This window comes from Dietzia sp. JS16-p6b, assembly GCF_003052165.1.
Classification (GTDB): domain Bacteria; phylum Actinomycetota; class Actinomycetes; order Mycobacteriales; family Mycobacteriaceae; genus Dietzia.
The window spans coordinates 115,344-346,029 of sequence record NZ_CP024869.1 but is presented as its reverse complement, the minus strand read 5'-3'; the positions used below and the strand labels follow the sequence as shown (position 1 = coordinate 346,029).

General features: G+C 71.0%; 202 protein-coding genes and 5 riboswitches. Of the genes, 83 read left to right on the top strand and 119 right to left on the bottom strand.

What is annotated here, in order from left to right:
• Positions 1–183 precede the first annotated feature (183 nt).
• The 3 genes from CT688_RS01515 to CT688_RS01505 form a co-directional block, all read right to left on the bottom strand.
• Positions 184–819 (bottom strand): hypothetical protein, encoded by a 636-nt coding sequence (locus CT688_RS01515; protein ID WP_182612752.1) that lies wholly within the window; start codon positions 817–819, stop codon positions 184–186.
• Positions 820–920: 101 nt separating this feature from the next.
• Positions 921–2,792, bottom strand: coding sequence for a glycosyltransferase (locus CT688_RS01510; RefSeq protein ID WP_107755475.1), 1,872 nt, complete (start codon positions 2,790–2,792; stop codon positions 921–923).
• 136 nt (positions 2,793–2,928) lie between these two features.
• Positions 2,929–3,435, bottom strand: coding sequence for a GtrA family protein (locus tag CT688_RS01505; protein ID WP_107757931.1), 507 nt, complete (start codon positions 3,433–3,435; stop codon positions 2,929–2,931).
• 260 nt (positions 3,436–3,695) lie between these two features.
• Here CT688_RS01505 and CT688_RS01500 point away from each other — a divergent pair, with 260 nt between their 5' ends.
• From CT688_RS01500 to CT688_RS01475, 6 genes are all read left to right on the top strand, one after another.
• Positions 3,696–5,087 carry a lipase family protein gene (locus CT688_RS01500; RefSeq protein WP_107755474.1) on the top strand — a complete coding sequence of 464 codons (1,392 nt, stop codon included), beginning with the start codon at positions 3,696–3,698 and terminating at the stop codon, positions 5,085–5,087.
• A gap of 29 nt (positions 5,088–5,116) precedes the next feature.
• Positions 5,117–6,565 carry an FAD-binding oxidoreductase gene (locus CT688_RS01495; protein ID WP_107755473.1) on the top strand — a complete coding sequence of 483 codons (1,449 nt, stop codon included), beginning with the start codon at positions 5,117–5,119 and terminating at the stop codon, positions 6,563–6,565.
• Between the two features lie 320 nt (positions 6,566–6,885).
• A complete protein-coding gene (locus CT688_RS01490) occupies positions 6,886–7,647 on the top strand; it encodes a decaprenylphospho-beta-D-erythro-pentofuranosid-2-ulose 2-reductase (RefSeq protein ID WP_107755472.1) in 762 nt (253 codons plus the stop codon).
• Positions 7,648–7,649: 2 nt separating this feature from the next.
• Complete coding sequence (locus CT688_RS01485) at positions 7,650–9,611, top strand: arabinofuranosyltransferase (protein WP_107755471.1); 1,962 nt, start codon at positions 7,650–7,652, stop codon at positions 9,609–9,611.
• 12 nt (positions 9,612–9,623) lie between these two features.
• A complete protein-coding gene (locus tag CT688_RS01480) occupies positions 9,624–13,010 on the top strand; it encodes an arabinosyltransferase domain-containing protein (RefSeq protein WP_231750453.1) in 3,387 nt (1,128 codons plus the stop codon).
• A 22-nt stretch (positions 13,011–13,032) separates the two neighbouring features.
• On the top strand, positions 13,033–16,365 hold the full coding sequence (locus tag CT688_RS01475) for an arabinosyltransferase domain-containing protein (RefSeq protein ID WP_107755470.1): 3,333 nt from the start codon (positions 13,033–13,035) through the stop codon (positions 16,363–16,365).
• Positions 16,366–16,652: 287 nt separating this feature from the next.
• On the opposite strand, the gene CT688_RS01470 is transcribed toward CT688_RS01475, so the two are convergent.
• The 11 genes from CT688_RS01470 to CT688_RS01420 form a co-directional block, all read right to left on the bottom strand.
• Complete coding sequence (locus CT688_RS01470; RefSeq protein ID WP_107755469.1) at positions 16,653–18,206, bottom strand: acyl-CoA carboxylase subunit beta; 1,554 nt, start codon at positions 18,204–18,206, stop codon at positions 16,653–16,655.
• Positions 18,203–23,227: a polyketide synthase Pks13 gene (pks13, locus tag CT688_RS01465; protein ID WP_107755468.1), complete on the bottom strand. Its 5,025-nt coding sequence runs from the start codon at positions 23,225–23,227 to the stop codon at positions 18,203–18,205. Before pks13 ends, CT688_RS01470 begins: the two co-directional genes overlap by 4 nt.
• Positions 23,228–23,314: 87 nt before the next feature.
• Complete coding sequence (gene fadD32, locus CT688_RS01460) at positions 23,315–25,315, bottom strand: long-chain-fatty-acid--AMP ligase FadD32 (protein ID WP_107755467.1); 2,001 nt, start codon at positions 25,313–25,315, stop codon at positions 23,315–23,317.
• A gap of 111 nt (positions 25,316–25,426) precedes the next feature.
• Positions 25,427–26,392 carry a cutinase family protein gene (locus tag CT688_RS01455; protein WP_107755466.1) on the bottom strand — a complete coding sequence of 322 codons (966 nt, stop codon included), beginning with the start codon at positions 26,390–26,392 and terminating at the stop codon, positions 25,427–25,429.
• Positions 26,393–26,570: 178 nt separating this feature from the next.
• Entirely contained in the window at positions 26,571–27,062 is a 492-nt protein-coding gene (locus CT688_RS01450) for a DUF732 domain-containing protein (protein WP_107755465.1), read from the bottom strand.
• Positions 27,059–29,038, bottom strand: a complete 1,980-nt coding sequence (locus CT688_RS01445; RefSeq protein ID WP_107755464.1) for an alpha/beta hydrolase-fold protein — start codon at positions 29,036–29,038, stop codon at positions 27,059–27,061. Before CT688_RS01445 ends, CT688_RS01450 begins: the two co-directional genes overlap by 4 nt.
• Positions 29,039–29,281: 243 nt before the next feature.
• Entirely contained in the window at positions 29,282–30,424 is a 1,143-nt protein-coding gene (locus CT688_RS01440) for an alpha/beta hydrolase family protein (RefSeq protein ID WP_107755463.1), read from the bottom strand.
• A 194-nt stretch (positions 30,425–30,618) separates the two neighbouring features.
• The gene (gene zomB / locus CT688_RS01435; protein ID WP_107755462.1) at positions 30,619–32,622 is read right to left on the bottom strand and encodes a flagellar motor control protein ZomB; all 2,004 of its coding nucleotides are present in this window, start codon (positions 32,620–32,622) and stop codon (positions 30,619–30,621) included.
• A 16-nt stretch (positions 32,623–32,638) separates the two neighbouring features.
• Positions 32,639–33,673 (bottom strand): decaprenyl-phosphate phosphoribosyltransferase, encoded by a 1,035-nt coding sequence (locus CT688_RS01430; protein WP_107755461.1) that lies wholly within the window; start codon positions 33,671–33,673, stop codon positions 32,639–32,641.
• Complete coding sequence (locus CT688_RS01425) at positions 33,670–34,359, bottom strand: phosphatase PAP2 family protein (protein ID WP_370446321.1); 690 nt, start codon at positions 34,357–34,359, stop codon at positions 33,670–33,672. Before CT688_RS01425 ends, CT688_RS01430 begins: the two co-directional genes overlap by 4 nt.
• Complete coding sequence (locus CT688_RS01420; protein ID WP_107755460.1) at positions 34,343–36,349, bottom strand: glycosyltransferase; 2,007 nt, start codon at positions 36,347–36,349, stop codon at positions 34,343–34,345. Before CT688_RS01420 ends, CT688_RS01425 begins: the two co-directional genes overlap by 17 nt.
• 122 nt (positions 36,350–36,471) lie before the next feature.
• Between CT688_RS01420 and CT688_RS01415 the strand changes: the two genes are divergently transcribed.
• Positions 36,472–37,206, top strand: a complete 735-nt coding sequence (locus tag CT688_RS01415) for a peptidylprolyl isomerase (RefSeq protein WP_107755459.1) — start codon at positions 36,472–36,474, stop codon at positions 37,204–37,206.
• A gap of 187 nt (positions 37,207–37,393) precedes the next feature.
• On the opposite strand, the gene CT688_RS01410 is transcribed toward CT688_RS01415, so the two are convergent.
• Complete coding sequence (locus tag CT688_RS01410) at positions 37,394–38,848, bottom strand: DUF5129 domain-containing protein (RefSeq protein ID WP_107755458.1); 1,455 nt, start codon at positions 38,846–38,848, stop codon at positions 37,394–37,396.
• A 226-nt stretch (positions 38,849–39,074) separates the two neighbouring features.
• Positions 39,075–40,274: a UDP-galactopyranose mutase gene (glf, locus tag CT688_RS01405; RefSeq protein ID WP_107755457.1), complete on the bottom strand. Its 1,200-nt coding sequence runs from the start codon at positions 40,272–40,274 to the stop codon at positions 39,075–39,077.
• Between the two features lie 404 nt (positions 40,275–40,678).
• Between glf and CT688_RS01400 the strand changes: the two genes are divergently transcribed.
• Positions 40,679–42,751 (top strand): N-acetylmuramoyl-L-alanine amidase, encoded by a 2,073-nt coding sequence (locus CT688_RS01400; RefSeq protein WP_231750452.1) that lies wholly within the window; start codon positions 40,679–40,681, stop codon positions 42,749–42,751.
• A 166-nt stretch (positions 42,752–42,917) separates the two neighbouring features.
• On the opposite strand, the gene CT688_RS01395 is transcribed toward CT688_RS01400, so the two are convergent.
• Positions 42,918–43,748: an HAD family hydrolase gene (locus CT688_RS01395; RefSeq protein ID WP_107755455.1), complete on the bottom strand. Its 831-nt coding sequence runs from the start codon at positions 43,746–43,748 to the stop codon at positions 42,918–42,920.
• Positions 43,745–44,566 carry a 1-acyl-sn-glycerol-3-phosphate acyltransferase gene (locus CT688_RS01390; RefSeq protein WP_107755454.1) on the bottom strand — a complete coding sequence of 274 codons (822 nt, stop codon included), beginning with the start codon at positions 44,564–44,566 and terminating at the stop codon, positions 43,745–43,747. The genes CT688_RS01395 and CT688_RS01390 overlap by 4 nt, the downstream gene beginning before the upstream one ends.
• A gap of 60 nt (positions 44,567–44,626) precedes the next feature.
• Here CT688_RS01390 and CT688_RS01385 point away from each other — a divergent pair, with 60 nt between their 5' ends.
• Entirely contained in the window at positions 44,627–45,157 is a 531-nt protein-coding gene (locus CT688_RS01385; protein WP_107755453.1) for a PaaI family thioesterase, read from the top strand.
• Between the two features lie 45 nt (positions 45,158–45,202).
• On the opposite strand, the gene serS is transcribed toward CT688_RS01385, so the two are convergent.
• Entirely contained in the window at positions 45,203–46,462 is a 1,260-nt protein-coding gene (serS, locus tag CT688_RS01380) for a serine--tRNA ligase (RefSeq protein WP_107757928.1), read from the bottom strand.
• 88 nt (positions 46,463–46,550) lie between these two features.
• Complete coding sequence (locus CT688_RS01375; protein WP_107755452.1) at positions 46,551–46,994, bottom strand: ankyrin repeat domain-containing protein; 444 nt, start codon at positions 46,992–46,994, stop codon at positions 46,551–46,553.
• A gap of 109 nt (positions 46,995–47,103) precedes the next feature.
• Here CT688_RS01375 and CT688_RS01370 point away from each other — a divergent pair, with 109 nt between their 5' ends.
• Both CT688_RS01370 and CT688_RS01365 read left to right on the top strand, forming a co-directional pair.
• The gene (locus CT688_RS01370) at positions 47,104–48,156 is read left to right on the top strand and encodes a septum formation family protein (RefSeq protein WP_107757927.1); all 1,053 of its coding nucleotides are present in this window, start codon (positions 47,104–47,106) and stop codon (positions 48,154–48,156) included.
• Positions 48,153–48,503 carry a metallopeptidase family protein gene (locus CT688_RS01365; protein WP_107755451.1) on the top strand — a complete coding sequence of 117 codons (351 nt, stop codon included), beginning with the start codon at positions 48,153–48,155 and terminating at the stop codon, positions 48,501–48,503. The genes CT688_RS01370 and CT688_RS01365 overlap by 4 nt, the downstream gene beginning before the upstream one ends.
• Before the next feature lie 40 nt (positions 48,504–48,543).
• Here the strand turns inward: CT688_RS01365 and CT688_RS01360 are convergent, their stop codons facing one another.
• Genes CT688_RS01360 through CT688_RS01350 form a run of 3 tightly spaced genes read right to left on the bottom strand, consistent with a single transcriptional unit; the run spans position 48,544 to position 50,710 of the window.
• A complete protein-coding gene (locus CT688_RS01360; protein WP_107755450.1) occupies positions 48,544–49,176 on the bottom strand; it encodes a histidine phosphatase family protein in 633 nt (210 codons plus the stop codon).
• A complete protein-coding gene (pheA, locus tag CT688_RS01355) occupies positions 49,173–50,150 on the bottom strand; it encodes a prephenate dehydratase (RefSeq protein WP_107755449.1) in 978 nt (325 codons plus the stop codon). Before pheA ends, CT688_RS01360 begins: the two co-directional genes overlap by 4 nt.
• 20 nt (positions 50,151–50,170) lie before the next feature.
• Positions 50,171–50,710, bottom strand: a complete 540-nt coding sequence (locus CT688_RS01350) for a hypothetical protein (RefSeq protein WP_107757926.1) — start codon at positions 50,708–50,710, stop codon at positions 50,171–50,173.
• A 42-nt stretch (positions 50,711–50,752) separates the two neighbouring features.
• Between CT688_RS01350 and CT688_RS01345 the strand changes: the two genes are divergently transcribed.
• From CT688_RS01345 to CT688_RS01335, 3 genes are all read left to right on the top strand, one after another.
• Positions 50,753–51,442, top strand: a complete 690-nt coding sequence (locus CT688_RS01345; RefSeq protein WP_107755448.1) for a hypothetical protein — start codon at positions 50,753–50,755, stop codon at positions 51,440–51,442.
• A 182-nt stretch (positions 51,443–51,624) separates the two neighbouring features.
• On the top strand, positions 51,625–52,353 hold the full coding sequence (locus CT688_RS01340) for a CPBP family intramembrane glutamic endopeptidase (RefSeq protein ID WP_107757925.1): 729 nt from the start codon (positions 51,625–51,627) through the stop codon (positions 52,351–52,353).
• Between the two features lie 672 nt (positions 52,354–53,025).
• A complete protein-coding gene (locus CT688_RS01335; protein WP_107755447.1) occupies positions 53,026–53,967 on the top strand; it encodes an LCP family protein in 942 nt (313 codons plus the stop codon).
• Between the two features lie 56 nt (positions 53,968–54,023).
• Here CT688_RS01335 and CT688_RS01330 read toward each other — a convergent pair whose 3' ends face one another.
• The 5 genes from CT688_RS01330 to CT688_RS01310 form a co-directional block, all read right to left on the bottom strand.
• Positions 54,024–54,968, bottom strand: coding sequence for a hypothetical protein (locus CT688_RS01330; protein WP_107755446.1), 945 nt, complete (start codon positions 54,966–54,968; stop codon positions 54,024–54,026).
• A 124-nt stretch (positions 54,969–55,092) separates the two neighbouring features.
• Complete coding sequence (locus CT688_RS01325) at positions 55,093–56,001, bottom strand: DUF5926 family protein (protein ID WP_107757924.1); 909 nt, start codon at positions 55,999–56,001, stop codon at positions 55,093–55,095.
• Between the two features lie 42 nt (positions 56,002–56,043).
• Positions 56,044–56,856 carry a glycerophosphodiester phosphodiesterase family protein gene (locus CT688_RS01320; protein WP_107755445.1) on the bottom strand — a complete coding sequence of 271 codons (813 nt, stop codon included), beginning with the start codon at positions 56,854–56,856 and terminating at the stop codon, positions 56,044–56,046.
• A 3-nt stretch (positions 56,857–56,859) separates the two neighbouring features.
• On the bottom strand, positions 56,860–57,702 hold the full coding sequence (locus CT688_RS01315; protein ID WP_231750451.1) for a DUF4328 domain-containing protein: 843 nt from the start codon (positions 57,700–57,702) through the stop codon (positions 56,860–56,862).
• Between the two features lie 74 nt (positions 57,703–57,776).
• A complete protein-coding gene (locus tag CT688_RS01310) occupies positions 57,777–59,609 on the bottom strand; it encodes a pyruvate kinase (protein WP_107757923.1) in 1,833 nt (610 codons plus the stop codon).
• Positions 59,610–59,879: 270 nt separating this feature from the next.
• On the opposite strand from CT688_RS01310, the gene CT688_RS01305 reads away from it, so the two are divergent.
• A complete protein-coding gene (locus tag CT688_RS01305) occupies positions 59,880–60,083 on the top strand; it encodes a cold-shock protein (RefSeq protein ID WP_017837502.1) in 204 nt (67 codons plus the stop codon).
• Positions 60,084–60,222: 139 nt separating this feature from the next.
• On the opposite strand, the gene msrA is transcribed toward CT688_RS01305, so the two are convergent.
• Positions 60,223–60,900, bottom strand: coding sequence for a peptide-methionine (S)-S-oxide reductase MsrA (gene msrA, locus CT688_RS01300; RefSeq protein ID WP_107755443.1), 678 nt, complete (start codon positions 60,898–60,900; stop codon positions 60,223–60,225).
• Between the two features lie 104 nt (positions 60,901–61,004).
• On the opposite strand from msrA, the gene CT688_RS01295 reads away from it, so the two are divergent.
• On the top strand, positions 61,005–61,178 hold the full coding sequence (locus tag CT688_RS01295; protein ID WP_156607051.1) for a hypothetical protein: 174 nt from the start codon (positions 61,005–61,007) through the stop codon (positions 61,176–61,178).
• On the opposite strand, the gene CT688_RS01290 is transcribed toward CT688_RS01295, so the two are convergent.
• Complete coding sequence (locus CT688_RS01290; protein ID WP_231750450.1) at positions 61,140–61,628, bottom strand: NUDIX domain-containing protein; 489 nt, start codon at positions 61,626–61,628, stop codon at positions 61,140–61,142. The two genes, CT688_RS01295 and CT688_RS01290, sit on opposite strands and share 39 nt — an antisense overlap.
• A 160-nt stretch (positions 61,629–61,788) precedes the next feature.
• On the opposite strand from CT688_RS01290, the gene CT688_RS01285 reads away from it, so the two are divergent.
• The 3 genes from CT688_RS01285 (at position 61,789) to CT688_RS01275 (ending at position 65,447) form a co-directional block, all read left to right on the top strand.
• Positions 61,789–62,391, top strand: coding sequence for a superoxide dismutase (locus tag CT688_RS01285; protein WP_031265000.1), 603 nt, complete (start codon positions 61,789–61,791; stop codon positions 62,389–62,391).
• Between the two features lie 237 nt (positions 62,392–62,628).
• A complete protein-coding gene (locus CT688_RS01280; protein ID WP_234414838.1) occupies positions 62,629–64,602 on the top strand; it encodes a neutral/alkaline non-lysosomal ceramidase N-terminal domain-containing protein in 1,974 nt (657 codons plus the stop codon).
• A 77-nt stretch (positions 64,603–64,679) separates the two neighbouring features.
• Positions 64,680–65,447 (top strand): SDR family NAD(P)-dependent oxidoreductase, encoded by a 768-nt coding sequence (locus CT688_RS01275; RefSeq protein WP_107755440.1) that lies wholly within the window; start codon positions 64,680–64,682, stop codon positions 65,445–65,447.
• 111 nt (positions 65,448–65,558) lie between these two features.
• On the opposite strand, the gene CT688_RS01270 is transcribed toward CT688_RS01275, so the two are convergent.
• Positions 65,559–66,278 carry a hypothetical protein gene (locus CT688_RS01270; protein WP_107755439.1) on the bottom strand — a complete coding sequence of 240 codons (720 nt, stop codon included), beginning with the start codon at positions 66,276–66,278 and terminating at the stop codon, positions 65,559–65,561.
• Between the two features lie 176 nt (positions 66,279–66,454).
• Positions 66,455–68,050 (bottom strand): TM0106 family RecB-like putative nuclease, encoded by a 1,596-nt coding sequence (locus CT688_RS01265; RefSeq protein WP_231750449.1) that lies wholly within the window; start codon positions 68,048–68,050, stop codon positions 66,455–66,457.
• Between the two features lie 195 nt (positions 68,051–68,245).
• Here CT688_RS01265 and CT688_RS01260 point away from each other — a divergent pair, with 195 nt between their 5' ends.
• Together CT688_RS01260 and CT688_RS01255 are read left to right on the top strand one after the other, a co-directional pair.
• Positions 68,246–69,088 (top strand): DUF6474 family protein, encoded by an 843-nt coding sequence (locus CT688_RS01260; RefSeq protein WP_107755437.1) that lies wholly within the window; start codon positions 68,246–68,248, stop codon positions 69,086–69,088.
• 29 nt (positions 69,089–69,117) lie between these two features.
• A complete protein-coding gene (locus CT688_RS01255; protein ID WP_231750448.1) occupies positions 69,118–69,663 on the top strand; it encodes a copper resistance CopC family protein in 546 nt (181 codons plus the stop codon).
• Positions 69,664–69,687: 24 nt separating this feature from the next.
• Here CT688_RS01255 and CT688_RS01250 read toward each other — a convergent pair whose 3' ends face one another.
• Complete coding sequence (locus CT688_RS01250) at positions 69,688–71,253, bottom strand: succinic semialdehyde dehydrogenase (RefSeq protein ID WP_107755435.1); 1,566 nt, start codon at positions 71,251–71,253, stop codon at positions 69,688–69,690.
• A 102-nt stretch (positions 71,254–71,355) separates the two neighbouring features.
• Between CT688_RS01250 and CT688_RS01245 the strand changes: the two genes are divergently transcribed.
• Together CT688_RS01245 and CT688_RS01240 are read left to right on the top strand one after the other, a co-directional pair.
• Positions 71,356–72,150, top strand: a complete 795-nt coding sequence (locus CT688_RS01245; RefSeq protein WP_107755434.1) for a MerR family transcriptional regulator — start codon at positions 71,356–71,358, stop codon at positions 72,148–72,150.
• A gap of 115 nt (positions 72,151–72,265) precedes the next feature.
• Positions 72,266–73,156: an oxidoreductase gene (locus tag CT688_RS01240; RefSeq protein ID WP_107755433.1), complete on the top strand. Its 891-nt coding sequence runs from the start codon at positions 72,266–72,268 to the stop codon at positions 73,154–73,156.
• 100 nt (positions 73,157–73,256) lie between these two features.
• Here the strand turns inward: CT688_RS01240 and CT688_RS01235 are convergent, their stop codons facing one another.
• The 3 genes from CT688_RS01235 to CT688_RS01225 form a co-directional block, all read right to left on the bottom strand.
• Positions 73,257–74,315: a hypothetical protein gene (locus tag CT688_RS01235; RefSeq protein ID WP_107755432.1), complete on the bottom strand. Its 1,059-nt coding sequence runs from the start codon at positions 74,313–74,315 to the stop codon at positions 73,257–73,259.
• A 152-nt stretch (positions 74,316–74,467) separates the two neighbouring features.
• Positions 74,468–75,988, bottom strand: a complete 1,521-nt coding sequence (gene cls, locus CT688_RS01230) for a cardiolipin synthase (RefSeq protein ID WP_107755431.1) — start codon at positions 75,986–75,988, stop codon at positions 74,468–74,470.
• Positions 75,985–77,151, bottom strand: a complete 1,167-nt coding sequence (locus CT688_RS01225) for an amidohydrolase family protein (protein ID WP_194861012.1) — start codon at positions 77,149–77,151, stop codon at positions 75,985–75,987. Before CT688_RS01225 ends, cls begins: the two co-directional genes overlap by 4 nt.
• Before the next feature lie 133 nt (positions 77,152–77,284).
• On the opposite strand from CT688_RS01225, the gene rraA reads away from it, so the two are divergent.
• On the top strand, positions 77,285–77,767 hold the full coding sequence (rraA, locus tag CT688_RS01220; protein WP_107755429.1) for a ribonuclease E activity regulator RraA: 483 nt from the start codon (positions 77,285–77,287) through the stop codon (positions 77,765–77,767).
• 16 nt (positions 77,768–77,783) lie between these two features.
• Here rraA and CT688_RS01215 read toward each other — a convergent pair whose 3' ends face one another.
• The 7 genes from CT688_RS01215 to CT688_RS01185 form a co-directional block, all read right to left on the bottom strand.
• Positions 77,784–78,167 carry a hypothetical protein gene (locus tag CT688_RS01215; RefSeq protein WP_107755428.1) on the bottom strand — a complete coding sequence of 128 codons (384 nt, stop codon included), beginning with the start codon at positions 78,165–78,167 and terminating at the stop codon, positions 77,784–77,786.
• Between the two features lie 96 nt (positions 78,168–78,263).
• Positions 78,264–78,809: a hypothetical protein gene (locus CT688_RS01210; protein ID WP_107757922.1), complete on the bottom strand. Its 546-nt coding sequence runs from the start codon at positions 78,807–78,809 to the stop codon at positions 78,264–78,266.
• A 5-nt stretch (positions 78,810–78,814) separates the two neighbouring features.
• Positions 78,815–79,114, bottom strand: a complete 300-nt coding sequence (locus tag CT688_RS01205; RefSeq protein WP_370446320.1) for an RNA-binding S4 domain-containing protein — start codon at positions 79,112–79,114, stop codon at positions 78,815–78,817.
• 25 nt (positions 79,115–79,139) lie between these two features.
• Positions 79,140–79,523 (bottom strand): hypothetical protein, encoded by a 384-nt coding sequence (locus tag CT688_RS01200; protein ID WP_107755426.1) that lies wholly within the window; start codon positions 79,521–79,523, stop codon positions 79,140–79,142.
• A gap of 113 nt (positions 79,524–79,636) precedes the next feature.
• Positions 79,637–81,109, bottom strand: a complete 1,473-nt coding sequence (locus tag CT688_RS01195; protein WP_107755425.1) for a glutamate synthase subunit beta — start codon at positions 81,107–81,109, stop codon at positions 79,637–79,639.
• Positions 81,102–85,703, bottom strand: a complete 4,602-nt coding sequence (gltB, locus tag CT688_RS01190) for a glutamate synthase large subunit (RefSeq protein ID WP_107755424.1) — start codon at positions 85,701–85,703, stop codon at positions 81,102–81,104. Before gltB ends, CT688_RS01195 begins: the two co-directional genes overlap by 8 nt.
• Positions 85,704–85,984: 281 nt before the next feature.
• A complete protein-coding gene (locus CT688_RS01185; RefSeq protein WP_107755423.1) occupies positions 85,985–87,616 on the bottom strand; it encodes a hypothetical protein in 1,632 nt (543 codons plus the stop codon).
• Positions 87,617–87,795: 179 nt separating this feature from the next.
• Here CT688_RS01185 and CT688_RS01180 point away from each other — a divergent pair, with 179 nt between their 5' ends.
• Positions 87,796–89,127, top strand: coding sequence for a DUF4921 family protein (locus CT688_RS01180; RefSeq protein WP_231750447.1), 1,332 nt, complete (start codon positions 87,796–87,798; stop codon positions 89,125–89,127).
• Positions 89,128–89,169: 42 nt separating this feature from the next.
• On the opposite strand, the gene CT688_RS01175 is transcribed toward CT688_RS01180, so the two are convergent.
• Positions 89,170–89,685: a hypothetical protein gene (locus CT688_RS01175; protein ID WP_231750446.1), complete on the bottom strand. Its 516-nt coding sequence runs from the start codon at positions 89,683–89,685 to the stop codon at positions 89,170–89,172.
• 109 nt (positions 89,686–89,794) lie between these two features.
• Here CT688_RS01175 and CT688_RS01170 point away from each other — a divergent pair, with 109 nt between their 5' ends.
• Positions 89,795–90,958, top strand: a complete 1,164-nt coding sequence (locus CT688_RS01170; protein WP_107755420.1) for a DUF4185 domain-containing protein — start codon at positions 89,795–89,797, stop codon at positions 90,956–90,958.
• 28 nt (positions 90,959–90,986) lie between these two features.
• Here the strand turns inward: CT688_RS01170 and CT688_RS01165 are convergent, their stop codons facing one another.
• Positions 90,987–92,438 (bottom strand): AAA family ATPase, encoded by a 1,452-nt coding sequence (locus CT688_RS01165; RefSeq protein ID WP_231750445.1) that lies wholly within the window; start codon positions 92,436–92,438, stop codon positions 90,987–90,989.
• A gap of 276 nt (positions 92,439–92,714) precedes the next feature.
• Between CT688_RS01165 and CT688_RS01160 the strand changes: the two genes are divergently transcribed.
• Both CT688_RS01160 and CT688_RS01155 read left to right on the top strand, forming a co-directional pair.
• Entirely contained in the window at positions 92,715–93,371 is a 657-nt protein-coding gene (locus tag CT688_RS01160; RefSeq protein WP_231750444.1) for a hypothetical protein, read from the top strand.
• A 99-nt stretch (positions 93,372–93,470) separates the two neighbouring features.
• The gene (locus CT688_RS01155) at positions 93,471–94,610 is read left to right on the top strand and encodes a glycerate kinase (RefSeq protein ID WP_231750443.1); all 1,140 of its coding nucleotides are present in this window, start codon (positions 93,471–93,473) and stop codon (positions 94,608–94,610) included.
• Positions 94,611–94,637: 27 nt separating this feature from the next.
• Here CT688_RS01155 and CT688_RS01150 read toward each other — a convergent pair whose 3' ends face one another.
• Entirely contained in the window at positions 94,638–95,453 is an 816-nt protein-coding gene (locus CT688_RS01150) for an acyl-[acyl-carrier-protein] thioesterase (protein WP_107755416.1), read from the bottom strand.
• 153 nt (positions 95,454–95,606) lie between these two features.
• Here CT688_RS01150 and CT688_RS01145 point away from each other — a divergent pair, with 153 nt between their 5' ends.
• Positions 95,607–97,172 (top strand): FMN-binding glutamate synthase family protein, encoded by a 1,566-nt coding sequence (locus CT688_RS01145; RefSeq protein WP_107755415.1) that lies wholly within the window; start codon positions 95,607–95,609, stop codon positions 97,170–97,172.
• Here CT688_RS01145 and CT688_RS01140 read toward each other — a convergent pair.
• The 3 genes from CT688_RS01140 to CT688_RS01130 all read right to left on the bottom strand — a co-directional run bounded on the left by CT688_RS01140 (position 97,151) and on the right by CT688_RS01130 (position 99,908).
• Positions 97,151–97,804 (bottom strand): hypothetical protein, encoded by a 654-nt coding sequence (locus tag CT688_RS01140; RefSeq protein ID WP_107755414.1) that lies wholly within the window; start codon positions 97,802–97,804, stop codon positions 97,151–97,153. The two genes, CT688_RS01145 and CT688_RS01140, sit on opposite strands and share 22 nt — an antisense overlap.
• 62 nt (positions 97,805–97,866) lie before the next feature.
• Complete coding sequence (locus CT688_RS01135) at positions 97,867–98,352, bottom strand: DUF779 domain-containing protein (RefSeq protein WP_107755413.1); 486 nt, start codon at positions 98,350–98,352, stop codon at positions 97,867–97,869.
• Between the two features lie 32 nt (positions 98,353–98,384).
• Positions 98,385–99,908, bottom strand: coding sequence for an aldehyde dehydrogenase family protein (locus tag CT688_RS01130; protein WP_107755412.1), 1,524 nt, complete (start codon positions 99,906–99,908; stop codon positions 98,385–98,387).
• Positions 99,909–100,111: 203 nt separating this feature from the next.
• On the opposite strand from CT688_RS01130, the gene mftM reads away from it, so the two are divergent.
• Positions 100,112–100,945: a mycofactocin oligosaccharide methyltransferase MftM gene (gene mftM / locus CT688_RS01125; protein ID WP_159077969.1), complete on the top strand. Its 834-nt coding sequence runs from the start codon at positions 100,112–100,114 to the stop codon at positions 100,943–100,945.
• A gap of 14 nt (positions 100,946–100,959) precedes the next feature.
• On the opposite strand, the gene CT688_RS01120 is transcribed toward mftM, so the two are convergent.
• From CT688_RS01120 to CT688_RS01090, 7 genes are all read right to left on the bottom strand, one after another.
• The gene (locus CT688_RS01120; RefSeq protein ID WP_197431455.1) at positions 100,960–101,607 is read right to left on the bottom strand and encodes a response regulator transcription factor; all 648 of its coding nucleotides are present in this window, start codon (positions 101,605–101,607) and stop codon (positions 100,960–100,962) included.
• Positions 101,604–102,980 (bottom strand): ATP-binding protein, encoded by a 1,377-nt coding sequence (locus tag CT688_RS01115; RefSeq protein WP_107755410.1) that lies wholly within the window; start codon positions 102,978–102,980, stop codon positions 101,604–101,606. Before CT688_RS01115 ends, CT688_RS01120 begins: the two co-directional genes overlap by 4 nt.
• Positions 102,977–104,152 (bottom strand): iron-containing alcohol dehydrogenase, encoded by a 1,176-nt coding sequence (locus tag CT688_RS01110; protein WP_231750442.1) that lies wholly within the window; start codon positions 104,150–104,152, stop codon positions 102,977–102,979. Before CT688_RS01110 ends, CT688_RS01115 begins: the two co-directional genes overlap by 4 nt.
• A gap of 25 nt (positions 104,153–104,177) precedes the next feature.
• Complete coding sequence (locus CT688_RS01105) at positions 104,178–105,719, bottom strand: VWA domain-containing protein (protein WP_107755408.1); 1,542 nt, start codon at positions 105,717–105,719, stop codon at positions 104,178–104,180.
• Positions 105,716–106,837, bottom strand: coding sequence for a MoxR family ATPase (locus CT688_RS01100; RefSeq protein WP_107755407.1), 1,122 nt, complete (start codon positions 106,835–106,837; stop codon positions 105,716–105,718). The genes CT688_RS01105 and CT688_RS01100 overlap by 4 nt, the downstream gene beginning before the upstream one ends.
• A gap of 26 nt (positions 106,838–106,863) precedes the next feature.
• Positions 106,864–108,135 carry an NDMA-dependent methanol dehydrogenase gene (mdo, locus tag CT688_RS01095; RefSeq protein ID WP_107755406.1) on the bottom strand — a complete coding sequence of 424 codons (1,272 nt, stop codon included), beginning with the start codon at positions 108,133–108,135 and terminating at the stop codon, positions 106,864–106,866.
• A 207-nt stretch (positions 108,136–108,342) separates the two neighbouring features.
• Positions 108,343–109,554 carry a GAF domain-containing protein gene (locus CT688_RS01090; RefSeq protein WP_107755405.1) on the bottom strand — a complete coding sequence of 404 codons (1,212 nt, stop codon included), beginning with the start codon at positions 109,552–109,554 and terminating at the stop codon, positions 108,343–108,345.
• Positions 109,555–109,704: 150 nt separating this feature from the next.
• Between CT688_RS01090 and CT688_RS01085 the strand changes: the two genes are divergently transcribed.
• The 6 genes from CT688_RS01085 to CT688_RS01060 all read left to right on the top strand — a co-directional run bounded on the left by CT688_RS01085 (position 109,705) and on the right by CT688_RS01060 (position 117,667).
• A complete protein-coding gene (locus tag CT688_RS01085) occupies positions 109,705–111,495 on the top strand; it encodes a long-chain fatty acid--CoA ligase (RefSeq protein WP_107755404.1) in 1,791 nt (596 codons plus the stop codon).
• Positions 111,496–111,653: 158 nt separating this feature from the next.
• On the top strand, positions 111,654–112,589 hold the full coding sequence (cysK, locus tag CT688_RS01080) for a cysteine synthase A (RefSeq protein ID WP_107755403.1): 936 nt from the start codon (positions 111,654–111,656) through the stop codon (positions 112,587–112,589).
• Complete coding sequence (gene epsC / locus CT688_RS01075; RefSeq protein ID WP_107755402.1) at positions 112,589–113,212, top strand: serine O-acetyltransferase EpsC; 624 nt, start codon at positions 112,589–112,591, stop codon at positions 113,210–113,212. The genes cysK and epsC overlap by 1 nt, the downstream gene beginning before the upstream one ends.
• Before the next feature lie 128 nt (positions 113,213–113,340).
• Entirely contained in the window at positions 113,341–114,405 is a 1,065-nt protein-coding gene (locus CT688_RS01070) for a zinc-dependent alcohol dehydrogenase family protein (protein ID WP_197431492.1), read from the top strand.
• Between the two features lie 25 nt (positions 114,406–114,430).
• The gene (gene fdhD / locus CT688_RS01065) at positions 114,431–115,252 is read left to right on the top strand and encodes a formate dehydrogenase accessory sulfurtransferase FdhD (RefSeq protein WP_107755400.1); all 822 of its coding nucleotides are present in this window, start codon (positions 114,431–114,433) and stop codon (positions 115,250–115,252) included.
• Positions 115,253–115,318: 66 nt separating this feature from the next.
• A complete protein-coding gene (locus CT688_RS01060; protein WP_107755399.1) occupies positions 115,319–117,667 on the top strand; it encodes an FdhF/YdeP family oxidoreductase in 2,349 nt (782 codons plus the stop codon).
• Positions 117,668–117,793: 126 nt separating this feature from the next.
• On the opposite strand, the gene CT688_RS01055 is transcribed toward CT688_RS01060, so the two are convergent.
• Complete coding sequence (locus CT688_RS01055; protein WP_107755398.1) at positions 117,794–119,410, bottom strand: MFS transporter; 1,617 nt, start codon at positions 119,408–119,410, stop codon at positions 117,794–117,796.
• Between the two features lie 117 nt (positions 119,411–119,527).
• Here CT688_RS01055 and CT688_RS01050 point away from each other — a divergent pair, with 117 nt between their 5' ends.
• The 6 genes from CT688_RS01050 to CT688_RS01025 all read left to right on the top strand — a co-directional run bounded on the left by CT688_RS01050 (position 119,528) and on the right by CT688_RS01025 (position 125,465).
• A complete protein-coding gene (locus tag CT688_RS01050; RefSeq protein WP_107755397.1) occupies positions 119,528–120,169 on the top strand; it encodes a TetR/AcrR family transcriptional regulator in 642 nt (213 codons plus the stop codon).
• Entirely contained in the window at positions 120,166–121,953 is a 1,788-nt protein-coding gene (locus CT688_RS01045) for an NTP transferase domain-containing protein (protein ID WP_107755396.1), read from the top strand. Before CT688_RS01050 ends, CT688_RS01045 begins: the two co-directional genes overlap by 4 nt.
• A gap of 1 nt (position 121,954) precedes the next feature.
• Positions 121,955–122,302: a hypothetical protein gene (locus tag CT688_RS01040; protein WP_107755395.1), complete on the top strand. Its 348-nt coding sequence runs from the start codon at positions 121,955–121,957 to the stop codon at positions 122,300–122,302.
• 45 nt (positions 122,303–122,347) lie between these two features.
• Positions 122,348–122,528, top strand: a riboswitch (cobalamin riboswitch).
• Positions 122,529–122,582: 54 nt separating this feature from the next.
• The gene (locus CT688_RS01035) at positions 122,583–123,611 is read left to right on the top strand and encodes an ABC transporter substrate-binding protein (RefSeq protein ID WP_107755394.1); all 1,029 of its coding nucleotides are present in this window, start codon (positions 122,583–122,585) and stop codon (positions 123,609–123,611) included.
• Between the two features lie 64 nt (positions 123,612–123,675).
• A complete protein-coding gene (locus tag CT688_RS01030) occupies positions 123,676–124,677 on the top strand; it encodes an iron ABC transporter permease (RefSeq protein ID WP_231750564.1) in 1,002 nt (333 codons plus the stop codon).
• Positions 124,674–125,465, top strand: a complete 792-nt coding sequence (locus CT688_RS01025; protein WP_194305810.1) for an ABC transporter ATP-binding protein — start codon at positions 124,674–124,676, stop codon at positions 125,463–125,465. The genes CT688_RS01030 and CT688_RS01025 overlap by 4 nt, the downstream gene beginning before the upstream one ends.
• A 66-nt stretch (positions 125,466–125,531) precedes the next feature.
• Here the strand turns inward: CT688_RS01025 and CT688_RS17450 are convergent, their stop codons facing one another.
• From CT688_RS17450 to cobN, 3 genes are all read right to left on the bottom strand, one after another.
• Entirely contained in the window at positions 125,532–125,669 is a 138-nt protein-coding gene (locus CT688_RS17450) for a hypothetical protein (protein ID WP_182613492.1), read from the bottom strand.
• Between the two features lie 42 nt (positions 125,670–125,711).
• On the bottom strand, positions 125,712–126,497 hold the full coding sequence (gene cobF, locus CT688_RS01020) for a precorrin-6A synthase (deacetylating) (protein ID WP_255412673.1): 786 nt from the start codon (positions 126,495–126,497) through the stop codon (positions 125,712–125,714).
• 166 nt (positions 126,498–126,663) lie between these two features.
• Positions 126,664–130,584, bottom strand: coding sequence for a cobaltochelatase subunit CobN (cobN, locus tag CT688_RS01015; protein ID WP_231750441.1), 3,921 nt, complete (start codon positions 130,582–130,584; stop codon positions 126,664–126,666).
• Positions 130,575–130,767: riboswitch (cobalamin riboswitch) on the bottom strand. It overlaps the preceding gene by 10 nt.
• Positions 130,768–130,848: 81 nt before the next feature.
• Between cobN and CT688_RS01010 the strand changes: the two genes are divergently transcribed.
• From CT688_RS01010 to bluB, 4 genes are all read left to right on the top strand, one after another.
• The gene (locus CT688_RS01010) at positions 130,849–131,718 is read left to right on the top strand and encodes a nitrite reductase (protein ID WP_107755393.1); all 870 of its coding nucleotides are present in this window, start codon (positions 130,849–130,851) and stop codon (positions 131,716–131,718) included.
• A 22-nt stretch (positions 131,719–131,740) separates the two neighbouring features.
• A riboswitch (cobalamin riboswitch) is annotated at positions 131,741–131,810 on the top strand.
• Positions 131,811–131,887: 77 nt separating this feature from the next.
• Complete coding sequence (locus CT688_RS01005; RefSeq protein ID WP_107755392.1) at positions 131,888–132,553, top strand: precorrin-8X methylmutase; 666 nt, start codon at positions 131,888–131,890, stop codon at positions 132,551–132,553.
• 77 nt (positions 132,554–132,630) lie between these two features.
• A complete protein-coding gene (locus CT688_RS01000; RefSeq protein ID WP_231750562.1) occupies positions 132,631–134,097 on the top strand; it encodes a precorrin-2 C(20)-methyltransferase in 1,467 nt (488 codons plus the stop codon).
• Positions 134,094–134,708, top strand: coding sequence for a 5,6-dimethylbenzimidazole synthase (gene bluB / locus CT688_RS00995; RefSeq protein ID WP_231750440.1), 615 nt, complete (start codon positions 134,094–134,096; stop codon positions 134,706–134,708). The genes CT688_RS01000 and bluB overlap by 4 nt, the downstream gene beginning before the upstream one ends.
• A 7-nt stretch (positions 134,709–134,715) precedes the next feature.
• Here bluB and CT688_RS00990 read toward each other — a convergent pair whose 3' ends face one another.
• Positions 134,716–135,624: an alpha/beta hydrolase gene (locus CT688_RS00990; RefSeq protein ID WP_107755389.1), complete on the bottom strand. Its 909-nt coding sequence runs from the start codon at positions 135,622–135,624 to the stop codon at positions 134,716–134,718.
• 64 nt (positions 135,625–135,688) lie between these two features.
• Positions 135,689–136,321: a Type 1 glutamine amidotransferase-like domain-containing protein gene (locus CT688_RS00985; RefSeq protein ID WP_107755388.1), complete on the bottom strand. Its 633-nt coding sequence runs from the start codon at positions 136,319–136,321 to the stop codon at positions 135,689–135,691.
• Positions 136,322–136,497: 176 nt separating this feature from the next.
• Here CT688_RS00985 and CT688_RS00980 point away from each other — a divergent pair, with 176 nt between their 5' ends.
• Genes CT688_RS00980 through CT688_RS00970 form a run of 3 tightly spaced genes read left to right on the top strand, consistent with a single transcriptional unit; the run spans position 136,498 to position 139,749 of the window.
• The gene (locus CT688_RS00980; protein WP_231750439.1) at positions 136,498–137,220 is read left to right on the top strand and encodes a hypothetical protein; all 723 of its coding nucleotides are present in this window, start codon (positions 136,498–136,500) and stop codon (positions 137,218–137,220) included.
• A complete protein-coding gene (locus CT688_RS00975; RefSeq protein WP_107755387.1) occupies positions 137,213–138,262 on the top strand; it encodes an isopenicillin N synthase family oxygenase in 1,050 nt (349 codons plus the stop codon). Before CT688_RS00980 ends, CT688_RS00975 begins: the two co-directional genes overlap by 8 nt.
• Complete coding sequence (locus tag CT688_RS00970; protein ID WP_107755386.1) at positions 138,259–139,749, top strand: sodium:solute symporter; 1,491 nt, start codon at positions 138,259–138,261, stop codon at positions 139,747–139,749. Before CT688_RS00975 ends, CT688_RS00970 begins: the two co-directional genes overlap by 4 nt.
• 25 nt (positions 139,750–139,774) lie before the next feature.
• Here the strand turns inward: CT688_RS00970 and CT688_RS00965 are convergent, their stop codons facing one another.
• From CT688_RS00965 to CT688_RS00960, 3 genes are all read right to left on the bottom strand, one after another.
• Complete coding sequence (locus tag CT688_RS00965; protein ID WP_159077968.1) at positions 139,775–140,455, bottom strand: TetR/AcrR family transcriptional regulator; 681 nt, start codon at positions 140,453–140,455, stop codon at positions 139,775–139,777.
• Positions 140,456–140,555: 100 nt separating this feature from the next.
• The gene (locus CT688_RS17910) at positions 140,556–140,678 is read right to left on the bottom strand and encodes a hypothetical protein (RefSeq protein ID WP_255412659.1); all 123 of its coding nucleotides are present in this window, start codon (positions 140,676–140,678) and stop codon (positions 140,556–140,558) included.
• A gap of 68 nt (positions 140,679–140,746) precedes the next feature.
• Positions 140,747–141,415, bottom strand: a complete 669-nt coding sequence (locus CT688_RS00960) for a TetR/AcrR family transcriptional regulator (protein WP_107755384.1) — start codon at positions 141,413–141,415, stop codon at positions 140,747–140,749.
• An 83-nt stretch (positions 141,416–141,498) separates the two neighbouring features.
• On the opposite strand from CT688_RS00960, the gene CT688_RS00955 reads away from it, so the two are divergent.
• Positions 141,499–143,343: a serine hydrolase gene (locus CT688_RS00955; RefSeq protein WP_107755383.1), complete on the top strand. Its 1,845-nt coding sequence runs from the start codon at positions 141,499–141,501 to the stop codon at positions 143,341–143,343.
• Here CT688_RS00955 and CT688_RS00950 read toward each other — a convergent pair.
• Positions 143,318–143,887, bottom strand: a complete 570-nt coding sequence (locus CT688_RS00950) for a CGNR zinc finger domain-containing protein (protein WP_228549413.1) — start codon at positions 143,885–143,887, stop codon at positions 143,318–143,320. The two genes, CT688_RS00955 and CT688_RS00950, sit on opposite strands and share 26 nt — an antisense overlap.
• A 46-nt stretch (positions 143,888–143,933) precedes the next feature.
• On the opposite strand from CT688_RS00950, the gene CT688_RS00945 reads away from it, so the two are divergent.
• On the top strand, positions 143,934–144,137 hold the full coding sequence (locus CT688_RS00945) for a hypothetical protein (RefSeq protein ID WP_107755382.1): 204 nt from the start codon (positions 143,934–143,936) through the stop codon (positions 144,135–144,137).
• A 13-nt stretch (positions 144,138–144,150) separates the two neighbouring features.
• On the opposite strand, the gene CT688_RS00940 is transcribed toward CT688_RS00945, so the two are convergent.
• From CT688_RS00940 to CT688_RS00905, 8 genes are all read right to left on the bottom strand, one after another.
• Positions 144,151–144,633 (bottom strand): BLUF domain-containing protein, encoded by a 483-nt coding sequence (locus CT688_RS00940; RefSeq protein ID WP_107755381.1) that lies wholly within the window; start codon positions 144,631–144,633, stop codon positions 144,151–144,153.
• A complete protein-coding gene (locus CT688_RS00935) occupies positions 144,617–144,865 on the bottom strand; it encodes a hypothetical protein (protein WP_231750438.1) in 249 nt (82 codons plus the stop codon). Before CT688_RS00935 ends, CT688_RS00940 begins: the two co-directional genes overlap by 17 nt.
• 301 nt (positions 144,866–145,166) lie before the next feature.
• On the bottom strand, positions 145,167–145,967 hold the full coding sequence (locus CT688_RS00930) for an energy-coupling factor ABC transporter ATP-binding protein (RefSeq protein WP_194861515.1): 801 nt from the start codon (positions 145,965–145,967) through the stop codon (positions 145,167–145,169).
• On the bottom strand, positions 145,964–146,692 hold the full coding sequence (locus tag CT688_RS00925) for an energy-coupling factor transporter transmembrane protein EcfT (protein WP_107755379.1): 729 nt from the start codon (positions 146,690–146,692) through the stop codon (positions 145,964–145,966). Before CT688_RS00925 ends, CT688_RS00930 begins: the two co-directional genes overlap by 4 nt.
• A gap of 15 nt (positions 146,693–146,707) precedes the next feature.
• Positions 146,708–147,070 (bottom strand): energy-coupling factor ABC transporter substrate-binding protein, encoded by a 363-nt coding sequence (locus CT688_RS00920; protein ID WP_107755378.1) that lies wholly within the window; start codon positions 147,068–147,070, stop codon positions 146,708–146,710.
• Positions 147,067–147,807 (bottom strand): energy-coupling factor ABC transporter permease, encoded by a 741-nt coding sequence (locus CT688_RS00915; protein ID WP_107755377.1) that lies wholly within the window; start codon positions 147,805–147,807, stop codon positions 147,067–147,069. The genes CT688_RS00920 and CT688_RS00915 overlap by 4 nt, the downstream gene beginning before the upstream one ends.
• Positions 147,808–147,842: 35 nt before the next feature.
• Positions 147,843–148,056: riboswitch (cobalamin riboswitch) on the bottom strand.
• 20 nt (positions 148,057–148,076) lie between these two features.
• On the bottom strand, positions 148,077–148,367 hold the full coding sequence (locus CT688_RS00910) for a transcriptional regulator (RefSeq protein ID WP_107755376.1): 291 nt from the start codon (positions 148,365–148,367) through the stop codon (positions 148,077–148,079).
• 14 nt (positions 148,368–148,381) lie between these two features.
• Entirely contained in the window at positions 148,382–149,401 is a 1,020-nt protein-coding gene (locus CT688_RS00905) for a sodium-dependent bicarbonate transport family permease (protein WP_107755375.1), read from the bottom strand.
• 305 nt (positions 149,402–149,706) lie between these two features.
• On the opposite strand from CT688_RS00905, the gene CT688_RS00900 reads away from it, so the two are divergent.
• From CT688_RS00900 to CT688_RS00885, 4 genes are all read left to right on the top strand, one after another.
• A complete protein-coding gene (locus CT688_RS00900) occupies positions 149,707–150,009 on the top strand; it encodes a winged helix-turn-helix domain-containing protein (protein ID WP_107755374.1) in 303 nt (100 codons plus the stop codon).
• Positions 150,010–150,054: 45 nt separating this feature from the next.
• A complete protein-coding gene (locus CT688_RS00895) occupies positions 150,055–151,476 on the top strand; it encodes a 3' terminal RNA ribose 2'-O-methyltransferase Hen1 (protein WP_107755373.1) in 1,422 nt (473 codons plus the stop codon).
• The gene (locus CT688_RS00890; protein ID WP_107755372.1) at positions 151,473–153,968 is read left to right on the top strand and encodes a polynucleotide kinase-phosphatase; all 2,496 of its coding nucleotides are present in this window, start codon (positions 151,473–151,475) and stop codon (positions 153,966–153,968) included. Before CT688_RS00895 ends, CT688_RS00890 begins: the two co-directional genes overlap by 4 nt.
• Before the next feature lie 89 nt (positions 153,969–154,057).
• Positions 154,058–154,924 (top strand): AraC family transcriptional regulator, encoded by an 867-nt coding sequence (locus CT688_RS00885; protein WP_107757915.1) that lies wholly within the window; start codon positions 154,058–154,060, stop codon positions 154,922–154,924.
• A 26-nt stretch (positions 154,925–154,950) separates the two neighbouring features.
• Here CT688_RS00885 and CT688_RS00880 read toward each other — a convergent pair whose 3' ends face one another.
• Positions 154,951–155,610 carry a TetR/AcrR family transcriptional regulator gene (locus CT688_RS00880; RefSeq protein WP_107755371.1) on the bottom strand — a complete coding sequence of 220 codons (660 nt, stop codon included), beginning with the start codon at positions 155,608–155,610 and terminating at the stop codon, positions 154,951–154,953.
• Positions 155,611–155,739: 129 nt separating this feature from the next.
• Here CT688_RS00880 and CT688_RS00875 point away from each other — a divergent pair, with 129 nt between their 5' ends.
• From CT688_RS00875 to CT688_RS00860, 4 genes are read left to right on the top strand one after another with little or no spacing between them, the layout of a single operon-like run.
• Complete coding sequence (locus CT688_RS00875; RefSeq protein WP_107755370.1) at positions 155,740–157,125, top strand: nucleotide disphospho-sugar-binding domain-containing protein; 1,386 nt, start codon at positions 155,740–155,742, stop codon at positions 157,123–157,125.
• On the top strand, positions 157,122–157,532 hold the full coding sequence (locus CT688_RS00870; protein ID WP_107755369.1) for an ester cyclase: 411 nt from the start codon (positions 157,122–157,124) through the stop codon (positions 157,530–157,532). The genes CT688_RS00875 and CT688_RS00870 overlap by 4 nt, the downstream gene beginning before the upstream one ends.
• 35 nt (positions 157,533–157,567) lie before the next feature.
• The gene (locus tag CT688_RS17205) at positions 157,568–157,819 is read left to right on the top strand and encodes an InlB B-repeat-containing protein (RefSeq protein WP_159077967.1); all 252 of its coding nucleotides are present in this window, start codon (positions 157,568–157,570) and stop codon (positions 157,817–157,819) included.
• A 39-nt stretch (positions 157,820–157,858) separates the two neighbouring features.
• Positions 157,859–158,437 carry a hypothetical protein gene (locus CT688_RS00860; protein ID WP_107755367.1) on the top strand — a complete coding sequence of 193 codons (579 nt, stop codon included), beginning with the start codon at positions 157,859–157,861 and terminating at the stop codon, positions 158,435–158,437.
• Between the two features lie 12 nt (positions 158,438–158,449).
• On the opposite strand, the gene CT688_RS00855 is transcribed toward CT688_RS00860, so the two are convergent.
• Together CT688_RS00855 and CT688_RS00850 are read right to left on the bottom strand one after the other, a co-directional pair.
• On the bottom strand, positions 158,450–159,400 hold the full coding sequence (locus CT688_RS00855) for an NAD-dependent epimerase/dehydratase family protein (protein ID WP_107757914.1): 951 nt from the start codon (positions 159,398–159,400) through the stop codon (positions 158,450–158,452).
• 61 nt (positions 159,401–159,461) lie between these two features.
• Positions 159,462–160,136 carry a TetR/AcrR family transcriptional regulator gene (locus CT688_RS00850; RefSeq protein ID WP_107755366.1) on the bottom strand — a complete coding sequence of 225 codons (675 nt, stop codon included), beginning with the start codon at positions 160,134–160,136 and terminating at the stop codon, positions 159,462–159,464.
• A gap of 84 nt (positions 160,137–160,220) precedes the next feature.
• On the opposite strand from CT688_RS00850, the gene CT688_RS00845 reads away from it, so the two are divergent.
• Positions 160,221–161,636: an MFS transporter gene (locus tag CT688_RS00845; protein ID WP_197431454.1), complete on the top strand. Its 1,416-nt coding sequence runs from the start codon at positions 160,221–160,223 to the stop codon at positions 161,634–161,636.
• Between the two features lie 50 nt (positions 161,637–161,686).
• A complete protein-coding gene (locus CT688_RS00840) occupies positions 161,687–162,454 on the top strand; it encodes a PaaX family transcriptional regulator C-terminal domain-containing protein (RefSeq protein WP_231750437.1) in 768 nt (255 codons plus the stop codon).
• Positions 162,455–162,471: 17 nt separating this feature from the next.
• On the opposite strand, the gene CT688_RS00835 is transcribed toward CT688_RS00840, so the two are convergent.
• The 7 genes from CT688_RS00835 to CT688_RS00805 form a co-directional block, all read right to left on the bottom strand.
• Positions 162,472–163,413 (bottom strand): crotonase/enoyl-CoA hydratase family protein, encoded by a 942-nt coding sequence (locus tag CT688_RS00835; RefSeq protein ID WP_107755365.1) that lies wholly within the window; start codon positions 163,411–163,413, stop codon positions 162,472–162,474.
• Positions 163,410–164,195, bottom strand: coding sequence for a crotonase/enoyl-CoA hydratase family protein (locus CT688_RS00830; protein WP_231750436.1), 786 nt, complete (start codon positions 164,193–164,195; stop codon positions 163,410–163,412). Before CT688_RS00830 ends, CT688_RS00835 begins: the two co-directional genes overlap by 4 nt.
• 23 nt (positions 164,196–164,218) lie before the next feature.
• Positions 164,219–165,865 (bottom strand): acyl-CoA dehydrogenase family protein, encoded by a 1,647-nt coding sequence (locus tag CT688_RS00825; protein ID WP_107755364.1) that lies wholly within the window; start codon positions 165,863–165,865, stop codon positions 164,219–164,221.
• A 76-nt stretch (positions 165,866–165,941) separates the two neighbouring features.
• Positions 165,942–168,266, bottom strand: coding sequence for a pyruvate dehydrogenase (locus tag CT688_RS00820; RefSeq protein ID WP_107755363.1), 2,325 nt, complete (start codon positions 168,264–168,266; stop codon positions 165,942–165,944).
• Positions 168,263–170,107: an FAD-dependent monooxygenase gene (locus tag CT688_RS00815; protein ID WP_107755362.1), complete on the bottom strand. Its 1,845-nt coding sequence runs from the start codon at positions 170,105–170,107 to the stop codon at positions 168,263–168,265. Before CT688_RS00815 ends, CT688_RS00820 begins: the two co-directional genes overlap by 4 nt.
• Entirely contained in the window at positions 170,104–170,730 is a 627-nt protein-coding gene (locus CT688_RS00810) for a VOC family protein (RefSeq protein WP_107755361.1), read from the bottom strand. Before CT688_RS00810 ends, CT688_RS00815 begins: the two co-directional genes overlap by 4 nt.
• Positions 170,727–171,704 carry a fumarylacetoacetate hydrolase family protein gene (locus CT688_RS00805; protein ID WP_107755360.1) on the bottom strand — a complete coding sequence of 326 codons (978 nt, stop codon included), beginning with the start codon at positions 171,702–171,704 and terminating at the stop codon, positions 170,727–170,729. Before CT688_RS00805 ends, CT688_RS00810 begins: the two co-directional genes overlap by 4 nt.
• Before the next feature lie 116 nt (positions 171,705–171,820).
• On the opposite strand from CT688_RS00805, the gene CT688_RS00800 reads away from it, so the two are divergent.
• The gene (locus CT688_RS00800) at positions 171,821–172,519 is read left to right on the top strand and encodes a TetR/AcrR family transcriptional regulator (RefSeq protein ID WP_159077966.1); all 699 of its coding nucleotides are present in this window, start codon (positions 171,821–171,823) and stop codon (positions 172,517–172,519) included.
• Between the two features lie 62 nt (positions 172,520–172,581).
• Here the strand turns inward: CT688_RS00800 and CT688_RS00795 are convergent, their stop codons facing one another.
• Positions 172,582–173,349: a cobalt-precorrin-4/precorrin-4 C(11)-methyltransferase gene (locus CT688_RS00795; RefSeq protein WP_107755358.1), complete on the bottom strand. Its 768-nt coding sequence runs from the start codon at positions 173,347–173,349 to the stop codon at positions 172,582–172,584.
• Positions 173,346–174,590, bottom strand: a complete 1,245-nt coding sequence (cbiE, locus tag CT688_RS00790; RefSeq protein ID WP_107755357.1) for a precorrin-6y C5,15-methyltransferase (decarboxylating) subunit CbiE — start codon at positions 174,588–174,590, stop codon at positions 173,346–173,348. Before cbiE ends, CT688_RS00795 begins: the two co-directional genes overlap by 4 nt.
• Positions 174,591–174,679: 89 nt before the next feature.
• A riboswitch (cobalamin riboswitch) is annotated at positions 174,680–174,867 on the top strand.
• A gap of 21 nt (positions 174,868–174,888) precedes the next feature.
• On the opposite strand from cbiE, the gene CT688_RS00785 reads away from it, so the two are divergent.
• Genes CT688_RS00785 through CT688_RS00775 form a run of 3 tightly spaced genes read left to right on the top strand, consistent with a single transcriptional unit; the run spans position 174,889 to position 179,110 of the window.
• Positions 174,889–177,039: a VWA domain-containing protein gene (locus CT688_RS00785; RefSeq protein ID WP_107755356.1), complete on the top strand. Its 2,151-nt coding sequence runs from the start codon at positions 174,889–174,891 to the stop codon at positions 177,037–177,039.
• Positions 177,039–177,653, top strand: coding sequence for a cob(I)yrinic acid a,c-diamide adenosyltransferase (gene cobO, locus CT688_RS00780; RefSeq protein WP_107755355.1), 615 nt, complete (start codon positions 177,039–177,041; stop codon positions 177,651–177,653). The genes CT688_RS00785 and cobO overlap by 1 nt, the downstream gene beginning before the upstream one ends.
• Complete coding sequence (locus tag CT688_RS00775) at positions 177,647–179,110, top strand: cobyrinate a,c-diamide synthase (protein WP_107755354.1); 1,464 nt, start codon at positions 177,647–177,649, stop codon at positions 179,108–179,110. Before cobO ends, CT688_RS00775 begins: the two co-directional genes overlap by 7 nt.
• A gap of 15 nt (positions 179,111–179,125) precedes the next feature.
• Here the strand turns inward: CT688_RS00775 and CT688_RS00770 are convergent, their stop codons facing one another.
• The 8 genes from CT688_RS00770 to CT688_RS00735 all read right to left on the bottom strand — a co-directional run bounded on the left by CT688_RS00770 (position 179,126) and on the right by CT688_RS00735 (position 188,511).
• Positions 179,126–180,409, bottom strand: coding sequence for an ABC transporter substrate-binding protein (locus tag CT688_RS00770; protein ID WP_107755353.1), 1,284 nt, complete (start codon positions 180,407–180,409; stop codon positions 179,126–179,128).
• Between the two features lie 46 nt (positions 180,410–180,455).
• Positions 180,456–181,643: a branched-chain amino acid ABC transporter permease gene (locus CT688_RS00765; RefSeq protein WP_107755352.1), complete on the bottom strand. Its 1,188-nt coding sequence runs from the start codon at positions 181,641–181,643 to the stop codon at positions 180,456–180,458.
• Entirely contained in the window at positions 181,640–182,545 is a 906-nt protein-coding gene (locus CT688_RS00760; protein ID WP_107755351.1) for a branched-chain amino acid ABC transporter permease, read from the bottom strand. The genes CT688_RS00765 and CT688_RS00760 overlap by 4 nt, the downstream gene beginning before the upstream one ends.
• Complete coding sequence (locus tag CT688_RS00755; protein ID WP_107755350.1) at positions 182,542–184,377, bottom strand: long-chain fatty acid--CoA ligase; 1,836 nt, start codon at positions 184,375–184,377, stop codon at positions 182,542–182,544. Before CT688_RS00755 ends, CT688_RS00760 begins: the two co-directional genes overlap by 4 nt.
• The gene (locus CT688_RS00750) at positions 184,377–185,189 is read right to left on the bottom strand and encodes an ABC transporter ATP-binding protein (protein WP_107755349.1); all 813 of its coding nucleotides are present in this window, start codon (positions 185,187–185,189) and stop codon (positions 184,377–184,379) included. Before CT688_RS00750 ends, CT688_RS00755 begins: the two co-directional genes overlap by 1 nt.
• Positions 185,186–185,974, bottom strand: a complete 789-nt coding sequence (locus CT688_RS00745) for an ABC transporter ATP-binding protein (RefSeq protein WP_107755348.1) — start codon at positions 185,972–185,974, stop codon at positions 185,186–185,188. The genes CT688_RS00750 and CT688_RS00745 overlap by 4 nt, the downstream gene beginning before the upstream one ends.
• Before the next feature lie 312 nt (positions 185,975–186,286).
• Positions 186,287–187,024, bottom strand: coding sequence for a cobalt-precorrin-6A reductase (locus tag CT688_RS00740; protein ID WP_107755347.1), 738 nt, complete (start codon positions 187,022–187,024; stop codon positions 186,287–186,289).
• Complete coding sequence (locus tag CT688_RS00735; protein WP_107755346.1) at positions 187,021–188,511, bottom strand: cobyric acid synthase; 1,491 nt, start codon at positions 188,509–188,511, stop codon at positions 187,021–187,023. The genes CT688_RS00740 and CT688_RS00735 overlap by 4 nt, the downstream gene beginning before the upstream one ends.
• Positions 188,512–188,704: 193 nt before the next feature.
• On the opposite strand from CT688_RS00735, the gene CT688_RS00730 reads away from it, so the two are divergent.
• Positions 188,705–189,145, top strand: a complete 441-nt coding sequence (locus CT688_RS00730; protein WP_107757910.1) for an Rrf2 family transcriptional regulator — start codon at positions 188,705–188,707, stop codon at positions 189,143–189,145.
• 89 nt (positions 189,146–189,234) lie between these two features.
• Positions 189,235–190,512 (top strand): globin domain-containing protein, encoded by a 1,278-nt coding sequence (locus tag CT688_RS00725; protein ID WP_107757909.1) that lies wholly within the window; start codon positions 189,235–189,237, stop codon positions 190,510–190,512.
• Positions 190,513–190,537: 25 nt separating this feature from the next.
• On the opposite strand, the gene CT688_RS00720 is transcribed toward CT688_RS00725, so the two are convergent.
• From CT688_RS00720 to CT688_RS00705, 4 genes are all read right to left on the bottom strand, one after another.
• Positions 190,538–191,344 carry a substrate-binding domain-containing protein gene (locus CT688_RS00720; protein ID WP_107755345.1) on the bottom strand — a complete coding sequence of 269 codons (807 nt, stop codon included), beginning with the start codon at positions 191,342–191,344 and terminating at the stop codon, positions 190,538–190,540.
• Between the two features lie 3 nt (positions 191,345–191,347).
• Positions 191,348–191,611 (bottom strand): MoaD/ThiS family protein, encoded by a 264-nt coding sequence (locus CT688_RS00715; protein ID WP_231750435.1) that lies wholly within the window; start codon positions 191,609–191,611, stop codon positions 191,348–191,350.
• Positions 191,612–191,664: 53 nt separating this feature from the next.
• Positions 191,665–192,693 (bottom strand): GTP 3',8-cyclase MoaA, encoded by a 1,029-nt coding sequence (gene moaA / locus CT688_RS00710; protein WP_231750434.1) that lies wholly within the window; start codon positions 192,691–192,693, stop codon positions 191,665–191,667.
• A gap of 66 nt (positions 192,694–192,759) precedes the next feature.
• Positions 192,760–194,118 carry a uracil-xanthine permease family protein gene (locus CT688_RS00705; protein WP_228548840.1) on the bottom strand — a complete coding sequence of 453 codons (1,359 nt, stop codon included), beginning with the start codon at positions 194,116–194,118 and terminating at the stop codon, positions 192,760–192,762.
• 159 nt (positions 194,119–194,277) lie between these two features.
• On the opposite strand from CT688_RS00705, the gene glp reads away from it, so the two are divergent.
• Positions 194,278–195,576, top strand: a complete 1,299-nt coding sequence (gene glp / locus CT688_RS00700) for a gephyrin-like molybdotransferase Glp (protein ID WP_231750433.1) — start codon at positions 194,278–194,280, stop codon at positions 195,574–195,576.
• Between the two features lie 130 nt (positions 195,577–195,706).
• Here glp and CT688_RS17445 read toward each other — a convergent pair whose 3' ends face one another.
• The 3 genes from CT688_RS17445 to CT688_RS00690 form a co-directional block, all read right to left on the bottom strand.
• Positions 195,707–195,862 (bottom strand): DUF6131 family protein, encoded by a 156-nt coding sequence (locus CT688_RS17445; RefSeq protein ID WP_182613520.1) that lies wholly within the window; start codon positions 195,860–195,862, stop codon positions 195,707–195,709.
• 81 nt (positions 195,863–195,943) lie between these two features.
• Positions 195,944–196,633 carry a TenA family protein gene (locus CT688_RS00695; RefSeq protein ID WP_107755342.1) on the bottom strand — a complete coding sequence of 230 codons (690 nt, stop codon included), beginning with the start codon at positions 196,631–196,633 and terminating at the stop codon, positions 195,944–195,946.
• A 262-nt stretch (positions 196,634–196,895) separates the two neighbouring features.
• Positions 196,896–198,032 carry an AraC family transcriptional regulator gene (locus tag CT688_RS00690; protein WP_107755341.1) on the bottom strand — a complete coding sequence of 379 codons (1,137 nt, stop codon included), beginning with the start codon at positions 198,030–198,032 and terminating at the stop codon, positions 196,896–196,898.
• 102 nt (positions 198,033–198,134) lie between these two features.
• Here CT688_RS00690 and CT688_RS00685 point away from each other — a divergent pair, with 102 nt between their 5' ends.
• Complete coding sequence (locus tag CT688_RS00685) at positions 198,135–200,498, top strand: fatty acid desaturase (protein ID WP_228549473.1); 2,364 nt, start codon at positions 198,135–198,137, stop codon at positions 200,496–200,498.
• A gap of 46 nt (positions 200,499–200,544) precedes the next feature.
• Here the strand turns inward: CT688_RS00685 and CT688_RS00680 are convergent, their stop codons facing one another.
• Complete coding sequence (locus CT688_RS00680) at positions 200,545–201,630, bottom strand: NADH:flavin oxidoreductase/NADH oxidase (RefSeq protein WP_107755339.1); 1,086 nt, start codon at positions 201,628–201,630, stop codon at positions 200,545–200,547.
• A gap of 99 nt (positions 201,631–201,729) precedes the next feature.
• On the opposite strand from CT688_RS00680, the gene moaCB reads away from it, so the two are divergent.
• Entirely contained in the window at positions 201,730–202,734 is a 1,005-nt protein-coding gene (gene moaCB / locus CT688_RS00675) for a bifunctional molybdenum cofactor biosynthesis protein MoaC/MoaB (protein WP_107755338.1), read from the top strand.
• 53 nt (positions 202,735–202,787) lie between these two features.
• A complete protein-coding gene (locus CT688_RS00670; protein WP_107755337.1) occupies positions 202,788–203,261 on the top strand; it encodes a molybdenum cofactor biosynthesis protein MoaE in 474 nt (157 codons plus the stop codon).
• Positions 203,262–203,266: 5 nt separating this feature from the next.
• On the opposite strand, the gene CT688_RS00665 is transcribed toward CT688_RS00670, so the two are convergent.
• Both CT688_RS00665 and CT688_RS00660 read right to left on the bottom strand, forming a co-directional pair.
• Complete coding sequence (locus CT688_RS00665; protein WP_107755336.1) at positions 203,267–204,820, bottom strand: HNH endonuclease signature motif containing protein; 1,554 nt, start codon at positions 204,818–204,820, stop codon at positions 203,267–203,269.
• Positions 204,821–204,903: 83 nt separating this feature from the next.
• The gene (locus tag CT688_RS00660; protein ID WP_231750432.1) at positions 204,904–205,551 is read right to left on the bottom strand and encodes a nucleosidase; all 648 of its coding nucleotides are present in this window, start codon (positions 205,549–205,551) and stop codon (positions 204,904–204,906) included.
• A gap of 95 nt (positions 205,552–205,646) precedes the next feature.
• Here CT688_RS00660 and CT688_RS00655 point away from each other — a divergent pair, with 95 nt between their 5' ends.
• Entirely contained in the window at positions 205,647–206,300 is a 654-nt protein-coding gene (locus CT688_RS00655; protein ID WP_107755334.1) for a hypothetical protein, read from the top strand.
• Between the two features lie 14 nt (positions 206,301–206,314).
• Here the strand turns inward: CT688_RS00655 and thpR are convergent, their stop codons facing one another.
• Positions 206,315–206,929, bottom strand: a complete 615-nt coding sequence (gene thpR, locus CT688_RS00650) for an RNA 2',3'-cyclic phosphodiesterase (RefSeq protein ID WP_107755333.1) — start codon at positions 206,927–206,929, stop codon at positions 206,315–206,317.
• Between the two features lie 298 nt (positions 206,930–207,227).
• Between thpR and CT688_RS00645 the strand changes: the two genes are divergently transcribed.
• A complete protein-coding gene (locus CT688_RS00645) occupies positions 207,228–207,713 on the top strand; it encodes a CrcB family protein (protein ID WP_107755332.1) in 486 nt (161 codons plus the stop codon).
• Positions 207,710–208,081, top strand: a complete 372-nt coding sequence (locus tag CT688_RS00640) for a CrcB family protein (RefSeq protein WP_107755331.1) — start codon at positions 207,710–207,712, stop codon at positions 208,079–208,081. Before CT688_RS00645 ends, CT688_RS00640 begins: the two co-directional genes overlap by 4 nt.
• A gap of 24 nt (positions 208,082–208,105) precedes the next feature.
• On the opposite strand, the gene CT688_RS00635 is transcribed toward CT688_RS00640, so the two are convergent.
• From CT688_RS00635 to CT688_RS00625, 3 genes are read right to left on the bottom strand one after another with little or no spacing between them, the layout of a single operon-like run.
• The gene (locus CT688_RS00635; RefSeq protein ID WP_107755330.1) at positions 208,106–208,948 is read right to left on the bottom strand and encodes a maleylpyruvate isomerase family mycothiol-dependent enzyme; all 843 of its coding nucleotides are present in this window, start codon (positions 208,946–208,948) and stop codon (positions 208,106–208,108) included.
• Entirely contained in the window at positions 208,945–209,811 is an 867-nt protein-coding gene (locus CT688_RS00630; protein ID WP_107755329.1) for an acyl-CoA thioesterase domain-containing protein, read from the bottom strand. Before CT688_RS00630 ends, CT688_RS00635 begins: the two co-directional genes overlap by 4 nt.
• 4 nt (positions 209,812–209,815) lie before the next feature.
• Entirely contained in the window at positions 209,816–210,490 is a 675-nt protein-coding gene (locus tag CT688_RS00625) for a TetR/AcrR family transcriptional regulator (RefSeq protein WP_107755328.1), read from the bottom strand.
• Between the two features lie 192 nt (positions 210,491–210,682).
• Between CT688_RS00625 and CT688_RS00620 the strand changes: the two genes are divergently transcribed.
• On the top strand, positions 210,683–211,372 hold the full coding sequence (locus CT688_RS00620) for an enoyl-CoA hydratase/isomerase family protein (protein ID WP_107755327.1): 690 nt from the start codon (positions 210,683–210,685) through the stop codon (positions 211,370–211,372).
• A 144-nt stretch (positions 211,373–211,516) separates the two neighbouring features.
• Here the strand turns inward: CT688_RS00620 and CT688_RS00615 are convergent, their stop codons facing one another.
• Together CT688_RS00615 and CT688_RS00610 are read right to left on the bottom strand one after the other, a co-directional pair.
• On the bottom strand, positions 211,517–211,855 hold the full coding sequence (locus tag CT688_RS00615) for an Lsr2 family protein (protein ID WP_107755326.1): 339 nt from the start codon (positions 211,853–211,855) through the stop codon (positions 211,517–211,519).
• A gap of 106 nt (positions 211,856–211,961) precedes the next feature.
• On the bottom strand, positions 211,962–212,717 hold the full coding sequence (locus tag CT688_RS00610) for a sirohydrochlorin chelatase (RefSeq protein WP_107755325.1): 756 nt from the start codon (positions 212,715–212,717) through the stop codon (positions 211,962–211,964).
• Between the two features lie 58 nt (positions 212,718–212,775).
• Between CT688_RS00610 and CT688_RS00605 the strand changes: the two genes are divergently transcribed.
• Positions 212,776–213,594: a 1-acyl-sn-glycerol-3-phosphate acyltransferase gene (locus CT688_RS00605; RefSeq protein WP_107755324.1), complete on the top strand. Its 819-nt coding sequence runs from the start codon at positions 212,776–212,778 to the stop codon at positions 213,592–213,594.
• Between the two features lie 4 nt (positions 213,595–213,598).
• Here CT688_RS00605 and CT688_RS00600 read toward each other — a convergent pair whose 3' ends face one another.
• From CT688_RS00600 to CT688_RS00585, 4 genes are all read right to left on the bottom strand, one after another.
• Entirely contained in the window at positions 213,599–214,483 is an 885-nt protein-coding gene (locus tag CT688_RS00600; protein WP_107755323.1) for an NAD(P)-dependent oxidoreductase, read from the bottom strand.
• On the bottom strand, positions 214,480–215,262 hold the full coding sequence (locus CT688_RS00595) for a phosphoadenylyl-sulfate reductase (protein WP_107755322.1): 783 nt from the start codon (positions 215,260–215,262) through the stop codon (positions 214,480–214,482). The genes CT688_RS00600 and CT688_RS00595 overlap by 4 nt, the downstream gene beginning before the upstream one ends.
• Positions 215,259–216,947, bottom strand: a complete 1,689-nt coding sequence (locus CT688_RS00590; RefSeq protein ID WP_107755321.1) for a nitrite/sulfite reductase — start codon at positions 216,945–216,947, stop codon at positions 215,259–215,261. The genes CT688_RS00595 and CT688_RS00590 overlap by 4 nt, the downstream gene beginning before the upstream one ends.
• 153 nt (positions 216,948–217,100) lie before the next feature.
• Complete coding sequence (locus tag CT688_RS00585) at positions 217,101–217,286, bottom strand: hypothetical protein (protein WP_107755320.1); 186 nt, start codon at positions 217,284–217,286, stop codon at positions 217,101–217,103.
• Between the two features lie 236 nt (positions 217,287–217,522).
• On the opposite strand from CT688_RS00585, the gene CT688_RS17440 reads away from it, so the two are divergent.
• Positions 217,523–217,669, top strand: coding sequence for a hypothetical protein (locus tag CT688_RS17440; RefSeq protein ID WP_182611984.1), 147 nt, complete (start codon positions 217,523–217,525; stop codon positions 217,667–217,669).
• Between the two features lie 513 nt (positions 217,670–218,182).
• Positions 218,183–219,397 (top strand): IS30 family transposase, encoded by a 1,215-nt coding sequence (locus tag CT688_RS00580; protein ID WP_107757906.1) that lies wholly within the window; start codon positions 218,183–218,185, stop codon positions 219,395–219,397.
• 58 nt (positions 219,398–219,455) lie between these two features.
• Here the strand turns inward: CT688_RS00580 and CT688_RS00575 are convergent, their stop codons facing one another.
• Positions 219,456–220,346, bottom strand: coding sequence for a patatin family protein (locus tag CT688_RS00575; protein WP_231750431.1), 891 nt, complete (start codon positions 220,344–220,346; stop codon positions 219,456–219,458).
• A gap of 56 nt (positions 220,347–220,402) precedes the next feature.
• On the opposite strand from CT688_RS00575, the gene CT688_RS00570 reads away from it, so the two are divergent.
• Together CT688_RS00570 and add are read left to right on the top strand one after the other, a co-directional pair.
• Positions 220,403–221,872 carry a sodium:alanine symporter family protein gene (locus CT688_RS00570; RefSeq protein WP_107755319.1) on the top strand — a complete coding sequence of 490 codons (1,470 nt, stop codon included), beginning with the start codon at positions 220,403–220,405 and terminating at the stop codon, positions 221,870–221,872.
• Positions 221,869–222,891, top strand: coding sequence for an adenosine deaminase (gene add / locus CT688_RS00565; RefSeq protein ID WP_107755318.1), 1,023 nt, complete (start codon positions 221,869–221,871; stop codon positions 222,889–222,891). The genes CT688_RS00570 and add overlap by 4 nt, the downstream gene beginning before the upstream one ends.
• A gap of 38 nt (positions 222,892–222,929) precedes the next feature.
• Here add and CT688_RS00560 read toward each other — a convergent pair whose 3' ends face one another.
• The 4 genes from CT688_RS00560 to CT688_RS00545 all read right to left on the bottom strand — a co-directional run bounded on the left by CT688_RS00560 (position 222,930) and on the right by CT688_RS00545 (position 227,111).
• Entirely contained in the window at positions 222,930–223,310 is a 381-nt protein-coding gene (locus tag CT688_RS00560; RefSeq protein ID WP_197431452.1) for a hypothetical protein, read from the bottom strand.
• A gap of 51 nt (positions 223,311–223,361) precedes the next feature.
• Complete coding sequence (locus CT688_RS00555; RefSeq protein ID WP_107755317.1) at positions 223,362–224,357, bottom strand: LLM class flavin-dependent oxidoreductase; 996 nt, start codon at positions 224,355–224,357, stop codon at positions 223,362–223,364.
• A gap of 28 nt (positions 224,358–224,385) precedes the next feature.
• A complete protein-coding gene (locus tag CT688_RS00550; protein WP_107755316.1) occupies positions 224,386–226,002 on the bottom strand; it encodes an AMP-binding protein in 1,617 nt (538 codons plus the stop codon).
• Positions 226,003–226,064: 62 nt separating this feature from the next.
• Positions 226,065–227,111, bottom strand: coding sequence for an AraC family transcriptional regulator (locus tag CT688_RS00545; protein WP_197431451.1), 1,047 nt, complete (start codon positions 227,109–227,111; stop codon positions 226,065–226,067).
• Between the two features lie 91 nt (positions 227,112–227,202).
• Between CT688_RS00545 and CT688_RS00540 the strand changes: the two genes are divergently transcribed.
• The 3 genes from CT688_RS00540 to CT688_RS00530 all read left to right on the top strand — a co-directional run bounded on the left by CT688_RS00540 (position 227,203) and on the right by CT688_RS00530 (position 230,682).
• Positions 227,203–228,711, top strand: a complete 1,509-nt coding sequence (locus CT688_RS00540) for an NAD(P)/FAD-dependent oxidoreductase (protein WP_107755314.1) — start codon at positions 227,203–227,205, stop codon at positions 228,709–228,711.
• The gene (locus CT688_RS00535) at positions 228,708–229,481 is read left to right on the top strand and encodes an SDR family NAD(P)-dependent oxidoreductase (RefSeq protein WP_107755313.1); all 774 of its coding nucleotides are present in this window, start codon (positions 228,708–228,710) and stop codon (positions 229,479–229,481) included. Before CT688_RS00540 ends, CT688_RS00535 begins: the two co-directional genes overlap by 4 nt.
• A 142-nt stretch (positions 229,482–229,623) precedes the next feature.
• Complete coding sequence (locus tag CT688_RS00530) at positions 229,624–230,682, top strand: NAD(P)-dependent alcohol dehydrogenase (RefSeq protein ID WP_107755312.1); 1,059 nt, start codon at positions 229,624–229,626, stop codon at positions 230,680–230,682.
• Positions 230,683–230,686: the final 4 nt, after the last annotated feature.

Here is a 230,686-nt window from a genome sequence, read left to right as displayed (position 1 = left end):
GCCGGATCAGGTCGTGCGTCCTCTCAACCCGGTCCCGGGAGACGCCCCCATGTCCGGTGGTGGCCGGCCGGGCCGCAGCGGCAGGAAGGATCCGTGCCCGTGTCGGCGGGAGAACGGGCTGCGCCGACAGGCGATCCAGTCCTGGGAGAACAGCCGCCCGGAGAGCCCGGCGACCGGACGGGTTCAGCCCTGCTCGGGCGGCGCGACCGGTAGCCACCATCGTCGCTCTCCGTCCATGTCGACGGACGGCTCCCCCCGACGCGCCAGAACGTCATCCCGATGCGTGCTGGGGATCACCTGGGCCATGACGGTTCCCGGCACGCAGACCATGTCGAGCAGCCAGGCCAGGGACTCGACGTACGTGATCGCCCGCTCGGCGCCGTCCCACTCGTAGAGTCCCCGATAGCGGCCCAGGCCGTCGTGGCCCAACCACAGCTTCGAGGTGAAGCCGGGAAAACCCACGAACAACGGGATGTTCAGCCAACTCTCCAGCCGGAACAGAAGGTGCCCTCGCCCGCGGACACCGCGGAGGACGAACCCCACGACCACCACCGCCGGATCCGTGGCCCGGCCGTCCTCGACCCTCGTCTCCCGGTACACCCGGGCGCTGGAACCGTCGTCGAACCGGATCACGCGCCCGACGTTGTCCCGGGGATGGTGAAGTCGCCGCGCGAGCAGCATCCGCACCGTCGTGAGGACGCTGCCCGCCACCCTGGGGGCCGCGAACCGGGCACGCTCCGCCGCCACGCGCCCGGCCCTGCGGTGCTCGGTCCCGGACGGTGACGGATCACGGGACCATCCCATCGGATCGGGGGACATATCGGCCTCCTCGGAACTGGGAGGTGCGGCACCGGGTGCGCCGAGTATAGGCGCCCCCGACATCGAAGAAGTAGCGTCGCCGACGAGTCCGGTCAGACCCCCTACACCCCGTACAACCGGGCCCAGTTCTCCCGCGTGGTGAGGCGGGCCTGCGCCTCACGCCACCGTTCCTGGGCCGCGGGGGCCTCCCGAACGAACCGGGCGAGCAGCGCGACCAGGCGTTTCTGCAGTTCCGTGACCCGCTGTGGGTCGACCTTCCGGTGGTGGACCCCGGTCTGCGAGGCGTCGGTCACGTACACCTCGTCGAAGAGCGAGACGTGCCACCAGGCCGCGTCCTCGTAGGGGACGGCCACGACACCGCGGCGCTGACGGCCGAGCTTCTGGACGAGCAATCGCTTGGCCAGCACCTGGTCCTCGCGGTCCTCCCGGGGGATCCCCACCTTGCGCTCCACCGTGATCCCCGCGGGGAGGGCGTCGACGGCGAGCCTGGCCGTCTCGGGGTATCCCGCGCGCTCGGCGCGGATCGCGGCCAGGGCGGCCTGCCCGCCGTCGCCGACGCCGTGCGCGCCGTCGGGTCCGTCGAGGAACGCCTCGATGCCGCGCATGCGGGTGGCGGCGAGCCCGTACTGCATCGCCACGACCGCCCTCAGGACGCTCCGTCCCAGGTTCGCGGCCATGGCGCGCGGGTCGATCCCCTGGCGGATGGCCGCTGTGGTCAGCGCGTTGCGCATCGAGAAGAACTGGCCGAAGTCGTCGCCGTCCTTCCAGTAGAAGTCGGCGTGCCACACCGCCGCGCCCTGCAGGGTGCAGGTGGGGATCCCTGCCTGTCGGCACCGCAGCCCGTACTCGATGTCGTCCCACTGGAAGAAGTACGGCAGGGGCAGGCCGACCCTCTCCACCGCCTCCCCCGGCACCAGACAGGACCACCAGGCGTTGTACTCGGCGTCGACCCGCCGTTCCTGCCGGTGGTCCACCACGGACTCGTCGCGCAGTGCGTACTCGTCGGCGTCCAGTCCGCCCTCGAGCTGATCGAGCCGCGTGCGCTCCGCCGAGACCAGCAGGTAGTCCGGGTTGAACAGGTACAGCATCTGCGCGCCGACGAGCATCGGCTCACGGGTCACGGCCGCGAAGGCGAACAGCCGCAGCACCGTCTCGGGTTCGACCCTCACGTCGTCGTCCATGAGCAGAACGTCCACCGGCCCGGCGGAGCCGGGGGCGGTGGCCTCGAACATCCCTCGGCTGAATCCCCCGGCACCGCCGAGGTTGGGCTGGCGGAGGTAGTGCAGCCGGTCACCGAACTCCCCGGCCGCGCGGTGGAACGCCTCACGCGTCTCGACCAGGTCGGTTCCCTGGTCCGTCACGTAGAGATCGTCGATCAGATCGGCCACCAACGGGTCGGACGCCAGCGAGTCGACGGTGGCGGCACAGTCGTCCGCCCTGTTGAAGGTGCAGATGGCCACCGCCGCGCGGCGGGCCGGCCTCGTCGTCGTCACGCTCCACGTCACCTCGGACACGGTCGCCTCGGCATCCACCGCGTGGAACTCCAACCACATCGCGCCGCCGTCGACGAAGGCGTCCACCGGCACGTTCAGCACCGCCATGCCGTCCCCGTGGTGGTGGAACACGTCCACCGTCCGCACGTGGGAGCCGATGTCGGAGGCGCGGACCAGGACGTCGAGGCGACCCCCGGACTCGACCGAGACCCGGACGGTCAGCTCGGACACCGATGTCCACCGCTGCCAATAGGAGGCCTCGAACCGGCCGAAGTAGGTGTTGGTGTCGACGACGGCCCCCGCGTCCAGGTGCAGCTCGGCGCGCGTCCGGCGCACGACCCCCCGCACGATCCGCGAGTACAGGTCGTCGTTCACCCACCTGCGCGGGCCCGAGAACAGGGTGCGCTGCAACAGCAGGTCGCGCTCGGCCGGGAGGGAGCCGGTATCGGCACCTGCGGCTGTCACGGTGGTGGCGTCCATGTGGCGGGTGCTCCTGGGGAGTCGGTGCGGGATCGTCTGACGCCCGGGCGGGTGAAGGCGCGGTCGCGCCGTCCAGGCTAGCCCCCGGCCGGGCTTCGCCCCGGGAGGGCGGTCAGCGCACCCCGGAGTCCGCGGGTCAGCGCACCCGGAAGATCACGGTGCGCTGCACGATGAAGTTGGTGACCGTGGCCACGCCCTGTGCGATGACGTACCCGACCGTCGTGGCCCAGAACGTGCTCCAGCCCAGATCGTGGAACAACGGCACCAGCAGCATGAACAGGCCCCACTGCACGCCGAACATCAGCGCGTACAGCCCCATCGTGGCGACGAAGCGGGCGCGGGAGGGTTCGGCCTGGAACGTCCACCGGCGGTTGAGCGAGTACGCCGTGAGGGTGCCGGCCACGAACGACAGCGCCTTGGCGGGGCCGTAGCCCAGGCCGAACAGCATCAACAGCTGCAGCAGACCGTAGTCGACGACCGCCGAGAGGACGCCCGTGAGGAAGAAGCGGGTGATCTGGGTCCTCAGGTCCGCCGGCCGAGCCGGATCAGATTCGTGTCGGGCTTCGAGCGGGTCGACCGCTCCGCGCAGGGAGTCGAGGACGGAATCGTCGGGGATGTCCGCGCCGCCGGTAGGTGTACTCACCAGGACAGCGTAGGGCGCGGCCGCGCCGGAGCGACAACCCTTCCGGCCCGCCGATCCGGCGATGGCCATGGCGTCGCCGGGCAAGACGCCCGCGACGGCGTCCCGGGCCAGCCACATCCGGCCGGCCACGTAGCCCATGACGAGCGCGGGGACGACGAGCCGGAGCGCCGCGCGGACCGGGGCCCACGGGTCCTCCGGGGTCGACCGGACGCCGGGGTCAGGTGCCCCTCCCACCGGGGTGGCCGCGATAATGTGAGCAGATGTTCTCCCGACGCCCACGCCGTCCCGCGACCGCGGCCCTCGCGATGGCGTGCGCGCTGGCGTGCGCTGTCGCGGGATCCCCCGCGCTCGCCCAGCCCCGGTCGATCGACGACTCGCCGACAGTCTCCGCCCCGGATCCTCTGTCCGCGGTCCGGGCGGCACCACCCGAGGAGCGGACACCGGAGCGGTACCTCCCGAGCCCCTCGCCCGATCCCTGGTACCACTCCCCTCCGGCCGTGGACCCGGGCACGGCGCCAGGCACGATCCTGGCCACACGACCGGTCGCGATCCCGCCGTACAACGTGCGCAACTTCGGCCGCGGGTGGCAGGTCCTGGTCCAGAGCACCGACTCCCACGACCGACCGCAGCAGATCGTCTCGACGATCATCGAACCGGCCACGCCGTGGCCCGGCCCTGGCCCCCGACCGCTCGTGTCGTTCAACGTGACCATCGACTCACTGGGCCTGGACTGCATGCCCTCATACGTCCTGCCCCACAAGTTCAACTTCGAACTCCCCCCCTTCCTGCAGATCCTCGCTGACCGTGGCTACGGACTCGTCCTCACGGACTTCCAGGGCCCGCGAGCCGCGTACGGAGCGGGCCGGGCCAACGGCCGGGCCGTCCTCGACGGGATCCGCGCGGCCCGCGCCTTCACCCCGGCCGGAGACCCCGCCCCGTTGTTCGGGGAGTCGCGGGTGGTCCAGGTGGGGTACTCCGGCGGCGGAATCGCCACCGGGTGGGCAGCCCAGTTGCAACCGGTCTATGCGCCCGAACTCACCGGGGTGCTCGCCGGGTCCTCCGTGGGTGGGGTCCCCGCGGACTATTCGGAGTTGTTCGACACCATGGACGGGACCCTCGCCTCCGGCCTCTACCGCGCTGCCGTGCTGGGACTGGCCCGCGAGTACCCGCAGCTCTACTCGCTGCTCAACGACACCGGCGACGTGGTGGCCCATCAGCTCCGCGACGCCTGCGCGCCGATCAACACCGTCGGTGGACTCGCCCCGTTCCCACTGTCGGTGCTCACCGACGCCGACCCCCGCACCGACCCCACGGTGCAGGAGGTGATGGCGCGGAACCGGTTGGGCCGGGCGGACCCCGCCCACGGGGCGGACCCCCGTGAGGTCCCCTCCGGACCGGTGCAGGTGTGGCATGCCGACGCGGTGGTGCCGATGGGCCCGGGGCCGGGGTCGTCGCGAGGTCCCGGGGACACCTTCGTTCCCGAGTGGACCGCCCACAGGCTGGTCGACGAATGGTGCGCGGCGGGTGCTGACGTGGAGTACACGCCCGTCGCCGGCGAACACGTCACCGCGGCGTACACCGCGGTCGGGCCCGCCCTCGACTGGGTGGACGCCCGCGCCCGCGGGGTGCCGTTCACCACGGGCTGCCGCTGATCCGGGACACCGGCGGTAACCTCGACCGGGTGAGCACCACGCAGCAGACCACCCCGGCCGAGTCCACCCTGGACACCGAACTCAAGCGCCTCACGGGCTGGGGACGCACCTCGCCGGCCATGAGCCACGTGCTCACCCCCCGCTCGGTGGAGGAGATCTCGGCGGCCGTCGCGGCGGTCAACGACGCCAACGCCGCCGGTCCCACCCACCTCCGGCGCGGTGTGGTGGCCCGGGGGCTCGGCCGGTCGTACGGGGACAGCGCGCAGAACTCCGGCGGCCTGGTCCTGGACATGAGCCGGTTCAACCGCATCCACGAGCTCAACGCCGAGAAGGCGCTCGCGGTGGTAGACGCCGGGGTGAACCTGGACCAGCTCATGCGCGCCGCGCTGCCCTTCGGCCTCTGGGTGCCGGTCCTGCCGGGCACACGCCAGGTCACCGTGGGCGGGGCGATCGGGCACGACATCCACGGCAAGAACCACCACTCGGCTGGGTCGTTCGGCAACCACGTCACCCGGATGGAGCTCCTCGTCGCGGACGGCCGCGTCCTCACCCTCGAGCCCGGCGGGACGTCCGACGACCCCGAGGGCACACTGTTCTGGGCCACGGTGGGCGGCAACGGTCTCACCGGCGTGGTCCTCAAGGTGTGGATCGCGATGACCCGCACGGAGACCGCGTTCTTCCTCGCCGACTCCGACCAGACGGGGTCGCTCGACGAGACGATCGCCCTGCACACGGATGGCTCCGAGGCCAGATACACCTATTCCTCGGCGTGGTTCGACGCCATCAGCGCGCCGCCGAAGCTCGGCCGGGCAGCGGTGTCCCGCGGGTCGCTGGCCACGCTCGCACAACTCGAGGAGTACGCCCCCAAGCTCGCCAAGGACCCGTTGGCCATGGACGCCAAGCCGCTGGTCACGTTCCCGGACGTGTTCCCCAACGGTCTGGCCAACAAGTACACCTTCGGCCCCATCGGCGAGGTCTACTACCGTCTCGGCGGCACCTCACGAAACAAGATCAAGACCCTCCCGGCCTTCTATCACATGCTCGATCTGTTCGGAGAGTGGAACCGCGCGTACGGATCCGACGGCTTCCTGCAATACCAGTTCATCGTCCCGCCCGGGGCGGTCGACGGGTTCAAGGAGATCATCGGCGACATCCAGCGCTCGGGCCACTACTCGTTCCTCAACGTGTTCAAACTCTTCGGCCCCGGGAACCAGGCCCCGCTCTCGTTCCCCATGGAGGGGTGGAACGTGTGTGTGGACTTCCCGATCAACGACCGACTGAACTCGTTCGTCAACGAGTTGGACGCCAAGGTCATGTCGATGGGCGGGCGGCTCTACACCGCCAAGGACTCGCGGGTCCCGGCCGACCGTTTCCACGCCATGTATCCGCAGATCGATTCGTGGATCGCCACCCGACGCGAGATCGACCCCCACGGGGTCTTCGTCTCCGACATGGGCCGGCGCCTCGAACTACTCTGACCCGGCGCGCGGCGCTCCTCGACGGGAATCGCACGGCGCGGTCTATACACGCGGACGAGCGACGGGCCACAATGGGGTGACCCCGGACGACAAGGGTCGCCCGGAGGCATGATCGGGAGCCCGCCATGATCCTCCGCACCGTCGCCGCCGCCGTCGTCCTGGTCGCCGTCTCCCCGCCGCCCACCACGTGGCGACGGTCTCCCCGGAGGCCACCCCCGCCGTCTCCCGCCGTCCGCCCGCTCACGCGGGGTTCACGTCGGGCCGGGTAGTCGCGGACACCTTCCCCGATCCTGCGGTGGCCCCTCGGTAGACTCCTGCGCATGATCAATGCCGTCGGCGTCCCACAGACCCTGCTCCTGCTCGGAGGCACCTCCGAGATCGGCCTGGCGATCTGCGGGGAGTACCTCCGGCAGGGCCCGATGCGTGTCGTGCTGGCCTGCCTCCCCGGGGATCCAGGTATCGAGGACGCCCGGGCCGAGATGACGGCCGCCGGCGCCACCACCGTCGACGTGGTGGATTTCGACGCCGCCGCCACCGACTCCCATCCGGCCGCCTTCGAGCAGATCTTCGCCGGAGGCGACGTCGACGTCGCGATCGTGGCGTTCGGCCTCCTCGGGGAGAACGAGGAACTGTGGTCCGACCAGCGCAAGGCCGTGCAGATCGCCCAGGTCAACTACACCGGTGCGGTGTCGGTGGGGGTGCTGCTCGCCGAGCGGATGAAGGCGCAGGGCTACGGCAGGATCATCGCCATGAGCTCGGCGGCAGGCCTCCGCGCCCGCCGCTCCAACTTCGTCTACGGCTCCACCAAGGCCGGCCTGGACTCGTTCTACACCGGTCTGGGCTACGCCCTCGACGAATACGGGGTGGACGTTCTGGTGATCCGCCCGGGGCAGGTCCGCACCCGCATGTCGGCGCACGTCAAGGAGGCGCCGCTCACCATCAACAAGGACGACGTGGCCCGCATCGCGGTCAAGAAGTCCGGCGCGGGCAAGGGTGCGGTCTTCGCCCCCGCCGCGTTCGGCGGCGTCATGGCGGTCCTGACCCACGTCCCGCGCCCGATCTTCCGCAAGCTCCCCTTCTGACCATGCCGGTGGCGCTCCGGGGGCCGGGCCTGGCGGGAGCGGCGACGCTGCTGGCCGCAGCCGTCACCGCTGTCGTCCTGGTCGGTTTCTCTCTCGTCTCCTTCCCCGCCTACGGCAACTCCAACGTCCTGCGGGCACTCACGGTCGTCGGCCAGTGCGCCGCGTTCGCCCTGGTGGTGGCCGGCGTGCTGTGTGCCCGTGCGGGCGAGCGTCCCGGGGGGCGGGCCGGACTGGTCCGGGTGGGCAAGCTGGCCGCCCCCACGGGGTCGGCCCTGCTGGTGGCCTCCACGCTCGGCATCCCGCTCGCGGCGTCCCGGCTGTACCTGCACGGCGTGAGCGTGGACCAGGAGTTCCGAACCCAGTTCCTCGGCCGCTCGGCGACCTCGCTGGGCCTGCCCGACATGGCCTACGCCGACCTGCCGTCGTTCTATCCGTCGGGGTGGTTCTGGCTGGGCGGGCGCTTCGCGAACCTCGTCGGCCTGGAGGGTTGGGCCGCCTACAAGCCCTGGTCGATCCTGTCGATGGCGATCGCCGCCGCACTGGTGACCGTGCTCTGGACCCGCCTGTTGCGCACCGACCTCGGTGCGGTGGTCGGCGTGTCCTCGACGGCGGTGATGCTGGCCTACGGGTCCCCCGAGCCCTACGGGGCGGTCGTGGCCCTGTTCATCCCGCCGATGCTGATCCTGGCCTGGCACGCCGTCGCCCCGACCGCCCCGCACGCCGGCCGCGGCGCCGCGCTGGCCACCACCCTGTTCCTCGGAGCCTCGGCCAGCACGTACACGCTGTACACGGGCCTGGCCGCGGGCACCGTGGTCCTCATGGCGGTCGTCTCGACCGTCGCCGCGATCCTGCGCCGCCGTGCCCGCGGTCCGGAGGACTCCTCGACGGCCCCGTTCCCGCTGTGGCTGCCCACGGCTCGCCTCGCCGCGATCGGGGTGGGGTCGATCCTCCTCGCCCTGGTGGTGTGGGCGCCCTACCTCCTCGCCGCCTCGCGCGGCGCCCCGGCGGACTCCGGGACCGCCATGCACTACCTCCCGGACGCCGGCGCCCGCCTGCCGCTACCCATGACCGCGGGCGGCCTCACGGGGTGGGTGTGTCTGGCCGGGCTGGTGTGGATCGTCGCCCGGGCGTGGACCTCACGTCGCGCGCAGGCTCTGGGCCTGGGCGTGGTCGCCGTGTACCTGTGGAGCCTGGCGTCGATGGCGGTCACCGTCCTGGGCACCACGATGCTGGGCTTCCGGCTCGAGCCGGTGCTCATCGTGCTGCTGGTGGTGGCCGGGGTGTTCGCGATCGCCGACCTGGCGGGACTCGCGGTGCGCGCCGCCGGACGCCAGGGCGGGGCCGACCGACCCACGGCCGAGGCCGCCGAACGCCGTCGCCGCGCGACCGCCGTCGTGGGCGTCATGGCCACCCTCGCCGCAGTCGCCCACGCGCAGAAGATCCCCGATCACCTGCACGAGGAGATCCGCCTGGCCTACACCGACACCGACGGCGACGGCGAGCGCGCGGACCGCTACCCGCCCGGACCGGAATCCCACTACGCCGAGATCGACAGCGTCATCCTCGAGGCGTTCCCGGGCCGCGAGAGGACCGACCTCGTCGTGGCCAGCACCGCCGACGCCTTCCTGGCCTACCACCCGTACCTGGCCTACCAGGCGGTGACCTCCCACTACGCCAACCCGCTCGGCCGGTACGCCGAACGCAACGAGACGATGATCGGCTGGGAGGACGCCACGAGCGCGGACGAGTTGTACGCGATGATGACCGACACGCCCTGGAGACGCCCGGACGCCGTGGTCGCCCGCCCGTCGGGTTCCGGGTACACCCTGCGCCTGGCCGAGGACACCTACCCCAACGACCCCAACGTCCGCCGGTTCGGCGTCACCATCCCCTCGGAGGCCGTGACCGGCCCCCACTTCGAGGTCCACGACGTGGGTCCGTTCGCCGTGATCGTGGTGCGATGAGGTGACCACACCGTGACGACGAGCGACGGGAGCCCCCTCGGGTTGCACCCGTACCCGGGGATCGACCGCGACCGTCGCATGGCCGTCATCACCGGCTTCCTCGGCGCGTTCCTGGCGATCCTCGCCGGTCTCCTGCCTGTCCACCAGGACACCACGGAGGTGCGCTGGACCGCCGGACCCGACTACGCCTCCGTCACCGCCCCCCTGGTCTCCGGGAGGCCGCTCGACCTGACCATCACCGCCCCCTGCGGCCCGCTGGCCGAGGTCCCCGACGACACGATCGTGTTCTCGACCCTGCCCGACGGCGCCCCGGGCCGGATCTCCGACGGTCTGGTGGTGCAACGTTCCACGGACGCCGCGGGCGACCCCGCGATCGAGGTGGCGGTCAGGAACACGCCCCTGCTCTCGGTCCCGCTGTCCGCCCTCCGGGACCCGGACTGCGGGTCCCTGCGGGTACGGGCCGAGGTCGGGATCCTGGTCGCCGAGCTGACCGGACTGTCCGACGACGAGGGTGCGGACGGGGGCGCCGCGGAGAACGGGCAGCCGAACGGAGAGGCGGACGGTGAGGACCCGGTCCGCGCGGCCGTCCCCGGGACCATGCGCCCGCAGGTCACGGGGATCTTCACGGACCTGACGCCCGCCTCGGCGCCGGAGGGGCTGGACTCGTCGACGGTGGAGATCACCGTCGACTCCCGGTACTCGTCCAGTCCCACCGCGCTCAAGCTGGCGATGATGGCGCTGGGCGTCCTGGCCACACTCGCCTCGGTGGTGTTCCTGCACCGCCTCGACGGGATCGACGGCCGGTCCGACCGTCGGTTCGTCCCCCGCTCGTGGACCCGGTTGTCGGCCGTGGACGGCGTGGTGGTGGGAGTCCTGGGGTTCTGGCATCTCGTCGGTGCCAACACCTCCGACGACGGCTACCTGCTCACCATGGCCCGCTCGGCCGGGCCCAGCGGCTACATGGCCAACTATTACCGCTGGCTCGGCTCCCCCGAGTCCCCCGTGGGGTGGTACTACGAGATCCTCCGGGTGTTCGCCGAGGTGTCGACGGCGAGCCCGTGGATGCGCCTGCCCACCCTGGCGTGCGGAATCCTGGCCTGGTTGATCATCAGCCGGGAGGTGGTCCCGCGCCTGGGCCGGCTCGCCCGAACCTGGCACCGGCCACGGTGGACGGGCGCCGCGCTGTTCCTGGCCTTCTGGATGGCGTTCAACAACGGGCTGCGTCCCGAGCCCGTGATCGCACTGGGCGCCCTGCTCACCTGGTCGCTCGTGGAGCGGTCCATCGCGACGCGCAGGCTCGTCCCGGGCGTCGCGGCGATCGGCGTGGCCGCGTTCTCCCTCGGGGCGGGCCCCACCGGTCTCATGTGCGTGGCCGCCCTGGCCGCGGGCGCCCGCGAGTTCGTCCGCATGGCCCGCCGACGCGCCCAGGTGGTCGGCTGGGCGCCCCTCCTCGGCCCGGTCCTGGCAGTGGGCCTGGCACTGCTCTACACCGTGTTCGCCGACCAGACCCTCGCCGCCGTGCTCGAGGCCACCCGTATCCGCACCGAGCTCGGTCCGAGCCTGCCCTGGTACGGCGAGAAGGACCGCTGGGAGGCGCTGTTCGGGGTGTCCGCCGACGGCGGTGTGGCGCGACGCTTCCCCGTGCTGCTCATGCTCATGTGCCTGGCGCTCGTCACGGCCGTGATGCTCCGCCGCGGCCGGATCCCCGGCGCCGCCGCCGGGCCGTCCCGTCGGCTCATCGGCGTGATCGCCGGCTCCCTGCTGTTCCTGGTGTTCACCCCTACCAAATGGACCCACCACTTCGGCGTGTTCGCCGGCCTCGCCGGGGCGCTGGCCGTGCTGGCGGTGATCGCCCTGCGGTCCTCGACCGTCTCACTGCGCCGCAGTCGGTGGCTCGTCGGGGCGGCGCTGTGCCTCGTCGTGGGCCTGTCCACCGCCACCAACAACACCTGGTGGTACGTCTCCGACTACGGCATCCCGTTCTCCGACAACTTCCCCGACGTGCTGGGGGTCCAGGTCCAGTACGTCGCGTTCGTCGGCGGCCTGCTGTGCCTGCTCGTGGCCGGGCTCATCCACGCCGGGATCCTGCCCGACTCACCCGACGGGACGGTCGCCCGCCGGATCACCCGGGCCCTGCCCTTCCTCCGATCAGCTCCGGACACCCCCGCCGCCCGGACCCGCGATCGCCGCCGCATCGGGGCCGGACGGGGCCCCGGCATCGACGGTGCCCCCCTGACGATCGTGGCGTTCTCCGTCGTGATCTTCGAGCTCGTCTCCGCCGTGACCGCCGTGTTCGTCCAGACCCCCGCCTACACCGTCGGCCGCGCCAACCTACGCGCCCTGAGCGGGGAACCGTGTTCGCTCGCCGACTCGGTGCTGGTGGAGGAGGACTCCAACGACGGTCTCCTCCGCGCCGTGGGCGCGGGGCCGGAGATCTCCCTGGGCGCCGGGGTGGTCAACGGGTTCGCCCCCAACGGCCTGCCCGACACGATCACCGTCGACAGCGCGGAGGCCTCGGGGGCGTTGGCACTGTCCGACTCGGGAGAGAGAGAACCGGGGGACGGAGTCGACGCCGGCACCACCGGGGGCCGGGGCGAGGTCACCGTCAACGGCTCCACCGTCGCGCTGCCCTTCGGCCTGGACCCGGACACCACCCCGGTCCTGGGGTCCTACCGCCGTGGCCCCCAGGTCGCCGCCGAGCTCACCTCCGCCTGGTACGAGTTGCCCGCCCGCCGACCCAACAGCCCGCTGCTGGTCATGGCCGTCGCCGGCCGCATCGGCCCCGGTGACCTGACGATCGAATACGGCCGGCCGGGCCGGGTCGGTGCGGCGGGCCCCACCGACTTCGAGGTCATGGGCTCCACGACCCCCGTCGACATCGGCCCGGCCCCCGCCTGGCGCAACCTGAGGATCCCCCTCGAATCGATCCCCGCCGACGCCGAGGTCGTGCGCGTGGTGGCGACCGACGGCAACCTGGACCCCGACTGGTGGCTCGCCGTGACCCCGCCGCGGAACCCGCGCCTTCGCACTCTCGACGAGGTCGTGGGCCACACCGACCCGGTGCTCGTCGACTGGGTGGTGGCGCTGGCCTTCCCGTGCCAACGCCCCTTCGTCCACAACGGCGGGGTCGCCGAGATCCCCCGCTACCGGATCCTCGCCGACCGCGAGTCCTCGGCCGCCGCCAACTGGTGGCAGAGTGCGGGCGGCGGCGGGCCCCTGTTGTGGACCACGCAGACGGTGGAGGCCGTCACCGTCCCCACCTACCTCGACCACGACTGGTCGAGGGACTGGGGCTCCCTCCAACGGTTCGAACCCCTCGACCCCGGCGCGACGCCCGCCGACCTCGTGCGCAGCAGTTCCGTCCAGTGGGGCTGGACCACGCCGGGTCCCATGAGGTGACCGTCGCCTAGAATCGGACGTCGTGTCAGACTCCCCCGCAGCTTCCGGCCCGGTCGCCGCCGACGCCCGTGTCGCGAGGCTCCGCCTCATCGCCATCGTCAGCGGACTCCTGGGCACCCTGTGCTTCCTGTCCCTGCCGTTCCTCCCGGTCAGCCAGACCACCTCGAGCGTGCAGTGGCCACAGAACGGATCGGTCGACTCGGTGACCGCGCCGCTGATGGCGCATTCGCCTCAGCGGTTCACCGCGACCGTCCCCTGCGCCCTGGTCGCGGACCTGCCCGCCGACGGCGGGATCCTGCTGTCGACCGCCCCGGCGGGCGGCGAGGAGGCGGGCGACCGGGCCCTGTTCGTCCGGGCCTCCGCGGACACCGTCGACGTGGTCTCCCGCAACCGGGTCATCGTCTCCGCACCGCGTGACCAGGTCGCCGGGGGCGGGTGCGGCCAGCTGAGCGTGGTGGCGACTCCGACCTATGTCGAGGCGTCGTTCGAGGGTATCGACGACCCCGCCGCGACCCGCCGGGTCGACGCCGACGACCTGCGGCCGATGGTCGTGGGCATCTACACCGACCTGCCGTCCGACACCGCCGTCCCGGCAGGCCTCGAGGTGGTCGTCGACGTCGATTCGCGCTTCACCACCGACCCGACCGCCCTGAAGTGGGCGGCCATCGTGATCGGCTTGATCGCCACCGCCGTGGCCCTGTGGGCCCTGCACGGACTCGACCAGACCGACGGTCGCCGGTCCCGCCGCTTCCTGCCCCGCGGGTGGTTCAGGATCCGGCTCCCGGACGTGGCCGTGATCGGCACGCTCGGTGTGTGGCACTTCGTCGGCGGCAACACCTCCGACGACGGGTACATCATGTCGATGGCCCGGGCCGCGGACCCCGCCGGCTACATGGCCAACTACTACCGCTGGTACGGGGTCCCGGAATCGCCGTTCGGCTCCCCCTACTACGACCTGCTCACGATGCTCGCCCACGTGTCCACCGCCAGCCCGTGGATGCGGCTGCCCGCGCTGATCGCGGCGATCCTGTGCTGGCTCGTCATCAGCCGCGAGGTCCTGCCGCGGCTCGGCCGCGCCGCACGGACCACCCCGGTGGTGGTGTGGAGCGCCGCCGCCGTGTTCCTCGCCTTCTGGATGGCCTTCAACAACGGCCTGCGGCCCGAGCCCGTCATCGCCCTCGGCGCACTGCTCACCTGGACGTCGGTCGAACGCGCCATCGCCACCCGGCGCATGTTGCCGTACGCGGTCGCGGTGATCCTCGCCTCCTTCTCCCTGGCCACCGGCCCCACCGGACTGATGGCCGTCGCCGCACTCGTCATGGGGCTGCGCCCTGTCCTGCGCACCGTCGTGGTGCGCGGACGCGAGGTCGGCTCACGCCTGGCCCTGGTCGCCCCGGTACTCGCCGCGGGGACCATGGTGCTCATCAGCGTCTTCGGCATCCAGTCCCTGGCCTCGGTACTCGAGGCGATCCGGGTGCGCGGCGAGATCGGCCCCAACCTGAACTGGTTCGAGGAGTTCGTCCGCTACTACTACCTGATGATCCCGACCGTCGACGGTTCGCTCTCCCGTCGACTCCCGGTGTTGCTGGTCCTGCTGTGCCTCGTCATGGTGATCGGCACCCTGCTGCGCCGCGGCAAGATCCCGGGCGCGGCCTCGGGGCCCGTCTGGCGCCTGGTCGGCGTGGTCGTGGGCACCGCCTTCTTCATGATGTTCTCCCCCACCAAGTGGACCCACCACTTCGGTGTGTACGCGGGGATCGGCGCGGCGATCGCGGCGCTCGGCGCCATGGCCATCGCCGCGTCCGCGGTCCGCACCGCCCGCAACAGGACCGTGTTCCTGGGCATCACCCTCGTGGTGCTCGCCCTGGCCTTCGCCGGCCCCAACGGCTGGTGGTACGTCTCGAGCTACGGCATCCCCTGGTGGGACAAGGCCCCCAGCATCCGGGGCATCGACGCGGCCACCGTCCTGCTGGCCCTGGCGGTGCTGACCTTCGCCTACGCCGGATGGCAGCACCTCCGCCAGGATTACACCGGCACGCAGGCGCCCAGGACCCGTGAGGGCCGTCGGCGAATGCGGACCATCGCCGCCGCACCCATCGCGGTGGTCGCGGGGCTGCTCGTCGTCTTCTCCATCGCCTCGTTCGCCAAGGGGGTCCACAAGCAGTACCCCGCGTACACGATCGCGGCGGGCAACTTCTCCGCCCTCGCCGGCAACCCGTGCATGCTCGCCGACCGCGTCCTGGTGGAGCCCGACGCCAACGACGGCATGCTCACCCCGCTCGCCGCGACCCCCGGCCCGGACGGGTCGATCGACCCCGCGGACCGTGCGGCGGCCATCGAGGCCGGCGAGAACTCGGGGTTCACCCCGGACGGCGTCGCGCCCGACCTGTCGGCCGACGCGGTGGTGGCCGATCCCGGCGCCGCCAACACCACGCAGGAGCCCGGCGGCGGCCCCACCGTGAGCACCGGGGAGAGCGCCGGTACCGCCGGCGGCCAGGGCGCCGAGGGCGTCAACCAGTCGACGGTGGCCCTTCCCTTCGGGCTCGACCCGGCCACCACCCCGGTCCTCGGGTCGTACCTCGTGGGACCGCAACGGGAGTCGAGCCTCGAGACCGGCTGGTACCGGCTGCCGGAGAACCGCGAGACCCATCCGCTGCTGGTCATCTCCGCCGCCGGACGGATCGGACGCTACGACGCCGACGGCCTGTACCGGTACGGGCAGGAGGTCATCGTGGAGTTCGGCCGCGCCACCGAGGGCGGTGCCGAGGTGGTGGGAGAGCCCGTCGTGCCGTTCGACATCGGCCCCGCCCCCACCTGGCGGAATCTCCGGGTCGATATGCAGGACGTGCCGGCCGAGGCCGATGTCATGCGGATCCAGGTCAACGACGACGACCTGACCCCCGACCAGTGGGCGGCCATCACCCCGCCGCGCGCGCCGGAACTCGTCACGGTCCAGGAGCTCGTCGGGTCGGACTCGCCCGTCATGCTGGACTGGGCGGTGAGCCTGCAGTTCCCGTGCCAGCGACCCTTCTCGCACTACGCCGGCGTCGCCGAGCTGCCCGAGTACCGGATCCTCCCCGATCGGCCGCTGGCGGTCGCCGCCACCACCACGTGGCAGTCGTACGAGTCCGGTGGCCCGCTCGGGTGGATCGAGGTCGCGCAGCGCGCCCGCACGATCCCCTCGTACCTGCGACACGACTGGAACCGGGACTGGGGCTCCATCGAGGCCTACACCCCGCTGGGGACCTACCAGGAGGACCCGCCGGAGCCTGCCGAGGTGACCATCGGGACCGAGACCCGCTGGGGCTGGTGGCGGCCCGAGGGCCCGATCCTGGTCACGGATCCGGAGTCCTAGCGACCCTCCGGCCTCGCGGCTCGCCCGCAGAGAACCGCGACCCCGCCCATCGAGGGCGGGGTCGCGGTCGTCTACACGGCCCCGCACTCGGCCTCTGCCCACCTGCGCGGGCGGAATGGTCCAGACCGGCCGCGCACCCGGCGTGAAAGCGGGTCAAGAGGGCGCATAAGCCGGGGCGTGGGCCCCCGCGACACGGCGCGGCGTGGGGAGGCGCGGGGCACGGCGGGGTCGGGCGCGTGCCGCCCCACGCCGCCACCCCCGGGGGTCGGGTCAGCGGACGGCGGCGGTCACAGCGGGGCGATGGGGTGCTTGCGCGGGGGCTCGTTGCGGATCTTGTCGCGCAGCTGGGCCAACGCGCCGCGCAGGACCAGACGAGTCTGCGACGGCTCGATCACCGCGTCGATGTACCCGCGCTCGGCGGCCGAGTACGGGGTCGCGATGAACTCGTTGTACATGTCGATCAGCTGCTTGCGGAGCTTGGGCCCCTCCTCCGGGCCCGCCTCCTCGATCTGCCGACGCTGCAGCAGATCCACCGCGCCCTCGGCCCCCATCACCGCGATACGGGCGGTGGGCCAGGCGAAGTTCAGGTCCCCGCCAAGGTTCTTGGACCCCATCACGGCGTAGGCGCCGCCATAGGCCTTGCGAACGACGAAGGTCACCTTGGGCACCGAGGTGGCGGCCACCGCGTACCCCATCTTGGCGCCGCGGTGGATGATGCCGAGCTTCTCCTGCTGGACACCCGGCAGGTACCCGGGGGTGTCGACCACGTAGACGATCGGGATCGAGTAGGCGTCACACAGCATCATGAACCGGGTGGCCTTCTCCGAGGCGTCGATGTCCAGGGATCCCGACAGGTGAAGCGGCTGGTTGGCCACGACGCCGACCGACTCGCCGTCGACCCGGGCGAAGCCGGTGATGATGTTCTGGGCGAACTGCCCCGAGGTCTCGACGAACTCGCCGTCGTCGAACATCCGGATGAGCAGGTCGTGCATGTCGTACGCCGCGTTGTCCGAGTCCGGGATGATCGAGTCGAGTTCCAGGTCGGAGGCGGTGGTCGACGGTTCGAGCCCTGGATTGATCCTCGGCGCCTTCTCGGCGGCCGAGGAGGGCATGAAGCTGAGTAGGTTCCGCACGTACATGAACGCGTCGTGCTCGCTCACGGCCACGTGGTTGACGTTGCCGTTCTTGGCCTGCTGCAGGGCGGAACCGAGGTCATCCATCGAGATGTCCTCGCCGGTGACCTGCTTGATCACGTCCGGACCGGTGACGAACATGTACGCCTGGTCCTTGACAGCCACCACGAAGTCGGTGGTGACGGGCGCGTAGACGGCGCCACCCGCGCACTTGCCCAACATGATCGAGATCTGCGGGATGTACCCGGACGCCGGGTACTGACGCTTGGAGATCTCCGAGTAGTAGGCCAGGGAGGTGACGGCGTCCTGCACGCGAGCTCCACCCGAGTCGTTGATCCCGATGATGGGACACCCCACCTTGAGGGCGAAGTCCATGATCGCGCAGACCTTCTTGCCGAAGCCCTCGCCCACCGACCCGCCGAACACCGTGTTGTCGTGCGCGTACACGACCACGGGTCGCCCGTCGATCGTGCCGCGCCCGGTCACCACACCGTCCCCGAACGGGTTGTCCGGGTTACCGGGAGCCTTCGCCAGCTGGCCCATCTCCACGAAGCTGCCCGGGTCGAGCAGCTCCGCGATGCGCTCCCGCGGCGGCGTGTGGCCCGCGGCGTCGCGTCGGGCCCTGGCCCGCTCGCTGCCCGGGTCCCGGGCCTGCTCGGTCTTGACCCGCAGTTCTGCGAGCTTCTCCGCGGTGGTCCTAGCCGTCACGCGTCCGATCCCTTCAGTACTCCCGCGTCGATCTCCGAGAGCCGACGCGCCAGATGCTTACCGACCGTACCGACCACGGGTTCATCGACCACCGCGAGGTGGTCTCCCTTGAGCTGGACCACCTCGAGATCGGAGACGATCCGGCCCCAGCCGCCGTCGGGGTCCACGTGCGCGTACCGGGGCTCGAGCTCGATCGCCCCCTCGTGCATCCGCTCGGCGCGGTAGAGCACGAAGGAGACCTCCGCGCCGACCCCGGACCACGCGGACAGGTCCGCGCTCTGGAGGATGCGGTTGTCGACGAAGCTCGCGCGCTGGTGTTCGATGACTCCGCCGCCCATGGCGTTGGCCTCCGCGCCCAGGCCCTCGAGAAGCATCCCCAGCACCCCGTCCTCACCGTGCTCGGCGAGGAACCCCCGCGGCACCTCCACGTCCAGGCCGTAGGTCCGCTTGGCGAACTCGGAGTAGCGCCGCCAACGGGCCTCAGCCTCGTCGAGCGTGTCCGGGACCGGCTCGGACGGCTGCACGGTGTCCAGGAGGGCCACCAGCGCCACGACGTCGTCGGCGGCCCGCAACTGACGCGCGACCTCGACCGCCAGTGCCCCGCCGAAGGACCAGCCGCCCAGCGCGACGGGGCGCCCGGAGGCGATCTCCCGGATCCTGTCCAGGTACCCGGCGGCCCTCTCCTCGAGAGAGCCCTCGGTGCGCTCGACACCGTAGACCGGGGTGTCGCCGTCGAGCCGGTCGACCAGCGGTTCGTACACGAACGACGACCCCCCGGCCGCGTGGAACAGGAACAGGGGTGTGCTGTCGGGGGAGCCCTCGCGCAGGACCCGGATGTTGCCCTCGACCGCCACCTCGGTGAACGGCCGCAGCAGGTCGGCGACCTCCGCGATCGTCGCCGCGCCGGCCAGGTGCTCGGCAGAGATCTCGCCTCCACAGCGGGCCGACAGCCGCTCGGCCAGCGCGGTCCGGGTGACGTCGTCGATCGCGGGGAGGGCCCCGGTCACCCCCGGTGCCGCCGCGCCGGTGACCACGGCCCACGCACCGAAGGCCATCCGCTCGGTGTCGTCACGCGGCGCGATGGCGACCTCGGGGACGGTGTCCGCACCGGCACCACCCTCGTGCGCGTCGCCACCGGCGGGCGCCTGGCCCTTGAGTGCCGCGAGGTCGACCACGCCCTCCCCGCGGGCCTGCTGATCCGCGAGCTCGCCGACCTTCTCCGGGTTCTCCACGGCGAAGGTCACCATCTGGACGACGTCGTTCATCGAGGCGTCCCGCATCGCCTGCAGCTCGAGCGGCGGGATGGAGAACTCGTGCTCGACACGGTTCTTGATGCGCACGGCCATGAGCGAATCCAGGCCCAGGTCGAGCAGGGGCAGTTCTCGCGGAAGGTCGTCGGGACTGTAGCCCATCGAGGACCCGACGATCCGGGCCAGACGGTCGCCGATCGACTCGCCCGATTCCGGGCTCCAGCGGGTGTCCGACTCGTCGTCCTCACCCTCCACCACCGGCGCGTCCGACTCGGCCGACACGTAGTGCGGCCCCGGTTGGTCGTCCGGGTCGATCGGGGTCCCCCCGCTCACCGCACACTCGGCGACGAGGGTGAAGGACTGCGTGACACCGTCGCCGGTGTGCGCGTGCACCTGCAGCGAGGCTCCCCCGGGGTGCGGGGTCATGGTGGTGGTGACCGCGCCCGCCACCGGGAGGACGCCGGGGCGGTCGACGGCGGTGAGGACGGCTCCGTCCAGGACGGACGCGGCCGCCGCCGTCATCAGCGCGTCGACGCTCGGCACGACCTCGGCGCGCACCTGCCACGCGTGGCGGCCGTCGGGGAGCGCGACGTGGGAGCCCGGCATGCGGCCCTCCCCCGATCCGCCGCCGGCGGTCACCGTCGGCCACAGCGTCCGTCGCTTCCACGCCGTGCCCGGCACCGCGGCGTAGCGCCCCGGACCGGTGACGTAGCCGTGCAGCATCTCCACGACCTGGTCCATGTTGACCTCGTGGCCGTGGACGTACAGCTGGGCGATCGCGTGGAGCAGGGTGTCGGCCTCCGACTCCTTGCGCTTGAGCGTGTGGAGCAGGTTGGGCTCCATGAGGCCGGCGTCGAAACACGTCGCGGCGACGGACATCGCGGCGACCGGGTTGGGCGCGAACTCCAGGAAGGTGACGTACCCGGCCTCGACGGCCTTGCGCACGGCGTGGGTGAACCACACCGAGTGCCGCATGCCCTTGACCCAGTACTCCTCGGCGTGGATCGGCTCGTGGCCGGCCCGGTAGAAGGTCTCCTTGTCCACCGAGGAGAACAGGCCGGAGGTGAGTTCGCGCGGTTCCAGACCCGCGATCTCGGCGGCCAGCTCACCCAGCAGCATGTCGACGTCCGAGGTGTGCCCGGCGCCGCGGACCTGGAGCTGGCGGGCGAACTTGCCCTGCTCCTCGACCCAGGCCACGAACTCGGCGACGGGCGTGGCACGACCCCCGACCGTGGTGTGGGTGGGGGCGGCGTAGACGGCGGGCTCGATCGAGGCGAACCTCGGGTTGTCGGCGATGATCTGCGCGATCTCCTCGGCCGAGTACTCGACCAGCGCCATGGCGCCGGCGTCCTCGTCCGAGACCTGCTGCTCGGCGTCGCCCATGAGACGTGAGCGCACGCAGATCACGCGCACCGCGTCCTCCAGGCTGAGCCCGCCCGCCGCGTAGGCGGCGGCGACCTCGCCCATGGAGTGACCGATCACGGCCTCCGGCTTGGCGCCGAGCGCCTTGAGCGTGTCGACCAGCGCGACCTGGACGGCGAAGATGCCGACCTGCGCGTTCTCCACCTCGTAGGTGACGGAGTCGTCGAGGAACATCTCGACCATCCGGTACCCGGCCTCGAAGTCGATGAGGTCGTCCACCGCGTCCAGGCACGAGGCGAACAGCGGGTTGGACAGGTACAGCTCCTTGGCCATCTTGCGGTGCTGTGCGCCGAAGCCCGAGAAGACCCAGACGTCGCCGGTGCCCGCGGGGGCGTCCGCGCTGAAGACGCCGGGGCCGGGGTCGCCGGCCGCCAGCGCGCGGAGGCCCGCGATCAGCTCGGTGCGGGTGTGGCCCACGACGGCGCCGCGGGAGCGGCCGTGGTTGCGGGTGGCCAGGGTGCGGGCGACGGCTCCGAGGTCCAGGGAGTCGTCCTGCGCCTCGAGCCAGTCGGCGATCTGGCCGGCGGTGGCCTTGCGGCGCGACGGAAGCGAGCCGGACACCACGAGGATGGTGGCGGCCGCGCCCGGGGCGGACGTCCCGGTGGTGGCGAGGACCTCGGCGTTGCGGGCGACGGCCTCGGCGACACTGCGCGCCACGTCGTCCCGGCTGCCGTCGGCCTGACCGTCGGCAGCCTGTTCGTCGGCGGCCTGTTCGTCGGCGGCTGGTGTCCGCGCGACACCGATCGGCGCGGGCTGGTACTCGGCCACCACGACGTGGGCGTTGGTGCCGCCGAACCCGAATCCGGAGACACCGGCCAACGCCCGGCCGCTGTAGCGGGGCCACGGCCGACTCTCCGTGACGACGCTCAGCCGGGCGGCGTCGAAGTCGATGTACGGGTTGGGCCCGGCGAAGTTGAGGGTGGGCGGGAGCGAGTCGTGACCCATTCCGAGGATGATCTTGGCCAGGCCCGCCGCCCCGGCCGCCGACTCCATGTGACCGAAATTCGTCTTGGCCGAGCCCAGCAGGGTCGGCCGGTCGGCATCACGGCCGCGGCCGAGCACCTGTCCGATCGCGGTGGCCTCGATGGGGTCGCCGAGGATGGTGCCCGTGCCGTGGGCCTCGATGTAGTCGACCTCCCTGGGGTCCACGCCGGCGTCGGCGTAGGCCTGGCGCAGCACCGCGACCTGCGCGTCGGGGTTGGGGGCGGTCATCCCGTTGGAGCGGCCGTCGGAGTTGACCGCGGAACCCTTGATGACGGCGAGGACCACGTCCCCGTCCCGCTCGGCCTCGGACAGGCGCTTGAGGATGAACAGTCCCCCGCCCTCGGCGCGGCAGATGCCGTTGGCGTCGGAGGAGAAGGCCTTGATGCGGCCGTCGGGGCTGAGCGCGGCCCCGGTCTTGGCGAAGCCCATGGTGGCGGCGGGTGCCAGCATCATGTTGACGCCGCCGGCCACGGCCAGGTCGGACTCGTGCAGCCGCAGGGAGTTGACGGCCTCGTGGATCGCGACGAGCGAGGTGGAGCACGCGGTGTCGAGGGTCATCGACGGACCCCGGAAGTCGAACGTGTACGACACCCGGTTGGAGATGATCGAGTTGGAGGCGCCGGTGACCGCGTAGGGGGAGGCGGCGGCGGAGTCGGAGGTCAGGAACACCTGGTAGTCGCTGGACGACGAGCCGATGAACACGCCGACCTCGTGGCCCTTGAGATCGCTCGCCGGCAGGTGCGCGTGCTCGAGGGCCTCCCAGGTGAGCTCGAGCGCCAACCGCTGCTGCGGGTCCACCATCTCCGCCTCGCGCGGGCTCATGCCGAAGAACTCGGCGTCGAAGTCGCGCACCTCCGCGTCGTCGAGCCACCCGCCCCGATCCGGTGCCTCGGCCAGGACCTGCTGCACGTAGGCGTCGCCCGCCCACTCCGACCAGCGGGTCGCCGGGCGCGGGCTGGTCGCGTCCCGGCCCTCGGACAGCAGCTCCCACGTGGCCTCGGGCGAATCCGCACCGCCCGGGAACCGCGTGGCGAACCCGATGACGGCGACGTCGAACTCCATGCCCGCCCCGCGGTGGCGGAAGGTGTGCAGATCGGCCGGCTCCTCGATCTCGGCCGGGCCGTTGACCACGTACTCGGCGAGGGAGGCGATGGTGGGGTGCTGGTACGCCACCGTGGCGTCCAGTGGTCGTCCGAGGAGGTCCTCGAGATCCGCCGAGAGCGTCACCGCGTCGCGGGAGGACAGTCCGAACTCCTCGAGAGAACGGTCGTCGGTCACCTTGGCGCCGTCGAGTCCGGTGGCCCGTGAGACCCACCCCCGTAACCAGTCGCGGAGCTCTACTACCGTCATCTCGCTCTGTGCCATCGTGGGGATCGCCTTTCGATCGGGTCTCGTCCGGTGTGCTCGCCCGTCGCCGCCGCGCACGTGTGGTGCCGTGAACCGGTCCGGGAACTACTCCGTCGGCTCGTCGGGGAACGCCGTCTGCTGGTGGCCTCCCCGCAACGTCCCGTCGACGTAGGCGGCCTTGCAGGCGCGGCGGGCGATCTTGCCGCTCGAGGTACGGGGGATGGACCCGGCGGGGACCAGGATCACGTCCTGGGCCGTGACACCGTGCCTCGCCGAGATCGCCGAACGGACGGCGTCGGCGATGGGTCCGGGATCCGCCTTGCCCGCACCGGGCGCGCGCTCCCCGACCACGACGAGGGTCTCCGAGGAGTCATCGGCGGGGATGACGGCGCCGTTACGGGCCTCGATCGGGAGTTGGTTGGCGGGCACGGAGAACGCGGCCACGAAGCCCGGGCGCAGGGAGGAGGAGGCGTCCTGCGCGGTGTTCTCGAGATCCTGCGGGTAGTGGTTGCGCCCCGCGACGATCACGAGGTCCTTGACCCGCCCGGTGATGTACAGCTGACCGTCCACGTAGGCACCGAAGTCGCCCGTGCGGAGCCATCGCGCGTCCTCGGGGACGGTGCCGAACTCGCGCACGGTCTTCGAGTTCTCCGCCAGGCGCTCGGTGAGCCTGTTGCCGAAGGTGGCCTCGGACTCCTCCGGTCGGCCCCAGTAGGCCTGCCCCACGTTCGTACCGTGCAGCCAGATCTCACCGACCCGCCCCTCGGGGAGCTCACGGCCGGTTCCGTCGTGCTCGCCCGTCGCCCCGTCGATTCCCGGGTCGACGATGACCGCCCACTGGCTGGGCGCCACGTACCCGCACGCCACCTGCGGGATGGCGTCCTCGTTCCCCTCCACCGAGTCGGGGTCCAGGACGGTCATGACGCCCTTGTTGAGGTCATCCCGGTCCACGTGGATGACGATCGCCTCGTCGTCCTTACGGGGCGAGGAGACGAAGAGTGTCGCCTCCGCCATGCCGTAGGAGGGCTTGATGGCGGTCGGAGCGAGCCCGTACGGGGCGAACGCCTCGTTGAACGCGCGCATCGAGGCGGGGGTGACCGGCTCGGATCCGTTGATGATGCTGGTGACGCCGGACAGGTCGAGCGACTCGCCCTCCCGGGGAAGGCCACGGCGGGCGGCGTGCTCGAACGCGAAGTTGGGTGCCGCGGCGAACACGCCGTCGCCGTCGGACATCGCACCGAGCTGGGTGACCCAGCGTCCGGGCCGCTGCACGAAGGCCCGGGGGCTCATGACGGTGATGGTCGCACCGCCCATCGCGGGCAGGATCACGGTGAGCAGTCCCATGTCGTGGAACAGCGGGAGCCAGGTGACGCCGCGGGAGGCGCGGGTCAGACCCAGCCCGTCGAAGAGCTGCATGACGTTGGTGACGACGTTGCGATGCGTGATCTCGACGCCTGCGGGGACGCGGGTCGATCCCGAGGTGTACTGCAGGTAGGCGATGTCGTCCGCCCCGAGGTCGGGCCGAGACCAGCCCGAGCCGAGTTCGGTCGGGATCGCGTCGACGGCGACCGTGCGGGGGCGCTCACGGGCGGGCAGATCGCGGAAGAGCTTGCGGACGCCGGCCGCCGACTCGGTCGACGTGAGGATGACGGACGGGGTGCAGTCCCCGAGGACGGCGTGGAGACGGTCATGGTGCCCGGGTTCGTCCGGATCGAACAGCGGGACGGCGGTGAGGCCGGCGTGGATGGCGGCGAAGAAGGAGACGATGTAGTCGAGCCCCTGTGGCGCGAGGATCGCCACCCGGTCTCCCCGCGCGGCCACCTGCTGCAGTCGTGCGGCGATCGCGTAGAGCCGGTCACCGAAGTCCGACCACGACAGTTCGGAGACCTCACCCTGCCGCGACGACGAGTAGTCGATATATCGGTAGATGAGGCCGTCCGCCGCGGGGTCCCGGCGCGCTGCGGAGACGTTGGCTTCGACGAAGTCGACCAGGGTGGTGCGATCAGGGATGACGATCGCCCCGCTGGCGTCGTGGTACTGCTCGAACTCCACGTTGCTCCGTTCCGAACCGATGACTGGATGGCCGACGTCGCCGACCTCGGACATACCGGGCGACAAGCTTGGTCGATCTTACAGCGTGCCCTCGCGCACATCCGAACTCCGAATCCCCGACCCTGGCAGGCGTGTCGCGCCCATGCACGGTACTCGGTCGGCCCGTCAGTCGTGGGCGATCTCCGGTGCGGAGTCGACGAGCTCGCGAACGTGACCGATGGTCCACTCCGGGACCGTCGTCCCCATGATCACGTCCGGGTTGGTCGCGTACATGGCGTGGATGGCGTTGTTGGCGACGAACTCCTGGAACCGGGCCGCGCCGTCCACCACGTTGAGCGGGGCGTTGCAGATGAGGTCCCGCGAATCGCAGATCTGGGCGGTGCGGTCAGCGAGTTCCCCGAAGCCACCGGGCCGGGGGCCCGTCATGGTGGCGCCCGCGATGAGCTGGGTGAATCCCGTGACCGGCTGGAGCGAGATCTCCATGCCCTGACCCGTCCCCGGCGACAGTCCCGGCGACTGCCCCTCACCGGGCAGCCGCCGCCCGTCGGCGATGAGCACCGACCCCCGGACCAGGTCGGCCGGCACCGGTCCGTTGCCGGTGCCGATCTCGCTGGTGAGATCGCCGGCGATCACCGCGCCCTGCGAGAAGCCGAGGAGGATGTAGGAGGTGTACGGGCAACGGTCGTGCACCGCCGCCAGCTCGGCGCGCGCACGATCCGTGCCCTCGGCCCGGCTCTGGTCGTAGGTGATCTCGTCCGGGCGCTGCGGGTTCCGGAACTGTGCCACGTAGGGGACCGTGAAGACCTCCAGGCGTTCGGTGGGGTACTGCTCCGACAGCGGATCGGTGATCGTCCTGAGCAGGGCGTTGGGCAGGAAGGCCGGCGCGTACGGGTCGTCGGTCGGGCTGCTCTCCCAGGTCCCCGGTACGGCGATCATCTGCACGTCGGGGCAGTCCGCGGGCTGGGTCAGTTCCGGCTCGGCCGGGCCGGGCAGCGGGCCGTCCGGTCCGGTGGGCAGCCCACGGTCCGAGAGCCACCAGCCGATCCCCACCACCAGCAGGACCACCAACACGAGCGCTCCGAGCGAGCACCCGAGCCGGCGGCCGCCTCCACGACGCGATCCACGGGCCACGATTCGAACTCCTTCCCGGGCGCCCGACTGGAGTCCGCGGGCGGCCGACGACACATCCAACGCACCACGGGGCCGGCGGGTTCCACGGGCCCCCGCGGCGTGTCAGGTCTCACCGCACCGCGGATCCCACCGCACCCGGGCGGCGCGACCTCCGGGCCGCCTCACCGCGGAGGCGGCGTCAGGGGCAGAGCTGCCCGGCGGCGGAGTCCACGACGATCCGGGAGATCTCGTCGACCTCGCGGTCCGAGTAGCCACCCACCGAGATCTGGCCGGCCACGGCATCAGCGATCGTGGTGGTCTCGCCCGCGGCGCCACCGGTGGTCCGGATCCGACAGATCGTGTTCCCGGCGGCCACGAGCGAGTCGGAGAGCTCCTCGGTCCGGATGCCCCGGGCCTCGAGCGCGGCGAGGTAGCCGCGCTCCCGCGCGCCGACGACCGGGGCCGTGTATCCCGGGGCGTCCGAGCCCACCGGCGCCGGGGCCTCGGTGAAGCGCCCCGAATCCTCGGTGGCGGGCACACGGGCCTGCGTGGTGGCGGCGCCGCCCGGGGGCGGGGCCATGGTCTCCGAGTCGGGGACGCCGGACACCGTGGAGTCGCCACCGCCGCAGGCGGCCAGCATCCCACCCACCACGACGAGGGCGGCCCCGAGCGCCGTCGACCTGGCCGTCACGAGATCTCCGCCCGTCCGCCGGTCACCGTGATCCGGCCGCCCTCGAACTCCATGACCTGGCCGTCACGGGTGGTGCGCAGCTCACTGGTGGGATAGCCGAGCCGGCCGCGTTCGTAGTCGACCGTGCCCCAGGCGTCGAACACCGGCCCGCGAGGCACGGCGTGCGCTCCGGTGCGGGCGGACCAATAGATCGCCCCACCCTGGAAGCGGCTGAAGGCACCGCCGCGGGTGGACAGGGAGATCTCGTCGGTGACCGGGTACCCGAGCTCCGAGTTCTCCGCGCCCGCCTCCCGGTAGGTCGTCAGGATGGCCCCCTTGACGACCCTGGGGCCCGTGGCGGAGGACCAGTAGACGGTCCCGCCCTGGAACCCCTGGACCACGCCGGGCTTGTTGGGGTTGGTGATCTCGTCGGTCGTCGGGTACCCGAGGTCGCCGCGTTCGGCGCCGCGCTCCTGCCACATCGACCTGACCGCCCCACGGATGGCGTGCGCGCCGGTGGTGGGCGACCAGTAGATGACGCCGTTCTGGAACTGGGTGAACCTGCCCCTGCCGTCGGGCGTCGTGGTCTCACCGGAGGTGGGCAGCCCGAGCGGGCCGTCAGGACCGCCCTCGGCCTGGTAGGCGGCGCCGATGGCCCCGAGGACCGAGTGCGCGCCCGTCTGCTGCGACCAGAAGACGCGACCGAAACGGAAGTCGGTGGCCTTGCCGCCGCGGACGTCGTACTCACCCGTCAGGCAGGGGCCCAGACCGGGCTGACGCTCGGCGACGCGGGCGATCTCGCCCTGTGCGGCGCACGGGGGTTCGACGTTCTCGATCCCGACGGCACCCGCGAACTGCGGCCAGGCCTGCATCATCTCGAACTGCCAGTACGGCCACGTGTGCGTGCCCGACGGGCGGAAGTTGGCCGTCACCTCGACACCGGCGGCACGGGCCTTGTTGACGAAGGTCTGGGTGGTCATCCGCGAGAGCAGTTCGAGCCCGTAACCCGGGAAGTTGGTGGGGATGTCCGGCAGGCCCGACGGCTGGTCCCACGGCCCGGTGTTCCCGCTGCCCGCGGACACGTAGATGCTCCGACCGCGGAGCTTGTCGGTGTGGAGCTTGGGGTCCTGCTCCTGCCACCGGGTCGAACCGAGCGGTCCCCACATGCTCTCGGCCTGGTACCCGCCGGCGTCCTGCATGGCCACCTTGACGGCCTCGGGCATTCCGAAGCTGGTGGTGTCCAGGAATCCCGAGTAGCTGGCCGCGAACCGGAAGTGCTCGGGGTATCGCTGCGCGAGCATCATCGCGGCAGTACCGCCCATGGACAGACCCGCGACGCCGTGCTCGTCGCCCACCCGCCAGTCCCGGGCCAGCAGGGGTGGGAGTTCCTCCATCAGGAACGTCTCCCACTGGTATGCCGAGCCGTTGGCGTCCGCCACCCAGTCGGTGTAGAAGCTCGACTCGCCGCCGACGGGGAGCACGATGATCGCGTTCTTCGCGTCGAAGAACTGGGAGATCTTGGTCTCGAGGGTCCAGCCGCTGGCGTCGTCCCGCGCGCGCAGGCCGTCGAGCAGCAGGAGCGAGGGGTACGTGCGCTCCGGCTCCGCGTTCCACTGCGCCGGGAGCATGAGCTGCACCTGGATGGCCTGCTCCATGGCCGGCGACTGCACCCACAGTGCGACCCGGTTGGCCGTCTTCCACTCGACCCGGTCCAACCGGACCCCCGACGGGATGGTCGTCGGTACGCGCAGGGACGGGGAGTCCACGCGGCTCTCGGCCGGCTCCGCCCCGCCGGCGCCGGTCTGCGCCGGGCCGGCGGTCGCCGGGGGGTTCTGTGTCGGGGAGTTCTGGGCCGGGGTCGCCCGGACCGGCGTCTCCTGCGCGCCCGCAGCCGGAGGGACGACGAGGCCGGAGCCCACCATTCCCACCACGAGAGGGGCCGCCAGGAGGGACGCCCACCGGGTGCGGGGGCTCGCGTGTGCGCTGGGGGTCGCCATGTGAGGTTCTCTTCCTTGCCGCGTCGTCGCCGACCGTCTCGGTGAACGGGCCGCGGAGAGCGACCCGGACAGCTTCTTCCCGGGGCCCTGGTCCGTCGTCCGCCCGCGGGCTCCCCTCCCGCGGCCGAACCCGGTGGTCACACAAGCGACCGGGGCCCCGCACGAGAATCTACGCACGGGGCCCCGGTGTGACGGGTGAGGACTCGCTGAGCGGAGCCCGATTCGTCGGCTATCCGGTCGTGATCACCACGCGAAGGCGTTCATCACGGGCAGGATCTGCGCCGAACGGGCGGCGATCAGGTCGTCGTTCCAATAGCCCCAGCCGTGGATGCCGGTGGTGCGGTAGTCGAACGTGGCCTGGTTCGGACGGGCGTTGAGGGTGTTCTGGAACGCGATGGTCGATCCGCGCGACAGGCCCTCGAGGATGATGCCGTTGAACGTGTTGAACACGGCCTGCAGGCTGGAGGGCTGGTCGTACTGCCCGGGGATGGCGGACCCCGCGGTGATGTACATCGGGATGTCGCGCAGCTTGTCCGCGTTGAGCAGCGGGTCGTTCTGACCCCAGCGCGGCGAGCCCGGCAGGCCCCACATCGCGAACGGGTCACACTTGCACTGGTCGAACATCGCCAGCGGGATCATGGTGTACATGCCCGGTGCGGTGGGGTTCATGTAACCGGAGAACACCGAGACCTGCTTGAACTGGTTGCGGTGCTTGGCCGCGAGCATCGCGGCGGCGGACCCGCCCATGGAGAGCCCGGCGATGGCGTTGTTGTCCGTGCGCACACCGAAGTGGGCGTTCAGGTACCCGGGCAGCTCGCGGGTCAGGAAGGTCTCGTACTTGTACTCGAGCAGGTTTCCGCCCAGGTTGATGGGCCGATCCCAGTCGGAGTAGAAGGAGACCTGGCCGCCGACCGGCATGACCAGGGTGATGTTGTCCTGGAGGAAGATGCGCTGCGCCTGGGCGTCGCGGGTCCACGCGTTCCAGTCGTCCCGCGCACGCAGACCGTCGAGGAGGTACAGGCCGGCGTTGCCGCCGAAGCGGGCGGGCTGGACCTGGACCTTGATGTGGCGGTTCATCGCCGGCGACCAGACCTCGCAGAGCTGGACCCACGAGGCGACCGGATCCCAGCTACAGCCGGGGCGCAGCCAGTTGCGGAACCCGACCGGGTTCTCGTCCCCGGCGGCCGGCCGGATCGCGGGGGCGGCGTTGGGGGCATCGCCCGATCCGGCCGATCCTGCTGATCCGGCGGAACCGAGGCTGGCCGACGAGCCCTGCTCGGTGGCCTGGGCGCCGGCGAGGGCGGGGGCGCCGACGACGAGGCCTGCAGCCGTCGCCAGGGCGGTGAGCCCGGCGGCGAACTTGCGCCGGAGGGTGGTCTGGGACATTCGTGGGTTCCTTTGTTCGTTCCTGGTGCCCTCAGGTCTCCCGGGGCATCGGTGACGTCCATCGGACCGGCCCCACCAGGGGAGGACCGGAACTGCGACATCGTAACTGTCGCTCAATCTGGGACAGGTGTTACAGGTCGGGGACCTGATCGATCCCCTACTGTTATCGATTCGAGACAACAGCTGGGGCCACACTACCGAGTGCCCTGGTACTTCTCCACTTTCTCAGGCATCGGCAACCCGCACCTCTGCACCTCGTACGCAGGGATTCTGTTGATGCGGTACTCGGCGAATGAGAATGCATTAACCAGGTTGGACCAGCGCTTCTCCAGCGTCAAGGGCCCGGTATAGGAGTCGATCAGGGCCTGGGTGGCAGGACACGTGAGTGCCACCTCCGCCTGGTTGACCCAGTTCACGTCGATCCACCGCGGGAAGTTGACGGGATCCTCGATCACCCCGGTGCGCGCGAGCACCCAGTCGTACGGCAGGAACTTGTCGTGCCCGATCCGGCCGTCCTCCATTCGGTCCGTGTGCGCGGCCAGGGGGGAGGCCAACCCCACCGTGTCGTAGACGTCCACGTCGAGCGGGAGGTTCATGCTCGTCATGCCCAGGTTGAGGAACACCACCGTCTTGAGTGGGTCGTCCGGCAGTTCGAAGGGCTCCAGGCCGGGCATCGGGCGGTCGTAGGCCACCACGTCCCACCGGTCCTGGAAGCCCGGAACCGGGAGGAAGACCGCCCCCGTCCGGTTGGTCGAGACGTCCCGCACCAGGGCCCGCATCCGCGGGAAGTCGAGGTAGTCGTCGGCCAGCAGCGGATGTCGGTGGCCGGTGCGCTGGATGTAGTACTGCCGCTCGTCGACGATCCCCGCGGCGGTGATGGTCTCCGGCTCGTCCCGGAACGGGTCCTGGACCACCTCGACGGTCACCGCCCACCCGACGACGACGAGCCAGGCACCGGCGACCACCGGGACCGCCACCCGCCGCACCCGGGCGTCGTCCTCACCGCGGGCGGGCCCCACGGGCAGAGGCACCACCGCGACGGGCAGGAGGAACAGGAACAGTGAGGGCAGCAGTACCCGGCCGTGCATGAAGTCCCCGCCGACCCGGGTGACGTAGGCCAGCATGATCACGGCCACCACGAGGAACGCGATCGTGACGACCGGGGTCGAGCGGACCCGGGCCCGCAGGCGGTCCAGACCGGTCACCTCGTCGCCGGCCCCCGTCCCGTCACCCCGCGCGGGGGCCGCCGAACCATGAGCGGGGCCCGACCGGTGCACGGCCCACAGCGAGACCAGCCCGGCGGCCAGCACCATCGCCAACGGCAGCAGCAGCACGTACGGCGACAGCAGGTCCCACAGGTACTGTGCGCCCTTGTCCCATTTGGACCCGCCCGCGTCCTTGGCGACGGCCGTCAGGGGGTAGGGCAGCGCGTAGTACGACATGCGCCAGACCTGGTAGACGATCGGGACCGTTCCGGCGAGGACGACCAACCAGCCCAGATGTCTCCACGACTGCTGCGACGCGGCCAGCAGCACCAGGAACACCACCGCGGCGAGCGCCAGCTCCGGGCGCACCAGTGGACCGAGCCCGGCGACGAACGCGATCACGGCCGTGCCCGCCGCGGGGAGGCCGAACCGGTACTCGCGGTGCGGCGCGCGGGCCCACCGCTGCAGCCCGAGCCACATGACGCCGATCCAGCAGATCACCAGCCCCGTCTCCAGGCCCGAGCTGGCGAAGTCGCGGGCGGGCGGCAGCATGATGTAGACCACGACGCCCAGCGGCAACAGCAGCATCGGACCACCGGCGGGGGCGCGCCTGGTCCCCCGGTACATCACCCGGGTGCCGAGCATCGCGCACGCCACCGCCAGCATGCTCAGCGTCAGCGCCAGACCCAGAGCGACCAGTTCGAGCCGGTAGCCGACCACCTCGTGGGTGAGATAGACGAGATAGGTCCACAGGGTGGAGGTGTTGGACTCGACCCGCTCCCCCGCGTTGAAGACGGGGCCGTTGCCGGCGATGAGGTTGCGGACCGTGCGCAGGACGATCAGGCCGTCGTCGGCGATCCACCGGCGCTGCCAGGCGCCGGCGAAGAACACCGCCACCACCACCGCGAGGCCGCCCCAGAAGACCGCCGGCTCGGCCGGGACACGCCCGGCCGACGGCCGCCCTGCCGACTCTCCCGGTGTCACCTGCGACATCGCCCACCCATCCCTGTCAGGCGAGGGACGGTACGAGGTAGACGCCGATCACCACGGTGAGGACCCAGATCGCGGCGAGTATCTGCAGGACGCGGTCGCCGAGGGCGATGTCCTCGGGCTCGCCGGCCTGGGCGGCGTCGACGTCCACGGCGTAGCGCAGCACCGCGATGGTGAACGGCACGATCGAGATCTGCAACCACACGGCCGAGCCGGACGGCTGCGTGGGGTCGGAACCCCGGTCGTAGGCCCAGAGGGCGTAACAGAGCACGAGCACCGTCGCCGACAGTGTCCAGACGAACCGCAGGTAGGTCGGCGTGTAGCTCTCCAGCGCCTTACGGATCTTGGCGCCGGTCTTGAGGTGCAGGTTCAGTTCGGCATACCGCTTCCCGGCCGCCATGAACAGGGAGCCGAACGCCATGACCAGCAGGAACCACTGGGAGATCTCGACCTCGGCGGCCGCACCGCCCGCCACCGCGCGGAGCAGGAAGCCGGAGGAGACGAACGCGATGTCGAGCACCGGCTGGTGCTTGAGCCCGAAGCAGTACATGAGCTGCAGGACGATGTACACGGCCACGACGATCGCCAGCGCCGGGTGCGCGAACAGCACCGAGATGACGAGCGACGCCACGATGAGCGCCACCGCCATCCCGTATGCCAGCCCGACCGGGAGCACACCGGCGGCGATGGGACGGAAACGCTTGGTGGGGTGGGCGCGGTCCGCCTCGACGTCCATCGCGTCGTTGATCAGGTAGACGCTGGAGGCCGCCATGCAGAACGCCACGAAGGCGACGAAGACCGAGAACAGGACGGAGGTGTCCGTGAGCGTCTGCGTGCCGGCCGCCGCGGGCGCCGCGACCACGAGGACGTTCTTGACCCACTGCCGCGGCCTGAGCGCCTTGACCATACCGTCCAGCAGGTTCTTGGGCGGCGAGCCCTTGGCCTCCTCCTCGGCCTCGGCGAGATCGATCTCGTTGGCGGTGTGCGGCTCCGCCCCGAGGAGATGGTGATCGCCCCCGCCCCGGGTGGCCGGGACTCCGGTCTGATCGGTCATCGATTCTCCTCGGGGGTCGGGATGGGGCTCGGTCCGGGCACGCCGTCACGAAGCGCGGCCGGCAACAGCTTCTGGACGCGGCCCGTGGGCCAGACCGCGCGTGTGAGCGCGGCGCAGCCCGCTCCGACCGCGGCGCCGGCGACCACATCCGAAGGGTAGTGGACGCCCAGGACGAGCCTGGACGCCAGCATCACGGGAACGAGTGCGGGTGCCACCGGCGCGCCGCTCACCCCCCCGGCCAGCAGGGCGAACGCGGTGGTCGAGGTGGCGTGGGAGGACGGGAAGCTCAGCGAGGAGGGGGTACCCACCCCCACCGCGACCGTGGGGTGGTCCGGTCGTCGCCTCCGGACGACACGCTTGACGACGACGGACGTGGCATGCGCACCGAAGCTGCCCACACCGACCATCGCCCACCGGCCCCGCCGGGCCGGATCGACCGCCATGCCGACCGCGGCGATCGCCATCCAGCCCAGAGCGTGCTCGCCCACGTGCGAGAGCGTCACGGCGGCCTCGCGCGACCCCGGCACCGCCAGGAGCCGACGCTGGATCCCGGCCAGCACCCGGATCTCGCCGGTCGGCACGGGGATCTCCACGGTGGGGCCAGCGCCGGAGTCCCCGGGGCCGGAGCGGACGGGGCCGGCGTGGTCGGGGCCCGGCCCGGGTGCGGTCTCAGGCGTCGAAGACACGACTCCAGGCCTCCTTGGTGACGAGTTGGGTGTGCGCCTCACGGTAACGGCGCCGCATCTCCGGGAACCGGCGGAACAGTTCCCGGTGCACGGCCACCGACTCGGCGAACAGGGATCCGGCCTGCTCGCGGTCGCGCTTGCGGTAGACCACCCCGCGCCCGTCGGCGGTGGTGACGGTGGCGCCGTCGACACGGCTGAGCGAGTACCAACGCGCCTCCACCGGCGGGAAGTTGGCCTGCGGCACCTCGTGATGCCTCTTGTCGTCCCGGCTGAGGGTGTGCGCGAGCCCCTTCGCCAGGGCGACCGCCTTGCGGACCGGGCCCCGGGGCTCGGAGTGGATCCCGGCCGGGCCGCCGGACGGGGCGGGCAGGTCCACGGCCGAGGGGATGACGACGGCGTCGGGGAAGCGCGCGCGCATCGCCCTCACCTTGGGCAGCGCCGTCGGCAACAACTCGTACAGCGCCTCCGGTCCGCGGAGGAAGTCGCGGATGGCCTCGATCTGGATGGCCACCGTCGAGTACTCGAGGCACACCAGGTGCTTGACCAGCGCCTTGAGGCTCGACTGCATGATGCCCTTGTGATCGCCGTCGTGGTACAGCGACGCCACCACCAACCGGTTACGCAGATGGAAGTAGGCCTGCCAGTCGATCGCGTCGTCCTTGTCGGACCACGCCATGTGCCAGATCGCCACGCCCGGCATCGACACCGTGGGGTGGCCGGCGCGGCGCGCCCGCAGGCCGTACTCCGCGTCGTCCCACTTGATGAACAGCGGCAGGGGCTGACCGATCTTCTCCGCGACCACCCGGGGGATGAGGCACATCCACCAGCCGTTGTAGTCCACGTCGATGCGGCGGTGCAGCTCCTTGGGATTGTCCCGGTCGGTGAGGGGATACCGCGAGAAGTCGTAGTCGTAGTCCGCGTGGGGAGCGGCGGTCCACATGAAGTCGTGCGCCCCCACCACCTCGCCCATGGTGTGGAGGTGACTGCGCTCCTGGAGGTTGAGCATCTGTCCGCCGACCAGCATGGGCACGCGCGAGAACCGGGCGAACGCCAGGGCCCGCAGGATCGAGTCGGGCTCGATCTCGATGTCGTCGTCCATGTACAGGATGTACGGCGAGTCGGTGAGCCGCCGGGCCTCGTACATGATGCGGCTGTACCCGCCCGAGCCGCCCAGGTTGGGCTGGTCGAAGATCCGCAGGCGGTCGCCCAGGTCCTCGGCGGCCTCGGCGAACCCGGGTTCGTCGCGCACCTTCTTCCCGCCCTGATCGGGCATGAGCACCGCGTCGAGGACCGCGTCGACCTCGGGGTCGGAGGTGAGCGCCCGCAGCGCGGCGACCGCGTCCCCGGGACGGTTGAACGTGGGGATGCCGACGGTCACCCGGCGGTCGTTAGGAACCTGCACCGACGGGTCCGGGGTGCCGTCCGGGCCCGCGTCCGCGCGGGTCGCCGGCGCGTCCGCGGTCGAGTACCACCCGCCCGCCAGCAGCTCGACGTCCGTGTCGGAGGTGAGGTCGAACCAGATCCACCCGCCGTCCTCGAACGGGCCCAGGTCGCACACGAACTCGACGGTGGTGACCCGGTCCGCGCCCGCCTCACCCGGCTCGCCCACGACGTCCCCGGTGATCGCGATGCGCGACCCGTCGATCTTGGACCGGTAGAGGTCCACGCGACCGGCCCCGCGGATCGTCAGCCGCAGGACCACCTCACCGAGGATCGTCCAGCGACGCCAGTACGCCGCCGCGAACGCGTTGAAGTAGGTGGCGAAGGAGACCTCGGAGTCCGCGCCGACGCTGAGGGTGGTCCGACCGGCGGAGTGCGCACGGCGGGCGTTGGTGGGGGCCTCGGCGAGGTAGAGCGATCTCACGTCCAGCGGCTCACCCGCCCTGGGCAGGATGACCCGCTGCAGGCATTCCCGGCCGAGCGGGTCCGCGAGCCCGGCGACCGACCGCTCGACCTCGTCGACCAGTTCGTGGTGGCCGTGGTGGTGCATATGGATGTGTCCCCGTCCCTAGTCGAAAGCCGGGTCGATCGTACCCGGCGGGGCGTGGCGATCCCTCCCACCACGCGGATCCTGCGACCCACCCGGGGTGGCGCGCCCTCTAGTCTCGAGTCATGCACCTCACCTCCACAGCCCGGCCCCGTCCGACCGTCCGCACCGCCCTGGCGGTCCTCGCCCTGTCGGTGCCACTGGCACTCGCCGGCTGCGGCGCCGACGACTCCCCGGCCGAGGATGCGACGGCAACCGGTACGGCGACCGCAACGGGACAGTCCGACGCCTCCGGGCGGGGCACCTCCGACGCGACCGAGTGCCCTCCCGCCGAGGGCACCGACGAGCGCGTCACCTCGTTCGATTCCGCCCCGCCGATGTGTCTGACCCCGGGTGTCGACTACTCGGCGGTCATCACGACCGACGCCGGCGTGGTGACGGTGGACCTGCTCGAGGACAAGGCCCCGGAGACCGTGAACAACTTCGTCTTCCTGGCCCGCCACAAGTACTACGAGGGCATCACCTTCCACCGGGTGATCCCCGGATTCATGATCCAGGGCGGCGACCCGCAGGGCACCGGCAGCGGCGGCCCGGGCTACCAGTTCGCCGACGAGCTGCCCGCGGCGGGCGAGTACGAGATCGGGTCGATGGCCATGGCCAACGCCGGCCCGGACACCAACGGATCCCAGTTCTTCATCGTCACGGGAGACTCCGGGGTCTCCCTGCCGCCTGACTACAGCCTCTTCGGCACCGTCACCGACGGAATGGACACCGTCACGGCGATCGAGGACGACGGCAGCCCGCAGGGCGCCCCCCGCACGGTGCACACGATCGAGTCGGTCGAGATCGTCGAGAGCTGAGGCGGGCCGGGGCCGGGCGGGGTCCAGAGCGCGCGTGACCGCCCTCCGGGGTACGCCGCCCGCTCGCCACTCGCCACCCGCCACCCGTCCGCCTTACGCGGGCCCTTTGGTCCTATCCGCACGCGCACCCCGACGGAAACCGGGCATAGCGGACGCGCACCCCGGTGGGGGCAGCGCCCTCATCGGGTCAGTAACCGCTCGACCCGCCGCCGCCGGAGAACGAGGCGTTGGAGTAGCTCGTGTTGGTGGAACTCGCCGCCTGGGCCGCCTGCACGTCGTGGGCGTGCCAGCTCGAGACCACGTAGAACGGCACGAAGCCGTTGTAGCCGTAGCCCGCGCGCCAGTCCCGGTCGTACAGTCTCGGCGCGTGGCGGTCGCCTGCATCGTCCGCCACCTCGACATCCGCCATCTCCCGGGCTTGGATGGCCTCGACCACGAGCCGGTAGTCCACCACCAGTCGCGCGTAGCGATCCATGAAGTCGGGCGCCTGCGTGTCCCGCGAGAGCTCGTCCGCGCGCGCGTCGAGGGCCTTGGCCTCGGCGGCCAGACGCTCGTCCTTCGTCCCCAACGCGGCGGCGAGCATGTCCTCGTGGAGCTCACCGAGCTGGCGGCGGCGCACGTCCGCGTCACCCTGCTCCATGCGGAAGAGCTGGTCGATGTTCTTCTCCGCCGTCTCCATCTGATCGACCGTGGTGTGCGCGGTCTCGATGTCGTCGGCCTTCTCGCGGAACTCCGCGTCGGTCGACTCCGGCCGCAGGTCACCGATCCGGCCCATGACGGTGTCCAGCGCCAGGAAGCGGTCCCGCACATCCGCCCACTGGGACCGCAGTTCGTCGTCGGCCAGCGGGGAGGTGAGCGAGTTGGCGCGGATGTCCAGCCCGGTCAGTTCGCCCGCGACCCGCCCGTACTCGCGGGAGACCCGGTCGTAGCGCTCCCTCGCCGTCGCCGCCTTCTTCTTGCGGCTCGCCGCGACGCCCGCACCGATCGCGCCGGCGCCCACGACCCCCGCGCCGCCGAGGGCCCACGGCAGCCAGGACGGCATGCCCTCGGACTCCGGGGCCAGGACCGTGGGATCGGCCGCCGCCTGCGCGCCCGCGAGCAGGCCCACCGCATGGTTGTCCCGGCGCATCGGGTCCTTCATCGCCTCCAGCGAGCCGTCGAGGTGCCGGCCCTCGAAGATGTCCAGCGCCGCGCAGACGTCGTCACCGCAGTAGATGCCGACCTTCCGAGAGTCGATGTCGTTGGCCACGATCAGCGTTCCGGGCGCCCACTTCTCCCGGTCCTGCGACACCAGATCCGGCCGCTCGGCCTGGGCGAAGCGCTCGGCGGTGTCGTTGAGGTTGTCGTTGCCGTCGTCGAAGACCAGGTACTCCACGCGCTGCACCTGCGGCGGGAACGCGATGCGCTCGGTCTCGACGCGGAGCAGGTCCTGGTCCCCGGGCGAGAGCACGCCGGCCTGATCCGTGATGCCGACGTCGATAGCCCGGGCCGGGGCGTCCGCGGGCGCCTGGGCCGGGGCAGGCGCAGGGGCGGGTGCCTGGGCTCCGGCGGGCGCGAGCGGGAGCAGCATCAGCAGCAGGGCGGCGACGCCGGACAGCACCACGAGCAGGAGTCGGAGAGGGCGGGACACCGAGCTGGTCATGCGTTCACTCTAGGCGCGACCTCGAACCGTTTGCGACCCTCGAACGGACCCGCGCTCCCGCCGCGGCCCTCGCCGCCGCCCCCGCCGCGGTCCTCGCCGCGGTCCTCGCCGAGTGGTCACAAATGCCCTCTCTCCGACCGCCCGCTCCTGGGACAACGTGAGCGGATGTGACCAGTCGACGAGCGGCGGGCGCGGACGAGCGGCGAGCGGCCGGGACGGCCGGGGCTCAGTCGGAGAGCGCGGTCCCGTCCCGCAGGTGCGGGGCGAGGGTGTTGTCGAACATCGTCAGCGCCGAGGCGATGGCCATGTGCATGTCCAGGTACTGGTACGTGCCCAGGCGTCCGCCGAACAGGACCTTGTTCGCCGCGGTCTCGGCCTTGGCCCGCTCGCGGTAGGCGGCGAGCTTCACGCGGTCGGTGGACTCGTTGATCGGATAGTACGGCTCGTCGGAGCGCTCGGCGAAGCGGCTGTACTCGCGCATGATGACGGTCTTGTCCGTGGGGTAGTTCGTGCGCTCGGGGTGGAAGTGACGGAACTCGTGGATGCGGGTGTAGTCGTACTCCGCGTCGTTGTAGTTCATCACCGGGGTGCCCTGGAAGTCGCCGGTGGGCAGGACCTCGGTCTCGAAGTCCAGGGTGCGCCACCCGAGCTCGCCGTCGGCGTAGTCGAAGTACCGGTCGAGCGGGCCGGTGTAGACCACGGGCGCGTCCGGGCTCGCCGCGCGAACGGCCTCGCGGACGTCGAACCAGTCGGTGTCCAGAACCACGTCGATCTTCTCGTCGGCGGCCATGTTCTCCAGCCACGCGGTGTACCCGTCGACGGGCAGGCCCTCGTAGGTGTCGTTGAAGTAGCGGTTGTCGAACGTGTAGCGCACGGGCAGGCGGGTGATGTTGCCGGCGGGCAGGTTCTTGGGGTCGGTCTGCCACTGCTTGGCGGTGTAGTCCTTGATGAACGCCTCGTAGAGCGGCCGCCCGATCAGCGAGATGGCCTTCTCCTCGAAATTGGTCGCGTCCTCGGCCGAGAACTCCGCGGCCTGCTCGGCGATGAGCTTCCGCGCCTCGTCGGGCGAGTAGTAGCGACCGAAGAACTGGTTGATCAGGCCCAGGCCCATGGGGAACTGGTACGCCGTGCCCTTGTGCATCGCGAACACGCGGTGCTGGTACCCGGTGAAGTCGGTGAAACGGTTGACGTACTCCCACACCCGCTCGTTGGAGGTGTGGAACAGGTGCGCCCCGTACTTGTGGATCTCGATGCCGGTCTCCGGCTCGGCCTCGGAGTAGGCGTTGCCGCCGATGTGGTGACGCCGGTCGAGCACCAGCACGCGCGCGCCGAGCTCGGCCGCGGCCCGCTCGGCGACCGTCAGACCGAAGAAACCGGACCCCACCACGATGAGGTCATAGGTCCCCCACTGCCGATCGCCTGCCATCACTTCGAGCCTTCCCGTAGTCCGTCGCCGGGTCGCTGAGCCTGAACAGGCGCTGCGCCCGGCGTGTCCACGCGCCGGTCGGCGCGGGTCCGGGTCCAAGGGTATCGGGCGGGCGGGGAGAGGGGCCCGGTGCCACACCAGGTGACGACGACGACGAGGTCCCCACCCGTGCGCGGTGCCGCTGCTCAGTCCGCGCGTCGGGCGGCCGCGTCGTCGTACACCGGTTCGAAACTACACCGCTGTGACCCCAAAATTCACTTCCGTAGCACTTGGTTTCACGCGTTTCTTAGCTACCATTGACCACGTTCGTCACATTCGTCCCAGTGGTCGCAGCGCTCGCGGCCGCCGGGAAGAAGTGTTCCGCAGCGGGATCCGCGAGACACAGACCTGATCTGGAGAAGCCCTTGAGAACACGACGCCGCCCCCTGAACGTCAGCGGTCGACGCAGGACCCTCGCCCTCGCGGTGGCGGTCGCGGCGTCCGTCGTCACGCCCCTCGCCGTGTACGGGGCGGACCACCTGGTCGAGTCCGGAGACGACATCGCCGCCACCGCGGGCACCGCCGTCCCCACCGGGACGGCCGAGGTCTCCCTGTCCGACGCACCCGCCGCGGCGGGTGTGGACACCGACATCGCGGTGGGCTCCGCCCCGGTCAAGGAGGTCACCTCCGAGACCCCGTTCTCGATGGTCGGCGTCACGTGGAAGGGCTACAACCCGCAGGCCGTCGCGGCCCTGCGTGCCAAGAACCCGGACGGCTCGTGGGGCCCCTGGTACGAGGCGGAGTCCGTCGACGACGAGGGTGAGAGCACCACCGGCAGCGGCGGCACCGAGCCGGTCTTCCTCGGGGTCGACACCACCACGGTCCAGATCAAGGTCTCCGGCGTCGACATCGCGGACACCTCGCTGGCCGACGCGCCGCAGAGCACCGAGTCGGACGCCGCCGAGACCGCCGACACCGAGGACGCTGCCGACACCAAGGACGCCGTGGACGCCGAGACCCGGAGCTCAGAGATCGAGGCGGCCCCGACCCAGGACGACATCGCGGCAACCCGGTCGGCCGAACCCGCCCCGCCGCGGCCCGCCACCGACACCTCACCGCCGGTCCCGACGCGCTACGCGGACATCAAGCCGGTCGCGGAATCCAGCGACCTGACGGCGGACTCGGTCACCGCGGTGCTGATCTCCCCCGACGACACCCCGACCCCCGAACCCGACTCGTACGGGGACATCGCCGCCCAGGGCGGAACCGGCGCGAGCGGCGACATCGCGGCCAGGCAGCCGGCGATCATCAGCCGCGCCGGCTGGGGGGCCGACGAGTCCATCCGCTGCCGCAACGCCACCTACGACAACAGCCTCGCCGCCGCCGTGGTCCACCACACCGCGGGCAGCAACGACTACTCCCGCGAGGGCTCGGCCGGGGTGGTGCGGGGCATCTACACCTACCACGCGCGCAACCTCGGCTGGTGCGACGTCGGCTACAACGTCCTGGTCGACAAGTACGGGCAGGCCTTCGAGGGACGCCACGGCGGGCTCAACCGCAACGTCCAGGGCGCTCACGCGGGCGGCTTCAACGGCAACACCTGGGGCATCTCCATGATGGGCGACTACTCCACCGTGGTCCCGCCCGACGCCACCGTGCGCAAGATGGGCGAGATCATCGGCTGGCGCCTGTCGGTCGCCGGGGTCGACCCCAAGGGTTCCGACACCCACTACTCCGAGGGCACCTCGTACACCAGGTATCCGGCGGGTGCCGCGGTCCGACTGCCCAACATCTTCGCCCACCGCGACGTCGGCAACACCTCGTGCCCCGGCAACGCCGGTTACGCCAAGATGGGCCAGATCCGCGACATCGCGGCCGCCTACGCCCGGAGCGGAGGCGGAACCCCCGCGCCCACCAACCCCACTCCCCCGGTCACCAACCCGGGTACCACCCCCCGGCCCGGTACCGGTGGGACGACGATTCCCGGCGTCACGCAGGGTAGCGTCCAGGACGCGGTGACCTCGGCGCTCCGGACCGTGCTGTCCGGTGGTCGCCTGGACGCCGCCGAACTGACGCGCCTCCTCACCGGCGGCAAGACCCTGGCCGACATCCCGTTCGACGCCGGCTCGGTGCAGGCCGCGGTCGGCGGGGACCTGGGCTCCGTCAGCACTCTCCTCGGCGGCGACTTCGCCCGGCTCGCCTCGCAGTTCGCCGGCCCGCTCGGACAGGTCCTCTCCGGCATCCAGAGGTTCGGCAACGTCTCGCTGGTGAAGCACGAGCACGGGGCGCTCTACTCCTCCCCCGAGACGGGCACCCACCCGGTGTGGGGCGTGATCGGCGACGCCTGGGCCTCCCAGGGCTTCGAGCACGGACCGCTCGGCCTGCCGGTGTCGAGTGAGGCCGGACGCGACGACGGCACCGTCGCCCAGCGCTTCGAGGGCGGCACGCTGGTCTTCGACCCGGCGACCAAGGAACTCACGGTCGAGCCGAACCCCTGATCCCCGGCCGACGCCGAGCGTCGGCCGACCAGACTCGCGGACCGGGTCCCACCAGGTGTGCCCGCCGCCCGGCGTCAACGGGGCGGCGGGCACACCGGGGAAGTGGCGGGGACCGGTCCGCGCAGACGATTCACGACCCGGCCACCCCGGCGCGGGGGCTGTCCGCTCAGACCCACCAGCGGCGCAACACGTGCGCCAACCCCGCCTGGTCGTTGGTCAGGGTGATCTCGTCGGCGGCGGCGTGCACCGACGGGATCGCGTTCCCCATCGCCACCCCGTGGTCCGCCCACCGCAGCATCTCCAGGTCGTTCGGCATGTCGCCGAAGGCGACCGTCACCGGGACCGCGGACGGCGCCGCTGTCGACGCCGCGGTGGCGGCCGCGATCTGCTGCAGTCCGCTGGCCTTGGTCACCCCGCGAGCCGCGAACTCGATCAACCCGTTGGTCGTGGAATAGGTGACGTCGGCCAGATGATCGACCTCACCCCGGAGCGCGGCCACCATGTCGGCGCTGGGCATGCCCGGGACCCGGGCCAACAGTTTGAGAACGGGGTCGGAGAGCACCTCGGTGTGCCCCACCTCGAGGTGCGCGGGGTGGATCCACGCGTGCTCGTAGTCGGGGCTGGCGACGAAGTCGGCGTCCGCCGCATCCGTGCCCAGCCGTTCGGCCGCGATACCGCTCTGCGGGAGCCTGCGGCGCAGGACCTCGTCGATCGCCGCGAGAGTGTCCGGTTCGAGCAGCCGGGTCGACAAGAACTCACCGGTGTCGGTGTCCATGATCACCGCGCCGTTCGCGCAGACCGCGAGTGGCGCCACGGGCAGCTGGTCGACGACCTGGTCCAGCCATCGCGGGGGGCGCCCGGTGGCCAACACGAACACGGCGCCGTCCGCGACGAGGTCCGCGACGACGTCCCGGTTGGCGTCCGGGACGCGCTCATCGGTGCCGAGCAGGGTCCCGTCGACGTCGGTGGCGACGAGCACGGGTCTGGAACGGGTCACGGAGCGTCCGGGCCGGCCGGTCCCTTCGGGGCGTCGGACTCGTCGGCGGCCGGGTCCACGATCTTCTCGGCCCGTCGGCGCATCCGCTCGGCGTGCTCGGCCTCGTCGAGGGCGGTGGCCTCCTCGAGGGTCGGGGCGGACCCCCCGAGGCGGGCGGGAACCCAGTTCGCGCCGGGCGGGTACGGGCCGTAGCGCTGCGCGTACTCCTCCTGCAGTCGTTCGAGGGTGGACTGCACCCGCGCGCGCAGCTCCTGGGTGCACTCCTCCACCGGCTCGTAGGCCGTCATCGGTTCGCCGACCTCCATCATGATCGGCACCTTCGGACGCAGGAGCTTCTTGGGCAGACCCTTGGTCCACACCCGCTGCGACCCCCACAGGGTCACGGTGATGATGGGCACGTCGGCGGCGAGCGCCATCCGGACCGCACCCGACTTGAAACCCTTGACCTCGAAGCTGCGGCTGATGGTGGCCTCGGGGAAGACCCCCACGAGCTCGCCGGCCCGGAGCCGTTCCACCGCCTCGTCGAACGAGGCCTTTCCGGCCGTGCGGTCCACCGGGATGTGCTTGAGCTCCCGCATGATCGGGCCCGACACCGAGTGGTCGAACACCTCGACCTTGGCCATGTAGCGGATGAACCGCTTGTGCACGCGCGCCGGGATGCCGCCGTAGACGAAGTCGAGGTATCCGGTGTGGTTCATCACCACCACGGCCCCGCCGACCTCGGGGAAGTTGCGCTCTCCGCGCATCGTGATGTCCAGACCCTGGACCTTGAACAGTGCCCGGGCGAACCCGATGATCCCCGTATAGAGCAGCTCCACGGACCCCAGCGTAGCGGCCCGTCCACAACGGCGTGACCGGCTGCCGGTAGGTTCGACGCCGTGGATGACGACGAGGCCCGCGACGCGCCCTTCGACCGGGTCGACACGGCGGCGCACAGTCGCCACTACTCCTGGCCGCCGCTTCCCGGCGCGGCCGACCGCAGCCCCCACGCGGGCCTGGAGGTGCTGCAGAGGATCGTCGACGGCGAGCACCACCTCTCCCCCGGCTCGCACACTCTCGGCCTGGCGCTCTCGTCGGTCGCCGAACGCGTGGTCACCCTGACCGCGACCCCCGGGGAATGGGCCCTGAACAACGGGGGAACGGTGCACGGCGGGATCGTCTCGGGATGGGTCGACTCCGCCCTCGGGTACGCCACCGCGACGGCCGTCGACGAGGGCGTGGGCTACAGCACGCTCGACCTGACGGTCCGGTACATCCGGGCGCTCCGGCTGGAGAAGACCCCGGCGACCATCCACGCCGAGGTCGAACACGTGGGTCGATCGACGTGTGTCGTGCAGGCCAAGGTCCTCAACACCGACGGTCGGACCTGCGCCAGTGCGAGCGGCGTCATGATGCTCTTCCGCCCCTGACTTACCGCTGAGGCGGCGTGTGGCCGCGGCGCCCGCCAGCGACGCCTACCGGGGCTCGAGCACGTCCCGGCCGACGAAGGGACGCAGCGCCTCGGGCACCACGACGGAGCCGTCCGCCTGCTGGTGGTTCTCGAGGATCGCCACGAGCCACCGCGTGGTGGCCAGCGTGCCGTTGAGCGTGGCGGCCGTCTGCGGCTTGCCGCTGGCGTCCCGGTAGCGCACTCCCAGCCGGCGGGCCTGGAAGGTCGTGCAGTTGGACGTGGACGTGAGCTCCCGGTAGGCACCCTGGGTCGGCACCCACGCCTCACAGTCGTACTTCCGGGCGGCAGACGATCCGAGATCCCCGCCGGCGATGTCGATCACCCGGAACGGCAGACCCATGGCCTGCAGCATCTCCTTCTCGAACGCCAGCAACCGCAGGTGCTCCTCATGCGCCTCCTCCGGGGTGCACCAGGAGAACATCTCGACCTTGTCGAACTGGTGCACGCGGATGATGCCGCGGGTGTCCTTGCCGTGGCTGCCGGCCTCGCGCCGGAAGCAGGAGGACCAGCCGACGTAGCGCTTGGGACCGTCCGCCAGGTCCAGGATCTCGCCCTGGTGGTAGCCGGCGAGTGCGACCTCCGAGGTACCCACCAGATAGAGGTCGTCGGCCTCGAGCCGGTAGACCTCGTCGGCGTGCGCGCCGAGGAATCCGGTGCCCTGCATGATCTCCGGGCGCACCAGGACCGGAGGGATCATCAGCGTGAAGCCGTTGGCGGTGGCCTTCTGCGCCGCCAGCTGCAGCATGCCCAACTGCAGGAGAGCGCCGTACCCGGTCAGGAAGTAGAAGCGCGCACCCGACACCTTGGCGCCGCGTTCCATGTCCAGCAGGCCAAGGCTCTCGCCGAGCTCGAGGTGGTCCTTCGGCTCGAAGTCGAAGGCGGGGATCTGCCCGATCCGCTCGATCTCCACGAAGTCGTCCTCGCCGCCGGCGGGCGTGCCCTCCTCCACCACGTTGGAGAGCATCCGCTGGATCCGGTCGACCTCGGCCGCAGCGGACCTCTCCGCCTCCTCGGCGTCCTTGACCGCCTGCTTGAGCGCCCCCGCCGCCTCCAGCAAGGCCGGGCGGTCCTCCGGGGAGGCCTGCCCGACTTTCTTCCCGTGCGCCTTCTGCTCGGCGCGCGCCCCGTCCGCCGCGGAGATCGACGCCCGCCGGGCCTCGTCGGCCGCCAGGAGTCGGTCGACCAGCGCGGGGTCCTCGCCACGGGTGCGCTGGGAATCGCGGACGAGGTCGGGGTTCTCGCGAAGGAGCTTGAGATCGATCACGGCGACCAGCCTAGCGGCCCGGTCTGCCCACCCGGATCGGCTGTCCGACCCCACGTGGGCCACCACCCGGCGGCGCCGACGGGTCGGGTCAGACCCCGAACAGCTCGAGGAAGGCGTCCTTCTCGAACATCCGGGCGGTGTCGACCGCCGTGGGGGTGCCGCCGTGGGGATCCGCCCCGCCCTCGAACAACACGCGCACCACCTCGCCGTACCCCTTGAACACCGCGCCCGCGAGCGGGGTCTGACCACGGTCGTTCGCGCGGTCGACTTCCGCGCCGCGGGCGAGCAGGGCCCGGACGGTGTCGGGGTGCCCGTTGTAGGCGGCCAGCATGAGTAGCGCGTCACCGCGTTCGTTCGTGAGGTCCGGGCTCACCCCCGCGTCGACGTAGACGGCCAACCGCTCGGTCTCCCCGTCCCGGGCGAGCTGGAAGAGCATCTGTGCGAACTCGAGGACCTCGGGGTCGACCCCCTCGCGCGGCGCGCGGGTTCCGCTGTCCGGCCCGCCGGCCTCGTCTCGGTTCTGTCCGCTCATGCCCTGAATCCTATCGGGGCGACGAAGTTGCGGCATCATGGACGTGATGATCACTTCCTCGCGATCACCACACCCGGGCCGGCCACTGCTCCGGACCCGGGGTGCGGTCATGGCCTCACTCGTCGCGATCCTGTCCGGTGGGGCGATCACCGGTGGCCTCATGGCCTCGGCGATGGGGGATCCCAACTCCGCGACGGCGGAACGGATCGCGGCGATCGTCCCGCAGGTCGACCCGAGGACCCTGTCCGGGCCCGCCTACGCCGACGCGGCCCCGGGAACGTGCCTGACATGGCAGGTCGACGCCTCCGACCGCGTCACGGCGTTCACCACCGTCGACTGCGAGGAGCCCCACCGCTTCGAGGTCGCCGGCCGGATCGACCTCTCCGGGGTACCCGGGTTCGGTGAGAACACCCCGTTGCCGGACACCACGAGGCTGGCCCCGATCGGCAGCGATCGGTGTCTACCGATGATCACCCGCTACGCGGGCGGCCGGGAGGTCGACCCGGCGGGCCGGTTCACCGGGTTGGTCGTGCCGCCGTCCGAGGAGGGGTGGGACAAGGGCGACCACTCGGTGTTGTGCGGGGTCGCCGCCGCTGAGCTCGACGGGCGCTCGACCACCTCGACAGGGGTGTTCGCGGAGGCGGACCAGCACCGGCGGTGGGACCCGGGCACCTGCCTCGGATTCACCGACGAGGGTTTGCCCGGTGCGCCCGTGCCGTGTTCGGAGGACCACTCCATCGAAGTGGTCTCCGATGTCGACGTCTCGGGCCTCTTCCCGGAGGAACCGAACCCGCCCGAGCCGAGGGTGCAGTCCGAGCTCACCGCGGACGCCTGCCTCGCGGCCGGGGTCGCATACCTCGGCGACGGGGAGGCCCTGCGCCAGACCACCCTCATCTCCACGCTGGTCAATCCGATCTCGCAGATCTCGTGGGCCACGGGGAGCCGCACCGTCAACTGCGGGTTGATGCGGGCCGCCGATCCCGGGCCGTTCGCGGTGCTGCGCGGCTCCGCCCGGCAGGGGGTCCTGATCGACGGTTCCACCCCGGTGCCCCCCACCACCACCGAGGTGCCACCACCCGGCGTCGGTCAGGGGACTCCCGGGACTCCGACAGACGCCGATCCGGGGACCGTGTCCGTCCCGATCCCCGGGGGCACGCCGTGAGCATCGTCGTGACCGAGTCCCGCTTCGAGGCGCTGGTCGACGACGCGCTCGATTCCGTACCGGACGCGCTGTTCTCCGCGATGGACAACGTGGTGGTGCTCATCGCCGACCGCCACCCGGACGAGCCGGGGCTCCTGGGACTGTACGAGGGGGTGGCGCTGACCGAGCGCGACACCACCTACTCGGGTTTCCTCCCCGACACCATCACGATCTACCGGGGCGCGCTGTGCGACTTCTGCTCCACCGAGGAGCAGTTGGTCCACGAGGTGGCGGTGACGGTCATCCACGAGATCGCCCACCACTTCGGGATCGAGGAGCACACTCTCCACGCCCTGGGCTGGGGCTGACCGGGCTCCCCCGTCGGGTCACCCACCGCCCGCGCGTCCGTCAGAACGGCGGGCGGCCCAGGTGATCGCCCCACCGCTCGCAGGACCACCCGCCGCCGTCCGGCGCCAATTCGATGACCCCGCAGTTGGGGATCCGGTTGACCAACGCCCACTGTGAGGGGACGGCGCCGGCGAACACGGCGATCATCCGCATGAGGGTGCCGTGGACCACCAGGACCACGTCGGTCCCGTTGTCCAGGTGACTCTCCCGCAGCTCGGACACCACCGGCATCGCGCGCTCCTGCACGGCCAACGCGCTCTCGCCCCCCGGCAGGCTCGAGGTGAGGACGCCGTCCTCCAGCCAGTCGCGCACGAGCCGGTTGTACGCCAGCAGCGCCTCGCTCCCGGTCCGCATCTCGAACTGCCCGGCCTGTACCTCGTACATTCCCGGCACGGCCTGCGTGGGCAGACCCGTCGCCTCGGCTATCAGTCCGGCGGTCTCGCGGGCACGCGCCGCCTCGGAGCTGAGGATCACCCTCGGTGCGATGTCCGACGCGGCGAACTCCGCCCCGACCGTCCGTGCCTGGTCCCGCCCGAGGTCGGTGAGGGGGGCGCCGGGAAGCGCCGTGTCCAGGGCGCCGGCGACGTTCGACGGGGTCTGACCGTGCCGGACCAGATGTAGTCGCGCGCTCACGGGTCGAGGCCCTCCTGCCGATGAGTGCCTCGTCCGCCGGCCCCTGGTTCGTCGACCCCGTGCCGGAGACCGTCGATCCAGTGGATCGCCTCGGATCGATCCGGGGGCGCGGCACCGGCTCCGACCCCGTCCGCCACCGGCCACGATCCGAGGAAGCGCAGGTCGGCGGTCCGGTGGTGCAGTGCCGCCAGCGCCTCGGCCACCACGGGATCGTCGATGTGCCCGACGAGGTCCACGTGGAAGAGGTAGGTGAACCGCTCGACGCGGGTCGGTCGCGAGCCGATCCGGGTGAGGTCGATGCCGCGGATCGACAGCTCCGTCAAGGCCTGGACGAGCGCGTTGGGCTCGTGCGGCAGTCCGAAGACCACGCAGGTCCGATCGTGGCCCGTGCGCCCGAGCGGTGGTGCGGGCCGCCCCACCAGGACGAACCGGGTGCGGGCCCCGCCCACGTCGGCCACGTTCTCCGCGAGTGGGACCAGTCCGTTGATCTCGCCCGCTCGGGCGGGCGCGGCCGTGGCGTCGGCGTCCCCCGCCGCCACCTGCTCGGCGCCGGCGGCGGTGGACGAGGTGGTCTCGATGTGGGCCCGGGGGAGGTTCACGCCGACCCAGCGGCGTACCTGCGCTGCGGCGATCGGGTGGGTCCGCAGGACCCGGACGTCCTCGGCGACCGTGCCGGGCCGGACGAGGATGGAGAACACCACGTCGAGCTCCGTCTCGGCGAGGATCTGCAACCGCCGCCCCGCGGCGAGCGCGTCACCGGTGGGGTTGACGGTGCCGTCGACCGAGTTCTCGAACGGCACGCAGGCGTAGTCGGCCGCACCGTCCCGCACCATGGCCAGCGCCTCGTCCGGCGTGCCGGCCGGGACGGCCCGGGCGCCGGCGAGCAGCGCCGAGGTGTGCGCGTCCGCGCGCAGGCGGTGCAGGGCGGCATCGGTGAAGGTTCCGGGCGGGCCCAGGTAGGCGACGGTGACCACGACGACAAGACTAGCCAGCGTCAGGCCCGACGAACCGACGCGAGGTCTGCGGAGACCTCGTCGACGGACCCCTCGGGCACCACGGCGCACGTCACGACGTCCCGGACCGCCTCCCGTGCGGCCCGCGGCAGGCCGACGAGAGCGGCCGGGTCGGGGTCGGCGAGTGCGGCCCGGACGTCTCCCCCGGTCATCGCCGCGACCGCGCCCGCGAGCAGGGCCCACACCTCACCGGCATCCGTGCACCGCGGGATCAGGCCCGAGCCGAATCCGACGCCGGAATGGGCGGCCAATGCGAGCAGATCGACCAACCGGTCGGCGGCGGGCCCCGGCCCACGCAGACCTGTCGCGACCTCGATCACCGCCGCCGTGTCGGCCGCCAGCACCGCGGCGACGGCATCGAGGTGTGGAAGGCCGAGGTCCGGATCCGCCGGCACCTCGACCGGGTCCGCGACCGACCACCGGGACAGTGCCCCCGCGAGCCCCGACGCGGTCACCACGAGGTCCTCCAGGAGATCGGGACGGGAGGGGCCGCGACTGAGCAGTTCGAGTGAGACCGTCATGACCACAGGTCTACACCGCCGCGTTGCTAGTCTCTCCTGACGATGGGTTCCGACGACTCCCCCGCATCCGATCAGGCTCCCGCCCCGGACGATTCCCCCGATGCGCCCGACGCCTCTCACCTCACGCCGGAGGAGAAGCGTGGCCCGCGCACGATCCACGTGGCGCTGGCGATGCTGGTCGCCCTTCTCATCACGGCGGTCGCGACGGATCCCGCCTCGGTGCTGCCCCGGGACTCGACTCTGCACGGCGCCCATCACCTGGACGAGGAGTCCGGTCTCGACATCGCCGTCCCGATCGGCTGGCAGATCGTCGGCCGACCGGAGATCGGCTCCGTGCAGATGGTCCCGGTGGGCTCGGGGAACGCGCTCGACACCCGGATCATCGCGGGTGTGCTCGAGCCCGGTATCGCCGCGGCAGCGATCGCCGACGACCAGGGTGCCGCCACCGCGCTGGCGGAGACCATCCAGCTCTACCTGATGGGGGTCACGGGGACCCGCGACGAACTGCGCGTCACCGATGTCCGCAACGAGGCCGGTACCGGGGTCGCCGTCTCGTACGTCCTGGCGCCCCACGACCCCGAGGACGCCACCGCCGGGGGGTTGGTCTACGCCGCCGTGTTCGGTTCCGAGGGACGGCGGTGGTGGGTCGCGTACGTGACCACCGCCCAGCAGTCGACCCCCGGCCCCCGCTGGATGGACCGGATCGTCGGCGACATCCGGTTGCCCGGGTGAACGAGGGGGAGGGCCGCGTCCCCGCGGCGGGCCGGGATCACCCAGGGACAGGCCGCGGGCCGCGGCCGACAGGCCGTGCGCGACGGGCGGCGGGTCGCGCGCGGCGGGCGCTCTCGCCGCGGGAGGCGTTCCGGTGCTACGCCTCGAGGTACGACCCGGTCACCGACCCCCGCACCCGCCGGCTGTTGGTGGTCGAACTCGTCGTCGTCCTCCTGGTGACCTTCGGCCTGGCCGGCCTGTATTCGGTCCTCGATCTCGCGTCGGCGCTGCTCGCCCCGGAACCCCTGGCGGGACAGACCGCCACCCTCAACCCCTCGCGCTCGGAGCACGCGTGGCTCGATGTGGCGTACCAGCTCCTCGCGGTACTGCGGTTACTGGCGTGGTCGGTGCTGCCGCTGGTCCTGCTCGCGCACTCCGGGCTCGGCCCCCGGGCGGTCGGGCTCGTCCGGGACCGCGCCGGCCGGCAGATCGCGTGGGGGATCGCCCTGGCCGCCGTGATCGGCATCCCCGGGCTCGCGTTCTACCTGGGCGCTGTGGCGGCGGGGATCAACCTGCAGGTGGCGGGGTCCGGACTCACGGAGACGTGGTGGCGCCCGATCGTGCTGGTCCTGTCGGCCGCGGGCAACGGTGCCGCCGAGGAGATCCTCGTTGTGGGTTATCTGCTCGTGCGCCTGCGCCAACTCGGGATCCCGCCCGCCGTCGCACTCGTGGGCACCGCGCTGTTGAGGGGGTCCTACCACCTCTATCAGGGCTTCGGCGGGGGGCTGGGCAACCTCGCGATGGGGATCGTGTTCGCCCTGTGGTGGATGCGGACCCGACGGCTGTGGCCGCTCATCCTGGCGCACACACTCCTGGACGTCGTCGCGTTCGTGGGTTACGCGGTGCTCGCCCCGCACGTCGCCTGGCTCTGACACCCCGCCCGCCGTCCCTGTCGTCCGCTCCCGCGACCCCACCGCCCCTCCGGCGGCGCGGTGCGCGACGCCGACAGGGCGGGCCGCCAAGTAGAGTCCGATCCCATGACCGACGACTCCAGGCGCCGGCACCTCACCCCCGAGGAGGCCGCCGAGCTCCGGCGACGCGCGCGCGAGCGCCGCGGTTACGCCGACCCCGGTGCGCCACGCGGGTCCGCGCCGCGCCGGGAGGCCGGTCGGGAGCCACGCCGTGAGCCCGGTCGTGAGCCGGCTCGGGATCCGCGCCGTGCGGCCGGTCGCGATCCCCGGTACGACCCCCGTGGCACACCGGACCCGCGTGGTGCGGCCGGTCGCCAGCCGCGACGCCCGGCCGAACCCGGCCGCGATCGGGGCGCCGCCCCTGGCGGCTACCAACCCCGCCAGACACCCGAGCCCCTCCCCAGAGAGGAGCGGGCGAGGTACGCCGGCCGGGCCGGCGCGGGCGGCGATCCCCGTCGCGACCCGAACCGCGACCCGCGTGCGGCCCGGCCGCGGTCGGGCGGGCGTGACCCCCGCCGGCAGCCGGTCGACCCCCGCGGCGCCCGCTCCGCTCACCGGCCCCCGCGGGCAGGGTACGGGCCGGCGGATGCGCGCCGGCCGGGCCGGGCACCCGGTAGACGCCGCCTCGGGCCGATGCGGATCCTGGGCCTGGTGCTCGTCCTGATCCTGACGCTGGGCGTGGTGAGCGTCCTGTGGGCGGACTCCAAGCTCCAGCGGATCGACGCCCTGCCGGACTACCCCGGCCGGGGCGGGAACACCCCGGGCAGTATCACGCTGCTGGTCGGGACGGACTCGCGCGAAGGCCTCACCCCGGAGCAGCAGGCCCAACTGTCCACCGGGTCGGAATCCGATGCCGGCGGCAAACGTACCGACACGATGATGCTGGTCTACACGCCGCGGGACGGCGGGCGGACCATGCTCATCTCACTCCCGCGCGATCTTCTGGTCGACATCCCGGACTACGGTCAGAACAAGCTCAACGCCGCCTACACCTTCGGCGGCCCGCCTCTGCTCACCCGGACGCTCGAGGAACAGACCGGCATGCGCATCGACCACTACGCGGAGATCGGGTTCGGCGGTTTCGCCGGGATCGTCGACGCCGTCGGAGGCGTGGACATCTGCATCGAGGAGCCGATCAACGACCCGCTCGCCGGACTCGATCTGGCCGCCGGGTGTCAGACCCTCGCGGGTCCTCAGGCCCTGGGCTTCGTCCGCACCCGCTACGGGTTCGCGGAACAGGACCTCCAGAGGGTCCGCAACCAGCGGCAGTTCCTCGGCGCGCTGATGAGCGAGACCATGTCCCCGGGGAACCTGCTCAACCCGTTCACCGCGGTGTCACTCATCGACTCCGCCTCGGAGGCCATCACCGTGGACTCCGGGGACCACATCTGGAACCTCGCCTGGGTGATGTGGAAGCTCAGGGGCGATCCCCTCACCGTGACCGCCCCCTACGACGGCATGGACTCGGGTTCCGTGGGGTCGTATCTCGTGTGGGGCCCGAACACCACGGGGTTCTTCGACGCGGTCGCCTCGGGGCGTACCCCACCCCAGGAGTATCTCGACGCCGGCCCCTGACCCGGTCGCCCGGGCCGCTCTCCCGGGTGCGGGCGAGTCGCCCGGGTGCGGGTCCGTCATCCGGCGGGTGTGATCGAGACGATCCCCCACGTCCCGCGAGGGTTCTCCGCCACCCGTACCCGCTGTCTCATCACCACGGGCTCGGAATCGGGCCGGGACTCGGTGAGCGTCACCTCGAGGAGCGTGGGTGACAACTCCCGGGCGTCCACGCAGTGGGTGGTGCCCTCGGGCACCCGGTCCACCCCGTCGGCACGCAACTGATCGAGGGTCATCCGGCTCGACGGCGAGACCGCCTCGAACGCCTTCTCGGCCGAGCGCTCGACGTAATACGCGTGGTCGAAGGCCAGCACCGTCTCCAACGGCGTGTCCAGCGACCCGGGGCCGGCGCCCACCACGTGGCCGGGTTCGGACACCGGGGAGCAGGCGACCGGGTCTTCCCCTGGGGAGAGTATCCCGCGGGTGAGGACGAACCCGAGCACGGCGGACCCGGACAGCACGGCCACCCCGGCTGCCGCGAACAGCGCCGCGCGGCGCGCACGCCCGGCACGGGCCGGAGACGCGGAGGGATCCGGGCCCGCGATCGCCGACCGATCTCGCACGGACCGCTCTCCCACAGACCTGTCGAGAGCCGGCGGTTCGGGCACCGGCCTCTCGGACGCGGACCGGCCCACCGCACCGAGGCGCAGCGAGGACAGGTCCCGGGCACGACGCCCGCGCGTATCGCCGTCGGGCGCCTCGGGTCTCCCCTGCCCACCCAGCCTGATCCGGTTGGGGGAGACCTCCCGCGAGGGCTCCTTCCCGCCGGGGTCGATCCGCGCCGGGTCTGCGGCACCACGACCGTCGCCCCTCTTCGGCGACGGATCCGGGACCGACTCGGCAGCCGGTTCCGGGACCGACTCGGCGTCGGACCGGTCCCGGACCGGCCCGGTCCGCAACCACGGCGGCACGGTCACCTCGGTGGGCGCCGCCTCGTCATCGTCCCGCCCCGGTCGGTCGGCCACCCGGCCACACCCCCTCCAGCCACACGTCCGGCCCGGCGACCCGCCGGCTGCCGGTCGCCCGAGGGGATACTAGAGGCCCCCGGGCCCGACCGGGGGTCCGTGCCGGTCTGGGATCGGCGCCCGGTCAGCGCAGGGTGACCTGGCGTGCCCGGAGACCGTCCCGCGAGGCGCGCTCGTCGGAGCTGAGCGGGCCGTCCTTCGCCAACGCCTCAGCCAGTCGCGCGTCGAGTTCGAGAAGTCCCGGCGCCCACTCCTGGTGGTGCATCTCCGGGTCCAGGTCGAACACCGGCACGAGCACCCCGTGGGTGCGGAAGGACCCCGCGAAACGCGACCCCTCGCCCAGGTGGAGGCCGCCCGCGGAGTGCACGCGCGCGAGGGCCTCGAACAGCGCGTCCTCGTCCTCCGGCCGCACCCACCGGATGTGGGCCTTCTCGCCCGCGTCGACCCACCAGGCGGCCTCGATGCCGTCCGCCGCGACCCGGGCCGAGGGCATCATCACCTCGTCGGCGTTCTTGATCGCCTGCGCGATCTCGGGACGGACCTGAGCTCCCTCGGCGAGCCACCACGAGAAGTCTCCGTGCACCACGATCTCCAGCGGCGCGTCCTTCACCACGACGTCCTCCAACGCCGGGGTGGACTCGTCCGGATGGGAGGTGTTCAGCGTCTCACCGCCCCCTGCGCGAGAGGCCCAGTCCACCGCGTACGCCAGGTCGGCCGCCGGATCGGGCCCGTGGACCTGGACCTGCAGACCCACCATGGCCTCGCCGCCCAGCTCCTCGTCACGCACCAGTCCGGCGATGGCACCGGGCAGGACGGTCGCCAGGGTGATCTCGCGCTTCTGGCTACTGGTGGTCAGCCGCGCGGTCGCCGACGGAACGAACTCGCGCATGGCGACCATGTCGCACTCCCCCGCGAACCCCGCGAAAGGCCTGGGCTGGGTGCTCAGTTCCTCACGCTCGGCCGCGCGAGCGGCGATCTTGGCCTGGCGGTTGCCGCCGGACTTGGGCTCTTTATGGCGCTGACGTCTACCCACGGGCACAACGATACGGTGCGTCAGCGCGGCCCGTCCGGCGGGTCAGGAACTGCGGGCGGGCCCGTCCAGGACGGCTCGGGCACGTGACGGGACGTTGGTCGCCACCCACTCCACGCCGAGGTCGCGACACAGGAGCATGTCGGCCGGGTCGTCGACGGTCCAGCAGTAGGTGCCCATCCCCCGCGACCTCCAGTAGTCGACCAGCCAGGGTCGCGCACGGAGCGCCCCGATGCTGGGGCCCATCAACTGGGCGCCGAACCCCTCGGCCGGCCACGACTTGAGGACGTTGCCCCGCTCGCGCAGCTGCACCGTCGGAACCTGCGGGGCCAACTGCCGGAACCGTCGTACCGCCATCACGGAGAAGCTCATCATGAGCGCCCGGGATTCGGCGTGCGAGGCGGGGCGATCCAGCCCGAAGTACCTCAGCTCGTCCCGGAGCGCGACCTCGACCCGACCACCGGTGGGCACGGGGTGCTTGGTCTCCAGGAACAACTTCACGTGCGGGTACGCCTCGGCCATGACGAGGAGACTGCGCAGGGTGAGAAGCGGCTCGGACCTGCGGTGCACCGGGTGCCAGGAGCCGAGGTCGAGGGTCGACAACTCGTCGAGGGTGGTGGAGTGGACCCACAGGTCGCGGTCCGCCACGCGTGTGGTCCGCGGGTCGTGGAGGAGCACGGGGACTCCGTCCGCGGTGAGCCGTACATCCACCTCGAGCGCCGTCGCGCCCTGTTCGAGGGCTTTCTCATAGGCGATGAGCGTGAGTTCCGGATACTCGGCCGACGCCCCCCGGTGGGCGACGACCCTGCTCCCGGTGGACACCGTGGACCTCGGATGTGTGGTCGCGGGGACCGTCACGTCTCACTCCTCTCGAGCCGGGGACGCGTTCACGATCCCCCGCGGGAGAAGCCGGTGGGTGAACCGTGGGGGAGGCTCGTCGAAACTCCGCATGACGGTTCGGGTCTCCCTCGCGGCCCACACCGCGGCCGCCGCCGCGAGCGCGGTGAGGAGCACCGTGTCCGCCGCGGCCTGCGGGCCCTGCCCCGTGCCCCGCCACAGCGCGAGTGCGACCGCCAGTCCGTTCACGCCCAGCGCCACCCACCAGCGGATGAGCCCGGCCCGGGTGGGAGCGCGGCGGGACGCCACCCGCAGTTCGGCCAGGTACACCGGTATCCGGAACCAGTTGACGACGGGGACCAGGCACCCCACCCACAGGCCCGCCCGTCTCCGCGGGTCCGGGGCGGGCGAGAACACCCGGCGACGGGTGTCGACGAGCCACGCGGTCGCCGCGACGGCCGCCGCCATACCGACGACGACGGCCACCACGCCCGCCACCCACACGACCGCGGTCGTCGTGGCCTCCACCCACCACGGGGTGAGGCGCTCGGAGTACCAGGCCAGCACCGCGTACCGGAGGGCGTGGACCACGGCGGTCGCGGCGAACCACGTCCCCGCCACTCCGACGACCCCGGGGGCGGCCGCGGCGATCCGTGGGCGCGCCGGGGGTCGTGGGGACTCGAGCCGACGCGGGATGGCGACCGGTGGCAGGCCCCACCTCGGCGTGGCCGGGTAGGTGGGCGTCCGATCCCCCCACGCCGGCCCGGAGCGGTGCCGGGGCGCCGGTGGCCTCGCCCCCGGAACGGGCGGGCGCCACGGCGGGTGCGCGACCCATCGCCACTGGCCGGTCCGCCGCGGTGAGGTCATGGCGACCATGCTGGCACAGCCCGCGCGGCTCGCGGTGACACCGCCGGGGCGTAGCCGTGGCGGGGCGGCGGCGGTCAGTCCCAGCTGTCGACGTGGCGCATCAGTGGCAGCGCCTTCCGCTGGATCCGGCCCATCCGGGAGTGGATCACGTCGAGGGTCTCGATCGCCTCGGCCACATAGGGCCCCTTGTTGAGCATCACGCACTCGGACCTCTGCGCGGACCCGGCGTCGGAGATCTCCGCGCGCGACGGGATCCCGGTCTTCGCCAACGACTCCAGCACCTGCGTCGCCAGGACGACCGGGACGCGGGCCGCCTGGCACATCAGCGTGATGTTGCGCGGAATCTCCGAGAGCGACTCGAAACCCATCTCGACGGCGAGGTCACCGCGGGCGATCATCACACCGATCCGCTCGTGACGCATCGCCTCCAGCAGCAGGTCCGGTAGCGCCCGGTACGCCTGCCGGGTCTCGATCTTGAGGAGCAGTCCCAGCTCCCGCCCCGACTCCGAGGCCGCGGATTCCAGGGCCTCGACCGCGTCGGCGACGTCCCTTCTGGTCCGCACGAACGACAGCGCCACGAGATCGGCGTGTCGGGACGCGAAGTCGAGACTCTGTCGGTCCTCCTCGGTCAGCGCGGGGGTGTCCATCTCCAGTCCCGGGACATTGATCCCCTTCTCCGACCCCAGCCAGCGGCCACCCTCCCGGCAGCGCACCACCTCCAGCCTGGCCCAGGGGGCGTCCGTGGCACCCGGCGTGGCGGTCTCGACGACCTCTGCGGAGATCACCCCGTCGTCGAACAGGACGCGGTCACCCACCGCCAGCGCCTCCACGACCGCGGGAAGCGCACATCCCAGTCGGATCTCCGCACCGGACCGCGGTGGATCCACCGGTTCCATGTCCACGGTGAGCAGGATCCGGTCCCCGGAGTGGACGCGAATCCGCTGGGGCACCGCAGGGATGCCGCGGACCCTGGTGCGCTCGAAGTCGCAGTCGATCAGCGTGCCGTCGCGCACCCACGCGTTGCGATCACCCTCCGCGAGGACTCCACCGTCATCCACGGACACCACGGTGAAGCGTCGGCGCAGCCGCCGTGCATCGGGGACCTCGATCACGTCCCCGGGCCTCCGGCCCGCGAGCCACCGCGGGTCCACCCGGACGCACAGCGGGGGGCGGCCGCGGGTCGGGGGCGGCGCCGGATCGATGCCGTCGCGGGTGATCCACAGGCGCGCGGGCTCGACCACCCCGCCTCCCGGTTCCCGGGTGACCCGCGCCCTGCCCACCGGTGCACCCAGGGCCACCGGCCCGGTCCGCACCTTCGGGCCGGCCAGGTCCATGGAGATCGGGATCCTCCTGCCCACGGCGCGCTCGGCGGCGCGGACCCCGGCGATCATCGCCTCCCACCGCGTCGGGTCGTCGTGAGCGCAGTTGATCCGGGCCAACCCCATTCCCCGTTCGGCCAGGCTCACGACGAGTCCGGGATCATCGGCGGCCGACGCCGGCAACGTCACCATCACCCGACCCGACCTCCCGGGGCGCGGCGCACCCAGCAGGGCCTTTGCATGCGCAGCCAGCGCCGCGTCCCCGGCGGAGCGGGCCTGAGCGGTGGTCTTGCGATCCGCGAACCGCGACGGGTCCTGCCCCTCGAGCGCGGCCAACGCGGCCCGCGCGGCCCGGAGAGCCGCCTCCACGTCGTCCTCACAACCGACCAGAGGGGAGACGCCCACGTCGAGCAGTCGGTCCTGCAGATCCCGGAGGTCGTGTCGGCGCAGGCTCGCGTAGTCGACGAGGTTCTCAGCGCCCCGGCGGTGGGTCGGGTGCACACGCTCCACGTCCCGCGCCCTCGTCGCGCGGCCGGGTGCGAGATCGCCCAGGATGGAGTCGAGTTCACTCGTCAGATCGGAGTACACCCACCCAGTGTCGTCCCCGGCGGGTCGACCGAGCGGGCCGGAACCGAGGTGGAACGGCGAATTCACCTGCCGGACACCCCGTGGGGGTGACGGACCGCCTCTCAGGCTGTAGGGTTCTGCGCAGTAGTTGAAAACGTACGTTGTATTTCTGTAGATCCACCGTTCTTGAGAGAGAACGATGCGGCACCGCAGGGAAACACACAGCACGCTCTCTGCTGCATCATCTGGTATCCCGACAAGCGGGGTACCGACTCTCGAAAGGACGCCACTATGGCTACCGGTACCGTGAAGTGGTTCAACGCCGACAAGGGCTTCGGCTTCATCGCCCCCGACGACGGCTCCGCCGACGTCTTCGCGCACTTCTCCGCCATCAACGGCTCGGGCTACCGCTCGCTCGAGGAGAACCAGCAGGTCTCCTTCGACGTCGCGCAGGGCGCCAAGGGCCTGCAGGCGGAGAACATCACCCCGATGTGAGCTGACGTCAGAGCGATCTGACGCCGCATCGACGAGAAGGGCCCTGCCCGGGATCGCTCCCGGGCAGGGCCCTTCCGCATGTCCCCTTCCGCATGCCTCTGAGCACCGGCGGCCTCACAGTCTCAGAGAACGGGCGGCCTCAGATCGGGCAGGCCACTCCGCTGCGGACGTGGCAGTCGTATCCACCGGGGTTCTTGATCAGGTACTGCTGGTGGTAGTCCTCGGCGTAGGCGAACTCGCCGGACCGAACTTCACTGAGCAACCCGAATTCGGTGGTCAGAGGGCCGTACCCCGCGGCGTCGAGTTCCTTCTGATAGGCGGCCGCCACACGCCGGGCCGTGTCCAGCTGAGCGGTCGTGGTGGTGAACACGGCGGATCGGTACTGCGTTCCCCGGTCGTTGCCCTGCCTCATGCCCTGGGTGGGGTCGTGCCATTCGAAGAACGTGGCGAGGAGCCGCTCGACGGGCAGGACCTCGGGATCGAACACCACGAGAACCGCCTCGGTGTGCCCCGTCGCGCCCGTGCAGGTCTCCTCGTAGGTGGGATTGGGCGTCCATCCGCCCGCGTACCCGACCGCGGTGGTCCACACCCCGTCGAGCTGCCAGAGGATCTTCTCCGCCCCCCAGAAGCACCCCATCCCCAGCACGATCGACTCGTGCCCGTCGGGGAACGGGGGCACCATCGGGTTGCCGGTGACGATGTTGGTCGGCGCCACCGCGACCGGGTCGGGCCTGCCCGGCAGTGCCGAGTCGGCGTCGATCACCTCGGTCGCGGTCCGCATCGTCGAGTGTCGTATCGCGTCCTGTAACCAGCCCATGCAGCCAGGGTAACCCCGGGGGAGAGATGTGATCCGGACGTGATGTGACGAATACCATAGTCCGCGCTAGGGTGGGCGGAGGATCGACCAGTGGGGAGCTCGACGTGACCGCTTCAAAGCCCGCCGCACAGCAGCTGCGCGACATCCTCGACCGTGGTTCCTCCCAGCCCTTCGAGGGGTCGGGGTCCAGTGACCACGTCAGTCACCGGAACATCGCCGTGACGGTGGTGACCGCCGCGCTACTGCTCCTCGCGCTCGTCGCGATCGTCGCTCTCTGAGCCGCGGCCCCACCACAACCCTTCACGCACCACCCTGACCAGGAGCGGGGCCCATGGTGCACACTCATCCTCTCGGAGAACCGCCACGGTCCGCAGCTCCGTCGGCGTCAGCCAGCGCGCCTCGGCGATCTCCGCCCGGGGCTCCACAGGCAGGTCGGTCTCCACGGTGAACACCTCGGAGACCAATCTGAACCCGGGCTCGTTCGCCGCCGCGGTGTCGAAGCGTCCGAGCGGGGTCAGCCGTTCCGGAGCGAGAGGCACGCCCAGTTCCTCGTCGAGCTCGCGGACCGCGCAGTCCAGCGGGGCCTCACCCGGCTCCCACTTCCCCCCGGGGAGCATGAATCGGTCCGTGCCCTTCTTGCGCACGGTCACCACCGACCCGTCCGGACGCCTCACCACCACCGCGGAGACGGAGATGACGCGGAGAGAGGTCGAATCTTGATGATCCACGCCCTCGATCATGGCAGGCAGGGCGGGCGATCGCCCGACAGCTCCGCTGGTGGGCGACACCACCGGTGCGCGATCACTATGGTGGGAACCGGACGTCGTGACGGGCACCATGGGCCGGACCCAGGCGCGGCCCGTCACCCAACTGAGAGGACTCACCGCTATGGCCGAGTACGTTCTTCCCGACCTCGCCTATGACTACGGCGCGCTGGAGCCGCACATCTCCGCCGAGATCATGGAGCTCCACCACTCCAAGCACCACGCCACCTACGTCAAGGGCGCCAACGACGCGCTCGAGCAGTTGGCCGCGGCGCGCGAGGACGGCACCATCTCCACCAAGGCCCCGCTGCTCAGCAAGAATCTCGCCTTCCATCTCGGCGGCCACACCAACCACTCGGTGTTCTGGCAGAACATGTCGCCCGACGGTGGCGACAAGCCCGAGGGCGAGCTGGCCTCCGCCATCGACGCCGAGTTCGGGTCCTTCGACAAGTTCCAGGCCCACTTCAACGCCGCCGCCACCACCCTGCAGGGTTCCGGCTGGGCGGTCCTGGGATGGGACCACATCGGCCAGCGCCTGATCATCCAGCAGCTGACCGACCAGCAGGGCAACATCTCGATCAACATGACCCCGCTGCTCATGCTGGACATGTGGGAGCACGCCTTCTACCTCCAGTACAAGAACGTCAAGCCGGACTACGTCAAGGCCTGGTGGAACGTCGTGAACTGGGCGGACGTCGCGGAGCGCTACGCCGCCGCCAAGAGCTGACCACACGACCCGAGTGACGGGCCTCCGCGCAGGGCGCGGGGGCCCGTTCCCGTTCATCCCGACCGGGTTTCCGGTCAAGTGTCCAGTTGGGTAGCCTGACTGCACCAGAGGTGACCGACGTCACCTGCACCGCGGACCCGGGAGCCCGATGTCGATGTCACACCACGTCACCACGCGCCACGGCGTCGGGCGCCGCACCGTCCTCGGCGCGGCGGCAGCCCTCGGGGGGTCACCGCCTTGCGCTCCGTCCTCCCCGCGGTCGCCTCCGCGCAGTCCACCCGGATGTACGTGGGCCGGGGCATCGGCGACATGACCGGGGAGTCCCTGGGGGCGGGGATGAACGGCTACGCCGACACCGAGCAGCACTCCGTGGGGCTTCACCTGCGTCAGCGGGCCCGGGCGTTCGTCTTCGCCGACTCCCCGTCGTCACCCAGGTTCCTCCACGTCACCGCCGAGATCGGGCTGGTCTTCCAGTCCATCCAGCAGGAGGTCCTCCGACGCCTCGCCGCCGAGTTCGGCGACGCCTACCACGAGGGAAATGTGGTCATCACGGCCACGCACACCCATTCCGCCCCCGGCGGGACGTCCGGTCACCCCATGGTCGACCTCTCGATGCTCGGCTTCCGGCCCGTCACCTTCGACGCCAACTGCGCCGGGATCGTCGACGCGGTCCGCATGGCGCATCACGACCTCGCGCCGTCGGACGTCGGGGTCACGACGGGCCACTTGCACGACGCCGGCGTCAACCGCTCCCGCGGGTCGTTCGACCGGGACCCCGCCGAGGAGCGTGCCCACTTCCCCACCGGAATCGACCCCCGGTCGCAGTCCCTGCAGGTCACCCGGGGCGGGAACCTGGTCGGGGTGATCAACTGGTTCGCCTCGCACGCGACCTCCATGACCACGTCCAACAGGCTCTCCTCGTCGGACAACAAGGGATACGCAGCCTGGTTCTGGGAGCGCGAGGCCGCGGGCCAGGACTATCTGGCCGGCGGAACCCCGGCCCTGGTGACCGCGTTCGCCCAGACGAACCCCGGCGACGTGAGTCCCAACCTCGACCTCCAGCCCGGGCGGGGGCCGACTCCGGACGAGTGGCTCAACACCCGTATCAACGGCGAACGACAGTTCGCCGCCGCACGCGACCAGGTGGGCCGGGACGTCCGCCCGCTCGGGGGTGGCATCGACGTCCGTCACCGCTGGGTCGACATGTCGATGGTCGAGGTGCGGCCGGAGTTCACCGGCGACGGCCGCACCCACCGAACCGCCGTCGCAGCGCTCGGCGCGGCGTTCGCCGCGGGCAGCCAGGAGGACGGAGGGGGCGCCGAGGAACTGCCCTTCACCGAAGGGGACCGGGGTGGGAACCCCGCGGTCAGAGCCATCTCCGAGGTCGTGATCCCCGCCTGGTTACGAGAGGCGCACGGCGCGAAGGACATACTCCTGCCCGTGGTCCTGGTGCCGCACGCCATCCAGCGCGTCTATCCGTTCCACCTCGTCCGACTGGGTGGGCACTACCTGTTCAGCCTGGGTTTCGAGCCGACCGTCGTGGCTGGCCTACGCCTGCGTCGGACACTGGCCGCCGAGCTCGCCGTCCCCGAGGACCACGTCACCGTGCAGGGGTACTCCAACGCCTACGGGCACTACGTCACGACCCCGGAGGAGTACTCGGCCCAGAACTACGAGGGCGGCGCCACCGCCTTCGGACCGTGGACACTGCCCGCCATCCAGCAGATCGCCGCCGACCTCGCTCGGTCGATGCGGGCCGGGGCGCCGCTGGACCCGGGAACCCCCGAGCGGGACCTCACCGGACAGATCCCCGTCTCCCCGCTGGGCAACCCGCTCGTCGACACCCCGGCGCCGCTGCGGAACTTCGGGGACGTGCTGGACCCTCCCCTGCCCGACTATCGGACGGGTCAGCGGGTCACGGTGCGGTTCTGCGGTACGAACCCCAACTCCGACCTTCGACGGGGTGAGACCTACCTCGCCGTGGAGCGCCGGGACGGCGGTCGGTGGATCCGGGTCCACGACGACGGCGACTGGTCCACCATGATCGTGTTCGAGGGGCTGTTCACGGTGACCAACGCCCTCATCACCTGGGACATCCCGCCGGGCACCCCGGCCGGTGAGTACCGGGTGGTGTACACCGCCTCGGGCCGCGGCCTCGACGGTCGACTGTTCCCCGTGCGGGGGGAGAGCCCGGCCTTCGACGTGCGCTGAACACGGTTCTGGAACACTGGGCCGGTAAGTGCTTGCACCTCCTAGTGCTCGCCTCCTAGAGAGAAAGGACATCGCCCGTGGACATCAAGGGTGCTTCCGTCATCGTCACCGGCGCCGCCTCCGGTCTGGGCAACGCCACCGCTCGTTCGTTCGCCGAGAAGGGGGCGATCGTCTTCGGCCTCGACCTGCAGCAGTCCATCGACAAGGCCGTCGAGCAGGGCATCGATGAGGGGATCACGCTCCTCGCCGCCGATGTCACCAGCGAGGACGACGTCAAGGCCGCCATCGCCAAGGCCACCGAGGCCGCCCCTCTGCGCGTGGTGGTCAACTGCGCGGGCATCGCCCCGGCCGCCCGCATCGTGTCCAAGAAGGGCGTGCACCCCCTGGACCTGTTCCAGACCTGCATCTCGGTGAACCTGGTCGGCACGTTCAACGTGCTGCGTCTCGCCGCCGAGGCGATGTCCACCCAGGACACGGTCGACTCCGACGGCCAGCGCGGCGTGATCATCAACACCGCCTCCGTGGCCGCTTACGAGGGCCAGGTGGGCCAGATCGCCTACGCCGCGTCCAAGGGCGGCGTGTACTCGATGGGCATCTGTGCGGCCCGCGACCTCGCCCAGTTCGGTATCCGCGTCAACACCATCGCCCCGGGCACGATCGAGACCCCGATGCTGCGGGGCCTGACCGAGGAGTTCCAGAAGACCCTCGAGGCCTCGATCCCGTTCCCCTCGCGTCTCGGGCGCCCGTCGGACTACGCCCAGCTGGCGAACGCGATCGTCGAGCAGGACTACCTCAACGGCGAGAGCTTCCGCATGGACGGCGCGCTGCGCATGGCGCCGCGCTGATCCGGGGCTCCGCGGTGATCTGACCGTGGAATCGACGACTGAGGCCCGCCCCCTGGTCAGGAAGCGGGCCTCAGCGCCGTTCTGTGGACGTCGCGCGTCGGAGCCGATCCGTCAGCCGCGACCGTTCGGGGTATCCGGGCCCGGAGCCTGGGGAGCGGGTGCCGGGGCGGCCTGCTCGGGCGCCGCCGGGGCCCAGGGCAGCGGGGGCAGCGGCGGGAGCGCGATCCCGGCGTCGGTCAGCGCCTGGTGGATCTGCGGGGCGAAGTAGATGCCCGCGCCCAGGGCCGCCGACCCGCCCACGAGCACCAGCGGACCGAGCGAGCCCGCGCCCGGCAGGGAGCCGGCGTCGGATCCGAGCACCAGGGTGGCACCGTCGCCGAGCCCGAGGGAGCCGACGGCCAGCGCGGCCGCCGGCTCGACCGAACCCAGCAGCGACTCGTCCAGGAGGGATCCACTCACGTCGACGGAACCGGTCCCGGGGGCCGGGTTCGAGAGGGTGATGGACCCGGCCGCGTCGATGACCGAGCCGGCGAGGGGTGCCAGCGAACCGGTGGACGGCTCACCGAAGATCGCCGAGCCCGAGGTGTCGATAGAACCCTCCCCGGTGGCGTTGGCCTCGAGGATGAGGGAGCCGAGGTCCTGCGGCAGCGACCCCTCGCCCACCGAATCGGTGATGCCCTCGCTGCCGAGGGCGCCCAGGCTGTCGGCCCCGAGGCTGTCGGCGGACAGACTCCCGGTGCCCTCCTGGGCGGCGGCGACACCTGTGGCCGCGGAAAGGGCGAGTGCGGAGGCGGCTGCGACGGCAGCGGCCCTACGGATCGAGAACGTCATGGGTTCGTCTCCTTGTATGGCGCGGCATCCGCGTGGGTTCGCGACGGGACACCCCGTGAGGGCGGGCTTACGGGAACGGTCGGCGACGCCGAGAAGCGTCGTTAACTTCGTCCCTTCTTTCTCACCCTATCCCCGACATTAAGCAAAGCAACAGCTCTCTCTCAGTGAGAACTCGATTAGAATTGCTGCGAAATCCACTCCCGCACAGCCCTCGTCGCCCGGACGTCGTCCTCGTTGTAGGCCAGGATGCGCTCCCTGCCCGAGTCCCGCTCGACCCCCCGCGAGGCCTGCGCGTCCCGATACCACCCGATCGACGCCTCTCCCCCGGCGTCCGGGTCGCGCCAACGGAACCCGGCGACCGGCGCCACCACCTTGAGTCCGAGACCGGAGGTGGAGACGAACTGCGTGGCCACCGCCTCGTGGACGTCGACCCACTGGGACGAGGAGAGAAACCCGCGTACCTCGGTCACCGAGGGCACGCCCCTGACCTCGGCCAGCGTGCCCTCCGGCCCGAACCGGGTGGCGGTCGAGAGCATCCAGCCGTTCTCGGCGGACTTGGAGTAGCAGTAGGCGCGGAACGTGCGCCCCTGCCCCTCGGCCCTGTCCCGGATGCCGGTGAGCCACCGCCAGAATTCCGCGAACGAGCGCCCCTCGTCCGGGTCCGGCAGCCGGGCCCAGGTCGCGAAAGGACGGTATCCCTCGGCCTCGAGGCGGCGCCCGTCCCGCAGGGTGAGCAGGGTCCCCCACAGGTAGGCGCCGTCGTCCAGGTGGCTCTCGAGATCCACGTCCACCTCGATGTCCGCGCGCGGGATGGTCGGTCGGGCCACCTTGGGGACGACGACCTCGCCGTCCCGGTGCGCACGGGCCCGCAGGACCGCATCGGAGAACGGTTCGCCGTTCCAGTCCGGCGGACGCTCCGACCCGGCCTCGGCGAGCTCCGCCACCGTGTGGACGCCGGCCGCGCGGACCGCTCCGACCTGCCCTCCGCCCACCACCAGGCTCACGTCGTCGGCGAGAACCAACCGGTCACGGCACCCCGTCACGGACGTGCCCCGGTCGTCCCAGCCCTCCCACCACGGGCAGGTGCGGCACTCCCCGACCCGGCTCGGCACCGTGTCGAGTTCACCCCGGAGGACCGCCAGCCGCGTTGCGTGGTTGCGGTCGGCCGCGGCCAGGACCGGGTCGAGCTCGTGGACCACCGCGCGCGCGGAGCCCAGTCCCAACACGGCCCCGACCGGGTGCGATGCCGCGTACCCCAGCGCCTCGAGGAGGCGCCACGCGTGGACGAGGCGGTCGAGGTCCGCCGGGTGGCGGCGGAGTCGGAGCGTCGGATCAGGAGCCGGGTCCCAGTCGAGCAGGCGGGTCACCACCGCCCCCGACGACCGTCGGCTCCGCCGCGGGTCCACGACCTTGTGGTTCACCACCAGAACGGGGACGTAACCTCCGTCCGGCACCGCCGCGAGCGTGCAGCGCAGGCCGGCCCTCCCCGTGCCGCGGTCGGCGGGCAGGGCGGCACCCCACACCAGCGCCGCCCCGTCCGCCAGAGCCTGGCGGGTGACCGCCTCGTCGTCGTCACCCGGGACGTCTCCCGGCAGATCCGTCCAGTGGTCCCCCACCACGTCCACCACCAGCGCGTCGGGACGTGCGCTCCGCAGCGCCCGCTCGCGCAGTCCGGCGCGGCGATCTGCGGCCGCCATCGCCCGCAGGCGCACACCCTCGTCGAGCGGGGCCGTCCGCCACCAGGCGGGACCGGCGTCCCGCTCACGAGCCACGCGGTGCAGACACCTGGACCCCGAGGCAGGTCCCGCCACCGCACCGCCGGGGCCCCCGCTCGATCCGTTCCGCGCACCATCCATCGACGTCCATCATGGCCCACTCCGCGCACGGACACCGGTCCGGTGCTCACCGGTCGCCCGTTCGCCTAGGCTGGGGACCTGATGTTCGCGACGAGAGAAGGATCGACGCCCATGGGCAAGCTGACGACCTACCGCGACAAGCGCGCCGAACTCCGCGCCCACGCCGCCGCGCTCAAGGCCACCGCCATGACCGAGGCCAAGCTCGCCGCCAAGGAGACCCGACACAAGGCCAAGGAGGCGCATCGGGTCGAGCTCGCCGAGGCGAAGAAGCGCGCCAAGCTGGCGGGCAGGAACGCGGACCGGAAGGCCAAGCGGGAGGCCAAGCGCGCCAAGCGGCAGGACGCGCTGGCCCGGAAGGCGTCCCGGAGGGACCGCAAGGCGGAGAAGACCCTCGCCAAGCAGGAACGGGCCACGCTCAAGCGGGAGGCCAAGTTCCTGGCCAAGGACCGGAAGGCGGCCGAGAAGATCGAGGCCGCGGGGCGGAAGCACGAGTACCAACTCGCGGAGATGGAGTTGAAGAAGCTCGAGGGCACCAAACTCGGCAAGGAGGACGTGCAGCGGTGGCTGAGCCTGGCCAAGGTCGCCACCCCGGTGCTGCTCCCGATGGTCTACAAGCTCGTCTCCAACGCGCAGGGTTCCACCGACAGGTCCGCCGCCGGCGCCGTGGACCTCAGGGCGGCGGGTATCGACGCCACCGGACCGGGAGCCGCTCTCGGTGCCCGCATCGTCCGCCTGGAACAGACCCTCGACCAGCTCGAGGTGGACCGCCGCGGCGATCGGCAGGTCGAGGACTTCCTCGCCTCCACCCGGTCCCGCCTCAAGGATCTGAGGACGGCCGTCGAGACCGCCGAGACCACCCCGACCGCCCAGCGACGCGAGGTGCACTCCGCCATCTCCGGCGAACTCGACCGGGTCAACAAGGACGTCCTCGCCCGCCTCGGCGTCACACCGTGAGCGGGGTCCGGACGCGGTGGACCTCAGGCGTGCTCGCCGCCGCCGTGATCGCCGGTGGCGCGGCGGTTCCCGCCACCGTCCTGGTCCCGGTCGCCGCGGCGCACTCGGTCCTCGTCTCCGTGGAGCCCGAGGACGGGGCGACGCTCGACGCCTCTCCGGATCAGGTGGCCCTGACGTTCAACGAGGAGATCAACCAGATGTTCGCCTCGGTCGCCGTCACCACCGGCGACGACCGGACCAATCTGGTCGTGGGAGAGCCCTCCGTGGAGGGCGAGACCGTCACCGCGGAGGTCGATGACCTGCCGGACGGCGCGTACACCGTCGGCTACCGGGTGACCTCCGCGGACGGGCACGTGGTGACCGGCTCGTCCGTGTTCACCGTGCAATCCGCGGCGGGTGCCGCCGGCGACCCGGCGGGCGAGGTCGACGACCAAGCCGACCCCGCCGGGAACCAGATCGCCGACGAGACCTCGGGTGAGGCCACGACCGGCGTCAACCCGGCACTGTGGGTCGTCGCCGGACTGGCGGTCCTCCTGATCGGCGGGGCCGTCCTGCTGCTGCGCCGCGGACGGTGACGGGCGGACCAGCTGCACTGACGCCTAGCGCCCGGGCAGGAAACGCATCGCGTTGGTCGCCGGGGCGAGGACGGCGTGCCACTGCTTGCGGGGGAGGAACGACGGCCCACCGAGGTGCATGACGCGCTGGGTCGCGATGGTCTGGGCCTCGGTGTACTTGAGCAGGCCCTCGTCGCCGTGTCGACGACCGACCCCTGAGGCGCCCATGCCCCCCATCGGGCCCGCGACCGAGCCCCATCCGGCCACGTAGCCCTCTCCGACGTTGACGGTGCCCGTGCGCAGACGGGCGGCGATCGCCTCGCCCTCCGCGTCGGACGCGGCGAAGACCGAGGAGTTGAGCCCGTACTCGGTGTCGTTGGCCTTGGCCACCGCCTCGTCCACCGAGTCGACCGGGTAGATCGACACGACCGGCCCGAACGTCTCCTCACCGAAGCAGGTGGCGTCCTCGGGCACGTCCGCCAGGAGAGTCGGTTCGTAGAAGAGCGGACCCAGGTCCGGACGGGGGCGGCCACCGGCCAGGACGCGGGCACCCTTGGCCACGGCGTCGTCGACGTGGGCGGTCACGGTCTCCAGCTGGTCGCGGGAGATCAGGCTGCCCATCTCCGCCTCGAAGTCGTACCCGGGGCCCACGCTCATCGACTGGACCCGCGCGGTGAGCTTCTCGACGAGCTGGGGCGCGACGGACCTCTCCACGTACACCCTCTCCACGGAGATGCAGAGCTGGCCGGAGTTGGAGAAGAAGGCTCGGGTGGCCACCTCGGCGACCTCGTCGAGGTCGGCGCCCTCCGCGACGATCATGGCGTTCTTGCCACCGAGTTCGGCGGAGAAGCCGATCAGACGCTCGCCGCACTGGCGACCGAGCGTCCGGCCAGTGGCCGTGGAGCCGGTGAACATGAGGTAGTCCACGTTCTCCACGATCGCCCCGCCCACGGTGCGGCCCGACCCGGGGACCACCTGGAACAGGTCGCGCGGCAGGCCTGCGCGGTACAACATGTCCGCCGCGGCGAGGGCACAGAACGGGGTGATGGAGGCGGGCTTGATCACCACGGCGTTACCCGCGGCCAGTGCCGCCAGCGCATCGGTGGCGGCGAGGTTGAGCGGGTAGTTCCACGGCGCGATCACGCCCACGACACCCTTGGGGTGGCGCCGGACCACGGCCTTGGTCAGGCCCGGGAGCATGCCCTGGACCCGCTTGGGGGCGAGCAACGCCGGGGCCGTCCGGGCGTAGTGACGTGCGGTGATGAGGCAGTCCAGCACCTCCTCCTGGGCCGAGGCCCGGCTCTTGCCGGTCTCCGCCTGGACGATGTCCATGAGCTGGTCGCGGTTGCTCATGACCAGGGAGGCGAACCGCTTGAGAACGGCGACGCGATCCGCGGGCTCGCGCTCCGCCCACGCCACCTGGGCCGCCCGGGCCCGTCCGACCGCGGCCATCACGTCGTCGGCGGTCCCCGCCGGGATCTCGGCGAGCGGCGTGCCGGTGAAGACCTCCTCGATCACCGTCGACTCGCGACTCGACGGATCGGCGCGGAACTCGGGGATCGCGACAAGGTCGCGCAGTCGGTCGTAGACACGTGATGTGGGTCGGCTCATACCCCGATATTACCGACGAGTAAGCCCCCGCGGTACCGACCGGCCCTTGACCCTGACGTCGCGTCAGGGCCCAGGGTGGCCGATGTGAGAGATGCTGGAGGAATGACGAGGAGCGAGGGCCTCACCGTGGGCGCGGTCGCCGAACTGGTGGGCGTGAGCATCCGGACCCTGCACCACTGGGACCGGATCGGGCTGGCACCGGCCAGCGGCCGGACGTGGTCGGACTACCGGGTGTACGACGACGACGACGTCGCGCGCATCCACCGGATACTGGTCTACCGCGAACTCGGCCTTCCGCTGGCCCAGATCGGTGTGCTGCTCGACGACCCCGACGTCGACGAGGCGGCCCACCTGTCCCGGCAGCGCGAGCTGCTCCTCGAGCGGATCTCTCACCTGCAGGAGATGGTCTCCGCAGTAGACCGCCTGAAGGAGGCGATCGCAGTGAACACGCCACTGACCCCCTCGGATCGTGCCGAGATCTTCGGTACCGACTGGAACGAGGAATGGCCGGCCGAGGCCGAGCGACGGTGGGGCGACACCCCGCAGTGGGAGCAGTCGCAGCAGCGGACAAAGGGGATGTCGAAGGAGGACTGGCGACGGGTCAAGGCGGAGACGGACGCGCTGAACGCCGACCTCGCCGCCGCGAAACGGGCCGGCGTCGACCCGGCCTCGCCCCGGGCCGCGGGGTTGGTCGAGCGGCATCGGGCGTCGATCGCGACGTTCTACGACTGTTCGCGGTCGATGCAGGTGCTGTTGGCCCGCATGTACCGCCAGGACCCGCGCTTCAGCGAGACGTACGACTCCCTCGAGCCGGGACTGACCGAATGGCTCGAGGCCGCCGTCGAGGCCGATGCCCGCGCGCACGGCGTGGACCCCGACGCCGCCACCTGGGGCTGACCCGCCCGGTTATGCGGCCTGTTCGCCCGGAATGCGACCGACCATGCGCCACGAACGGTCCATTCCGGGCGCGCAAGCCGGCCGGCGCGGGGAGGCGCGTGCGTAGCCTGGGCGCATGACCAGTCGATGGACCACCGCAGACATCCCCGACCAGACGGGCCGGACCTTCGTCATCACCGGCGCCAACGCAGGCCTCGGGCTCGAGTCCACCCGGGCGCTCACGGCGGCGGGCGCCCGGGTCCTGATGGCGTGCCGGGACACCGACCGCGCCGAGGCCGCGCGGGCCGGACTGGCCCACCCCGATCGTGCCGAGGTCGTCCAGCTCGACCTGGCAGACCTGGACTCGGTCCACTCCGCGGCCCGGGTCTTGGCGGACCACCGGCCCGACGTGCTGATCAACAACGCCGGGCTCATGAACATCCCGCCGTCCCGCACGGCCCAGGGCCACGAGATGCAGTTCGGGGTGAACGTGCTCGGCCACTTCGCACTCACCGAGAAGCTCGTGCCGGTGCTCACCGACCGGGTGGTGTGGCTCGGTTCGATGATGCACAAGCGGGGCACGGTGGACCCGGACGATCTCGACTGGACCCGCAAGAAGTACTCGCCGATGGGGGTCTACGCGGCCACGAAGCTGGCCTGCGTCATGCTCGCCTACGAGCAGCAACGCCGGTTCGACGCCACCGGATCATCCCTCAAGGCGGTGGCCGCGCACCCCGGGTACTCGGCCACCAACCTCCAGTACCGCAGCGGCAGCCGGGTCCAGGATCTGATGATGCGGATCGCGGAGAAGATCCCGTTCCTCGTCCAGCCCGCCGAACGGGGCGCCCTGCCCCAGCTGTACGCGGCCACCGTCCCCTCCGTGCCCGGTGGCGCGTACGTGGGCCCCGACGGTGTCGGCGAACTGAGCGGCTACCCGAAGATCGTGCAGTCCACCCGTGCCTCGCACGACCGCGCGGTCGCACAAGCACTGTGGGAGCGGTGCGAGGAGATGGCCGCAGGTCGGTGATCAGCGGCTGAGAACCCCCACAGGCTCAGCCGCCGGCCCGATCTCGCGGCTCAGCCGCCGGCCCGATCTCGCGGCTCAGCCGCCGGCCCGATCTCGCGGCTCAGCCGCGGCGCCTCGACCCCGCCAGCAACAGGGCGCCCACGAGCAGGCTCACCGTCGCCAGGCCGGCGATCGCCGTCGTCTCGGCGCCGGTGGCGGCCAGGGTCGCAGGGCCCGCGGCCTGGGGTCCGGTGCCCGGGGCCTGCTCCCCCGGAACCCGGGCGACCCCTACCGCGTGGTGGTGCATCGCGGACTCGTCCACCTCTGCCGCGTCGGTCAACGGGGGCATACCGGCTGCGGGTTCCCGGCCGTCGGCGCGCCCCTCGGTCACGGTGCCGTCGCCGGCCCCCGCCTCATCCGTGGCCTCCGCAGTGTCAGCCGCCTCCGCCTCCGCGGCGGCCTCGGCGATGGCTCGTCGCCGCTCGTTCTCCTCGACGGGATCCTGCAGCGCGGAGCGCTGGACGGCGTCGATGCTCCCGGCCAGTCCGCCGGGCAGCTCTGTCCCGGCCCCGGCAGCGGCGTCCTCCAGGGCGCCGCCGGCCTCGGCCGACCCCACCACCACGTCATGCCAGAACGACAACTCATGCGGATAGAGCTCTCCGGCCTCCTGGCGCTCGGCCATGGCGGCGAAGTACCCGCCGGCCAGCTGCACGCTGAGTACCGGGAAGAGGTACTCGGGTATGGAAAGCGATCCGAGTCCGATGGTGCCCGACCCGAGCGATCCGGTCGGGTTCACGTACACCGAACCGGGCAGACTTCCCGAGGACGCCACGGAGGCGGCCGCGGACCCGCCCGCCGATCCCAGGGCCTCGAGGGGCGCCACGGAGCCCAGGACCTGACCCACGGACAGTGCGGTGTCCGGCACGACGCCGCTCCCGAGATCCCGTAGCCCCTCGGATCCCGCCCCGACGCCGGGGTTCCCGATGACGATCTCGTCGGGGATCAGTCCGATGAGGCCGTCGACGCTGCTGTTGCCGGTCTGGGTGGGCAACGAGGAATCGGAGCCCGAGGTCTCCTGCCCGTGGGCCGCGGCCGGGATACCGACGGCCGCCAGTGCGGTTGCGGCGACGACCGCGCCGATGCGCCTCGCCCGGAGTCCGGAAACACTGTTCTGGGGCATGTGTGCTGGCCTCTCGTCACGAGCAGGGCCCTCCGGCCCACGCACGCAAAGCGTACTACTACAGGGTCGGCCCCCTGGGCCGGGTGTCATCGCGGGCCGGCCGCCCGGACGGACACACCCGGGGCGGGCGCGCGGCCGGACGGGTCCCAGGTCTACTGGAGCGCCGAACTCAGTCGCGCGACGTTGTCCACATAGCGCCCCGGCCAGGGTCGGCGCTGCCAGGTCTCCAGGTCGAGAGAGGTGCTGTCCTCGAGGTAGGCGTCCACCGCCTCGTTCATCTCGGCCACCGCCTCTCCGCCGAGGACCAGCAGGCTGATCTCGAAGTTCAGGTTGAACGACCGCTGGTCCATGTTGCTCGACCCCACCACCCCGGTGAAGTCGTCGATCAGCAACATCTTGGTGTGCAACACGGCGGGCGAGCGGAACCTGTTGATCCGGACCCCGGCCTCGAGCAACGCACGGAAGTAGGAGCGCTGGGCGTGGTGGACCAGGAACTGGTCGGCGTGTTCGGGAACGAACAGTTCCACATCGACACCCCGGAACGCCGCCGACGTCACCGCGTGGAGCAGCGCCTCGTCCGGGACGAAGTACGGACTGACGATCCTGATCCGATGCTCGGCCTGGCCGATGAGCTGGGTGAACATCCGCAGGTTGGGTTGCGTGCGGTACCCGGGCCCGGACGGGACGAGCTGAAACGCGCTGACCGGGTCGCCGGCGGTCGGGTCGCCCGTAGGACGACCGGCCGCCACCGGTAGTCCCCGGGACAGTTCCTCGAGCGTGCCGATGACCTCCCCGCACTCGGAGTACCAGTCCACGAGGAAGACCCCGTCCATCGCGCGGACGATCTCCCCCCGGACCTCCATCATGAGGTCCACCCACTCCCGCCCCAACCGGGCGTTGCGGGGACTGCCGTAATTCCGGGCGATGAGGTTCTGGGAACCGATGAACCCGCGGTCTCCGTCGACGATGAGCATCTTGCGGTGGTTGCGGAGGTCGGGCCGCCGGAACCTGCCCACGAACGGGTTGATCGGCAGCATGAGGTGGAGTTCGACCGGGGTGCGACGCAGACGCCGGCGGAGCAGCGCGAATCCCCGGTACCTCAACGAACCGAGGTGATCGACCAGCACCCGCACCGCCACCCCCCGCTCCGCGGCCTCGACGGCGGCGTCGAAGAAATCATCGGTCTCGTCATCCCAGGACTGGGCGTAGAACTCGATGTGCACGTGGTCACGGGCGGACCGCACCGCCGCCGTCATCGCCGCCAGCGACGCGGAGTAGTCCGAGTGCAGCGCCACGAAATCTCCTGACATGCAGGGGATCGCCGTGAGCGTACGGTTCATCTCGAGGATGGTCCGCACGCCGGGATCCACCCGCACCGAGTCCGGAACCGTGGGCTGGTCCTCGAGGGCCTCCTCGTAGAGCCTGTTGGCCTCCGCCTGGATGATGTGTCGTCGTCCGGTGATGTACGGGTTGCCCAGCAGCAGGAACAGCGGCACCCCGACGATCGGGATGAACAGGATCACCAGCAGCCAGGCCTGCGAGGACGCCGGTTGCCGGTTCTCCGGGACCATGCCCAGGGCCAGGATCTTGAGCGCGTACTCGGTGATGAGCAGGGCCGAGGTCACACCCGCCGGGAACGGCAGGAAGGCCAGTCGCTCGACCACGGGGTTCATGTGCCGGGCCGGGACAGGACGGCGCCTCTGGCGAGGGATCGGGGATCGACGACGCGACCGTCGGTCATGGTCCAGCGCACCACTCCCGCCAGTGCCCTCTGGGCATATACCGCGTCGGCCGATCCGAGCTCGCGGGCGCCGGGGAGGACGACGAACGCCTCGTCGTCGGCGACGGCCGCGAAGTCGGCCCGCAGGCCCGTCCGGATCTCCCCCCGGTCCTCGAGCCCGACGATCGCGGCCGTCCTCCCTGACATCCAGCAGGCCACGTCCGCGAGATCGCACCCCCTGCGCCGCGCCTCCGTCCACACGACCGACAGTCCGAGCCGGGCGGAGGCGATCGCGTCGATGGTGCCGTCTCGCAGTGCGTCCCAGAGGAGCTCGCGAGTGGCGGCGTCCCGGATCGGGGGGTCCAGCTCGGCGCCGGCGGTCCCCCCGTGGGTGACCTCCGAGACCAGGGCGAGCAGGTGCGGGCTGGTGGAGGCGGTCACCCGCAGACCCTCCGCCTTGGCCGCGCGCAGGAGTGGCAGCTCCTCGGGGTCGGCGAGGGCCCGGAGATGCAGGCGGCCGCCGGTCCCACGACAGACGTCCAGCAGGGCGGGTAGGTCCCCGATGCCGGCATCCGCCGCGAACAGACCGCCGTGACCGGCGACCTCTTCGGCCGCCGCCACCAGGTCCCGGCCGGTCAGGGTGGGGGTCCCCGCGACACCCTTGCCCTCCGCCACCGCGGAGATGCCGAAAACCCCCCGGTCCAGCAGGGCGCCGAGCCGACCCAGGTTGTCGGGCACCGCGGCACCCCACAATCCCACGTCGACGAAGGACTCCCCGGCCACGGCCTCGTGCCAGCGGTCGACCTGTTCCACGGTGGTGGCCGCCGGGTCGCCGTTCGTGCCGTAGTCGACCACCGAGGTGATCCCCCCGAGGGCGGCCGACCGGGTTCCCACCGCGACGTCCTCGGTGCTCACATGAGGGTCGACCAGACCGGGCATCAGTACGATGTCGTCGCCGAGATCGACGGTGTGGTCACCCGCCAACCCGACGTCACGCGCCTCGGACCCCGTGCGCACGGAGGAGATCACGCCTCCGTCCACCGTCACGGCGGCCTGCTGGATGCGGCCGTCGACCACGGCGCGGCGGGCGTGGATCAGGAGCTCGTACTTGGCCACGGATCGGTCCTCCTCCGTCTCGGGGGATCTCGGTGACACCGTCAGGTGCCATTGTCCCCCACGGCTGAGGTCCACCGGGCCGGGGTCGCGGGATAGCGTGAAGGGAACTCGACACCAGACCGGAGGGCCAGCCATGACCGACACCCCCAGCGGATTCGTCCCCACCGCCGACCTCGTCGACGAGATCGGGGAGGGGGTGCGCAGTTGCGACACCCAGTTCCTCGACCTCGGTGGGCGCACCGAGTTCTTCGGACCGATCTCCACCGTCCGGTGCTTCCAGGACAACGCACTGCTCAAGAGTGTCCTGGGCGAACCCGGACACGGCCGGGTCCTGGTGATCGACGGTGACGCTAGCGTGCACACCGCGCTCGTCGGAGACCTCATCGCCGAGCTCGGACGGTCCAACGGCTGGGCCGGGGTGGTGGTGCACGGGGCGATCCGCGACTCGGCGGTCATCGGCGGGATGGACTTCGGGTGCAAGGCCCTCGGGACGAATCCGCGGAAATCGTCGAAGACCGGAGCCGGGGAGCGCGACGTGACGGTGGGCTTCGGCGGGGTCGACTTCGTCCCCGGCGACATGCTCTATGCGGATTCCGACGGGATCGTGGTGCGCTGACCCACACCGACCTCGACTAGGACGCCCCCGCGAGGGACCCGATGGAGCCCACGGCGAGCTCGCCGATCGAGGCCTCCGGACCGTAGCTCCCCAGGGACCCGGGCGCGTACGAGCCGGTCGAGTTGGGCACGTCCACGGACAGGACGACCGAGCCGGTGTTGATGAGCGTCGACAGCAGATCCATCAGCGAGCCGGTACCGAACGAACCGTAGCCCAGGCTCCCCAGCGCGTCGATCGTCGCCGGATCGACCGACATGCAGCGCAGTCCGTTCTGCGTCTGGATCCACACGCAGAACGGGCCCGTCGGTTCATCGGGCGCCGCCGCCGCCGATCCGGCGCCGACGACCAGGGCGGCCGCCATCAGGGCGGACGAGGCCGCGGCGAGCATGGTGGTGCGCATGTCAGGGAACCTCCGGGTAGGCACCCCACCCGGGCGTGGGGCCGTCCTCACGCAGTGTAACGGGTATCACGGTCCGCGTCGGTCGCCCCGGAGAGTTCACGCCTCGCGTCTGATCCACCGCAGGAGCGGACCGAGGGACAGGCGGTCCGTGAGGTCCACCCCGCCCAGTTCGAGCATCGACTCCTCCTCCGGGGTGCGGTCCGCCTTCCGTCGCAGAGCCGCCAACGCGGTCTTGAGCCCCAGGCGCTGGCGGAATCCGAGCTGGTCAGGGGTCACCACGCCGCGCAACTGGAACAATTTGAGGTCGCGGAGCTGGTCGGCGGAGAACTCGCTGGACATGAGGTCTATCCGTGCGTCATCGGTGACCGGGGTGGGACCCACCATGACGACGGCGACCCGGCGACCGGCCTCCACCAGGGCCTCCCAGTTGTCCTTGATGAACGCCGACCCACCCAGACCACCGTCAGGACGCATGCCCGTCACGAGCACGACCGTCCCGGCCACCACGAGCTCGGCGGGATCCACGGAATCGTGATGGGAGCTGCGGGTCTCGAACTCCTCGGCCAACCACCCCGCGTAGCGGCGGGCCCCCGGGTCGTCGTCGTGCAGCACCACCGGGGCCGGACCGGCACCGGACGTCATCTCGGTCACTGAGCTCTCCCCTGTCCGTCCCGGGCGACCACGCGGGCCGCTCGTGCCGCGTACGCCACCACGTCGCCGTCGACCAGCCCTCGACCCCGACGCTCGTCGACGTGTCCGTTGACGGTCACCGCGCCCGACGCGACAGCGTCCTTGGCCTCCGCTCCGGAGTCGAGCAGGGACGCCAGTTTGAGGAACTGGCCCAGGGTCAGCTTGCTGCTCAGATCACACTCGACGTCGTGCACTGGTGGACCGACCCGCGGCGTCACCCGCGGGGTCCGTCCCCGTCCTGCGATATGGCGGCTCATACCGCCGAGCCTATCGGCCCCGCCCTCACGGGGCAGGACCGGTGGGCGGGGCCTGCTCCTCCGGCAGCACCACCCGGCCGCGCCGCGTCACCACGGCCAGGCCCATCCCGCCGGCGACGAGCACCGCGGCGGCCAGACCCAGTGCCACGGTCTGAACGCCGGAGATCCCCAGGGGGGACGAGTCCGACTCGTCCTCCGTCTCCGGTGAGTCCCCTTCCACCGGAAGGGGCGGGAGTTCGCTGAGGACGGGCAGATCCGTCACCTCGACCCGTGCGCCGGAGCCTGTCCCCTGTGCGGAGGCCACAGGACCGCCGGCCATGGCGAGCGACAGGCACAGCGCCACGAGTAAGGCGACGACCAGAGGGATGAACACGGCACCGGACACGGCGGCAGGGCGACGGCGGACCATGTATGCCTTCCGTGACGACGGCCGGGGCGGCCTGAAGCGAGGTGCCTCACATCTTAGGTTCTATTAAGGCAAAACGATACCCCGCGGTGCGGCCACGACCGCGCGTCCCCTGGTCAGCGCTGTGCGACGTCCGTGGGTCGCACGGGCGACGGCAGGGCGGTCTCCCCCATCAGGAAGCGGTCGACCGAGGCCGCCGCGGCGCGCCCCTCGGCGATCGCCCACACGATCAGCGATTGGCCGCGCCCCATGTCGCCTGCGACGAACACCCCGTCGACGTTGGTCGCGTACTTCTCGTCCCGGTCCACATTCCCCCGGTCGCTGAAATCCACCCCGAGGTCGGAGCACAGCCCCGACTTCTGCGCCCCCGTGAACCCCATCGCCAGCAGGACGAGATCCGCCGGGTACTCGAAGTCGGTGCCGGGCACCGCCTCGAAACGCCCGTCGACCATCTTCACCTCGGACCCCTTGAGCGCGGTCACATGGCCGCCCTCACCGAGGAACTCGGCGGTCGAGACACTGTAGATCCGCTCGCCGTTCTCCTCGTGCGCCGACGCCGTCCGGAACATCAGCGGGTAGACGGGCCAGGGGGTCGAGGCGGCACGGGTCGCGGGAGGCCTGGGCATGATCTCGAAGCTCTTGACCGACTTCGCGCCCTGGCGGGTGGCTGTTCCGAGGCAGTCGGCGCCGGTGTCGCCACCGCCGATGATGATCACATGCTTGTCCCGCGCGTGGATCTCGGGCAGACCGTCGGAGTCCACGACCGGATCACCGACGGCGGCCTTGTTGGCCAGCGGCAGGTAGTCCATCGCCTGGTGGATCCCGTCGAGCTCCCGTCCCGGGACCGGGAGGTCCCGGCGCATGGTCGCGCCGCCGCAGAGGACGACCGCGTCGAACTCCGCGCGCAGCTGCGAGGCGGTGATGTCCTTGCCCACGTTGACGCCGGGGCGGAAGACCGTGCCCTCCGCCTCCATCTGGGCGAGGCGACGGTCGATGATCTCCTTCTCCATCTTGAACTCGGGGATCCCGTAGCGCATGAGACCACCGATGCGGTCATCGCGCTCGAAGACCGTGACCGAGTGCCCGGCGCGGGTGAGCTGCTGTGCGGCCGCCAGCCCTGCGGGCCCGGACCCTACGATCGCCACCGACTGTCCGGTACGGAAGGAGGGGATCACCGGCTCCATGTCGCCGTCTTCCCACGCCTTCTCGGCGATCTCCACCTCGACCTGCTTGATCGTCACCGGTGGCTGGTTGATCCCCAGGACGCACGAACCCTCGCACGGGGCCGGACAGAGTCGACCCGTGAACTCGGGGAAGTTGTTGGTCGCGTGCAGACGGTCCACGGCCGCGTCCCACCGTCCCCGGTGCACGAGGTCGTTCCACTCCGGGATGATGTTGCCGAGCGGGCACCCCTGGTGGCAGAACGGGATGCCGCAGCTCATGCAGCGACTGGCCTGGGTCTTCAGGTCGTCTTCCGGGAGGGTCGTCGACTCGTAGACCTCCTTCCAGTCCATGATTCGCAGGTCCACCGGGCGGCGCGCGGGGAGCTCGCGTTCGGTGTGCTTGAGAAAGCCCTTGGGGTCAGCCATTTGCGGCCTCCATGATCGCCTCGTCCACGTTGCGTCCGTCCTTCTCCGCCTGCTCGATGGCGAGCAGCACGCGCTTGTAGTCGCGCGGCATGACCTTGGCGAAGTGATTCACGTTCTGCGCCCACCCGGACAGGATCTCCCGGGCGCGGGCCGAGTCGGTCTCGGCGGCGTGCTGCTCGACGATGCGGTGCAGGAACTCGACGTCCTCTGTCAGCAGCTGCTCGATCTCGACGAGTTCGTCGTTGAGGTTCGCGGGTAGCTGCCCGTCCGGGTCGTAGAAGTACGCGACACCGCCCGACATCCCGGCCGCCACGTTGCGACCGGTCGACCCGAGCACCACCACCTGACCGCCCGTCATGTACTCGCAGGCGTGGTCACCCACGCCCTCGACCACCGCGGTGACACCCGAGTTCCGGACGCAGAAGCGCTCGCCCACGATCCCCCGCAGGAAGATCTCGCCTCTGGTCGCCCCGTAGCAGATCACGTTTCCGGCGATGATGTTGTTCTCCGCCACGAAGTCCGGGGCCGCGTCCAGGGCGGGCCGGACCACGATCCGTCCCCCGGACAACCCCTTGCCCACGTAGTCGTTGGCGTCACCGAACACCCGCTGGGTCACGCCCGCGGCGAGGAACGCCCCGAAGGAGTTGCCCGCCGAACCGGTGAAGGTCAGGTCGATCGTCCCCTCGGGCAGGCCGGCCGCACCGTACGCCTTGGAGATCTCGTGACTGAGCATGGTGCCGACGGAGCGGTTGACGTTGCAGATCGGGTATCGACCGGTGGACGGACCGCTCGACGGGTCGGCGATCACCGACCGGAAGTCCTCGATGAGCGTGCGGTCGAGCACCCCCTCCAACTTGTGGTCCTGCTGCTTGGTGCAGCGCAGGTCCTGGTGCATGAAGGGGGAGTCCGCCTGGGCGAAGACCGGCTCGAGGTCCAGCTTCGCGGCCCGCTTGTTGTGCGCGAACGCCCGGGACTTGTCCAGGCACTCGGAGCGCCCGATCGCCTCGTCGAGGGATCGGAAACCCAGCTCGGCCAGGTACTCGCGGACCTCCTGCGCGACGAACTCCATGAAGTTCACCACGTACTCGGCCTTGCCGTTGAACCGCTCACGCAGCACCGGGTTCTGGGTGGCCACACCCACAGGGCAGGTGTCGAGGTGGCAGACGCGCATCATGACGCATCCGGCCACGACGAGCGGGGCGGTGGCGAAACCGAACTCCTCGCCACCGAGCAGCGCGGCGACGATCACGTCGCGGCCCGTCTTGAGCTGCCCGTCCACCTGCACGACGATCCGGTCGCGTAGCCCGTTGACCAACAGCGTCTGCTGGGTCTCTGCGAGCCCCAGCTCCCACGGCCCACCCGCATGCTTGAGCGAGGTCAGCGGCGAGGCGCCCGTGCCACCGTCGTGGCCGGAGATCAGCACCACGTCGGCGTGGGTCTTGGACACGCCCGTCGCGACGGTCCCCACGCCCTGCTCGGCGACGAGCTTGACGTGGATCCGCGCCTCGGGATTGGCGTTCTTCAGGTCGTAGATGAGCTGCGCCAGGTCCTCGATCGAGTAGATGTCGTGGTGCGGCGGCGGCGAGATCAACCCGACGCCCGGCGTGGACCCACGGACCTCGGCCACCCAGGGATAGACCTTGCCCGGCGGGAGCTGTCCGCCCTCGCCCGGCTTGGCACCCTGGGCCATCTTGATCTGGATATCGGTGCAGTTGGCCAGGTAGTTGCTGGTCACGCCGAACCGGCCGGAGGCGACCTGCTTGATGGCGGACCGGCGCCAGTCCCCGTTGGGGTCGGGGGTGAACCTCGCGATCGACTCGCCGCCCTCTCCCGAGTTGGACCGGGCGTGCAGGCGGTTCATCGCGATCGCGAGGGTCTCGTGCGCCTCCGCGGAGATGGAACCGTAGCTCATCGCGCCGGTGGAGAACCGCTTGACGATCTCCGACACCGGCTCGACCTCGTCGATGGGCACCGGCGAGCGGTCGCTCCTGAGCTCGAACAGGCCGCGCAGGGTGGCCAGACGCTCCGACTGATCGTCGACGAGCGCGGTGTACTCCTTGAAGATCTCGTACCGGCCGGAGCGCGTGGAGTGCTGGAGCTTGAACACCGTGTCCGGGTTGAACAGGTGGTACTCGCCCTCGCGCCGCCACTGGTACTCGCCGCCGATCTCGAGCTCGCGGTGGGCCGCCTCCTCGGGACGCGGCAGGAACGCGAAGCGGTGCCGACGGGCCACGTCCTCGGCGATCTCGTCGAGGCCGATCCCGTCGATCGGGCTGATCGAGCCGGTGAAGTACTCGTCACACAGCTCCTGCGACAGTCCGGTGATGTCGAACAGCTGGGCGCCCGTGTAGGAGGCGAGCGTGGAGATACCCATCTTGGACATCACCTTGAGCACGCCCTTGGCGGCCGCCTTGCGGTAGTTGGCGCAGGCCTCGACCGTGTCGATACCGGTGAGGTCGCCCGTCTTGACGAGCTCGTCGATCGACTCGAAGGCCATGTACGGGTTGATGGCGTTGGCGCCGTAGCCGAACAGCACCGCCATGTGGTGCACCTCGCGGGCGTCACCCGACTCCACCACCAGGCCGACTCTCGTGCGGGTCTTCTCCCGGACCAGGTGGTGGTGCACCGCGGCGGTCAACAGCAGCGACGGGATGGGGGCGTTGCGCTCGTCGGACTCGCGGTCCGAGAGCACGATGATCGCGGCCCCGTCGTCGATCGCCTCCGAGACCTCGCGGCGGATGCGCTCCAGCGCGATCCGCAGGCCCCGGCCGCCGTGCGCGACGTTGTAGAGCCCGCGCACGGTCACCGCACGCAACCCCGGGTGGGTGTCCCCCGCCGCCAGCAGTGAGGCGAGCTCGGCGTTGCCCAGGATCGGGTTGTCGAGCCTGATCTGGCGGCACGAGTCCGGACCGGGGTTGATGAGGTCGCCCTCGGGCCCGAGCGTCACCCCGTAGCTGGTGACGAGCTCCTCGCGGATGGCGTCGAGCGGCGGGTTGGTGACCTGGGCGAACCGCTGGGCGAAGTAGTCGAACAGCATGCGGGCCCGCTGCGAGAGCACCGGCAGCGGGGTGTCGGTGCCCATCGACCCGGTCGCCTCGGCCCCGACCCGGGCCATCGGGGACACCAGGATGCGCAGTTCCTCCTCGGTGTAGCCGAAGACCCGCTGCCGCAGCACCACGCGTTCGTGGCTCATGATCTCCTGGTTGACCTGGGGGAGGTCGCCGAGGCGGATCATGCCGTCGTCGAGCCACTGCTGGTACGGGTGTTCCGCGGCCAGCTGCGCCTTGATCTCCTGGTCGTCGATGATCCGCCCCGCGGCGGTGTCGACCAGGAACATGCGACCGGGGCGCAGGCGGGTCTTGGTGACGACCTTGTCCTGCGGGATGTCCAGGACGCCGACCTCCGAGGCCATGACGACGAGGCCGTCGTCGGTGACCCAGATCCGGGAGGGGCGAAGCCCGTTGCGGTCGAGGACCGCTCCGATGACGGTGCCGTCGGTGAAGGTGATCGACGCCGGACCGTCCCAGGCCTCCATTAGCGAGGCGTGGTACTCGTAGAACGCCCGCTTGGCCGGATCCATGGTCTCGTGACGCTCCCAGGCCTCGGGGACCATCATCATCACGGCGTGCGGGAGAGTGCGGCCGGCCAGCGTCAGCAACTCGAGTGCCTCGTCGAACCGCGCGGTGTCGGACCCACCCGGGGTGCAGACGGGCAGCGCTGCCGACAGGTCCTCGATGTGCTCGCTCGACATGAGCGACTCCCGGGCCCGCATCCAGTTCTCGTTGCCGCGAGCGGTGTTGATCTCTCCGTTGTGTGCGACGTAGCGGAACGGGTGCGCGAGCGGCCAGGCCGGGAAGGTGTTGGTGGAGAACCGGGAGTGCACGATTCCCAGGGCGGACTCGACGCGCTCGTCCTGAAGATCGAGGTAGAAGTCCGGGAGCTGCTTCTCCGTCAGCATTCCCTTGTAGACGAACGTGCGGGGGCTCAGGGACGGGAAGTACACGGTCTCGGAGCCCAGGTCGCCCTTGCCGGGCCCCTTGGATCCGAGTTCGTGCTCGCACCGCTTGCGGACCACGAAGCACTTGCGCTCCAGCGCGAGCTCGGTGAGCAGGGCCCCGTCGGCACCCGCGGCCTTGACGAAGATCTGGTGGATGGTGGGCTGCGCGTCGCGGGAGATCGCCCCGACCGTCGAGTCGTCCACCGGGACCTCGCGCCATCCGATGACGGTGACCCCCTGCTCCGCGGCGATCCGCTCCACCAACCGCATGGCGTCCATCGCGAGCATCCGGGACTGGGGGAGGAAACACAGGCCGGTCGCGTACGCACCGGCCTCGGGCAGCTCCAGGTTCTGCTCCGCCCGCATCACCTCGCGGAAGAACCGGTCCGGCACCTGGATCATCAGGCCCGTGCCGTCACCGGTGTTGGCCTCGGCTCCCACCGCACCCCGGTGTTCGAGGTTCACGAGCGCGGCGATCGCCTTCTCGACGATGTCCCGGGACTGGCGTCCGTACATGTCCACGACGAACGCGACACCACAGGAATCGTGTTCATATTCAGGGCGGTACAAGCCTTTGGGGCCGGGAGTCGTCATAATCTGCTCGCCTTCGTTTGTCGACGGGCGGACTCCGTGGTGGCTGGAGCACCCGCACTCAGATCACCGTGGTGCTCTGGCCCGCAAATAATATGGGGAAAAGGGGTTAGCCGCACAATTCGGTTTCGTCAATCAACGCCGACTGACGTGGGACACGGATTCCACCCTGTGAGATTTCTCTCAGGTCGCACGTGCAACCGGCGCCGAAACGGCGACCGCCCCGCTCCGAGTGGTCCACTCGGAGCGGGGCGGAACGCGCCTCGGTTCGCCGATCGCGTGTCAGGTCACCGGATGAAGGGCAGCGGAGGCAGGGTGACACCGTCCGGCAGCACCACCTCGTAGTCTCCGAGCGATCCCGTGGTGACGATCGCCGCGTTCGCGGCCACCGCGACGCCCCCCGCGGCACCCGGTTCTCCCCCGCGACCGTTGGGGGTTGTCGGCCCGGGGGCCGGCGGCGCCTCGGGAACGGCGACCGGGGCGGGCGGCGCCATGGGCATCCCGGGCAGTGGTGGCAGGACCAGCCCGAGGTCCATGACCGACTGCCCGATCATCGGGGCGGCGGCGATCGAACCACCGACGAGGACCACCGGCAGCAGGATCGGCAGTGACCCGACCGCGGAACCGACCGTCGAACCCAACGGGGCCAGGGATGCGGTCAGGGAACCGACCGGGGCGAGCGACCCCTCGACGGAACCCGGTTCCAATGAACCCGTCGGGAGAGAACCCTCCACCGAGCCTTCGTCGAGCGAGCCGGGCTCCAGCGACCCGGGTTCCAACGACCCCTCGAGGGAGCCCTCCAGCGACCCGGCCTCGGAGCCCACCGACAGCGGCGCCAGTGAGGCGGGATCGAGCGACCCCGGCTCCAGCGAGCCCTCGAGCGAACCCTCATCGGACCCCGCGGACAGCGGCGCGAGCGAGGCCGGATCGAGCGACCCCTCGCCCCCCTCCGAACCGAGCGCGAGGAGCACGGTCACCGCCACGAGCGAACCGGCCTGGACGGATCCCGGCTCGAGAGATCCCTCATCCGAACCCGCGGACAGCGGCTCCAACGAACCGGGTTCCAGCGATCCTGGCTCCAGTGAGCCAGGCTCCAGCGAACCGGGCTCCAGCGAGCCCTCGAGCGAACCCTCATCCGACCCCGCGGACAGCGGCGCGAGCGAGGCCGGATCGAGCGACCCCTCGCCCCCCTCCGAACCGAGCGCGAGGAGCACGGTCACCGCCACGAGCGAACCGGCCTGGACGGATCCCGGCTCGAGAGATCCCTCATCCGAACCCGCGGACAGCGGCTCCAACGAACCGGGTTCCAGCGATCCTGGCTCCAGTGAGCCAGGCTCCAGCGAACCAGGCTCCAGCGAGCCCTCGAGCGAACCCTCATCCGACCCCGCGGACAGCGGCGCGAGCGAGGCCGGATCGAGCGACCCCTCGCCCCCCTCCGAACCGAGCGCGAGGAGCACGGTCACCGCCACGAGCGAACCGGCCTGGACGGATCCCGGCTCGAGAGATCCCTCATCCGAACCCGCGGACAGCGGCTCCAACGAACCGGGTTCCAGCGATCCTGGCTCCAGTGAGCCAGGCTCCAGCGAACCAGGCTCCAGCGAGCCCTCGAGCGAACCCTCATCCGACCCCGCGGACAGCGGCGCGAGCGAGGCCGGATCGAGGGAGCCCGGCTCAAGGGAGCCTTCCAACGAACCCTGCCCCAGCGAGCCGGGGTCGAGGGAGCCGGGCTCGAGGGAACCCTCGAGGGACCCTTCTTCACCGGATCCCGCCGACCCGAGCAACAACTCGAGATTCAGTCCCAGTCCGAGGTCGAGCGACCCCTCCTGAGCACCTGCGACCGCCGGGGACCCGGATGCCGCGAGAAGGGCCGCGCCGGCAACGGCCGCCGCACGAATGTGTAGTGCACGTTTCGATGACATCTTCGGTCCTCTGTTCGGTCGGTGTCTCCACGCGGGATGGCTAGCACCAATCCCCCTGCCTCATACCCACATCGTGGAAACTCAGGATAGTGTTACCTTCATCACAGTTCCACCGGTGCGGGCGCGGCATTCTCCTCGCAGTCGTCGGCCAGGCACCCGGCACCGCCTAGGCTCGGCGCGTGACCACCCCGCCCGACACCCCGTCGCCCCGGATTCGACCGCTGCGCCGGATGGCGGACGGGACCGTCAAGCAGACGAACCCCTTCACCGGCACCGAGGTGTGGACGGTCCCGGGCCGCGGTAACCGCCCCGTCGACCATCACCCCGGCGAGGTCCGCCCGGTGGACCCGGTCGCCCCGGAGGCTCACTGCGCGTTCTGCGTGTCCCGACTTCGCGAGACCACCCCGGAGAAGTCGCGCCTGGTACGCGACGGCAGCACATGGAGGACCCTCGACCGGGTCGCCCCGGACCAACTCGACCTGACGACGCCCGAGTTCAGGCTCTTCGGGAACCTCTTCGAGATCGTCTCGCTCGAATACTGGAAAGCGGTCCACGGCTATCGGATCCCGGCCGGAGCCTCCGCGCATCAGTCCGCCTACCTCGAGACCGAGGCCGGTGTCGAACACGTCCGTTCGCTGCTCCGGACCCGGATCGCGGCAGCACAGGGGGATCCGTCCATCGTCGATGCCATGGATACCGCGGAACTGGCCGCGCGCTCGGAGAGCTTCTTCGGCGGCTGCCACGATGTCGTGGTGGCCCGCCGCCACCTCGTCGAGGGCGCCGCCACCACCGGGGGGCATGCCTCCTCGGGATCCCTCGACCCGGCCGAACACCAGCACTTCATCGCGTTCACCGTCCGCGCCATGCGGAACCTGTACCGCGACAACCCCCACGCCCGATACGTGTCGGTGTTCCAGAACTGGCTGCAGCCGGCGGGCGCGTCGTTCGCCCATCTGCACAAGCAGCTCGTGGCGATCGACGAGATCCCGGCGAAGACCGTTCGCGAGGTGGCCGCCCTGGAGAGCGAACCGGACCTCTACGACACCCTCGGGATCGGTCTCGCGGTCTCGGAGGGACTGGTGGTGGCGGCCAACGAGCACGCCGTGGCGGTGGTCGGGGTGGGGCACCGGTATCCCGCCCTCGTCGTCTACTCGCGGTCGGCGGCGAGCGATCCGTGGGAACACTCGCCGGAGGAGCTCCGCGGGGTCTCCGATCTGCTGCACGCCTGCCACGCCGCCACGGGCCCTCTGGTGCCGACAAACGAGGAGTGGCACACCCGACCTCCCGGCGTCGCCGCCCCGATGCCGTGGCGGATCGTGCTCAAGTGGCGGATCTCCACCCCGGCCGGGTTCGAGGGGGCGACCGGGATCCACGTCAACACCATCGACCCGTGGGCCCTGCGTGATCGGGTCGCGCCGCGGCTGGAGCAGTTGCGCGCGTCGGGTCTGATCGCCGACATGGCGCTCGGGGCCGAGTGCGGGGACGTGAAGGGGACGAGGCCCCTCGGGTGAGACCGAACCAGGGCGCCGTCGGCCGGGAACGGGGGCCGTCGACTAGATCGCGCGACGCGCCCGGCCCCGGGGGAGCCTGGCCGCGGTGGCCTCTCGGATGCCCGGCACGGAGGCCGGGATGACGACGGGGCCGGAGAGCGCCGGGTCGAGCAGCATCGCGGTCGGCGTCTCCTCCGAGCCCATGTTGATGCTGCGGCAGAGCTCGTAGGCGTCCTCGTCCCGCCAGATGTTCACCCAGTGCACCTCGAGGCCCTCCCGCGCGGCGCGCCGCCGCAGTGCGGAGGAGTACGGACACCCGGGGCGCCACAGGACCACCACGGCGTGCTCGGTGCAGGCGCTGCGCACCGACTGAAGGGGCTCGTGACCGGTCATCCTGAGCGGAGAGTTCCACAGTGCCACCACGGTGGTGAGGGCCAACACCAGCAGCGCCGGTGCGGCTCCGTGACCGAAACCCACGATGATCCACGCGAGCGCACACCCGACTGCCACGACGGCCACGGGGCCGAACCAGTGGCCGGGGACGATCTCGCGCCCCGCTCGTGCGAAGGGGTGTGTCACGCGCACGACCATACGCGTCCGCGTTCCGGGTTCGCCCGCGCATTGACCGAATTGTGATGCGTCCACGATCGGCTCTCCGGTCGTCGCGGGTGGCGGTAGCGTCGGTGCCATGACGGACTCACGCCCGCCGACCCGCACCCCGCAGACCCGCACCCGAAAGGTCCGCGACCTCACCGGGCCGGGTATCACCACGGCGTTCGGGATGGAGGGCACCGATCTGGGGATCACGGCCCGGACACCCTCCGGGCGCCTGCTCGCCGTGTTCGGCGACACCTTCGCGGGGGCGGGGGTGGGTGCCCCCCACGTGGGTCGGCCCCACCCCGGGATCGCGCAGTGCACTCCCACCACCGACGAGCGGCCCGGGCCGGGGAATCCGGACTGGAGATCCCCCGTCGGCCTGTTCGCGGACGACATCGATGCGTCCGGTGGCCTGGTGTGGACGGGTGCGGCCGGCCCCGGCCCACCGGACTACGCGGGTCAGCTCGTCGACTACGTCCACGGGCGCGGCTGCTCCACTGTCCTGCCCGGTGATGTCCTCACCCTCGGTGACACCATGTATCTCCAGGTGATGGTCAACGAGGGTCTCGGGACGGTCACGCGGACCGAGATCCACCGCTCCGTCGACGACGGCGACACCTGGGAGCCGACCGGCGTCACGTTCTCCCCCCTGCTCGAGGGCGGGCACCGTCAGCTGTGGACCTGGGAGTCGGGCGGGGACGGATTCGTCTACGTGCTGTCGACCGGTTTCCAGCGGGACAAGGGGGTCATCCTGATGCGGGTCCGCGAGGAGGACCTGGCCGACCCCGGCGTCAACGGATGGCAGTCGTGGGGTTTCCGAGACGGGGCATGGGCCTGGGGCAACCCCACCACCATCGTGCTGCCGGGCCGTATCGGCGAGATGTACCTGCGGCGGTGCGAGGACTTCTGGACCCTGACCTACTTCGACGCGGAGCACTACCGGATCGACTGCCTCACTTTCGCGCACATCGGAGTGGACCTCCTGGACCGCTCGGTGACCGCCCACACGACGCTCCTGCACGGGTGTGCCTGGGGCGACGAATCCGACGGATCTGATCCGACCGCCGGCCCGGCGCGGGTCGCCCAGCTCTACTGCGGTTGCCCCGTCCCCGGGTCCACTCCGGAGGAGTGGCACCTCGTGGTGAGCCAGTGGAACACCCACGACTCGGCCGCGGGCCCCGCCGGTTGGCCGTACCGATCGATGCAGTTCGTGGGCTCCATCCCCCGACCGCCGGGGGCGTCCGGGCCGGGGTGACCCGCCGCCGGCGGGTGCGACCAGCCCGCTAGGCCCAGGGCAGGGGGCCCAGGTTCCGCGCCGCCCACTCCCGTACGGCCTCGAGGGAGCGGACATCGAGGTCGGTGGTGTCCACCTCGATCGCGTCGGGCCAGGGCGCCCGGTCCGCGAGTTGTCGCGCGAGCACCGACACGGTCGCCTCCGACGGATCGGACCCGATGCGTCGCCGCTGCTCGATCCGCCGGACCAGTTCCTCGTGCGGAGCCGTGCAGGCGACCTCCACGAGCTCGGCGCGTGCATCGGCGGCGACGGTCTCCGCCTCCGCGCGGCGACGAGGGTTCAGCCAGGTCGCGTCGAGGACGACGCTGCGCCCCAACGCGAGCAGCTGCCCGGCCCGATCGAGCATCCGGCCGTAGACTGCGGCGACCGCCGCCGCCGAGTACCGCCGGTCGGCCGGGCCGGCGGCGCGCAGGTCATCCGACCGCAGGACCTCGGCCTTCAACGCCGCCGCCAGTGGCACGGCCAGCGTGGACTTGCCCGACCCGGACACCCCTCCCACGAGGACCAACCTGACGCGGCCGCGCAAGAGGGCGTCTACTCCCTGATCCGCCAGTTCCAGGGCGTGCCGAGCATGCGCACCTCCGCTCCCGGTCTGGTCGGCGCGGATGGCGGTGACCTTGGACCGCACGACCGCGCGGTACCCGATGTAGTGATGGACGAGGGAGGGCGGGGCGTCATCACCGGAGAAGTCCCGGTACGCCCGGAGGAAGGCCTCCGCGAGGTCCCGTGCCCCCGCCCTGTCGAGGTCCATGGCCAGGAACCCGGCGTCGAGCATGGCGTCCCCGAACCTGAGCCGGTCGTCGAACTCGAGACAGTCGATCACACGCGGCCCGTCGTCCTCGAGGTAGATGTCGGCCGCGAGCAGGTCCCCGTGGCCGTCGACCACCCGGCCTGCGTCCACGCGTGCCCGTAGGAGCCGGCGCCGTCCGCGCAGGTACTCCCCCGCGAGCCACTCGAGGTCGTCGACGATCTCCGGTGCGTCCTCGCCCACGCTCAGACGGCGCAGGTGTGCGATCGACTCCCCCCACAGACCGGCCACGGCGTCCGCCGTGCCCATGGCCTCGATCTGCCCGGAGCGGGGGCTCGCGGCGTGCAGACGGGCGAGTTGCCGGCCCACCTCCCGCACGCCCACCACGAGATCCGGATCGCCGGCCCGTCCGATGCCCGAGACCCGTGACCGCACCAGCGACTCCAGGCTCCGGTCGGCGGGGAGACGACGCATCCTGACCACGTGGTCGATCACCTCGCCCTCGGGATCGCGGACCTCGAGCACGCCGTCGTAGACGTCCGGCGCCATGCGACTGTTGAGCTCGACCTCCCGCCGACTCTGCTCGGCGCGGGCCCGGACCGTGGTGTTGTCGAGGAAACCGAGGTCGATCGGTTTGCGCACTTTGTGAGCCTGGTCACCATAGAGCACGATGAGAGCACTGTGCGTCTCCACGACGCCAGGCGGCGCTCCCGATGTCGGGTCCGAATGCGCAGGCGTGGCCATAACGCCAGCCTAGGCAGGTGCGACGCGGCCCGCCGCCGAGTCGGGGATACGGGTGACCACGACCCCTCGCGACCGATGACCGAAGTGTTACCTCAAGGAACACTCAGCATTTGACCCCCTGACAGGGCCGGAGTCCGCTTGTAGGGTCACCGACGCATCTCGCTCTGGTCGAGGTGTCCGCGATGAGAGCCATCGGGGTCAATGAAGATGGGAGCTGTTCATTACATGACGAACACCCACCGGAAGACCACCAACCGCACCACCGCCAAGATCGCCGCCGTCGGCGCGTTCGGACTGGGTGCCGCCATCGCGTTCCCCGGCCTCGCGGCCGCGCAGGAGGCACCGTCCGGGAGCCTCGAGGGACTCGCGGGCGACACCGGCAGCCTCACGGAGATCGCGGGTGAGGACGGCAGCCTCGGCGACCTCGGACTCGGCACCGACCTCGCCGTGGACCTGGGAAGCCTCGCCTTCAACCTGAACCTCGATGCCGAGGCTTCCAACCCGGGCTCGGTCGAGCTCGGCAGCCTCGGCGTCTCGCCCAACACCGGCAGCGCCCTGATCGACGGCGGCGCCGCCGATGCGGGCACGGGCTCGCTGGACACCGGTTCGCTGACCGGCTCCGCTGACGAGGGCACCGACACGGACACCGGCTCGCTCACCGGCTCCGCCGACGAGGGCACCGACACGGACACCGGCTCGCTCACCGGCTCCGCCGACGAGGGCACCGACACGGACACCGGCTCGCTCACCGGCTCCGCCGACGAGGGCACCGACACGGACACCGGCTCGCTCACCGGCGAGCTCGCCGGGCTGAGCTCCGGCGCCGAGGCCGGTGCGGACCTCGGCGTCGACGCCGGGCTGTTCGCCGGCTCGCTGGGCTGACACCGCCGCATCCGGTCACCCCGGATGCACCCCCACGGCCCGGGGTCGTGACTCCCACCGGGGGTCACGACCCCGGGCCGTCGTGTGTCCGCTGACACGATGGGGAATGATGCAGTGGTGACGATCGTCGTGGCATGCGGGGCCTTCAAGGGCTCTCTCACCGCTATCGAGGCATGCCACCACGCTGCCGCGGGTGCACGCCGCGCCCACCCGGAGACCGACGTCGTGGTGAGGCCGGTCGCCGACGGGGGCGGTGGCAGCCTCGAGGTGATGGTGGCCGGCGGCGCCCGGGAAGTACGCGTGACCGCGTCCGGCCCCACCGGCGAGGCCGTCGAGACCTCCTTCGCCGCGATCGACCCGGACACCGCCTTCGTGGAGATGGCCGACGCCTGTGGGCTACTCCGCCTACCCGGGGGCCGGATGCGGCCCCTCGAATCGTCGAGCCGCGGCGTGGGCGAGGTGCTGCTGGCCGCGCTCGGCTCGGGTCGCGGCAACATCCACCTCGGCATCGGGGGCAGCGCCTCCACGGACGGTGGCACGGGAATGCTCTCGGCGTTGGGCGCCCGCTTCCTCGACTCCTCGGGCGCCGAACTCCCCGACGGTGGGGGCGCTCTGGTCGACCTGGACCGCGTGGACCTGGACGGCCTCGACCCCGCGGTCCGCGCCTCACGCATCCTGGTCGCCTGCGACGTCGACAACCCCCTGCTCGGGCCGCTGGGCGCGGCCCGCGTCTACGGTCCGCAGAAGGGTGCCTCCGCCGGTCAGATCGAGGAACTCGAGGCGGGGCTGGCCCGTCTGGTCGAGGTACTGCGCGACCAGGGACTCGCTGTGGACCCGGACGCGCCGGGCTCCGGGGCGGCCGGGGGCGTGGGCTTCGCTGCCCGCGAGCTCCTCGAGGCGTCCCTGGACCCGGGGTTCGAGGTCCTCGGGACCCTGACCGGACTCGAAGACGTGGTCTCCGCCGCCGACCTGGTGGTGACCGGCGAGGGCCGGCTCGACGACCAGACGATGCACGGCAAGACCCCGATGGGCGTGGCGGCACTGTGTCGCTCACACGCCGTACCCGTGGTGGCCGTGTGTGGCCGGCTGGACCTGGGTGCCGACCGGGTAGCGGAGGCCGGGTTCGCGGCCGCGGCCGCCCTCACCGAACGGGAGCCGGACCTCGCCAGGTCGATGGCCAATGCGGGCCCCCTGTTGGAGGACGTTGCCGCCGAGGTCGTCTCGCGCATCCTGCCCTGACGCGCGCGTCCGGCCCGGGGGCGGTGTTCACCCGGACCCGCCCGTGACCGACACGCTCGCCACGACGCGGTCGTCGACCAGCATCCACATCTCCACCCGGTGTGCGGACCGTCTCCGCCGGATCATCATGGACGAGCCCGGCACCACCGGGTGGGAGTACTCGATCACGACGCGGTGGCGGTGCCGGAGCAGGTCCTGGTGTCCCAGCAGTTCGTCCTCGACGGCGTCGAGGTAGGCGGCGTTGTTGAGGTGCTGGAGAATGTCGAAGTCCGTGCTGCGGAGGATGTGGGGCCGGTCTTCCGGTAGATCCCGTGTCGCGGAGCCGGTGGGCAGCGGCGCGTTCATGGCGGCCCATCGGAGTCGGTGGATCCCTGTGGCGGCCGAGAGGGAGGCGAGCCCCTCGTCGCTGATCCGGGCGGGCACCCCGTCGGCGCTGACGTTGATCCAGAACGCCTCGGTCTCCACCAGCCCGTCGGGCCGGGGCCCGGGGTCGTCGGGGCCGGCCCGGTGTTCCGCTGTCAGACGCACCCGCATGTTCGCCCACCGTGTGGAGAGTCCCGAGCACCAGCGCTCGAGGTGAACGGTGGCCGGCCAGGTGATCGGTTCGATCACGTCGATGACGGTCCGCCGCACGATCCAGTACGGGTCGGTCCGCACGTGACCGGTGAACTCGAGATCGTCGCCCGCCGCGTCCTGGAGGTACCGGGCGATGCTGTCCAGCCGCACCCTGCGCCGGGGATCGACCTCGCCCGTCCGAACCGTGCGGGAGGTGGAGAACCCTGCCCCGTCCGGGGGCGGAGGGGGGAGCGGACGCAGGTCGCCGTCCTGTTCCGGGTGGTTCATCGGTGTGGTCCTCTCGCCCAGGATTCCGGTGTCCCCCACCGGTGCGGCTACTGTAGGCGCCCGGCCGCAGGGAGTCGGGCGCGGGCGCCGACGCGGGCACGTCGGGCGGCAGGTGGTCCATGATGGGGGCACCCACTCACCCCGGAGGTCGACATGCGCAAGTGGCTCCTCGGCGCCCCCGTCGCGATTGTGGCGGCCCTCGCGGCCTCGGACCTGCGGCAGACCAGGTACCCGATCCTGCGGACCTTCCCCGTCCTCGGTCACGCGCGGATGGCCCTGAGCTCGATCGGCCCGGAACTGCGCCAGTACATCGTGGCGAGCAACGACGAGGAACGGCCGTTCACCCGCGACCAACGGGACTGGATCCGGGAGTCGGCGGAGGGGCGGGCCACGACGTTCGGTTTCGGCACGGACAACGACGTCGAGTTCCTCACCGGATACCCGGTCGTCAAACCGCGCACGTTCGCCGGGGTGACGGTCTCCGCCCACGCGCACTCCGCGGAGCAACTCCAGTTGCCCACCGCCAAGGTCCTCGGCGCCGCCCGCGGCCGGGCCCGCGCGTTCCGCCCGGAGTCCCTGGTGTGGATCTCCGGGATGAGCTACGGCGCCCTGTCGGCCCCGGCTGTCGAGGCCCTCAACCGCGGTGCCGCTCTCGCGGGGGCACTGCAGAACACCGGTGAGGGTGGGCTGAGTCCCTACCACCAGAAGGGCGGGGACCTGGTGTTCCAGATCGGTACCGCCTACTTCGGGGTCCGCGACGCGGACGGCAGGCTCGACCTCGACGCGGTGGTCGCCCTCGCCGAGAAGCATCCGATCAGGGCGATCGAGATCAAGCTCAGCCAGGGTGCCAAACCCGGGCTCGGCGGTCTGCTGCCCGCCGCCAAGGTCACCGCGGAGATCGGGCGGATCCGCGGGATCCCCACCGACCGCGAGTGTGCGAGCCCCTCCCGGCACACGGCGTTCCACGACGTCGACTCGATGCTCGACCTGGTGGAGGAGATCGCCGAACGCACCGGCCTGCCGGTGGGGATCAAGTCCGCGGTCGGCGAGCTGCGCTTCTGGGAGCAGCTGGCCTCCGCGATGGTCTCCCGGGAGCGCGGCGTCGACTTCATCACCATCGACGGCGGCGAGGGCGGCACCGGTGCCGCCCCCCTCGTCTTCACCGACGCGGTGTCACTCCCGTTCCGGCTCGGCTTCTCCCGCGTGTACCGGATCTTCGCTGAGGCCGGTCTCACCGACGACGTGGTGTTCGTGGGCTCGGGGAAGCTGGGGATCCCCGAGAACGCGGTGGTCGCGTTCGCACTCGGGGTGGACCTGATCTCCGTCGGTCGCGAGGCCATGCTCTCCATCGGCTGCATCCAGGCCCAGAAGTGCCACACCGATCGCTGCCCCACCGGAGTGGCCACGCAGAACCCGTGGCTGTCCCGCGGAGTGGACCCCACGGACAAGGCCGTGCGGTGTGCGGCCTATCTCCGGTCGTTGCGGCGCGACCTCGTCAAGGTCTCGGGCGCGGTCGGCGTGCCCCACCCCTCGCTGATCGGGCCCGAGGACGTGGAGCTGGCCAACGGCACCCGGGAGTCGACGACTCTGGCGGAGATCTACGGATACCGCCCGGGCTGGGGCCTTCCCGGCGCGGCGGACATCCGGCGCATCACCGATCTCATGTCCGCCGGCGGCGCCGCCGAGCACAGCGCCGCCTACGCTCCCCCGGGGCTCTGACCCGCCTCTGCCCGCCCGGCCCGGAGCAGTCCGAGTTCGCGGTTCAGGTTGGCGTGCGCCTGCTTCTCCCAGGCGTCGCGGCCGGCCCTGGTGAGGAAGACCGACCCGCGCTCGAGCAGCGCCTCGAGCGCGGCGATCCGCCCGGCGACGAACCGCTCACCCGGCACGTGCGCGAACTCGTGGCGGACATCCTGCGTGTAGGCGTCGTACGTCTCCGGGTCGGCCCCGAGGACCGCGAGGTCGGCGTCCGAGAGGACCGCCCCGTTGAGATCCCCGGGCTCGACCCGGTGCCCGCCCATGAGCCGCACGAGGCGCGCCACCTCGTCGACGGGCGCGGCGGGGTCGAGTGCGGACTCGGCGAACTCGGCCGACCTGGCGTTGTTCTCCGACTCCGTGGGGTCGAACACGGCGGCGTGGAACCAGGCCGCCAGTCGGACCGCGGTCCCGTCGAACGCCTCCCCGTACGCCTCCAGCGCGTCCACCGCACGCAGCACCGCACGCAGGTGCGTCTCGTTGTGGTATCTGCGCTGCGGTTCGTTCCACCGTTCGAGCAGGTCGGACCGCAGTTCGGGCGTGAGGAACCCGACCTCCGCGTCGAGGGGATCAACGGCTGCCGGACGGTCGGTATCCATGGTCGGATCCTACCGCCGCACCACGTCCCATCTGCGTGAATCCGGGACCGCGGCGGCGCATCTCAGTCCTCGAGATCCGCCCCGGTGCGCGGCGGGAACGCCGCCAACGCCTCCTGCTCGGCGGCGTCGAACGTCCGGGCGCGGGACAGGAACCGTCTCCCGGTTGGGTTCTCGAGGCTGAAACCCGACCCCCGGCCCGGGATCGCGTCCAGCACCAGCTGCGTGTGCTTCCAGGTCTCGAACTGCGACCCCGAGATCCACACGCGCACCCGGTCCCCACCGAGATCGAGCTCCCCCACCAGCACGTCGCGCTGGCCCACACGGAACTCCCCGTCGGGATAGCACATGGGTGCCGACCCGTCGCAGCACCCGCCCGACTGGTGGAACATCACCGGGCCGTGCCGGCCGACGAGCTCACGGATGAGCTCGGCGGCCGGCTCGGTGACCACGACGCGCGCCGGCAGCCCGGGCGGCGCCCCCTCCGGCGGGAGGGCCCGCGCCGCGATGGGCACGCTCCCGCCGGAGGGCAGTCCGCAGACGTCGTCCATGGACGGTCCTTCCTCCACTGGTCCGCCGCGACTCAGAAGAAGCCCTGGGGCTTACCCGAGTAGCTCACCAGCAGGCACTTGGTCTGCTGGTAGTGGTCGAGCATCATGCGGTGGTTCTCACGTCCGATGCCGGACTGCTTGTAGCCACCGAACGCCGCGTGGGCCGGGTACTGGTGGTAGGTGTTGGTCCACACCCGGCCGGCCTGGATGGTGCGACCGGCCCGGTAGGCGGTGGTGCCGTTACGCGACCACACGCCGGCGCCCAGGCCGTAGAGCGTGTCGTTGGCGATCATCATGGCGTCGTCGAAGTCGGTGAACGAGCTCAGGGACAGCACGGGACCGAAGATCTCCTCCTGGAACAGGCGCATCTTGTTGTGCCCGCGGAAGACGGTCGGCTGCACGTAGAAGCCGCCCGCGAGATCGCCCTCGAGCTCCGCCCGCCCGCCGCCGGTGAGGACGTCCGCGCCCTCCTGCTTGCCGATGTCGATGTAGGACAGGATCTTCTCCAACTGGTCGTTGGAGGCCTGCGCGCCGAGCATCGTGTCGGTGTCGAGCGGATTGCCCTGCGTGATCTGCTTGGTGCGCTCGATCGCGAGCTCGCTGAACTCGTCGAAGACCGACCTCTGCACGAGCGCGCGCGAGGGGCACGTGCACACCTCGCCCTGGTTGAGGCCGAACATCGCGAAGCCCTCGAGCGCCGCCTGACGGAAGTCGTCGTCGGCGTCCATGACGTCCTCGAAGAAGATGTTGGGGCTCTTGCCGCCCAACTCGAGGGTCACCGGGATGAGGTTCTCCGAAGCGTACTGCATGATCAGGCGTCCGGTGGTGGTCTCGCCGGTGAAGGCGACCTTGCGGATCCGGGGGTTGGAGGCCAGCGGCTTGCCTGCCTCGGTGCCGAATCCGTTGACCACGTTCACGACACCCGGCGGGAGCAGGTCGCCGATCACCGACATGAGGAACAGGATCGACGCCGGGGTCTGCTCGGCGGGCTTGAGCACCACGCAGTTGCCCGCGGCCAGCGCCGGGGCGAGCTTCCACACCGCCATGAGGACCGGGAAGTTCCAGGGGATGATCTGGCCGACCACGCCGAGAGGCTCGTGGAAGTGGTACGCCACGGTGTCTTCGTCGATCTGCGAGATCCCGCCTTCCTGGGCGCGGATGCAGCCGGCGAAGTAGCGGAAGTGATCGATCGCCAACGGGATGTCGGCGGCCAGGCACTCGCGGATCGGCTTGCCGTTGTCCCACGACTCGGCCAGGGCGAGGGCCTGGAGGTTCTCCTCCATCCGGTCGGCGATCCGGAGCAGGACCAGCGACCGCTCGGCCGCGGAGGTGGCGTTCCACCCGGGGGCGGCCGCCCACGCGGAGTCGAGGGCGGCCTCGATGTCCTCGGACGTCCCGCGGCCGACCTCGCAGAAGACCTGCCCGGTGATCGGGGTGACGTTCTCGAAGTACTCACCCTTGACGGGTGCCACCCACTCGCCGCCGATGTAGTGCTCATAACGGCTCTGGTAGGACATCACCGAACCATCGGCGCCGGGCTGTGCGAAAACGGGCATCGTGCCCCTCCTTACTCCTCCGCGCGACCCCCGTGGTCGACGCTGTGATGTAGGACACTATGCGCGGCGGGGTTGCAGCAACGTTGCACGGCGACCGGCCCGGGTCTGCACTGCCCGTCCGGGCAGGTCCGCACCCGTTCGAGCTGCCGGAATCCGCTGCTTCTCCTCGTCGAGGGCCCCCGGGAGCCCTAGCGTCGGCCCCCATGCAGACCACAGCCACACCCCCGGGGTTCCGGGAGATCTCGGCGGTCCGGGGCGGACGGGGCCGACGGTTCGGGGCGTTCACCGTGACCGCCGACGACCGTCGGGTGCGGATCGGGCACGACCTCGACGACGACGAGGTGAGCGAGGCGCTGATCCCGGCCATGTCCCGCGATCTGCTCGCCACCGGGGTCCTGCACACCGTCGACGAGTTCCACCGGGCGGTGACGGCGCTGGTGACCTGCCGGGACGCGACCTGGGAGGAGTGCTGGTCCGCCTACTACCGGTCGTCGATCTCGGCACTGGCCAGCGGCGTCTGCCCGTTCTCCCCGGTCCACGACCGGGCGGTGGCCGAGATGGTCGGCCACTCCGCGGTGGACCTCGGATGCTGCTTCGGCTTCCTGTCCCTCCGCCTCGCCCGGGAGGGCGTGAGAACCGTCGCCGTGGACCTCGACCCGGCCGTACTCGGGCTCCTCCGGTCCTGCGCGCCGGCCGACGGACCCCTGCCCTCGCCGGTCTGCCTCGACGCACGGACCAGCCCGCTGGCCGCGGGTACAGCGGATACCGTCTACCTCGTCCACGTCCTCGAGCACGTGGACGAGAACGCCGGCTGGGACATGGTCCGCGACGCACTGCGACTGGCGCGCCGACGCGTGGTGATCGCCGTGCCCTTCGAGCCCGTCGCCGTGACGCAATACGGTCATGTCCGGACCTTCGACATCCCCACGCTGGCCGCGCTCGCCGACCGGATCGGGTCGCTCTGTCACAGCTGGTCCCCCGGGGTGCGGACGCGGGTCGACGAGGACCACGGCGGATGGCTGGTGGTGGACCGATGACGTGCCGGTGCAGCTCAGAGCAGGCCCTGCCGACTGGCCACGTACACCGCCTCGGCGCGCCGTGAGACCTTGAGCTTGCGCAGGATGTTGCTGATGTGGAACTTCGCGGTGGTGGCCGAGATGAACAGCGCCTGACCGATCTCCTTGTTGGACCTTCCCTCCGCCAGCAGCGCGAGGACCTCGATCTCCCGGGCCGACAGGGCCTCGGACGCCGATTCGACCCCCCTGAGCGCGTCCACCACCATGGAGGCGGTTCGCGCGTCGAAGGCGCTCTGCCCCGCCGACACCGACCGGACGGCGGTCACCAGTTCGGTGACGTCCACGTTCTTGACCACGTATCCCCGCGCCCCCGCCCGGACCGCCCGCACGACGATCGCCTTGTCGAGGAAGGTCGTGAGCACCAGCGGGGCGACGTCGGGGAACAGGTCGCGGACCGCCGCGCAGAGACGCAGCCCGTCGAGTTCGGACCCGCTGCCCAGCTTGAGGTCGATCACCGCGACGTCCGGGCGGGTCGAGTTGATGACCCCGAGGGCCGCGTCCGCGGTCGACGCCTCACCGACCACCTCGAGGTCGGGCTCCCGCTCGAGCATCAACCGCAGGCCCTCGCGGAGCACCGCGTGGTCGTCCACCAGCACGGTGCGGATCATGGCCGCCGGGGTCATCGGACCGACCCCCGGGCCGCTGCGTCGAGGCCCCCGACACCGGGCGCCACCACGGTGATCGCCACCCCGCCCGTGTCGGCCCCCGCGATACGCAACTCCCCTCCCACCATCTCCGCCCTCTCCCTCATGTTGACCAGACCGTGGCGCTCTTCCGGGGACCCGGTCCGCACGGCCTCGAGCAGGCTCCGCAGCTCCTCCGGCCTCCCCACACCGTCGTCCTCCACGGTCAGCGCCACGGCCTCGTCACCGAAGTCGAGAGTGACCACCACGCCGTCGCCCCCCGAGTGCCGCGCGGCGTTCGAGAGCGCCTCGCCGGCGATCCGGAGGAGTTCGTGCTCGATCCCGGGGCTCGTCGGGACCTCGTCGCCGAGCACCCGGACCTCGGAGGTCATGGTCGACGGGACGTGGAGGCGGCACAGGTCCTCGATCAGCCTGCTCAGCCGGGCGTCCCCGTCGTCGATCGTGCGCAGGGCGTAGATCACGGACCGCAACTGGTCGACGGCCTGGTCGGTCAGGTGTACTGCCTTCTCGAGCAGGGGCCGCTGCCGGTCGGCGTCTCCCACCGCGTCGAGTCCCAGTTGGAGGTGCATCCCCGCGCCGAGGACGAGCTGGGACACGCTGTCGTGGAGCTCCCGGGCCATCCGGGACCGCTCCACGTCGAGGATCCGCTGGCGGTGCGCGGCATCGAGCTCGCGATGGGCGATCTCGAGCTCCGAGTTCCGCCGGGACAGCTCCACCACGTGGCCCCGGGCCTCCTCGTAGGCCTCCTCCGCCCGGGCGAGGAGCATCTCCTTGTCGCGGAACAGGACGGAGTTGTGCAGCGCGACCGCCGCCTGCGCGGCGAGGATCCGCAGGACCACCGTGTCGATGTCGTCGGCCTGCCGCCCGGGGTGTCGCCACGACGCCAGCCCCCCGATCACCCCGCCGTGCAGGATCAGCGGCACGGTGACCGCGTCGGGTCCGCCGGCCTCCGCGACCTCGGCGGACCGGCCGCCGCGGAGGACCGCGAGAAGGACGTTGACCACGCCTTTGGGCAACCCCTCCGGCACGGGTGCCAGGTCCCGCCCCTCGAACGCGACGAACCGTCCCTCGGGGTCCACGATGACGTGCCGTGGTTCGACGGACGGGAGCTGACCGTCCCGCAGGGCCACCAGCGCCCACTCGGCGTCGAGCTGGTCGTAGGCGACCTTGAGGACGGACAGCATCAGCTCCTCGGGCCCCTCGGCGGTCCGCACCAGCGCACCCGAGACGCGATCGAGAGCGTGCATCGAGCGGCGCAGCCTGGACTCCGCAGCGCGGTACTGGTCGAAGAAGCTCCTCTTGACCGACCGGAGGCCCAGGAGGGAGTCCAGGTCGGTCGGCCCCTCGCTCATGACGCCTCCCGGTACAGCCGATCGACGTCCTCGAGGGTGACGGGACGCGGATTGGTGGCCATGCACAGATCGCGCAGTGCGTGAGCGGCCAGCGTGGGGATGTCCTCGCCCCGGACCCCCAGGTGAGTGAGCCCCGTCGGGATCCCGACGGACTCCGCGAGGTCGCGGAAGCGGTCCGCGACCCGGTCCGTCACCTGACCGGCGCGCGACCCCACGGCGACGCCGGCGGCACGGGCCAGATCCGCCATGCGGTGCGGGGCCATCACCGTCCCGTTGTGCCGGACCACATGCGACAGCAGGACCCCGTTGATCTGGCCGTGAGACGCGTCGTACCGGCCGCCCACCGGATGACTCATCGCGTGGACCGCCCCCAGGACGGCGTTGCTGAAGGCCATCCCCGCCTCGAGCGACGCGAGCGCCATCGCCTCCAACTGCTCGTCACCGCACCTCCCACCGTTCCTCCCGCCGCGCCCGAGCCGGTCGAGCGACCGGGTGCACAGCTCGACGGAGCGGAGGGCGTGGGAGTCCGTCAACGGGCCCGCCGCGCGTGAGGAATAGGCCTCGACCCCGTGCGAGAGCACGTCGATCGCCGTGGCCGCCCGCACGTCCTCGGGAACCGTCGAGTGGGTGGCCGGGTCGATGACGGTGACGTCCGGCACCAGCGAACGGCTCACGATGGTCACCTTGGTCAGCCGGTCCGAGTCGTTGACCACGCAGAACTGGGAGACATCGGCACCGCTGCCGGCCGTCGTCGGCACGGCCACCACCGGGGGCAGTGGCAGCCGGACCCGGTCGACCCCCTCGTACTCGAGGACGTGCCCGCCGTTGGACACGACCAGCGCGACCCCCTTGGCGGCGTCGATCACCGACCCACCCCCCACCGCGACGATCACATCGCACCCCGAGGAGTGATAGGTCTGCGCACCCTCGAGGATCTGTGAGGCGCGCGGGTTCGGTCGGACGTCCGACCACACGACCGGCTCGGCACCCCGCGCCCTCAAGGCGTCCACCACGGTCCCCGGCCACGGGGTGAGTTCGAGCCACGGATCGGTGACGACGAGGGGGCGACGGGCCCCCAGCCCCATGGCGGCGGTCGCGGCCTCGGGCAGGGCACCGAAACCGAAGAGGATCTCCGGCGCGTGGAATTTGGCCACCCGGCCTTCCGCGGACATGACCTCACGATAGGCCCGGGTCATGTCAGGCGAGCGAGCTTCCCAACAGACCTGCCCGTTCGGACAGTTCCGCGGGATCGCGCGCGGTCACCACCCCGTCCAGGTACCGGGCGTAGCCGCTCAGCCCACAGCTCGGCCGGTTCCAGTACCTCCGGGCCTCCGGGGTTATCCACGCCATCCGGTGGGCCCGCCTGCTGATCCGCCCCACCAGGTCCTCCCGCGGATCGAGCCCGTTGCTCCGCCCGTCACCCACGACCAGGACCGAGGTCCGGGCGTCGACCAGATCCCCGTGTCGGTCGAGGAGTTCGGCGAACACCCGCCCGTAGTCGCTGCTCGCCTCCAGATCCAGACCGGGCGCGGCAAGCACGGTCGCCAGTGCCCCCGCGCCCGACGAGGACAGCAGGTGGTCGGTGACGTCGACCGGCCGGTCGACGAAGGCGACGACGGAGCACCGGTTGACCTTCTGATGCAGGCTCTGGGCCAGTCGCAGCACGAATCCGGTGACGGGACGGACCGAGAGCGAGACGTCGACGAGGATCAGAAGCTTGAGCGGTCCGGGCACGCGGGTGCGGTTCATGATGGTGAACGCCTCGCCGTCCGTGGCCCAGGCCCGGCGCAGGGTGGAGCGCGAGTCCAGCACCCCACGCGCGAACGGTCGCGAACGCCGGCGGGGCGCTCCCCGGATCCGGCGCATCACCTCGTGTGACGCGCGCTCGAGGTCACCGTCGTCGGTTCCCTCCACGCCCCCGCGATCCTCGTCGTCGCCACTCCCACCGGTTCCCCCGTCGGTGACGTCGTCCGTCAGGCTCCTGAGGAACTCCACGACCGCGTCGACGAACATCCCCACCTGCTCGCTCGGCGGGGGCCCGCCGTCCTCACCGGAACCCGCGTACACCTGGCGGGCGTCGTAACCGTCGAGGGTCCGCAGGACGTCGAGCGCGTCCCCCCAGTCCAACGACTCGTCGCCGGACACCGAGACCGCGGAGGAGCCCATCTCCCCGACCCGGTCCGACGACGCGCGGTCCACCTCGATCTCGTAGGTGACCGTCGACCGCCACTGCTCGGCGCCCTGCTCGACCGCGAACTCCTCCTCGCCCGTCGCGGTCGAGAAGTCGGAGTCGTCGTAGTGGATGTCCTCATCACGCCGGGCGGTGTCGTCGCCCTCGACCAGGTCACCGATCTCTGCCGGGTCCAGGTCCGATGGGGTGAACGGTGACGACCCCTCCGAGTCCAGTTCCAGCTCGTCGGGCAGCGCCCCCACCTGCGGATCATCGCCACGGGCACCGGCGGCGCCCTCGGTCCGGGCCACGTGCAGACCGAGGAAGAGGCGGTCGAACACCGCGTCGAAGACCCGGTTCTCCCGCCGGTACTTGACGGTCACCGCCCGGAGCGCCGGCCGCAGCACCTCGGGCCGCGAGGCCCCCAGCAGCGCGAGGACCGTCCGCACCTCCACCACCTCGGCCGGGGACACGGCCACCCCGCGTTCCCTGAGGCGACGCCCGAACACCACGGAGACGATGTCGAGGACCTCCGGGGGCGAGACGCGGGGCCCCGGGCCGATCGTCATCGTCGTCCGCTCCCACGGCCGGCGGCGCTGCGGGCCCGTCCCGCACCGAACGCGGTGGAGGTCGACGCCCCGGTCGCATCGGCGGCCGCCCGCATGCCCCCGGGACCGCGCGCCGCCTGCTGCGTCGCCGCGGTGCCACCACCGGGCGGCTCGCCGTGCACCCCGGCGAGCATCCCGTCGTGGACCCCCGTGAGGACCTCACGCGCGGCGTCGTCGTCGGACCGGTACTTCAGGAGGGCGGCGGCCAGCACCCAGCCGAGCTCCGGGCTGTCCGGTTCCCACACGGACGCGGCCCGCGCCGCGTCCACCACCTCGGAGATCGACGGGGCCTTGCGCAGGGGCATCTCACGCAGTCGGCGCGCCTTGTCCACCACGTCGGCCGCGACCGGTTCCGACACCTCGGGCGCCCGGGACCGGACGATCTCCGTCTCCCTCGCGGCGTCCGGGAAGTCCACGTGGAAGTGCAGGCACCGGCGCTTGAGGGCGCTGGACAGCTCCCGCGTGTCATTGGAGGTGAGCACCACCCAGGGAGTCGTTCGCGCGCGAAAGGTCCCGAGCTCGGGGATCGTCACCTGCTTCTCCGCGAGCACCTCCAACAGCATCGCCTCGAGCGACTCCTCGGTGCGGTCGATCTCGTCGATGAGCAGGACGACCGGGTCCTCGGAGGTGATGGCCTCGAGCAGCGGCCTGGTCACCAGGAAGTCCTCGCCGTGGATCCCCACCTCCATCTCCGCCAGCGCTGCCGAGGCGGCGCCGAGGTCCTCGTGAGCCTGCAGTTCGGCCGTGATCCGGTCCCGGAGCATCTGGACGTGCAGCAGCTGCTTGGCGTAGTCCCACTCGTACAGCGCCCGGGCGTCGTCCAGGCCCTCGTAACACTGCAGCCGGACCAACCGACGCCCGAACGCGGTCGCGAGCGACTTGGCCAGTTCGGTCTTCCCCACACCGGCCGGGCCCTCCAGCAGCAGCGGCCTGTCGAGGACCGTCGCCAGGTGCACGACGGTCGCCAACTCCCGGTCGACGATGTACCCCGTCGCCCGCAGCGCCTCCCGGAGGAGGTCGACGTCGATCGCCGCGTCAGCGGTTCCCGCCTCGTCGGGGCGGTCTGGGATGACATCCATGGTCGGGCCCTTTCCGTGCTCGCCGATCAGTAGGAGCCGGTCATGGCGTGCTCGACCATGGGGATCAGGGACTCGACCGTGGACTCGCGCGGGTTGCCCGGGGTGCACGCGTCACCCATCATGTGCTCGGCGATCCTGCGGACGTTCTCCGCGGAGGTGTCGATCCTGTCGCCCTTGCCCTTGTACTTGCCCGTGTCCATCTGGTTCTTCTCGTACAGCCCCGGCGTGATCTGGCTGAAGTTGTCCGGGATGCCGACGTCCTTGGACAACCGGATGGCGGCCTCCACCGCGGCGTCGGCCGCCTGGACGGTCGTCATGTTCCGGGTGTCCACGCCCATCTGCGGGGCGAGTTCGGCGTACCGCTGATAACGGGCCGGCAGGTTGTACTCCCACACCCGGGGCAGCGCGATCGCGTTGTTCAGGCCGTGGTGGGTGTCGTAGTACGCGCTGATCGCGTGGGACATCGAGTGGATCATCCCGAGTCCGCCCGAGTTGAACGCCTGGGTGGCGATGTACTGCGCGTTCATCATCCCGGTGCGCGCGTCGAGGTTGCGCGGGTCGTACACGGCCGTGGTGAGGTTGTCCGCCACGAGCTTGGTCGCGTACAACGCGTTGCCCAGCGAGGGGGCGAAGTCGAGCCGCGACACGTACGGCTCCGAACAGTGCGCGAGGACGTCGAACCCGCAGTACGCGGTGAAGTGCTGGGGGCAGGAGTAGTAGAGGAGCGGGTCGTCCATCGCCAGCGAGACCAGGCTGGCGTCGTCGAACGCGACCCACTTGTGCGGGTGGTCCATGTCCGAGGTGTCGGTGATGACGTACGCCCACGAGGTCTCCGCACCGGTTCCCGCTGTGGTGGACACGGCGATGTGCGGAGGGTTCTCGAAGTTGGTGGACTTGGAGAAGCCCTGGAACTCGTTGATGTCGCGGCCGTCGTGGGCGATCACCACGCGTGCGCCCTTGGCGGCGTCGTGGCTGGAGCCTCCGCCCACCGAGATGATGCCGTCGCACTTCTCGGAGTTGTAGAGCGCCGCGGCGTCCATGACGTTGTAGTCCTTGGGGTTGGACTCGACCTTGTCGAAGACCACGACGTCGAGACCCTGGTACTCGATCTTGCCCTTGAGCTCCTCGATGATCCCCGATCCGCGCAACCCGGTGGTCATGATGAGGACGCGGGTCATCCCCAACTTCTTGGCCTCCACGCCGAGGATGTCGTGCGCCCCCACCCCCAACAGCGCCTTGGGGAGCGGGTGGAACTCCTTGATCGGCATGTCCCAGATCTGATTCAGTTCGATCGCCATCGTGCGCCTCCTGCTCGAGCGATCCCCACCAGCGGCGGGGCGGTGTGTGTGACACCGATCACTCTTGCCCGGCGAGCGACCCTGCCGGAACACCTCGCGCGACGTTCTGGCCACCCGGCACCCCGGGGACGGCCCGATCGGCACCGACCGACCTACCCGAGCGGAGAGGCGGCCGGGGCCCGGCGGCACGGACGGCCCGGAAACCCCTCAGGCCCCGAAGCGCTGGTCGAGGACGCGGCACCGCGCTTCCGCCGCCGCGACCGTGGAGGCGTCCGCGTAGCGCGACCTCGCCAGGCCCCGCCACGCGGCGAGGTCCTCGCGACCGGCGCCGGCGACCCAGGCGCGGAGGACGGGGAGCCGATCCGCGGACAGGACCGCGGCCCGCACCATCGAATGGATCTCGAGTCGCAGATCGGCCACCCCGGGGGCATCCGATGACGGCAGGAGTGGTCCCGGGTACGCCGAGACCGCCCTCATGACGTCCCCGCACCCGAGCGCGTCCGTGACGTCACGGACGTCGGTGGTGAGCGCGCCGGGGGCCAGACGATACGGCCTCGACCCCACCACATCCGGCCCGAGCACCCGTCGCAGCCGGGAGACCTCGGCGCGGACGCTGACCTCGTCCAGGCGGTCGTCGGCGAGCAGCTCCGCGAGCGCGCCACCGGTCAAGCCCTCGGGATGGGCGTCGAGCAGCACGCAGATCTCCGCGTGCCTGCCGGTCAGGGCGCGACCGCCGACCCCGGGGACGTCCCCGTCGAGAACGCCCGCACCCAGACCGAGGACCCGCAGCCGCAGCCGCCCGCCGTCGGCCCGGTCAGCACGGGCCGGGCGGGGCACGACGAGACCGGCGGCGGTGCGCAACTCCCCCTCGGCGAGCATGACCGTCGCCCGGATCAGCGCGAGCATCTGGTCCGAGGCGGCGCTGCTCGGACCGGTCACGTCGATGAGCCCTATCAGCTCACCCGAACCGGGGTCGTGCACGGGGGCCGCCGCGCAGCTCCACTCGTGGGCCATCTCGAGGTAGTGCTCGGATCCGCGGACCCGGACCTCGGTGTCGTGCCTGAGCGCGAGGCCCGGTGCGTTGGCCCCGACCGCCTCGTCCGTCCAGACGGCCCCGGGGACGAACGCCATCGACTCGGCTCGTGACCTGACCCCCCGATCCCCGATCACCCGCAGCAGCCGCCCGCGCTCGTCCGCGACGGCGACGATGTGTCCGCTCGACACGACGCCCGGGACGAGGACGGACTCGACCACCGGCAGCACCGACGCCATCCGGTGTTGCGCCACGTGGCGGGAGAGGTCCGGACCCTCCAGCTCGACCGACGGCGCGGCCACCGTGGGGTCGATGCCCCGATGCCTGCTGCGCTCCCACGACTCGGCCACCAGCAGGCTCGCCGTGGATCCCGTGCCCCCGAACATGTCGCCAGTGTAACCCGTATCACAGTATCGGCGATTTCGAACCTGACGCGCCCCTCATAAACGGATCCAAATAGACCGTGCTGGAGACGCACGGCGGCGAACCCTCTACACTTGCCAGTGATACAGGCCACACATGACCTAAGGATCGCAATGACGACCGAGTTCGCCACCCCTCCCGCCACCAAGTCCTTCCCCGTCGAGAACCTCGGCCGGCTCGTGTTCAAGAACGCGGAGGAGGCGCCGAACGACGTCGCGGTACTGCGACTCGTCGGAACCGACTGGACAGAGGTCACCTGCGCCCAGTACCTCCAGGAGGTCAAGGGGGTCGCCAAAGGCCTGATCGCCCGGGGCGTCCAGCCCGGCGACCGCCTGGCCATCATGAGCCACACCCGCTACGAGTGGTCGCTCATCGCCTGGGCCGCGTGGGCGGTCGGCGCCGTCACCGTCCCGATCTACGAGACCTCCTCCTCGGGCCAGTGCGACTGGATCCTCACCGACTCCGGCGCCACCTTCGCCGTGGTCGAGGATCTCGAACTCCGCGAGGTGCTGACGTCCGGCACCGAGTGGAGCGGCGACATCATGGTCATCGAGAACGACCTGGTCGCCCAGCTCACCGCCGCCGGCGCCGACATCTCCGACGAGCAGGTCGAGCAGGCCTCGCTGGCGATGGGCCACGAGGACAGGTGCGCCATCATCTACACCTCGGGCACGACGGGCAACCCCAAGGGTTGCGAGATCCTGCACGGCGGGTTCGGTGGCGTCGTGGTGGCCGTCGAGCAGCAGCTCCAGGACGCGTTCGTCCCCAACAGCCGCACCCTGATCTTCCTGCCGCTGGCCCACGTCCTGGCCCGAATCCTCGAGGTGGCGTGCTTCTACAAGCGCGTCGCCGTGGCCCACGAGCCCGACACCACCAAGGTCGTCGAGCGGCTGTCGGAGGTCCACCCGACCTTCCTCGTGTCGGTCCCGCGCGTGCTCGAGAAGGTCTACAACTCCGCGGCGGGCAAGGCGGAGGCCGCCGGCGGCGCCAAGGCCAAGATCTTCAAGGCCGCGGTGCAGACCGCGATCGACTACTCCACGGCCATCGAGGGCGGCGGGAAGCCGTCCGCGGGCCTGGCGCTCAAGCAGAAGCTGTTCTCCAAGCTCGTCTACTCGAAGCTGCACGAGGCCCTGGGCGGCGAGTGCAACCGCATCATCTCCGGTGGCGGCCCCCTGGGCGCCCGTCTGGGCCACTTCTACCGCGGCGCCGGCTTCGACCTCCTCGAGGGCTACGGCCTCACCGAGTCCTCGGGCGTGCTGACCGTCAACCCGATCGGCCAGGCGAAGATCGGCACGGTGGGTCGGCCGATCCCGGGCGTGACCATCCGGATCGCCGAGGACGGCGAGATCCTGGCCAAGGCCAAGACCCTGTTCAAGGGCTACTGGCAGAACCCGAAGGCCAACGAGGAGGCCTGGACCGGCGAGTGGTACCACACGGGCGACATCGGGCAGCTCGACTCGGACGGTTACCTGTCGATCACCGGCCGCAAGAAGGACCTCATCGTCACCGCCGGTGGCAAGAACGTCTCACCCTCCCAGATGGAGGACCTGCTCTCGGCCGACCCGCTGATCAGCCAGGCCGTGGTGGTGGGTGACAACCGCAACTACATCGCGGCACTGGTCACCATCGACCAGGAGACCTTCCCGGCGTGGCGGGACAAGCACGGCAAGACCGGCGAGGTGGAGGACCTGCTCCAGGACGGTGACCTGGTCGGCGCGATCCAGGACGCCGTGGACCAGGCCAACAAGTCCGTCTCCCGTGCCGAGTCGATCCGCAAGTTCAAGATCCTCGCGGCGGAGTTCTCGGTGGAGAGCGGCGAGCTCACCCCGACGCTCAAGCTCAAGCGCAACGTGGTGCACGACCGCTTCGGCAGCGAGATCGAGGCCCTGTACTCCGGCAACTGACACCCCGACCGCCGGCGCCCGGACCCCACCGCGGGGTACGGGCGCCGCGGCGTTTCTCGGGGCCGGCCGAATTCGCCCGGGCCCGGTCCGGACGGTGGCGGGATCACGTACACTGACCGATAGACAGATCGGTTCATTCTGCAGAACGGAACTCACCAATGGCGAAGATCTACTCCGACATCACCGAGACCATCGGCCACACGCCCCTGGTCCGCCTCAACTCCCTGACCGACGGCCTGGGCGCCACCGTATTGGCCAAGCTCGAATCCGCCAACCCGGCCGCCAGCGTCAAGGACCGCATCGGCGCCGCGATCATCGACGACGCGGTCGCCTCCGGCGCCCTCAAGCCCGGCGGCACCATCGTCGAGGGCACCTCCGGTAACACCGGTATCGCATTGTCCATGGTCGCGTCCGCACGCGGGTTCAAGGCCGTCCTGGTCATGCCCGACACCATGTCGGTCGAGCGCCGCGCCGTCATGCGCGCCTACGGGGCCGAGCTCATCCTCACCCCGGGCTCCGAGGGCATGAAGGGCGCGGTGGCCAAGGCCGAGGAGATCGCCAACACCCGCGAGAACGCCGTACTCGCCCGACAGTTCGCCAACCCGGCCAACCCGGACGTGCACCGTCGGACCAGCGGCCCCGAGGTCTGGGAGGACACCGACGGAGAGGTCGACATCTTCGTGGCCGGCATCGGGACCGGCGGCACCATCACCGGCGCCGGCGGCTACCTCCGCGAGCAGAAGCCGGACATCCAGATCGTGGCCGTCGAGCCCAAGGACTCCCCGCTTCTCACCGAGGGCAAGGCCGGGCCGCACAAGATCCAGGGCCTCGGCGCCAACTTCGTCCCCGAGATCCTCAACCGCGAGATCTACGACGAGGTCATCGACGTCACCCTCGACGACTCGCTGCGGATCGCCAAGCGCCTGGGCAGCGAGGAGGGCATCCTCGCCGGCATCTCCTCCGGCGCCAACGTGTGGGCCGCGCTCGAACTGGCCAAGCGCCCGGAGAACGCCGGCAAGACCATCGTGGTGATCGTGTGCGACTACGGCGAGCGCTACGTGTCCACCATGCTGTTCGAGGACTACCGCGACTGATGACCGACCCGACTCCGTCGACCGCGGACGCGCCCGCGGCGAGGATCCTGCGCACCCTGCGCGAGGACCTCGCCGCGGCGCGTGCCCACGACCCGGCGGCCCGGGGAGATGTCGAGAACGCGATCGTCTACTCCGGGCTGCACGCGATCTGGTCCCACCGCCTCTCCCATCGCCTGTGGGTGGCCGGCGGGGCCGGCCGGTTCGCGGCCCGCGTCCTGAGCCAGTTCACCCGGTTCCTCACCGGGATCGAGATCCATCCCGGTGCCACCATCGGTCGACGGTTCTTCATCGACCACGGGATGGGTGTGGTCATCGGGGAGACCGCGGAGATCGGTGACGACTGCATGCTGTACCACGGGGTCACCCTGGGCGGTGTCTCGCTCAAGCAGGTCAAGCGCCACCCCACCCTGGGCGACCGCGTGACCGTGGGGGCCGGGGCCAAGATCCTGGGCCCCGTCGAGATCGGCTCGGACTCCTCGGTCGGCGCCAACGCCGTCGTGGTCAAGGACGCCCCGGCGAACTCGATCATCGTGGGCGTACCGGGCGTCGCCACGCCGGCCAAGGAGTCGAAGGAGGAGTTGCGCGACGCGCAGTTCTACATCGATCCGGCCATCTACATCTGACCCTCGCCCCTCCGGTCACCCCGACGACGCTCCTGATCGCGTCGGCGGGGTGGCCTGAGTCGTCTCGTGAGGGTTAGGATCGCCGTCATCGCACCGGCAGGATCGAGGTGACCGGCACCGTGACGCAGATGCGAGCCTGGGTGGTCCGCGAACCGGGCCCCCTGGCGGAGTCGCCCCTGGACTTCGTCGACACGCCCGTTCCCGAGCCCGGGCCGGGAGAGGTCCTGCTCCGCGTTCTCACGTGCGGGGTCTGCCGCACCGATCTTCACGTCGCCACGGGTGACCTCCCGGTCCGACGACCGCGGGTGGTGCCCGGCCACGAGATCGTCGGAGAGGTCGTGGGTTCGGGACCCGGGTGCGTCCGGTTCCTCACCGGTGACCGGGTGGGCGTCCCCTGGCTGCGGGGCACCTGCGGGAGTTGCGGCGCCTGCCGGTCCGGACGGGAGAACCTGTGCGCGCGGTCCCGCTACACCGGATGGGATGCCGACGGCGGCTACGCGGAGTTCACGACGGTCCCCGAGGCGTTCGCCTACGCCCTTCCCGACGGGATCGACGACCTCTCGGCCGCGCCGCTGCTGTGCGCGGGCATCATCGGTTACCGTGCGCTCAAGCGTGCGGCGCTCCCGCCGGGCGGCAGGCTGGGCGTCTACGGCTTCGGCGGTTCCGCTCATCTCACCGCGCAACTCGCTCTCGCGCAGGGGGCAGAGGTCCACGTGCTCACCCGGGGCGAGGGCGCGCGCCGGTTGGCACTCGAGCTCGGCGCGGCCTCGGCCGGGGACGCCCGCGAGCGTCCCCCGGTCCCGCTCGACGCCGCGATCCTCTTCGCCCCGGCGGGGGAGATCGTGCCGGAGGCCCTGGCGGCACTCGCCCCCGGCGCGACCCTCGCCGTGGCCGGCATCCACCTCTCCGACATCCCCCGGCTCGACTACCAGCGGCACCTGTTCCACGAGCGGACCGTGACCAGTGTGGAGAGCAACACCCGCTCCGACGGCGAGGAGTTCCTCGCCCTGGCCGAGCGCCTCGCCCTCCGCCCCACCACCCACGAGTACCGCCTCGACGAGGCCGACGCCGCCCTGGCCTACCTCGACGCAGGGGACGTCCGCGGCGCCGGCGTCCTCCGCGTGGCCGACCGGTCCACCGAACGACGCCGACCGTCAGCCCGCCGCGCTCCGGCTGACCGCGACGGCGGCTGAACCGGGCACCGGCTAGCCTCGCACCATGGGACGACGGACGAGTCGTCACCCCGCGCAGAGGATCATCGCCGGGAGTGACGCCAGAGGAGAGGTGGCGACCCTCGCGGTGGAGGAGCCGCTGGAGATCCGTCTCGGCGGACGACCCTATCTCGTCACGATGCGCACCCCGGGCGACGACATGGACCTGGCCGCCGGTTACCTGGTGTCAGAGGGAGCGATCTGGCACCGCGACCACCTCCCGGAGATCTGCTACTGCACCACGGTGAGCGGCCGCACCGAGCAGGACTACAACACCCTCACCGTGACCCTGTCCCCCGATGTCCCGGAGCCCCGGTCCGTCCGCGCGACCGCCATGACCAGCTCCTGCGGGGTGTGCGGCGTCGACTCGATCGCGGAGGTGCGCACGGCGACCCATTTCCCCGCCGAACCGGCCACCCCCCTGGTCGGGGCTGCGGTCCTGCTCTCCCTGCCCGACCGGCTCCGCGAGAAGCAGATCGTCTTCGGCCGGACCGGCGGGGTCCACGCGGCGGCACTGTTCTCCCCCGAGGGCGCCCTGCTCTGCCTGCGCGAGGACGTAGGACGGCACAACGCGGTCGACAAGGTGGTGGGCTGGGCACTGCGCGAGGGCCGGCTCCCGCTACGAGAGACGATCCTGCAGGTCTCGGGGCGGGCCTCGTTCGAATTGGTGCAGAAGACCTCGATGGCGGGCATACCGGTGATCTCCGCGGTCAGCGCCCCCTCGTCGTTGGCCGTGGACCTCGCCGGCGAGACCGGGGTGACGCTGGTCGGGTTCAGTCGTGGCGACCGCGCCACCGTCTACACCCATCCGGAGCGCATCGGCGACTGATCTACCGGCCACGCGCACGCCGGGGCCGCGGCTGCGGCGAGGTGTGTTCGGGCGCACAATGGGCCCATGAGCCTGATTCCTCGCATCCGTCGGTCCGCGCCCGTCGCCGACATCGACGAGACCCGGATCCGGGTCGACGAACCCGAGACCAGCGCGGCGGGCCTCAAGGCCGTCTCGGTGGCGCTCGAGCGGGGGATCTCGCAAGCCGGAGTGTCCCGGACGGCGCAGGCGTTGGCCCGCCTCAACCACCGCGGCGGCACCGACTGCCCCGGATGCGCCTGGCCCGAGTCCATCACCGGGCCGCGCAAACCCGCCGAGTTCTGCGAGAACGGCGCCAAGGCCGTGGCCGAGGAGTCCACCACCCGGACGGTGACCCCCGAGTGGTGGGCCGCCCACCCGATCCGCGAGCTACGTGACAAGACCGAGTACTGGCTGGGAAACCAGGGCCGGATCACCGAGCCGGTGGTGCTGCGACCGGGTGACGACCACTACTCCCCCATCTCCTGGCGGGACGCGTTCGCACTCATGGCCGAGCACGTGAACTCCACGTCGCCGGACCGTTGCGTGTTCTACACCTCGGGCCGCACCGCCAACGAGACCGCGTTCATGTACCAGCTGCTCGCGCGGTCGATCGGCACCAACAACCTGCCCGACTGCTCCAACATGTGTCACGAGTCGTCCGGATCGGCGATGACGCCCACGATCGGCATCGGCAAGGGGACCGTCTCGCTGGAGGATTTCGATCACGCGGACGTCATCCTCGTCGTCGGACAGAATCCCGGCACCAACCACCCGCGGATGCTCTCCGCCCTCACCGACGCCCGGCGACGCGGTGCCCACGTGGTGGCCGTGAACCCGTTGCCCGAGGCCGGCCTGCTCGGGTTCGCCGACCCCCAGTCCCCGACGGGGATCGCCAAGAGCCTCGTCGAGGGCGGAGGCGAGACCGTCGCGGACGACTTCCTGCAGATCAAGGTGGGTGGCGACCTCGCCTTGTTCCAAGCCCTCGGCCATCTGCTGCTGCGCGCGGAGGACGCGGCTCCGGGAACCGTGGTGGACCGCGAATTCGTGGACACGTGCACCGAGGGGTTCCGGGACTATGCCGCCGCGCGTGCCGCGCTGGACTGGGAGGCCACCGAGCGGGCCACGGGCCTGCGACGCGACCAGATCGAGCGACTGGCCACGCTGCTCGTGCACTCGCGGGGCACGATCATCTGCTGGGCACTGGGACTCACGCAGCAGCCCCATTCGGTGGACACCCTGCGCGAGATCGTCAACGTCCTGCTGCTGCAGGGCAACTTCGGCAAGCCCGGCGCCGGCGCCTGCCCGGTCCGCGGACACTCGAACGTGCAGGGCGACCGGACCATGGGGATCTGGGAGAAGCCGGGCGCGATGCTGCTGGACGGGCTCGACGACGAGTTCGGCATCACCTCGCCGCGTGAGCACGGCTACGACTCGACGGAGACACTCGAGGCGTTCGAGCGCGGTGACGTGGACGTGTTCGTCTCCATGGGCGGCAACTTCGCCAAGGCGTGCTCGGACACCGATGTGCTCGAGACCGGGATGCAGCGCACCGGGTTGACCGTGCACGTGTCGACCAAGCCCAACCGCTCACACGTGGTCCACGGTCAGACGTCGCTCATCCTCCCGACCCTCGGACGGACGGACCGTGACGACCGCCATCCGGGGGGCGCACAGTTCGTCTCGGTGGAGGACTCGATGTCGGTGATCCGCTCGTCCCAGGGGCGCCTGGAGCCGGTGTCGGACCAACTCCTCAGCGAACCGCAGATCGTCGCGGGCATGGCAGAGGCGATCCTGGGCCACGACCACCCGGTGGGGTGGCGGGCGATGGCGGAGGACTACGACGTCATCCGCGACCACATCTCGCGCGTGATCCCCGGGTTCTCGGACTACAACCGCCGGGTGCGACAGAAGTCCGGCTTCGTGCTGCCCAATCCGCCGCGCGACACCCGGTCCTTCGCGACTCCGTCGGGGCGCGCGCAGTTCACGGTGTCACCGCTGGAGTGGCTGGAGGCGCCGGCCGGGCACCTGATCCTGCAGACCCTGCGGTCGCACGATCAGTACAACACCACCTTCTACGGTCTCGACGACCGCTACCGGGGCATCTCCGAGGGCCGGCGGGTGATCCTGGTGAACCCGGACGACCTGCGCGACCTGGGTCTCGCGGACCGCCAGCTGGTCGACGTGGTGAGTGTGTTCACCGGCTCGGACGGAGTGACCAGCGAGCGCCGGGCGGACGAGTTCCGGCTGGTGTCCTACCCGACGGCCCGCGGCTGCTGCGCGGCCTACTTCCCCGAGGCCAACAACCTGGTCCACCGTCAGAACGTCGCGCGGGAGTCCAACACGCCCGGCTTCAAGGCGGTGACCGTCCGGTTCGAGCCGCGGAGTGAGCGCTAGCGAGGGCAGCGGCGAGCAACCGGCGCACGGGCGGAGCCCGGTTCGAGCCGCGGAGTGAGCGCTAGCGAGGGCAGCGGCGAGCAACCGGCGCACGGGCGGAGCCCGGTTCGAGCCGCGGAGTGAGCGCTAGCTGAGCCGGGTGCGTGCAGGAGCGCCCGCGGGATCGACGACGTCGGGGACGCCGGCGGAACCGTCGACATCCGCGGCATCGGAGACAGCCGCATCGCCGGATTCCGACTCGCCGTGCGGAACGTACCTGCGGCCGGGCGCCACGAACAGCAGCAGCACCGCCGCACCAGCCGCGACCATTCCCAGGGCGAACATCGCGTCGGAGATCCCTGTCGCGAAGACCTCCGCGGCGGCGTCGACGATGCCCTGCAGCGCGGGCCCGGCGATGGTGACGTACTCGACCGCTCCCGCGAAAGAGCTCTCCACCGCCTGCCGTCCGGACTCGGGCACGCCTGGCAGGACGTCGACGATCCCGGTGGCGTAGCTGCCTGCCAGGATGCTGCCGGAGATCGCGATGCCGATGGCGGCGCCCACCTCGCGCATCGCGTCGTTGACGGCGGCGGCCACGCCCTGCTCGTCCACCGAGATGTCGGACACGATCGCGGAGGTGGCGGGTGCGGTCGACACGCCCAGTCCCACACTGGCCACGAGCAGCGGCCAGAGGATCTCCCAGTAGGTCGAGTCCACGCCCAGCCGGGAGAGCAGGACCATCCCGGTCGCGATCGCCGCAAGTCCCACCACGGTGACCACCCGGAGTCCGACCCGCGCCGTGATGCGGGGCGAGAGGAGCGAGAAGACCATCACCGGGATCACCATCGGGGCCAGCGCCAGGGAGGCGGAAAGCGCGTCGTACCCCTTGACCAGCTGGAGGTACTGCACCATGAGCAGGAAGAACCCGAAGATCGTGAGGAACTGCATGCCCACGGCGACCGACCCGGTGGTGAAGCCGCGGCGCCGGAAGTACCGCACGTCGAGGAGGGGGTCGGTGGCGCGGAGTTCGACCAGGACGAAGCCGATCAGGCTCACGACCGCCGCCACCAGGGCGACGACGACGAGGGGTTCTCCGAAGCTCGTGTGCGCCCCCTCGATGAGCCCGAAGACGACTCCGCCGACCGCCAACGCCGAGAACACGGACCCCAGCACGTCCGGCCGACCGTGCCGGGAGGCCACGGATTCGCCGATGGTGAAGGCCGCCAGGAGCACGAGAAGGCCGACCACGGAGTAGACCACGAAGATCGACTTCCACGACCAGATCTGCAGCATGAGGCCCGAGCTGAGCAGGCCGACGATCCCGCCGATGCCCGCGAACCCGGCCCACATCCCCACTGCGGTGCCCCGGCGTTCGGACGGGAAGCTGGCGGTGAGCAGCGAGAGGGTGGAGGGCATGACGAACGCCGCGCCCACCCCTGCCACCGCCCGCAGGGCGATCACCCACAGCGGCGAGTCCAGCCAGATGGGCAGGGCCGAGGCCGCGGTGAACAGGACCAGTCCCACGATGAGGGTGGCCCGGCGGCCGAAGCGGTCCCCCAGCGCGCCGGCGGTGAGCACGAGCGCGGCGAGCGCCAGCGTGTAGGAGTCGATGATCCATGTGAGCTGGGCCTGGGTGGCGCCGGTGGCCACGGCGATGTCCGGCAGCGACGTGTACAGAGCGGACATCGTCGCGACGACCAGCGACACCGCCACGATGTTGACGAACAGCAGCCAGCGGCGCCGTCCGGTGGTCAGTTCCAGCACGTGGGCTCCCGGGGGTCAGGGTCGGCAGGGGTGGGGGTGGGTCGTGTCGAGAAACGATACCGGCGGTATCGGTCGGGTCCCCCACCGTATACCACCGGGGGCCGTCACAATGGACCCATGAAGTCTCCGACCGATCCGCGCCGGGCACGTTCGCGGGGCAAACTCCTCGACGCCGCGGTCGATCTACTCCTGGCGGGTGGCGCCGCGGCGGTCACGGTGGACGCGGTCACCCGCGTGTCCGGGGTCGCCCGGACCACGCTGTACCGCAACTTCCCCTCCACCGACTCACTGATCGCCGCGGCGTTCCGACGCCTGCTGCCTGCGCCGGAGCCGCCTCCGGGCGACGCCCCGGTGCGCGATCAACTCATCCAGCTGTGCACGTCCATGACGCGGCTGATCCAGGACGCCCCCCTCCAGCAGTCGATGTGGGGATGGCTGGCGATGGGCCGGGGAGCCGGGGACGACGACGAGGTGGGCGAGCTGCGACGCGGAGTCGTGGACTCCTACGCCGCCCCCCTGCACGCGATCCTGTCCGCCGCCGAATCCGCCGGGACCCTGATCCCCGGGGACCGCGACCTGGCGGTGGCACAGCTCGCCGGGCCGGTGGTCCTCTCCCGCATGATCGGACTGCGTCCGTTCGCCGAGACGGACATCGAGATCCTCGTCGACGACTTCCTTCGCAGCCGCCTGGCGGGGAACGCGGGCCGAGACCGCCCGGTCGGTGAGACGGACCAGCACGACGCGGCGGCCGACTCGTGACCGATTCCGTCGGGGCGATCGTCCTGGCCGGTGGCCGCGCGAGCCGACTCGACGGCACGGACAAGGCAGGAATCGCGGTGGCGGGCCGGCAGATGCTCGAGACCGTGGTCGCCGCCGCCGCGGCCGTGGCGGACCCGGTCGTCACGGTCGGCCCCGGAGGCGACACCTGCGAGGAACCGCCCTACTCCGGTCCGGTCGCCGGGATCGCGGCGGGACTGGCGGCGCTCCCGGAGAGGGTGGACCTCGTCGTCGTCGTCGCCTGTGACCTCCCCGACCTCGACTCCGACACCCTCCGCCGTCTCGTCGCCGCGCTGGGGCGGCCCGCTGCTGGCAGCGCGCGGCGGCACGCCGAGTCGACCGGGCGGCCCGCCGCCGTCCTGGCCGTGGACGCCGGGGGCCGCGACCAGTACCTGCTCGCCGCGTGGCACCGCCGCGCCCTCGCCGCGCGACTCGAGTCCCTGGGGCGATCCCGAGGACCGGCCGGGCGACCGGTCAGGGCCCTGTACGACGACGAGGTTCTCACCCGTGTGACCGTGGGCGCGCCCGCGCGGGACGTCGACACCTGGGCCGAGGTGGCCGCCTCAGGGCCGATCGCGCTGGCACACGTGGGGGCTGTGCTGCGCGCGGCGCTCGTCCCGCTGCCCGCGACCGCGCGCCCTCCCCTCGAGGCGGTCGGAGCCGTGCTCGCCGCACCGCTGCTCGCCGCCGACCCCATGCCGCGGGAGCCCGTGTCGGCGATGGACGGGTACGCCCTGGCCGGTGAGGGGCCGTGGCGGTTGACCGGCCGGGCCCGCCGGGCCGGGGACGACTCGCCCGCCGGACTGGTCCCCGGCGCCGCCGCGCCCATCGCCACCGGCGCGCTCGTCCCGGCGGGGAGCGACAGGGTGCTGCGCCATGAGCTCGTCGAGGTGACGCGGGACGGTTCCGGGCCCGCCGTGGTGAGGGCACTGCCCCGTGCCGCCGGACAGAACGATCTGAGACCTGCCGGCGAGGACTGGGCCGCCGGCCACGAGCTCGCGGACGCGGGGGCCACACTCGACCCCGCGCTGGCCTCCGCGGCCCTCTCGGCCGGCCTGACCTCGGTGGCGGTCCGCGGTCCGGTGCGCGCGGTCGTCGTGACCACGGGTGACGAGATCCTGCCCGCCCACAGCCCGTCGCCGCTCCCACCGGGCCGGATCCGCGACACCGTGGGCCCGCTCCTCGTCGGGGTGCTCGGGCGGGCGGGGTTGGCCTGTTCCGGGCCACCCGGTCACTGCCCGGACACCGCCGAGGCCATGGACGCGGTGCTCACGGGCCGCGCCGGATCCGCGACGTCGGACGCGGACGTCGTCGTCCTGGTCGGAGCGACCGGCCGCGGGGTGGCCGACCACCTGCGCCCCGCCCTCGACCGGGCCGGCGCGGCGATAGTGCTCGACGGGGTCCGGGTCCGGCCCGGGGGGTCGCAGCTCGTGGCGGCCCTGCCCGACGGCCGCGTCCTGCTGGGCCTGCCCGGCAATCCCCTCGCTGCGGTGAGCGCCGCTGCGACGACGGGCCGCGCGCTCGTCGACGCGCTCACCGGGAGGTCGCGCCCCGAGGTGCTGGCGCCGGTCCCCGGACTCGACCGGCTGACCGCCCCGGGCCGGACGAGGATCCTCCCGGCCCGGCCCGACGGAGCCGGCGGATGGTCGCTGTCCGCCCGGGTCCGCACCGCCCACCTCGCCGACCTCGCAGGCGCTCCCGCGCTCGCCGTGGTCCCGGAGGGCGCAGCGTCGGGCGATCTCGTCGAGATCATCGACTGGATCTGAGGTGGGGTACACGATCATCGCCGTGGCGTTCGATCTAGCCGCGGTTGCCTCGGCGCTCGCCGCGTACACCGGACACCGTGGGTGGGTCACCGATCCCCGCAAGGGCTACCGGGTGCCTGACCGGGTCCGCAATGATCCCGTGCTGACCCATAGGGCGAACCGACTGGTGGCGACGTGGTGCCTGCTCGCCGCCGGGTTGGCGTCGGCACCAGTGATCGCGGTGGTTCCCGCGCTGATGTCCGAGTTCCGGTTGGACTCCACCACCGGCTTCCTCGCCGTCGCCGCCGCATACGCGCTGGTGGTGGGCGCGATCGCTCGGTACCCCTTCGCCCGGATACAGCACCTGTAGGACGGGCGCAGCCGGACGCTCCAGGACGGGCTGACGACCGGGTCGTGTTAACGTCTGATCGCCAGCATGACCCCCTGGGGTCGCGGGAACCCGGTGTGACTCCGGGACTGACGCGCAGCGGTATGGGTGATGGCGGGGCACGATGCCACTGGATCGCAGGATCTGGGAAGGCGCCCCGTCCAGGTGATCCCGAGTCCGAATACCGGCTGGCCCTCGCGGTCCCCACCGCAAGGTCATGATCGGGCTTCGCGTTCCAGGCCCGCGACCTCGGAGTACACCCATGCGCAAATCAGGCCTGATCGCCCTCGTCGGCGCCGCCGCCCTCGTCCTGACCTCCTGCACCGCCGATGACCCGGCCGCCACCGCCGGCCCCGCGGTCGGCCCGATCGAGAACTGCGGACAGGAGGTGACCGTCGACTCCGCTCCCGAGCGGATCGTCTCGCTCAACCAGAGCTCGACGGAGATCCTGCTCGCCCTGGGCCTCGCCGACCGGATGGTGGGCACCGCCACCTGGACCGACCCCGTTCTGGACGAGTTCGCCGAGGCCAACGCCGGCATCCCGCGACTGGCCGACAACGCGCCGTCGATGGAGTCCGTCCTCGACGTGGAACCGGACTTCGTCACCGCCTCGTTCGGCAGCACGCTCAGCGAGGGCGGCGTCGCGACCCGCGAGCAGTTCCATGAGCTGGGCGTGGGCACCTACCTCTCCCCCGCCGACTGCGTCGGCAAGATCTCCGATTCCGGGGACGGGGTGCGAGAGCAACCGTTCACCCCGGATCTGCTCTACCGGGAGATCACCGAACTCGCGCAGATCTTCCAGGTCGAGGAGGCCGGAGAACGACTCGTGACGGACCTGCAGGGCCGGCTTGACCGGGCACACGAGGACGTGGACGCGACCGGAGTCTCGGCGATGTTCTGGTTCGCCAACTCCGAATCCCCGTACCTGGCCGGCTGCTGCGGCGCCCCCGGACTGATCTCGACGACCCTCGGTCTGAAGAACGTGTTCGACGACACCACCCAGGAGTGGCCCCAGATCAACTGGGAGGTGGTGGCCGAGCGCGATCCCGACGTCATCGTCCTCGGCGACCTGACCCGCCGGAGCCAGACCGCCGAGACCGGGGCCGCCAAGATCGCCTACCTGGAATCGAATCCGGTGACCCGGGAGATGTCGGCGGTCCGCGAGAAGCGGTTCATCGAGCTCACGGGCGCAGAGATGAACCCCTCCCTCCGCACGGTCTACGGCGTCGAGACCGTCGCCGCGGACCTCGACGACCTCGGGCTGGTCGGTGAGCACGATCCATCGAACTGACCTGCTGCCCAGTGCCCCGCCGGTTCGCACCACCAGACAGGCTCCTCTCCGGCGCCCCGCCGCCCTGGGCATCCTCTGGATCGCCGGCGTCGCCGTCCTGCTGGTCTCCACGGCGCTGGTCCTGACGATCGGTCCCTCGGGTCTGACGGCCGGCGACGTCGTGCAGTCCGCCCTGGCGCGGCTCTCCGGCACCGAGTCGGGGCTGACGCGCATCCAGGAGGGGATCATCTGGAACCTGCGGTTGCCCAGAACCCTCATGGCGGCACTGGCCGGCGCGGGGCTCGCCCTGTGCGGGGTGATCCTGCAGTCCCTGCTCCGCAACCCTCTGGCCGACCCGTACATCCTCGGAATCTCCTCCGGCGCCTCGACGGGCGCGGTGCTCATCGTGGTGCTCGGTGTGGGGGCGGGGGCGGTCGGTCTCACCACGGGCGCGTTCGTCGGGGCGCTGACCGCCTTCGGGTTCGTCTTGCTGTTGGCCTTCGCCTCCGGCGGAACCACCGACCGGGTGGTGCTCGCCGGGGTCGCCGCCACCCAGCTGTTCTCGGCCGTGACCTCGTTCGTCGTCTATACCGCGGCCGACGCCGAACAGACCCGCGGTGTGTTGTTCTGGCTGCTGGGCTCGCTGTCCTCCGTCCGGTGGTCGGACGTGGCCGCGTGCGGCGTCGTCGTGCTCGCCGGTCTGCTGGTGTGTCTCCTGCACACCTCCAGCCTCGACGCCTTCACCTTCGGCCAGGACGCGGCGGCCGCCCTCGGTGTGGACGTGGCCCGCACCCGGCTCGTGCTCATGGTGGTCACCGCACTCATCACCGCGGTCATCGTCAGCACCTGTGGTGCGATCGGGTTCGTGGGTCTGGTGCTGCCGCACGCCGCCCGGGCGGTGGTCGGCATGCGGCACCGCGTCCTGGTGCCGACGGCGGCGTTGATGGGAGCGGTCTTCGTGGTCTGGATCGACGCCGCCGCCCGGACGGTCCTCGCGCCGCAGGAACTGCCGATCGGAGTGGCCACCGCTCTGATCGGCGTGCCGGCGTTCGTGGTCCTCCTCCTCCGCACGGGCAGGGCCCGATGACGACCGGGCCCCCGGAGGGGCAGGGGGCGGCGACCCTCGAAGCCCAGGGCGTGTCGTGGTCCGTCCGCGGTCGGCCCATCCTGAGAGATCTCTCCCTGGCACCGGAGCCCGGGACGATGGTGGGGGTCCTCGGCCCCAACGGCTCGGGCAAGTCCACCCTGCTGCGCGTCATGACGGGCCTGCTGCGGCCCTCGACCGGTCGCGTCCTGTTCGACGGCACGGACATCCGGCGCCTGCCCCGCAGGCGGGTCGCCCGGCACGTGGCCCTTGTCGAGCAGGAGGTGTCCACCGACCAGAACCCGACGGTGCGGGACGTGATCGAACTCGGTCGCATCCCGCACCGCGCCGCGTGGTCGGGCCCCCGCACGCAGGACGAGGAGGCCGTACTCCGCGCCGCCGCCACCACCGCCCTCACCGATCGTCTCGACCAGCGGTATGCCACCCTCTCGGGCGGCGAGCGGCAGCGGGTGCAGATCGCGCGGGCGCTGGCTCAGGAACCGGACGTCCTCGTGCTCGACGAGCCGACCAACCACCTCGACATCCGCCATCAACTCGACCTCCTGGCCCTGGTCAGGGGCACCGGGGCGACGGTGGTGGCGGCGCTGCACGACCTCAACCTCGCGGCCAGCTTCTGCGACCGGCTCGAGGTCTTGTCCGGGGGGCGCCTGGTGACCGGGGGCCGCCCGTCGGAGGTGCTCACACCAGCGCTGATACAGACGGTGTACGGGGTCCGCGCGGAGGTGCTCCACGACGGACCCGCGGTGCACGTGCGCTATCTCGCCCGCTGACCCGCGGGAGCCTGGGCGTGAACCGCGGGCGCAGGTCCGCGATCCCCGACCGAGGGGCGCAGCTGTTCAGCGCTTGCGGTTGCGGAGCTTCTCCGCGAATTCGCGGGCCTTGCGCTGGTTCTCCGGCTTGGACGCCTCCCGCCTGACCACTTCGACGGCCTTGAGCGCGACTCCGGTCTTCAATGCGTTTCTCAGGAACGCCATCGGGTACCTCCATCATCGGGGAGCGCCAGTGTAGGCACCCTGTCAGCCGGCCGCGACCGGGCGGCGCAGCAGGTAGACGTCCATCACCCAGCCGTGCTCCGTGCGCAACCGCTCGCGCGCGTTCCGGATCTCGGGCAAGACATCGCCGACCCCGCCCGAGATCAGGCACTCCCCCCGGTCACCGAGGTTGCCGCCCCACCAGATGTGCCAGTCCGCCAGGTGATCGAGAGGCAGGCCGGCGTTGAGCATCACCACCACGTTGTCCGCGCCGCCGGCGACGACCTCCGCCAGACGACGGCCAGTGGTCACGGTGACCGTCCCGCCGATCTCGTGCAGGACCAGCCGGTGACGCGCGGCCAACACCTGTAGAGCGGAAATGCCCGGGACCACCTCCACGTCAAAGTCGAGCCGGCCACGGGCGAGGATCCGGTCGACGATCCGCAGCGTGGAGTCGTAGAAAGCCGGATCACCCCACACCGGCACCGCCACGTCGCCGGGCCGGTCCGCCAACACCCTCTCCCACGCCAGGGAACGGGCCTCGTGCCAGTCCAGGACCACGCCGCGGTACCCGTCCTGTGAGGAGGTCGACGACGACGAGCGGTCTCGTTCCGGATCAGCGACTCCCACCAGCTCGACGCCCGGCGCGTGCCGGGCGAGCAACCGCCGACGGAGGTCGACCAGCGGGTCGCCCGGACCCTTCACGGCAGCGAGCGCATACTCGGACGCGCGCAGGGCGGCGACCGCCTCCATCGTGATCTGATCGAGTCCGCCCGAGCCGATGCCGACGACCCGCAGCCGCCGCCGCGGCCGATCCCCCGTCTCCCCGATCGGCGTCTCCCCGATCGGCGCGCGAGTGCTGCACGCGCGCGCGAAATTTCCTGTGCGGGTGCAGCACTCGCGCGCGTCTGGGCTGGGCGCGTCGGGGCTGGGCGCGTCGGGGCTGGGCGGGACTGGGCTGGGCGCGTCTGGGCTGGGCGCGTCGCCGGAGGGGCCGTCAGTCGCCATGCGACTCCTCGAGGTCGCCTTCGACGTCCAGGTAGACCTGCCGCATCCGGTCCATGATCTCGGCGTCCGGCTGGGCCCACAGTCCGCGGTCGGCGGCCTCCGAGAGTCGCTCGACCATCCCGCGCAGCGCCCAGGGGTTGGAGCGCCGGAGGAACTCCTGGTTGGTCTGGTCCAGCACGTACTCCCGGGCCAGCGTGTCGTACATCCAGTCGTGCACGACCCCGGCGGTGGCGTCGAACCCGAAGAGGTAGTCGACCGTCGCCGCGAGCTCGAAGGCCCCCTTGTACCCGTGCCGCTGCATGGCCGCGATCCACCGGGGGTTGACCACGCGGGCGCGGAACACCCGGACCGTCTCCTCCGCCAGCGACCGCGTCCGGATGGCGTCCGGGGTGGTGGAGTCCCCCACATAGGCGCGGGGTTCGGCGCCGGTGAGCGCGCGCACGGTCGCGATCATCCCCCCGTGGTACTGGAAGTAGTCGTCCGAGTCGGCGATGTCGTGCTCGCGGGTGTCGATGTTCTTGGCGGCCACCGCGATGCGCCGGTAGTTGGTGCGCATGTCGTCCGCGGCCGGCACGCCGTCCAGATCGCGGCCGTAGGCGAAGCCGCCCCAGCGGGTGTAGACCTCGGCCAGGTCGCGGTCGTCCCGCCAGTTTCCGGCCTCGATCGTCTGCAGGATCCCGGCGCCGTACGACCCCGGCGCCGAGCCGAAGATGCGGGTGGTCGCCCGCCGGTGGTCCGAGTGCTCCGCCAGGTCAGCCCGGGTGTGGGCGGCGACGTGGTTCGACTCCGCGGGCTCGTCGAGGTCGGCCACCATCCGGACGGCGTCGTCGAGCATCGTGATGACGTGCGGGAACGCGTCCCGGAAGAAGCCCGAGATGCGCACCGTCACGTCAATGCGCGGCCGCCCGAGCTCCGCGGTCGGGACCACCTCCAGACCGTTCACCCGTCGGGAGGCCTCGTCCCACTCGGGCCGCACCCCGAGCAGCGCCAGGACCTCGGCCACGTCGTCGCCGGAAGTCCGCATGGCCGAGGTGCCCCAGATGGACAGTCCCACCGAGCTCGGGTACTCGCCGGTCTCCGCCACGTGGCGGTCCAGCAGGGAGTCGGCCATCGCCCGGCCGGTCTCCCAGGCGAGCCGGGACGGGACGGCGCGGGGGTCGACCGTGTAGAAGTTGCGACCGGTCGGCAACACGTTGACCAGGCCGCGCAGGGGCGACCCCGACGGGCCGGCGGGCACGAACCCGCCGCCGAGGGCGTGCATCACCGCGTCCAGCTCGTCCACCGTGGCGGCCAGGCGCGGCACCACCTCGCGAGCGGCGAACTCCAGGACGCGGCCGACCTCGTCGTCGTCCCCCTGACCGGCATCGGACAGCACCTCCGGCACCGCCGCGGGGTCCCAGCCCCGCGCGTCCATGGCCTCGACCAGCGCCCGGGCCCGGGCCTCCACAAGGTCGACCTCCTGGGTCGGGGCGTCCTCGACCAGGCCGAGGGCGCGACGCAGACCGGGAACGGCACCGAATTCGCCGCCCCACACCTGCGAGGCCCGCAGGATGGCGAGCACCAGGTTCACCCGCGCCTCGCCGTCCGGCGCCTGACCCAGCACGTGCAGCCCGTCGCGGATCTGGACGTCCTTGATCTCGCACAGCCACCCGTCGACGTGGAGCAGGAAGTCGTCGAACTCCTCGTCACCGGGCTGCTGCTCCAGTCCCAGGTCCTCGTGCATGTGCGCGGACCGCATGAGGGTCCAGATCTGCGCGCGGATCGCCGGCAGCTTGGCCGGGTCCATGGACGCGATGTTGCCGTACTCGTCCAGCAGCTGCTCGAGGCGGGCGATGTCGCCGTAGGCCTCGGCGCGTGCCATGGGCGGCACCAGGTGATCGACGATCGTGGCGTGGGCGCGGCGTTTGGCCTGCGCGCCCTCGCCGGGGTCGTTGACGAGGAACGGGTAGATCAGCGGCAGGTCGGCGATCGCCGCGTCGGTCGCGCACGCCGCCGACAGCGCGGCGTTCTTGCCCGGCAGCCATTCCAGCGACCCGTGCTTGCCGATGTGGACCAGCGCATGGGCGCCGAACCCCTTGGCGAGCCACCGGTAGGCGGCCAGATAGTGGTGGGAGGGCGCCAGCTCGGGGTCGTGGTAGATCGCCACCGGGTTCTCGCCGAAGCCGCGGGGCGGCTGGATCAACAGGACGACGTTGCCGGCCGAGATCGTGGCCAGGACGATCTCGCCGGCGTCGTTGACGAACAACCGACCGGGGGCCTGCCCCCAGGCGTCCACCATCTCCGCGCGCAGCGACTCGGGCAGATCCGCCGTCCACGTGAGGTAGTCGTCGGGGGAGATCCGCACGTGACTGTCGGTGAGCTGGGCGTTGGTCAGCCACTCCTCGTCCTGTCCGCCCGCGGCGATCAGGGCGTGGATCAGGGCGTCACCGGCGGCCGTGTCGTCGGCGTAGGTGCCCTCCGAGCCACTGTCGGCGACGTCGAGGAACCTGGCGACAGGCCCGTCCTCCGGACCCAGGTCGTAGCCCTCGTCGCGCATCCGGCGCAGCAGCCGGATGGTCGAGACCGGGGTGTCCAGGCCGACCGCGTTGCCGATCCGGGAGTGCTTGGTCGGGTAGGCCGAGAGCACCAGGGCGATCCGGCGGTCGGCCGCGGGGACGTGGCGCAGTCGCGCGTGTGACACCGCGATCCCCGCGACGCGCGCGCAGCGCTCGGGGTCGGCGACGTACCGGGGCAATCCGTCGGCGTCGATCTCCTTGAACGAGAACGGCGCGGTGATGATGCGGCCGTCGAACTCGGGGATCGCGATCTGGTTGGCCGAGTCCAGCGGGTTGACGCCGTCGTCGGAGGCCTCCCAGTCCTCCCGACTCCACGTGAGGCACAGCCCCTGGAGCACGGGGATGTCGAGGACGGCGATCCGTTCGACGTCCCACGTCTCGTCCTCGCCGCCCGCGCTCACCGCCCCGGGCGTGGTCCCGCCGGCCGCCAGCACCGTGACGATCAGCGCGTCGAGCGTCCCGAGCGCGTCGAACAACTCGTCGGGCGCCGAGCGCAGGGAACCGGCGAACACGGGCACGCCCACGGCCTGCCCGGTGGCGTCGATCGCGTCGGCCAGCGCGTGCGCGAATCCGGAGTTCCCGCTCACCTCGTGGGCGCGGTAGTAGAGCACTCCGACGCGGGGGAGGCCCCGCGACTGGTCCACCCCGGGGCCGCCCCGCGACTGGTCCACCCCGGGGCCGCCCCGCGACTGGTCGATTCCGCTCGCGTTCTCCCAGGTCGCGTGTCGGGATTCGCCACGTTTGTGACCACTCGCCGGGGAATCGCCACCCGGCCGCGGCGGCATCCCCCACACGGGGACACTCTCCGGGGGTTCGAACCCGGTGCCGGTGAGCAGCACGGTGTCCGAGAGGAAGGCGTGGAGCTGGGCGAGGTTCCGCTCCCCACCCTCGGCGAGATAGCGGTGCGCCTCGGCCGCGATGCCGATCGGCACCGTGGACAACTCCATCAGGTCGGCATCCGGGGCCTGCTCGCCGCCGAGGACCACCACCGGTCCGCCGGTGGCCATCACGGCCTCGAAGCCGGGCTCCCAGGACCTGCGCGACCCGAGGATCCGGACGACGATGAGGTCGGTGCCGGAGAGCAGGCCGGGCAGGTCCGTCTCCACGTCGATCCGGGACGGGTTGCCGAGCGTCCAGTCGGCCCGGGAGGCGCGAGCGGAGAGCAGGTCCGTGTCGGAGGTGGACAGCAGGGCGATACGGGGTGCCTGTGGTGCGGCGCCATCGGACGGTGCCGTGTTGTCAGATGGTGCCGTGGCCTCAGTACCCGTGGCCTCAGTAGATGGTGCCGTGGCGTCCTCAGGGGACGCCGAACGCCGGTCATGGCGCATGTTCTTCTCCAAACCCTCGTGGAACATGACGCCGTGGCCGGTCTCCTGGCTTTCGCATCGACGCCGTGCGACCGACCTTCCCGGGCCGTGGCCCAGTGGTCTCCGCCCCGCGTGGGACGGACGAGGGTCGCTCGACTCCGCGACTACAGTGGCGAGGGCCGCGCCGGCTTTCCCTCCGGCTTCCCGAGCACCACGGCACCGGCGAGCCTATCCGGCCCGGTCCCCCTGCGGGTGCCCGGCCGTCGGCTCCCCACTCCACGCGGCTGGCCCCCGGGTGCCACACTGTGGCCCGTGAGCGATTCCGGACCGACCCGCCGCACCCGCACCGACATGTGCCCCGGCGTGCATCGCCCGTGGCCCGCCGAGGACGGGGCCCTGGTCCGACTGCGCATCCCGGGCGGCCGGGTGTCACCGGAGTCCCTCGCCGCGCTACGCCGGGTCGCCCAGAGTTACGGAGACGGCGACGTCCACGTGACGACCCGCGCGAACCTACAGCTGCGGGCCCTGCCGATGGGCCGGGACGGCCACCTCGTCGACGAGGTCGTGGCGGCCATCGCCGCGACCGGGCTGCTCCCCGCCCCGGCGCACGAACTCGTCCGCAACGTGCTCGTCTCCCCGCTCACCGGTCTGGTCGGGGGCAGGGCCGATCTGCGCCCGGTGACCGACCGACTCGACGCCGGGCTCCGGGCCGATGCCGGTCTGGCGGGACTCTCGGGCCGGTTCCTGTTCGTCCTCGACGACGGCCGCGGCGACCTCGTCGACCGCCCCGCGGACCTGGGGTTGGCGGCCCTCGACGCCGACGTCGTGCAACTGCGGGTGGCCGAGGACTGGGCGGCCGTCGTGCCCGTCGACGAGGCGGCCGACCGCCTGCTCGGACTCGCCCGCGACTTCGCCGACGCCCGCGGATCCGGCCGCGAGGCGCCCTGGCACGTGCGTGAACTCCCGGTGCCGCTCACCGCCGCCCACCCGGGGGACGAGCGACTCCCCGCCCCCGCGCCCGCGTTGCCGTACGGCCCCGTCCCCGGAGCGCCGGGACGGATCGAGCACATCGGGGCGCCGGGCGGGGTCCTCACGGGCGCGCTGATCGATCGCCTCACCGGCGAGGACGTCCTCGAGCTCATCGTCACCCCGTGGCGCGGCGTCCTCACCGTGCGCACGTAGACTCGCCGCTGTCCCACGGCGAGGAACCCGGTGCGAGTCCGGGGCGGTTCCGCCACTGTGAGGCCCGGTCGCCGGGCCGCCAAGCCAGATACTGGCCGCGGGATCGACGCGCCCTCACCGCGCGCCGCCTGAAGACTTCTGACCGGGGCGAGAACCCCGAGGAGGACCCATGCCTGCTGTCCCCAGGCCGACACGCCGGTACGACTACGTCGACGACGGGCCCGCGATCTACGTCGACTCGTTCGCCACCATCCGTCGCGAGACCGATCTGTCGCGCGTCCCGGACGATGCTGAGCGGCTCGCCGTCCGGATGGTGCACGGTACCGGTCAGATCGACCTCGTCGACGACCTGCGGGTCCATCCGGCACTGGTGCGGGCCGCGCGATCGGCGCTCGAGGGCGGGGCGCCGATCCTCTGCGACGCCCACATGGTCGCCTCCGGGATCACCCGGTCACGGCTCCCCCGGAACAACGACGTGGTGTGCCTGCTGTCCGATCCCCGCGTGCCCGAACTGGCCCGACAGATGGGCACCACCCGGTCCGCCGCCGCCCTCTCCCTGTGGGGCGAGCGGCTCGACGGCGCCGTGGTGGCGATCGGCAACGCCCCCACCGCCCTGTTCCATCTACTGGAGATGCTGCTGGACGGCGCCCCCCGCCCCGCCGCGATCGTCGGGTGTCCGGTGGGGTTCATCGGCGCCGCGGAGTCCAAGACCGCGCTGGCCAGCCTGGCCGACGACCACGGGATCGACATCCCGTTCGTCACCGTGCACGGGCGACGCGGCGGGTCCGCGATGACGGTCTCCGCGGTCAACGCCCTCGCCCAGGTGGCCGAGTGAGCGGCGGGCCGGCGGACGGGCCGGTCGCAGCGGGGCGCCTGTACGGGATCGGCGTGGGCCCGGGCGACCCCGAGTTGATGACCCTCAAGGCCGCGAGGTTGATCGGCAGCGCCGACGTCGTGGCCTATCACGCCGGTCGGGGCAAGGAGTCCAACGCGCGGCGGATCGCGGCGGGCCTCATCCCCGCCGACGCGGTGGAGGAGGTGCTGGAGTACCCGGTGACCACCGGTCTGACCGACCACCCCGGCGGGTACGCGGGGGCGATCGCGGACTTCTACGACCGGGCAGCTCACCGCCTGGCGGAGCATCTCGCGGCCGGCCGGGACGTGGTCCTGCTCGCCGAGGGGGACCCGCTGTTCTACGGCTCGTTCATGTACATGCACGACAAACTCGCGGGCCGGTTCGTCACCGAGATCGTCCCGGGCATCCCGGCGTTCGCCGCCGCGACCGCCGCCGCGGCCACTCCCCTCGTCCGGCAGACGGACGTGCTCACCGTGCTGCCCGGGACCCTCCCGGAGCCCGAGCTGGCCCGCCGCCTCGCCGACACCGACGGGGCGATCATCATGAAACTCGGCCGGAACTTCCCGGCGGTGCGCCGAGCCCTGGAGGCCGCAGGGCGGCTCGACGGGGCCGTGTACGTCGAACGCGCCTCGACCGACGCCGAGGTGCACCACCCCGTGCGTGACGTCGACCCGACGACAGTGCCGTACTTCTCGCTCATCGTGGTCCCCGGAGACTCCCAGCAGGTGGACCCGTTCGGGCGACGCCCCTCGCCCCTGGGCGACGGCCCCGCGCGCGCCACCGCCCCGGACGGCGAGCTGCACGTCGTCGGACTGGGGCCCGGCCCGGACCACTGGCTCACCGCCGAGGCCCGGCGGGTCCTGGCCGAGGTCGACCACGTGGTCGGGTACGCGCCCTACGTCGACCGAGTGCCCCAGCGCGCGGGCCTGACCCGGCACTGCTCGGGCAACACGGTCGAGGTGGACCGGGCCAGACTCGCGCTGGACCTCGCCCGCTCCGGCCAACGCGTGGCGGTGGTCTCCGGGGGCGACGCGGGCGTGTTCGGCATGGCCGCGGCGGTCTTCGAGGCCGCCGAGGACCCTCTGTACTCCCGGATCGACGTGCGGGTCGCGCCCGGGGTGTCCGCCGTCCAGGCGGTCGCCGCACGGGCCGGGGCCCCCATCGGCGCGGACTTCGCGGTGATGAGCCTGTCCGACCGGCTCAAGCCCTGGGAGGTCATCTCGCGGCGTCTCGACGCGATCGCCGCGGCGGACCTGGTCCTGGCGGTGTACAACCCCGCCTCGCGCTCGCGCACCCACCAGGTCGCCGACGCCCGCGACGTCCTCCTCCGGCATCGCGACCCGGCCACCCCGGTGATCGTGGGACGCGACGTGGGCCGGGAGGGCGAATCGCTGACGATCACCACTCTCGCCGAGCTCGACTGCGGCTCGGTGGACATGAGGTGCCTGCTCATCGTGGGCGCCTCCGGGACACGCGTCACCGAGTCGGGGCGCGTGTGGAGTCCGCGGTTCGTGCGGCCGTGAGCGGGACTCCCGACCGTGATGCGCTGTGGCGGATCCTCGCCACCCGTCGCGATCACCGGCATTTCGATCCCACCCCGGTCCCCCGCGAGACCATCGAGCGCCTCCTCGAGGTCTTCGCCGTGGCCCCGAGCGTCGGGCTGAGTCAGCCCTGGCACGTCACAGTGGTCCGCGACCGTGCCGTGCGCGAGGCCGTCCACGAGGGATTCCGCACCGTGCGCCGCGCCGAGTCCGAGCGCTTCGACGGTCCGCGACGGGAACTCTACGACTCGCTGCGTCTCGAGGGCATCCTCCAGGCTCCGGTCGGCCTGGTCGTCAGCCACCGGCCGCCCGCCGGGCCGGTCCTGGGCACCACGAGCGTCCCGGCGGCCACCGAGTACAGCGTGGTGGCCGCGATCACGCTGCTGTGGCTGGCCGTGACGGCCGAGGGCCTGGGCATGGGCTGGGTGAGCCTGGTCGAGCCGGACCATCTCTCTTCCAGCGTGCCCGTGCCCGACGGGGCCCGGCCCCTGGCGTACCTCTGTCTGGGACATCCCGCCCTCGAGCTGGACGAACCGTTGTTGCAGACCGTGGGGTGGGGACGCAGGTCGCCGCTGTCGGTGGACTGGGTGTAGATCCGGCTCAGGAACCGTCGAACGCCTCCCTCAGCGCTTCGCACTGCGCTCGGAAGAAGTCCTTGCTGACCCCGGCGCGGGTGACGACCAGGTCGAAACCGTGGAAGGCCCCCGGCACCGGGACGAATTCGCAGCGCACTCCGGCGCGCCCGAGGCGGTCTGCGTAGGCCTTGTCCTCGTCGAAGAACAGATCCACCGTGCCGACGCCGATCCATGCCGGCGCGACACCCACCAATTCGGTGTGGCGGGCCGGACTCGCCGTGGACGGGTCGGCCCCGCCCAGGTAGCTCGTCCAGCCGAACCGATTCGACCGAGCGTCCCACAGTCGGTGTCGTGGGTCCGGGGTGTCGGTGCGGTCGTCCAGCATCGGGTACACGAGCAGTTGCAGTACCGGGTCGACGGGGCCGTCATCTCTCGCCCGGATCGCCAGTGCGGCTGCGAGGCCACCGCCGGCGCTCGCGCCGCCGATGGCTGTCCGGCGGGCGTCGATGCCGGGTTGGGAGGCCAGCCAGACGAGCGCCGCGTGACAGTCGTCGAGCGCCGCCGGGAAGGGGAACTGCGGCGCCAACCGATAGTCGACCGAGACGACGGTCGCACCGGTTCTCCGAGCAAAGGCCCGGCAGAGTGCGTCATCCTGCGCCGCAGAACCGACGAGGTATCCACCGCCGTGGATCCACACCAGGCCTGGCGAGGGCGTCGAGGACTCACCGGAGGGGCGGAAGACCCGCACGGTCGCACCCGACTCGAGTTCATGCGTCTCCGTTCCCCGCAGTCCGGGCAGCAGTGTCCCGAGCTTCTGTATCGCCGGCAGTGTCCGCGGTCCCACCAATCGCGGGGGCAGCACCATTGACGCGAGTCGGAGATCGGGGTGGTACTGGCGGCGATCGCGGATGCGGCCGAGGAACGGGATGCGCATGGTCATCCTCCGTAACGGATGAATCCCCGTGGGGTGGTGGAACTCGAATCGGCTGGATGTCCGCTCAGGGCGAACTGACCAGCCGCGCCGACCCGTCCGAGACGAGCAGCGCCTGGTCGTCGTTGACCAGGGTCAGCGGGTAGCTGTCCCCATAGGTCTCCTCGATCTGCGCGATGAGCTCGGGCGGGTAGGGCGGGAGAGCGCCGTCCGCGTGGGGGATCACCACGGTGTCGACCAGTCCGAGTCCGCTGCGGTCGGCGAGGTCGGGGGCGGCGGAGGGGTCGTCCATGAGGCTGACCGGCTCGATGCCGGGTCCGGCGACGACCGATCCGGCGCTCGAGCCGATGTAGGGCAGCCCCGCCCGCACCCGCTCGACCACGGCCTCATCCGCGCCGTGTCGGCGCAGCGCCGCCAGGAGCACGAAGGTGTTGCCGCCGGCGACGTACAGGGCGTCGAGCCCGTCGAGCAGGGCGGCGAACTCACGCGGGTCGTCGATATCGGCGGCGGTGAGGTCGGTCAGGACGTACCCCAGGTCCGCCAACTGCGCGCGTTCCGCGGCCACGAACCCGGCCCCCGCGTACGGGCTGGCGGCGTCGTTCAGATATCCGATGCGCACCACGGGTGCGGGACGGTTCACGTGCTCGGCGAGGAAGTCGGGGACGGCGCCCACGCCGAGGGACAGCAGGAGCAGGTTCATGGCGCCACTCTACGAGCTGATCGCGGGCGCTTCGCGGTGTGTCGCCGGCGCCGGGACGACCGGCACGCGCCCAGCGGTGATCACCCAATTTCTCATCCTTTGACGCCTACGTAACAGCGCGGCAACGCACCACCGTTTGACTACTTCCGATCAAATGATCGATTTGAAGGAGTCCTATGGAACCCGCCCCGCGCCCGGCCCCCGCGGCCTACCGGCGCCACCTGTTCCACTCCCGCGACTCCGTCCCCGACCAGTGCTCGGACGTCGTCTGGATCCAGGGTGACCAGTACTTCTGCGACGCGCGGTTCTCCACCGACGCCGCAGGCGCGACGCACTTCCGCATGGGGTTCGCCGGAGAACTCGAGTGCACGGACCCGGCCACCGGCGAGTTCGAATGGGTCCACGCCATCGCCGCCGGGGAGGCCTTCGGCTCCGCCGACATCGGGCAACTCTTCGACGTGCCGGGGTGGGGCCTGCTGGAGGTGGGCCGGCAACTCGACTACGTCGAACTCTGGCAGCGCTGCGCCGACGAGCCCGGCCCGGTGTGGGAGGCCCGAGGGGTCGACGACCAGGGAACCGAGGCCGTGGTCGTCTGCGTAGGCGACCGCTTCGGCCTCGCGCTCGGCGCCGACTCCGCCGGGAACCGGCCGGCATCGGTGCACATCGGGTCACGGACCGACCGGGGCTGGAGCGCCCGGTACTCGTCGTGGTCGGTCCCCGAGCCTCCCCGGTTCTTCCTCTCCCCCGAGTCGGACGGCCGCTTCGCACTCTCCTGGCAGACCGGCGAGCACGGCAGCACGTCCACGTTCTTCGACCCGATCCACGACGCCGGACCGATACCCCCAGCCCGACCGTCCCACCCGCCCCGACCAGCCCACCCAGGAGCCGACAATGCCTGACCTCCACCGTCCCACCACCGACTTCGAGTCGATCCCGATCATCGATGTGTCCACGCTCGCCGATCCCGGTGGCCCCTCTCAGGAGTGCGTCGACCGGCTCGGCGAGGCGGCCCGAGGCGTCGGGTTCCTCCTCATCGTCAACCACGGCGTGGCCGACGAGACCTTCGCAGCCATGCACGAGGCCTCGCAACGGTTCTTCGCCCAACCCGACGCCGTCAAGCAGCAGGTGTACATCGGCAACTCCACCAATCACCGCGGGTACGTCCCGATCGGGGAGGAGGTCTTCGCCGGCGCGACCCCCGACCTCAAGGAGGCCTTCGACCTGTCCATCGATCTGCCGGCGGACCATCCGGAGTACGTGGCCGGCAATCCGCTGCTCGGGCCGAACCAGTGGCCCGATCTGCCGGGGTTCCGTGAGGCGGTGACGACCTACTACGACGAGGTGTTCACCCTCGGGTCGCGGCTCCTCGCGGCGTTCGCCCGGTACCTCGACCTCGATCCCGACACCTTCCTCGGGTCGGTGACCCAGCCGCCCTCGCAGCTTCGTCTCATCCACTACCCGCACAACCCTGACGCCCATGACCGTCCCGGGATCGGAGCGCACACCGACTACGAGGCGTTGACCCTGCTGAGGCCCACCGCTCCCGGGCTGGAGGTGATGAACGGCCGGGGAGAGTGGATCGAGGTCCCGTTCCGCGAGGACGCCATCGTCGTGAACATCGGGGACCTGCTGGAGGTGTGGACCAACGGCGCCTTCGTCGCCACCTCGCACCGGGTCCGGAAGGTCTCGCGGGAACGGTATTCCTACCCGTTGTTCTTCACGGTCGACTACGACACGGTGGTCGCTCCCCTGACGTTCCCCGGGTCCAATGACTCCGTGTACGAGCCGATGCACTCCGGCGAGCACCTGTTCGCCCAGACCGCGCAGAGCTTCGCCTACCTGAGGAGGCGGATCGCGGACGGTGAGGTCGCACTGCCGGAGGGCGCGCGTCCCCTGTACTCGCTCGGTCGCGAGACCGCCCTGGTGGGTGAGACCCGATGATCAGTCTCGCCATCGGCGGCACCGTCGCCCTGCTCGTCGTCCTGGGTCTGTTGTCGTCGAAGAGGGTGCGGGGAGAGAACCGCAACTTCGCCGTCGCCGGCCGCACGCTGACCGTGCCGCTCGTCGCCGTCCTGCTGATGTCCCAGGTGATCGACTCCAACGCGACCGTCGGAGCGGCGGATCTCGCGGGCGGTTTCGGATTCTGGGCCGGAGCCGCGATGCCCCTGGGGATCGCCGTGTCGTTCCTGTTGATGGGGCTCTTCGTGGCCGAGAAGGTCCGGGAGCGCGAGCTGTACTCCCTGCCCGGTTACTTCCGGCAGACGTTCGGCCGCACCGGCGAGATACTGTCGGCCGTCCTGACGGTCTCCAGCTTCGGCATCCTCATGGCGGGCAACCTCGTCGCCCTGGGACACATGATGGACCACTTCGTCGGGGTGCCCTACTGGGCCGCGATCGTGTTCGTCACCGTCGCGATCCTCGCCTACACGATGGTCGGCGGGATGTTCGCGTCCGTGTACACGGGACTGTTCCTCATGGTGGTGATGGGGGTCGGGTTCGTCGGGCTGACGCTGTGGATGTTCCTCGGCCCCGGGTACACCGCTGCCGAGGGGTTGGGCATCTCGGATCTCGAACAGCTGACCGCCCCTGCGGCGGGCGCGGCGATCAACTGGGCGACGCTCTTCGCGCTGGGCTTCGGCAACCTGGTGGCCATCGACGTCTTCCAACGCGTGTCCTCGGCCAGGTCCGCCCGGGGCGCCAGGGCGGCCAGCCTGATCGCCGCAGTCGGGACCGTGGTCCTGTGTGTCCCGCTGGCCGCGGTCGCCGTGGCCGGGGCGGGACTGCTCGGGGACAGCGGCTCCGAGTCGCCGATCCTCTTCCAACTCCTCACCGGGCCGGTACCCACCCCGATCGCGATGCTGGTCATCTCGGCCCTGCTGGCCGCCTCCCTCACCACGGTCAGCGGCATCCTCCTCGCGACCTCGTCCATCGTCGTGGGCACCATCCTCGACACCAGGAATCTGCGGTTGAGCGTGCTCCAGGCCTCCCGGTGGGCGATGGTCCCCGTCGCGGCCATCGGCATCGTCGTCGCACTCCGGGTCAACCACACCGGGATCCTCCTCACGCTGACCTTCGACCTGCTGTGCGCGAGTCTCGTGGTGCCGTTCCTGCTCTCCCTGTGGACCCGCCTGGTCAGCACGAGGGCGCTGATCATCTCCGCCGCGCTGGGACTGGGCGTGCGGCTCGGGTTCTTCGTCTTCACCCCGACCATCTACGGGGTGGACAACACCCTGCTGTACTTCCCGAACGAGGTGATCACCACCAGCGTCGACGGCTGGACGACGTTCCTCGCCGCAGCCGTGTCCTTCGTGGTCTACGTGGCGGTGGCCGCCACCGACACACGGCCCGACCCCCGGAAGGCCACGGCGACACCCTCCGTCGACGAGCCGGAACCGGACCGGGACGTCGAGGTTCCCGCGAGGGCCTAGCCGTCAGTACACCCAGCGGGCGGCGTCAGTCGACAGACCCCGGGCCCGGGGGATCGAGAGCAGCGAGAATCTCGGTTCCCCGGGCCCGGGTCTCGTCGGTGAGGAGGTCCGGGACCCGCGCCAGCGTCAGTGCGGCATCGGCGACCCGGGCCGGGGTGTCGTCCGGAATCGGTGACCGCGTCCGGCGCCGGTAGGTGATGACGTTCTCCACCAGTCCGACGACCATCGCCACGTCGACGTCAGTGGCGCGTTCCCCCGTCGTGCGCTCGAGCAGCACCCGGTAGGCCTCGTGCAGCGAGTCCCGGACCTCGTGGAACTCGCTGAAATGGTCGCCGTCGAGAGCCGGTTCGAAGTACAGCACACCCAGGTTCTGCGGATCCTCGTGCAGCAGCCGCGCATCGGCGTACGCCAGGGCCCACAACAGCACGTGTCCCGGGGCGTCGCTCTCGAGCAACCGGTCGGCGATCCGGTGGGACGGGATCACGGTGCCGAGCACCAGCCGGAGCAGGATCTCGTCCTTGGAGCTGAACCAGTGGTAGACGCTGGCCTGCTGCAGGCCCGCGCCCTCGGCGATGGCCCGGGTGCTGGTACGGCCGAATCCCTTGGTGACGAACAGTTCGCCCGCGGCGTGCAGGATGTCCTGCTCGCTGCCGAGTCCGGTCGGCGACCCGGGGTTGCGGCGCGGCCGTCCACGAGTCCTCGTCACCCGGCAGAGGCTACCAACGCCCCGTCCGGTCGCAGTCAGCCTGTGACCACCTGCCGACGCCTGGACCCCACCAGACCCGCGGTCACGGGCGCGCCGGTCATCACCAGGACCAGCAGGAACGGCGCCGGGCGAACTCCTCCACCGGGACCGCGGCGAGATGGTGCACCGGCGAGAGCGACCGGGGCCACCCGGGGAAGTCCAGCAGGTCGGCGAAGTCGGCCACAGGAACATCAGCGCGACCACCGCCCAGCCGACCCCCGTCGGCGACCGAGGGCCCGGCGCCCGGTCCGGTCAGAGGATTCCGACCAGCTCTCGGAGGGCGTGCCGGGCACTCGCCCCGTCGATAGGCGCCGGGGTGGCCGTCAGCTGCGCGGCAAGCCCGTCAAGCGCCGCATGGAGTGCCGTCACCCTCGCCTCGAGGGCAGGATCCTCCAGTTCGGGAATCGTCGCGGTCGAGTCGACTACGTCGTGCACATCCATCGTGTCCGCCTCGACGATCGGAACCGCCCTGTCGTTGAGATGCCCGACCACCCGACGACACTGATGTCGGACGCCCGCCCACCCGGCTTCCCGCCACCGGTCCAGTCCGGCCGGGTGCGTCGCGGAGTGGGCGACGGCCGACCAGAGGAACCACTCCACGCGGCGACGCTCGTCCAGCGGCAGCAGTTCTTCGAGCAGCGCACACGCGGCGTCCCGCCCTTCCGCGGCGGTGGTGGCGTCGCCCAGTGCGCGGATCAGGGGCACGAGCCGATGGGCGGCCTCGGCGGTGACATCGGCCATGACCTGTTCCAGCAGTTGTTCCTGGGTGGGAAAGAAGTGCCGCACCGCCCCGACTGACATTCCCGCCTCCGCGGCGACACCGCGGACGGAGGCGGCCGGGATGCCCCCACGAGCGACCAACCGCAACGCCGCCGCCACGACGTCGCGCTGACGCTGACGCCCCTTCGCGCTGCGCCCCATGCGCCCTCCCCCCACGTCGTCGATCCGATGTGCATACCGTAGTCTCCAGAAACCAACACGCCCGTATCGGAAAGGTGGAGCGAGTGCACCGCGCTCTCGTCGTCTCCCTGGTGGCCACCCTGACCGCTCTCGCGCCTGTGACCGCCCAGGCCCGACCGGATGGCGGCGCCCTGCACGACCGGATCGAACGCATCGCGCAGGAAGTCGTGGGGCGGTCGACCGCAGGCATGGTCGTGTCCGTCGTGGATGGTTCGACGACCCCGCTTCTCCGGGCCTGGGGCCACGCCGACGCCGAGGGGGACCGCCCCCTCGGCACGGACTCGCGCCTCCCGGTCGCCTCGGTCTCCAAGGTCGTCACCGCCCTGACCGCCCTCACGCTGCACGAGGAGGGCTCCTTGGATCTCGACGCGCCGATCGAACACTCCAGCGGGGTGGTGCTGCGGGATGAGCGGGCGCCCGCCGACCGCACGCCCCTCACGGGGCGACATCTCCTCACGCACCACGCGGGACTCGTCGAGTCGACCCTGATGCCGCCGCCTGCCGGGCCCGGCGACCTCGGGAAGCCCCTGGCGCACTGGCTCGAACGCCACCCGCCGGTCTCGGGGCACCCCGCGGTCGGTATGCACTACTCACCGCTGGTCGCTCACACCCTGATCGGCGCAGCGATCGAGAATGCCACGGGCGCGGACTTCGCCCACGCGGCCCGCCGCACCGTCCTGGATCCGGTCGGCGCCGGTTCCGCCACGTTCGACGAGGCGGCCGATCCGGACGACGCGGTGATCGTCGCTCCGACCGGGGACGGGTTCGAGGCCGCGCCGTGGCCCGACGTCCCGGAGGCGCCTTCGGCCTCCTTGCGGTGGTCGGCACGGGATGCCGCCGCACTGCTCTCGGCATTGGTCACCGAGGGCGGCGGCGTGCCTGCACGGGTCGTCGAGGAGGCCCGCGCCACGAGCGTCAGACCGCATCACGGCGGCGGTGGCCACACCCAGGTGTTCTTCGAGGACCACCGCCGGGGCGTGCGGGTGCTGGAACACGCCGGGGCCGACGGACAGGCCTGGCTGACCCTCATCCCGGAGGCGGACGTCGGCGTGTTCGTCGCGGTCAACTCCCAGGATGCCGCAGCGACCGAGGCGACCGGAGCCGTGGTAGACGCAGTGATCGACTGGATGGTCCACGCCGGTCGGGCGCACCCGGCACCCGCGGGTCCGGCCCCGGCGATCATCCCTGAGTGGTTGCCGTCGAGCCGCGCCACGACCCCGACGGGCTCGTTCCAGGAGCGACTCTTCACAGGACTCGGACCAGAGAAGCTGCTCCGCAGCCTGCTCGGGCAGGTCCGAGTGACCGCCGACGGGGACGACCTCGTGTTGAACGGACGACGACTCACGCCCGAGAGCGAGGGGCGCTGGTGCGACCCGGCCGGTTGCGTCGCCGGTCGGATCAGCAGGTCGGGGATCACGGTGCTCGAGCGCGGAGACCGCGGCATGCTCGAGCAGACACTCACACCGGCGTCGCCACAGGACGATCGGCGGGTGGTCATGTCCGCTCTGCTCGCGTGGGTGGTGGTCGCACTGGCCGTCGTGGTCGGTGCCATGAAGCGGCTCGTTCGACGTGGACGCGGGCGCGAGCGGACTCCCTCCTTGGCGCCGGGGATCGCCGTCGCCTGGGTGACCGCAACCGCGGTCACCTTCTCAGCCGCGATCACCATGCCCCTCGGTCCTCTGCTGTGGGGGTGGCCCACGCTCGCCGCCCCCCACACGACTCTCACAGCCCTGGCCATGCTCAGCGGTGCGCTCGCCATCGTGTGGTCGATCGCCGCCGCCCGCCGCTGGCGGACGGTGCCGTCAAGTCATCTCGTGGCCGCCGGGACGTGCGCGGCCCTCGCGCTCCCGATGCAGCTCTCCCTCATGTACTGGGGGGGTGCTCTCTAGCGGACCGAGGTATCGCCCTGTTCGCATGGCCTTCCCGGCCCCGGCGACGGCCGGGGGCCCGGTGCCGTTGGACGGCGTCGTGGTTACCGCATCGAGCGCTGCAGTAGCGCCGTCCGCCGTTCCGGCTGGTGTCGACGAACACCTCGGGGCACCCCGCGCGGAGACAGGCCCCCAGACGACAGCCCTCCGACTCGACCGCGAAGATCGCCAGACCGCCTGCGGTGATGGCCCTGACGCGCTCCACGACGTCGTCGCCGTCGGCCGCGAAGTGCAGGTGGGGCTTGTGCCCGTCGTGTGTGCTCAGGGACGGCCTCGACGCGGCCGATTCCAGCAGCTCGTTGATCGCGTCGCATGTGGAGTCCACGTCCGGCGCCGAGAACGGCGCTCTCAGCCGCGATGCCCACTCCTTCAGGCGTTCTGACCTGGCGTTGTCGAGCTCGGGCCTGCGGACGCCGTGGGCGCGGAGCACCCCGACGGCCGCGTCGGCGTCCCACGACCCGGCGGCGAGCGAGGCCAACTCCGCCGCGAGTGTCGGGCCGACCATATTGCCATGGTTGAACTGCACTGACCCATTGCACCACAGTCGGCGCATGACCACAGCAGCCTGTTCACCCACCGACCTCCACCACGACCGCGGCGTCCTCGTTCCGCATCCCGCGGACCCTGGCCGGCATCAGCACGACTGGCTGCGCCGTTCGTCCCACCCGACCAGCGAGGGCACCGTGACCTACGAGTCGTGCCACTGCGGGGCGCATCGCGTCCTACGCGCCGGCGTGCCCGTCGCCCGGGCGTAGGACGGATCGACGCTCAGACGGTGGTCGAGATCGAGCGCTCCCTGACCTTGAACCAGATCGAGAAATCCTCGGCGGCCCGACGGACGACGTCGTAGCTCGACCCGCCCGTGAGGTCGTTGAAGCTGTCCCGCACGCCGTCGACTCCGGTCGACCGGGTCTCCTTGGGGATGCCGAAGCCCATCTTCCAGTCGGAGAAGCTGCGCTCGGCTGCGGGTTCCGTCAACAGGACCCTGACGCGACTGTGTCTGTCATCGGCCGCGATGCGCGTCATCAACTCGTCGATCGCGGCCGGAGGGCCTTCGAGGAACTGGATGAAGCAGTTGTTCCTGAAGAGGAGGACACCGGTGATATCGGCGGCACGATTGCGTTCCCGGGAGGTGAACAGGATGGACTCCAGGTCGCCCGGCAGCATCTTCCGCACCGGCACGCTCGTGTACACCAGATACTTCAAGTGCCCGGTCCCGGGCGACGTGGGGGACTCAGCGTCCAGCGACATTCAACCCTCCCTCGCTCGCCTCGGAAAAATACAGATCATTCAGACTCGAGATCGCCTCGTCCAGCGAACCGGACTCGCCATGCTGTCTCGACATCCTGTCGTAGCAGGTGAAACCGCCGTCGGAATTCCGGTCGATGTACCCCACGAAGTTCCCGCGGAAATTACCGACGAAGAAACTGTCTTCCACCTGGGACCATCGTATTTCTTCGTCGCCTTCGATTGCCGAAGTCACTCCCACCCCTTTTCTTCCCTGACAAGGTGTCTCGCCCACCGCCGTACACGCCCACAGAACGTGGCCCGAGCCACGTCACCGGGAGACGCTGCCGCCGCGCGCGGCCGAACAAGGGATTGGGTACGCACCGACGTGTCTCCCGACCCCGCACTACTTTTCTCTCCTGAGAACTCACATCCTGCTCACGCTGTCCGCCATAGCGGCACACGGTGCCATCATGGTGTGCTCGCGAACACCGCGCCACCGATGGCGCCGGCCACGTCCGGGACGCGGGCGAGTGCGCGGCAGCTCGCGGACGCGATCAGACCTCCCCCGGCCGCACCACTGTCCGGCCCAGCCGGCGCGACACCGCGGCTCCCCATGGAGTGGCGAGCCGGGCCGCGGCGAGGAGCCCCTCGTCCTGCAGCACCCGGTGGACCGGGCCGCGGACCAGCGCTCCACCCGAGAGCACCACCGCGTCGTCCGCCCAGGCCCAGGCGAGGTCGACATCGTGCGTGGCCATGAGGATCGCCGCCCCCGCGGCACGGAGTGACTCCAGCGCCGCGAGCAGGTCCTCACAGGAGAGCGGGTCGAGCCCGGCCGTCGGTTCGTCGAGCAGCAGGACGCGGGGCCGCATCGCCAGCGCACCCGCCAGGGCCACCCTCTTGCGCTGCCCGAAGGACAGGTGGTGGGGGACGCGGTCGGCGAGGTCGGTGATCGCCAGCGCCGCCAGGGCCTCGTCGACCCGATCGGCCACCTCGGCCCGATCCAATCCGAGGTTCACCGGGCCGAAGGACACGTCGGCCCGCACGGTCGTGGCGAAGATCTGGTCGTCGGGTTCCTGGAGCACCATCTGCACCGACTGCCGCAGGCGGGTGCGGTCGGCGCGGCGGTCACGGACCCGCTCCCCGTCCAGCTCCAGCTCCCCGGCATCGAGGCGGTTCAAGCCCACGAGCAGCCGCATCAGCGTCGTCTTGCCGCTGCCGTTACCACCGAGCAGCGCCAACCTCGCCCCGGCGCGGATCGTCAGGTCGGCGCCGTCGAGCACGGTGTGGGTGTGGTCTCCGAGGGCGTCGAGACGCCGGTAGGAGAACCGGGCGCCGCGCAGCGCGAGGACGGTCACGTGAGGACCCCCAGTATCGAGACGGACGCGAGAACCAGACAGATGACGAGCACGCGGGTGGCCGAGATCGGGTCCGTCTCGGCGAGCACCGCGGTCTCGCCGCGCTCGGCGCGCATGGACATGGCGTCGTCGATCGCCCGTGCCCGCCTGACGGACAGGACGAAGACCGAGGCGAACTGCGTCCCGACAGAGGTGATCGCGGCCCGGGCGGTGCGGTGTCCGAGCCTGAGATCGTGGGACTGCCGCAGCGTGCGGGCGGCGTCGATGAGCAGCCCCATGAGACGGTAGGTGGTGTCGACGACGTGAGCCAGCGGGGCGGGCAGTCCGGCCCGCCGGCCAGCGGCCAGGAGGTCGGCGACGGGCGTGGTGCACGCCAGGGTGATGGTGGCGGCCGTCGCGGCGATCGCCCTGGTCACGGTCCGCAAGGCGGTGTCGACCCCGGCCGGATCCACCACGAGGCGCCACTCCGTCAGGTCCAGGAAGAGCGGACCGGTTCCCAGGACCAGGAACGCGACGGGCGCGAGCAACGCCGCGACATAGATCCTGGCGGGGACGCGGGCCAGCACCAGTGCGCAGAAGCAGCAGACGGCCAGGATCGCTACGTGACCCACTGGTGGCGGCACCAGCAGTGCCGCCACCAGCAGACCGCCGAAGAGCAGCAGCTTCTCGACTACCGGGAGGCCCGACCAGCGGTTGTGGGACGCCGCGAGCTCGAGTGGGTTCACCTGGCGCCCGGTCTGTCAGTGTCCGGTCGAACCCGTGGCCGCCGCCGACGGGGTCGCCCCGCCCGGCACGCTCTCCCGACGCTGCCTGCTGCGTGTCCGCAGGACGCCGAGCCCGTAACCCACGATCCCGCCGCCGATCCCGGCCTGGAGGGCGAACACCCCCGATTCGACCTCCCCCGGCAGCTCGGGCAGAAGCGGCTCGAACCACGGCTCGTAGTCAGGAGAGACCTCGCTGATGGTCCCTTCGGCCTGCCCGTCCGCACCCTCGAACTCACCGCCCGCCCCGGCGCCGTAGACCAGGGACAGCACCGTGATCGCGAACGCGACGGCGACCAGTCCCACCAACACCCACACGCTGACGTGCTTCCTCCCGCTCATCGCACCGTCTCCGTGGCCTCGACCCGATCGGTACGATCCCCGGGATCCGCGACGGTTCCCGCGTCGGCGAGTCGCGCCCTCCGGAAGAAACCCACCAGATCGAGTTCACGGGAGGCGATGCGCAGGAGAACGCTGACGATCACCACGACGATGAGGGCCTCGACGACCGCCAACGGGATCTGGGTGATCGCGAAGACGGCGAGGAACTCGGACATCGAATACCACACACCGTGCTCGGCGCTCGGGAACGCCAGCGCGAGCTGCGCGCTGGTCACCAGGTAGGTCACCAGGTCGGCGAGGAACGCGGCCACGAACACCGCACCGAGCAGTGGCACCGCGACGCGTCGGCACAGGACGAACGCGCCGTAGGCGACCCACGGCCCGGCGACCCCCATGGAGAACACGTTCGCGCCGAGCGTGGTGAGGCCCCCGTGCGCGAGCAGCAGCGCCTGGAAGATCAGGACGACGGTCGCGACGAAGGCCATGACCGGGGGCCGGAAGATGATCGTCCCCAGGCCGGTGCCGGTGGGGTGCGAGCTGGACCCCGTCACCGACGGGAGCTTGACGGCCGACATGACGAACGTGAACGCCCCGGCCACGCCGAGCAGGACGCCCGCCTCCGGAGTCCGGCGGACCGTCCTGATGACCTCGCGCGCGCCGTGGATCACGAACGGTGCCGCGACCGCCGTCCATGCCAGGGCGTGCACGGAGGGGAGGAAACCCTCTGCGATATGCATTTGTCTGAGACCTTTCTGCCCGTCACCTCGCGGGCACTCGTGGTGGCAGCCACGGCCGGTCTCCTGGCTCACGGGTTCTCCCGGTCCACCCCAGAAGGGATACACCGGATCGCCGCCGGTCCGCCTTCCCACCCACACGACGCGTGCGAGCAGTGGCACAGAGGACCTGCGACATCAATCCGTTCACAGTGGCGAGGGCCGCCCCGGTCTCACACCGGGTTCCCGAGCACCGCAGCTGAGCAGATCCTAGCCCCCTCCCGGGCGCCGGCTCAGTACCGCACCGACTGGGCGTCCGAGACCAGACACATGCCACCGACGGACTTCAGAAGGGGGCGCAGCGACCGGAGGACCTCGTCGATCCGGTCGGGGTCGACCGCCACGAGCACGAAGGTGTTGTCGAAGGTGGAGAAGGGGTCCCCCCCGCGCTCACCGTGCTGGCCCCGCCCGTAGATCCCCGGGATCACGGTGCGATGGGTCAGGCCCAGCGAATCCAACGCGCCGAGGAACCTCCCGGCGACCCCGGATTCCACCACCAGTTCGATCCGTTTGACGTCTCTCATGGGATCTCCTCGCCTCAGGCGCCCAGGTGCTGGGCGACGGTGTAGTAGAGCGGAATGCCGAGGACGATGTTGAACGGGAACGTCACGGCAAGGGCCATTGTGAAGTACCGGGACGGCCGCGCTTCGGGGATCGCGTAGCGCACCACGGCCGGGACGACGATGTAGGACCCGCTCGCCGCGAGCACGGCGAGCATGGTCAGGTCGCCGACCGGGAGCCCGGCCAGTGCACCCAGGGCCAGCGCCATCGACGCTCCGATCAGGGGCATCACGATGCCGAACCCGATCAGGAACGGGCCCACGTCGCGGACCTCGCGGAGTTGACGGGCGACGAGCAGGCCCATCTCGAGCAGGAAGAAGGCCAGCAGGCCCTTGAACATGTCGTTGACGAACGGGGACATGGACTCGCCGGCGTCGGCCCCCACCATGGTGCCGATCACGAGCGACCCGATCAGCAGCAGGTGCGCGCCGTCGGTGAACGCCTCGTGCAGGATCGCCCGCATCGACAGGGGTGCCCCCGACGCGGGACCGGGGGCTCCGGCCCCCGCGTCGCCCGCCATCTGAGCTGAGCGTTGACGTGACCGGGCCCAGGTGGCTAGAAGCACCGCCATGATGATCGCGGGCGATTCCATCAGCACCAGGGCGACCGTCATGTACCCGCCGGGTTCCTCGCCACGGGCGGTCACGAACTGCGTCGCGGCGATGAACGTCACCGCGCTGACCGACCCGTAGGTGGCGGCGATGGCGGCCGCATCGAACTCGTTCACTCTGCGCCGCAGGACCAGGAAGCCCAGCGCAGGGATCACCAGGGCCAGGAGCAGAGCGATGCCGATCACCGCTGCGGCGCGGCCGGTCAGACCGGTCTCGCGGAGAGCCTGGCCGCCCTTGAACCCGATCGCCATCAGCAGGTAGAGCGACAGGAACTTGGTGACGGGGGCCGGTATCTCCAGATTGGAGCGCACCGCGGCGACGAACAGCCCCAGGAAGAAGAACAGGATCGGCGGGTCCGTGAGGCTGCCGAGAATGCTGAGGTCCACTGCGTGTCTCCTGATCAGTCCGGAGCCCGGTCGCCGCGACGCGGGACGACCGGAACCCCGTGGTGGCGCGCGCTCCGCTGCCCCGACGTGGTAACAGGACGAACAATACACGATTTCTATTGCCTGTTTTATGATGGGCTAAATCTGTGTCGTGTGTCACGCGCACCTCTCCCCCAAGGGCCGAGCCTCTCCCGCACCGCGAAGGGACGCCCCCGTGCCGTGCCCACATGCGTACAGGGATTCGCGTAAGGCAACATGGCACTCGGAAGTCGTCGGTGACGGCCGGATGTAGACGGGGTGACGCAGTGGCGGAGTGGACGTTTCTCACCAACCACGCCCACGTCCTGCTGTGCATCGCGCAGGATTCCGAGACGCGGCTGCGCGACATCGCCGACGCGGTCGGGATCACCGAGCGGGCCACCCAGCGGATCGTGGCCGAGCTGGAGGAGGCCGGGTACCTCCAGCGCATCCGGGACGGGCGCCGTAACCGCTACAGCCTGAACCGGGACCTGCCGCTGCGCCACCCACTCGAACGTGAGCACATGGTCGGCGAGATCCTCAGCGTGCTGGGAGCCCCACGGACGCACGCGGCCCACGGGGACGAATGACGCCGCGTCGCGGCGCCGGTTCGGCGGCTCGGGCAGACTGGCCGGATGTTGCTGACGATCACCGCCCGCCGCTCCGAGGCGCTCCCCACGCCGGGTGATCTGGGTTTCCTGCTGCACAAGCACCCCGACAAGGTGCAATCCTTCGGCGTGTACGCGGGCACGGCGCACGTGTTCTACCCCGAGGTCAGCGCGCAGGCGTGCACCTCCGCGCTGCTTCTGGAGGTCGATCCGGTCGCTCTGGTCCGCGGCCGCTCCGGGCGCGGTGACGCGTTCGCACTGGGGCACTACGTCAACGATCGCCCCTACGTGGCGTCGTCGCTGCTGGCGGTGGCGATGGGAAAGGTGTTCCGGTCAGCGCTCAACGGACAGTGTGTCGGCTACGAGGACCTGGTCGATGCTCCCCTGGATCTGACGATCTCACTGCCGACGGTGCCCGGTGAACCCGACCTGGTGCGCCGGTTGTTCGCGCCACTGGGATGGGACGTCCGGGCCGAGCCGATCGCGTTCGATGCCACCAGGCCCGAGTGGGGCCCGGCGCCGCTGGTGGGTCTGACGTTGACCGGGTCCGTGCGGCTGACGGACGCCCTCAGTCACCTCTACGTCCTGCTCCCCGTCCTCGATGAGGCCAAGCACTACTGGGTGGGCCGGGACGAGGTCGACAAGCTGCTGCGTGCCGGTGACCGCTGGCTGCCGGGGCATCCGGAGCGGGATCTGGTGGCACACCGCTACCTGGCCGGACAGCGAGATCTACGCGAGGACGCGCTGTCCCGTCTCGCCGGACTGGACGACCGCGCCGCAGAGTCCGCACATGACGCCGCGACACCGGACTCCGCCGGGACCCCTCGTCCCCTGGTCAGACTGCGTCACGACGCTGTCCTGGACGTGGTCCGTGATCTGGCGCCGGGCACGATCGCCGACGTGGGCTGCGGTTCAGGCGCCCTGCTGGGCGGCCTGCTCAAGGTCAAGGGAGTGACACGCGTGATCGGCACGGAGGTCTCCGACCTCGCCCTGTCCAAGGCGGCCACGAGGCTGAACGTGGAGTCGATGACGGAGCGCCAGGCAGGCCGTCTGTCCCTCCTGCGGTCCTCGTTGATGTACGAGGACGAGCGCCTGACAGGTCTCGACATGGCGATCCTCATGGAGGTAATCGAGCACGTCGACCTCGACCGCCTGCCGGCGGTCGTGCGCAACGTGTTCGGCGCCATGCGTCCCCGGCACGTAGTGATCACCACGCCCAATGTCGAGTACAACGTGCACTACCCGGCGCTGGCCACCGGGGGATTCCGGCACCCGGATCACCGCTTCGAGTGGACGCGACAGCAGTTCCGGTCCTGGGCCCGTTCTGTCGCCGGCGTCCACGGCTACCAGGTGGATTTTCGCCCCGTGGGCGACGATGACCCACAGACCGGCCCGCCGACGCAGATGGCCGTGTTCAGTCTGTCCGATCCTGTGGAGGGGTCCGCATGAGTGAGCTGCCCATCCCCGAGTTGTCCCTGGTCCTGCTCGTCGGTGCCAGCGGTTCCGGCAAATCGACCTTCGCGGCGACGCACTTCGCCCCGACGGAGGTGATCTCCAGCGACGAGTGTCGGGCGATGGTCAGCGATGACGCCAACTCCCAGGAGGCGACCGCAGACGCGTTCTCCGTCGTGGAGTTCATCGCCGGCAAGCGACTGGCACGCGGGCTGCTGACCGTGATCGACGCGACCAATGTGCAACCGGCGGCCAGAAAGTCCCTGCTGGCGCTGGCCAAGGAGCACGACGTGCTGGCCGCCGCCATCGTCCTGGACCTGCCGACCTCGGTGGCCGTGGAGCGCAACGCGGCCCGCACGGATCGCGACTTCGGTGCCCGGGTGATCAGGCGCCAGCAGGAGCAACTGCACCGGTCGCTGCGTGGACTCAGGAAGGAGGGCTTCCGCTCCATCCACGTGTTGGACTCGGAGCAGGCGGTGGCCGAGGCCTCGATCGTGCGGACCCGGCTGTTCAACGATCGACGCGACGACCACGGGCCGTTCGATGTGATCGGGGATGTCCACGGCTGTCCCCTCGAACTGGAGGAACTGCTCGAGCGGCTCGGCTACACCCTCGAGAGGGACCAGGCCGGTCGCGCGATCGACGCCCGCCACCCGGAGTCGCGACGCGTGGTGTTCGTGGGCGATCTGGTCGACCGCGGACCGGACTCACCGGGCGTCCTCCGGTTGGCGATGGGGATGGTCGACGCCGGCACTGCCCTGTGCGTATCGGGAAACCACGAGGCCAAGCTCGCCAAGGCCCTGGGGCGGGGAACGGTCAGGGCCACCCATGGACTGCAGCAGACGCTCGATCAGCTGGCGACGGAGGAGGCGTCGTTCGTCGCCCGGACGCGGGCGTTCTGTGACGGTCTCGTGGCGCACTACGTCCTGGACGACGGCGACCTGGTCGTGGCACACGCCGGCCTGAAAGAGAAATACCACGGCCGTGCGTCCGGCCGGGTGCGGGCGTTCGCCCTCTTCGGAGACACCAGCGGCGAGACCGACGAGTTCGGCCTGCCCGTCCGGTACCCGTGGGCCGACGACTACCGAGGGTCGGCGACGGTGCTGTACGGGCACACCCCTGTCACCGAGACCGAGTGGGTCAACAACACGATGTGCCTGGATACGGGGTGCGTCTTCGGCGGGTCCCTGACCGCGCTGCGCTACCCCGAACGCGAGACCGTGGCGGTCGCCGCCAGGGACACCTACTACGAGCCGATCCGGCCCCCGACGCCCCCCGAGCGGGATCCGGCGACCCTGAAGTTGACCGACGTGCTGGGGCCCCGGGTGATCGAGACCCGCTACATGGGAAGGGTGTCGCTGCGTGACGAGAACGCGGCCGGGGCCCTGGAGGTGATGAGCCGCTTCGCCGTCGACCCCGGACAGCTCTACTACCTCCCGCCGACCATGTCGCCCGTCGACAGCTCCCCACGCGACGGCCTCCTCGAACACCCCGATCAGGCGTTCGACCACTTCGCCGCGCAGGGCGTCGACCTGGTGATCTGCCAGGAGAAACACATGGGGTCCCGCGCGGTCGTGCGCGTGGCACAGCAGGGCGCCGGGGTGATCCACTCCCGGACGGGCCGCGCGTTCCTCCCGGACGAGCAGCAGTCGGTGGTCCTGCAACGGATCGCCCGCGCGGCCACGGTCGCCGGGGTGTGGGACGACCTGGGCGCCACCTGGCTACTGCTCGACACCGAGATCCTGCCGTGGACTCTCAAGGCCGAACCGATGATCCGGGACCAGTACGCCGCCGTCGGCGCCGCTGCCGGAGCCGCACTGCCCGCCGCGGTCCGCGCGCTCGAGTCAGCCGCCGACCGCGGCAGCAACGTGGGGGACCTGCTGGGGCGGACACTCACCCGGGCGGGCGATGCCGATAAGTTCGTCGAGGCCTACCGGCGCTACATCCGACCGGTCGAGGGCGACCTCGGCCTGCAGATCGCGCCGTTCCAGCTCGTGGCCAGCGACGCCGATACCTACGAGACCCGGGACCATCACTGGCACCTCGCTCTGGCGGACCGGCTCGTCGCCGCCGACCCGGATCTGTTCCGTACCACCCGGCGCCTCGACATCGATCTGGCCGACGACCGTTCGCGTGCTGCGGGGTCGGCGTGGTGGGACGATCTCACCTCAACCGGCGGTGAGGGCATGGTCGTCAAGCCACTGGCCAACCTCACCCGAGGAAAGAAGGGCCTGGTCCAACCCGGACTCAAGGTCCGCGGACGTGAGTACCTGCGCATCATCTACGGCGCCGACTACACCACCCCGGCGACGCTGGTTGGCCTCAAGAATCGATCGCTCGGCCAGAAGCGCTCCATGGCGCTGCGGGAGTACGCGCTCGGCCTCGAAGGGGCACGCCGGGCCGCGGCCGGTGAACCGATCTGGCGTGTTCACCAGTGCGTCTTCGGCGTCCTGGCCATGGAATCCGAACCCGTGGACCCGCGGCTGTGACCAGACGTCTGCTCTCCGATCTCATCGGACCGGAGTAGTCGGGCGCGCAGGCCGCCGACCGACGAGAGTCGACCGTGAAGGGAGCGGCCATGATCGAGATTCTCAACCGCCTCGTCGACGAGATCGAAGGACGCCTCGGTGAGGAGTTCGACGTCGACGCGATCGCCGGCGAGATGGGGACGACCGGGTATCACGCCCGTCGGATGTTCTCGTCCCTGGCGGGGATGCCGGTGTCCGAGTACGTCCGTCGTCGACGCATGACCGTTGCCGCGTCCGACGTGATCGGCGACGAGGACCTGTTGACGATCGCCGTGCGGTACGGGTACGGCTCGACCGAGGCCTTCGGTCGAGCGTTCCGTGCCGTCCACGGCGTGAGCCATGGAGACGTTCGACGTGATGGCGGCCCCCTTCGCAGCCAACCGCAGCTCAGGTTCCGCCTGACCGTCGAAGGGAGTCATCCCATGGATGCCCGAATCCTCACTCACCACGAATTTCGCCTGATCGGCCACGCCGCCCGGGTGCCGTTGAACCATGAAGGCGTCAACGCGCACATCGAGCGCCACATCGCTTCTCTGCCCGCTTCCGAGCACGACCGCCTTAAGCTCCTCAGCGGTACCGAGCCCTCGGGTCTGCTGCAGGTCAGCGCCGACGTCGACCCGGGCTACGCAGAGGGCAGCGAACTGACCTATCTACACGGCGTGGCGGTCGACGTCGACGCCGACGTTCCCGACGACCTCGACGTGATCGACGTGGCCGCGGGGGCGTGGGTGGTCTTCCGCACCTCCGGGCCGCATCCGGCGGCCCTGCAGGAGGCGTACGCAGCGTCCGCGACTGAGTGGTTCCCCTCCAATCCGTGGAGGTTGCGCCCGGGACCGTCGATCGTGTCGGTACTCGATCGCGCTCCGGACTTCAGTTCGGCGACCTGCGAACTCTGGTTCCCGATCGAGCGCGCCTGACCCCGGTGCGGGCGGCCGCAGAGCGCTCACTCTCCCTCCGGCATCCGGCGACCCGTCTGATACTGGCCGAGCTGGCCGGCGATGGTCGCGCGGAGCCACTGCGCGAAACGCTCGTCGGTCCATCCCCGCTCCCGGACGAAATACCTGTGCGTGTCGGGCCCGGTCAGGTGGCCGAGCACGTCGGCGAACTCAGACACCCGGTCCTGGGGAAGTAACCCGCGTCCGACGAACCACCCACTGCCCAGGTGGAGGTCCTCTATCCGCCGTGTCTCGCTCCGACGGACCGCCTCGGCGATCTCGGGATCGGAGTCGCTGGCCAGGATGGCCGCATGCCACAAGTCGAAGATCCGACCGTTGGCGGCGACGATGAAGTCCACGTAGCGACCCAACGCGCGCTCGGTGTCGGGGTCGGCCATGATCGCCTGGAACTCCGGTCGGGCGAGTATCGAGACGGCTCGCTCTTCCCCGGAGAACCCCCGCTCGAGAATCGCCATCATCAACGACGCCTTGGAACCGGCCTGGTACACCGACTGCACCGAGACACCGGCGCGACGGGCGACCTCACGGAGAGTGGTCCGGGAATAACCGTGTCGCACGAACAGCGACTCGGCGGCGTCCAGGATTCGCCCGCGGGTCAGTGCGGCGGTCTGGGCCCGACGGCTCATCTCGTACTTGCGCGAACTCATGGATCGGCCCCTGCCTCGGACTTCATCTCACCAGTCTCGTTCATGGCCTTCCCAAAGATTGGATGTAGCGCTACTCTACTCAAATCTTCTCGCATCCACGCGGCGGAGACTGCATGCGAAGGAGCGACGATGACAGCACAGGGCCTCATCGTTGTGTGCGCTACCCCCATGGGTGGCCACGTCGGGCCCCTCACGGCCGTCGGCGGGCACCTGGTCTCCCAGGGGTGGCGGGTAGTGATGATCACCGGGTCCCGGTTCGCCCACCAGGTCACCGCCGCCGGCCTCGAGCACGTCGCCCTGTCCGGGGTGGCGGACTTCGACGAGAAGGACCCGTCGACCTTCACCCCCCACCTCGACAGGTATCGAGGCCTGAGGCTGTCGCGGTACCAGGTGGAGCAGACGTTCATCCAGCCCATCACCGCACAGGCGGCGACGCTGGCGCAGGTGCTCGCCGAGAACGAGGTCTCTGCTGTCCTCACCGACGGCACCTTCGCAGGGACACTCCCCCTGATCTCCCGCGACCCCGGCTCCAGACCTCCGGTCATCGGACTCGGGGTGATGCCGCTCGCACAGACCAGTTGCGACGTGGCGCCCACCAACAGCGGACTGCCGCATATGGCCGGGCCACTCGGCAGACTGCGCAACCGCCTGGCCCACCGGATGGTCCGCCATGTGCTCTTCCGTGCCACCCAGCGACTCGCGCGCCACCGCATAGAGCAGTCCGGAGGGAGACTGGAGGGGTTCGTTCTGGACTTCTCCGCACAATGCGACAGGTTTCTCCAGTTGGGGCCGGCCGAGTTCGAGTACGCGCGCCGCGATCTGGCGCCCACCACCGCGTTCGCCGGCCCGGTCACCGCCCGGCGGAGCCGGCCGATCCCCCAGCCCACGTGGTGGGCCGAGATGCTCGCCGACCCGCGACCGGTCGTCCACGTCACGCAGGGCACCCTCGACAACCACGACCTCACCCAACTGGTCGAGCCCGCGCTCGAGGCCCTTGCGGATTCGCCGGTCCAGATCGTCGTCACCACCGGCGGCGCCCCCGCCGACGAGCTCGTCCGGATCGCGCCCGAGAACGCCCGGATCGCCGAATACCTCGACTACGAGGAGCTCCTGCCGCGGACCTCGATCATGGTCACCAACGGAGGTTTCGGCGGCGTCATGACCGCACTCCGGCACGGCGTGCCGCTGGTCGTGGCACCCGGAGGCGAGGACAAGCCGGAGGTGGCCGCGAGAGTCGGCCACTTCCGGGTCGGGATCAACCTGAAAGCCCGCCGTCCCGCGCCACGGGCCCTCCGGGACGCCGTCGACGCAGTCCTCTCCGACACCACCTTCGCCGACTCCGCGTCCGCCATGCGCGATGCCATCGCCACCTACGACCCGTTCGCGGTGATCGACACCGAACTCCGGCACCTCATCCAGCAGCACCCGACCGACCCACCCGCCCACGCGATATCCGCCCCGGACTCCGACGCACCAGACACCGCCGCACCAGACACCGAGGAGAACCTGACATGAGCGACACCCGCGCAGTGATCGACCAGCACATCACCGCCTTCAATGACCGCACCCCCGACGCCGAACCGTGGGCCGACGCGGCCGAGATGGTCACCCCCGGCGGAACCTTCACCGGACGCGAGGGCGTCCTGGGATTCCTGGCCGTCTTCCAGCAGGCGTTCTCCGACGGCACCCTGCGCATCCATTCAGCGGTCATCGACGGCGGCGACGCCTCCGTCGAGGGCAGCTTCGAGGGAACTCACGACGGCATCCTCCAGAGCCCCGCGGGACCTGTCGAGGCCACCGGGAGGCCAGTCACCTTCCGGTGGAGCGCCACCTACCGCGTCGAGGGCGACCGGCTCATGTCCGAGCACCTCTACTTCGACCAGTTCGACTTCCTCGGACAACTCGGCCTCCTGCCGGGTTGATTCCCAGCCGCGGCGACGGACCGGCCGTCGACCCGGTGACCGTCTGGCCCGGAGAGGTACCCGAACTGCCCGCCCCGGTACGGCAGGGGTACACCTTCACCGGGTGGTACACCTCTCCGGACTCCGATACCCTCATCGACCCCCGTTCTCCCCTCACCGCCGACATCACGGCCCACGCAGGGTGGCGAGCCGTCGAGACCCCAGCTACTGCCTCCACCCCGGTATGGACCTCTCTCGCCGGAGGCGGTCTCGGTGACTACCTCCCACTGGTCCTCCAGCCGAACTGATCTCCTACCGCCACGACCCTGCACCGGAAGGCCACCGAGATGAACCGCACCCCCCGCCGCACCGGGCGGCGTCTACCCGCCGTCCTCGGCGCAGCCATGGCCCTCGGCCTGGTGACCGCGACGGCCCACGCCGACCCTGCCCGCAGTATCTCGGCCACCGCGGAGCCCACGCCCGGCAGCGACACCGTCACCCTGCGCCTGGTCTCGAACTTCCTCGAGCCCTTTGGCTGCTTCTACTCCATCAACCCCGCAGGCGAGTCTGCACCGTCAAACCTGTGGACGGACAACCCCTCCGCCATCGTGCCAGCCGCGTACAGCGCGCCGTGGAATCTCTCGGAGGTCACCTACACTCACCACCTCACCGACGGCGACTACTCGGTGTACTGGCAGTGCCACGTCAACGGCGGGACGAACCGCGCGCAGTTCGGCAACGTCGCCAGCCCCCTGGCCCCGGCGCCTACCGCGGAACCACTGACCTTCTCGATCGACACCAGCCCCCCACCACCGGCCGACCCGGAGTGCCAGGGCAGCGCCTGCCTCCTCCCCCTGATCGGCGAGCTTCTCGACGCTCTACCCCGAGATCCCGCGGTGCCGGGCGCGGCAGGGTCGGTCGGCTGACCGCGCATCGGCTCACCGGCCCGGGCCGGACCACGCCTGTGCGGTCTGCTCGATCACGGTCCGCCACGGGGTCGGGGAGACGCCGAAGGTGTTGGTGGTCTCCGACCCGTCGGCGACGAAAGGGCCGTCGAACTGGTACAACACACCATTGACCTCGCGCAGCAGTGGGACGACCATCCCCCCGGCGCGGAGGACCGGCCGCGGCACACGGCGCACCCGCGGTGGGGCCGCCCCAGCCGCCTCGGCAAGGTCGTTCAGGACCTCCCGAACGGTTCTGGGCGCGTTCGACGGAACGATCCACGCAGACCCCCAGGCCCGCTCGTCCCGGCCCAGCGCCTCGAGGGTGGCGGCCACGTCCTCGATCGCGGTCCATGTGTGAGGGTGGTCGGGGTCGGCGAACACGGCTGCGGTCTTCCCGGCCAGAGTCGCCCGGCCGTAGCGGGCGATCAGGCCGCTCTCCGCAGGGACGGAGGGGCCGATGTAGTCCGAGGACCGGGCCTCTGCCGTGCGCACCCGCCCCGCTCGGTGCGCGGCCAGGGCGTCCTCCCACATCCGCGCGCGCAGCGCCCCCTTGTGGTCGACGGGATCGAGCGGGGTGTGCCTGGTCATGGGTTCATGCACCACCCCGTAGCCGTAGAGGTTGCTCGCCGTGACGAGCACCGCGCCCGTCTCCTCCGCGGTGCGCAGGAGCGACGCCGCCAGCGGCGGCCAATTCTCTTCCCACACCGGATACGGGCCGGGATTCGCACAGTTGTAGAGCACCGCCGCCCCGGCCGCCTGGGCGCTGAGGGCCGCGCTGTCGGAGGCGTCGACCGCCACCGCGTCGACGCCGGGGGTAGCGGTGCTGCGTCCGGAGCGGGTCGCCAGTCGGACGCGGTGCCCCGTGGCCGCCAGCCGGGCCGCCAGGGCGGAGCCCACCGGCCCGGCACCGACGATGACATGGAGTTCATCAGTGCTGCTCACCGCCACATTGTCCCACGACCGACTCCTCCCGGCGCACGGTCGGGCCACGCCGGCGGGGCCATTACCCCCGTGAGGTGCCCACGAGGCCGTCGATGAGCGCTCCGACAGCCCACCGGCGCCGCTCGTCGGGACTGCCCTGGGTGAAGACGCCGACGGGAAAAGCGGCGAGCGTCGGGTGCCGGCCCGGGTCGGACGTCGCGATCGTCGCCGTGAGGTCGTCGATCTCCTGGCCGGTGCCGGACTCGCGGGCCGCCCACTCCGCGGCGCTGGAACTCGCGTACTGGAGCAGCAGATCCACACCCCAGGCCGCGGACCTCTCGTCGGCGCCCGCCGTGAGGAGCAGCCGGAGCAGCAGCTCGATCAGGTCCAGATAGTGCGGTCCGTCGGGCCACACGAACATCACCGCTCGCGCGAGCTCCCCCCGCTGAGAAAGCAGGTCCACGTAGTCGGCCATCACTCGCTGGAGGCGATCGCGCCACGGTTCGACCCCGTCCCACCGGAGATCCAGATCCGCGAGCAGACGGTCGGCCAGGAGAGCGTGGAGGACGGTGACGTTGCGGACGTAGACATAGAGCGACGCGGGCCCGGTGTCGAGCTCGGCGGCGACCTTGCGGAGTGTGAGCTTGTCGGCGCCGTCCCGCTCCACCACTCGCAGTGCCGCGTCGACGATCCCCTCCCGGGACAACGCGGCCTTCGCCGGCCGGTCTCGCCTGCTCACGGGTACTCGGGGGGTCATGACCCGACGATACCAGTGTCGATCTTGTTCGTGACGAACATGTTCGTTACGATCCTGTTCGTAACTACTCGGACGGGAGACACCATGACCACCACTGCGCCGCCTGCGCCACCACCTCTGACCGCTCGAGCGGTCTGGCTCACCCTGATCGTCGTCCTCCTCGCCGACGCGATGGACCTGATGGACGCGACGATCGCCAACGTCGCCGCGCCGTCGATCGTGCGCGAACTCGGTGTGAGCGAGAGCGTGATCCCGTGGCTCGGGGCCTCCTACGCATTGGCTCTGGGATCGCTACTCGTGGTGGGCGGACGCATCGGGGACAAGTACGGACAACGACGTACGTTCCTCGTCGGGCTCATCGGTTTCATCGTCGGTTCCGCCCTCGCCGGTCTCGCGCCTTCGGCGGCGGTACTCATCACGGCCCGCGTCCTCCAGGGGGTCTTCGGGGCGATGTTGATCCCCCAGGGCATGGCCATCATGGCGGCCACATTTCCCAAGCCGATGCTACGAAAGGCGTTCGCTGTGTTCGCCCCGATGCTGGGCGTCTTCGCCGTCGCGGGTCCCGTGCTCGGTGGGATCCTCATCGACGCGGACGTGTTCGGCCTCGGATGGCGTCCGATCTTCCTCATCAACGTGGTTCTCGGCGGACTGGCCCTGGTCCTCGCCCTGCGGCACCTCCCGACCGTTCCCGCGCGACCCTCGACCCGGATCGATCTGATCGGCAGCGTGCTGCTGGCCTTCGCTCTCTTCGGCCTGCTCTTCGGACTCGTCACCGGGTCCTCCGACGGGTGGAACGGACTCACGATCGGGAGCACGGTCGTCGGAGTCGGGCTCCTGGGAGCGTTCGGGTGGCGGCAGGCCCGTGCGGACGACCCGCTCCTGCCCCGCAGCCTGCTCGGCAACCGTGGGTTCACCTCGGGGCTCATCGTGGGGTTGTGCGTGTTCGCGAGCTTCAGCGGCCTCATGTACGTCCTGAGCCTGTTCTTCCAACTCGGTCTCGGGTACACGCCTACCCGGACCTCGCTCCACCTGATCCCGCTGACGATCGGCATCATCATCGGGTCGGGCATAGCGAACGCCCTCATCCTGACGCTCGGCAGGCGCCTCGTCCTCCTCGGGATGGTCGCCACGATCCTGGGCACCGGCATCCTGCTGCTGAACGTCGTCACCTCGGGCCTCGGCGTGGCCTGGTGGCAGAACATCCTGGCCACCAGCGTCATCGGGATCGCCGCCGGGATCTGCTTCAATTCGGTGTTCAACACCGCCCTCGGCAATCTCCAACCCGAGGAGGCCGGCTCCGCCAGCGGCTCCCTCAGCGCCATACAGCAGATCGCGAACGGGATCGGATCCGCTCTGGTCACCACACTGTTCATCGGTGGCCTCGCACGAGGGACCGAGAGCGCAATGACCACGACGCTGATCGTCATCCTCGCGGTCACCACGCTGTGCCTCCTCGCCGTGCCGCTCCTGCCCCGCCGGGCGATCCACCTCGAGGAATGACGGGAGAGACGTCGGAGTTCCTCCGCTCACGGTCCGGGTATCGTCGGATGGTGCCCTCATCCCCGCAGTCACCGGTGAAACTCACCGCCCGGTCCGCGGTGCTGAGTGTGCTCCTCGGTATGCACCCCGCGGAGGCGACCGCGGCGGCGATCATCGAGGTAGCCGTCCAGCTGGGCTTCAAGGAGTCCGCGATGCGTGTCGCGCTCACCAGGATGGTGGCCGCGGGGGACCTCCACCGGGACAACGGTGTCTACCGCCTCTCGCCCCGCCTGATCGCGCGGCAGCGGCGGCAGGAGGCCGCGCTCTCCCCCTCGTTGAGGCCATGGGACGGGCAGTGGTCCATGCAGGTGGTCACGGTCCCGGCCGACGCGGTGACCCGGGCCGCGACCCGCACCGAACTCACCGAGTCGCGCTACGCGGAGCTGCGCGAGGGCGTCTGGATCCGCCCCGACAACCTCGACGCCCTCTACGCGGGGAGGTCCGAATGCACCGGGCGGTCCGAGGCGCTGTCGTCGCGGACCACGGTCTTCTCGTGCCGGCCGGAAGGCGACGTCGTGGCCCTCACCGAGGACCTCTTCGCCCCGGCGGAGTGGTCCGCCACGGGGAGGGCACTACTCGCCGCCGCAGAACGCGCCGACGACATGTCCGCACGATTCGAGCTCGCGGCCGCCACCGTCCGGCACATCCTCCACGATCCGCTGCTCCCCGCGGAACTGCTCCCCGACGACTGGCCCGGCGAGCGGCTCAGGGAGTCGTATGACCGGTTCCGGGCCGAGTTCGGCGCGTTCGCCACCACGGCGCTCGGCGGCGGCCACTGACCGCCGCCGAACCGGGCTCACACTGGCGGAGGCGCCGGCTTCCCCGCTGTCCTGGCGTCACCGAAGGGCTCGTCCCTGGAACGCACCGCCTCCCGGAAGCCCTCGGTCGCGGCCCTCGCCTGGAAGGCGTACCCCTCCGGGGTGTGGCGCGCGATGCCGTCGAAGACCGTGCTGATCATGCCCGAGGTGGCCACCCCCTGCGCGAGGAGCGCACTGTTCAACGCCAGCTTGGCCATCATCAGCTGGTTGACCGGCATCTGGGCGATCCGTCCGACGAGCTCCTCGGTGCGGTCGTCCAGCTCCTCGGGCGGGGGCGCGTCGATCGCGAGCCCCCAGTCATGCGCCTGCCGCCCCGTGATGAGGTCGCCGGTGAACAGCAGGCGCTTGGCGCGTTGGTCGCCGAGCCGGTGAGCCCACATCCCGGAGGCCGGGATGCCCCAGACCCGCGCCGGCGGGTACCCGATCCGGGTGTCGTCGGCACAGATGATGAGGTCGGCGAACAGTGCGATATCGGTGCCGCCCGCCACCGCGAATCCGTGCAACTTGGCCACCGTGGGCTTGTTCGCGTGCAGGAGGCTCGAGAAACCCCGGTTGAACCGACTCATCATCGCGTAGTCGACCATGGGATCCCACGTGACGCCCGGGTCGTGGTTGCGGGCCTGGACGCCCGGGTCGAGCACGGATCCTCCGGGGCCCCCCGGGGCGCCGTGGGCGCCGGCGGCGTCTCGGGCCATCCCCTCGGCGAAGATCGACAGGTCGTAGCCGCCGCAGAATCCCTTGCCCCGCCCGGACAGGAGGATCACGTGGACCGCCGGGTCGAGGTCGGCGCGCTCGACGGCGGACGCGAGGTCGATCGGGGTGTCGCTCGTGATGGCGTTACCGTGCTCGGGGCGGTCGAAGGTGATCCGTGCGATCGCCCCGGTCACCTCGTAGGTCAGGGTGCGGTAATCGGTGGTCATCTGCCCGTCTCCTCTGTGGCCTGTGCCGGTCCGAAGGATCCGTGACGTCCGGCGCCGTCGGCGAACCGGGCCGCGCCCGCGACCGCCCCGGCCTGCAGCGAGACCACCCCGTGGTCGTACTCGTTCCTGATCGCCGCCTCCTCGTCGAGCCCCTCCTGTTCCAGCAGCGACAGCCGGTCCCGTCGCATGCACTCCTGGGGGAACCGCGAGATCTCGGTGGCCAGCTCGATGGCTGCCGTCAACGCCGTGCCGTCGGGCACGACCCTGTTCACCAACCCGATCTCCAACGCCTCCGCCGCACCGACCGCGCGGCCGGTGAGCACGAGGTCCATCGCGCGGCTCGTGCCGATGAGGCGCGGCAGGCGGACGGTCCCGCCGTCGATGAGGGGCACGCCCCATCGGCGGCAGAAGACCCCCATCACCGCGCTCTCCTCCGCGACCCGGAGATCGGCCCACAATGCGAGCTCGAGACCACCCGCCACCGCGTGGCCCGACAGCGCGGCGATCACCGGTTTACCCAGTCGGAGCCTCGTCGGCCCCATCGGACCGTCCCCGTCCGCGGCGACCCGATTGCCCTCGTCCCGCGCGATCGCCTTGAGGTCCGCGCCGGCGCAGAAGGTGCCGTGTTCTCCGTGCAGCACGGCCACGGAGGCCTCGGGGTCCGCGTCGAAGGCCCGGAACGCCTCGGCGAGAGCCTGCGCGGTCGGCCGGTCGACGGCGTTGCGGACATCGGGCCGGTTCAGACCGATCACGGTGACCGGACCGTGCGCCGAAACCGTCACTCTCACATGCTCGACCACGACGCTCACCCGACCTTCGGGGTGACGCGATCGAGGATCGCGGACGTGTCCACCCCGGTCGGCAGCGTGCCGAGGACGTCACCATGATCGGCCCCCAGCCTGCTGGCGCAGAAGGCGTCGGCGACCGCCGGGTGTCCGTGGCGGACCAGCAGGTGCCCCTGCAGGATCACCGCCATGTCCCCGATCACCCGGCGCGCGACATACTGCGCCTCGTCCGGCTGCCCGGTGGCGATCGTCGTCAACGTTCCGCCCAGGCGATCGACGGCGCCGTCCAGTCGGGCGTCCGCCCCGCGGGTGGAGGAGACGGCCCCGAGGAACGCCTCGACCGTCTCCGGCTGCTTGGCCATGGCCCTCAGCACGTCCAGGGCCGCGACGTTTCCCGACCCCTCCCAGACGGACAACAGGGGCGCCTCGCGATAGAGCCGCGGCATCCGGGAGTCCTCCACGTATCCGTTGCCGCCGAGGCACTCCAGGGCCTCCGCCGCGTGGATCGGCCCGCGTTTGCAGACGTAGTACTTGCTGACGGCCAGCCCGATCCGTCGCAGGGCGTCGGCCTCCCGGTCTCCCGCGTCGGCGAGGTCGGTGAGTCCGGCGAGCCAGAGTGCGACCGTCGTGGACGCCTCGGCCTCCACCGCGAGGTCGGCCAGCACGTTGCGCATCAGCGGCTGGTCGATGAGGGCCGCTCCGAAGGCCCGGCGATGCCTCGCGTGGTGGACGGCGTTCGCGACCCCGACCCGCATCCCGGTGGCGGTACCGAGTGTGCAGTCGAGTCGGGTCATGTTGACCATCTCGATGATCGTCGCGACGCCCCGGCCTTCGTCGCCGACGATCCAGCCCGTCGTCTGGTCGTACTCGACCTCGCTGCTGGCGTTCGACCGGTTGCCGAGCTTGTCCTTGAGACGCTGCAGGAGAAAGGGGTTGCGTGAGCCGTCGGGCAGGACGCGCGGGACGCAGAAGCACGTGAGCCCACCCGGCGCCTGCGCGAGGACCAGGAAGAGGTCGGACATCGGCGCGGAGGTGAACCACTTGTGCCCGGTGATCGAGTACGTCCCGTCGGCGTTCGGCGTCGCGCGCGTGGTGTTGGCGCGGACATCGGACCCGCCCTGCTTCTCCGTCATCGACATCCCGGCCGTCAGACCCCGCTTGGTGGTGGGCGGCGCCAGAACCGGGTCGTACTCCGGACCCGTCAGCAGCGCTTCGAACGTCGCCGCGAGGTCGGGAGCGCGGCGCAGCGCCGGAACCACCGCGTAGGTCATCGAGATCGGGCACCCGTGCCCGGCGTCCGTCTGGCCCCACACACTCGACTTGGCCGCGCGCACGAGGTGGGGGCTGGGCCGGGGGTCCGCCCACGGGGCGCCGTGCAGACCGAAGCCGACGGCACGACGCATCAGCTCGTGGTAGGCCGGATCGTAGTCGACCTCGTCGATCCGGTTCCCGTACCGGTCGTGGGTCCGGAGGATCGGGGGGTTCGCCTCCGCGCGGTCGCCCCACTCGAGGGCGTCGGCGGACCCGGCGAGCCGACCGATCTCACGCAGCTCGTCCCTCGCGTGGTCCGCCCCGGCGCGGGCCAGGGCCTCCAGGATCACCGGTTGTTCCGACGCGTCGTACCCCACGAGGGGCGGGACCTGATTCGTGACCGTGTGTGTCGCCATCGATGCAGTATTACAGAAGTGCTACGAGTACGTCGATAGTGTAATTCGAGGGGCCGGCCCGCGCGTCGGGAGGTGATCAGCCGACGGCGTCGAGGGCAGCCCGGACGATGCTGTCGGTATCGATGCCGTGATGCCGGTAGACGTCCTCCAGCGCACCGGTCTGGCCGAACGTCGAGACCCCCAGCGCGCGCAGCGGCACGGTGTTGATCGTGGCCAGGAAGGCCAGCGTGTGGGGGTGCCCGTCGAGCACCGTGACCATCGGTGCCGCGCGCTCGGCGGGGAACACCGCGTCGAGGATCCAACTGGGTGCCTCAGACCGTCCGGCCCGGGCCTGAAGGGCGGCGAACAGCAGGCCTGCGCTGGTGACGCAGACGACCTCTGATCCGATATCCAGAGCGGAGAGCCGGTCGGCGGCCGCCAGCGCCTCGCTGACGACCGCTCCCATCGCGACGATGGTGACGTCCGGATCCGCGCAGGCTCTCAGGGTGTAGGCGCCCGCGACCACCTGGGCCCGGCGGCGCTCGCGAGCGGCGGGGTCGTCGGGAACCGAGGCGAGGTGCTGGTCCACCGGCCGCGTCGACAGACGCAGGTAGGCCGATCGCCCGTCGGGCCGACCGAGGTGCGCGAGGCAGTCGAGCAGGATCCACTGCACCTCGACGGAGAACGCGGGTTCGTACGACACACAGCCCGGCTGTTCCACGCCGATGGACGGGGTCGTCACCGATTGGTGGGCCCCGCCTTCCGCGGACAGGCTCACGCCGGAGGGTGTGCCGACGAGAATCGACTGCCCACCTGCGTAGATGCCGAACGACCACGGCTCCAGGGCCCTTTCGACAAAGGGGTCATAGACGACGCCGATGGGCAGGAGCGGTTGACCCCACCGACTCCAGGTCGCACCGAGCTCGCCGAGCAGTCCGACGAGGTTGGTCTCCGCGATTCCGAGTTCCATGTGCTGCCCGGTGGGTCTCTCACGCCATTTGACGACCGTCTCGGAGTCATCGGCGAACCAGTCGTGACGTTCGGTCGGCGACCAGACCCCCACCTTGTTGAGCCACCCGGCCAGGTTGGTGGTCGAACTGACGTCGGGGCTGACGGTCACCACGCGTGCGGCGACATCCGGGGCGTCGCGTGTGAGGTCCAGGAGCACTCGCCCGAGAGCGGCCTGGGTGGTCGACGTCGACGGCGGTGTACGGCTCAGGTCCCGCGGCACGGCCAGATCGGGGAGCGACGGAGCGGGCTCCCGGCGCAGGTACTGCGCGGTCGCCGCGCACAGCGTGCCCTCGGGTGATCCCGGGTCGAACCTCCGCCACGGGCGATCGACCTCCTCACCGAGGGAGTCGGCCAGGCTCGCGAACTGATCGCCGGTGAGCAGTGAGGAGTGGTTCTGCGGGTGCCCCTGGGTCGGCAGACCGAAACCTTTGACGGTGTAGGCCAGGATCACCGTGGGGCGTTGGTCGTCGATCCGGGCGTAGGCGTCACGCAGCGCGTCGATGTCATGACCACCGAGGTTGGAGATCGCGCCGAGGAGGGCCGCGTCTGCGAGATCCCCGATCACCGTGGCGATGGCCTCCGCATCGGCCCCCTCGCCCGGCAGCCTGTCCCGGATCTCCTGCGCAGTGCACCGCAGCAGCCTCTGGTACTCGGGGTTCGACATGTCACGCAGTCGTCGTCGCAGCGCGTCGCCACCGGGGCGGGCGAACAGCTCCTCCAGAGTCCGACCGAAGTCGACGGTGAGGACCTGCCAGCCCGCGGCGGCGAACATCTGCTCCAACCGCGGGGCGGCGATGTTGGGCACGACGCGGTCGAGCGACTGCCGGTTCATGTCGACGATCCACACCACCTCGCCGAGTTCGGCCACCGAGGGGTCGAGCACGGCCTCCCACACCGCTCCCTCGTCGAGTTCGGCGTCGCCGACGAGCGAGTACTGCCGACCGGGGCCGGTGGGACCGAAGGTGGTGTCCACGTAGCGCCGGGCCATCGCACCCCACAACGGTGCGGTCGCCCCGATTCCCACCGATCCGGTGGAGTAGTCCACGCGGTCCGGGTCCTTCGATCGACTGGGGTAGGGCTGGAGACCGCCGTACTCGCGCAGCGTCGGCATGTACTTCTCGTCGAGGTCGCCGAGAAGGTAGTTGATCGAGTGGAGCACAGGCGAGGCGTGGGGTTTGACCGACACACGGTCGCCGGGGCGGAGCTGCCCGAACCACAGCGACGTCATGATGTGCACCATCGACGCGCACGAGGCCTGGTGCCCCCCGACCTTGAGGCCGCTGGGATTGGGGCGGACCCGGTTCGCGTGGTGGATCATCGCCGTGGAGGTCCACAAGATGCGCTTCGCGATCGACTCCAGTATTGCGCTGTCGGCTCCGGGGGTGGCGGCCTCGGTGGCGGCGTGGGTCATGGCTGGGACTCCTTCTCACGGCGTGACGGGGCAGTCGACGTGCTGAACACCGGCGACCAGCGGGTCCGGAGGAAGGTCACCAGGTCCCCCGCGGACGAGGCGGCCGAGGTCTCGGTGCTCCAGATGATGTGCCCGTCGCACCGGACCGCGACGGCCCCGCCCCGGTCGAGGCCCAGGAGGGTCTCCGCACGCTCCGGGTCGACGCACCAGGTGCGGATGTCGACCACGTCGACCTCCACGGGTCCGGTCGACCCGCTGCGGAGACGGTCCCGCCAGGACCCCGCATCGGCGGTGATGAGGGTGACCGTCTGCGGGGCGCGGTTGACCAGCTGCAGGATCGACCGACGCCCGTCGGAGGTGTCGATCAGGGATACGTGCGGGAGTCGGCCTCCCGGCACGACGCACGGCGAGTACTCCACGACATCCCCCACGACGTCGTCGTCGGCGCCGGACTGACGACCTCCGTCGTCGGCGGCCACGAGCGGCCCGTCGTAGCAGTACCCGAACTCCAGGCCGGTCGAGATGAAATGCGGCAGTTGCAGGGGTATCGCCTCGGCGGCTCGTGCACGCACACGCGACGCCCGGGGGGTCTCCTCGAGAAGAACGGCCGTCCGCGCGAGGCCGCCCCGAACGAGATGCTCCGACAGGCGCGCGGCCATCCCCGTCGGCAGCCACCTCAGCGGCGCCCGGCCCATCAACCGGGTGGCGTTGTACAGCGCACGGTTCGTCGCACCGAAGTGCCGGGTGACCGCGTCGAGCTGGAAGTGGTTGGACACACTGTGGTGGGCGAAGCGTTCGACCACCGGTCGGCGTTCGAGTTCGTAGGTGTCGAGAAGGGTCTCGCGGGCGCCGTGGGTGAGCACGGCATCGAGCTTCCACGCGAGGTTGTGGGCATCCTGCACGCCACTGTTGAGTCCGTAGCCCCCGGTGTGCGGGAACCGGTGGGCCGCGTCACCGACCAGGATGACCCTGCCGCGGCGGAAGCTCTCCGCGGTCTGTGAGGTCATGGTCCACGCGCCGGTGGAGACGATGTCGTAGCTGTTGTCCTCGCCCAGGACCGCGGGGAGGGTGTCACGCCAGTACCGGTCCGGGTCGGCGGCGATGGGTTGCCCGGGATGCAGGTAGGTGCCCATCAACACGTAGTGGCGATCGGCGTGCGCGATGAGCACTCCGGCGAACTCCGGTCGGTAGATCCAGGTGAGCAGGGGCCTGTCGTCCGGATGCAGGTCCGGGGACCGGAAGAACGCGCTGGCCATACGGGCCAGGACCGGGCCACGCAGACCGATCCCGAGGTTCTCGCGGATCGGACTGTTCGCGCCGTCGGCACCGATCAGGTACTGCGCGGCGATCCGACCGAGGTCCGTGTCCGCCACCACGCCGTCCTCGACCCGGGTGACGGCGCGCACGCTCACCCCGCGGCGGAACTCGACCAGCGGTTCGGCGTCGAGCCACTTCCAGAGCACGGGCATCAGCAGGTGCTGGCCCACGTGCGAGAGGAGGAAGTCGCTCAGGGAGCGAACCTGCTCCAACCGTTCCGGATCGGAGAGTAGGTCGATCTCGCCCAGCGGGGGTGCGGAGGTCGACGACATCCACCGGATGACGCTGATCTCGGAGATCGGCGGGGACAGCGCCGCGATCTGTCCGGCGAGGTCGGGGGCGATCTCGCGCCAGATCTCGAGCGAGCGGGCGTTGATGACGTGCGCGGCGGGGTGGGTCAGTGGCTCCTGCCGCCGGTCGAGCACGAGGGAGGAGATCCCACGCGACGCGAGCAGCAACGCGAGGGTCGCGCCGGAGCTGCCCGCGCCGCAGATCACGACGGGGGCCCGGGTCTCGGGGCTCATAGCGTGCGGAACGTGATGGCGCGCTTGTTGGACCGGGCGGTGGTGCCCGGACGCACTCCCGCCTGTCGGTGCACGAGCTCGGAGGGCGCCGCGCCGCCGCGGAGCCGCTCCAGCAGATACCCCGGGTCGATCATGACGCCGATGGGGTTGTCCGCGAACTCCTCGCTGTCGAAGAACGCGGCGGTCTCCTCCGCGGTGGGGAAGTTCTCAACCTGGAACTCGAGGCGGATCCCATCCGGGTCCTCGTAGTACAACGACGTGGTGGGGCCGTGATTGATCGACCACACCGGTTCTATCCCGAGAGATGCGAGGCGCTCGTGGTTGAGGAGCAGCCGTTCGAGCGAGCTGTAGGTGAACGCCAGGTGGTCGACCCCGAGGATCTTGCGGCGGAGCCTGGCCAACGGGAAGAGGTAGCGCACGAAGCCGGGGATCTTGACCAGAGCCAGTCGATGACTCTCGTCGTCCCAGGTGAGGAAGGCGATCTGCTTGTCCTCGTGAACGACCTTCGCGCCCAGAACCGTCCGGTACCACTCGATCATCTCCGTCGCCCGTGGCGTCTTGACCACGTAGTGAGCGAGGATCTCCGGCGCGAGGGGGGTGTCGACCGGCTGCGCGATCGTCATGATGTCTCTCCGTTCGTCGAGTTCTCGGCGATGATGGGGGTGCGTTGCGTGCCCAGATCGAGAGACCCGTCTCCCGAGCGGATCGAGGCGGTGACGAGGTCGCCCGGTCGCAGGAAAGGGCCGTCCTGACTGCGTCGGATGAACAACCGCCACATCACGTGTTCGGGAAGCAGAGCGGTGGCCAGACGCCTGATGAGCGGATGGGGTGACTTCGCGGCGGTCCCGTGCGGCGTGCCGGTCAGGACGACGTCGCCGGGCGACAGGTTGCAGAACGTGCTCAGCTCGCTCAGCGTCTCGGCCGGTCGGTACAAGAAGTTCGACGTCGAGTCCGACTGCCGGACCTCGTCGTTCACCCTCAACTCCAGGTCTAGATCGTCGAGGAGTGGGAACTCGTCCTCGTCGAGGACGAGGAGCTCGGGGCCGAGCGGACAGAACCCGCGGTAGCTCTTGCCCTTGAAGTACTGCCCCTGAGGGAGCTGGACATCGCGGGCCGAGATGTCGTTGCCGATCGTGAGGGCGGCGACATAGCGGGGGAGCTGGTCGTCGGTGAGGGTGATCGGCCGGTCGATGGTCGCGCCGATCACCAGCCCCAGTTCGATCTCGTAGTCGAGCAGCCGCACATGGCGGGGGCGGGTGACGGGGTCGAACGGCCCGGACACCGAGGCGTCGGTCTTGTCGAAGAACAGGTTGAACGCGCGGTTGTCGGGATCCATGCCCGACTCGATGGCGTGTTGTCGGTAGTTCGCACCCTGGCAGATCACCCGACACGGGGTGGTCACCGGCGATACCACGGTCACGGCGGACAGCCGGTGGGTCGGGGGTCGATCGAGCCCGTCCCGCCACTCCTCGATTCCCCGCTCCAGCACCTCCCCGGTGGTCAGATAGGCGCCCTCCAGGGCGGTGACCTCGTCACCGTTGACGATGCCCCAGTGCGTCGTCCCCTCGGCGACGAACCGGATCAGTCTGACGGCCATGCTGGCTCCTCCATGTCGAACACGATGTCGGGAACCCTATCGATTTGGTTGACTGGCAGTCAATGACTTTCGGTCAGAAAGAGTGGCGGCCGGGCCCCTCTCGTACACTCGGGGGCGTGAACAGCGATGCCGGATCGCGCCCCGAGGACGCCCCCGGCGCCCGCAGCGCCTCGACGTCACGAGCCGAACGCAAGGTCGCGACGCGCGGTCGCGTCCTCGAGGCGGCCGCCGAGACGTTCGCCGAACGCGACTACAGCGCGGTCACGGTCTCCGAGATCGCTCGACGGGCAGGCGTCGCGCACGGTCTGGTGTTCCACCACTTCGGGTCGAAGCAGGGGTTGTACCGGGCGGTTCTCGACAGGTTCGTGGAGAACATGGACTCGGCGTTCGCCGCGGGCGCCCACACCGACCCCGCCGACGCGATCCGAGCCGGCCTCCGTGCGCACCTGTGCTACGTCGCCGATCACCCGGAACTCGCCCAGCGACTGATCGCCGGGGGGCGCTCACCGGACGCGGACGTACTGGAGGCGTCGCAGGCAGGACGCGCTCGAGCGCTCGAGATGCTGGCCGAGCTCGTCGGGGTCGACGCCGACGACGCCACCGTCCAGTTCGTCGGCCGAACGATCATCGCGGCTGCGGACGAAGCCTCGTTGAACTGGGTGCGGACAGGCTGCCGCCTTCCCGTCGACGACCTCGTGGAGTGGCTCGTCGAGGTGGGGTCCGCGGCGATCAGAGGCGCCGCCGTCCTGGACCCGGACCTCGACGTCGATACCGCCCTGGCGGTCGTGCACACCGGCCGGCGGCCGGGAGCCTAGAGCATTCCGTCCGGCGGCACGGACCGACCGAGCTAGGGTGGTCGCCGCGCGGTGGATCCGAGTCACCCCGCCACGCGCCGCCGCTTCGACTCCCTCTCCGGGTCCGAGGCATACAACCAGGACTCCGCCTCTCCCGGTCGCACGAGTGCCCGGCCCACCAGGATCACCGCGGCCTGCCGCAGGCCCGCGGCCTCGACGGCGTCGGCGATGTCGGCGAGAGTGCCGCGCAGCTCCACTCGGTGCGGGCGGCTCGCGTTGGCCACCACCGCGACCGGGCACTCCGCGCCGTGCGTGGGCACCAACCGTTCGGCGAGCTCGCGGATCCGGGTGATCGCCAGGTGCAGCACCAGCGTCGCCCCGGTCGCGGCGAAGTTCTCCAGGGATTCAGAAGACGGCATGGCCGTCGACCGGGCCTGGACCCGGGTCAGAACGACGGACTGCACCACCTCGGGAACCGTCAGCTCGACCCCTAGCTCCGCGGCGGCGGCGGCGTAGGCCGGGACGCCGGGCACCACGTCCCAGGGCACGCCGACTGCATCGAGCCGACGGGTCTGCTCGGCCAGGGCCGAGTACAGCGACGGGTCACCCGAGCACAGCCGCACCACCTCGAGCCCCTCGGCGTGGGCGGCCACGATCTCCGCGATGATCCCGTCCAGGTCCAGGTGCTGGGTGTCCACCAACCGCGCGTCCGGTCGGCAGTGGTCGAGCACGCCGTCGTCCAGATAGGTGCCCGCGTACAGGCAGACGTCCGCCGCGGCCAGAGCCGCAGCCGCACGCAGGGTGAGCAGGTCGGCGGCGCCGGGGCCGGCGCCCACGAAGTGAACGGTCACGAGCTCTCCCCTGTCTCCCGGCGGTCAGCCACGGCGGCGAACGGCGTGATCGCACACCACTGCACCACGGCCCGCGCGGGTGCCCAGCCGGTGAACGAGCCGATCGAGTCGGCGTGTTCCACGTGGAACCGTACGAGCTCACCGCCGAACTCCGCGCGGGCGTCGACGAGCACCCGCTCCGTCTCGATCGTCACGGCGTGCGCGACCAGTCTGCCGCCGGGACGCAGCGCCTCCCAGCACTGCCGCAGCAGCCCGGGCGCGGTGCCTCCGCCACCCACGAACACCGCATCGGGCTGCGGAAGCCCCTCGAGAGCCTGCGGCGCGCGCCCCCGGACGACCTCCAGCGACGGCACCCCCAGCCGCGCGGCGTTGCGCTCCACGCGCGCGGCCCGCTCGGGATCGGCCTCTACGGACACAGTGCGACAGGACGGGTGCGCGCGCATCCACTCGATTCCCACCGATCCTGCTCCGGCGCCCACGTCCCACAACAGTTCGCCGGCCGACGGTGCGAGCCGCGAGAGGGCCGAGGCACGCAGGTCGCGGCGGGTGAGCTGGCCGTCGTTCTCGAAGGCGTCGTCGGGCAGCCCCGGAACCACCCCGAGCGGGCGCGCGGCGGGCCCGGCCACGCACTCCACGGCCAGCACGTGCAGCTGGGGCGCCGCGCGTCCCGGATCCCAGTCGCGTGCCACACAGCGTTGACGGGCCTCGTCCGGGTTCCCCAGATCCGACAGCACGGTGAGCACGCTGTCCCCGAATCCCGCCCCGGTCAGCACCCCGGCGACGGCAGACGGCGTGTGGCGGTCCTCGGAGAGCACCAGCACCCGCCGTCCCGGCGCCAGCTCACGCACGAGGGTCCGGTGATCGCGCAGCACCACCGTCGCCTCGGCGGGCCACCGCATCCGGGCCCGGGCCAGCGCGACCGACGACACGGCCGGCAGCACCTCCACATGATCGGAGCCGAGCAGGTCGATCAACGTCGTGGCCACCCCGGCGACCAGCGGGTCACCCGAGGCCAGGGCCACGATCGACCGACCGTCGTAGCGCTCGAGAACCTCGGGCAACGCCGAGCGCAGCGGCCGAGGCCACGGCTCGCGTTCGGCGGTCACCTCGGGGGGCAGCATCGCCAGGTGCCGCTCCCCGCCCAGCAGGACGTCGGCGCCCAGGACGGCGCGGCGACGGGCCTCGTCGAGACCGGCCCAGCCGTCACCGCCGATCCCCACCACGACCACCTGTCCGTTCATGACGCGGAACCCTACCGTCGAACCCGCCCGCCGAGCCCGACCGCCCGGAACGCGAGGACGCTGGGTAGCCTCGCCCTTGAAGAGACAACTACACCCCCACAGCACGAGGTGCCCCACGACCCGCCCCGGGCGGTGCGGAGGGGAGAATCAGGGAAGCCGGTGAGAATCCGGCACAGGGCCCGCTACGGTAACCCGGCCTCTCAGGCGATCGCGTCCAGCGCGACCGCTCGAGATGAGCCGGGAAGTCCGGAGACCGGCCTCGCGCTGACCAGCCTGGCAGACGAGAGCGGGAGCCCCCATGCCACTGCACTACCCCTTCAGCGCCGTCGTCGGTTCGGACGACATGGCGCTGGCCCTGCTGCTGAACGCGGTCTCACCGTCGGTCGGCGGCGTGTTGATCCGCGGCGAGAAGGGCACCGCCAAGTCCACGATGGTGCGTGCGCTCGCGGGGATCCTGCCGCAGATCGAGGTGGTGACCGGCGACAGGTTCTCCAGCGCGCCCGCCGACCGTGGCGGCGACACCCCCGACGGGCCGATCCCCCACGACGCGCCCACCGAGCACCGACCGGTCCGCCTGGTCGAGCTGCCGATCGGCGCGACCGAGGACCGCATCGCCGGGTCCCTGCACCTGGAGAAGGCCCTGAGCGAGGGAGTGACCGCCTTCGAGCCCGGCCTGCTGGCCCGCGCGCATCGCGGACTGCTCTACGTGGACGAGGTCAACCTGCTCCACGACCACGTGGTGGACCAGCTCCTCGACGCCGCCGCGATGGGACGGGTGACCGTCGAGCGCGACGGGGTGTCGGTGGAACACGCCGCCCGCTTCGTGCTGATCGGCACCATGAATCCCGAGGAGGGCGAGCTCCGGCCCCAGCTGCTCGACCGCTTCGGCCTCACCGTGGAGGTCTCCGCCCCGCGGGAGGCGGAGCTGAGGGCCGAGGTCATCCGTCGCCGGGTCGCCTTCGACTCCGACCCGGACGGCTTCCGCGCGACCTTCGCGACGGAGGAGCTGGCCCTGCGTGAGCGGATCGTCGCCGCCCGGGAGCGCGTGGGCGGCATCGAGCTCACCGACTGGGCGCTCACGACGATCGCGACCGTCTGCGCCGGCTTCGACGTCGACGGCATGCGCGCCGACATCGTCACCGCGCGCACGGCCGCCGCCCACGCCGCCTGGGAGGGGCGGGACCGGATCACCCGCGCCGACATCCGCGTCGCCGCTCGCATGGCGCTGCCCCACCGCCGTCGACGCGCACCGTTCGACGCCCCGGGGCTCGACGAGGACCTCCTCGACCGCCTGCTGGGCGACGACGACGAGCCCGACCCCGACCCCGATACCCAGCCCGACCCCCAACGCGACCCCCAACGCGACCCCCAGCCCCGGGACGACGACACCGCGGGCGATGCCACGGCCGGCCGGCAGGACGCCGACCCCGCCGCCTCCGCGGGGGACGGCGGACATCCCGAGCCGGATGCGCAATCCGATGGGCCGAGCCCGGAGGCGGTCGACAGCACCGGGGCCAGTTCTGACACCGACGCCGTCGCAGATTCCGGCGCGGACGGCCGCCCGGGCGGCGCGACGACCGAGCCGGGGACGGTCACGGCGGGTTCGGACCCGTACCGGACGCGGCTGCTGACCGTCGCAGGGACGGGCCACGGAGTCTCCGGCCGCCGGTCCCGCGCGATCACCACGACCGGCCGCCGGACGGGCTCGACGGGGTTCACCGGTTCCGACGTCCACCTGCCCGCCACCATCCGCGCCGCCGCGCCCCGCCAGGCCGCGCGCGGGCGGCAGCCGGTGCTCGACGGCGGGCGACTGCTCCTGTCCACCCGAGACCTGCGCTCGGCGGTGCGGGAGGGCAGGGAGGCCAACCTGGTGCTGTTCTGCGTGGACGCCTCCGGTTCGATGGCCGCTCGCACCCGCATGGAGCAGGTCAAGACCGCCATCCTCTCCCTGCTGATGGATGCCTACCGCCGCCGCGATACGGTGGGACTGGTGACCTTCCGCGGGTCCGGCGCGCAGATCGCGCTGCCGCCCACCTCCTCGGTGGACGTGGCCGCCGCCCGCCTGGCGGAGCTGCCGGCCGGCGGTCGGACCCCACTGGCGGAGGGCCTGCTCACGACCGCCGAGGTGCTCCGCATCGCCCGGGTCCGCGATCCGCAGCGCAGACCCCTCGTCGTCGTCGTCACCGACGGCCGCGCCACCCACGGCCCGGACGCCCTCGCCCGGTCCCACGCCGCGGCGGCCGGGCTGGCCTCCCTACCGGTGGCGTCGGTGGTGGTGGACTGCGAGAGCGGTCGGTTCCGCATGGGCCTGGCCTCCGAACTCGCCGCCCACCTGGGCGCCGAACACATCCCGCTGGGCGAGGTGACGGCCGAGGGGCTGACCGACACCGTCCGGACCCGCACGGCCGCGCGACAGAGCCCCGCACACCCCGAGGGAGAGGTGGCCTGATGCCGCAGGGACAACCGACCCGCGTGCCCGACGACGGGCTGAGCACCCGGCAACGCCGCAACAAACCCCTGATCATGGTCCACACCGGGCCCGGCAAGGGGAAGTCCACCGCCGCGTTCGGCCTGGCCATGCGCGCGTGGAACCAGGGCTGGGACATCGGGGTGTTCCAGTTCGTCAAGTCCGCCAAGTGGCGCATCGGCGAACAGACCGTGATGGAGCGCCTCGCCCGACTGCACGCCGAGACCGGTGAGGGCGGGCCCGTCGAATGGCACAAGATGGGCTCCGGCTGGTCCTGGTCGCGCAAGGACGGCACCGAGGAGGACCACGCCGCCGACGCCGCCGAGGGCTGGGCGGAGATCACGCGCCGGCTGGCCGTCGAGCGACACGACCTCTACCTGCTCGACGAGTTCACCTATCCCATGAAATGGGGGTGGGTGGACGTCGAGGACGTGGTGGAGACGCTGACGTCGCGGCCCGGTCGTCAGCACGTGGTGATCACCGGCCGCGACGCCGACCCCCGGCTGCTCGACGCCGCCGACCTGGTGACCGAGATGACCAAGGTCAAGCACCCGATGGACGCCGGCCAGAAGGGGCAGAGGGGGATCGAATGGTGACGCACCTGCCCCGGCTCGTGGTGGCGGCGCCGGCGTCGGGTCACGGCAAGACCACCGTCGCCACCGGGCTCATGGCGGCGCTGCGGCGCAGGGGCCTCACGGTCTCGGGCCACAAGGTGGGGCCCGACTACATCGACCCGGGATATCACGAGCTCGCCACCGGACGACCGGGCCGCAACCTCGACCCGCATCTGGTCGGCGAGGACGCGATCGTTCCCCTGCTGCTCCACGGGGCGCAGGCCGCGCCGCGCCCGGCCGACGTCGCCGTGATCGAGGGCGTGATGGGCCTGTACGACGGCCAGATCGGCGGCGACGGCTTCTCCTCCACCGCCCACGTCGCCGGCCTCACCGACACCCCGGTGCTGCTGGTGGTCGACATCTCCCACGCCTCGCGCAGCATCGCCGCCGTGGTGCTGGGCATGGCGACGTTCGACCCCTCCGTCCGCATCGGCGGGGTGATCCTCAACAAGGCCGGGTCTCTCCGCCACTCGGATGAGGTACGCCGCGCCCTGGAGCCGCTGGGGATCCCCGTGCTCGGGGTGCTGAGCCGGGACGACGAGGTCACCGCGCCGTCCCGTCACCTCGGCCTGGTCCCGGCGGCGGAGCGACCGGGAGCCGCCGGTAGCCTCGACCACCTCGCGGACCGCCTCGCCGACTCGGTGGACCTGGACGCGGTGATGCGCCTGGCCCACGCGGCGCCGCCACTGGCCGGTCCGGCCTGGTCCGCGGAGGAGGCACTGGTCGGGGGCCTGCCCGACTCGGGTCCGCCGGCACTGGCACTGTCCGGGCCACGTCGTCCGGTCGTCGCCGTGGCGGGAGGCCGCGCCTTCACCTTCCGTTACGCTGAGACGGTCGAGCTGCTCGACGCCGCGGGGTGCGACGTGGCCGTCTTCGACCCACTGGCCGACTCCGCACTGCCCGAGGGCACCGCCGGCGTCTACCTCGGCGGCGGGTTCCCGGAGGTGCATGCGGCGGGACTGGCCGCCAACCGGCCGATGCTCACGGCGCTGCGGACCGCCCTCGGCGCCGGTGTGCCCACCGTGGCCGAGTGCGCGGGACTGCTCTACCTCTGTCGCACCCTCGACGGCGCCCCGATGATCGGGGCGGTGCCGGCGGACGCGGCCATGTCCCCGCGCCTCACGCTGGGCTACCGCCGCGTCACCGCGGGGTCGACGAACCTCCTCACCGTGGCGGGCACCGAGGTCACCGGCCACGAGTTCCACCGCACCACGGTCACCCCGGGCTCCGGTGCGGGCACATCTGGCGCGGGCGCGTCCGCGGCGTGGACCTGGGGCGACCGGGTCGAGGGGTTCGCGACCCCCACCCTGCACGCCTCGTACCTCCACACCCACTGGGCCGGGCACCCCGCACTGGCCGCGAGGTTCGCGGCCGAGGTCGCCCGCGTGCACAGCGCGCCGCCCGTCGACGGTGGTCGACGGGCGGCTCGCGTCAGCTGAACCGAGCGCGTTCGGTCACATGAGGTAGCACGCCTCGGTGAACTCGAAGTCCGCCGCGGTCGGCCCCTCGTACCATTCCTCCTCCAGGACCAGACCCGTCGGGCTGCCCGCCTCGATCCGGTTGAAGATGGTCGAGCGCGACGCGTGCTCGTTGACGTCACCCGAGTAGTCACCTGCGCCCTCGGCGAACATGCCGTCGGTGTCCAACCCGGTCAGCTGGTCGGCGGTCTCGAAGACCCCGGCCCGGGTGAGGTCGTCGTTCTCGATGGCCTGCTGGAGCAGACCGCGGATGACGGTCTGGGCGGCCCATCCCAGCACGAACCAGTCGTTGGGCTCGGCCCCGATGGACTCGGCGAACTCGCGCATCTCGTTGTGACCCTCGGAGTCGTATCCCCAGGGCGCGACGGTGGCGGCGCCCCGGTACCGGGCTTCCAGCGCGGGAGCCGCCTGGCTCCCCATCAGCCCCGCGCTCCAGGTGGGCGTGGCGCCGATGAACTGGCCCTCGTACCCCTGCGCGACGGTCGCACCCACGATGGCGCCGGTCTCGATCGCGCTGGTGGCGAGCAGGACGACGTCCGGACGGTCGGCCAGGATCCGCTGGATCACCGCGGTCTGCTCGTCGGTGCCGCCGGGCGCCGTGGTGTACCGCGTGAACTCGATGTCGCGCTCCTCGGCGGCGATCTCCGCCCCGTTGGCCGCGTCGTCGCCGTAGTCACCGGGGAAGTGCACCATCCCGACGCTCGTGGCGTCGAGCTCGTCGACGGCGTAGTCGACCATGTTCATGGCCTCGGCGCAGTAGCTGGTACCGAACTCCAGCACGCCGTCCTCGAAGAGCCAGTTCGACCCCAGCGAGGCGGGAACCGCCAGGATGTTCTGCTGCCGGGTGTCATCGAGGATGCCATTGGTGTGGGCCGTGCCCAGCGAGTGCGCCAGCACCAGGATCTGATCCCTGATCTCCCGGTACTCCTGGGAGTGCGTGGTCTCGTTGTAGCCGCTGTCGCGAACGTGGGTCACCATGTCGACCTCGTAGCCGTCGATGCCCCCGTTCTCGTTGACGTTCTGCCAGTAGGCCTGCGCGCCCTCGATCATCGGGGCGCCGACCGGGGAGAACGGGCCCGTCAGGTCGGTGACCGCACCCAGGTAGATGCAGCCGTTCGACTCGTCGACCGCGTTCGGGCACGGCTCGTCGGTGATCCCGGCGACCTCGGTGTCGGAGGCGTCGTCGCGACCACAGCCCGACAGGACCAGGGCGACGGCCGCCAGACCGGCCACCCCGCTGCGTAGCGTCTTGGACTTCATGATGTTCTCCTCGGTGTTCGATGTGTGGGATCAGACGTGGGTGGGGTCAGTAGGTGAAGGGGAAGCTCTTCCAATACATCCGCATCCGCAGCCATATGCCGAACAGGCCGCGTGGCTCGAACAACAGGAACGCCACGATGAGGCCGCCGTACAGGATCGCCTCGACCTCGTAGATGTTCGGGCTGACGTTGGGCGCCGTGGAGATGTAGGGGACGAAGTGCGCCATCTCGGAGGAGATCCGGGGCAGCGACGCGATCAGCAGGGCGCCCATGATCGTGCCGGAGATCGTCGCGGCCCCGCCGATGAAGACGATCGCGACGAACTGGATCGACATGATCAGCCCGAACTGCTCCGGACCGAAGTGCCGGTTCGCGACGAACAGCAGCGACCCGCACACACCCGCGTAGAAGGACGAGACCGTGAACGCGATGAGCTTGTAACGGGCCAGGTCGACACCCATGACGCCGGCCGCGATGTCACGGTCGCGGATGGCTCCGAAGGCGCGGCCGACCCGTGAACGCGCGATGTTCCGGGCCGCGAGCGCCCCGATCAACAGCAGCGCGAGGAAGAACCAGTACAACTTCTGGTCCGAGGTGAACGCGCTGTCGAGGGTGAGGTCGTCCCCGAACAGGATCGGCCGGGGGGCCTCGCGACCGACTCCCTGGCCACCGGTGACACTCCCCCACTCGGTGAAGATGTACGTGCCGAGGAAGACCAGGCCCAACGTCACCACCGCGAGGTACAGCCCCCGCAACCTGGTGGCCAGCGGCGCCACGATCACCCCGCAGAGCGCGGCCATCGCACCGGCGGCGAGGATCCACGCCGGGATGAAGGTGATCCCCAGGCCCAGCGCACGCCCCTCGGGATCGCCGGCCACCACCGAGGCGGTGTACGCGCCGACCCCCACGAAGAAGGCGTGACCGAGGGAGATCTGCCCCGCGTAACCGGTGATCAGGTTGAGCCCGATCCCGCCGATCGCCAGGACCAGCCCGAGCCCGAGGATCCGCAGCACGTCGTCGCTGACGTTGAGCGGCAGCAGGACGGCGAGGACGACGAGCACGGCGGCGCCCAGCGCCTTGGCCCGCGTGTTGAACAGCGCCTGCTCCTGCCGGTAGCTGGAGTAGAGCTCCGGCCGCCCGCGGGGACCGCCGAAGAAGCCGGCCCGTCGCCCGGTCGCGGTCCGCGGCGTCGGGGATCCCCCCGACGGTTCCGCCGCCGATACGAGTGTGCTCATACCCGTTCCACCTCCTTGGTGCCGAAGAGTCCGTGGGGTCTGACCAGCAGCACGGCCAGCATGATGATCCAGGGCATCAGCGGACCCAGGTTCGTGGTGAGTTCGGGCATGACGCCGCTGCCGTCGAACCACTGGTTGTGATAGGTCGAGACCATGGCCTGGGCTATGCCGATGGTCAGGCCGCCGATGATCGCGCCGCCTATCGAGTCGAACCCGCCGATGACGATCGCGGGCAACGCGATAAGAGCCACGAGCCACAAGGTGTTGCCGATCGGGCCGCCCGTCGCGGCGAAGATCCCCGCGAGTGCCGCCAGGGCCCCGGCCATCGCCCAGGACAGCGCGAAGATCGCACTGGCGCTGACGCCCTGGGCCATCGCCGCCTCCTGGTCGGAGGCGACCGCACGCATCGCCAGGCCCACCGAGGAGTACCGGAAGAACAACAGCAGGGCGACGACGATCACGGCGGCGGTGACGAACGCCGCCACGTGCCGGTGCTGGACGATGACCCCGCCGATCACCGAGACGTCGGTCCCCCACGGGTCCCCGACCGAGCGCGGTTGGGTGCCGAGGAACATCCCGGCGACGGTTCGGATGACGATGTCCAACCCCACGGTGATGATCGCCACGATGAACACCGCCTTGCCGACCATCGGGCGAATCGCGGCCCGCTCGACCAGCAGGGCGATGACACCGATGGCGATCACCCCGAGGATCGCCCCGACGTAGAACCCCATCACCGGCGCGAGGAAGCTGACGATGATCGCCCCGGACATGAGGAACGCGGGCTGCGCGAAACTGATGACGCCGGTGGCCTTGAAGATCATGACGAAGCCGATCGCGACGAGTGCGTAGATGGCACCCGACCCCAGACCGACGCTCAGGGCACTGAGGAACTGGGTCATCGTGCCCCCTCGTAGAGCTCGTCGACGAGATCCGCGAACATCCCCGTCACCGCCGAGCGCTTGACCTTCTGGGTGGCGGTCAGCTCACCCTCGTCGTGGTCGAGCTCCTTGGGCAGCAGCGCGAATGCCTTGACCTGCTCCACGGCGTTGAACCTCTCGTTGGCGGCGTCGACGACCCCCTGCACCAGCTCACGGACCTCGGGTTTCTCCGTCAGGTCGCGGTAGGTGGTGTAGGCGATCCGTTTGCGGGTGGCCCAGTCACCGACTGTGTCGAGCTCGATCCCGATGAGGGCGGTGAGGTACCTGCGACCGTCGCCTATCACGAGGGCCTCCTTGATGTAGGGGGACACCTTGAGGGCGTTCTCGACCTCGGACGGCGAGACGTTCTTGCCGCCGGCGGTGATGATGATGTCCTTCATCCGGTCGGTGATCTTGACGTGGGTCCCGTCGACCCACTCGCCCACGTCCCCGGTGTGCAGCCAGCCCTCGGCGTCGATGGTCTCGGCCGTCTTCTCGGGGTTTCGCCAGTACCCGGCGAACACCGCCGGGCTGCGGACCAGGATCTCGCCCGTCCTCTCGTCGATCTTGAGTTCGGTGCCCTCGTGGGGTTCACCGACGGTCCCGAGCTTGACCCGTCCGGGCTTGTTCGTGGTGGCGATCGCCGAGTTCTCCGTCATCCCGTAGAGCTCGTGCATCGGGACGCCGATCCCCATGAAGAACTTGAGGACCTCCGGGGCGATCGGTGCCGCTCCGGAGACCGCGTGCCGTGCGTACCGCAGGCCCGTCCGGACCCGCAGAGCCCGATACATGCAGATCCAGCCCACCAGGTACCACGCCCGGCTCGCCGCCGTGTGCCGTCCGCCGTTCGAGACCAGCGCGTCGCCGATCCGCTCGGCGCGCGCCAGCCAGAAACCCGACCACTTCCGCTTGAGCCAGGTGGCGTCCTCCAGACGGATCTGGGCCGAGGCCAGGAGCTTCTCCCAGATCCGCGGCACGCCCATCACCAGGGTGGGCTGCACCTCCTGGAGGTTCTGGGGCACGGTGTCGATGGATTCGGCGAAGGTCACCTGGAGTCGGCTCGCGCAGCTCATCCACGTGGTGAAGAAGCGCTCGGCGACGTGCGACAGCGGGAGATAGGTCAGCACGTAATCGGAGGGCCCCGGGGGCGGATCGGAGGTCCCCCCGCGGGTCATGACGGTGTCGATCGCGAACTCGACGTTGGACGTGGTGAGCATGGCGCCCTTGGGTGGGCCGGTCGACCCGGAGGTGTAGACGAGGGTGATCAGATCGTCAGGTCGTGCCTGCTCCATCCGTCTGACCACCGCCTCCGGGTCCTTCAGACGGTGCTCTCGCCCGAGCGCCAGGAAGTCGTCCCAGTGGATGAGGCGCTCGTCGTCGTAGTGTCCCCGGATCCCGCGCGGTTCCAGGTACACGATGTGGGTGAGGTCGGGGCACTGCTCGGAGACCGCCAGGGCCTTGTCCACCTGCTCCTGGTCCTCGGCCACGAGCAGCTTCACCTGGCTGTTCTCCAGCAGGTACCCGACCTCGGCGGCCGGGTTGGTCGGATAGACGCCCACACTGACGCCCCGGACGGCCACGGTCGCGATATCGCAGATCAGCCACTCGGGCCGGTTCTCGCTGTGGATCGCGACTCGGTCCTGGGTGTCGATCCCGAGCGCGATCAGCGCGTGCGCGACGTCCTGGATCTGGTCCCAGTACTGGGCCCAGGTCGTCGGCTGCCAGACACCCCGTGACTTCCTCCGCAGTGCCACGTCCCCGGGGTGGGCGGCGGCGTTGTCCCGGACCCGCGTGGCCAGAGTGGTGGTGCTCATCAGCTCCCCCCTCCGTCCGCGGGCACCGCGGCCTGGCCGCCCAGATAGGCCTCCACCACCGCCGGGTGGCTCTGGACCTCCGCGGGGGTGCCGAGGGCCAGCGGGGCGCCGAAGTCGATGGCCAGCACGCGGTCCGCGATGTCCATCACCAGGCTCATGTCGTGCTCGACGAGGATCATGGGGGTCTTGAACTCCTGTCGGATCGAGAGCAGGAAGCGCGCGGTGTCCTCGGTCTCCTCGAGGTTCATCCCGGCCACGGGTTCGTCCAACAGGAGGATCTCCGGCTCCATCGCCAGCGCCCGCCCGAGCTCGATGCGCTTCTGGATGCCGTAGGGCAGCAGGCCCACCGGGAGCTTGCGCCACGCCTGCAGTTCCAGCAGGTCGATGATCTCCTCGACCGCGGCGCGGTTCAGTTCCTCCTGGCGCCTGGCCGGCCCCACCCAGGCGATCGCGGCGAGTGTGCCGTAGCGGAACTTCACGTGGCGACCCAGCATGAGGTTGTCGACCAACGTCAGGTTGGCGAACAACTCGACGTTCTGGAAGGTCCGGGCGACCCCCAGACGGGCGATCTTGTGCGGACGCATCCCCAGGAGCTGTTGACCCTTGAGCTTCACCGACCCCTGCTGCGGCCGGTACACCCCCGAGAGCACGTTGAAGATGCTGGTCTTCCCGGCGCCGTTGGGGCCGATGATCGCGAAGAGCTCGTCCGGGTTGACGGTGAAGTCGACGCCGTCGATCGCCTTGAGGTTCCCGAAGGCCAAACTCACCTGCGAGAACTCGACGACCGGGCTGGTCGTGGACGGGTTCGTCATGATGCCCACCTCTTGCGCCGGCGGTACTGTTTGACGTTGCGATAGGACTTCGTCCCGTCGGAGTCCGAGCGCGCGCCCAGGTAGAACTCGCGGATGTCGTCGTTGTCGAGCAGGTCCGCCGCGGGCCCGTCCATGACCACGCGGCCGGTCTCCACCACGTACCCGTGCCTGGCGATCGACAGCGCCATCGCCGCGTTCTGCTCGACCAGCAGCACCCCGGTCCCCTGCGAGTTGATCTCCACGATGATGTCCCGGATCTGCTCCACCATCTTGGGCGCCAGGCCCAGGCTCGGTTCGTCCAGCAGGAGGAATCGCGGTGCGGACATGAGCGCCCGGCCGATCGCCAGCATCTGCTGCTCGCCGCCGGACAGGTAGCCGGCGACTCGCGACCTGCGCTCGTGGAGGACGGGAAAGATCCCGTAGACGCGGTCGAGGCCCTCGCGGAGGTGGCGGCGCGTGACGTGCGCGCCGATGCGCAAGTTCTCCTCGACCGAGAACTCCTTGAAGATCCGTCGCCCCTCGAGGACGTGCTTGACGCCGTGTCGCGCGATCGCGGGTGCGCTCAGCGAACCGATGTCCTCCCCGTCGAGGGTGACCGACCCCTTGGTGATGGCCCCGTTGTGGACATCGAGTAGTCCGGAGAGGCTGCGCAGCAGCGTCGACTTGCCGGCTCCGTTCGCGCCCAGCAGCGCGACGATGTGGCCGTCCGGCACGTCGAAACTCGCACCTCTGATGACGAGCATCGCGTCGTCGTAGACGACTTCGAGATTACGAACTGATAACACTCGGCCTCCTGGTGTGATGGAGACCACACTATTCTCAGGTGTCCGAACATTTCTGTGTTTAGGCCGATTTCTCTGATCATGTTCTCGGCGGCGCCGGGCTGGGCGAAGTCCCTGCGGGTGGCGCCGGAGTCGTGATACGTGAGGCCAGTCCACCGTCCTCGACTTGATTGACCTGCGGCGATGCAGACCCGCGCGAGATCGGGTCCCGCGAGGACGGACGCGGCCAGGCGAGGCGTCGATCGTCTCTACACATGTGTTAACCCCGTAATCGGATCCTGTGGATCGGCCCGGAACCCGGCGTCCGGAGCCTCCTCAGGCCAGGGTCCCGACCCGGTCGACGGCGGCCACCGCGTCGGCCACCACCTCCACACCCGGAGCGGCCCCCGGGCGGCGCACGACGACCACCGGCACCCCGAGTTCGGCGGCCACCGCCATCTTCGGCCAGGTGTGCACGCCTCCCGAGTCCTTGGTCACCAGCACGTCCGCCCGGTGCGCGGTGAACAGCGCCCGCTCGCCCTCGGCCGAGTAGGGACCACGGTCGAGCAGGAGCCGCCACCGGGCGGGGATCATCCCCTCGGGCGGGTCGACCACCCTCACCAGCGCCTCGCGGGTGGCGAGCGGACCGACGAACCTCGCCAGTGACTGTCGGCCGACGGTGAGGAACGGGCGGCCCCCGAGGTCCGCGGCGGTCGACGCCGCCTCGTCGTGCCCCGACACCCAGTGCCACCGGTCGGCGCCGGGGGCCGCCGACCAGCCCGGTCGTTCGAGCCGGAGCAGGGGCACGCCGGCCTGCGCACACGCGGCGGCGGCGTTGGCGGAGATCCCCGCGGCGAACGGGTGCGTGGCGTCCACGACCACGCGGACCCGGTGCGTGGACAGGTGGTCGCGGAGCCCCTCGACCCCGCCGAAGCCGCCGATCCGGACCCGGCCCACGGGCAGCCGCGGACGCGCCACCCTCCCCGCCAGGGACGAGCAGAACTCGTGACCCGCGTCCTGCAGCAGTCTCGCCAGCTCCCGCGCCTCGGCGGTCCCACCCAGGACGAGGATCACCGCTCCGACCCCGGCGGCAGGGACGGCATCTCCGGCGCGCCCTCGCGGGCCAGCTCCAGCAGGGCGTCCAGGTCGAGGTGCTCCACCGCCAGATCACCCAGCAGGTCCAGTCGCCTCTCGCGTGCGGCGGCGAAGTCCACCCCGGAGGGTTCGCGGACCCGGCCGACGCGGGCCGCCACCTCCGCGAGGTAGGCCTGACGGAACCCGTCGGACTCGAGGCTCCCGTGCCACATGGTGCCCGCCACACCGTCGCGCCTCGCGCCCCCGAGGAACTCGGGGTCCGCGCCGAGGCCGATCCGCCCGTGGTGGATCTCGTACCCGGCCGCCGCGTGACCGAGCGCCTCCCCGGTGGGCAGACGCAGGACCTTCTCCGGCCCGAACTCCGTCTCCACGTCCAGCAGCCCGAGCCCGTCGACCTCCGCGCCCTCGGGACCCTCCACCCCCTCCGGGTCCCGGACGAGTCGGCCGAGCATCTGGAAGCCACCGCAGATGCCGAACACCGACCCCCCGGCGTGGGCGTGGTCGATCACCGCGCGGTCCAGACCGCGGGAGCGGAGCCAGGCCAGGTCGTCAATCGTCGCGCGCGTGCCGGGCAGGACCACCAGGTCCGCGCCCCGGACGGTCCGGGGGTCGGTGACGAACTCCACGTCGACGTCCGGCTCCAGCCCCAGCGCGTCGACATCGGTGAAGTTGCTGATCCGGGGCAGCCGGATCACGGCGACCCGCAACGCCCGGCCGGCGTCGGCGCGGCGACCGCCGATGTCCAGCGCGTCCTCGGAGTCGAGCCACACGTCGGGGCTCCAGGGCAGCACTCCGTGGACCCGCCGTCCGGTGAGCGCCTCGAGGTGGTCCAGCCCCGGTGCGAGGAGCGAGGGGTCACCGCGGAACTTGTTGACGACGAAGCCTGCGACGAGCCGCTGGTCGGCGGCATCCAGTAGTGCCACCGTGCCGTACATCGCGGCGAAGACCCCGCCGCGGTCGATGTCGCCCACCACGACCACCGGCATGTCGGCGTGACGGGCCAGGCCCATGTTGACGTAGTCACCGGCACGGAGGTTGATCTCGGCAGGACTGCCCGCGCCCTCGCACAGCACCAGGTCGGCCCGGTCGGCCAGGTCGTCGTATGCGGCATGGGCGGCGGTGGCCAGATGCACGCGACCGTCGACGAAGTCCCTGGACGAGACCGTCCCGGCGGGGCGGCCCATCACCACCACGTGGCTGCGCCGGTCGCCGCCCGGCTTGAGCAGCACCGGGTTCATCGCCACCTCGGGCTCGGCGCGTGCCGCGAGGGCCTGGATCCACTGCGCGCGGCCGATCTCCCCGAAGCCCGCCGGACCCCGGACGACCATCGAGTTGTTGGACATGTTCTGCGCCTTGAACGGCGCGACCCTGATGCCCCGCCGGGCGAACGCCCGGCACAGCGCCGTCACCACCACGCTCTTGCCGGCATCCGACGTGGTGCCGGCGACGAGGAGGGAGGCTGCCATGGGGATCGATCCTAGCCGCGCCCTCCCCCGCCCCCGCCGAGGTGCTCCGCCGACGCGACGACGGGCCGCGACGGTTAGGGGGACCCCGCGTTCCTGCTGGTGACACGCCCGCCAAATGCCCAGCTCAGAACGTATTTGAGATCACTGCGGACAAATGCGCTACGGCGGTTCGCAATATGGCACGCTCGGCCTCGTGCAGTTGTCCAGGTTCTCCGATCTCGCGCTCCGCGCCCTCATGCGTCTCGCCGCGGCCGACGGGCGCGGGGACCGGATGACCGCCGGGGGCATCGCCGAGTCGGTGAACGCGTCGACGAGCCACGTGGCCAAGACCGTCTCCCGGCTCGTGGAGCTCGGCCTCGTCGAGTCCCGGCGAGGCCGGGGCGGTGGTCTCGCGATCACCGAGGCCGGTCGTCAGGCGTCCGTCGGGCGGCTGCTGCGTGAACTCGAGGGCCCCGGCGAGGTGGTGCAGTGCGAGGGCCCGGCGCCCTGCCCGCTAGCCGGCAACTGCAGCCTCCGCCGAGCCCTGGCCGAGGCCCGCGAGGCGTTCTTCGCCGCCCTCGATCCACTCACCGTCTCGGGCATCGTCCACACCCCGACCAGGCAGGTCCTGCTCAGCCTGGGACCCGCCCCCTGACCGGTCGGCGACCACCGACCCACACCCCCTCGACGCCCGGCACCCCAGGTGCCCGGGTGACCCCGTCGCGTCCACTGAAGGAGATCCGCATGACCACGTCGCTCACCTCACTCGAGACGATCCTCGCCCATCCGCGGGAGCTCTCGCCGCACCACGTCCCGATCATCCGCGACACGCTCCCGGTCATCGGGGCGCACATCGACGAGATCACCCCGGTGTTCTACCGCACGATGTTCGGCAACCACCCCGAGCTCCTGCGCGACACCTTCAACCGCGGCAACCAGAAGCTGGGCGCCCAGCAGCGCGCGCTCGCCGCCTCCATCGCCACCTTCGCGACGCTGCTGGTGGACGGGAAGAGCCCCGTCGACATGCTGGCCCGGATCGGCCACAAGCACGCGAGCCTCGGGATCACCGCCGACCAGTACCAGGTGGTCCACGACAACCTCTTCGACGCGATCGTCCAGGTGCTGGGCGAGGCGATCACCCCGGAGATCGCGGCCGCGTGGGACGAGGTGTACTGGATCATGGCGGGCGTCCTCGTAGACTTCGAGAACGCCCTCTACGCCGAGGCCCGGGTCGAGCCGGGAGACGTTTTCCGGACCGCCGTCGTCCTGGCCCGGGAGGACGTCACCGATTCCGTCACCGTGGTGACCCTCGGCGGTCCCGACGGTGGCGACCTGCCAGACTTCCGACCCGGCCAGTACACCTCCGTCGGAGTGGTGCTGCCCGACGGCGCGCGTCAGTTGCGTCAGTACTCGCTGTCGGCGGCGCCGGGGTCGGGCACGTGGCGGATCGGCGTCCGCCGGGTCGACGCGGTCTCCGGTGGCGCGGGTCCGTGCCCCGCCGGTGAGGTCTCCGGGTGGCTGCACGCCCACGCCAGGGTCGGCACCACGCTCCAGGTCACGCTGCCGTTCGGTGACCTGGTCCTGGACGCCGCGGGAACCGGGTCGGGCCCGGACGCGGCACCGGTCGTCCTGTGCTCGGCCGGGATCGGCATCACCCCGATGCTCGGCATGATCGCTCACCTGTCGGCGACCGACGATCCCCGGCGCGTGCTGATCCTGCACGCGGACCGCTCGCCCGACCAGCACGTTCTGGCCGAGGAGGTCGCCGGCGAGTCCTCACTGCTCGCCGATGCCGAGGTGCACACCTGGTACGAGCACGGCGCGGACGCGGCCTCCGGACCCGGGACGGTCCACCCGGGCCTCATGGACCCGGCCTCCGTCGGACTCCCGGCGGACGCACACGTCTTCCTGTGTGGCTCCACCGGCTTCCTCCAGTCGATGCGCCCGAGGTTCCTCGAGGCCGGGGTGCCCGAACACCGGATTCACGCCGAGCTCTTCGCCCCCAACGACTGGCTGGTCTAGTCCCGCGCGCCGGGCGGCACCCGGGTCACTCCGGCAGCGGTTCCAGCCCGACCCCCTCGAGCGCTCTGCGGCCGCGATCAGAGGTGACCAATTCGCGGAACCGGTCGGCAGCGACCCGCTCAGCTTCGCCGTCCGGGCCGCCCTCCCCACCGGGTACGCGGGCGAGGACGTACCGGGTCATGCCCGCTGACCTCATCAGCTCGCGTTCGCGGCCCTCCACCTCGACGGGCGCCACCCACCCGTTCGAACTCGCCACGTCCGTGCGGTAGACGATTCCCACGTCCATCTCACCGTCCGCGAGCCTGGCGGTGAGAGCGCGGGACCCACCCGATTCCCTCACGGCGTCCACGGGTTGCACCGACCAGGCCGTGAGCACCTTCTCGGTCGCCTTCCCGCACGGGGTGTCCACCGCGCACAGGCCCACCCTCAACTCCGGACGGGCCAGGTCGGCCATCTCTCGGACGTCGCGGGGGTTCCCGGCCGGGACCGCCACGACCACGTGGTTGCGGGCGAAGATCTGCGGCCCCACCGCCGCGCCCTGCTCTACTGCCGACTCCATCGCCTCCTCGCTCGCGGAGGCGAAGACGTTGAGGTCCGTGCGTTCGGACAACCCCCGGGCGATCTCGTCCGACCGCCCGAGTTCGAGATGGACCCGAACACCCGGGTTCTCCGCCTCGAAGATCCGGATGATGTCGACGAACGCCTCGGACAGCGACGGGGCGGCCGCCACCCCGAGCGAGACGACCGCGGTGGCCTCAGGCTCCTCGACCGCACAGGCGACGCCGGAACACATCAGGGCGACGCCCAACGCGAGCCCCGAACGCCGTCCCACCGGTCACCCTCCGGCGAACGGGGGCAGGACGTCGACCACGGAGACCCCGTCGATCGACGCGTGGGGATCGCGGGTGGTCTCCTCGCCGATGAGGAACGACGAGACCGTGACGATGCTGGCGAGCGGCTCACCGTGCCGCTCGCAGACCTCCCGGGCCAGTTCGCCGATGGTGGTCGCCTCCGTGAGGAGGCGCTCGCGCGCGGTGCCGGCCGCGTCCTCGGCCGCCGCGTAGTACCCCACGGTGATCATTCTGGATGTCGTGCTCACGTGGTCGACTCTAACCTCTGTCCCGGACACGCCGGAACCATTTTGTTGACAAATCATCCACCTATGGCGCCCATCGACCTGCGCGGCCGGTGGAACGCCGTCCCGCCGATGCCGTGCCCGGCCTGCTTGCCCCACATCGCCCCGCGCCAGACCCGGGCGATCTCCGCGTCCTGCGCGCCGGAACGCAGGACGCCCAGGACGTCGGTCTCGTCGTCGCTGAACAGACAGGATCTCACTGTGCCCTCCGCGGTCAACCTCGTCCGGTCGCAGGCCGCGCAGAAATTCCGGGTGACGGTGGCGATCACCCCGACGTGTGCCGGAGACCCCGCCACCGAACGTCCGACCACCTGCCACAACTCGGCCGGTGCGGACGGGTCCTCGCGGCCGGCGGGGACGAGGTCGAATCGCGCGCCCAGCACCTCGAGCAGCTCCTGCGCGGTGACCATCTCCACCCGGGACCAGGTGTTGTCGGCGTCGAGCGGCATCTCCTCGATGAACCGCAGCTGCACGCCCTCGGTCAGAGCCCATTCCAGCAGGTCCGGAGCCCCGGGCAGGGTCGCCCGCATCGGCACCGCGTTGACCTTGACCGGGTCGAGTCCCGCCTCGACCGCGGCCCGCACCCCGCGCAGGACCGACGGCAGTCGATCGCGGCGGGTGAGCTCCGCGAACTCCAGGCGGTTGACCGTGTCCAGCGAGATGTTGATCCGGTCGAGCCCGGCGTCGACCAGCGCGCCCACCCGGTGCTCGAGTCCGACACCGTTACTGGTCAGGGCGATCGGCAGGTCCGGGCACGCCGCCCTGGTCCCGGCGATGATCTGCTCGAGGTCCTGGCGCATCAGCGGTTCCCCGCCGGTGAAGCGCACCTCGCGTACCCCGAGTTCGTGGTGCGCGAGCGCGACCAGCCGGACCACCTCGTCGCCCGTCATCCGTGCGGCGTCGGGGATCGGGGGCAACCCCTCCTCCGGCATGCAGTACGTGCACCGCAGCGAGCATTTCTCCGTCAGCGACACGCGCAGGTCTCGCGCGGTGCGACCGAAGGTGTCGATGAGCACCGAGGTGTTCGGGGGGTCCTGCGTTGTCACGCGCACCTCCGATCTGCCGGCCGTCCGGGTCGAGTGTAGGCGCGCGCCCGCATCACCGGCGGGCGGCTACCTCTCCGGCACCTCCACCTCCGGGTTCGGCCCGAGGAGGGTGAGCTCGTGGATCTCGTCGCGCTCGGCCTGCGCTCTCAACTGCGGGGCGATCACCCGGGCGAGGTGGTAGCCCAGCACCACCACGAGGGTGCCGAGCGCGATCCCGCCGAGCTGGAAGTCGTCCGTCACGACCAGGGTCGTGTCGCCGACGGCGATCACCACGCCCGCCGCGACCGGGACCAGGTTGAGCGGGTTGCCGAAGTCGACCCGGTTCTCCTTCCAGATCTTGGCACCGAGCAGGCCGATCATGCCGTACAGGACCACCGTGATCCCGCCCAGCACCCCGCCGGGCGTCGCCGAGATCACCGCACCCAGCTTCGGCGAACACCCCAGGAGGATGGCGGTCAGGGCGGCCACCACATATGCGGCGGTGGAGTAGACCTTGGTCGCGGCCATCACCCCGATGTTCTCGGCATACGTCGTCGTCGCCGATCCACCGAACGAGGTGGCCAGGACGGTGCCCGCACCGTCGGCGGCCAGGGCCCGGCCCATCAGGCCGTCGGTCTCGGTGCGCGTGATCTCGCCGATCGCCTTGACGTGACCGGCGTTCTCGGCGATCAGGGCGATGATCCCGGGGACGATGAGCAGCACGAACGCGAGCGAGAAGTCCGGGGCGTGGATTCCCACCACGCCCGCGGCCTCGTCGGTCATGGGCGGCAGCCCGAGCCACGGCGCGTCCCACACTCCCGACCAGTCCACCCGCAGGTGCTCCGTCACCTCACCGGCGGTGGCGTTGAACGAGGTGATGGGCCCGGTCACCAGGTCGAGGACCCACGACAGGACGTAGCCGAAGATCAGCGCGAGGAAGATCGCGATCCGGCCGGCGAAGCCCTTCAGTCCCACGGTCATGAGGATCAGGGCGATCATCACCGTCAGTGCCACCCACTGGTCCTGCGGCCAGTAGGTCTCGGCCACGACGGGCGCCAGGTTGAAGCCCAGCAGCATCACCACGGCCCCGGTGACGACCGGCGGGAGGATCGCGGTGACCACGCGCCCGCCCACCACGTGCACGATGATGCCGACGACGGCGAGCGTCGCACCCGCCACCAGCATCGCGCCGGTGACCTCCGCGCTCGTGCCACCCTGCGCGCGGATCGCCGCGACCGCCCCGACGAACGCGACCGAGGTGCCCAGGTAGCTGGGGACCTGCCCCTTGACGATCGCCAGGAACAGCAGCGTACAGACGCCGGAGAAGAGGATGGCGAGCTGTGGGTTGAGCCCCATGATGATGGGGAAGACGAACGTCGCGCCGAACATCGACACCACGTGCTGGGCGCCGATGCCGATGGTCCGGGGCCAGCTCAACCGTTCCATGGGGGCCACGACCTCGCCGGGCCTGATGCTCTTGCCGTCACCGTGGACGGTCCACAGCGTCGTTCTCCCCGGCCTTCTCGCCACCGTCGCCCCTTAGCTTCGCCGCCTGCGCCCCGCGCGCGGACCGTAGGCACAGTACAACGCGATTACCGTGGGGGCATGGCCTCCCACCCCGACCGCCCGACCCGCCCCGAGTCCCGCCCGTCCCCCGACGGGTACCGAGAGCTCCTGCGCACGCATCTCGCGTCGGTGCTGCAGCGGGCCTCCCAGAGCACCCGGTTGCCCCTCGTGGCGTGCGCGGACTCGGTGCTCGCCCGGGACCTGCTCGCGTCGACCGACCTCCCCCTGTTCGTGAACTCGCAGATGGACGGCTACGCGGTGCGCTCGTCGGATGTCGCCGGGGCCGGTCCGGACTCGCCGGTGCGGCTCCGGGTGGTGGGGTCGATCCACGCCGGCCAGGGGCCGGGACCGGAGATCCACGACGACGAGGCCTGCGCGGTGATGACCGGAGCCCCCCTGCCCGGTGGAGCGGACTGCGTCGTCCCCGTGGAGGACACGTCTGCCGACCCGGCCGACCCGGCCGCCTTCGAGGCGGGCCGGCCCGAGACCGTCCTGGTCCATGCTCCGCGGGTCGCCGGGGAGTTCGTGCGGCGGCCGGGGGACGACGTCCGCGCCGGTGACCTCGTGATCCCCGCCGGGACCCGGCTCGAGGCCCGGCACCTCGCGGCGGCGGCCTCGCTCGGGGAGTCCGGACTCGACGTGCGGCCGCGCCCGCGGGTCGGCGTGGTGGCCACGGGCTCCGAACTCGTCGCACCGGGCAGGCCCCTGGAGCCGGGACAGATCTGGGAGTCCAACTCGCTCACACTCGGCGCGGCGCTGCGAGCCTGCGGGTGCGAGGTCACCGCGACGGTCATCAGCAGTGACGAGCGGGACGACTTCACCGCGGCGCTGGACGTCGCCACCGGGGACGCCGACCTCGTGGTGACCGTCGGGGCGGTGTCCATGGGGGACGCCGAGGTGGTGCGTCAGGTCCTGGCGGACCGCGAGGGGGCCCGCTTCGCCCCTGTCGCCATGCAGCCCGGGGGCCCGCAGGGCCTCTCGTCGTGGCGGGACACGCCGGTGGTGTGCCTGCCGGGCAATCCGGTGAGCGCGCTCGTGTCGTTCGTGGTACTCCTGCGTCCGATTGTCCTCGAGGCCGTGGGTCGCGTGCCCGTGCAGACCAGCCGGGCCCTGCTGTCGCGCGACGTGACCTCTCCCGCCGGTAAGGCGCAGTACCTGCGAGCGGCGCTCCTGCCCGGTTCCGCCGGCAGCATGTCAGGGCCGCCCACCGCCGAACCGGTCTCGGGCCCGGGTTCGCACCTGGTCGCCTCGATGGCGCGGGCCGACGTGCTGATCGAGATCCCCGCCGACGTGACCTCACTGGCGGCGGGGGACGAGGTCGTCACCATCCCCTTGTAACCGATCGAGCCCTTGTGACCGATCGAGCACACCCCGGCCTCTGTTCGCACCGCGGTGCCCCGCACATGTGGACGGGCCCGCTTCTCACGGTCGGCGAGAAGCGGGCCCGGTGGTCACACACCCGGCCGGGTCAGTACCAGTGTTTGCGTCCACCGACCGCCCGGCCGGCTGCTCCGAGCACGTAGAGGATTACCCCGATCGCCACGAGAACCAGGCCGATCGTCCAGAGAATCGGGATGTCCAACAGGAATCCGAGGATTAACAGAATCGCACCGAGAATGATCATTGAGTCGTCCTTTCACTGTGACATGACATGGAGCGACGAGCGTATATCGGGCCGTGCCGAACCACGACCGGTCGCGGAGGCTCAGGCCACGCTGTCGAGAGCCTGTTGCCAGAAGTCGGCCTCCAACCGGGTGGCCGTGGAGAACACCCCGGTGAGCTCGTCGAGACGTCGCTCGCTGAGTCCGCCCGCGGCCAGCTGATCGAGCTGGGCGATCGCCGCAGCCGACGCCGCGGTGAACTCTGCGCCCGAGTACTCGGCGATCCATTCGGCGTACGGATGCTCGGTCACCCCACCGCCACTGCCGCTCACGTCGCGGTGGTCGGCGAGGCGAGGCTGCACCAGCGCCCCGATCTCGGCGTACCCGATGGTGCACGGCGCCAGCGCCACGTGCAGGTCGAGCAGGTCTCCGGACATGCCCGCGTCCAGGACGTAGCGGGTGTAGGCGACGGTGGCCTGCTTCTCGGCGGCGGCCTCGAGCTCCGCGCGCGGAATGCCCCACCGCTCGGTCAACCGCAGATGGAGCGCGGTCTCGGCGATGATGGCCCCCGTGGCCTGATGGGCGGCCGTGATGTCGGCCAGCGTGCGACTCTTGAACGCGGCCAGTGCGTTGGCACGGGCGAACTGCACCAGGAAGTGGAAGTCCTGGATCAGGTAGTCGCGGAACACGTCGATCGGCAGCGTTCCTTCTCCGAGCCTTTCCACGAACTCGTGCCGGATGTAGGCCTCCCACTCGGGGCGGCAGCGGTCCTTGAGGGTCTCGAACAGGGTCATTTCGGCTCTCCTCGGGTGAGTGTCGGGATGCTGAGCAGTCCGCTCGGTCGGTGTGCGGATCGTCGCGCTCGACGCCGGGGCCAGCCACCGCACCCCGCCGAGCCGGTCCTCTCTGCACCGTGCCGCCGGCACCCCCAGCCTGCCATTCGGCCCGAGTGGCACCGCCGATGCCCATGCGTCCTGATCGGTCACGATCCGTGAATATGGGGCACAATCCGTGGAACCCGGTCGCGATCCGGGAGGTGCGCACTCGGCCGACGCCTCACGGAACTCGCTCGATCTGCCCGGCCCGCCGGGCGCGACTGGGCGGGACCCCCTCCCACCGAATGAACGTCCTGGTGAAGGTCGCGGTCTCGGAGTACCCGAGTTCGCGCGCCACCTCCGACACCGGCACGCGGAGCGCCAACAGCTCGAGCGCCCGATGATGCCTCACCTCGTCGAGCAGCCGCCGGAACGAGGTCCCCTCCGCGGCCAGCCGGCGACGCAGGGTGCGGACGTCGATGTGCAGCTCACCTGCCACCTCCGTCATGGACGGCCACGTCTCGCGCTCGTGACGTAGGCGGCTGCGGACCTGACCCGCGACGCCCACGCGCGCCAGCCGGTCGTCGAGCAGTTCGCGACACTGCCTCTCGAAGAGCTTCGCCGTGTTCTCGTCGCCCTGGGGCAGCCGCGCGTCCAGCCGCTCCCGGGTGATGGCCAGTCGGTTCCGCTCGGCGTATGGCCGGACCTCGTCGACGGTCAACCCCCACGACTCACCGAGGATCACGGCACTCTCCGGGCCGAGGGTCGTCTCGAGCCCGGTGATCCCCACGTCGATCTGAGCCCCACGGAGCGCCGCGGCCAGGCCCGCCAGGTCACGCTCGACCACGAACGTCCGGACATCCGCGGGGATCTCGTCATCGGCGGCGAGCAGGCAGTCCACGTCGGCCCCGGTTCCGGTGGCTCCCGCCGAGCCTTCCTCGAGGGAGAACCGCAGGTGAGTGGGCGAGAGCGCGAGGTACGGGATGGCCCGGTCGAGCGCCGCCCGCACGGTCGGCCCCGCGAGCATCATGAAGCCGATGACGCCGGTGCGCCCGAGCGTCGAATGGGCACCGATACCCGCACCCAGACCCGGCCGGTCCCCGAGCTCGCCCAGGAGATTGCGGATCACCACGAACTCCTGGTGCGCCCAGATCTGTGCGGTCTCGTCGTCGAGGTCCGCCGCGTCGAGCCCGGTGCCGGCGAGGCACTCCGTCGTCGTCATCCCGCGCGCGACGCCGCCGTCCACCATGATGCGGATCCCCTCCGTGCCGCGGGGCACCGCCCACACGGGCGAGGACGAGCGCGGCGTCGACGAGCCGACCGCGGACGAGCCGACCGCGGACGAGCTGAGCGCGGACGGGCCCGACGACGAGGTCATCGCCCGACCGTATCAACGCAGGTTGCCGAGTGACCGAAAATGCCAACCATCCGACCGCCATCGCCCTGTTCCCGGTCCCGACGAGTGGCTACCGTCACACTCATGACTCTCGCCAGTAACATCAGCGCAGGTACGGGCTCGGAGGGTTCACAGCCGGGGAGCTCGACGAACGGGGCGGCAGGGCCGGCGGGTCCCGCCCACTCGGCATCACCGTCCGGCCTGGCCGAGGCGATGGAGGAGCTCTACGCTCGGGCCAAGGCCGAGGTGGGCCAGGAGGACCTGGATCACATCCGCCACGTCACCGCATATGGGCGGGCGATCGACGCACGCCGCCGCGAACTCTTGCGCGAGGGGGGTCCGCGCGCGATCCGCCGGGCCACCGCGCTGGAGATGATGTACCGACTCATGCAGTTCTCCGAGCTGGGCCACAACATCGTCCACGGCAGTTACGACCACCTGCCGGGCAACGGCGAGTACCACTCGGATCGCTACGACTGGGACTTCAACGTCGACGTCGACCACTGGAAGACGATGCACCACGCGGGCCACCACCCCAACACCAACATCGTCGGCAAGGACCACGACCTCGGCTACAGCGTCTTCCGCGGCAGCGCGGGCCAGGACTGGTACGGCCACCACCTCGGGCAGGTGGCGTTGATCTCCGCGCTCGCTGCCATGGCCCCGGTCGCGGCACCGTTCTTCCTGGCCAACATCGCGCGCAAGGTCGACAGCCACCCGTTCTTCAGTTCGTACACCCTGCGCTCACCGGCCAGGATCGCCCGTCGGGACGCGCGGCGCCGCTTCGTGGACGAGCCCTTCCGCTCCGGATGGAAGCCGCTGCCGACCCTGGTGGCCAACTACCTGGGCGGAGTCGCCGGATACATGTCCGTGCTGTTCCTGGTGCTCATCGAACACCACGCGGGTGAACTGGAACTGTTCACCGATCCCGGCCCGGATGAGACCCCCGACCAGTATTACGAGCGGCAGATCCGGGCGACCCGCAACTTCCTGCCCAGCCGACGGATGGACGAGGCGCTGACCCGGATCCTCGAGGAGGAGGTTCCGTTCGACGACCGCCCCGACCTGCGGATCTTCTACGGCGGACTGGACACCCACATCGAGCATCACCTGTTTCCCGACCTGCCGCCGTCCATGCAGCGCAGGATCGCGCCGGAGGTGCGCGCCCTCGCCGCCCGGTTCGGGCTGCCGTATCACGAGACCCCGTTGCTGGAGACGGTGCCGCTCATCGCCACGACGCTCACGGGCCTGTCGGTGCCGCTGGGCGAGCGGGAGTTCGGACGACCGGCCGAGTTGCTGCGCGACCCCTCCTCGCTCGTGCGGCGCGTGATCTCGGGGTTCACGTATCGGCCGCTGCCCGAGTCCCCGTACCTGGACAAGCCCCGCTTCCACAATGTTCCCGCGAGGGTCCTGTCGGCCACGCCGGTCGCCGGCGGTGACGCGCTCTCCGTGCGTCTGGCCAGGCCGCGCGGGTGGGAGGACGTGGAGTGGGAGGCCGGGGCGTACATCTCGGTGCGGGTGGAGGTCGACGACGACGACGACGGCGGCACCGCCGAACTCGTCCGTCAGTACAGCCTCGTCCGCGACAGCATCGACTCGCGGCTCGACGGCTCGCAGCGCGACGAGCCGGGACACCTGGAGATCTGCGTCAAGCGGGTCGACGGGGGCCGGGTCTCCACCCGGTTGAACGACACGCTGAAGGCGGGGCGCCACGTCACTCTCGTCGGCGTTCCGCAGTCGTCGGGCGACTTCGCCATGCCGGAGCCCGGCGCCCCCTCACTGCTCATCGCCGGCGGGGTGGGCATCACGCCGATCATCAGCCTCCTGCGCCGCATCGCCCGCGACGCCGGGACCGACGCCACCGTGCTGTACTTCAACCGCGACGAGCGCTCGATCATCTACGAGGCGGAACTCCGTCGGCTGGCCCGCGACTCGGGCGCCACGCTTCACCTGTTCACCGATACGCCGTCCGGGCGGGACGGCCTGACCACCGGCCGGCTGGGTCCGGAGTTGCTGCGCGGTCTCGTCCCGGACGCCGCCGACCGGGAGACCTATGTGTGTGCGCCGGCCGCGGTGATCGATCTGGCCCGCGACCAGCTGCGCGCCCTCGGACAGCCTGCCGAGCGCTTTCACGCCGAGTCGTTCACCGCCCCGGAACTCGAGCGACCGGCGGACGACGGCAGTCGCTACACCGTGCACTTCCGCCGCACCGGCACCTCGGTGGAGATCGACGGGGCCACGACCCTGCTCGAAGCCGCGGGCCGGGCGGGCATCTCCGTACCGACCGGGTGTGAACGCGGACTGTGCAAGGCGTGTGTGACCGGCAAACTCAGCGGTACCACCAGCGCGGAGTCCCGGGCCGACGGAGGCACGACCGACACGGTCGTCCGGGAGCGGATCACCGTGTGCACGGCGATGCCCTGCTCGGACATCGAGCTGGACCTCTAGCCGCACTCGGCCATCGGGGTGGCGACAGCCGGCTGACCGGCGGGGTTCACCACTTGCCGCGCGTGTACTGCGGCGGGTACGGCGCCTCACGCCAGGGCACTCCGAGTTCGGCGGCCGCGCGGAGCGGCCAGGCGGGCTCGCGCAGCCCGACTCTGCCCAGGAACACGACGTCGGCCCGCTCGTCGGCCAGCACCTGCTCGGCGTAGTGCGGGTCGCTGATGAGTCCCACCGCGCCGGCCAGCACCGCCCCGGACGCCCGGACCTCCTCGGCCAGCGGCACCTGATACCCCTGCTCGAGTGGCACCGGCGGGACGGCAGGGGTGTTGGCGGCCGACGAGACGTCGACCAGGTCGACGCCGTGCCCGGCGAGGCGCGCCGCCAGCCAGCGCGAATCGTCCGGGGTCCACCCACCGGGAACCCAGTCCGTGGCCGAGATGCGAACGAACAGTGGCTTGCCCTCCGGCCAGACCCGACGGACCGCATCGCAGATCTCGACCAGCAGTCGCGAGCGGTTCTCCCGGGAGCCGCCGTACTCGTCCGATCGCTCGTTGGACAGGGGCGAGAGGAACTCGTGGACCAGGTAGCCGTGGGCGGCGTGGATCTCGACCACATCGAAGCCCGCCTCGTCCGCGCGTCGGGCGGCCGCGGCGAAGGCGTCGACGACAGCTCGGATCCCGTCGGCGTCGAGCGCGACCGGGGCCGCCATGTCGCCGAACGGGATGGCCGAGGGGGCGACAGTGGTCCACCCGCCCTCCGCCACCGGGATCGACCCGGTGGGCTCCCCGGGGAAAGCCCGGTGGGTCGACGCCTTCCGCCCGGCATGGGCGAGCTGGATGCCGATCGCGGCGCCCTGCGAGTGGACGAAGTCCACGATCGGCGCCCATGCGTTCCGCTGCGCGTCGTTCCACATCCCGGCGTCGTGGGGGCTGATCCGGCCCTCGGGCACGACGGCGGACGCCTCCGCGAGGATCAGTCCGAACCCGCCCTGCGCCCGCGCACCCAGGTGCACGAGATGCCACGGGGTGGGGACGCCGTCGCGGGCGTCGCACGAGTACTGGCACATGGGCGAGAGCCACGCGCGGTTGCGGATCTCGAGATCGCGGATGCGGATGGGGTCGAAGAGGAGTGGCATTCCGTCGATTAAACCCCTGCGGGCCGGGTCCGGATCGCGGGGCACCACCCCCGGCACGCTCTCTCACGCACTCCGGCACCGGCGACTAGCGTGGTCGCCATGACTGATGCCCACCCGGATCTGACCCACCTCGACGCCGAGGGCCGGGTTCGGATGGTCGACGTGGGCGGCAAGGCCGTCACCACCCGCACCGCCACCGCCGAGGGGGTCTTCCGTACCCGGCCCGAGATCGTGACGATGGTGTCGGGGGACGAGCTGGGGAAAGCCGACGTGCTGGCCACCGCCCGGTTGGCCGGTATCGGCGCGGCCAAGAAGACCTCGGAGCTGATCCCGTTGTGCCACCAGATCCCCCTGAACTCGGTCAAGGTGCGCTTCCAGCTCGACGCGCCGGCCGGCGAGATCCGGGTGTCGGCCACAGCCACGACGACCGGCCGCACGGGGGTGGAGATGGAGGCGCTCACGGCTGTCTCGGTGGCCGGGCTGACACTGCACGACATGGTCAAGGCCGTCGACCCGCTGGCCACGATGGACGGGGTGAGGCTGGCCGCCAAGTCCGGCGGGAAACGGGGCGACTGGACCAGGGACCAGGACGAGTCACCCCCCGCCGCCGCCGGGCGGGCCGCGGTGGAGTCGGGTCGCAGCGCCGTCGTCGTCGTCTCCTCCACGGCCGCCGCGCACGGGCGACGGGAGGACACCACCGGCCCCGCCATCGAGGGCTGGCTGCTCGGGCGCGAGTTCTCCCCGGTCGAGGTCCACGTGGTCCCCGACGCGGAGGTCGCCGCGGCGGTGACCGAACAGGTCCGCCGCTCCCCGGCCGTGCTGTTGACCACCGGCGGGACCGGGGTCGCCCCGGATGACCGCACCCCCGAGGCGACCGCGCCGCACCTGGACCTCGAGCTCCCGGGCGTCGCCGAGGCGATCCGGGCCCGCGGTCTTGTCTCGACCCCCACCGCCGCCATGAGCCGCGGCCTGGCCGGCTTCGCCGGACGTACCCTGGTGGTGAACCTCCCGGGTTCGCCGGGCGGGGTGCGTGACGGGCTGGCGGTCCTCGACGAACTGCTCGACCACCTGCTCGCCGTGCACGCCGACGGCGGCGGACACTGACCGCCGCGCCGGCCCGGGACCGCACCGCACCGCACCGCGAGGAGGCACCGACCATGACCGTTCACAGTCCACTCGTGCAGATCACCGAGGACGCGATCGACCCCAGGGAGGTCGAGAGGGCGGTCTGGAGCACCGCCGACGGGGCCATGGTGACGTTCTCCGGCGTGGTGCGCGACCACGATCACGGACGCGACGTGCTCGACATCGAGTACTCGGCCCACCCGACGGCGCAGGATGTCCTGACACGGCTCTGCGACGAGGTCGCCACCGAACACACCTCGCCCGAGCTGGAGAAGGGCGGGCCGCTCGACCCACGCCGCAGCGTCCGCATCGGCGCGGTGCACCGGGTCGGCGTGTTGGCTGTCGGCGAGGTCGCGGTGGTGGTGGTTGCGGTGGCGCCGCACCGGGGCGAGGCCTTTGCCGCGTGCTCGGAGCTCATCGAACGGCTCAAGCGGGGTGTGCCCATCTGGAAGCGGCAGCGCTTCACCGACGGCGTCTCCGAGTGGGTGGGCGTCGGCGACTGCTGAGGCGGTCAGGCCGGTCGTCTGCGGGAGCCGTTCCCGGGACGGCCTGGCGGGTTGACGAGCGTGCCGTCGTCGGCGATGGTCCGATCCACAAAGGCGCTCCACTCTCGTTCCCGGATGGCGTCACGGGCACGGGCCAGGGGGCCCTTGGGTCTGGTGCGGTGTTCGTGACCGGTGTCGGTGAGGATGACGAGTTCACCCAATGGCCCGGTCCGGTAGGCGTTGGTCCCGAACGTCTTCTCCCGGTGGTGTTTCCGGCACAGGCAGACGAGGTTCCACTCGGCGGTCGGCCCGCCGAGTTCAGGGTCCTTGGTGTTGAACGCGATGACGTGGTCCACATCGCAATGCTTGGCAGAGACCGAGCACCCTGGGTGTCGGCACGTCCCGTCGCGCAGACGGATCCGCTCGGCCATCGCCGGGGTGATCACGTAGCGCAGGGCGTGATCGGGGGAGTCGAGCGCGCCCGGGGCGGGGTCGATGAGCTCGAACCGCACGCTCGCATCGTCACCCTCAAGCAACTCCGTGCAGAGCCACTCGAAACTGCTGTAGGCGCCGTGAACGAACTCGACGCGGTTGGGCAGGCCCCGGACCGCGGAGGCGATCACGCTGATGCGGATCGGCTGACCCGCCCGCGCGGCGTTGCCCAGTGTGGGCCGGGGCAGGTCCGTCCCCACCCTGACGTCGCCGAGTTCGATGTCGTCGAGATCTATGTCACCGAGGTCTCTGCCCTCATGCTCGGACGCGGTGGCAGTGGGGGCAGCGGCGGCGTCGGGGTCGGTCGCGGACGGGCCGGCCTCAGCCTCGTAGACGGCGAGCGCGGCGAGCGCGTCGGCGCGGAGCTGGTCCATGGGACGATCCAGCCCGTCCGCGGAGGCGACCGAGGCATCGGTCTCGATACGCCGCCGAAGAAGCTCGGCATCGGCGGCGGTGAGCCTGGCCCACATCGTGGCCATGCCGTTACGCGCGCCGCGGAAGCGGACGGAGCGGGTCGCGGCCGCAGCGTCGGCGGCATCCTCCGCGGCAGCCGGGTCGTGTCGCTCCACGGCATCATCGATCGCCGAGTCCACCGCGAGGCGACTCGGCCGGTCGCCGCCGTCGAGATCGTCAACAAAGCGCGCGACCACCTCGTCCTCCACGTCCGACACGATCGCGTCGGGAACCTCTGCCAGGCGGCACGCGATATCGATCGCCAACTGTTCAGGCATCAGCCCGCGGTCGACCGTCGACCGCAGACGGGGCAGCCGCCGGTGGATCTGCGTCCCGGCCGTCACCAACCGCGCGGCATGCCAACACGTGAGTTGACACGCCGCGACCAGGTGATCACGCGCCCGCGCCTGGGGATCCAACCGGGCGTAGGCCGGCCGGCGCGAACCGGCGCCGCGCTCGTCGGACCGGGCCTCGTCGGCTCGAGCGAACTGCGCGACCAGGACATGCGCCGCTTCCAGCCGCGTGGCCCCCGCGCGGTTCTGCGCCAGCGTCGCGGCGCGGGCCGCCTCGCTGACGGCCCCCGCGTCGATCATGCCGAGGGGCTGGGGTACGGCGAACAGCGCACTCGTCGTCATCGTGATCCCCCTCCCCCTTGGCCATTATCGAACACACTTTCGATACTACCGCAGCAGCCCTTTTAGCACAAGAGTTCGAGTTCTCACTCCAGCCGGCTGCCGACCCACTCCGCCAGTACCCGCGCGCACGCGTCCACGCTCTGTACCCACGTGGACCCCGCCGACTCGTCGGCCGGGTCGGAGACGTACTTGACCAGGCGGGTGGGCAGGCCCAGCATCGAGCCGGCAGCGGCGACCGCGTACCCCTCCATGTCCACCAGGTCGGCGATCGACGCGAGGTGGTCCCGCAGTGGCCCGCCGGCCACGAAGCGATCACCGGAGGCGAGCACGGGCGCGCCGGTCCCGCCGGGCTCCGACGGCAGCGCGTGGGCCGGCTCGGGGGTGATCGCGAACTCGGCCGAGAGGGTCAACGGCGGTCCGTCGTGACGGCCGGTCACGGCGTGGAGTGCCAGGTTGTCGAAATCGTGCTGGAACACGGTGGCGATCTCGTGAACGCCCTGCATCCCCGGGTGCAGCCCCCCGGCGGTGCCCACGTTGACGAGCTCGCGGGGCCGGACGCCGCCACCGACCGCATGCGCCACCGCCACCGCGGCCCGAACCTTGCCGACGCCCGTGACCAGGACGGGGAAGTCCGTGACGAAGTGACGGGCCTCCTGCTCCAGCGCGACGACGACGAGAGGGTGTGCCGGATCGACGGTTCCGAGGAGCTCCACGGTCTCCACGGTAGTCACCGGCGATCAGGCTCTTCCACTGCGTTGTCCGTGCGATCCACCCACCACGCCTACGGTGGCAGGAGAAGGCCACCCGTCGACCGCAGAGGTGAACCGTGACCCCACTCCCGTCTCCCCGCCCCAACGCGGCCCGCCGCTCACTGCTCCTGTCCGCGGTCGCGGTGCTCGCCGCCGCCGGATGCGCGACCGGCGCGGAGGACGACCGGGTCGACGCGGCGCCGACGGTCACCGCCACCGTGACCGCTCCCGTCGAGACGGCCGAACTGCCCGCCGGCCAACGGGACGGCGACAGACCCGGGGAGCCCACCGACCGGGGGGCGTTCGACCGGTCGGACTGCGGCACCGACGTCTCGGGGCAGGACATCCCCGGGGATGTCCTGGTCCGCGACGGTCAGACGTGTGTGCTGTCCGACCTGACCGTCACCGGCGACATCGACGTCCGGAGCGGCGGTCGGCTGGAGGCCCGCAACGTCCGGGTCACCGAGGACATCGAGGCCGAGGGGCACGCCTCCGTTCTGGTGTCCGGGGGCGAGGTGGCGGGGTCGATCGAGTTGGACAGGGGCGGCGAGGCGACGGTGGAGAACGTCCGGATCGGTGGCGATCTGGAATCGCAGGAGAACTCCGGCCCCCAGCGCTTCGACGGCAACTCCATCGGGGGCGACCTCGAGTGCGAGGGCAACGCCCCGGTCCCGACCGGCGGCGGCAACGAGGTCGGCGGTGAGCGGGAAGGGCAGTGTGCGGGGTTGTGACCCCGGGACCAGAGCTACCCGGAGGGTGACCACCACCGGGTGTCGGACTCCCCCAACGGCAGACGGTCCACCACCTCGTGCCGGGCCCGCCCCCCGGGCCCCTCACCGAGAAAGGAGTCGACCAGCGCGATCTCGGAGACCGTCCAGTCACTGCTGGTGAAGGTGTCGAGGACGCGGAGCCATGCCGTGGCATCGGAGCGACCGCGGAGCCGGGCGAGCGTGAGGTGAGGGTGGAACCGAGCCCCGTCGGGGACGCAGCCGGCGGCGTTGGCGGCCGACCGGGCCCCCGCGGCCAGGGCGTGCAACGGAGTCTCGCGCGACCCGGAATCGGTCGGGGCTGCCGCCAGGTGCTCGACGCCCGCCCACAGCACCTTCGCCCGGTCGACCGAGGGGAACGCCCCCGCCCCGGCGAGCCGGATCCGGAACGGCTCGTGCTTCCGGGCGACCGCGCCGAGCCTGTCGGAGAGGTCGTCGATCCGCCACTCGTCGACATCCGGGCAGAAGGTCAGGGTGAGGTGCCACTGCGCGGGATCGGTCCAGGCGAGTCCCGGGCGCGGTTCGAGGAACCGCTCGAGCTCCTGGCTCACCTCCTCCGGCGGCAGCACCGCGGCGAACATGCGATGACCCATCTGCTACCCGCTCCCCACTGCTCGTCGGACACTGCCCGAGGTACCCCACCACCGTGGCCCACCTCACGCTCCATCACAAGAACCGGTCCACGTGGAGCTTGTTATCGTGGCCATCACGGCGGTGGGGCCCGCCTTCAACCACGACACGGATGTCGTCAACGGTCCCTGTTTCCTAGTCAATGCTGGTAGCCACCATGCGTGTCGACGGCGGCCACCCGACCGGACACCCCGACCGGGCCTCGTCCGAACCGGGCGCCCCGCGGCGTGCGGCGGCGTACAAGGTCAGGAGGCAGCGCCGATGAGCCGACCACCGCATCTGCACCCCGGGTTGATCGCCCTCGTCGCGCTCGGCGGCGCCGCGGGCACCCTGGCCCGATGGGGCATGACCACGTCGATTCCACACCCGCACGAGTGGCCGGTGGCGACGCTCGCCGAGAACCTCATCGGAGCGTTCCTCCTCGGGCTGCTTCTCGAAGCACTCGTCCGTGCCGGTGACGAGACCCGTCCCCGACGGATGATCCGCCTCGGCCTGGGCACCGGCGCCCTGGGTGGATTCACCACCTTCTCCACCTTCGCCCTCGAGATCGAGAGGCTGCTCACCTCCGGTCACGTCGGCCTGGCGGTCGGCTACTTCACGGTCTCGCTCGTCGGCGGATTCCTCACCTGCATGCTCGGGGTCATCCTGGCCAGCCGGCACCATCGGTGGCGCGAGCGTCGTCTCCCCCTCGATCCCGACCAGGGTGTCGTCTCCGACCCCACCGCGCCGGGAGGGGACCGCCCGTGACCATCGCCCTCATCGCCCTGTTCGGCGGGCTCGGCGCCGCGGCCAGATTCGTGGTGGACGGCCTCGTCAGAACCCGGTGGAACAGCGGTTTCCCGGTCGGAACCGTCGCCGTCAACATCACCGGCTCACTGCTCATGGGCGTGCTCACCGGGGCGGCGATTGCCGGGGCGATCGGTGGCGTCGGTCTGGAGGCGGCCACGATCGGCTTCTGCGCCGGGTACACCACGTTCTCGACCGCCATGGTGGAGACCGTCCGCCTGGTCCAGGGCGGGGCCTATCGCAGGGCCCTCGGCAACGTCCTGGGAACGGGGATCGCGGTGGTCGCGGCGGTGGCCGCCGGTCTCGCACTGGCCGCAGCCCTCTTCTGAGCACGCTCCACCCGGCGGGCGGCCTCACCCCGCGAGTCCGGCCTCCAGGGCGGCGTCGAGTCCGGCGCGGTCACCCGAGATCTCCAGAGCCGGGTCGTCGGCCCCGATCCGTCCCCACAGCAGGAGCGCGAGTGTCTCCGGCGGGCCCGTCACCGCGACCTCACCGGCCTCCTCCGCGCCGGTCAGGACCCACTCGGGGTCGGCGCCCGGGCTGCGTGCACCCACCGGCTCGGCACCCGTCGCCAGCCCCTCGGGGGCGTGCAGGACCGCCCGCAGCCGGATCGTCACGGGTAGCGACCGTCGGGGCCCCTTGTGCGGGAACATGACAGCGCAGAACTCGTCCACCGTGTCCACCGCCACGTCCTCCGGCAGCGGCGTGGTGGCGGTGGGCCCGCCGAGCGCGTCCTCGAGGTCCCAGCGGTGGACGGCGGTCTCGTGGAGTTGCCGCCGAAGCCAGAAATCGGCCCGGCCGGGGCCGGAGAAGGTCCACACCGGCGCGTCGGGGGCCGTCTCCGTGAAGGTCTCGAGCATTCCCGAGGCCTGCGTCGCGTACCAGTCGGCGAGCGCCGCGGCACCTGCGGACATCGGCGGGGCGGACCTCATCGCGTCACCCAGCCCCCGCGAGCGCTCGTGCGGGTTCCGGTCGCGCACCGTGGCGCCGCCCCACCGGTTGACGGCACCGAGGTGGGTGACCAGATCGTGGATCGTCCACTCCGGACACGACGGCACCAGAGTGGCCAGGTCGGTGGCCAGGTCGGTGGCCGGGGCGGTGGCCGGGTCGACGCCCCCGGCGAGCGCGAACCGCACCAGCCCGACCTGGGCCTCGATCGCGTCGAGCATCCGCTCCCGCGTCAACCCGGGGCTCATACCCGCGTCGCCGCCTCGTTCGATCCGATCGATCCACTGTCCTCGGTGCCCGGCCGGCGCCGGGTGAAGTCGATCTGCCGCCCCGCGTTGGACACGGCCACCACGGTCCCGGTGCCGAACACGCCGTCCCGGTCGAACAGCGATGCGCTGCCCACCGCCACGCCCGCGTCGCTGAGGTGCTCGTCGGCCTCGATCCCGATGTCGCCCGAGCGGGGCAGACGGGCCAGCGCCACGGTGAGGTCGGCGTTGATGAAGCCGATGCCCTCGTCGCCCCAGTGGGACATGAGGCTGGTGGACTCGGCGAGGGTGACGGCGCGCTGGAAGGGCGTGGCGTCCTCACCGGCCACCACGTCCAGCGGACGCAGCCAGAAGCGTTTGCGCTGGTCATTCTGGTGCGCACCCATGTCGCGGCTCCACGCCTCCCCCTGGTCTCCGCTGCCGAAGAAGACGTTCGATCCCGGCGTGTCCTCGAGCGGGTCCGCCTCGGGCGGGGCCCCGACGCGCCGGCCCGAGCGCCACACGTTCCCGGGTGGCTGCTCGCCCCGGCGCAACTGGACCAGAGTGCCGCGGGCCACGAGCGCGCCCTCCTGCAGCATCCGGACATCGGCGACCCGGATGCGGTTGCCAGCCCGGACCTCTTCCGTCACGGCGAACAGCGGTTCGGTGCGGACCGGCGCGAAGAGGTCCACGGTGAGTCGGGCGGGGTGAAACCCCTCCGCCCCGTGCTCGGACTCGAGCGCACGAGCGGCGGCCACCACCACGGCGGGCCCGTTGACCATCGTGTCCGACCACGCGCTGCGGGCGTACCTGGTGGGGATGTACGCCCCGGAGTCGTCGACAGTGAAGAACGACCGCTCGCCCATGGATTCAGCCCACCATTCCGGTTGAGGAGTTCGCGGGCCCGTGTGGTGTGGCCCGGCGGCCCTGCCCTGCAGCCCAGGACCGCAACACGGCCGCGAGTTGAGTCTCGAAGTACTGCTCGGCGCTGGGGGACTGACGCCACACGCTCAGTTCCAGCGACACGACCCCGTGCAGTGAGGCCCAGATCGCCGTGGCCGCCTCGTGGACGTCCGAGGCCCGGAAGACCCCCTCGTCCACGAGCGCGTCGACGATCTCGAGCAGTGGTTCCCTCCACCGGGGGTCCCGGCGGCCCGTCTCGGTGCGGGGCGAACGGACGGGCTCCCCCACCACGAGCGCGTACAGCCCCTGGTTCTCCAGCGCCCACCGTCGGTAGGCACGGCACAGGGAGCGCATGTCGGTCTCGACACTGTCGTGGCGCAGTGACTCGCGCAGCGCCTCGGCGAGCATCCGGTCCGCCTCCTCCGCGACCGCCGCGAGCAACCCGGACTTGCCCCCGAACATCGTGTAGATGGCGGTGGTGGAGGTGCCCTGTGAGGCGGCCAGCGGCCGCAGTCCGAGCTTCTCCGGCGCCGCGCTCCGGAGCCGGCGCGTCGCCTCGCGCAGGATCCCCAGCCGGAGGGCCTCGTCGTACTGGGCGTGGGGAGGGGCGCCGGAGGTGCCGCGGGAGGGGGAACGGGTCACCCGGGAAGAGTACGACGACGACGTCGCGATCGCGTCACAACGCCGTGGCGTGTCCACCGAAAACACTGTTGCCGTACCGCCGACGCGCCGCCCGTCCCCTGCCCCCGCGGTCGCGCCGCGCCTCCCGCGGACGCCGTGACAACGGTGTCCCACCTGCCGTGACGGCGTTCCCGTGGCTCTACGCTGTGACCCATGCCCACTCTCAACCGTCACGATTCCGTCTTCGTCCTCCGCTTCGCCGAGCCGGACGACCCGGCGGACGCCCCGGACAACGCCTTCTCCCCGGAGTTCCTGGACTCCCTCGACGCCGCGCTCACCGAGGTCGAGGCGTCCGAAGGACCGGCGGCACTGGTCACGACCGGGGCCGGGAAGTTCTACTCGAACGGTCTCGACCTGTCGGTCGTCGCCTCCGATCCCACCGGACTGCCCGCGTACGTCTCACGGGCCCAGCGGTTGTTCGCCCGGGTCCTGCGGCTCGAACTACCGACGGTCGCGGCGATCAACGGCCACGCCTTCGGAGCCGGCGCGATGCTGGCCCTGTCTCACGACCACCGCGTCATGCGCGCCGATCGCGGATTCTGGAACCTGCCCGAGGCGCAGCTCGGCATGCCGTTCCCCCCGGGGATGAACGCGCTCATCACCACACGCCTCACGCCCGGGGTGGCGAGCACGGCGATGCTCACCTCGAGGCGCTACCCGGCGTCCGACGCGATCGAGGCCGGGATCGTCCACGAGGCGGCCGAGGCCGACGCGGTGCTGGACCGCGCCGTGGCGGTGGCGGCGGAGATGGCTCCGCTCCGTGGGGCCAACTACGCGGGGATCCGCGCGGGACTCGTCGCCGCCGCCCTGTCGCACCTGGACGCACCGATCACTCAGCTCTGAGCGGACAATTCCCGCGGCGTCACCGCGTCCTTCCACCAATTCCGGTCGCCGACCGGGTGGGGCGTGTCCGCCGGGTGGGGAGACCTGCGAATAGAACGAGGGCCCGCACCCCGTCACCGGGGATGCGGGCCCTCGATTGCGTGGTCAGTTCGCGGCGGCGTAGGCCTCCATCACGTCGGCCGGGATGCGGCCACGGTCGGAGACCTCGAAGCCGTTTTCCCTCGCCCATTCACGAATGATCTTGGTATCGCCCGACGAGGACTTGGCGGCAGCCTTGCGAGCCGGCTTGCCCCTGGTCGCGGTCACGCGGTGACCAGCGGCGATGTACGGGGCCATGACATCCCGGAAGGCTTGGGCGTTCTCGTCGCTCAGGTCGATGGAGTATTCCTTGCCCTCGAAGGCGAACGAGAGGGAATTAGCCTCGTCACCCAGTTCTGTTCCGTCGAGGTCATCGATGTACTTGACCTGGAATTGCTGCGCCACTGTCACTCCCTAGCTGGTTGCCGTTACTACTGCACAACAGTATGCACAATTTCTGCATATTATGCGTGATCACATTAGTTGACCAATGTCGATAATAGTCTGACCTTTACCGTGTCGAGAACTCCCGGTTCGGAGAGGCGGTTAATCCCGCCGAATTCTCTCGATATAACCGGACGATCAGATCGACTATCTCCGGGTTGGCGCCGAGCGGCCGCGAGGTCGCGTCCGCTCCGGCCGCCGCCAGACGATCCGCGAAGAACCCGGGAGCGAGCAGGTGCGTCGCAACGGCCACCCGGCGGTGCCCCCGCTCCCGGAATCCGGCGATCGCGTCGGCGACGGCCGGGGCGGCGGCGGAGGCGAAACCGGCGCTCACCGGCACGCCCAGCACCCGTTCCAGGGCCGAGGCCAGGGCCCGCGTCTCCGCCTGCGAGGACTCGTCCCGGCTGCCCGCCGCCCCCAGAACCACCGCGTCGGAGCCGAACGCCCCCACGGCCCCCGCCTCGGCCAGCCGCTGGACCAGCGCGCGCACGATCTCCGGCTCGCCTCCCACGTGGGGCGCGAGCGCGACGGGACCTGGAGCGCGATCGCAGGCGCCCTCGACGTCCTCGGTGACGTGGTAGCCGCGGGCCAGGAAGGCCGGGACCACGACGGTGGGGACGGCGTCGGCGAGGATGCGGTCAGGGCCCGGCGCCTGGACGTCGACCCATGCCAGACGGCAGTCCACGTCGCCGAGTCTCCTGCGGGTCTCCACCAGGACCCGGCCCAGTTCCCGACGGCCCGCCGAGGACCGGGTCCCATGTGCCACGAGCAGCAGACGGGGCCGCCCGGCGACGGGGTGGATGGTGTGCACGTTCGTCGTCATCCCCCGAGCATGCCGGATTCCGGGTGCGCCGCCCCGGACGCTCGGCGAGACTGGGGTGATGGACGCAGGAGCCGGACGCAGTCGGCGGGCCCTCGGATCGGGCAGGGGGCGCCGGGCGCGTCCGGAGGTGACCCTGTCCAACTTCGAGGCCGTCTACGACTACTACGGCCCCGCCCGGCGGAGGGACGGCTTCACCCATCCCCTGCTGGCGTTCGTGGGGGCGCTGTACTCACCCGAGGTGCGGATCGGGGCCGGGACGGTGGAGGAGTTGCACCGGCTCCACGACGCGGGGGTGGGGATCGTCGTCGCCGCCAACCACCCCTCCGCTCACGACCCGTTCGTGCTGGCATCGGCGGTGTACGACCGGCGGGTCCGGTTCCTGTCCTCCGGCACCGGCCTGACCAAGGACCCGCTCTTCCGCGGTCCGCTGCGACCGGTGTTCGAGTACACGGGCACCGTCCCGGTCTTCCGGGCCAAGAACTACGTGGGCACCGACCGCGCGGTGCACGACGCGGCGGCCGCCCGACTGATCGGCCTGTGCGTGGACCGACTGCTCGCCGGCGGGGTGGTCCTGACGTTCGTGGAGGGCACCAACTCCTCGGCCGACGACCTGCGCACGCTGCGGCTCGACTCCGTCAAGAAGGGCGTGGGCCAGATGACCCGCGGGGTCCGCGAGGCGGGCGCGCCGGTGGCGATCCTGCCTGTCGGGATCGTCTACCGCGGACGGGAGCACGCGAGGCTGCCCCCGCGCCACCCCGTGGTGTCCGCCGGTCCGCTCTCCCTGTGGGAGGGCCCCGGTCCCGTGCCGTCGATCGACGAGGTGCGGCGGGCGGTGCGCGACGGTATCGACGCCGCCCTCACCGACGCCTGGCGCTAGCTGTTCAGGCCCCGCCGTCGATCACGCCGGGCACGATCTCGAACTCGAGCCCGGTGGACCTGAGCTCGCCGGCCCGCTCCGCCAGGGCATCGGCGGCGACGATCCGGACGACCCCGTGCCCGGCGGCGCACCGCGCGGCCACCACCCGGGCGACCGCGTCGACGGGCAGGGTCGACCCGACCTCGATGACCTCGACGTCGTCGTCGATCTCCGCCAGCAACCCCGGATCGGCCGCGCCGTCCACCACCAGGACGTCCGCTGCGTGGACGAAACGGCGGGCACGGACGGTGAGGAGGTCACCGTCGCCGCACCCGCCGACCAGGACCAGCCACCCCGCCTCGGGGCGGCGCCGGGCGCGCAACCCCGCCGGTGCGGTGGCCAGAGACCTCGCCACGTGACGTCCCACCCGCACCGACCGGCGCGGGTCCGAGGAGTCCACGGCGATGCGGACGAGACCCGCCGGCGTCGCCACCGCCGTCCGCGCGGGCACCCGCACGGAGCCGAGTGCGGCGTCTCCGGCGGCCACGCACCAGATCCGGCGCTGCTCACAGAGCGCGGCGACCTCGGCGTCGACCGCCGGGTCGCCGGTGGCGACGTGCACCATCCAGGGCGTGTCCAGGTCCGCGGGGGTGAAGTTCCTGGTGACGACGACGAGCTGGCCGCCGGCCCGCGTCGCGAGGTCGGCCATCGCCGGGTCCACCCGAGGGGCCACGACCCGGACCACCGCCCCGGCGGCGAGGAAGGTCTCGGCGCGGCGGACCGACACGGGCCCCGCGCCCACCACGAGCACCTCCCGGGCGGACAGCCCCACGGTGAGAGGGAGGCCGTCCAGCGTGGGTGCCGCCGACCGCTCGACCGCAGGTCCCGCGTCGGCGAAGGCGATGGTCACAGGTGGATGCCGCACTCGGTCTTGGAGGAACCGGCCCAGCGACCTGAGCGCGGATCCGCTCCGGCTTCGACGCGGTGGGTGCACGGTTCACAGCCTATCGACGGGAAGCCGTCGTCGAGTAGGGGGTTGAGCAGGCACCCGTGCTCCTCCGCGTAGGCGTGCACGCGATCCAGGGTCCACGCCACGAGCGGGTTGATCTTGATCATCGAGTGCTTGGCGTCCCACTCCACGATCGCCGCGCCGGCGCGGTGGTCGGTGTCCACGCGGCGCAGGCCTGTGATCCACGCCTCGTAGCCGGACAGAGCCGCGTCGAGCGGCTCCACCTTGCGCAGGCGGCAGCACAGCTCCGGGTTCGTCTCGAACGGGCGCGGGCCGAGCGCGGCCTCGTGCTCCTCGCGGCTCGCGGGGCTGCGCACGTCCACCACGTTGAGCCCCGGTGTGGACGCGAGGGCGTCCCGGACCCCGATGGTCTCGGAGAAGTGGTACCCGGTGTCGAGGAAGAGCACGTCCACGCCCGGGGCGTACTGCGCGGTCATCTCCGGAACGACGGTGTTGGCCATCGAGCAGGCCACGGCCAGGGCGTCCCCGAAGGTCTCACCGGCCCACGCCAGGACTTCGGCGGGGTCGACCTCACCGTGGCGGCCGTAGAGTCCGCGGTCGTCGAAGCGACGGGCCGCGTCCTCGGCGATCGCCTTGAGCTCCTCGGTGGTCCGGCGCCGGCCGGGGCCGGGGGTCAGGACGGTGCTGCGGGGCAGCAGATCGAGAGCGACTGCGGTCATACCAGGACCTCCTCCTCCACCCGGTGGGCCCACTCGGCGAAGGTCTCGCCGTCGGCACCGGTCTCCCTGTACTTGCGGATCACGCGCTCCACGTAGTCGGGCAGATCCGCGGAGGGCACGCGCAGGCCGCGGACCGTGCGGCCCAGGCCGCCCGACTCCTGGTCCTGGGAGGCCAGGCCACCACCGAGGTGGACCTGGAATCCCGGGGTGTCGCCGTCGAGCAGCTGGCCCTTGAGCCCGATGTCGGCGGTCTGGATGCGTGCACAGCTGTTGGGGCACCCGTTGAGGTGGATCGACAGCGGCGTACGCAGGGGCGCCTCGTCGGCGAACCGGCTCTCGAGCTCACCGATCAGCGCGGTGGCCGTGTCCTTGGTGTCGACGAAGGCGAGTTTGCAGAACTCGATGCCGGTGCACGCCATGGTGGAGCGGCGGAACGAGCTGGGCCGGGCGTGCAGGCCGATCTCCGCCAGCCCCTCGACCAACTGCTCCACCTTCTCCGGCTCGACGTCCAGCACCAGCAGCTTCTGGTGCGGGGTGAAGCGGACCCGGTGGGAACCCGCGGCCTCGGCGAGGTCGGCGACCTGCGCCAGCTTCTCCCCGCCCACACGGCCGACGGTGGGAGCCGCGCCCACGTAGAAGCGGCCATCCTTCTGCTCGTGGACGCCCACGTGGTCGCCCGAACCCACTCCACGCTCGGGGGCGGGGCCGTCCGGGAGTTCGCGTCCCAGGTACTCGTCCTGGAGGACCTGGCGAAACTTCTCGGCACCCCAGTCCTTGATGAGGAACTTGAGACGGGCGCGGGTGCGCATGCGGCGGTAGCCGTAATCGCGGAAGATCCCCACCACGCCGGCCCACACCTCGGCCGCCTCCTCCTGACGGACGAACACGCCGACGCGGGTGGCGAGCTGCGGGTTGGTCGACAGTCCGCCCCCCACCCAGAGGTCGTATCCGGGGCCGAGTTCGGGATGCCGGACGCCGACCAACGAGATGTCGTTGATCTCGTGGACCACGTCCAGACTCGGGTGCCCGGTCATGGCGGACTTGAACTTGCGCGGGAGGTTGGAGAACTCCTCGGTACCGATGTACTTGGCCTTGATCTCCTCGATCACCGGGGTCGGGTCCAGGATCTCCGACTCGGCCACGCCGGCCACCGGGCTGCCGAGGATCACCCGGGGGCAGTCGCCGCAGGCCTCGACGGTGTCGATCCCCACGTCTTCGAGACGCCGCCAGATCTCCGGGACGTCCTCGATGGCGATCCAGTGGTACTGGATGTTCTGCCGGTCGGAGATGTCGGCGGTGCCGCGTGCGAAGTCGGTCGAGATGCCCGCGAGGACCCGCAACTGATCGGTGGTCACCGCTCCGCCGTCAGTCCGGACCCGCATCATGAAGTACTCGTCCTGCAGCTCGTCGGCCTCGAGCTTGGAGGTCCGGGAGCCGTCCAGACCCTGCTTGCGCTGGGTGTACAGGCCCCACCAGCGCATCCGGCCCGACAGATCGTCGGACGGGATGGAGGCGAAGCCCTCCTTGGAGTAGGTGTCGAGGATGCGCTGGCGGACGTTGAGCGCGTCGTCGGTGAGCTTGAACTCCTCGTTGTGGTTGAGGGTGAGCTTGCCGTCGATCTTCCACTGGCCCTGGGGCTTGGGGGCGCGAGCGGGTCGAGCGGGGCGGGAGGCGGTACCGGTCATGACGGCGAGGGTAGCCGCCGACAGACCGGTCTGTCTAATGCGCGCGGGCGACCCGCCCCTCGCGATCCACCCCTTGTCGACGGCCGCCTCCCGACGGGATCAGCCGCCCCCCACGAGGGGAGGCGGCTGAGAATCACCCCGTCGTGCGACCTGTCAGACCGGCGGCATGATGGTCGACCCCAGGTCCTCGGCGATCCCGAACACCGTCATCCAGAGAGCCTCCACGATGTGAACCGGGAGGAATGTCAGGGTGTCGACGAGCGTCGACCCTGTGTCGGTGGCCAGACTGCCCACGACGCCGACGGACGAACCGGCGAACTCCACGAGACTTCCCCACATGATGAACTCCTTCCAGAGCGGCCCTGGACAGCCCACCCGTTGGACTACATCTCGGTCGCCCTGATCTGATCATAGGACGATCCTCATAAAGTAGGAACCCCCCAGTGAGCGGGATGCGAATAGCCTGAGAAGGTTTACTCTGAGGGCGAGTTTGTGGAAACCACGGTCGATCGTCAGTAACGTGAACCACAAGTCCCGCCAGACAGTGGGGCGCCACCTCTCGAAAGGACACGCCAATGTTCTCTGATTTCTGGTACTCCCTCGCCAACGGCTCCGTCGACCTCGTCCCGAACGTCGGGTCCGCCGCGATCGACGGTCTTCTCCGGCTGCCCGCCTACATCCTCGACACCCTCGGCGGCGGCGCGGAGCTCTTCGGCTCCTGATCGACCCCGCTGATCGGCTCTCGGAGCCCAGCACGAGCGCCCCGGTGGTCCGCCACCGGGGCCCTCGTCATTTCACCCCACACGGCGAATTCTAGGAGTCGTTGCAACACCTGAGTGTGATCGAGGTGTTGCGTTGTGGCTGCTGAGGGCTCTGTGTGGGAGATCTCGCCGGTGCAGGAGTCGGAGCTGGAGTCGCTGGTTTGTGGCGGGCTTTCGGTTCGTGCGGCGGCCGGCCGGGTCGGGGTGCATTACGGGCGGGCGCTTGCGTTGGCGCACTCGCGCAAGTGGCCGGTGTCGACGAAGCGGCATTCAACTGGTGACGAGCGAGCGACGATCAGGGCGGCGTTGGCGTCGGGGATGGAGCCGATGGACGTCGCTCGTGCCGTCGGGGTCGGCTCGTCGGTGGTGTACCGGGTCGGGATGGCCGCCGGGTTGTGGGTTCGCCACTGCGATGGCGTTACCCGCAAGTCGACGACCAGGCGGTGCGAGTACCTGCTCTTGCGGGCCCGGTCGATGGATCGTCGTGGGGCGGCCAAGGCGGTGGGGATCAGCGTCGAAACGGCGCTGGACTGGGATAAGGGCGTGACCAAACGCAATGGTCAGCCACGATCGGCGTTTGTCCCCGCCGGCCCGGACGTCGGCCTCTATAACCGTCTGATGAGTGTCTTGGAGTGCGTCCCGGGCCGCCAGGCGGTGCCGGTGGAAATCGTGCCTGTCGAGCGGGTCGAGAAGGTCATCTCGAGCCGTTACCTGTCAGTACTCGAGCGGGAGAAGATCGCCGACCTGCGCCGGGCGGGCAAGGGCATCCGCGAGATCGCCCGCCAGGTAGGCCGCAGTCCCGGTACGGTCTCTCGCGAGATCGCACGTAACAGCAGCAATGAGGGCCGCTACGAGCCACATCAGGCCCACCGGCGCAGCGTGCTGCGACGGTTCCGGCCCAAGGTCGCCAAGATCGCCGCCAACCCGGCTCTGGCGGCGTTCATCCAGGAGCGGTTGTCGCTACGGCACTCGCCCGAGCAGATTGCCGGAGCGTTGCGCCGGCAGTTCCCCGACGATCAGGCTATATGGGTGTGCGTCGAGACGATCTACCAAGCCCTGTACCTGCAATCCCGCGGTGGCCTCAAGCGGCAGGTCCAGGCAGCTCTCCGGACCGGTCGTGCCAGGCGGATCCCTCGCAAGCGCCCTGATCAGCGGCGCAGCAGGTTCGTCGATGAGATGGTGATGATCTCCGACCGGCCCGCCGAGGTCGAGGACCGGGCGGTGCCCGGCCACTGGGAGGGAGATCTAATCCTGGGCGCCGGGAACGCCTCGGCGATCGGCACCCTGGTCGAGCGCAGCACCCGCTACGTCATGCTCGTGCACCTGCCAGATGGCCACACCGCCGAGGCCGTCCGAGACCAGCTCGTCAAGGTCATCTCGACCCTGCCCGAGCACCTGCGCGGATCGCTGACCTGGGACCAGGGCTGCGAGATGGCCGGTCACAAGTCGTTCTCGATCGCCACCGGCTGCCCGGTGTACTTCTGCGACCCGGCCAGCCCCTGGCAGCGGGGATCGAACGAGAACACCAACGGGCTGCTGCGCCAGTACTTCCCCAAGGGAACCGACCTGAGCGTCTTCGGCCCCGAGGATCTCGAGCACGTCGCCCAGGAGCTCAACGCCCGCCCCCGCAAGACCCTCAACTTCGAGACCCCCGCCGAACGGATGCGAGACCTACTAGCCTCAACCTAGGAATCCATCGTGTTGCAACGATCCCTAGAACCCGAGCCCGTCAGCACTCCGACGGCCATCACATCCCGCAGAACTCCATCCAGGCGGCGACCTCTCGCCGCGCCTGCTCCCGCCCGAGGACGTACGCCTCGGCGAGCCGGTCCACCCTGCGCTCGTAACTCCGGATCAGGACGCGTTCCGGGCGGAACACCACGGCGCCACCCGACGCCTCGAGGGCCTCGATCTCGTCGAGGGTCTCGTTGTAGAGCGCCCACCTGTGGAGGAGCGCCTCCCCCACGGCCGGAAAACGCCGGAAGTACGAGCGGTAGAACGGGGTGAGGCGCCGCGGCGGGATCTTCCGGTACCCGCTCGGCTGGGTCAGCACCACCAGGAACCTCTCGTATCCCGCCTCGCGCGCGGCGGACAGCGGGATCCCTCCGTCACGGCCCAGCGCCCCGTCGACGTAGTACTCGCCGTCGATCAGGACCGGCGGCATCCACACCGGCATCGTCGAGGACGACCTGACCATCCGCATGAGCTCTGACATGCTCGCGGCGTCCTCCTCGGTCCAGAAGACCGTCGCACCGTCCGAACACCGGAACGTCCCGATCCTCGCAGCCGTCCCGCTCTGGGAGAACGTGTCGAAGTCGTACGGCAGCACCTGGTCCGGGAGACCGGTCTGCTCGTAGATGTACTCCGCGTTGAACAATCCCTTTCCGCGGGCGAAGCTGCGCCAGTCGCCGAAGTTCGGATCGGCCGCCAGTTCGACGAAGCTCTTCCTCGCCCGGACCGGTTCACGGGAGAGATAGTTGGCCACATGGGTGGCGCCCGCGGAGATTCCCGCGGCCATTCCCCCGTGGATATCCGCGCTGATGAGGGTCTCCACCACCCCCGCCGTGTGCACCGCCCGCATTCCCCCGCCCTCGAACAGGACGGCGACATCCGGAGCGGTGGGCGATAAGTCGGTCACGACACCCAGGGTAAATCGCCCCGTCACTTCGATGATGATCGACTACCGTCTCCGAAGTGAGCGCAATCGCCGACTTCATCGCATCCGTCAACGATCTCTACTGGTACGCGGTCATCGCGCTCCTCGTCATCGCCGGCCTGTACTTCTCCTTCACGACCCTGATCGTGCAGATCCGGATGTTCCCGGAGATGTTCAGGACGATCGTCGAGAAGCCCTCGGACATCGAGCCGGACAAGAAGGGCATCTCCGCCTTCCGCGCCTTCACCGTCTCCGCCGCGTCCCGTGTGGGCACCGGGAACATCGCCGGTGTCGCCATCGCGATCACGGTCGGCGGACCCGGTGCGGTGTTCTGGATGTGGATGTTGGCGATCATCGGCGGCGCCACGGCGTTCATCGAGTCCACGCTCGCCCAGCTCTACAAGGTGCGGGGCAAGGACTCCTACATCGGTGGCCCCGCCTACTACATCCGTGACGGACTCGGGTGGAAGCCGGTGGCGGTCGCCTTCGCGGTGATCATCACCGTGACCTACGGTTTCGTCTTCAACGCAGTCCAGGCCAACTCCATCTCCGCGTCCGTGCGCAACCAGTTCGGTCTCGAGGGGCTCGGGCCGGGCCTGCTCATCGGCGTCGTGTTGGCCCTGGTGGTGGCCGCGGTGATCTTCGGCGGCATCCGGCGACTGTCGGCGGTCACGGAGATCGTGGTCCCGCTCATGGCGATCGCCTACATCGTCGTCGCCCTGGTGGTCGTGGCGATCAACATCACCGAGGTCCCGGAGATGATCTCGCTGATCGTCGGCCACGCCCTGGGCTTCCGCGAGGTCGCGGGCGCGGCGATCGGCGCGGCGATCATGCAGGGCATGCGGCGTGGCCTGTTCTCCAACGAGGCCGGCATGGGCTCGGTCCCCAACGCGGCCGCCACCGCATCCGTCTCCCACCCCGTCAAGCAGGGGCTGGTGCAGGCCCTCGGCGTCTACTTCGACACCCTCGTCGTCTGCTCGGCGACCGCGTTCATCATCCTTCTCGCCAACCCGGACTTCGGCGGCGACCGCGAGGGCATCACCCTCACCCAGGATTCGCTGGCCTCCCAGGTCGGCGACTGGGGAGTGCCCTTCCTGATGGTGGTCATCTTCTTCCTCGCCTTCTCCTCGATCCTCGGCAACTCGTACTACGGCGAGGCCAACATCCGCTTCCTCCGCGAGAGCCCCATGGCCCTGCGGGTCTTCCGCGTCCTGGTCGTCCTCGCCGTTCTCGGTGGCTGCCTGGGCTCGGTCGACCTCATCTGGAACCTTGCGGACCTGTTCATGGGCGTCATGGCGACGATCAACCTCATCGCGATCATCCCCCTCAGCGGGCTCGCGGTGGCGCTGTTGCAGCACTACCTGCGCCAGAAGGCCGAGGGCCACAACCCCGTGTTCCACCGGGACGAGCTGCCCCGGGCCCGGAACGTCACGTCGTGGGACGGCTCTGATCCGATGACGCTGCAGCACGTCGCCGACAAGGCGCGCGACGTCGAGCCGAAGGAGTGAGTCAGCCGGCACGAGCCGGGCACTCCCCCGCATACGAGCGCTACGCCGTCCTGCCCAAGGCGCACCTGCACGTCCACCTCGAAGCCGCCATGCGCCCCGGGACGATGCGCGAGTGGTGCGCCGAGGACGGCGTGGAGGTCCCGCCGCTCGTCGACTACCCCGACTTCAGCGGCTTCCTCGACGCCTACGGAGTGCTCATCTCTCTGCTGCACACCCCGGAGCGGCTCGGCCGACTTCTCGACGAGGTGGTGGCCGACGCCGCCGCCCAGGGCGTCGTGGCGCTCGAGTTCGCCTCCATCCCGGACAAGTCGGCCGCCTTCGACTCAGCCGAGGAGGCCCTGGAGTTCATCCTGCCCGCCGCCTCGGCCGCCGGCCGGCGCCACGGGGTGTGGACCGGTGCCATCGTGAGCATCGACCGCGGGGCCGGGCCCGGGCGCGCACTGGAGGCCGCCGGGCTCGCGGCGCGGTTCGCCGGCCGCGGGGTCGTGGCCGTGGGCCTCGTGGCCGACGAGCGTGGCAACCCCGTGGCCGGTGCCGCGGAGGCCTTCGCGATCGCCCGCGAGGCCGGTCTGGGTGTCGTGCCGCACGCCGGCGAGCTGGCCGGTCCGGAGGAGGTGAGATCCGCACTCGGCCTGGGCGTCGACCGGATCCAGCACGGCGTCCGGGCGGTCGAGGACCCCCGGGTGGTGGAGGAGCTCGCCGCGAGCGGGGTCTGCCTGGACGTCTGCCCCAGCTCGAACGTCATCCTGGGCGTGTATCCCACACTCGCCGAGCACCCGCTGCCCGCACTGCTGGATGCCGGGGTGCGCTGCTCGATCGGGGCCGACGACCCGTTGCTGTTCGGAGTCGACGTGGTGGACGAGTACGTCCTGGCGCACGAGCGGATGCACGTATCGGAGGCGGGTCTCGCCGGGTGCGCGCGAGCGTCTATCGACTCGTCCTTCGCTCCCGCCGATCTCAAGCGCGACGCCCTTGCACGGGTGGACGACTGGGAGCACGAGGCCGAACAGCCCGGGTGACCCCGACCACGGTCACGGTGGGTGCTCGTCAATGCCGCTCAGGCGCCGCGGCGGATGCGGTCGGCCGCGAGGATCATCGGCACCTGCAAGGGCAGGCGACCCCACGCGATCACCTGGTACGGCCACACGGGCTTGCGACGCCACGCGCGCACCATCTGGACGTTCCCGGGGAGCACCCCCACGAACAGGGCCATTGCCGCCGCCCCGCCCACGGCCCGTGTCCGCGGCACGGCCAGCAGCGCCGCCACCGCCATCTCGGCCACGCCTGACCCGTAGGTCCAGGCCCGGGCGCGTCCGGGCAGCTCCGGGGGGATCAGCCCGTCGAGGGGGCGGGGTGCCACGAAGTGCAGCGCGCCCATCGCCCCCAGCGCGGCGGGCATGGACCAGTACCGGACGGCGCGTGCCGTGTCGTTTCCCATTCGCCCGAGACTACGGCCCCCCGCGAGGGGCCGGCGGTCGACGGCGCGTCCTCAGCGGACGTTCGGCAGGACCCGCTCCCCCATCAACCGCAGCGACTCCCACGCGGCGGCGACGGGCATCCCGCCACACAGCGGGTGGCTCGTGATCAGACGCAGGTCGCGCGTGCGGACACGGTCGACGAGCTCGTCAGGCGTGGCCACCAGGTACACCCCCTCGGCGCGCAACTCACCCACCGAGCGGGCGTCGGAGTGCACGAACGACCCTCGACCGGGCCCCGTCTGCCAGGCCCGGTAGGCCTCGGCATCGGCGAGGAGGTACCCGCCGTAGCGGTCCCAGAAGTCGTCGGGATTCTCTGCGCAGAACACCGCGGCGGGGCCGGGAACGGGGGCCACCACGAGCCCGGGTTCGTGCCCGTTCGCGCGGCACTCGGCGCGGTAGAGCTCGGTGAGCGCGGGATCGTCGAGCTGTGGTTGGTAGTGCATGCCGAGCCGTCCCGCCCGCCTGGCGGCCGCGCCGCCGCCACCGAGGAAGACCAGCGGGTACGGGGACGAGAACGGCTGCGGTGTCACCACGGCGCGACGCGAACCGTCGACCGGATCGTCTCCGACGGGCTCCCCCGCCCACGCCGCGAGCATGGTCTCCAACTGCCGTTCGAGGCGGGCACCCCGCCCCTTCCAGTCCCGGGAGTGCATCGCGTACTCGACCGGCCGGTACCCGACGCCGAAGGTGAAGCTCACCCGCCCGGATGCCACGTGGTCGAGGACGGCGATGTCCTCCGCCAGCCGGACCGGGTCGTAGAGGGGCGCGACGAGGGCCCACACCGCGATCTGGATCCGCTCGGTCACCGCGGCGACCGCCGCCGCCGCGACGAGCGGCGAGGGGAGATAGCCGTCCTCCGACCCGTGGTGTTCGGAGAGGTTGACGGCGTCGTGGCCCGTCTCCTCCGCGTACCGGGCCATGTCGAGGGCGGCGCGGTAGCGGTCCCGCCGCTCGGCCGCGTCCGCGCCGGGCGCGCGGAAGTCGAAGCGGGTCACCACGTAGACCATCAGGCGGGGTCCATCAAGAGGTGGTCCATCAGGACGCGGTGCCCGCGCGGGCGTCGGCGAGCACCGAGTAGGACGTGCCTCGTTCCTCCCGTTCCCACCAGGTGTCGTCGCGGCCGCTGGTGCCGCCGACGCCGTCCTGGATCAGTTCGCGCTTGAGGATCTTGTTGGTCGCGGTGGTGGGCAGGGCGTCGGAGAGCCGGACCCATCGCGGCCACGCCTTGGGTGAGAGATCCGGCTGGTCCGCCAGGAACTCCTCGAGACCGGCGGGGTCGAGTTCGCCGTCGTGGCGGACCACCACGGCCGCGGCGAGCTGGTCGCCGACGCCGCGGGGGTCGGGCAGTCCGTACACCGCCGCCCGGGAGACCGCGGGATGGCGGAGGACGATCTCCTCGACGATGCCGGCCGCCATGTTCTCCCCGTCGACCCGCAGCCAGTCGCCGCTGCGACCGGCCATGTACACGTTGCCGTCCGCGTCCCGGTACGCCAGGTCGCCCGACCAGTACATACCGTCCCGCATCCGCTCCGAGGTGGCCTGCTCGTTGTTGTAGTAGCCGGCGAAGAAGCCCGCCCCCTCGGTGTTGACCAGCTCGCCCACACACTCGTCGAGATTGGCCACCGCCCCGGTGTCGTCGAACACCGCCCGTGGGCACTCGGTCCCCGTCACCGGGTCGTACACCGCGACACCGGGGAACGGCTCGCCGATCGACTCGAGCGGTGAGTTCTCGGTCCGGACCACGATGATCGCCAGCTCGGTGGAGCCGTAGGCATCCCTGACGGTGCAGCCGAAGCGCTCGGCGAACGCGGGGATGTCCTTGGCCGCCGCCTCGTTCCCGAAGGCCGCACGGAGGGTGGTCTCGGCGTCGTCGGGGCGGGGCGGGGTGTCGAGGATGTAGGCGAGCGGCTTGCCCACGTAGTTCATGTAGGTGACGCCGTACCTGCGGATGTCGTCCCCGAAGCGGGTCGCGCTGAAGCGGCGGGCCAGCGCCATGGTGGCGCCCACGGCGATCGCGGGCGAGAAACCTCCCATGATGGCGTTGGAGTGGAACAGCGGCATGGACAGGTACAGCACGTCATCGGCGGTGAGCTCGAACGACGGCGCGAGCGCCTCCCCCGACATGGTGACCGTGAAGTTCCCCACCCAGACCGCTTTCGGGTCGCCGGAGGTCCCCGAGGTGAAGATGAGCATGAACGGGTCGCCGGCATCGACCGCCGGGGGATCGGGCGGAGGCTCCGAGGCGGCGACGGTGGCCGCCCACTCGTCCGAATCCGTGTCGATGACCGTGACGTCCCCCAGGTCCAGTCCGTCGAGCAGGGGTGCGAGGTGGGAGTCGGTGAGCAGGATCTGGCAGTCCGCACGCCTGATGTCGCGCGCCAGCCCTTCGCCGCGCCGGGTCGCGTTGATGCCGGCGACGACGACGCCCCCGAGAGCGCCGGCGGCGAGGGCGTAGAGCATCTCCGGGGTGTTCTCGAGGAGCGTGCCCACATGCCGGGGTCGGGTGTCGTCGAGCATCGCGTCCAGGGCACCGGCGCGGCGGTCGGCGCCCTGGATGTACTCGCGCCAGCTGACGGTCAGGTCCTCGTAGCGGATCGCCGGGGAGTCGGAATCGGCGTGACGGCGGAGTTGTTCGCGAACGGTGTCGGCCATGGGGGTCCTCGGGAGCGCGGAGAAGGTGTGACCCAGATCATAGCGAGGCCGGCTGACACTCGTCAGGAAAGTCCGATCGACGATCGCCCCGCGACGCCCGTCCCTCTCCTGTCCGCCCGGAACTGCCTGGCCGTGACCCCCCACCACCGGCGGGCGTACTGACTGAACGTCGTCACGTCGTCCAGCGCCAGGGCCGAGGCGATCTGATAGAGGGGGATCTCGGTCGTGGCAAGCAGCCGAGCGGCCACGTCTCGGCGCGCCTCGTCCCGGATCGCGGAGAACGAGGTGCCCTCCCCGGTGAGGTGCCGCTGCAGGGTCCGCGGGGACACCGAGAGGAGCCCGGCGACGTCGCCGAGGGTCGAGGTCCCGGTGTCGAGGGACCGCAGCAGCAGTGCCCTGGTCCGCTCGGTGTAGGTCTGGTCGCGCGCGGGGCCGTGTTGGTCCAGGTAGCTCAGGGCGAGCTCATGGGCCACCAGGTCGCCGCCGGTGATCTCCCGACCGAGGAGCACGGCGGGGACGCGCAGCATCGCGGACGCCGCGAAGGGCCTGGCCGGGGCGGCGAAGAGCTCCCGATAGCGGCCCGGTGCGGTGTTGAGGGCGTTCGGCAACTCGACCGACAGCAGTCCGTATTCTCCCCCGAGGAGCGCGAGCATGGACCGGTGCAGGAACAGCAGGACCATGTCGACCGCCTGGGGCGGCAGGGCGACCGCGTCGTCGCGGTAGCCGAACCGCACCCCCAACACGCCGGGCTCCCCCTCCGGATCGGAGACCACGGTGATCTCGAGTGAGCGGGCGTGGAAGAACAGGTACTTGGAGGTCATCTCCAACGCCCGGGTGGTGGTCGGCGCGTGTCGGATGGCGGCGGCCACGGGTCCGAGCAGACCCAGATCCTGGCGCAACGCCACCCGCAGGCCGAAATCGGGACAGCGCAGTTCCACCGCCGCGGTCTCGAGGAGGAGCCCGATCGCGAGATCCTGCACGAGGATCTCGTCACTGTCCAGGGCGCCGGCCGGCAAGCCACAGCGCAGCGTCAGGTCGTCGGCGTCGCCTCCGAGCTCGTCGATCACCGTCCGGACGCCCCGCAGGCCCGCAGATCGCACATATGCCACAGCGAACACTGTCCGCCAGTTGGCGCGATAGAGCAACCTCTTGGCGCTTTACGGCAACTTGTCGAGCAAGATCGGGGCTATCGTCCTTTCCATGACAGTCTCAGCTGACCGCCGCCCCCCGGCCGGCGCACCCGAGAACCCGCTGGATCTCCTCATCGTCGGCGCCGGCATCTCCGGCATCGACCTGGCGCACCACGTCCGCAGCGCCTTCCCCCACTGGTCGTGGGAGGTCCACGACGCCCAGGACGACCTGGGCGGGACGTGGCACACGTTCCGCTACCCGGGCATCCGCTCGGATTCGGACATGGCCACGTTCGGTTTCCCGTTCCGCCCCTGGCCGCACTCCTCGACCCTCGGCCAGGGCGAGGAGATCAAGGAGTACATCCGGGACACCGCCCGGGAGTGCGGCGTCCTCGACCGCCTCCATCTGCGCTCCTGGATCCGGAACGCCGACTGGGACGGCGAGAAGGGTCTGTGGAGGGTCACGAGCGTCCGGACCGAGAACGGGACGACCACTGAGCGCACGGTGTGGACCCGCCGACTGCACTTCGGCTCCGGGTACTACTCCCACTCGGCCGGCTTCCGACCCGACTTCCCGGGGGAGGAGGCGTTCGCCGGCGAGATCATCCACCCCCAGCACTGGCCTGAGAGCGTCGACTACGCCGGACGCACATTCATCGTGATCGGGTCCGGCGCCACCGCCGTCACCCTCGTTCCGGCTCTCGAGCAGCTCGGCGCCGAGGTCACCATGCTCCAGCGGACCCCGAGCTATGTCGCGCCCCTCCCCGAGAAGGACACCATCAGCGCCGTGTGGAAGCGCGTCCTGCCGACGCAGGCGGCCTACCGCGCCGCCCGGTTCACCCACGGCGCCCGTGACATGGTGCAGTACGTCGTCGCCCGGCGGTTCCCCTGGGCCTTCACGCAGGGGCTGCGGGCCCTGCAGGGCCGCTACATCTCGCGGGCACAGATCAACGAGCACTTCACACCGTCCTACAAGCCCTGGGACCAGCGGGTGTGCAAGGCCCCGGACGGGGACATCTTCCGGGCGATGCAGCGGGGCGCTCGGGTGGTGACCGGTCACATCGACACGTTCACCGAACGCGGGATCCGTCTGCAGTCCGGAGTGGAACTGGAGGCCGACGTGATCGTCTCCGCCACCGGTCTGGAACTCGAGGCGTTCGGCGGCGGGACCCTGAGCATCGACGGCCGCGAGCTCGACCTCGCCGACCTGACCACCTACCGCGGGATGATGCTCGCCGGCGTGCCCAACTTCAGCTTCACCGTGGGATACGTCAACGCCTCCTGGACCCTGCGGGCGGACATGGTCTCCCGCTACATGGTCAAGCTGTGGCGGGCCGGGGAGAAGAACGGTGAGAAGATCTACGCGCCGATCCCTCCCGAGGTGAAGGGGGACCGGCCACTGCTGGACCTCGACGCCGGGTATGTCCGACGCGGCGTGCACAAGTTCCCCCGACAGGGCACCGCCCGCCCCTGGACCTATGTGCAGAACTACCTCGCCGAGATCCCCGAGCTGACCTTCGGTGACCAGCGTCGCGACATGGCGTTCGACGCGCAGATCCCGCAGGAGGCCGTCCGATGACCCGCCGCGTCTTCATCACCGGAGCCGCCTCGGGGCTGGGTCTGGCGCTCGCCCGCGAGTACCTGGCGGCCGGCGACGAGGTCATCCTGACCGACCTGCACCCGGAGGCCCCACCCGCCGTGACCGGCCTCTCCGGCCAGTGGAGTTACCGCACGCTCGACGTGACGAACGACGACGACTGGGCGGCGGCCGCGCTCGCCGTCGACAGGTTGGACATCCTCATCAACAACGCCGGGATCGCGGTCGGTGGCCGGCTCGAGGCCACCTCCATGGACACGTGGAAGCGCATCGTGGACATCAACCTCCTCGGGGTGGTCCGGGGGTGCAGGACGATGGTCCCCACGCTCGGCCGTGGCGGGCGGGTCGTCATCACCGCCTCCGCCGCGGGTCTGGTCCACGCGCCGTCCATGGGCGCCTACAACGCGACCAAGGCGGCCGCGGTCGCACTGGCGGAGACTCTCGACGGCGAGCTCCGGCCCCGCGGCATCTCCACCTCGGTGATCTGCCCGCTGTTCTTCCGCTCGGGCCTCGCGGATTCCCTCTCCGGCGACGACCCGAAGGCGGACGAGGCGGCGCGCATGCTCCTCTCCAAGACCCCCTTGACCTCGGAGAAGGTCGCCGCGAGGTCGGTCCGGGCGATCCAGGCCCGGCGGTTGGTCATCACCCCGGACGCGCTGAGCACGCTGACGTGGTACTCCAAGCGGTTCACCCGGATCCCTTTCCTGGCGGGGACGCGTCTCATCGGACGGGTGGTCGAGCGGAGGGGTTGAGCCGCTGTCCGCCGGCGGCGATCACGCCGGACGTGACCACCCCTGACGTGACGGACGAGCGGGGGCGACGCGATCGCCTCTAGTGTGGCGGGACACGCGATCAACAGCCTTTCCGCCACCCGCTCGACCCAAGGGAGATCACATGGACGTCGCCGCCGTCGCCGCCACCGCACCGGACGCGCCTCTGGAGAAGACCACGATCCGGCGTCGGGACACCGGGCCGGCCGACGTGCTCATCGAGATCGAGTACGCCGGCATCTGTCATTCCGACATCCATCACGTGCGCGGCGAATGGGGCCGGACCGCCTACCCCGTGGCGCCCGGACACGAGATCGTCGGCATCGTCCAAGAGGTCGGTTCCGAGGTCACCCGGTACGCGGTCGGCGATCGCGTCGGCGTCGGGTGCCTGGTGGGTGCCTGCCACGAGTGCTCGTCCTGCACCGCGGGCCAGGAGCAGGAGTGCGAGCGGGGGGCCATCGCGACCTACGGCTCGCCGCTGCCCGAGGGCGACCCCGAGGGTCCGGTGACGAACGGCGGCTACTCGACCCACATCGTGGTCGAGGAGCCCATGGTGGTGTCCGTCCCGGACGGCCTCGATCCGGCCTCGGCGGCGCCGCTGCTGTGTGCGGGGATCACCATGTTCTCGCCGCTGCGGCAGTGGAACGTCGGCCCGGGCACCAAGGTCGCCGTGCTCGGTATGGGAGGGCTCGGACACGTCGGCGTCAAGCTCGCCGTGGCGATGGGGGCCGAGGTGACGGTCCTGTCGCAGACGACCTCCAAGCGGGACGATTCGCTGCGCTACGGCGCCGTCGAGCACTACGCGACCGCCGGTGACGAGGGCAAGGCCACCCTGCGCGAGCTCCGCGGCACCTTCGACGTCATTCTCAACACGGTGTCCGCGAACCTGCCGATGGACCGGTTCCTCGCCCTGCTCAAGCCGCGCGGGGCACTGGTCAACATCGGGATCCCCACCGAGCCGATGTCGGTGCGGGCCGGGTCCGTGGCCGCCGGCCGCAAGATCCTGACCGGGTCCATGATCGGCGGCATCCCCGAGACCCAGGAGATGCTCGACTTCTGCGCCGAGCACGGGATCACCGCCGAGATCGAGCTCATCTCGGCGGACACGATCAACGAGGCCTACGACCGCGTGGTCCGGTCGGACGTGCACTACCGCTTCGTGATCGACGCCAAGACGTTCTGACCGA

What these genes read in the sequence shown, in the direction of transcription:
- CT688_RS00775 (WP_107755354.1), top strand. Translation starts at nt 177,647, where the DNA reads ATGGTGACGCACCTGCCCCGGCTCGTGGTGGCGGCGCCGGCGTCGGGT.
- CT688_RS01440 (WP_107755463.1), bottom strand. Translation starts at nt 30,424, where the DNA reads ATGTCCCAGACCACCCTCCGGCGCAAGTTCGCCGCCGGGCTCACCGCC.
- CT688_RS01200 (WP_107755426.1), bottom strand. Translation starts at nt 79,523, where the DNA reads ATGGTCCGCCGTCGCCCTGCCGCCGTGTCCGGTGCCGTGTTCATCCCT.
- CT688_RS00585 (WP_107755320.1), bottom strand. Translation starts at nt 217,286, where the DNA reads ATGTGGGGAAGTCTCGTGGAGTTCGCCGGTTCGTCCGTCGGCGTCGTG.
- CT688_RS00980 (WP_231750439.1), top strand. Translation starts at nt 136,498, where the DNA reads ATGGAACCCGCCCCGCGCCCGGCCCCCGCGGCCTACCGGCGCCACCTG.
- CT688_RS01070 (WP_197431492.1), top strand. Translation starts at nt 113,341, where the DNA reads ATGCGAGCCTGGGTGGTCCGCGAACCGGGCCCCCTGGCGGAGTCGCCC.
- CT688_RS01110 (WP_231750442.1), bottom strand. Translation starts at nt 104,152, where the DNA reads ATGTCCGCGGAAGGCCGGGTGGCCAAATTCCACGCGCCGGAGATCCTC.
- CT688_RS00665 (WP_107755336.1), bottom strand. Translation starts at nt 204,820, where the DNA reads ATGACGACGAGTGCGCTGTTCGCCGTACCCCAGCCCCTCGGCATGATC.
- CT688_RS01100 (WP_107755407.1), bottom strand. Translation starts at nt 106,837, where the DNA reads ATGGATGTCATCCCAGACCGCCCCGACGAGGCGGGAACCGCTGACGCG.
- cls (WP_107755431.1), bottom strand. Translation starts at nt 75,988, where the DNA reads ATGAACCCCGTGGTCGAGCGACTGGCCTTCCTGCCGTTCCCGGCGGGT.
- CT688_RS01305 (WP_017837502.1), top strand. Translation starts at nt 59,880, where the DNA reads ATGGCTACCGGTACCGTGAAGTGGTTCAACGCCGACAAGGGCTTCGGC.
- CT688_RS00725 (WP_107757909.1), top strand. Translation starts at nt 189,235, where the DNA reads ATGACCACGTCGCTCACCTCACTCGAGACGATCCTCGCCCATCCGCGG.
- CT688_RS00810 (WP_107755361.1), bottom strand. Translation starts at nt 170,730, where the DNA reads ATGACGATCGCGCAGCCGGTCGACACCCCCCTCGCGCCGGAGATCCTC.
- CT688_RS00685 (WP_228549473.1), top strand. Translation starts at nt 198,135, where the DNA reads ATGACTCTCGCCAGTAACATCAGCGCAGGTACGGGCTCGGAGGGTTCA.
- cobO (WP_107755355.1), top strand. Translation starts at nt 177,039, where the DNA reads ATGCCGCAGGGACAACCGACCCGCGTGCCCGACGACGGGCTGAGCACC.
- CT688_RS01005 (WP_107755392.1), top strand. Translation starts at nt 131,888, where the DNA reads ATGCCTGCTGTCCCCAGGCCGACACGCCGGTACGACTACGTCGACGAC.
- CT688_RS00910 (WP_107755376.1), bottom strand. Translation starts at nt 148,367, where the DNA reads ATGAGAGACGTCAAACGGATCGAACTGGTGGTGGAATCCGGGGTCGCC.
- CT688_RS00530 (WP_107755312.1), top strand. Translation starts at nt 229,624, where the DNA reads ATGGACGTCGCCGCCGTCGCCGCCACCGCACCGGACGCGCCTCTGGAG.
- CT688_RS00915 (WP_107755377.1), bottom strand. Translation starts at nt 147,807, where the DNA reads ATGCATATCGCAGAGGGTTTCCTCCCCTCCGTGCACGCCCTGGCATGG.
- CT688_RS00620 (WP_107755327.1), top strand. Translation starts at nt 210,683, where the DNA reads ATGCCCACTCTCAACCGTCACGATTCCGTCTTCGTCCTCCGCTTCGCC.
- CT688_RS01135 (WP_107755413.1), bottom strand. Translation starts at nt 98,352, where the DNA reads ATGGACGACGTCTGCGGACTGCCCTCCGGCGGGAGCGTGCCCATCGCG.
- cbiE (WP_107755357.1), bottom strand. Translation starts at nt 174,590, where the DNA reads ATGAACGGACAGGTGGTCGTGGTGGGGATCGGCGGTGACGGCTGGGCC.
- epsC (WP_107755402.1), top strand. Translation starts at nt 112,589, where the DNA reads ATGACCGACCCGACTCCGTCGACCGCGGACGCGCCCGCGGCGAGGATC.
- glf (WP_107755457.1), bottom strand. Translation starts at nt 40,274, where the DNA reads ATGGCAGGCGATCGGCAGTGGGGGACCTATGACCTCATCGTGGTGGGG.
- CT688_RS01060 (WP_107755399.1), top strand. Translation starts at nt 115,319, where the DNA reads ATGAGCCTGATTCCTCGCATCCGTCGGTCCGCGCCCGTCGCCGACATC.
- CT688_RS01000 (WP_231750562.1), top strand. Translation starts at nt 132,631, where the DNA reads ATGACCCTCAAGGCCGCGAGGTTGATCGGCAGCGCCGACGTCGTGGCC.
- CT688_RS00610 (WP_107755325.1), bottom strand. Translation starts at nt 212,717, where the DNA reads ATGACGACGAACGTGCACACCATCCACCCCGTCGCCGGGCGGCCCCGT.
- CT688_RS00850 (WP_107755366.1), bottom strand. Translation starts at nt 160,136, where the DNA reads ATGACCCCCCGAGTACCCGTGAGCAGGCGAGACCGGCCGGCGAAGGCC.
- CT688_RS00670 (WP_107755337.1), top strand. Translation starts at nt 202,788, where the DNA reads ATGACCGTTCACAGTCCACTCGTGCAGATCACCGAGGACGCGATCGAC.
- CT688_RS00820 (WP_107755363.1), bottom strand. Translation starts at nt 168,266, where the DNA reads ATGACCCACGCCGCCACCGAGGCCGCCACCCCCGGAGCCGACAGCGCA.
- CT688_RS00560 (WP_197431452.1), bottom strand. Translation starts at nt 223,310, where the DNA reads ATGGGAAACGACACGGCACGCGCCGTCCGGTACTGGTCCATGCCCGCC.
- CT688_RS01120 (WP_197431455.1), bottom strand. Translation starts at nt 101,607, where the DNA reads ATGACCCCGGCGGCCATGATCCGCACCGTGCTGGTGGACGACCACGCG.
- CT688_RS00825 (WP_107755364.1), bottom strand. Translation starts at nt 165,865, where the DNA reads ATGGCGACACACACGGTCACGAATCAGGTCCCGCCCCTCGTGGGGTAC.
- CT688_RS01510 (WP_107755475.1), bottom strand. Translation starts at nt 2,792, where the DNA reads ATGGACGCCACCACCGTGACAGCCGCAGGTGCCGATACCGGCTCCCTC.
- CT688_RS01500 (WP_107755474.1), top strand. Translation starts at nt 3,696, where the DNA reads ATGTTCTCCCGACGCCCACGCCGTCCCGCGACCGCGGCCCTCGCGATG.
- CT688_RS00890 (WP_107755372.1), top strand. Translation starts at nt 151,473, where the DNA reads ATGAGTGAGCTGCCCATCCCCGAGTTGTCCCTGGTCCTGCTCGTCGGT.
- CT688_RS01420 (WP_107755460.1), bottom strand. Translation starts at nt 36,349, where the DNA reads ATGCACCACCACGGCCACCACGAACTGGTCGACGAGGTCGAGCGGTCG.
- CT688_RS01155 (WP_231750443.1), top strand. Translation starts at nt 93,471, where the DNA reads ATGGGGAATGATGCAGTGGTGACGATCGTCGTGGCATGCGGGGCCTTC.
- CT688_RS00870 (WP_107755369.1), top strand. Translation starts at nt 157,122, where the DNA reads ATGAGCGACACCCGCGCAGTGATCGACCAGCACATCACCGCCTTCAAT.
- CT688_RS01410 (WP_107755458.1), bottom strand. Translation starts at nt 38,848, where the DNA reads ATGACCAGCTCGGTGTCCCGCCCTCTCCGACTCCTGCTCGTGGTGCTG.
- CT688_RS00590 (WP_107755321.1), bottom strand. Translation starts at nt 216,947, where the DNA reads ATGACCGGTACCGCCTCCCGCCCCGCTCGACCCGCTCGCGCCCCCAAG.
- CT688_RS01195 (WP_107755425.1), bottom strand. Translation starts at nt 81,109, where the DNA reads ATGGCTGACCCCAAGGGCTTTCTCAAGCACACCGAACGCGAGCTCCCC.
- CT688_RS01245 (WP_107755434.1), top strand. Translation starts at nt 71,356, where the DNA reads ATGACGAGGAGCGAGGGCCTCACCGTGGGCGCGGTCGCCGAACTGGTG.
- CT688_RS00985 (WP_107755388.1), bottom strand. Translation starts at nt 136,321, where the DNA reads ATGAACCTGCTCCTGCTGTCCCTCGGCGTGGGCGCCGTCCCCGACTTC.
- CT688_RS00750 (WP_107755349.1), bottom strand. Translation starts at nt 185,189, where the DNA reads ATGACGAACCCGTCCACGACCAGCCCGGTCGTCGAGTTCTCGCAGGTG.
- mftM (WP_159077969.1), top strand. Translation starts at nt 100,112, where the DNA reads ATGCAGACCACAGCCACACCCCCGGGGTTCCGGGAGATCTCGGCGGTC.
- CT688_RS17445 (WP_182613520.1), bottom strand. Translation starts at nt 195,862, where the DNA reads ATGATCATTCTCGGTGCGATTCTGTTAATCCTCGGATTCCTGTTGGAC.
- fdhD (WP_107755400.1), top strand. Translation starts at nt 114,431, where the DNA reads ATGGGACGACGGACGAGTCGTCACCCCGCGCAGAGGATCATCGCCGGG.
- CT688_RS01345 (WP_107755448.1), top strand. Translation starts at nt 50,753, where the DNA reads ATGGGTTCCGACGACTCCCCCGCATCCGATCAGGCTCCCGCCCCGGAC.
- CT688_RS01335 (WP_107755447.1), top strand. Translation starts at nt 53,026, where the DNA reads ATGCGGATCCTGGGCCTGGTGCTCGTCCTGATCCTGACGCTGGGCGTG.
- CT688_RS01150 (WP_107755416.1), bottom strand. Translation starts at nt 95,453, where the DNA reads ATGAACCACCCGGAACAGGACGGCGACCTGCGTCCGCTCCCCCCTCCG.
- CT688_RS00645 (WP_107755332.1), top strand. Translation starts at nt 207,228, where the DNA reads ATGAGCCGACCACCGCATCTGCACCCCGGGTTGATCGCCCTCGTCGCG.
- CT688_RS01215 (WP_107755428.1), bottom strand. Translation starts at nt 78,167, where the DNA reads ATGCGCACCACCATGCTCGCCGCGGCCTCGTCCGCCCTGATGGCGGCC.
- CT688_RS01270 (WP_107755439.1), bottom strand. Translation starts at nt 66,278, where the DNA reads ATGACGTTCTCGATCCGTAGGGCCGCTGCCGTCGCAGCCGCCTCCGCA.
- thpR (WP_107755333.1), bottom strand. Translation starts at nt 206,929, where the DNA reads ATGGGTCATCGCATGTTCGCCGCGGTGCTGCCGCCGGAGGAGGTGAGC.
- CT688_RS00950 (WP_228549413.1), bottom strand. Translation starts at nt 143,887, where the DNA reads ATGGTCGGCCCGACACTCGCGGCGGAGTTGGCCTCGCTCGCCGCCGGG.
- CT688_RS00550 (WP_107755316.1), bottom strand. Translation starts at nt 226,002, where the DNA reads ATGGCCGACACCGTTCGCGAACAACTCCGCCGTCACGCCGATTCCGAC.
- CT688_RS00960 (WP_107755384.1), bottom strand. Translation starts at nt 141,415, where the DNA reads ATGGGGCGCAGCGCGAAGGGGCGTCAGCGTCAGCGCGACGTCGTGGCG.
- CT688_RS00920 (WP_107755378.1), bottom strand. Translation starts at nt 147,070, where the DNA reads ATGAGCGGGAGGAAGCACGTCAGCGTGTGGGTGTTGGTGGGACTGGTC.
- CT688_RS00735 (WP_107755346.1), bottom strand. Translation starts at nt 188,511, where the DNA reads ATGGCAGCCTCCCTCCTCGTCGCCGGCACCACGTCGGATGCCGGCAAG.
- CT688_RS00875 (WP_107755370.1), top strand. Translation starts at nt 155,740, where the DNA reads ATGACAGCACAGGGCCTCATCGTTGTGTGCGCTACCCCCATGGGTGGC.
- CT688_RS01430 (WP_107755461.1), bottom strand. Translation starts at nt 33,673, where the DNA reads ATGACCGATCAGACCGGAGTCCCGGCCACCCGGGGCGGGGGCGATCAC.
- cysK (WP_107755403.1), top strand. Translation starts at nt 111,654, where the DNA reads ATGGCGAAGATCTACTCCGACATCACCGAGACCATCGGCCACACGCCC.
- CT688_RS01105 (WP_107755408.1), bottom strand. Translation starts at nt 105,719, where the DNA reads ATGACGATCGGCCCGGGGCCCCGCGTCTCGCCCCCGGAGGTCCTCGAC.
- CT688_RS17440 (WP_182611984.1), top strand. Translation starts at nt 217,523, where the DNA reads ATGTTCTCTGATTTCTGGTACTCCCTCGCCAACGGCTCCGTCGACCTC.
- CT688_RS01035 (WP_107755394.1), top strand. Translation starts at nt 122,583, where the DNA reads ATGCGCAAATCAGGCCTGATCGCCCTCGTCGGCGCCGCCGCCCTCGTC.
- CT688_RS00770 (WP_107755353.1), bottom strand. Translation starts at nt 180,409, where the DNA reads ATGAAGTCCAAGACGCTACGCAGCGGGGTGGCCGGTCTGGCGGCCGTC.
- CT688_RS01130 (WP_107755412.1), bottom strand. Translation starts at nt 99,908, where the DNA reads ATGCCCGTTTTCGCACAGCCCGGCGCCGATGGTTCGGTGATGTCCTAC.
- CT688_RS01415 (WP_107755459.1), top strand. Translation starts at nt 36,472, where the DNA reads ATGCACCTCACCTCCACAGCCCGGCCCCGTCCGACCGTCCGCACCGCC.
- CT688_RS01315 (WP_231750451.1), bottom strand. Translation starts at nt 57,702, where the DNA reads ATGACCTCACCGCGGCGGACCGGCCAGTGGCGATGGGTCGCGCACCCG.
- CT688_RS00815 (WP_107755362.1), bottom strand. Translation starts at nt 170,107, where the DNA reads ATGAGCCCCGAGACCCGGGCCCCCGTCGTGATCTGCGGCGCGGGCAGC.
- CT688_RS17450 (WP_182613492.1), bottom strand. Translation starts at nt 125,669, where the DNA reads ATGGCGTTCCTGAGAAACGCATTGAAGACCGGAGTCGCGCTCAAGGCC.
- glp (WP_231750433.1), top strand. Translation starts at nt 194,278, where the DNA reads ATGGCCTCCCACCCCGACCGCCCGACCCGCCCCGAGTCCCGCCCGTCC.
- CT688_RS00755 (WP_107755350.1), bottom strand. Translation starts at nt 184,377, where the DNA reads ATGAGCACCACCACTCTGGCCACGCGGGTCCGGGACAACGCCGCCGCC.
- pks13 (WP_107755468.1), bottom strand. Translation starts at nt 23,227, where the DNA reads ATGGCACAGAGCGAGATGACGGTAGTAGAGCTCCGCGACTGGTTACGG.
- CT688_RS00860 (WP_107755367.1), top strand. Translation starts at nt 157,859, where the DNA reads ATGAACCGCACCCCCCGCCGCACCGGGCGGCGTCTACCCGCCGTCCTC.
- CT688_RS00975 (WP_107755387.1), top strand. Translation starts at nt 137,213, where the DNA reads ATGCCTGACCTCCACCGTCCCACCACCGACTTCGAGTCGATCCCGATC.
- CT688_RS00805 (WP_107755360.1), bottom strand. Translation starts at nt 171,704, where the DNA reads ATGGCCGTCAGACTGATCCGGTTCGTCGCCGAGGGGACGACGCACTGG.
- CT688_RS01375 (WP_107755452.1), bottom strand. Translation starts at nt 46,994, where the DNA reads ATGAGCGGACAGAACCGAGACGAGGCCGGCGGGCCGGACAGCGGAACC.
- CT688_RS01250 (WP_107755435.1), bottom strand. Translation starts at nt 71,253, where the DNA reads ATGAGCCGACCCACATCACGTGTCTACGACCGACTGCGCGACCTTGTC.
- CT688_RS00970 (WP_107755386.1), top strand. Translation starts at nt 138,259, where the DNA reads ATGATCAGTCTCGCCATCGGCGGCACCGTCGCCCTGCTCGTCGTCCTG.
- CT688_RS01170 (WP_107755420.1), top strand. Translation starts at nt 89,795, where the DNA reads ATGACGGACTCACGCCCGCCGACCCGCACCCCGCAGACCCGCACCCGA.
- CT688_RS00990 (WP_107755389.1), bottom strand. Translation starts at nt 135,624, where the DNA reads ATGCGCATCCCGTTCCTCGGCCGCATCCGCGATCGCCGCCAGTACCAC.
- CT688_RS01090 (WP_107755405.1), bottom strand. Translation starts at nt 109,554, where the DNA reads ATGTTCGGGGGCACGGGATCCACGGCGAGCCTGCTGGTGGCCGAGTCG.
- CT688_RS00835 (WP_107755365.1), bottom strand. Translation starts at nt 163,413, where the DNA reads ATGACCACCGATTACCGCACCCTGACCTACGAGGTGACCGGGGCGATC.
- CT688_RS01210 (WP_107757922.1), bottom strand. Translation starts at nt 78,809, where the DNA reads ATGACGTCCGGTGCCGGTCCGGCCCCGGTGGTGCTGCACGACGACGAC.
- CT688_RS00605 (WP_107755324.1), top strand. Translation starts at nt 212,776, where the DNA reads ATGGACGCAGGAGCCGGACGCAGTCGGCGGGCCCTCGGATCGGGCAGG.
- CT688_RS00940 (WP_107755381.1), bottom strand. Translation starts at nt 144,633, where the DNA reads ATGTCGCTGGACGCTGAGTCCCCCACGTCGCCCGGGACCGGGCACTTG.
- CT688_RS01205 (WP_370446320.1), bottom strand. Translation starts at nt 79,114, where the DNA reads ATGAGCCGCCATATCGCAGGACGGGGACGGACCCCGCGGGTGACGCCG.
- CT688_RS00845 (WP_197431454.1), top strand. Translation starts at nt 160,221, where the DNA reads ATGACCACCACTGCGCCGCCTGCGCCACCACCTCTGACCGCTCGAGCG.
- CT688_RS00765 (WP_107755352.1), bottom strand. Translation starts at nt 181,643, where the DNA reads ATGAGCACACTCGTATCGGCGGCGGAACCGTCGGGGGGATCCCCGACG.
- CT688_RS00705 (WP_228548840.1), bottom strand. Translation starts at nt 194,118, where the DNA reads ATGGAACGGTTGAGCTGGCCCCGGACCATCGGCATCGGCGCCCAGCAC.
- CT688_RS01485 (WP_107755471.1), top strand. Translation starts at nt 7,650, where the DNA reads ATGCCGGTGGCGCTCCGGGGGCCGGGCCTGGCGGGAGCGGCGACGCTG.
- rraA (WP_107755429.1), top strand. Translation starts at nt 77,285, where the DNA reads ATGACCGACACCCCCAGCGGATTCGTCCCCACCGCCGACCTCGTCGAC.
- CT688_RS01490 (WP_107755472.1), top strand. Translation starts at nt 6,886, where the DNA reads ATGATCAATGCCGTCGGCGTCCCACAGACCCTGCTCCTGCTCGGAGGC.
- CT688_RS01260 (WP_107755437.1), top strand. Translation starts at nt 68,246, where the DNA reads ATGGGCAAGCTGACGACCTACCGCGACAAGCGCGCCGAACTCCGCGCC.
- CT688_RS00540 (WP_107755314.1), top strand. Translation starts at nt 227,203, where the DNA reads ATGACAGTCTCAGCTGACCGCCGCCCCCCGGCCGGCGCACCCGAGAAC.
- CT688_RS00895 (WP_107755373.1), top strand. Translation starts at nt 150,055, where the DNA reads ATGTTGCTGACGATCACCGCCCGCCGCTCCGAGGCGCTCCCCACGCCG.
- CT688_RS01025 (WP_194305810.1), top strand. Translation starts at nt 124,674, where the DNA reads ATGACGACCGGGCCCCCGGAGGGGCAGGGGGCGGCGACCCTCGAAGCC.
- CT688_RS01050 (WP_107755397.1), top strand. Translation starts at nt 119,528, where the DNA reads ATGAAGTCTCCGACCGATCCGCGCCGGGCACGTTCGCGGGGCAAACTC.
- CT688_RS00680 (WP_107755339.1), bottom strand. Translation starts at nt 201,630, where the DNA reads ATGCCACTCCTCTTCGACCCCATCCGCATCCGCGATCTCGAGATCCGC.
- moaCB (WP_107755338.1), top strand. Translation starts at nt 201,730, where the DNA reads ATGACTGATGCCCACCCGGATCTGACCCACCTCGACGCCGAGGGCCGG.
- CT688_RS01370 (WP_107757927.1), top strand. Translation starts at nt 47,104, where the DNA reads ATGGCCTCACTCGTCGCGATCCTGTCCGGTGGGGCGATCACCGGTGGC.
- CT688_RS01085 (WP_107755404.1), top strand. Translation starts at nt 109,705, where the DNA reads ATGACGACCGAGTTCGCCACCCCTCCCGCCACCAAGTCCTTCCCCGTC.
- CT688_RS01115 (WP_107755410.1), bottom strand. Translation starts at nt 102,980, where the DNA reads ATGAGCGAGGGGCCGACCGACCTGGACTCCCTCCTGGGCCTCCGGTCG.
- msrA (WP_107755443.1), bottom strand. Translation starts at nt 60,900, where the DNA reads ATGGGCTGGTTACAGGACGCGATACGACACTCGACGATGCGGACCGCG.
- CT688_RS00695 (WP_107755342.1), bottom strand. Translation starts at nt 196,633, where the DNA reads ATGACCCTGTTCGAGACCCTCAAGGACCGCTGCCGCCCCGAGTGGGAG.
- CT688_RS00555 (WP_107755317.1), bottom strand. Translation starts at nt 224,357, where the DNA reads ATGGTCTACGTGGTGACCCGCTTCGACTTCCGCGCGCCCGGCGCGGAC.
- CT688_RS00945 (WP_107755382.1), top strand. Translation starts at nt 143,934, where the DNA reads ATGACCACAGCAGCCTGTTCACCCACCGACCTCCACCACGACCGCGGC.
- CT688_RS00595 (WP_107755322.1), bottom strand. Translation starts at nt 215,262, where the DNA reads ATGACCGCAGTCGCTCTCGATCTGCTGCCCCGCAGCACCGTCCTGACC.
- CT688_RS00690 (WP_107755341.1), bottom strand. Translation starts at nt 198,032, where the DNA reads ATGACCTCGTCGTCGGGCCCGTCCGCGCTCAGCTCGTCCGCGGTCGGC.
- CT688_RS01285 (WP_031265000.1), top strand. Translation starts at nt 61,789, where the DNA reads ATGGCCGAGTACGTTCTTCCCGACCTCGCCTATGACTACGGCGCGCTG.
- CT688_RS00580 (WP_107757906.1), top strand. Translation starts at nt 218,183, where the DNA reads ATGGATCGTCGTGGGGCGGCCAAGGCGGTGGGGATCAGCGTCGAAACG.
- fadD32 (WP_107755467.1), bottom strand. Translation starts at nt 25,315, where the DNA reads ATGTCCGAGGTCGGCGACGTCGGCCATCCAGTCATCGGTTCGGAACGG.
- CT688_RS00635 (WP_107755330.1), bottom strand. Translation starts at nt 208,948, where the DNA reads ATGAGCCCCGGGTTGACGCGGGAGCGGATGCTCGACGCGATCGAGGCC.
- CT688_RS01240 (WP_107755433.1), top strand. Translation starts at nt 72,266, where the DNA reads ATGACCAGTCGATGGACCACCGCAGACATCCCCGACCAGACGGGCCGG.
- CT688_RS00885 (WP_107757915.1), top strand. Translation starts at nt 154,058, where the DNA reads ATGATCGAGATTCTCAACCGCCTCGTCGACGAGATCGAAGGACGCCTC.
- cobN (WP_231750441.1), bottom strand. Translation starts at nt 130,584, where the DNA reads ATGTTCCACGAGGGTTTGGAGAAGAACATGCGCCATGACCGGCGTTCG.
- CT688_RS01350 (WP_107757926.1), bottom strand. Translation starts at nt 50,710, where the DNA reads ATGACGGTCTCACTCGAACTGCTCAGTCGCGGCCCCTCCCGTCCCGAT.
- CT688_RS01235 (WP_107755432.1), bottom strand. Translation starts at nt 74,315, where the DNA reads ATGCCCCAGAACAGTGTTTCCGGACTCCGGGCGAGGCGCATCGGCGCG.
- CT688_RS00785 (WP_107755356.1), top strand. Translation starts at nt 174,889, where the DNA reads ATGCCACTGCACTACCCCTTCAGCGCCGTCGTCGGTTCGGACGACATG.
- CT688_RS00880 (WP_107755371.1), bottom strand. Translation starts at nt 155,610, where the DNA reads ATGAGTTCGCGCAAGTACGAGATGAGCCGTCGGGCCCAGACCGCCGCA.
- CT688_RS01185 (WP_107755423.1), bottom strand. Translation starts at nt 87,616, where the DNA reads ATGTCATCGAAACGTGCACTACACATTCGTGCGGCGGCCGTTGCCGGC.
- zomB (WP_107755462.1), bottom strand. Translation starts at nt 32,622, where the DNA reads ATGTCGCAGGTGACACCGGGAGAGTCGGCAGGGCGGCCGTCGGCCGGG.
- CT688_RS00760 (WP_107755351.1), bottom strand. Translation starts at nt 182,545, where the DNA reads ATGACCCAGTTCCTCAGTGCCCTGAGCGTCGGTCTGGGGTCGGGTGCC.
- CT688_RS01140 (WP_107755414.1), bottom strand. Translation starts at nt 97,804, where the DNA reads ATGGATACCGACCGTCCGGCAGCCGTTGATCCCCTCGACGCGGAGGTC.
- CT688_RS01445 (WP_107755464.1), bottom strand. Translation starts at nt 29,038, where the DNA reads ATGGCGACCCCCAGCGCACACGCGAGCCCCCGCACCCGGTGGGCGTCC.
- CT688_RS00630 (WP_107755329.1), bottom strand. Translation starts at nt 209,811, where the DNA reads ATGGGCGAGCGGTCGTTCTTCACTGTCGACGACTCCGGGGCGTACATC.
- CT688_RS00535 (WP_107755313.1), top strand. Translation starts at nt 228,708, where the DNA reads ATGACCCGCCGCGTCTTCATCACCGGAGCCGCCTCGGGGCTGGGTCTG.
- CT688_RS01145 (WP_107755415.1), top strand. Translation starts at nt 95,607, where the DNA reads ATGCGCAAGTGGCTCCTCGGCGCCCCCGTCGCGATTGTGGCGGCCCTC.
- mdo (WP_107755406.1), bottom strand. Translation starts at nt 108,135, where the DNA reads ATGGCGATCGAACTGAATCAGATCTGGGACATGCCGATCAAGGAGTTC.
- CT688_RS01160 (WP_231750444.1), top strand. Translation starts at nt 92,715, where the DNA reads ATGACGAACACCCACCGGAAGACCACCAACCGCACCACCGCCAAGATC.
- CT688_RS01515 (WP_182612752.1), bottom strand. Translation starts at nt 819, where the DNA reads ATGTCCCCCGATCCGATGGGATGGTCCCGTGATCCGTCACCGTCCGGG.